This window comes from Nitrospira sp. T9, assembly GCF_052156535.1.
GTDB lineage: Bacteria > Nitrospirota > Nitrospiria > Nitrospirales > UBA8639 > Nitrospira_E.
Genome location: NZ_JBQKUP010000041.1, coordinates 57,672 through 288,357, shown reverse-complemented (window position 1 = coordinate 288,357; position 230,686 = coordinate 57,672). Strand labels below are relative to the sequence as shown.

Here is a 230,686-nt window from a genome sequence, read left to right as displayed (position 1 = left end):
GGCCAATAACGGCTACACAAAAGGGGTTCCGATGGGCGGTGATTTGCACGACGCCCCCCAAGGTAAATCGCCCACGTTTCTTGTCGCCGCGCTGAAAGATCCGATCGGCGCGAACCTTGACCGCATCCAAATTATCAAAGGATGGTTGAGCAAGAACGGGACTCTTCAGGAAAAGGTCTACGATGTTGTTTGGGGAGACGCCGATAAACGCCGGCCCGGGTCTGACGGCAAGCTGCCACCTGTAGGTAGCACCGTGGATCTCGAAAACGCCACCTGGACCAACACCATCGGCGATCCGGAATTAATCACGGTCTGGAGGGATCCGGATTTTGACCCATCGGTTCGTGCCTTTTATTATGCACGTGTCCTTGAAATTCCGACGCCTCGTTGGACCGCCTACGATGCGAAACGTTTTGGCGTGATACCCCCACCGGATACCAGAATGGTGCTCCAGGAACGCGCGTACACTTCACCCATCTGGTACAACCCGGGGACCTAAACCCCAAAACAGAAATCGCCTTCGCAATCAAAACGCTCATCATCGACCAGCAGGAAATGAATAATTGATCCATCGATTTCCTATACGCAAAATCTCATGTGCGGCAAGGTCCTGATCCTTTCCCGTCGGAAGGTCCGCCCGATGTCCGGTGTGAAACGTAAGATGATGCACGTGCCCTCTAACCAAAGGAGATCCGCCATGAAGGTCTTAATGCGTTCCGCAGTATGTATGTTGTCCCTCGTAGTTTCAGTCGGATGCGCCTCGACCGAGACATCGAACCGCGAGATACTCGTGACCGAAAAAGTCGCTCGACCCGCTCACATCTGGGTGTACGACTTCGCCGCCAGCTCCAACGAGGTTCCGGCCGACTCCGTGCTCGCCGGTCAGCATACCGATCATCCGACTCCCCAAACTCCCGAACAAATCGAGGCCGGCCGACAGGTGGGCATTCACATTGCAGAACAACTGGTCGAGGAGATTCGCTACATGGGTCTGGCGGCCAGACGGGCTTCAAGGGAAACCACCCCGCAGATCAACGATCTCGTGATCCGGGGATACCTCCTCGCAATCGACGAAGGTAGTGCGGTCAAGCGCGTCGCGGTGGGATTTGGCTCCGGTGGGTCGGAGTTGACGGTGGCGGCCGAAGGCTTCCAAATGACGGCCCAAGGGCTGCGAAAACTTGGTTCCGGCACCGTACATTCCGGAGGAAGTAAAACCCCTGGAGCCGCGGTAGGGACCGCCGCCCTCATTGCCACGGCCAACCCCGTGGGACTTATCGTCGGCGGCGGAATGAAGGCATACGGGGAATACAGCGGTAGCGCCAAAATTGAGGGACGGGAAAAGGCGATTGCCAAGGAAATCGCCGATAAGATCAAGCCCAGATTCCAACAACAAGGATGGATTCAGTAAACCGATCGTAACGTTTCCGCGGGACACCCCGGCGGACACGGCAAGGACGAACCCGAACATCGCCAACAAGCGTGCAGGCCGGAGACCGATGCAAGAAGACCATCGCGAACCTCACAATTGATGAAGAGGACGTTTCAATGAATCCATCTCCCATATTATACTGCCGGTGTTTTCGACAATAACGACATTCGATCCGTGTGCGTCAGAAATACTGGACCGAAACGCCTTCCCGATCCACGAGTCCACTTACCCGTCGATCACACTGGATGCATGGGAGGCGATCGTCCCGCTGCGATACGAAGTGAATGGGCCCGCGACTCAGGACCAACCATGCATCAGAACGGAAGCCACACGATACTCTTTCGGTTCTGATCCCTTGTCCGCTAAAAGATCGCTCGCAGTCAACGGGACACCCGGCCAAGACAACAAATTGCAGTAACCTCAGATTCGGCGATCTTGGAAAGGCCCAGATCGATAATGATGTCCTACCTAATGGCGACATTTAGGGAAACGTTATATTCTTTGTCATCCTCAATTCCGGCAGGATATTCTGAGAACCACCGTTCGGCAAGCACAGACATTCACTGTCCCGAACGAATTCCATGCGAGAAAAAGGAGACTGCTATGCAGAACCGTGTTCTGTTTCGCGTGCACCTCGGCTCTATCATCACGACCCTCTTGTTAGCCGGACTCTTGATCCAGACGGGTCAAGCGGCCTTCGCCCAACACGCACCGGAACGGGAGGCCTATTTCGGCGAAACGCATGTGCATACGAGCTGGTCGCTCGACTCCTACCTCGGATTCGGGAACACCATCGCCGGGCCGGAAGAATTCTACCAGTATTCGCTGGGGGAGCCCATCACGCATCCGGGCGGATTCACGGTGAAGATCACGAAACCGCTTGACTGGGGCGCGACGACCGAGCATGCGGAGTATCTCGGAGCCGTTCAGGCCGCGCTGGACCCCGATTCGCAGCTCAGCAAGACCCTACTCGGGAAGACCTTGAAGTTCGGCAGCCGGGTAGAGGCTGAGGCCACGTACAAGCTCCTCACGGTGACCATGCTCAAAAATCACCCCCTCACTGATTTGATGGCCCCTGACGTGTTAGGCACATACTGGAAGCGGCTGGTGGAGATCGCCGACAAATACTACCAGCCGGGCAAGTTCACGACCTTTGCGGCCTACGAATGGACCTCAACACCCAACAGCGCAAACCTGCATCGCAACATCTTTTTTCTGGATACCAAGAAGGTGCCGGACATGCCGTTCAGCGCGATCGACTCGGACGATCCCCGTGCCCTCTGGAAGTGGATGGACGCCCAACGCAAAGCGGGCAACGAGCTCCTCGCGATTACCCATAATCCCAACCTGAGCAATGGTCTGATGTTTCCGACGGAGGTGGATGATCAAGGACGTCCGATCGACAAGGCGTGGGCGGAGACCCGAATGCGCAACGAACCGCTGGGAGAACTCAAGCAGGTCAAGGGTCAGTCAGAGACGACGCCGGGACTTTCACCCAACGACGAGTTTGCCAATTACGAAGTCGTCGTCTGGCAGCTGCTGGGTTATAAAGGCGATCCGCGCAATTTTGGCAGCTACATCCGCCAGGCGTACAAGGACGGACTCGCCATGCAGGACAGGCTCGGCCTCAATCCTTACAAATTCGGTGTCGTCAGTGGATCCGATTCGCATAGCACTGCGGTGTCCTACCGGCAGAACAACTTCTTCGGCATCCACGGGGGCAACTTTGACGAAACACCGGAGAAGCGCCTGGAAGGCGGGCATTTTGGATTCAAAAACCTCTGGGCCAGCCCTGCAGGCTTGAGTGTGGTGTGGGCGGAAGAAAATACGCGCGAGGCCATCTTCGCCGCTATGCAACGCAAGGAGACCTACTCCACCAGTGGCGTGCGCCTCCGGGTACGGCTATTCGGCGGATGGGAATTCGGACCCGATGTGCTCAAACAGAAGGATTGGGTGAAGACGGCGTATACCAAAGGCGTATCGATGGGTGGCGATCTGCCGGCTGCAACGGCCAAGGCCCCGTCGTTCGTCGTCTGGGCGGTGAAAGACCCCGACAGCGGCAACCTTGATCGCGTCCAGATCGTCAAAGGCTGGTCCAACAATGGTCAGACCTTTGAGAAAATTTATGATGTCGCTTGGGCCGGCATGCGGAAACCGGATCCGGCCACCGGCAAGCTGCCCTCGATCGGCCACACGGTGAACCTCGTGACGGCAACGTATACGAACACCATCGGCGCAGTGGAGCTGAAGACTGTCTGGACGGACCCGGATTTCGATCCAAGTCTCGACGCATTTTACTACGCCCGTGTTTTGGAGATTCCGACCCCGCGCTGGAGCACCATCCAGGCCGTGAAGTTGGGCAGAGTGCCGCCGGACGGTGTGGCCGCGACGATCCAGGAGCGCGCATGGACATCGCCGATCTGGTACACACCAAACAAGGAGGCACGCAAAGCGGCCAAACCGGGCATCACCGTCGCCGAACTCACACAGAAGGGCGCGATCGCTCTCGGTGGCGACGAGTTGAAACAGTTGATCGTGGGCAAAACCATCCTGGTCCGCAATTCGGTCACCGGACAACGGTTCGAAATCCTCCATGGATCAGACGGCCGGCGCCTCATCACGGCTGTTAACGGGAACCTGCCTAGCCTGGACGTCATGGGCGAGTTGGCGCATGGCCGCCAAATGCAATATGAAATCCGCGACGGGCGCTACTTGGTCGATGTGGCGGGGACACCCTTCGAAGTGATCGTCTACAAGATAGGCAACAAGCACGTGGCGGCACGCAGCAATGAGTTCGGGTACGCCAATTATGAGATCGAATCTGCCGATGAATGACCGGTCTGAGCGGGCGTGAAGAGGTGAAGTTGGAAGAACGCGTTGGTCCGGATCAGGATGAGCCCGCTTCCGTCGGGCAAACGCCAGCGCGCATCATGCGATGGGGGCGCGAACCGCTGCTACACTTCCTGCTGATCGGCGTTGCATTATTTGTCGGGTACCACGCGCTCCAACCGGAAACGACCGGGCGGGATGTATCCGACCGGATTGTGCTGACCGGGGACGATCTGCGCCAGCTCAAGGCGACGTGGCTTGCGCAAGGACGCCCTTCGCCCACTCCCGAGGACATGCGTCGTCTCATCGAGAACAAGGTCCGGGAGGAGATCTTCTACCGGGAGGCACTTGCGCTTGGTCTGGACAAGGAAGACATCATCGTCAAACGCCGACTGGCACAGAAGATGGAGTTTCTCGTCGAAGACCTTGCCGCCCTTCGGGATCCTACAACTGAAGAACTCCGGGCCTGGTTCGAAAAGAACCCCGAACGCTTCACGCCGGCCCCACGTGCATCGTTCCATCATCTCTATTTTTCACCCGACCGGCGTGGCGCAGGGGTAAAGGAAGAGGCTGAATCAGCGCGTGAACAACTTAACGGGAGGCCATTGGGTACGCCCGTTCCGGGGACGCTGGCCGATACTTTCATGTTCCAGGACTCCTACAATGACCGGACGCCGGAGCAGGTGGCCGCAGTGTTCGGCACCACGTTTGCCGAAACATTGTTCCTGCTGACGCCGGGATCCTGGGAAGGCCCGATTGAGTCCGGATTGGGCTGGCACGTAGTCTGGGTGGAGTCGATCACACCAGGTCTCACCCCCGCCTTCGAGGAAATCGAGCCGGGCATCAAAGCTCAATGGAGCGAAGAGCAACGCATCGAATCTAGCCGCCGGACGTTTGACGCCATGAAAGCCCGCTACGAGGTGATTCTGCCTAACGCTCCAACCATGGTTGACAGGACCAAGGGGGGGGTGAGGGCGAAGGGATCGCAATAAGGCAAGCAAAGGTGCATGTATGATTTTCTCGCACAGCCGTGTTTACGACTGCTCAGAGATAGACGCTAATCACCTGATCCCAGAGCTAAATAACAGATATGAAGTATGTTGCGGACTGCCTGACTTTTGCGATGCTGTTACCGCCCAAAGGCTGAAGTCTAGGAGAAAAGTCACACGAGACATTTATCATAGGAGGTCTGTCATGCAATCATTCACACGTCTTGCCGTATCTGGTTTAGTCGTCATGCTGGCCGTTGGATGCGCGTCAACCAAAGTCACCGACCGTCATCGGCTTATGGAGACGGAGAAGATCGCGAAGCCAGATCGTATCTATGTGTATCCCTTTGCACCAACCCATGAGGATATCCCATCCTGGTCCACGGCAGCGGAGAAATATGCCAAACCCAGCAAGCCCCTCACTCCGGAAGAACTTGAGGTTGGTCGCAAGCTGGGCGCGCTGGTGGCCAAAGAACTGGTTACCGAGATTAATGAAATGGGAGTGTTGGCATTGGAGGGAAATGAGCAAAGTCTTCCGCAACTCAACGATCTAATGATTATTGGTTATTTTGAAGGGGTCGAAGAAGGCAGCACAGTCAAACGTCTGGGACTCGGGTTTGGCTCCGGGGCGGCTGAGTTACGGACAGCGGTGGAAGGTTACCAGATGACAAATACAGGCCCACGCCTGCTCGGAACCGGCAAACTCGACTCCGGTGGAGGAAAAATGCCAGGCCTGATTGCCCCAATAGCCGTTCTCGCCGCCACTGCCAACCCGATCGGCCTGATTGTGATGGGAACAGCAAAAGTGGAAGGTGAAATAACAGGCAGGACCAAAATCGAAGGGGCGGCCAAACGAACGGCTGAGGCCATCGGTAAAGAGCTACGGATCAGATTCAAGGAAAAAGGTTTGATCAAATAGGTCCTCATCTCTATTCAGGCCGAACCACAATATGGGGACGAAATCCCTGCCAACCGCCGATCGTGCGATCGGCGTGAAACGGGTAGAAAAGAACTACAAGTCCTGGTAGATTCGTGTGAGTCCCTATTCACAACAACAGGAATAAAATTCTTTTTTTCAAATAATGTGAAGCCATCATGAAAGCCGGTCGCCGCGTGAAAGATCAAGAGAACCGTTCGCTATACAATGGGATCAAACCGATTGGCGCTGTGGCAGTCGTCGTGCTCCTGGTCATCGCAACCTGGTGGTATAGCACGGCACCAAACCAGTACTCTGTGCCGGACCCACAGGTCGGCATGACCTGCGATATGGGTATTTCTGCTGCGAAGTCCGGCCGGGCTCTGTCAGTAACGAATGCGCAACCAACCATGCCTGTGAACCAGTCGGTCTCATCCGCCAATGCTTCAGCTAATGCCGTAGGCTCATCGCATCCGACCGATCCTGCGCCTGATGGCATGGTATGGATTCCCGGTGGTGAGTTTTTCATGGGGGCAGCCGATTTATCCGATAAGGAAATGAACGATGTCGGCATGCACGCGACGCGAGATTCCCGCCCGATTCATCGTGTGTACGTCGATGGATTCTGGATGGATAAAACAGAGGTCACCAATTCGCAGTTCAAACGGTTCGTCGACGCCACCGCCTATGTCACGGTCGCAGAGCGCACACCACGCGCGGAGGATTTTCCAGGTGCCCCCCCGGAAAACCTGGTTGCCGGGTCCGTTGTATTTTCTCCACCGGACCATGCCGTGCCGCTTGATACACATTTTCGATGGTGGAGCTACATCAAGGGTGCCAACTGGCGTCATCCGCTTGGTCCAGCCAGCGACCTCAATGGTCGCGAAGAATATCCTGTTGTGCACATCGCGTATGAAGACGCGGAGGCTTATGCGAAATGGGCCGGCAAGCGACTCCCGACCGAAGCAGAATGGGAATTTGCCGCGCGCGGAGGATTAAGCGGGAAGGTCTATCCCTGGGGCAATGAGTTTCGAAAAGACGGACAATGGATGGCCAATAGCCACCAAGGCCATTTCCCGAATCAAGATACCGGTGACGATCAGTACATGGGCATCGGGCCGGTGGCAAAATTTCCCCCGAACGGGTACGGACTGTATGACGTAGCCGGGAACGTATGGGAATGGACGAGTGACTGGTATCGGCCCGATTATTACGCACGACTCGCAATAGCAGGCGGAGTCGCCCACAATCCCCAAGGGCCCGACTCCCCGTTCGATCCCACCGAACCCGGCGAAAAAAAACGCGTGCACCGTGGCGGATCGTTTTTGTGCACCGATCAATACTGTTCCCGCTACATGGTCGGCACACGCGGCAAGGGTGAAATCAACACGGGAACCAATCACCTGGGATTTCGGTGTGTCATGTCCCCAAAATAGAAATCTTAAGAGCATGATGAGCGATCATATGCCGACACGACAGGCATCAGACGAAAACCCTAAGCAAGAAGATCATGAAAAATGAAGATACCAACCTATGACATGAATGAGAAAAGGAGAAAATAATGAAGGGTGTACTTCGTGTTTCCCTCGCCATTCTGGCGGTTTTATCCCTTCCGCTGGGTGCAGCGGCTGAATTTCAGCTTGATCGGACAATACTACCGATTCATGAGCCGGAATACCCTCCGATCACGGAGCTGGATGTCCGCAAGGCGACCGCCCCTCCGCGATTTCAAGTGAAAGCGCCCGAAGACGCTCCCAACGTGCTCATCGTGCTGATCGACGATTTGGGATTTGGCCAGTCCAGCGCTTTCGGGGGGCCCATTCCCATGCCGACCGCGGACCGGTTGGCTAATAATGGTCTCCGGTATAACCATTTCCATACCACAGCACTCTGCTCTCCGACCCGGGCCGCGCTTCTGACGGGCCGGAATCACCACATGACCAACACGGGATCGATTATGGAAACCGCGACGGCCTTCCCAGGAAATACCGGCCAACGGCCGGAGAGTGTGGCTCCATTGGCCATGATGCTCCGATACAACGGATACTCCACCGCACAATTCGGGAAAAATCACGAGACCGCCGCCTGGGAAGTCAGTCCATCCGGACCGACCGACCGCTGGCCAACCCGGAGCGGGTTCGATAAGTTCTACGGATTCATGGGCGGGGAGACAAACCAGTGGTCACCGGCTGTCTACGATGGGATGACTAAAGTCGAAGTATCGAAAGATCCCAACTACCATTTCATGACCGACATGACCGACCAGGCCATCAAGTGGATGCGATTTCAAAAGTCACTGACCCCTGACAAACCGTTTTTTATGTACTTTGCACCTGGAGCCACGCACGCCCCGCATCATGTGCCTCAGGAATGGATCGCAAAAAACAAGGGCAGGTTCGACCAGGGGTGGGATAAGGTGCGAGAGGAGACGCTGGCTCGTCAGATCAAGCTGGGCGTCGTACCTGAGGGCACGACGCTTGCGCCGAAACCGGAAGCCATTAAGGATTGGGACAATTTGACTGCGGATGAAAAGAAGCTCTTCACCCGCCAAATGGAGGTTTTTGCCGGTTTTGCCGAATACACGGATACCGAGGTCGGACGGCTCATTGACGCCATTAATGACATGGGACAGCTCGACAATACCCTCGTCTTCTACATCCTCGGCGACAACGGGGCGAGTGCAGAAGGCGGGATGAACGGCATGTTCAATGAGATGACTTATTTTAACGGGCTACAGGAGAAGGTCAAGGATATCCTGAAACATTATGATACGCTCGGGGGCCCAACGACCTATAACCATTATGCCGCCGGATGGGCCGTTGCGGGAGATACCCCGTTCACCTGGACCAAGCAGGTTGCCTCAAGCTACGGGGGAACGCGGAACGGGATGATCATCCATTGGCCAAAGTCGGTGAAGGCAAAGGGCGAGTTGCGCACGCAGTGGCATCATGTGATCGATATCGCTCCAACAGTCCTGGAAGCCGCCCGCTTGCCGGAACCGACAGCGGTAAACGGCATTCCTCAAACTCCCATCGAAGGCGTGAGCCTGCTCTACAGCTTTCATGACGATATGGCGCGAGACCGCCACCAGACCCAGTACTTCGAAATATTCGGCAATCGTGCGATCTATCATGACGGGTGGTTGGCGAGCACGCTGCATCGAGCGCCATGGGAATTGAAGCCCCGCAGGCCTCTTCAAGAGGATAAATGGGAACTCTACGACACGCGGACCGACTTCAGTTTGATCAATGACCTGGCCGACAAGCACCCCGCCAAACTCAAAGAGTTGCAGGACCTGTTCTTAAAGGAAGCGGTGAAGTATCACGTGCTTCCGATTGATGATCGAACGATCGAGCGCGTTAATCCAGCCCTTGCCGGCAGACCGGATCTCATGGCCGGACGGACGTCACTCGCCGTGTACGAGGGGATGACGGGCATGTCGGAAAATGTCTTCATCAACACCAAAAACCGATCACATACCATCACGGCTGACGTGGAGATTCCGGAGGGGAGCGTCAATGGAGTGGTTCTTGCTCAGGCAGGCCGGTTCGGTGGCTGGAGCCTGTATCTGAAGGAAGGCAAACCGACCTATACCTACAACTTCCTTGGCTTGATGCGCTTTACCATTGCGGCTGATGATTCGCTGCCTGCCGGGAAGGCGTCGATCCGCTTTGAGTTCGCGTATGACGGGGGAGGTTTGGGCAAGGGAGGAACGGGGACAATTTTCGTTAATGACAAGAAGGTTGCCCAAGGACGGATTGAACACACGCAAGGCATGATCTTTTCGGCTGACGAAGGAGCAGATGTGGGTGAGGATGGAGAAACGCCTGTTGTTGAGGACTACGGCATTCCGGCGCCCTATCGGTTTTCTGGATCGATTCACAAAGTGACCATCGATTTGAAGGAAATGAAACAGACCGACAAAGCCGCGGAGGAGAGGGGCCAGGCAATCGCCAGACACAAGATAGCCATCGCCGATTGAACCTATATTTTTAATAGAATGGGCTAGGTGAAGCTCCCCCCAGTAAGCTGGGGGGCATCTTTTATATGTGTTGTCTAATTACAATTAATTGCGCATTCCTCCCCTCTCAGCAAGCTGAGGGGTATCCTGCGCTGTTTTTATAAAATTTTAAAAAAGAAAAGGCCTTTTCTGAAATCGAACCAGTGCACTGCAACGAATGTTGGCCCTGACGAACGGAATCTATGACATGAGGGAAGGAGAACATCCTCTGGCTCAGTTTACTGCATGTGTTTTATCGATCCCTCATTTTGGTGTTTTACCCCTAATTACAAAAATTTTTTTTGCAGATGGAGTCGAGCCACCTTTTTGAGTTATATTTTTTCCGTACTCCTCATCAAGCAAATCGGGTTTTAGCAAATTTTCGCAAGCCCGCTCTAAATTTTTGAGACAGGAGGCGGCGGTTACCCGCAGGAGGACAAGAACGCGACAAGATAATGACGCCATTTATCTGCCCAAAACAGTCCACAAAAAATTACCCCCAAACTTCACAGAAAGGAGGACCGCAGCAATGAAACCATTACTGACCGTTTTCAGGCTGGCCGTCGTGCTAACATTGAGCGGACTGGCGACAGCACAAGCTGCTGAAACAAAACCCAACATCATCATCATCTGGGGCGACGATATTGGACAAAGCAATGTCAGCGCCTACTCACGAGGCATGATGGGCTACCAGACGCCCAACATTGATCGTGTCGCGAAAGAGGGTATGATGTTCACCGACTATTACGCCGAGCAAAGCTGCACCGCCGGGCGTTCGGCCTTTATCACCGGCCAGAACGTTTTTCGTACGGGCTTGAGCAAGGTCGGCATGCCGGGCGCCCCCATCGGCATGAGGAAGGAAGACCCGTCCATCGCCAGGTTGCTAAAGGCGCAGGGGTATGCCACCGGCCAATTCGGGAAGAATCACCTGGGAGACAAGGACGAGCATCTCCCCACCGCCCATGGCTTCGATGAGTTTTATGGGAACCTGTATCACCTGAATGCCGAAGAGGAGCCGGAACATCCCGATTATCCTAAAGAGTCCGACTTCCCCAACTTCCGCAAGAAATTCGGTCCGCGCGGGGTGATTCATAGCTTTGCCAATTCTGACGGCACCCAGAAAATCGAGGATACTGGTCCTCTTACCAAGAAGCGTATGGAAACAATCGACGACGACATTGCCGCCCGTGCAGCAGAGTTCATCGAGAAACAGGCCAAGGCCGGCAAGCCGATGTTTGTCTGGGTCAATTTTACTCACATGCATTTCCGCACCCATCCCAAGCCGGAGAGTGTGGGCCAGTCCGGACGATGGCAGAGTGAATACCACGACACGATGATTGATCACGACAAGAATGTCGGCACCGTACTCGACAAACTCGATGAATTGGGTCTTAGCGACAACACCCTTGTCATGTATAGCACCGACAACGGGCCACACATGAATTCCTGGCCTGATGCCGCAATGACGCCTTTCCGCAACGAGAAGAACTCCAACTGGGAAGGAGCCTATCGCGTTCCCGCCATGGTGCGCTGGCCCGGCCACATTCAGCCCGGCACCGTGTCCAACGACATCATATCCCACCTTGATTGGGCACCGACCCTCTTGGCCGCCGCCGGCGAACCCGACATCAAGGAAAAATTGAAGCAGGGCTACCAGATTGGGAAAATGACGTACAAAGTACATCTGGACGGCTTTAACCAGTTACCATACCTCACTGGCCAGCAGAAGAAGAGCGCACGCGACTCATTCCTCTACTTCTCTGACGATGGGGATTTGACAGGTTTGCGCTATGACAACTGGAAGGTAATCTTTGCTCAGCAGCGGGCGACTGGTACCCTAGCGGTCTGGAGCGAGCCTTTCGTGAAGACCCGGATTCCCTTGCTCATCAACCTACGAATGGACCCATACGAACGGGCACCGATTACGTCCAACACATACTGGGACTGGTATATCGATCATGCCTACCTCCTGCTACCAGCACAGGATTATGTCGGGAGGTTCATGGGGACCTTCAAAGACTTTCCGCCCCGTCAAAAGGCGGCCAGCTTCACAATCGACCAGGTATTGGAGACACTTCAAATGGGCGTAGGCAGCAAGTAGTGCCCGATACCATGACAAGCTGAATCAGCTTACCCGCCCGCATCCGCCAAACCGGCGGATGCGGGCTAAACCATTACACACATGGGAAGACTCACGGTGCAACTCTGATCTCTGTTCATCATGACAGCGGATGCTTGAGGCAGGGACTGGTTTATCGGTAATCCTCGCCCTGTCGGCAACGACTATGATTCTGGTTGGTACTTCCCTCGATACAGACGGCGGTCTCATTATCGCTCGCATTGGAGGAGCCCCGCTCCTTTCACTTGATGTTGCCTGTTGGTTTGCGCGGGATGACGGACAGAGCCGGGCGGCAAAAGGGTTGGTGACAGACATGTTGCTCTACAACGTTGGCGCCGTCGGAGTCTTCCTCTATGCCGGCAAGGGCCTCGGACTGACCGACAACGGTATATGGCCGTCAGCTCTCCTTCACACCGGATTGGCCATCTGGTGCCTCGGTGGCCTTCGGTTCCATATGTGCACCTGATCAAGGGAACGTCGTCGAAACACGACTTCAATCATAGAAAGGAACTCCGGATGAAAACGAACCGCACCCCTACTTTTGTTGCCGCCGTGTTTTTTTTCATTGCTCTTTTCCCCGCAACCCTGATCTATGCCGCAGATGAGCTCCCATCCTGGAACGACGGCGTGAACAAACAGGCCGTCGTGAACTTTGTCAATCGTGTCATCACACCAGGCCCCGACTTTGTCCCTGAGGCTGCTCGTATCGCAGTGTTTGACAACGATGGCACGCTTTGGGCGGAACAGCCCATGTACTTCCAATTGTTCTTTGCGCTTGACCGCGTCAAAGCACTCGCGCCACAACATCCCGAATGGAAAACCACAGAGCCGTTCGCCTCTCTGCTCAAAGGGGATGTAAGGGGCGCTCTGGCAGGCGGTGAACACGCAATCCTCAAAATCATCATGGCCACCCATGCGGGGATGACGACGGGTGAGTTCGAAACAACCGTGAAAGATTGGATTGCGACCGCGAAGCATCCCAAGACCGAACGTTTATTCACTGAAATGGTGTATCAGCCTATGTTGGAGTTGCTGGCGTATCTTCGGACGAATGGTTTCAAGACGTTCATTGTTTCCGGCGGCGGCATCGAGTTCATGCGGCCGTGGACGGAGCGCGTATATGGAATCCCACCCGAACAGGTCGTCGGCAGTAGCGGCAAGCTGAAATATGCGTTGCGCGATGGGCATCCGGTACTCGTCAAAATTCCTGAAATCAATTTCATTGACGACAAGGACGGCAAACCTGTCGGCATTCAGACACACATCGGCCGGAGGCCTATTCTCGCCTTCGGCAACTCAGACGGCGATCTTCAAATGCTCCAGTGGACGGCAAGCGGGAACGGAGCGCGCTTCATGGCTCTCATTCACCACTCGGACGCTGAGCGTGAATGGGCCTATGACCGCAAATCATCCATCGGCCATCTGGATAAGGCACTGGACGAAGCGAAAGACAAAGGGTGGACGGTGGTAGATATGAAAAAGGATTGGAAGACCGTTTATCCGTCTCACACGCATAGCCGCGATGTGTCGATGTCCGAATCCTCGGATAGATGAATTTCATATTGCCGATTTATCGGAGAGATGATCCAGGCAAACATCACATTGATGGAATACGCTTTCCCATAGAAACGCATTTGGTCCACCAAGGCCCGTCAGGCCATCTGCCGATCATCGGTGTATTGGTTTAAAATGGGAAACGCAATTCCGTCCCGGATAAGCCCGGGACATGGATCGAACAAAAACCTGGTGATCGAATTCCGATGAAGGAGGAAAACATACGGACCGGTCTTCGAAATGAAACCCCTTTTGACAAAGGGCACGAACCATTTCTCTCCTGATGACGGATCATTGACGAGACACCCTGTTCTCAAGAAGTGCCGTGGATCTTTCTAAAAGAGCACATTGAGGTCTCTGAACGGCACGTCCAGAGGTTTGTCCGCGCTTTCGGTCCAAACGCCCGACCAACTCTGAAGCGTCGTTTATAAAATCGCCTCTTCCTGCATTGGACTCTTCACGCTATTCCCACTTATTTGATTCTCATGCTGTTCCTCCATGTCTATTCCGACGTAATTCGGGAGTGACCGGCAAATGAGCAAACGGCCGGAGTGGCACTCCCGGTCTTCTATGAGGTAATATTTTCAACATTGCATTGGAAGGTTTCATGGGTTGTCATGCCGGGCAATCACTTCAACGTCGCACAATACGTCACTCACACTTCTTGATACTTGAGACAAAAGAGATGTGAGCATCCACTCATTTTCAAGGACAACACAGGCTCATGAGAAATTGGAGTCGAGGCATATTTTTAGGCCATCTCACCTCACTGGAACGGCTCAATGCCCTCACTGACGGCGTGTACGCAATCGTGATCACCCTTCTGGTGCTGGATCTGAAGGTGCCTGAAACTCCGGGACTGACCACAGGGCAGCTTCTTATCGACCTGCAGGAACAGATCCCGAATTTTGCTGCCTGGATACTCAGTTTTTATATGGCGGCGTTTCTGTGGATGAGGAATTTTTGGATTCTCAAGCACCTTGATAAATGCGATGAAAAGACATTCTGGTTGAACTTTGTTCATCTGATGTTTGTCTCGCTCATTCCTTACGCGGCCTCGTTGCTCGGACATTACGAAGAAGATGCCGTTGCGGTCATAATTTTCTCCTCAACGCTTGGTCTGGCCAGTTTTTCCTTACTGATCCTCCACCAGTATGTGGCGGCCAAACGCGATTGGCATCTGGAGGGTGCTCCCAAGCTCTGGACGAACCCGAACTTGTGGGCCATGTACCCCGCACCAATTTTCGCGATAGGTGCCATTCTCATCTCTTTCAACAACGTCAATGGCGCGATTGCCTTCTGGTTCCTCGCCCCGCTCTGGACACGTTTTTTCTCACAGAGATAATTAAACCCAGAGGCAAAAACGATCTGCTTTGAGAATGAATGATGAACCCCAACCGACGAGGACAGGTGTGCTTGGCCGACTCTGGTTGACGTTCACCGTATGCTGCGCGGTCGGGATTTTTGCCTGTGTTTCGCAAGACCTCCTATTGACGGGATCGTGGGGAAGCACTGAGATTACCCATCCTTCTCCTTTTTTTTCCGGGGCGCTGGCCTCCAACACAGGCAGGAATGTCAGGTTGGTCCTGGACCAGAATGGGACATTCAGTTGGCTCGAACCTGAAGGCGTTTGCCATTCAGGAACCTATCTCATTCAAGGCCACGCTCTCCTTTTGACCGCATCGCCAGGAGAGGAACGTATTCGCCTTGACTATACCTTCCGGGGGGATGCACTCCGGCTGAAAACCCCTGATGGTTTTATGTTCGAGTTTCGAAAAACCCCGCACCAGGGTGATGCGGAAACCAAGCCCTGCAATCGATAGAAAGGAGATGCAGTGGGAGCAGAAGAGGAGGAGTTGACAAAAAAAATTCGTCGGCTGGTCAAGGAGAAATTTGAGGGTAATTTTCGTAAAGGCTTTGACCACTACGATTCCATCGATGGCCAGGATTTAAGGATCGGTGCATTCGCGTTGGAGCAACTCCTCACAGATGCCAAGGTAGGAAATTTCCTGACCCGAACTTTATGGGTGGAAGGCGTCTTAAAGGCACTCGACAAGGATCAGGACGGCGCCATTTCCTGGGATGAGTTCGCATCGATACTTGAAGACAACCCACAACCCAAAGAAAAAACGGCCAAAGAACCGGGCGAGGATTCATCCCCTGACAAATAGGTTTGCCGATGAGGAATGGCTAGTCCTCGTTCCGAACCTCTATTCCATGAGGTGGGAATCTTTCCCTGACCAAACGGCGGATGACCTGAAATAGCTGTATCGGTGAAATTTCACAAAGAATTCGTGAGGGCAGGAATTTTCCTGGAGGGAGCCATAAAAGACTCCCGACGATTTTTTCAGGAGTTCAAAACAACTCGAAAGAGGCCTTTAATCAAACCAGCCCCGTACATAGAAAAATATTCCCAATCCCCCGCCAAGCACGGCCATGAGACTAAGAAGGATAAAATACCCGTAGGGCATCTGAAGTTCCGGCATATTTGGGAAGTTCATGCCGTAAATGCCGGCAATGAGGGTCAGTGGCATAAAGATGGCCGAAATCACCGTCAGGATTCGGAGCCGGTTGTTCGTACTGTTCTGGAGTGACAAATTGTAGTGTTGGGATAATCCGTTGAGCCGACCCTCCAAACGTTCCAGCCAACGCTGCATCTGGTTTAATTCGTTCATGGCTTCTTTAAAATACAATCGTACTTCATGCAAATCCAATAAAGAAGATTTCAACGTGAGTAAACTTCCCATAAGAATAAGACGATCTTCGGTCGTTGATTGGAGGCGGCTCACGTGATTGGTCAGATTCTGAATATCATTGAGGACTTCGGCGTTGAGACACTGGTCAAAGTCATTTGACAATTCGGCAATCATTTGTCGAGTTTGCTGATACAATTCGATATCACGGTTAATGCCCAATAACAGAATATGGAGAAGCAGGTCCGTGATGGTGCTGGTTCCGATCCCGCCGAACCGATCGATCCTCGCGAGAATTTGGTCCGGGGGCAAATAGAGTTCATGGTGAAGGACAATGAGGGTTTCTCTCACACAGATCGCGGTAATATAGGGATCCTTAAAATCATGTAAGGCCGGGCGTGGAAATCGAAGAAACAAGGCGTGCGAGAAGGTTTCCACACTGACACCCCCGGTTTGAGATTTGACTTTGTCCAGCAAAGCGTCATCCAGGTTCAAGGGGGCAAGAAGCTCAGGCAGCTCTTTGGTATAGTCGGGATTATCAATATCCAATAAACGGACGATCCCATCCCCAAGCCATGATGCCGAAGGTCTTTCCTCGGTCAGTTGAAGCAAACCCTTCTCTTGGAGTCGGAAACAATGTATCTGCACCGGGAGCACCTTCCCATGCTAATAGTTGTCATCAAAGTTCTTGAAAGCCCGAAATCAATGGGAAGTAGATACCGTTTAGAGCAGAATCGATACAAAGGGCTGACGTTATTTACCCAACCTACCTATGAGCTGAAGTCTCCTGCATGCCTAGGCCATTTCAAAAAGGTTTGGTAGGTTTTTCTCGAGGAAGATCATATACACATTCCTCCCCCTTTAATCGGCCGGAGAGTGCAATCCGATCCAATGGGGCCTACCCCAATAAGGCTAACAGAACGAGAGGCGCGAGAATCACTCCCAATGCCCACTTCAGGCATAGATTCTCCTCTTCGAGTTCGACAAGACGTTCCGATAATTGACCGGTCGCCGGAATCACCTCTATGTTTAATTGAGCTACTGATCCAGGACCATCCTGGGGGCTCTTGGATTTCCGTTGAGACCCGGCATCCCGTGAAACCGCACGAAGCCGTGTCCCCTCTTTTTTGTCATGAAGAACGCGACCTCGCACAGATTCCTGCCCGGCAGGCCTTTTTCCGTTTTCCGGCTTCCCAACGTCTTGAAGCGCTGATGGTTCTGAACCTTGATGTTGCTCAGGTATCGCATCCTCCAATGGATTGGGAATGATCTCATCCAGTGGATTGGTCCCGATGGTGCTTCGTTTGCTCATCAGCCCGATCTCCTTTGCAAAACAGCGAACATGCTCTCCCCCTTATACTCCTGATCGGCTTTCCTGTCTTTTCACTTCTTTTGCCAAATCCCGATAGTCTTTGGCGCCATTCCCCTGTGGATCATAAAGGGTCACGGGTTTTCCAAATGATGGACATTCCGCTAACCGAATACTTTCTCTCACCACGACCTGAAACACCTGCTTGCCAAAACGCTCCCGAAGTTGGGCAACCACTTCTAAGGCATGCCGCGTGCGAGCATCGACCCGACAGGCCAGAATCCCCGAAATCGCTAAATCCGAATTCAATCTGACACGAATCGTCTCGACCGTTTGAAGCAAATGAGCCAATCCGCGCAAGGCCATCACATGGGCCTCTACAGGAATGAGAATTTCTTTGGCTGCGACCAACGCATTAATGGTGACAATGCCAAGCGTGGGCGAACAATCAAGAAGAATATAATCCCATTGATCAGACAGGTCAGCGAGATGCCGGTTGAGAATCATCTCTGCCCCGACTTCCCCGGCCAACGCCTTATCCACTCCCACCAGCCAGGCGGAGGAAGGGATCATCTCAACCAAAGGCACACAGGTCTGATGGATGAGATCCTTGAGATTTCTCGATTCGGTAAAGGCCTCGAAGAGCCCTTTCCCCTCTTCAGCAATCCCAAACCAGTTGGAGGCTGAGGCCTGCGGATCAAGGTCCACCAGCAACACTCGACGCTTGAGCTCGCCCAATGTCGCGGCAAGATTCACGGCGGTTGTCGTTTTCCCACTCCCGCCTTTTTGATTGGTGATGGCAATTATGCGAGTCATCGCTTGAGAAAGGGAATACTCCGGGTTATAGGCTCAGGACACGGGCGATCGAGGCTAAAAAAACAGATGAAAGAGTTTTAGCAAAGCCCATGAAAAAGTCAAGAAGAATTGAATCGTGATCACACCATATTTTTCAGCTAATTGTTTGTCCGGCCGCACTTTCGAGGAGAAGGATATCACGTTGATAGTGGTAGAGAGCATCCAGGTAGGCCTCTTGAATATCGTTTCTCGTCTGACGGGCATCAAGGAAGGACAGAATCGCGGTGTCCCCGGATTCGTACGATTTCTTCACGGTATCAAACAGGGACTGAGCGGCACCCAATGCCTTGGCACGATAGGCTTCCACTAACCGACGACTTTGGACCAGATGACGATAGGCCAAATCGACTTGAGCATGCGCCTCATTGAGAGTCTGGCGCAGGTCGGCCTCGGCTATGTGAACGACGGTGGCGGCTTCCTGTATGCCGCCCTGATTTCGGTCGAACACGGGAAGGGGCATGCCCACGTTAAAGGTCCATTGCTGTTGGTTGTCAGGCCCTTTGGCTCCCTGGACCATGAAGCCGAGATCCACCGTCACATCCGGATACTGAATAGCGAACGCGAGTTTCAATTCGGCGCGACGCTTCGCATACAATAGACGCTTAGCCCGAACGTCCGGGCGCGAATGCTCAATTCCTGACTTCAATGCGTGTATATCAGGGGCAATGGGAAGAAACGTCAGGTCCGTCGTCAGGTCTAATTCAGTTTCCGGGGGGAGAGATAAAAGCAAAAGAAGGTCGGCGGTATCGGATTCGATTTGCTGCAAATCACGGATCAACCCATCTTGTGCATCCACCAGTTGAATTTTCAGGCGGATGAGATCTTTGCCGTAGCCGATCCGTTGTGACTCATCCATCATTTTTTTCACCACACCAGAGAGGTGCTCGCGAGTTTCTTTATCGAAAGCCAGATGACGACGCGCAACCTGAACGCGGAAATACGCATCCTTCACGGCGAAACTGAGTTGGCGAAGGGAGTCTTCAAACCCGGCTTCGGCTGATTGCATGCCGAACTCCGCACTTTCAATACGAAACCCGCGTTTGCCGGCCACAACAAAGAGTTGGCTCAGAACGGAGCTAATCGCTCCACAATCAGAGAGTTGACAATTTTGTGTGTAGGAACTCAGGGTATTGATTGAGAACTCGGGGTTCGGGAAGAGCCCGGCGGTAATTCTTTGGGCCTTAGCGGTATCGATCCCATATTTGGTCGTAAGGAGATCCAGATTTTGACGGAGAAACAAGGCAATGGCGTCATCCAGGCTCAGACGCTGGACCGCAGACTTCCCACTTGCAGGCCTGTTTTCCTGTTCTCCCGCCGTCGCGCTTCCGACGGTTCCCACTTCTACCAAGCTAAGAAAACCCATGATGATACATGCCTGCATAAATAATCGAATCGCCGGCATTGGCCTTGCGTGGTCGCGTAAGCCTGAAAAAAAGCAACGGAAATATTGGGAACAAATCATAGGCCGGGATCTTTAGCTGATTGGCTGCCCGACGGCACTTTCGAGAAGAAGGATATCGCGTTGATATTCGTAGAGGGCGTTGATGTAGGCTTTGTCTATATCTATTTTTGTCTGAAAGGCATCGAGCAGGTGTAGAATCGTGGTCTCTCCCGATTGGAAGTCATTCTCGACCCTATCCAACAGCGCCTGGGTGGCCTCGAAGGCACCCGCGCGGTAGGTTTCGACTAGCAGACGACTTTGGCCTAAATGCCGATAGACTGTGTTAATTTGGTGATGCACTTCATTGAGGGTCTTGCGCAGGTCGGCTTCTGCTATATGCACTTTGGTAGCCGCTTCCTTGATGCCTCCCTGATTTCTATCGAACACGGGAATAGGCATGCCCAAATTGATGGTCCATTGTTGCTGGTTGTCAGGCCCTTGAGGTCCCTGGACATTGTACCCGAGGTCCACCGTCACGTCCGGATACTGGTTCGCTATGGCGAGCTTCGATTCTGAACGGCGCTTGGCCAACAGCAGACGCTTGGCGCGAAGATCCGGTCTGGCATCTTCCACGCGCTTCTTCAAAGCCACAATATCGGGGTCGATCGGCTGAAATATCAGATCCGTCGTCAGCACTAATTCAGTTTCCGGAGGGAGGGTCAAGAGCAGGAGGAGATCGGACCTGTCCGAATCAATCTGTTGAATATCCCGGATGATATCCCCCTGTGTTTTCACCGCTCGAATTTGGAGGCGGATTACATCCTCCGGATCTTGTATTTTTGAGGGTGCACCAATGAGTTTTTCGATCGCACCATTGATCCGGCTCGACCTCTGTTCATCATCCGCCAGAAGGCGACGCCCCACCTGCACCCGATAGTAGGCATCCTTCACGGCAAAACCAAGTTGTCGAAGAGTGTCTTCAAAACTGGCTTCGGCCGATTGTGTCCCGAACTCCGCACTTTCAACACGGAACCCGCGTTTACCGGCCACCAGAAAAAGTTGACTGATAACCGGCATAATCCCTCCGCATTTACTCAGGTTACAATCCTGTGTGTAGGCGCTGAGGGTATTGATGGAGAGTTCGGGGTTTGGGAACAGGCCGGCGGTGATCTGTTGGGCCTTTGCGGCATCAATGCCATATTTGGTTTTAAGAAGATCCAGATTTTGACGCAGAAACATGGCAAGGGCATCATCAAGACTCAGACGCAGTATCGTGGGTTTCTGCTTCTCCAACCTCCCTTCCCCGGTTGCCGCCACCGCTGAACTCAGACTCAAGAGCCACGGGATCATCATCACGATCGCCAGGGACCATATCCCCAGCCACAATGTCCATCCGCAATGGTCTCTCACGGGATAGGAGTATTGTGTCGCCCATCTGGTCATGCGTTTCCTCCCTCCTGATAATTCACCAAGCCAAAAGATACCTTCTGGATGCCTGCTCCCCGCCTTCACCTTGCCCTCTGAAGCACGACAACGCGTCCATGCGAGGCCAAGCTTCACGGGCAGGATAAATGAGGCCCTGTCTTTGCGGTCTCATCAAATATATTCATGGATACCTTGTGCCAGCATAGCTCAAGTATTCAGTCCGTAGCCATATACCATCGCCTCAAGAGGTCTTTTTTTCTGCCAAATGTTTATTGCGACCACTGTCATTTTTAGCAGTTTTCCCCAGATTAAAAAGTCGAAATTTAGAGGCTTGTTAGCGGCATATAATTATGGCCTGAGCGGATGGATGCCCGATAAACACCTTTGGGCATGACCGCTCCCTTCGGTCATCCCCGCCAGTGGTTGAGCCTGCCCCTGCAGTCGTTGGCAGGGGCGGGGATCCATCCCTCTTTCGTCATACCTGCGTGTCTGTGGCAGGTATCCATCTGAAAAAAGAACAGCAGATGAATTCCCGATAACAACTGTCGGGAATAATGGAAGGGCCATACGTTCCCTGATTCCCTTATTGGAAAGTTTCTCCAAAATTGCTAGCCTGGCATTCTTCTAAAATGCAAAACGTACTTATTTTTCTTATCAATAAAGGAGGAATGAATTTATGAAGACGAATTTTCTGAGAACATCCATGATCTTGGCCATCTTTCTTTTTCTCTTACAAGGGTGCGCGGGCACTCAACAACGGAGAGATGTGGTCAAAACCGGTTTTCTGAGTGGCGGTGAACAGGCCATGCTCACAGAAGGTAAGGACAACGAGGCACTCCTTCGTTACATCAATCCGGATACAGACTGGCGTTCCTACGACAAAGTCATGATTGATTCCGTGACGGTCTGGAAAGACAAAGAAACACAAGATGTGGCTCCTGAAGATCTCCGAATGTTAACCGATTTCCTTTATGGCCAACTGCATGACGCACTGAGCCTGGATTATACGATGGTCTCCCAACCTGGTCCTGGAGTCATGCGTATAGCCGTCGCTATTACTGAAGCTGAAGCATCATCCCCGGTCATGGATACCGTGACTTCCATTATTCCTCAAACCAGGATCTTGACTGGCGTCAAAGGCCTCGTCGTAGGAGGCAAGCCGGGCTTTGTGGGGACGGCCGGTTTGGAAGCCAAGGTCACTGACTCACAATCCGGGAAGATTCTGGCTCTAGCCGTCGATCGGCGTGGGGGCACCAAAAACCTGAGTGGAATGACCAACGAATGGAATGATGTGGAGGAAGCCTACACCTATTGGGCGGGACTTGTTCGCTATCGACTATGTAATAGCCGTGGTGGGTTGAATTGTGTAAAACCTGAAGCATAGAAGATACCGACACACCGACCGAGTCAAAGTTTCGCGGTACCTTGCGACCAGAGCGAAAACCAATGCTTTTCGTCCTGGGCGCGGGGTGCCTTCAAGCTGTGCCAGATATCCAACCCTCTTTCGCCATCCTCGCCGGTCGTCAGCGGGGATCCATCTTTTTATTCGTCATACCTGCGTGTTTGTGGCAAGTATCCATCTGAAAAGAAACTAAGATGGATTCCCGATGAAAAATGTCGGGAATGACAAAGAAGAGAGCTCCCTATTCTGTTCGGAAAAAGCAACGAAAGGCATTCCATTCTCAGCACTCAACATGTTCACCCTTCATCTAGACGCTGCCTATAATTTTCTGCCACAGGGCTTTAGACGTAACAATATTGTAAAAACTTTCCCCTTTCCCTAGTAACTATTGCTATCCCCCACCAGTTTTGTTAATCGTCATTCCCTTTTTTTCTTGAAAAACTTGAATTATTCTTAGCCAGGGGCAAAACTTCACTCGTGCCATTTCCTAACATTCATACTCCTCATCTCATTAAGGCTTCGATTCATGACCATTATTTTGTATGTGGGTGGCTTCCTATGCGCGGTCTTGATCATCCTATGGGGCTGTTCAGTCTTTACCAACGCTGTTGAATAGTTGGGGACGGACCAGCACTTCAGAAGGTGCCGTGGGTAGTATTTTGCGGCGTTGGGTACAACTCTGCCGGAAACGGCCATTCCTGTCAGTGCATTCTTTTTAACCACTGGTGTCTCCAAAACAGATGTGGGAATTGGCGCGATTCTTGGTGCTCCCTTTACCCAGAGTACGCTAATCTTGCCAATCCTGGCGATCTTGCTATTGGTGTTCTCCCGATACGGCAGACGTCCACCAACCTTCAAACTGAATGTTTTCGCAGTACGAACCGACCTGCGTTGTTTCCTTCTGGCATTTAGTTTGGGAATTGCGTGCGCCTTTCTTCCCTATCGCTGGCTACACCTGGTGGGTGCATTATTTTTAATTGGTCTCTATATTTACTATGTTACAAAAAAACTTTCCGCTCAGGCCGGTGAGGAATTTGATCCCATTCCCCTAATCTTTGCTCGAAAGACCACACTCCCTTCCTACGGGATCATTCTTTCTCAAGGAGTGATTGGCGTCACAACCTTGATTCTTAGCTCTCAACTCTTCGTGTACGTGGCGGAGAATCTCGCATCGACCTTAGAGGTCTCACCACTTCTTCTCACCTTATTAATTGCTCCCCTGGCCACCGAGTTGCCGGAATTAGCCAATAGTGTGCTATGGCTCCAACACCGAAAAGATACCCTCGCTATAAGTATTATCACCGGGGCCATGGTGTTTCAGGGGACGATTCCTGTGGCCATAGGGCTCGTAGGGACTGACTGGAACCTTGACGACCAAGCCCTGACGCCAATGATACTGGCGCTCTTGGCTATGGCCATATGTTATGTCCATTTGAAATGGTTTGGACATTGGCGGCCTTGGCTCTTGAGCGGAAGCGCCATACTCTATTTTGGATTCCTTTTCTCTTTGTGAGTTCGGGGTGCACTGCGTCCCTCCTTCAAAGAGGCTTCAATCGGGGCGCGTAAAAATACTCTTATACAGACAGGTAATGAATAGTATTGTAGGAATTTAGTACACTGCCGAAATTCTGGGTTCTCTTAACCACTTCAGCAAAAGGGCACCGATGGGACTTAATTTACTCCTGGTCTTCATCCCCATTGCCATAGGACTTGACTGGTACGAAGCCAACCCCATTCTGGTCTTCATTGCCTCGGGTCTCGCCATTGTGCCATTAGCGGGTTTGATGGGGCGATCAACGGAAAGTCTGTCGGTCTATATCGGCGCTACCCTGGGAGGATTACTCGCCGCCACGATGGGAAACGCCCCGGAATTGATCATTTCGATATTCGCCTTAAAAGCCGGGCTTTACGATGTGGTCAAGGCCTCCATCACCGGATCCATCGTGGGAAACCTGCTGCTCGGGATGGGGCTTGCGATACTCCTCGGCGGCCTTCGCCATGAACGGCAAAAATTTAATGCGACGGCGGCCGGGATGAGTTCGGGACTGTTAACACTCGCGGGTGTCGGGCTTATGGTCCCCGCTCTGTTTCATTTCACTTCCAAACAGGAAGAGGAACTCAGTACCGAAATCGCCATTGTGCTCTTCATCGCTTATATCCTAAGCCTGGTGTTTACCCTGAAAACGCACCAGCATTTATTTCGCACGGAACCCGCAGAACCGGGTGAAGACACCCCCCCCCAAAAAGGGGAAGAGGAAGAGCCCACATGGAGTAAAAACAAAGCCATTGGCATGTTAGCAGCCGTGACGGTCGGCATTGCCTTCATGAGCGAAATATTAACAGGAGCGATTGAACCCGCAGCCGCAGGTATCGGCCTTACGCCTATCTTTGCCGGTGTGATTTTTCTCGCCGTATTCGGGAATGCCGCAGAGCTGATGAATTCCATACGGTTCGCCAGGAACAATCAAATGGATCTGGTCATGGGCATTGCCGTCGGGGCGAGTACCCAGGTGATCATGTTTGTGGCACCAATGCTGGTATTCGTCAGTTACCTTCTCGGTCCCAAACCTCTGGATCTGCTTTTCGTGCCATTTGAAATTGCGGCCATTGTCATTGCGATTCTTGTCAACGGGAACCTCACGAAGGATGGCGAATCCCACTGGATGGAGGGCGTGATGCTGCTGGGGGTCTATTTGATTTTAGGCATTGGATTTTTCTTTCTCCCGATGTAGCCAGGCAACCCCATGGCAAGCTTTGAAACAGTCCTCTCTGCACACTTTCCCAAGGCGATGCCACAAGGTGTTTTTGTCCAACGCTCATATGCACTCTTACGGGCTGAGGGCTTCTGCGCTGAGAACACGATTGCCTTCGTCAGCGTGTGCCGGGATGAACTGACGTTGCCTCTGGTCGAGGAAGTGAAAAAAACCTGGGGCGAAGCCTTTATCTTTTCCAGTCTGGGCGGCATGCTCTTTCTCGGAAAGACCGGATTTTTAGCGGCGCAGCACCATGCGCCGAATGAGGATGGACGTGAACGATATGTCTATTTTGCCCTACCGCACATCGGCGTGGATGCAAAAGGCGAGATTGGTCGCCATGATCGTCCGGGACGCTTTCAACCGTCCCATGCCTGCGGAGCGTTGCACGGATTTCAGATGGAACTGGCTAATCGGTGCGTCTCTTTGGGCATTGATCCTGATGACATTGAGCAAAGCCTGCTGAAACAACACCTGTTCCGCAAACTCACTTACGGTGATATCCCGGATCTGTTGAGTCTCACGAAAATTGCGTATACGGTCATTCTTGAGGAACTGGAACGAATGATCCACTTAACCGTTGACCCCCTTCATAATGACTATGCCGTCCTGACAGGCATCCAAATTCACGGTCCCCAAAACATGGAATACATCTGGCCTGGAGAGACCTACTGGGTCCGGGAGGGAAATCGACGGGGCTTTGCCTTGTATTAAGCAGAAATTGTTCGGGGAAACCCAGAAGTCCTAAGTTTTTGTAACTTTTTGAGGAATTTTTTGTGGTGTTTGATTTTTCAAAAAAAAAGCATCCATACTAATGAAAATTCACTTGAAAAAAAAATCATTTATATTTATAAGAAAGACCCTGTGGAAGAATTGTGAATAAGTACTAGGAAGGAGGACTTGAAATGGAAGCTGTAATTGGCGGTGCTGTGGTTGGAGCTGTGGCGGCAGTGGCAGCCCCTTCGCTTATTTCGGGAATTGGAGGGATGCTTCGTCCCTTGGCGAAAGAAGTCCTCAAGGGGGGAATTGTGGCCTATACCGCTGTTTCAGAAATGGTTGCCGAGACCGGGGAACAATTCAATGACATTGTCGCCGAGGCAAAAGCAGAAATTGCCCATCCCGCGAAAGCCAAATCCTCAAACTAAAGCCGATTAGGTCGAAATATGTCTCATCCTGATAAAGAAGATCCTGAATCAACGGGCCACTCCCAAGCCGGGAGGGGTCCCGGGGGAATTTCTGGAGCGTTCCGCCCTTTAGTCAAAGAGCTCGTGAAAGCCGGGCTCGTCGCATATGAAACGGTTTCAGAGAAGGCATCAGGCTTCGGGAAGCGATTGAATGATCTCGTAGAAGAGGCACGCTCGGAAACGATGAAAACGCCCTCCCCTGACAATGCCCCCGAAGAAACCGAAACAAAAGGCAGAGCGAGCAAATCTGGAAAGGCGAAGGATCCACACAGAAAAGCCTGAGGGAAGCCCGGAGAGGAATAAGGAAGACCAATGAAAAACGAAAAAGACATTCAGGTTGTGCATGCTTTGCCTGATCGAGTGCGTCTTAAGCTTCACAGGCTGAAAAACAATATGGCCTATGCCGAGGAAATTCAACGCCGGCTTCATAACGTTCAGGGGATTACATATCTGGAGACCAATCCCAAGACAGGAAGCCTTCTCATTCAATACGATCCTACTGTCTTAGAAGTGCTGGCCCTTCATCCGTCCATTTCATCCTCTCTGGGCATTTCCTCCCCTGAGGTCAAGCCATTAAACAAAGCTGCCCCTCCTGCCAAAAGTCGCGTGAAACCCATAAAAACTGTTCGCAAGGCCGGCACCAAAATCGAGAAAAAAACCAAATCTAATAAATTTTCCAAGAAAGCCAGAGGCAAATCTTAAATTTGACGCTAGCAGCCATGGCAAGAAAGGTGATTGAAACCACAGGATAAAACTCCACCGTATCCCTATAAATACGAGTTTTTAATTCACACAGATGTATTCCCCCAACCTTCACTTCATTAAAGTAAAGGAATTATTCCCATGGGCGTTCATTCGGCCTCCATTGTTCATGCTATTCCAGGGCGTCTTCGTGTAAAACTGTCTGATGACAAACAAAATTTTGACTCCGCGGAAGCGATCGATCTCAAGCTTTCCGAGTTGGAAGGGGTAGATGAGGTCACAAGGAATTTAACCACCGGTCACCTCATTCTTCACTATGACGAATGTCAGGGAACAAATCCAAGTTTCTTCCGTTCCGTAGCTGAGACCCTTGGAGTCTCTCCAAGCGATTTCGCCATCGCCAACCTCGAATCGTCGTTGGGGCAGACCGTGCATGATCAGAACAATGGGAATGGAGTGAAGTCATCTTCGAGAGAACAATCCCTCAACCCACCCGCCACCATTCCCAATATCATGGCCTCCTCGAAGGTTGTCCATTCACTTCCAGGACGAGTGCGTCTTCGTGTCCCTGCCTTGCAGATTCGTCCCCGGCTTGCCGAAGCCCTCCCTATCTTTTTACAAGACCAGGAGGGCATTCAGGAGGTCAGTGTCAATTCCAGCTGCTCGAGCGTCACGGTGATATTTGCCTCAACCCTCTGGGACGGAGAAAGACTCTGCCAATTCCTGCGAGACCTTCGGCATGAGGACATTGAGGCCTACCAGCCCAAACAGGTCATACAAGAACAGGCAGAGAATGCGGTCGATGAGGAATCGGGCCCTGAATTGTGGTACTCAAGCACCGGAATTGCCATCGCCCTGTTCGTGGAACCACTGGCGCCGATTGCGGTCCCCGCCTTCCTCCTGGCCGCTGCACTGCCTATGCTCAAACGAGCCTACCATTCCGTCGCGGTGGACGGGAAACTGAATGTGGATGTGCTGGATGCCTCCGCGACGGCTCTGATGTCGATACAAGGCGCCTTTCCCATGGCGACCGGTATGGTCTTTTTAATCAATGTGGCCGACTATATTCGTGACCTGACCGTATTGCAGTCCAAGAAGGCGATTGAAGAAGTCCTGGCCTACCAGAAGACTCGGGCGTGGGTCATTCGCGACGGGCAAACCACTCAGGTTCCTGTCAGTGAGATTCAACGAGGAGAAACCGTGGTTGTCTACCCGGGGGAACGGATTTCCATAGATGGGACCGTCCAATCGGGCAAAGCCCTGGTGGATCAGGCTACCCTAACCGGTGAATCCATGCCGGTCGAAAAAAATCCCGGCGATCCGGTCTATGCCGCCACAGTCCTGCGTGAAGGGGAACTCTACATTCAGGCTGAACAAATTGGAGATGAAACCGAGGCCGCACGAATTGTGCGTTTAGTTGAAGGCGCCCCGGCCAGAGAGACCAAAATTCAAAACTATGCCGTGAAATGGGCCAATGACCTGGTTCCCTATAGTTTTGGACTTGGAGCGGTGGGAGCCGTCATTGGCGGCGGAATTCCCGGCGCAGCGGCAGTGCTAATTGTGGACTACGGAACGGGAATCAGAATCGCAGCTCCCACGACCGTTCTTTGCTCCATGACCAAAGCGATCCGCCATGGCATTTTGATCAAAGGCGGGCGACACATGGAGACCCTGGCTGAAGTGGATGCTGTGGTCTTTGATAAAACAGGCACCTTAACCATGGGACACCCCGATGTAGTGGACATTTGCCCACTTGGCTCCTTCACCGCAGATGAAGTCTTGACCCTGGCTGCGGCTGCGGAGAATCGCTTGACACACCCTGTGGCCCAAGCGATCGTCCGTGCTGCGCAGGAACGTGGCCTGATGATCCCGGAGCGGACCACCTCCGACTACACGCTGGGGCTTGGCGTTGAATCCATAGTGGACGATAAGATCGTGCTGGTGGGCAATCACCGGTATATGGCGGAACACCGCATCACGCTTTCAAAAAAGATCAAAAAGCAAATCAGCGACATGGAAGATCGTGCCGTCTCTCCCCTCTGTGTGGCCGTGGATGGGAAACTCGCAGGCCTGTTGTCCTATACCGATCCTATCAGACCGGAGGCCATTGAGGTGATTCAGGCTCTCAAGAAACGTGGGGTTAAAGAAATCGCCATGCTCACCGGAGATCATGAAAAAGTCGCCAAACGCGTTGCCATGGATTTGGGGATTGACCGCTACATCGCCGAAGTCTTCCCCGGCCATAAAGCGGATGTGGTGAAAGACTTGCAACGACAAGGATATAAGGTGGCCGTGGTGGGAGATGGGATCAATGACTCCCCGGCCCTCGCCTTTGCCGATGTCGGAATTGCCGTGGAGGGTGGCACTCAGGTCGCTCAGGATACGGCCCATGTGACCTTACTCCATGGAGGCCTATGGAAAATCCCCGCGGCTATTGACATTAGTCGTGAAGCGATCAGCTTGATCCATCAAAATTGGAAAATTATATCTATCCCGAATACCATTGCGCTGGGGTTGGCCTGTATTGGAATCCTCGGTCCCATCGGCGCGACTCTACTCAGTAATGGATCAGCCATCATTGCCACCTTGAATGGCCTTCGACCCATTATGGGAAAGCCAGCCACACCACCACGGCTTATGCCGGTGATGGAACCACGCGTGGTGAAGCTTGATATTTCTGAAAACGGGGGGCAAGAACAACGCTTTGCCGTGTTAGAAGGGGAACTCCTCGACATCCCGGCGTAACCCCATAGGGTTGAGAAGTTTTATTGATCGCATACTTCGAGAGTATTCACGCAAACCTGTTCAAGAAGGGAGGTAGTCTTTATGTTGCCGATCATTGGTGGTGTGGTCGTCGGAGCGATTGCAGCATTAGCTGCTCCATCGCTTGTTTCGGGAGTGATTTCAGGAGCGCGGGCGCTCACCAAGGGAGTCATTAAGGGCGGAATGGCGGCCTACACCGCGACATCAGAACTCGTTTCTGAGTCAGGGGAACAAATTCAAGATCTTGTCGCTGAGGCGAAATCCGAAGTCAAACAAGCAAAAAAAACACACGTTGAAAGCTAAATCTCTCCCTAACGGGAATAAGAGAAGAGATTCATGGGAGATTGAAAGAAGAGGAGGATGTCATGGAGACAGGCGTTGCGGGTTTGGTGTGGGGCGCGATCGGATTCGCGGCTACGGCCGCGGTAGGGTATTTTTCGCCCTACCTCATTTCCGGTCTTCAGCAAAGTGTTCGCCCTGTTGTCAAAGGAGTCGTTAAAGGAGGCCTGATAATCGAAGCGACCTTTTCAGACCTGGTTAGTGAGGCTCAGGCGGAATTGACACATTCATCATCGTCATCATAATTCTCTTGCATCGCTAGAGGTCGGGATCAGCGATATCCAGACCTTGGACTCTTCGCAGAGTTTTACAACCCGCCATGATTTCGTTAGAATTCCGTGGTGGATTGGGGATATGAGTTTTTTCATTTTTAAGGATGTCTATATGCCAAAACGCGCAACCAGGACAATAGAGACAGAATCATTGACTGATTCAATCGCCGGGAGTGGCAAGGAGGCACTAGGGGGACTCGAGGGAGCCATTACCTCGCTCACCGGTGGGATTTGGGAAACATTTCACGAACATCCCAATGTCGGTGGCGTCTTGACTGGAGGTTTGGGGATGGCTGCAGCCATGACCGTTGGTGTCGCTGAGATTGTGGCAGGGGTCGCCGCAGGCTATCTCGGATACAGAATTTTTGCCTATGGGGAAACGTTTACCGAAGCCATTGAAAAGACCATCGAGTTCAGAGAAGGCAAGCTCTCAAAAGATGAGCTCTAACAATTCATTCTGCTTGAATACCAAGGACTGTTGGCTATGGCAGTCGGGCTTCATACCTTCACAGTAGTCTTTTCCGGGTTGTTCAAACCCAAGTATGCCCTACTCTCGATCATCAAACCAAATTTCGAGAAAACCTTCGTCCTTTTCACAAACTTTTTTGGTGAAGATATACGTTGTTGAGCCATAAACTTTTTCATTTTTCATCTTTTCCATGAGGTCATTGATTAAAATTGTCGATTGCCCATTCAAGAAGGCCTGTGATTTAGCTCATCATGGCAATTCACAATGGGTATTCAGAAACTATCAAAAAAAAGGACCAGATGGAAATTCAGGAATAAATGGGAAAGAGTGCTATCCACCCAAAAAAGGAGGAGTCACCATGAGTAAATCATTTTATAATTTTATGGGTTGGCTTTCGTTAGTCGTGGGTACTGTCTTGTTTATCATTCCGGGATTGCCGGGAGCGCCGATCCTTCTTCTTTCCAAATACTTCTTTTCCATCTAAGTGGAAGAAGTCATACTGTTGCCCTGAAAGCCAATAGACAGTTCAACTCTACCGTGTCAAAGGCCATGATGCCATGGCCTTTTTGTCTGAAATTCTCGCGTCATTCTTGGAAGTGCCGGCGGCTTTTTTAGTCTGAGGTGTCTTGGCCGTTTAGTACTTTGGGTACACACCCGGGAATCCAAAAAACTAGCGTCTCATGCCTTGGGCATGGGATGCTTTTTTTTAAGCTCAAGAATCTCTTGTGAGGAAAAACCGATCAAGACAAGGATAACTACTTTGGCTTGTCAAAAATTATCTCTCGAGTATTTGAAAACTTCTTATTCGGGATCTCCTTGCGCTCCAAGTCTTCATTGAACCCGGCGTCCCTCCCTTTTCAGCTATTCGAGTTCACGGTGCTGCGTGTTCACATCCTGCCGGAGCCAACGCAGATTTTTGTAGTCGGAGTGGGGTTCCGTAGACGAGTTAATCAACGTGTTTCATCGTGAATCCCGCCGGTTTTTTATGTACTCCCGATCCATATTTCATTTCAACAGAATTTTATTTACAATCAGGAGGGTCCGACATTGTAGTTGAACCGACCCTGGTGGTTATCGTTTTGCGGTTTGGTCATTTGCCTCTCCATGTTTTTAAATAATTGATCAAGTGGTGTTTTCTCGAAAAGATCAGGCTCAAAATCTGTAAGATTGTATAAAGCAAAGACTCGGTATTGATCCGCATTTTCACGGTGGCGATCAGGACATCCACCGTAATGGCGATCCAGTTTTGCGTCTTAACGGGATTTTCGCTACTGCCGAATAACCGCTTGACCAAAGATGCTGTTTGATTCACTTGAAGAACAATTCAGTTTGCCAGCGCCAAGGATCCAGCGGCCCGATGGACAGCGCAGGCAAGTCGAACTTGTTGGTGAGAAAGACCACATGCCCGTCATATTCAGCATCGTCGAACTTCATGCGGCGCAGGTGCTGCGATTAATCCATGCTGGCTTTCGCAGCGGTCAGCACAATGGTCCGATCGCAACACAGCCCCGTGGATGTGTCCACGGAGCGAGAACCGATGCGAAGAAAGCTAAACCGGGATTGGCGCCTCTGACAAAGAGCACCTATGCTTGAGATAGAACGTACCAGCAAGCTCCATGAGTGGTGCGAACACCAATTGGCCTGAATACATGATGGACAACTCCTGGAGAAAAATCCCAATTTACCCCAAAAATCCCATTCAAGTCGGTGGCACCCATCAACATCCTATTACCTATTACAGATCAAGTGCTTATATAACGGTCTTGGCACAATTTCCGGACGCGACTGATTTACCATGATCTCCTCACGTTGCCGGAAAGGGAAAAAGAGCGTGGCCGTAAACCGAGAGGTCACTTTTTCCAGGTCCTCCCTTTCTCTCCGGATAGTCTCCATTCATGACTTTTAGGCACTTTCAAACGAAAAATCTCGCAACATGGTCGGCCATCATGACTCTCACGTGGGTCCTAATGTTAGGAACCTCCTCGTTGGTTTGGGCAGTGGATATCATCCAATTGAAGAATGGAGACCAGGTTTCCGGCGACATTATTTCGATGGAAGACACGGTCCTGTCAGTAGACACGGATTATGCCGACATTATCAAAATCGACTGGGACGACGTCAAAAACTTGATTTCCGACCAGCCTATTTGGGTCTCTTTTCATGACGGGGCGGTCATCCCGGATGGAGTCGGCCACAGGGAAGGGGACCGCTTAATCGTGTTTCGGCTTGATCTGGATGGTCCGATTCAACTGGACAAAATTAAAACCATCAACCTCTTTGCGCTGGCATACAGAGGAACGCTCAGCCTCGGCGGCAGCGTCACCTCCGGGAATACCGACACTCAGTCCATAAATGTCTCGGGATCGCTTACCGTTAATAAAGGCTGGCATCGGATCATTCTGGACGGCCGGGCCAATCGGGGAGAGGCCGACGATAAACTCACAGCAAAAAATGGCGCCTTCAATGCCCGGTGGGATTATTTCCTATCTAAGCGGGTGTATGTGCCGGTTATTAATTTTTCGGAATACGACAAGTTTCAAAAACTCACCTACCGGAATACGACTATCGTTGGCGCAGGTTACGATATTCTAGATAGACGGGCAAATTTTTTAACGGCGGGCATGGGGCCTACGGCCATCTATGAAAACTATAGTACCAAGGCGGCGACGGTAATTACAGGCTTTTCGTGGCTGGCGCGATGGGAACTGGAATTTCTCAAAGGAGACCTGAAAGTCTGGCATCACCATATCGGAACCCGGGACCTTGGTCGGGACAATGCGGTCCGGATCAACGCGGTGCAGGGAATCAGCGTCGACGTCTACAAAGACCTCTCCGTCAGTCTCGAATATAATGTTCGATACAATTCCGAGCCCGTCGATAACCGTAAATCCACCGACAGCACCATCGTCTTCGGCCTCAGCTTGGATATTGAGGGGTAAGCAAAAGAAAGCTGATTAATCCACCCAATGCAGGGCGTCACGAATAACCGACCACCGGGGTGTTTTCTTTGTCGCTCCTCTGCCTAAAATCCAATGTTCAAAAACCGCCTCGAACGTTCCGTCCCGTTTTTTCAGTCTTAGCCAGGCATTCACAAAATCCCCTAAGTTCCGGTGACTTTTGGGCATGGGATAGACAAGAGGGATTTTGATGAGGTTGGGAAGAGGGACGGCCACCGTATAGGCAGGGTAAATCAAGGTCCAGGCCGAGCCAGCTTCGGCGACATACAGGATGGCATCCAGATCTTTGCCGCCATCCTTGAAGAACTCACGCGGCGAATTGAGGGGTACCAGGCTGGCCTGGGGTAATAAATTTCGCGCAAGGGCTTGATAGTACTGTGAATAGGAAGATATTCCAATCTTCAAATCACCAAGTCTGCGAATTTTTTCCCAGGAACTGAAGACTTCTTTGTCATGATCTTTTACCACGAAGGCTATCGTAGCATCCAAGGATACATCGGAAAAAATCACCTGGTTGGTCATTCCCGGTCTGAGGGCCGAACCGGACATCACAATGTCACACTTGTTGCCATTGAGATATTCCACCATTTTGCTACGGTCCGGGAGCCGGATAAATTCAACATTCACCTGGAGATCATTGGCGAGCAAGTGGGCCATTTCGATGTCGAATCCCACCAATTTTCCGGTCTTATTCTGGAAGGCAAACGGCAAACTATCCCTGAAAAACCCGACTCGAAGCACACCGCTTCGCCGTATGGTTTCCAGGTCCATGTGTTCGGTCGAGTCAACGATTTCCGTTTCAGGAGTGAACTCCCGAATCGTGTTCTTTGCAGGCTCATATCTCAAGTCCATTTCGACAAAGGCCTGATATTTGGTGTATTCGGGATCGATCGCACAGGTAAAAAACAGGCGAGTCCCTCCAATAAGTAGGACGCCGGTTAGGATACTCACAGTCAGATAGCCCGCAAGTTTTCCCCATTGGACACGCAATTTCCCCGCCATGGCACAACTTCCCAGAAGGCCAAGCACCCACATGTGCATAGCGGCCGTCATTGTCCCCAATCGACCGGTGAAGACATCGACGGTCACGAACAGTTGAAACATGTCCGCAGGAATCCGGAAAAGGTTCAGCAAAAATGGAATCCCGATCAGGGTGCCGCCAAAGAAACTTGCCATGCCCGACACCAAAAACCCCGGGTAATGCGCCGGAGAGAGAGCAGATCCGGCAAACCATCCCGCAAAAGGGACGAACGCCAGGCTGAGCAACAAACCTGAAGAAGGAAAGGTATAAGAAGTCGGCACAATGACCTCGATGGCGGAAGTGGTTTCATCATCTGCTAATTCCGCTTCTTCGAGGAGTTTCCGACCTCCTTCCGTCAGCAGGGGAAGTATGATCAGGGAATTACCAGTTGCAAAGGCCGTAACGAGCGCTCCCCGCACCGAACGTAGAATTTTCACGTAAGGCAACGGAGTGAGATTGGCCACCAGGGCCGGCAGGACCCAGAACGTGAGGAAGACTGCGGCCACCATCTGCGAAATGAGAAAGATCTGTAAACGTCCCAATTCTTCGAAATTCAAGGTTCCCGCCGCGCTGGCCGCGATGGCGAACACACCCACAGGGGCCAATTTCATCACAAAAGCCGTCACTCTGGTCATGGCTTTCATGATGACCTCCAGCACCTCAAGCATGGCCTGTTTTTTTTCGATGCCAATCAACGCGACTCCCACCACAATGCTGAACAGCACCACCGCGGGCACGATACTATTGGCTAGAGAAAAAAATGGGTTGGCGGGGATATACAGCTGAAGAAAATCGATCGGTTGGGTCTCTTCGACTAGGGAGGGGCTGAAAAACATCGCCGATGGCCAGTGAGGGAAGGTCAGAGGGAGGGCGGCCACAACAGTCAGCGTGATGACCCATAAGATTCCCAAAATTCCACCCGCTTTCCGGCCCAGAGAGATAGCATTTTCATAAGTCAGGCCCCCGAGCCCGTTCATTAGAGAGGCCATCAAGAAGGGCAGAACAGCCATTTGCAGTAATTGAACAAAGGCCTGGCCGACAATACCGATCGGTTCGGTGAGTTCCCCCAAAAAAATTCCGGCCATAATTCCCAATCCCATTCCCAGAAGAATTTTGGCGGACAGGCTCAAACGCGGAGTGGTTCTCACAGGCTTTTCCATGAGAAGAAGGGACGGTCCTATAAATTACTATCCTAAATGAAAACGTTCAGGCCCTTTTTATCCTACATGTTCAGCAAAAGTACAGGTTTCAGGCAAGCACCCAATGTGAAAACCGAGAAAATTGAGCCGGCTGGTTGAATGTGGGTGGGAAAGTAGGTCAGTCTCGATTGATGGGTCTTGCCTTTTAAGAATGCGAAATCCAAATCCTCTTACTAAAGCAGGTTGGGTCGGAATATGTCTCAGCCTGATAAAAAAGATCCTGAATCAACGGGCAACTCCCAATCCGGGAGCGGTCCTGGTGGCGTTTCGGGAGCGTTCCGCCCATTAGTGAAAGAGCTCGTAAAAGGCGGGCTCGTCGCATATGAAACGGTTTCAGAGAAGGCGTCAGGCTTTGGGAAGCAATTGAATGATCTCGTAGAATAGGCACGCTCGGAAACGATGAAAACGCCACCTCCTGACAGTGATCGCGAGGCAACCGAAACAAAAGGCAGAGCGAGAAAATCTGGAAAGGCGAAGGATCCACACAAAAAAGACTGAGGAAAAAATGGAGAGGGATAAGGAAGACAAATGAAAACCAAAACAGATATTCAGGTGGTGCATGCTTTGCCTGATCGAGTCCGTCTTAAACTTCACCGGCTGAAAAACAATATGGCCTATGCCGAGGAAATTCAACGCCAGCTTCATCAAGTCCAGGGAATTACACATCTGGAGACCAATCCCAAGACCGGAAGCCTTCTCATTCAATACGATCCTGCTGTCTTAAAAATGCTGGCCCTTCATCCGTCCATTGCTTCCAGTCTGGGCCTACCCCCTGATGTCAAGCACTTAAATAAAAACGCTCCTCCTGCCAAAGGTCGCGTCAAATCCCTAAAAATAGTTCGCAAGGCCGGCACCAAAATCGAGGGAAAAGCCAAATCTGATAAGACTTCCAAGAACGCCATAGGCAAATCTTGAATGTGACGAAAGCGGCTATGACAAGACTGGTGATTGAAACCACGGATAGAACTCGACTGAATCATTCTAAATAAAGAATTTCATGACGGGCTAAAAAAGAGTGATAAGTTCAAGCGCCAAAGTTTCCTGATGATTGGCCGATCCATTCCCGATTTGGAAGACATCCTGATTAGATTTATCGTAGCGAAATTCCAGGCGGGACATGAGGAAGGGGAAAGGCTGAAACTGAAGGGTGGCGGTGGTTTCCCAGAGGGTCTGTGTTACCGGTGGTGCCGAACTGTTTGATGTGGCTCCAAAACAGACATTCGATTTGGGAGGAGCTGCCACACCCAAACAGGTCACCGAACCGCCGGCATCCTCAAACAGTTCAGCCCGCAGGCGGATGCTCCATTTCGGAGTAAACTCATAGGTGGCATATCCGGCCACACCATTCCATCGAGCGTTCTTCCTCGGACTCAACGCGCTGCTATCCGCCTGATTGGCAAAGTAGGCTTCAAGAGCCAGCTCGACTTGAGGAACTGGCTCCAGGTGAATGAATCCCCCTCCCTGTATCCGGTCCCCACCAGGAGTTCCAGGGGGGCCGTCTATAAATCCATACAAGCCATACAAAGTGACATGAATGGATTCATGAGGTGTGAATGAGAGTGCCGTTTCGAGTTTGGGATGCCGAATTGAGATCGGGACGAGGTCTCCGGGTTTGACATGTCGAATGAACGCGTTACGCTGCGAGGTTACAGAATTAATCGCCGCCATAGAAAGGGTGAAATAGGGGTTGAACTGATAGGTCAGGCGGACTCCCACGGTGGTAAAAGGCTGGCCCAGGTTAAATAGAAAGGATCGAGAGTAATTTAAATTGTATGGACTTTCTAGGACTTCGAAGCCAATGAGCGAATTGATGCGCCCGATTTGAATATTGATCCCGTTGCCAATGGGAGCCAGGTATTGGAGATAATGTTCCTGGAAATCGGCGTCATTTCCCACATTGGATCCTCCCACCGTTCGAGAGTCCGACCCAATATTAAACTTTAATCGGACCCCAAACCGGTTCAGCCAATTTCCCTCATTCTTGGCCTTCCGTTCCAACACAAACTGTGCCAAATGTAGTCGAATGGCATTCGACCCCACGTCAAATCCTCTCAGATTATTAATGCCGGTAGAGGGACTATTAAAATTATAATCATAGGACGCATCGCCATATCCGTAAAACGCTAGGCCATACCATTCATGGGCATATTGCGAGAAAACGCCGCTATTTTCATGGGCATGGGCCCTTTCCTCCAAGGTCTTGTGTTTGCCTACTACTGGGGGGGAACTGGGCACCACAGGAGATTTATCATTTTCCGTGCCTTCGACAACAAAAGCATGGGAGGATAGAAACATGAAAACGAACGTCAGAAAAAAATATTTACACCGTCTGTCACCTGTCGTTTCGGGCTTCGTAACCAGAACAAATGAACGACGATTTTCCAACGGTCCGCCTTTTATTCCTGCCGCCTAACAATCGTTGCCACATCGGATTGCGTAAAAGCATTAGCAGGTTGAATTGAAACTTGTCGATGATTCGGCCGGATCAACTAACTGCTTGACAACCCAATCGGCTAGTTCTCCCGTCGGATTGTGCCACATATCATAACCGGCTCAGACTGGACTGAACGAAGACGTTTGAGAATTATGATTTTTTGTCTCACGAGTGTAAAAACGCTATTTTTCCAAACCGCATAGTGGGCAAGTCTTTAGATTCTTGGACAAAGATGGCCATTATTTCAGTTTCGATTCTTTCAGTGATGCCCCGAATCTGAGACCGAGTTCGACCAAGGCGACCCCGGCAATTAGGCTAATTCCCAGGTAGGTTATTCCAATCCAAATCTGCCTTTGTTCCAGCACCAAAAGGACCAATGTCCCCCAGATAAGGGTACTAAAGGTGGATAAGCCACCCATGATACCCGTATTGACGAACAGCTGCATGGATCTATCTATGGGCCTGTTTTTTTCGGTTAGGGCCGAGACGAGTCCGATAAGAAAAGCCGCGGTGAGGTTTACTCCGAGTATGGCCGTGGGGAAGTGGTTATGGAGATTCATCCCCGCGACCACCGTTACCTCCCTGGCTGCTGCCCCAATGGCTCCTCCGAAGAATACCAGAATCATTTGGTTGAGCATGGAAGTCTCGGTTCTCTTTAAAGAAACAAGGATGCAAGGGCCGCACCGAAAAACGCCGCCAGAAAAGCCAGGACCACTGTGCCGACCATATACATGAGAGCGAGGGACGTTTGTTGGGCGTGATGAAGTTTGCTCATATCGAGAACCATGGCGCTGAAAGTGGTGTACCCGGCGAGGAATCCCGTGAGGATGAAGGTGTTGAACGGGTGCCCGAAGCGTTCCGTCCAGCCAAAGTCCAGCAGGACCGCAAGGAACCCAATGAGAAACGCTCCTGAGATGTTGAGCAGAAAAGTAGCCACGGGAAATGTGCCGCGATACCTTCTTCCCACGGCCAATCCGACCAACCATCGGGCAAGCGAACCGATTCCTCCTCCAAGAGACGCCAACATGAGGTCCGATCCACGCATACGTCAAAGCATTCTCTCAGCCAGGAGAGTTCGCAGATACCACTTCAATGCCAAAGAAATTTTGGAGGAACGGCGAAGCCGGTGACCTGGGGCCGCACCAATGCCCAGAATTCTCGCACCTTCGCGCGCACGGTACTCGAGTCCCTGCCAATCACCTTGTAGATCAGTCCGGCATCGTTGGGCAACCGACTCACACCCGCAGCCCACCCCTCCACACAGTTCCAGGCTGCGGCCACCCGTCCATGGATTGCGTCCGCTTGTTCGCGAGGGGTCAGAAGTATCACGTTGCCAAAGACGGTGAAATCTCCCATGACGCCCAACCGAGTTGGTTCCGAGCGGCCAGGCTCGATGACGAATTTCTCCACGAACAGATTCGTCCCGTCCGGTCGCTCTGCGGCAACCGTGGAGGAGAACAAGTCAAATTGGAATAGTTCGCCGTCACCATAAAACTGGCGTCCTCCCATCAACATCTCAGAGTAGAGCAGAGTGGCTGTTGATGCAATCCGGATCCGGGTACGGGTGTGAAAGCGAGCATGTCGAAACGGGATAACCGTATCAGGGAGGTATTCCAGGTAAGCGCCCTCCTCCAATGTAATGTCCTGCGTCTGCCCCGCGTAATTCGCGTCCATTTCATGAATCTTGGTGGCCGCTTGGGTCGTAATGTGTCCGCAGGCATCCGGCCCAGCCGCAAACTCCATCGTGTAGCGATCCCCCTGGAGAATGCCACCGGAGTTGGTGATGATAAATACCACCGGCAGATCGGGCATGCCTTCATCACAGTAAAGGGCCTTCTGCACCAGCAGCGGAGCCCTTCGCTCCGAGAACGCCAGGATCGAGCGATCACGCCGCGCCTCGAAGCGCAGACGCAAGAGGGCATTCTTTCCCAATGCGCCACTCGGTAATTGCTTCGGCTCGTCCTGATACGGAGCGAGTTCCAGAGCCAGCCCCCTCATACCTTCGGTTCCACGAGATTCAGATCGAATAGGGCGTTTTCCTTGATTAGGTCGACCAGTCGGTCAATGCCTTCTCCCGTCTTGCAGTTGGTAAACACAAATGGCCCTTCCCCCCGCATCAGGCGTGAATCATGATCCATGACTTCAAGGCTTGCTCCAACATACGGAGCCAGGTCCGTTTTATTGATGACCAGGATGTCTGACTTCGTGATTCCTGGTCCATTCTTGCGCGGAATTTTGTCCCCGGCCGCTACGTCAATCACATAGATGAAATAATCGACCAGGGCAGGGCTGAAGGTCAGAGTCAGATTGTCACCGCCACTCTCGATCAGGACCACATCGGTTTCGGGGAACCGTGCTTCCATATCCTCGACGGCAGCAATGTTCATGCTCGGATCTTCGCGAACCGCCGTATGCGGGCACGATCCGGTTTCGACACCCAGGATACGATCCTCTACCAGGATACCTCTCAATGTGCGTTGGACGTGCTTGGCATCTTCAGTGGTCACGACGTCATTTGTGATAATCAGAATGCGCCCTCCCATGTCCATCAGTTTCGGCGTGATCGCCTCGATAATAGCCGTTTTGCCGGACCCGACAGGCCCACCGATTCCTATGCGTGTGATTTTTTTCATGCGGGTTCTCCTTACTCATCAATTCATAAACATGCGTACCTTCGCCTGCACATGCGCGGATGCCAGAATGTCCATCACAGGCGCGAAGGCCGCCATGTCCTCAAGCGATCTGGCGGCAACCCGCTCATAGGCAGCCTCTGCATCAGAATTAATCTCGAATAGGATCGCCTGGGCATCCAGGTAATGCAGCTTCATCAGGCGCAGGGATGCAGCAAGCATCAGGCTCGCGAGACCATAGTGGTGCACCGCGAATGCATCTTGCTCCGAAAGGCCAAGCGAAGCAAAGACCAGCGCCTGGGCAATCGGGTAACACCCTGGCGTCTCCCGAGCATTAATCCGGCACAGCCACGAACTGGCCGCACCAGGTCCCAGTATGCGATCAGCCATTTCCGCCAGCTTACGGCCCATACGCACGGTCATCGTACGTATTTCCTCATTCAGTTTGCGATTGAGGACTGCACGGTCGGCTTCGTCAATCAGGCAATCGTCGCCCGCTCTGGCTGCGCGAAAGGCAACCAGCACCGCGATGCCGTCCGAGGTCGCGGCCTGCTCAACGGCAACTCGCACGAACTGTCGTAGCGATGAGAGGTCATGAACCACCCCGTGCTCCACAGCCGACTCCAATCCGTTTGAGAACGTAAATGACCCGACCGGCAGCACCGAATCGCCGAACTGGAGGACACGCATCAGCTCAGAAATAGTTGGCATGGACGCCTTTCCGTCGAATTGTTGTGTGTGGCCGTCAGACTGCGCTTATTCGTGCGGATGCGAGTGCAGGTCATCATGATCCAAGGAATGTGAGTGCTCGTGTACATGAGAGTGGGGTGTTGAATTGGCCCCACCGAAAAGGCGCCGGGACTCGTGTGGAGCCAGATAGGGAATGACCGAGGCACCCGGCGAAAACTCGTAGGTGATCTCCTCAAAGGCGTGGGTCTTCATCACGGAGGCCATGACTTGGCGATCGACCGTCAAAGGCACGTAGACCCTCGTTCCCTTGACCACTGCCGGCCAGTGCTGATTACCCAGCGCGTGCCCGAGTTCGAGGCAAATGTGCGCAAGGAAATCCTGCGTCTTCGAGAGCAAACCGTCCAGCCGGATCACCATCACATCCTGAAGCTGAATGCGGGCTATGATGGCCTCACCCCTGCTGTCATCCCAGAAGAGAATGTCTCCATCGTGCAAGTGCGTATTCCGCTCCAGCGACACAGCCAACTCGACTCCCTCCTCCGACTTCAGGCGGAACCGGGTTTTCTGCGCCTGCCATTGGTCGAGGTTCATCACGTCAACATGCGCGCCATCGAGTTTGGCCTTCCAGTCCGCATCCTTGACGTTGCCTAGCACTGATTCAACCATAATCATTGTTTGTTCCCCAATAGCTCGCCCTTGCTCTCGCGTTCGTAAAATTTTTCAAAAAAACTGAAGCCCGAATACCAGTCGGACGAAACCGACTGGCACCGGACGCAGGATCCAAGACAAATCAACTGAAGAAGTACAACTGGTTGAGTGCGATATTTTTCGGCGGCGTGACGGTGGCGTGTACGCCGTCGACCTTTACGGCAAACGTCTGCGGATTGACCTCGATCTTTGGCAAATAATCGTTGCGGACCATGTGTTTCTTGGTCAACACCCTGGTCTGTCTGACCGGCTCGACCATGCGGCCCAACCCGAATTTCCCCTTGATGTTTCTGTCGTGAGCAACCTGGGACACAAACGTCATGCAGGTACTCTGTAAGGTCGAGCCCATGGCCCCGAACATGGGGCGGTACATCATCGGCTGCGGTGTGGGCAGGGAGGCATTCGGATCCCCCATGTTGGCCCACACCACAAAGCCACCCTTGAGCACCAACTTGGGCTTTGCCCCGAAGAAGGCGGGTTCCCAGAGAACCAGATCGGCAAGCTTGCCGGCCTCGATCGATCCTAACTGGTGGAAGATCCCCGCAGCGATGCAAGGAGCCGACGTCACCTTTGACAAATAGCGCAACACCCGGAAGTTGTCGTTGCCCTGGGCGTCCTCGGGGAGCTTGCCGCGCGCCTGCTTCATGGCGTCGGCCGTTTGGAATGCCCGCAGGAAATTCTCTCCAATTCGGCCCATTGCCTGGGAGTCGCTACCGATCATTGAAATGGCCCCCATGTCGTGCAGCACGCTCTCGGCCACGATCGTCTCGGCACGCACCCGGCTCTCGGCAAATGCCACATCCGAGGGAATCTTCGGATTCAAATTGTGGCAGACCATGATCATGTCAAACAGTTCTGCCACCGAATTCACACCGCACGGCAGGGTCGGATTGGTTGAACTTGGAAGCACGTTCGGCTGGCCGACGACCTTCAAGAGGTCGGGCGCATGACCGCCTCCGGCCCCTTCGGAGTGGTACGTGTGAATGGTTCGCCCGTCGAAGGCTGCGATTGAGTCCTCGACAAATCCCCCCTCATTCAACGTGTCCGTATGCACGGCCACGCTGACGTCGTATTCCTCGGCCACCGACAGAGCAGAACGGATGGCGGCAGGCGTCGTGCCGTAGTCTTCATGAATTTTGAAACCAGTGGCACCGGCTTCTAACTGTTCAACCAGCGGCGCCTTGCCGGTACAATTGCCCTTGCCATAGAAGCCCACGTTCACCGGCAATCCCTCAACAGCGCGAAGCATCATCTCCATATTCCACGGGCCATTGGTCGTTGTCACGCCATTCGTCCCGTCGGTGGGGCCAATACCGCCGCCCCAGAGAGTGGTGATGCCATTCGAGAGCCCGTGCCAAATCTGTTGCGGGCAAATGAAATGAATGTGCGTATCCATACCGGCGGCAGTCAGGATGAGATGCTCTCCAGTGATCGCGTCCGTCGAGGTCCCCGTGGTCAGTCCCGGAGTGACTCCGTCCATCGTCGAAGGATTGCCCGCCTTCCCGACGCCGACGATCCGCCCGTTGCGGACACCGACGTCCGCCTTAATCACTCCCAAAATCGGATCCAGAATGGTCACATTGGTGATGACGAGGTCGAGACAGCCGGAAGACTGGGTTATTTGATTGTCCGACCCCATTCCATCACGAAGCGTCTTTCCGCCTCCAGTGACCAACTCGTCACCGTACACACGCAGGTCTTTTTCGATCTCGACGTAGAGATCCGTATTGCCCAATCGAATTTTGTCGCCGGTCGTTGGCCCATACAGGTCGGCATATTGTTTGCGTGAAATCTTAGACATCGCAGAGACTCCTTTTTTGTCCGGTTTGTCAGGGTTTGGTCGACTTGAATCCACGGTCCTTTACTCGCCGCATGGCCTCGTCATAGTTGGGTCGGTAGTCAGGTGTTGGCCCGTCGCCCGTCCAACCATCCACCAGATTGTTGAAGCCGACGCAGAACTGCTTGCCGCCCATCGGGACGAGAGCCACCTCCTTCTCGTCGCCAGGCTCAAACCGTATCGCGGTTGTTGCGGGAATATCCAGCCGCAGACCGAATGCCTGCCCCCGATCAAACTGCAGGTACCGATTGGATTCGAAAAAGTGAAAATGGGAGCCGACCTGGATGGGCCGGTCCCCGGTGTTCCGCACCCTCAAAGTCGTCCTCGGCCGGCCGGCGTTGATTTCAATATCCCCTTTGGCCAGAATCAGGCCTCCAACTGGAGCAGTTTCCGTATGTTCGGATTGAGAGCCGGCATGTTTGTGCCGCAACCAGTTCCCCACTCCGGGTTTCGAGTTGTCCTTTTTTGACTTGGCCATATTCGTCCTCCTCTTTGTCTCAGAATACATTCAGAATAAATAAAGCCTACTTAATCGGATCATGAACCGTAATCAGCCGTGTCCCATCTGTAAATATGGCTTCCAGTTGAACGAAGGGGATCATCTCGGCTACTCCTTCCATGACGTCATCACGCGTCAGCACACCCGCAGCCTCCGTCATCACCTCCTCGACCGTCTTCCCCTCGCGGGCCCCTTCGAGAGCCGTCGAGCAGATGAGCGCCATCGACTCCGGATGATTCAGCTTTAAGCCTTTGGTCTTCCGCCGTTGGGCAATATCACCGAGTTGGTAAATCAACAGCTTTTCCGTCTCACGAGGTGTTAGATGCATGACATGCTCTCCTCTTCTATAGTGAACTTGTGTAAGATACCCGGCGCCCGAAGTCCGAGAAATGCCCCTTACGGACCCGTGTGCCTGTCGACGTTAACTCAATTTCTCCACCGGCTCCCGTAGGAACAACACATCGATCTGACCGACGGCAATAATAATCCAGGACGCTACCACAAAGGGAGCAGTCAACGCGGGGATTCCCAGCCAGGAGGGAAAGAACTCTGTCAGGGGAACTGAGATCATGGCGGCCAGTATTGCAATCAAGAGAGACTTTCCCCACAGGTACACAGCGATCGGCGCCAGAACGGCGTTGTACCCATAGATGCCCATGTGAACTATTGAACTCGGGTCATTGTGATACAGCGCCACGAGTGTTCCCACTATCGATCCCAACAACCCAAGCACCGCGTGCCGCCATGTGCAGAGCGCAATCCCGGCAAGAAACAGGATTCCGGTCACCACAGTCGCACCGAACATCACCTCGGCCGCACCTGCCAGAACTTCGGCGACAAAACCGGATGGCGTGTGCGCCGCCGGGGCAGGCATCACGTCGATCGCCGTTCCCGCCATCGCATGCGCAATGATCAGGAGCAGCCACGTTGTGAGGATAAAGGGCGCGGTATAGGTCGGGAACTTCAGATAACGGCGCATGGCAAAAGTCAGGAACGTGGCCACCACGCATCCCACAATCAGCAGGACCCAGGTCAGGGGTTCAGGTTTTAGGTAGAATACCGTGGCGATTCCCACCAGAACCGGGTTAAAGCCATGCAATCCATTCTCGATCTCCTTCCCATCGAATCGCGCCAGGGCCGCGACCACCGGACCAATGAACGCCCCGATTATTGCTCCTACCGCCATCAGCGGCGACGCGAACGCGATCCCGACCAGAAATAAAATACCTGTGCCTGCATGGCCTTGAAACATCACTTGACCTACCCCGCGCAGGACGATCCGGAGGAAATTGCCCGGATCCCCTAAGGTTGGCTGATCGTTGATGATGGACTCTGCTGCCATGCTGGCTCCCCCATCCTACAGTTGAAGTTGAAGACCCAACCCCACGGCACTAACCGCATCGCCCCTGACGCCTGGCGTATAGGCCCGGCCTTTGGTTAAAAAATCACCATATTGATAAAAGAGGGAAATTCTCGCATTATGCCCATCGATCACATAGTTTAATCCCCCTTCCACCAGGTATCGAGAGGAACTATTATTAGGATTGGTGTCTACATAGCGGACGAAAGGCTGAAATTGCCCGATCCCGACTTTTTGAGGAAAAAGATATAATCCGGTGGCCATCCAGGAAAGGCCGGAAAACAGACAGAAGCAGTTAGGGTCTGCAAGCGCCTGGGCGCTCAGATTGGGATTGAAATACTTGAGTTCACCCTCCAGGGTCAAAACACCTTTATTGGGCAACACCTTTTCAAACAACAGATCCCCATTCATTCCATAAAAGGTCGAGGGAGAGGCCTGGGTGCCGGCCCCATCGTTTTGATATTGGAGCACATAGGCAGCGGTTAAAATATCGCCGCCCTTTCCGTAATACGTGCTGCTGGTGTAATAACCGGGATTTTGTTCGATGTTGAGGAAGTTGTAACTGATACGACCCGCATAGAGAAGATTGTCCGCCTGATTCGACGCACCGCCATGCCCACCAAAAATACCCACGACGTATGTCAATCTTCTATCCGGAGTTAACGCTCCCCAAATGTTCACACCGTCGTCGCGGCCGAACCGTCCCCCCTGCCCAATGGATCCGGAGAAATCAGAGGTGTAAAACGGCGTTTCGACAAAATCAAAGGTACTTTGGAAAAACGGACCGGAGAGTTCTCCCCGGTGCTGTGGAACTAACTGGCGCCCTGCCCAGATATTGAGGTACGGGTTGAATTCAAACTTGCCGATGGCGTCCAGGACAATCATACTTCCGCCCTGGGTATTTTCGGACGAGACGCAATTATTACATTCCGTGTTGAACTCAACCTTAATATATTGATGGATCTGCCCATTCACATACAGACGAAGATTGTCCAATTGAAAGCTATTACTCCAATTTGATCCGTTCGCGGCCGCATCCTCCTGCGTGAGAAAACTCGTTTTTAAACCGAGACCGACACTAACCCACTTTGTGTCGTCGATTTCAATTTTTCCTGCTCCATGCACAAGCGGAGCACTCACCATGATCGCGATGAATATGGTGGCAATGGCGCTGCCCTTAATCATGGGAATCATTCCCGTAGGATTCACCCTTCGGTCGCAAGCGCTTCAAAAGGTTTTTTCTCTTGATTAGTTATGTCATTGTTCAAGCAGAGCATCGACATTAAAAGCATTAACAATATAAATGTCAATTGAAATACGATATTTTACAGGGCTTTAACCTGTATTCCCGGAAGTGTCAAAAATAGGAAGAACGTCATAGTGATCGTGTCGCCTGGGCTTGTTGACAGTGGTATACTTTCGCCTGCAGTCGATATCAAAACTAGAGATCTCAACCAAGGGAAGTCATGTGAAAGTCAGAGCTGTTGGCCTGTGTGGGCTAGCCTTGACAGGAGTTGCTGCCTGCACGGTTCTACTTGCTTGCACGGGATCCGGTGTACGCACTCCCCTTCATCAGGATGAGACCAGCCGCGTGTATCTGGAGTGGGTTCCCCAAGAATCTTTTCACGCTTCTCATCCAGCCACCCTCCCACCCACCGTGATCCGAGGCACGCTACAAGGGCTACGCGTGCAAAAACCGAAGACTGACATTGGCGAACTGTTAACCGGTCAGCAAGAACCCAGGAGAGTCTTTTCAGATGAAGACGCGCAGCTCCTGACCCCGCACATTCTTTCAGCTTTGTCGCAGGCCACCCCGGAGGAACACGTGGTTTTTCAACGGATCTATTCTTGGGAATACGGTTCCAGGATGACTGCCGGGACTCTCTCCCTCCACGAGGACCTGCTTTTTTTGACCATCACCCACTACACACAGAACCAGGGGGGATTAAATTTTGGATACGTGGATGACCGCCAGGCCCCTAACCCGACCGGCCTTGCAGATCAGACCCTGCTTTTCGTCCCAGAGGAAGCGCTTCGTCCCGACAAGTCCCCACAGGAACCGGGGCACCCCCACGAGGTCACCCTGACGATCAATTATCAGCTTCTCGAAACGATGCAGGAGGCGCGTGAGCAGGCAGCCCCCGCTCTGATCAGGCAAACAGAAATGCCTTCGATCACGGACACCGGCAATGGCGTCGTTTCACCAATGACTCGGAATGGGGTTCACGACCACGGCGAATCTTCATCGAAAGACCCTGCCCTCCGCGCGCTGGAGGAACAGGTCCACAAGCAGCAACAAGACCTGGAGCAATTGAGGAACCAACTCCAGGAGATTCAACGCAGTCGCGACTCGCAAAGACAACTCCATTAAGAAATTGCCTGTCCATACATGGGGCCACCGCCAGGATTCGGTGGTCAGAACCGCGGTTTCTCTCCATTCTGCATAATGTCGTTTGCAGAATGAGTATTTCAGAGATTGGCATTTTTCCCTTAAAGGGTCTGTTGAAAAAAGCCGCCAGCGGCGTTCTCGCCATTTTCCCGTGCTCACGTACGAAGCGTACGCTCCACGCGTTAAAACGGCTGCGGCCTTCCCTTCGGCAGGACTTGTATGGTGTTTTACTACTCATTCTTGAGAAGCTACAAGGAGCCGGGGTGGAGGGACATCGGCTAGCCTCTGCCGCTCTGCGGACAGACTCCCTGAGAACTCTCCCACCCACACCCCCCACGTCGATGAGGAATCTCGCGGCAGGGTCCCTGACCGCCGATTTACCCGCCAGCTTACGTCGGTGTGTGCCACCCCAGCGTCATTCATATACTTTTTGGAGGCTCCCATCATGCAAACTTTTTTGAACGTCGGCGTAGATGTGGCTAAAGACGTCGTCGTGGTCGCGTGCGCTGCGCACAGTTTTCCTGTCCACAGTGTTCCCAATCAACGGGCCCCGTTGCGGGCGTGGCTTAAGTCGCTCCCCGCCGGCAGCCGCATCGGCCTGGAATCCACCGGCGCCTATCACGAGTTGCTGGCTGCCCTTGCACCTGCACAAGGTCATACCGTCTTCCTGCTTAATCCCTTGGATACTCGGCACTATGCCAAGGCCATGGGCACCCGCGCCCAAACAGACCGGGTGGATGCGGAGTTGATCGCCCGACTCATCGCGCAAGAGCACTCGCGCTTGCGGGCCTACACGCCCCCCACGGCGAACCAACGCAAGCTGGATCGGCTCATTCGACGGCGCGCCACGATCGTCCGCCTCAAAGGCACGCTCAAACTGACGATGCGCCATCTGGGTGGCTTTGCCGCCGAACTCAAGGCTGTGATGGGCAAAGTAGATGCCTTGATTGCCAAGATTAATGCCACCATGACCGCGATGGCGGCCGGTGCGCCTAAACACCAGGAGGCGCACCAGCGGGTAGAAACCATTGTGGGCGTCGGGCCCTTGGTGGGCATCAGCTTGACCAATACGTTGGAGCGCGTGCCGTTCCGCAAGGCGGATGCGTTCGTCGCCTTCATTGGCTTGGATCCGCGGGCGAAAGATTCGGGGCGCAAAACCGGTCGCCGCCGCTTGTCCAAACGCGGCCCCGCCGAGTTGCGCCGTTTGCTGTTTAACGCCGCGATGGCGGCCATCAAAACCAATGTCTGGAAACCGATCTACGAGGCTTACCGGACTCAAGGCTGGAGCACGACCGCCTCGTTGGTGATCATCGCCAGAAAAATCGCCCGAGGGGCCTGGTCTATTCACCATTACCGTGCAACATTTAATCCAGAGCGGATCACACAAGGCTTGACATAAACCATAGAATCTCAGGGCAGGACTGGACGGACCCTTCGGGAAGACTCAGGGCATGCTTTTTTGAACCGCCCTGGAGCTTTTGATGTGTAATCTAATCCTGGGCACATTTGCCCTTGAAAATCTTTATTATCCAACACTCCCTTAAATAAAGACTTGTGCGTTATCGATGCCAACAAGTTACACCCTCTGAGATTTTTCCTGGAGCATTAGATTATGATGTGCAGACCAGAAGGGTTACATCTGATAGAAACCGTTTATGGGGATACTGATATGGAGGATGATTTGATAGATCAACGCCCGATTGCTGGATCCACAGCAGACAATTGAGAACTGAATAGAGTCATTCCTCACTTTCTCCGTATTACATGATAAGAACAGTCGAGAGTGCCCTGCCCGACAAAAGACACCATTCGAATCAGATTTTCACATGGATCATCTACTCATCACATCCCTATTGCTGGGCTTAACGTTGGGTATTACGCACGCCCTCGACCCGGACCATCTTATGGCCATGGGAACGTTGGCTGCAGAGTCACGTGATATCCGTCGTTCGGCTTTATTGGGAGCGATCTGGGGAGTCGGGCATACCTGTGCGTTAGCACTCGTCGGCTATCTGGTGTTGAGTCTCAAGTGGACCATTCCCCTACAAATGGCAGCCCATATGGAAGTAATGGTCGGAGCCATGATTGTGGCCTTGGGAGTTCACCTCCTGTGGAGGACTTTGCAGCCATGGACGGTTCACCATCATGAGCATCATCATGAGGAAATGACCCATTCACATGTTCATGTTCATGGTCAGGATCATGCGAGCCATTCCCATCATTTGCGCAGTTCTCGTGCCAAAGTCTTGTTGGTAGGTTTTGTCCATGGCGTGGCAGGCAGTGCCGCATTGACCCTAGCGGTACTGGCGACAATGCCATCCATGGAAATGGGCATGCTCTATATTCTCTTATTCGGTATGGGCTCGATTGGGGGCATGCTCCTGATGAGTGGACTGATCAGTCTTCCGTTTGTCCTTGTTTCTCAATCGTGGCATCACAATCTGAAAGTGAGTGCCGGTTTCCTGGCAATCGGATTCGGTGCCTATTTCATGTGGTCTCCTCTTTCCTGAGCCACCTCGGTTCATGCCTTGTAGACGCCCCACATGATTGTCTCAGGGAGCCGGATATCGGTCATTCATTTTTCCCTTCACGTGTTACCCACGCCATGTCTCGAAACCTCATAGAATAAGGACCCTCCAAAAGAATACCGCAAGTGGAAATTCTTCATTGCGAGAGCATAAGAGGTTATGTTGAAATAGCCCGTAACTCGAAACATTGCATTCGTGAAATGAAAAGGAGGATGCCCCCTTAACCCTCGGTTTGCAGAATCCTCTCTACCAACTCTCTTGTTTCATTAACAAACCAGATCCCAGATTTTCATTATTTTCCCAACCCACTTGGGTGACAAAGAAAGGCAGAAGCTATGAGCATGTCACGCATGACGAACATTTTCGCAGTGGTGCTGACCTTGACCATGGGAATCATAGGAACCGCATTGGCCGCAAATGAGGAAAAGCACCCCTTGCCATTCATCATCATGGATATCGAACGCCACATTGCCGAATTGACCATCAACATAGAGAAAATCTCGGATCGAATGAAGTTTTTACGCGAGGTTCCGGATTCCAAGGATCCTCTCATTCAGGAAGTCCGGAATCTTGACCTGAGAGGGTGGGAACTGCATCAGGAGCAATGGAAGCTGCAACTCGACGGATTGCGATTCACGGAGGGGCTCTTGCGAAAAATTCAGGATCATCCCGAAGAAAAACCAGAAGCCTTACAAACCTGGCTTGATCGACTTAAAGAATTTAAAGAGGCCATGAACGATTATCGACAACAGCGGGCCGGAATCGAAGTGTTGCGCATAGAAACAGAAGGCAAGTTGATCGAACAATATTTGCGATAAGGCAAGGAGACCCTCATGGATTGCGTAAAACGACCGACCGTATTTTTTGCCTTATGCTTGACGGGGATATGGATCATCATGACAGGGTGTACCTCCGTCGATACCATTCGATTTACCAACCAGACCTTTCCACCCAAAAAATCAGTGCTAGATGTGGAAGTGATGGCCCTGGAACCAAAATGTCCCCATATCGCCATTGCCCAATTGAGTGTCCAGGATTCAGCGGTGAGTTATGAAGACGAGGAAGGCGCCATTCTCCAAAAAGCCGCAGATTTGGGGGCCGACGCCGTGGTGCTCCATCGAGGGACAAAACGGACAGTCGCGACTCCCGCTTACGGAGGCTATGCATACAACTACGGCTACCCCGGATGGGGTTATGCTTCTTACGGCATGGTTGGTTACGGAGGGTACGGGACGACCGGATACACGATAGGTGGATTCGGGTATTCTCCTTACGGCATGGGAACGCCCATGATGTATGACACAACCCTGAGATCACTTACCGGAATTGCCATCCGCTACCAAGATGGACCCCGTTGCGTACCAGGTAAGCCGGAATCCAGACAGATCCACACATCCTTCCCCCTCCAATCATAAATCTTCAATGGAATCTCTAAAGGCCATCTTTAGCATCTTGCTCAACCTGACCGATGCATCCGGCCTTCCATGACATAAACATCCCGTGAAGTTGAGAAGGAAGGAAATCACAGAAAAAGAGAAATGTCACGTTTCACCTTTAAGCCAGGACCAACAGCGGCTTTAGAACATTTCTGAAGCCGCTGAGTAAATTGATCAAATAAGACTGGAACGAAAAAAATACTGGAAGGGCTCTCTTGGGTGGGCTTTCGGTAGGAGCTATTTCAAGGTGAACGATGAATGAGGGAAGAACGGATCGTCGTCGACCAGAAAATCTTGGCAGGAAAACCTTTCAAAAGGGACGCGCTTTCCTATGGAGATGTGATTGAGCCAATAGAAAAAAGTTTATCGCTCCCTTTTACCATTCGACAAAAATTTCGGGGAAATGTTTTCTTCTCCGAAATACCACTCAGCGGAGTCATACTCTTCCGCCAGCCTGCCCCTCCTCTATTCGTGACAACCGGCAGTTATAGCAAGCCGTGAAGATTCGGATGATATGTTCAGTCGCGGGAGAAGAACAGGTAGGATGAAACCCAGGTCAATTCTCAAGGCAAAGGGCTAATAAAGCTCCTCCTCATCCAGATGGGAGATTCACCGTAAGAATTGGTGATTGGATCTGCCAATTATAGAATCTGATCCCATCCTTTAAGTAAGTCGGCAAGAAGGGTATCAACTGGACAGTTACAGTATTCTCCTCCGTATTTTGCCTCCGAGACAACCTTTACATGTAAAGAAAAGAGTGCCCACCAGGCGTTCACTTCAAAAATGGCTCACGTCCTCTTTTAATCCTGACAACAGCTCCATCTGCTACCGAAATAAGCTTTCCATGAGCTTAGGAGCTATTGCCTGAGAAGCTTAGATTAGGTCTTCGGTCATGCCTGCTGCGCTTTACCCCGCGGCATTTTTTTATCGTGATGCTCGATTTCTGCTTTGGCTTCAGCAACTATATCATTGAAATGTTCTCCGGTTTCAGAAACCATTTCTGACACAGCGGCGTAGGCCACAAGACCTCCTTTAATAATTTCTTTGGCAAGGGGTCGAAGAACCGATCCTATTCCCGACGCTATCGAAGGTACAGCCACTGCGGCAACAGCTCCGACCACCACACCACCGATGACAGCTTCCATGGGCTCCTCCTTTGTAAATAAAACACTTCTTAGAAATTGCCAAAATAATAGCATAACCGGAAAGATTTAGTGAAGCATGGGGGGACTTCATGTAACCAAAAACGAACGCGTCCCCTTCATGCCGCGCTGTCTTTCATCCCATTGCAAAGAAAAGAACCTTCGGTTGTTTGAGGCAATACTCCTTAAGATGAAGGAGAGTCCAGAGAATTCCCTCGGGCCATCACACTCCGCACAAGCTGAATGCGACTCATCAGGAACGTTTGGGAGGGAATTGTGCCAAAACTTTCTGGACTGCCTCATTGATCAGCCCGGTTTGCCCTCCTGTCGTTCCCTTCCAATCCACCACGCCTTTAGCAACTCCACGCCAGATAATATGCTGAGGCGGCTTCGCATCAAGCAGATCGATGATAAGCGTCCCTTCCTCGTATTGGTAAACTTCTGTGTAGCCCATACCCATCCCCCAGTATGGTCTCATGAGCGGACCTCGCATATTTTCGACCCGAATTCGCTCTTCCCTACCAACATAATAGGTCACATAGAAATCTGAATTTCCAGCGATGATTTCGATGTATCCCTTGTTCGCAAGTTCGGCTGCGACCGCGTCCTGAATCCTTTGCCGGGCCATGTGATTGGCCCCACCCAGATCGATGTCTCCTTCTGGCGTTTTCAGCATCCAGGAAAATGTCTTCAGCCCACTAAAATCCGTCGACTCTCTATAATCAGAACTGACAGAAATAGTGGAGCACCCCCAAAAACCGGGTAACGCCAACAAAACAAAAAGCCTCAGGAAACATCGCATTGGTCATACCCTTTCTTTTACCATATAAGTTGCATTCTCGAATTTCGTATTCAGTCCTATCATCACAGAGGGCACTTCCCGAGCACATGCCTGCAGATTTCCATCTGCCTGCTTGGGAGAGCTGTGATCGTTCTCAACAGAAACCCTCTGAAGATTGCCGAAGTCAAAGAGTCCAGGTGCACTGCCGGGTCCCCCCACAATCACGCCTGCGAACACATGGTGGTCGTCCATCAGCTTTCTGCCTGCTCCGGTTTCTTGACACAAACTATAACAGACACTTCGCACCCCTTTCGACTCACACCTCTGAGGTCTGACATTCCTTCTCAGGGAAGCTCCGTAGATAAGCGGTTGGATGGTGATTGCTTCGGTATGAATAGATACGGTAAAAACCCTGGCGTCCTTCCCAGCATTCTCAGGCCGATGGGATATTTGTCCTGAACGGTAAAACCTTCGAGTTGGCGGCTCAGACAATGTCTGATGAAGGATGAGCAGGGGTATGGCTTGGAACGTGAAACGCGGCGTTCAATTTTTCCTGTCGAAAAGGATCCCTCAACCTTGTCATTCCTGAAATGTTCAATCGGGAAGCTTTCGACTCTGGGCATTCCCGACCTGTTCAATCGGCAATTTATCTGTGTGTGTGTTTGGATAAATACCTGCCCCAGACTCGCAGGAATGACGCAAAGAGGATGGATGTCCGCCGACAACTACGGACCCGACAACTGATGTTCTTGAGACATACCGGCACAGGAGATCCTGCTCACATGCCGTTTGTTGTAGCTCTTCTCATTGGAGTTCTCTTTCTTGCCTCCCCTTCGTTTGCCGAATGGAGGGTCACCGGCGAGAGTAATGTCTATTATACGGATGATGCCGCCCTATTCTCCTCGACACGGCGGCTGAGTCGAAACCAGGATCCCACCCAACCGGTTATTGATAGCCTTCTCGCCAACCAGGGAGACGATGTGGTGTTTGAACCCATGGCCCACCTCATGAAATCTTTCTCGTTGATGGGTCGACCTACCGAATTGGGTGTTCGTGGACAAGGGTTTGTATTTACCAACAATACCCAATTCAATCACGGATCGTTGAGCGTGGAGGCCTCCCATAATCTGACCTCCACCACAGCGCTCCTCATGCGCTATTTTTTCGGACCGGATTTATTTTTAGGAAAAAATGAGGTTCGGCCGCTTGAAGAGTCCGACGGAAATCCCCCACAAGTAAAAAATGAAGAGGTCACCACCAATTATTGGGCTGGAGGCCTTGCTCAACAAATCCCCGGCGTCGACGATCTGCGGCTTATTCTCTATGGCCGCTATGGATTGCGTGACTACGATAAACCTTTTCGACAACGGGATACCAGGTTTTGGACGATCGGGACGCACGTGGAATGGGCGCCCACGCAAAAGATCGGGTTGGCTCTGGGCTACCATTATGAACGAGGATTGGCTGATGGGCGAAAGCAGCCTGAGCTACAAGATGATACCTCTTACTTCAATCATTTCGTGACCGGAGAATTCGAATATGAGATCACAGAACGTCTTAGCTTAGAGATGGGACTGCATTATGAATTTAACGGTTGGACCACCGGTATCCAGGGGGATGAACGCAAGGGACAACATGAAAATGTGATCCAGGGCGACATTGCCTCTCGGTATCGGGTGAACGAGGTTCTTCAGTTAACTGCAGGGTTTCAGGGATCCCATCGAAAAGAGAGTTTTGAGAAGGGGTTAAAAAACCTGAACACGTGGCTAGGCGCCAAATTGGCATTTTAATTTCCTAACGCCGAAAAAAATGATCCTCTCAGCAACCCAGAGGATGGGCACATCAGAACCTTTGGTTCTTGCAAGTATTCCGTGAGTCCACCCTGTCTTTATGAGTTTTTTGCAATCTTGGGACGCCTCCACTTTGTCAGGGCTGTCATTCCAAAAATGCTGTCGGTCTGAAGAGGCTTAAAGGTAGGGGCGGGTCTCTGAGCCTTGATATTTCCACTTGCCGATTTCAAACGAAAAGACCACTCCCCTCCCGACAGGAAGAGGGAACTTAAGAGCGCAGATACCCAGGCTAATGTCGAACGAACCAAAACTTTAGAGCAGCCTAACGCAGGGCTTCATACCTCATATAGCTTCCATGCGGAATTGGTTCACCCAAATCAGGAATGCCGGAAAGGTCATGGCTCTTTCCTTGTGTTGGTTCCTGCTGACTGCATCCCTGTCCCTGGGAGATGAACCCCACAAAAAACCGACTTCTCCATCAGAAGACCCCTACTTGCTCTGGCGATTGGATGCAGTCAGGAAAAGAACCAGAGAAATTCCTCAAAATGTATGGGAGCGTATTCGAAACGGTCAGAAGTGGACCTGGAATGAATATCCTGATCAAGTGCTTATTCAGGAAGAAAACCTTATCAAATGGCCTCGGTATTTGTCCGCTGCCTTAAATACCCCCGAGTGGTTGGACCTGGGCTTTACCAATCGAGTTCGTAGAGAAGGATTTGATTACCCTTTTAAGGCCGACCAGAAAGACAATACCTGGGCTTGGGATCAGCGAACCCGCTTTCGGGCCACCACAAAATGGAAAGTTTTCCGGGCGCAGCTAGAGTTCCAAGGAGCGAATTCCGGTGAAAGGGCCGATACAGACATCGTTGGTTCTTCCGCGTTTAATGCGGCCAATATCCAACAATTGTTTGCGTCTATGACTCTCCCAAATTTCCTGGAGACCGGCCTCCGAACGGATCTTCACGTCGGTCGCATCAATATGGATGTCGGGTCAAGACGTCTCGTCGCTCGTTCCCGCTTTCCAAATACCGCCCAACCCTTTGATGGTATTCATTGGAGAGTAGCTGAGACCAATCAGTGGTTTTTCCGCGCCTTTTTTTCGGAAGTTGTTTCCGATAACAACAACAGCGATCGCTTTAGCTTGTTTAGGAATGGAGGTAATTATTTCTGGGGGCTTTCGTATGAAAACTTGCACTTTTCCTGGGCCAGGACCCAACTCTACTATTTTGGCAGAGATGAAGAGGAGAAGGACGGAGGAACCGAACGCAGGCATTCAACCTTAGGAATCCGGGTCTATCAACGACCGGAAATTGGAGGGTATGATTATGAAGCGGAATCTGCCTGGCAATTCGGCACATTGGACAACATGGATCATTTTGCCTATTTTCAACATATCTCACTTGGTTATACCTTTGCCTTTCCATGGTCACCCAGGATTTTGGCCATGTACGATTACGCCAGTGGCACAAAAAATCCTAATGGGAACAAAAGCCATACATTTGATAGCCTCTTTGGTGCGCGCAATTTTGAATATACCTCAACCAGTCTCTTCGGCCCTTTCTTTCGTTCCAACATCAGCTCGCCGGGCATCCGACTGATCACTCAACCACTCCCAACCTTGGATATCAATGTGAAATACCGGGCCTGGTATTTGGCCCAATCCCGAGATCAGTGGGTCAACTCCGGCATGGAAGATCCAACGGGAGCCGCAGGAAATTTTTTAGGACAGGATGTGCAAGTCAGAATTCAATGGCGTCCTTCCCCAAGCTTTACCATAGATGCCGGCTATGAACACTTCTTTAAGGGCTCCTATATTACAAATCAGACTGATGTGCCAGGAAATCCTCCAGCCAATGATACCAATTATTTCTATGTTCAAACCGAAGTCCGGTTCTGATGCATTAGCCACACAGACCTGCTAAAATCCAACCATTTTTTTGCGTGAGCTTTCTTTATCTAGCCTTAATCGATGTCTGCTGGCATGTTTCATGTCTCGGTGATGGTCTTTCGAGAACACGCGAAGGTGAAAAGAATGAGGATGAACTCAAATGTCCTGCTGTCTGTCTTGCTGACAGTAGCCTGTTGGAGTTCTCCTCTTAGTATTGGTCAGGCCCAGGAGCAAGAGACCCCCTATAATTATCCTGATGTGAGTCCGTATGCCGCGACGGTTGTTGGAACTCCGCCGGCGCTGAAAGCGGACCTTCCCAAGCAGATCCCGGTTGAAGATCGTGAATTGTCCGTCTTTCCGGATCGTGCACTCCCCGACATTCTCTGGTATGGGGAGAATATGCGTTATTCATTGGTGTCCCAAGAAAAAGCAGCGCCATTGATATTTGTCATCGCCGGAACCGGTGCAGGGTATAATTCTGAAAAAATGATGGTTCTGCAGCGAGCCTTTTTCCAAGCCGGCTTCCATGTTCTCTCCTTATCCTCGCCCACCCATCCCGACTTTATCGTCTCGGCCTCCCGTAGCGGAATCCCCGGTCACCTCCTGGAGGATTCACAAGACTTGTATCGAGTCATGCGATTGGCCTGGCTGGACATTCAACACGAAATTGAGGTTACAGAGTTTTATCTCACGGGATACAGTTTGGGCGCAGCCCAGGCCGCATTTGTGTCTCAGCTTGACGGAGAACAGGGCGATTTCCATTTCACAAAAGTTCTGCTGATCAACCCGCCGGTGAGCTTATACACCTCGACCTCCATCCTTGATGATATGTTGGCTAACAATATTCCCGGCGGCACGGATAAATTTCCGGACTTTTTCGACCGGGTGTTTCATGCCTTTTCGGAAGAATACCGGCATGGAGAATTCGTGAATTTTAGCGGTGACTTTTTATATTCAGCCTATAAAAACCGGCAACTTTCTGATGAGGTCCTGGCTGCCCTCATTGGCACCTCGTTTCGCCTCTCATCCTCTAATATGATTTTCACTGCTGACGTCTTGACCAATTCGGGTTATATCAAACCGAAAAATCTGGTCTTGTCCGCGACCGACTCGGTGACGGACTATTTTAAAGTGTCCAATCGTGTGACATTTTTGGATTATTTTCGTGAAATGTTTTACCCGTTTTTTCAAGCCAGATATCCCGGTATGACGGAACAGGGGCTCATCGCAAACCTCAGCTTGCACACTCTGGAGGAATACCTCAGGCACACCCCGAAAATCGGACTTTTGCATAATGCGGATGACATTATCCTCGCAGACGGCGAGTTGGATTATCTCAAGGAGGTATTTGGGCCGCGGGCCAAAATTTATCCCCGCGGGGGACATTGCGGCAATCTGGACCACCGGAACACCCTGAGTTATATCGTAGATTTCTTTCGGAACCCGCTTCCCGCCAACATGGTCCAGCCTCCTGTAAAGATGTTCCCGTCACCCACACCAATTCCTGTTAGCTACCGAACTCATCAGGCGACGGGCCCGGAAGAACTTCCTGCCACTCGTTTTCTACGGCCAATAACGTACCGACCCTCTCTCGACTTCCAATCTCAACTCGATCAACAAATCCAGGAATTGGAGCGCAAGCTTCAAGCATCTCAGGCGTATCTCCAGGCCGCACAAGCCCGGGCGATAGCCTCAGAAAACAATCCTGACTCTGCTCGGGTGATCAGTAGCCGCACCACTCCGGACGCCGAAGGTGGAATGATTGAACCGGCTAAACGGTCAGTAAAAGACATCGTGCATTCGGACGCCCGATATCTCGTGGATGTCTATGACCCCATCGAAGGGTTTAACCGTGGGATGTATAAATTTAACGCACAATTTGATGAATACGTGTTTTTGCCGGTAGTGGAAGGGTATGAAGCCGTCATGCCCGATTTTTTCGAGGAACGTCTCTCCGATTTTTTCTCGAACATCGCCGACATCCGTAATCTGTTCAACGCCATGCTTCAGCTCAAGGGAGAAGCCACGCTGAACACATTGGGACGCTTCCTCATCAATTGCACATTCGGGTTGGGAGGGTTTTTTGATCATGCCACTCCCTTAGGCATACCCCAACAGACAGAGGATTTCGGGCAAACGCTCGGGCATTACGGACTAAACCCCGGAGCCTATCTCGTGCTTCCCATTTTCGGACCTTCCTCAATGAGGGACACCGCCGGGCTACTGACAGACTCCGCGGCCAGATTCTTTTATCTGTACACTCCCTTACATCTCAACAATCATCTTGAACGCAGTTTTCCCTTTACCCTGACCTGGTCGGTGGATACGAGGCATCAATTGAGTTTTCGCTACTACCAAACCGGCTCTCCATTCGAATATGACCTGATTCGGTTTCTCTACACCAAAAAGCGGGAGTTGGAAATTGCGAAGTAGCCGGGCATACGTACCTTTGCAGATTCATCCTGTTCTTTGTAAGATGACGCCATGATGATTCAATTGCTGCAGAGAAACATCCTTACGAATTTTAGTCGAGCATGCCTGTTGCTGCTTCTACTGGGGTATGGAGGGGTCAATGAAAGAGCCTACGGAGATTCTGCGAACGACGGCCTCGTCGATCTCACGGGAGGAGTCATTCCATTGCTCTCCTATGATCCCGGAGGAAGTTTTTCTGGCGGAGGCGAATTGTTTTCAGGAGGAAGGCTCTCCTCTCGTGGCGATGTCCGGTATCTGGTCAGATTAAAAAATCAGACCGGCGATCCTATTGAAGCCGACTCCCTAATCCTCGTCGTGGACAAAATTCAAGAAATGGCACGGCTCCGTGATGTGACCACCAGCCTCGATATTCAAGGGACGGATGGGAATACTGCAGATGGGAAACCGTATTTTCGGGTTCCTGTTGATGGCCAGGCAGAACTCCCCCCATACGGTGAAAGTGAATCGTTCCCCATCGAAATCAAGAATCCTGACCTTCTTCGTTTATACCCTCCGGTTTTACGGGTCCGGGGAATCCGAAAGACCGCCTCTCATGCATATCAAGGTGCGCTGCAGAATCTGATTCAGGAAGGTGTCGTAACCCCCGAAGAAGCAAAAAAGTCCATGGACCAATTGCGATAGCAACAAGCAACGTCAGTGCCAGGGGAAAATTTGCAGGAATCAAAAAGAGATGAACATCGTGGTTAAACATATGCAAGCCATGAGAATAAGCCTGTTCGGTGTGACACTCTTCTTCATGGTCAGCATCGGAACTGTGCCGGCCTCAAACGGAGATAGCCTGAATGAACCCAACCCTGTAAGCGGACATTCCATTTCTCTGGACGAAATCACGCCTGCGGATGTCCTGGCCCGGGTTCAACTGCTTCGTGATACCCTGGAATTGATTCGGTTTGAAATGGGAAAACCCTTGACAACCCAATCCGAAGCCATCGTCACCAATGTTCACTCCCATGAAGCCTATTTCCAGGCCCTCACCCTCTTTCATAAAGCCGATCGGCTGGCGCTGGAACTCACCGGGAGCACAGGACTTTCCCCGGAGCCCATTTCCCTTTCCACTCTTGGACCCTTGCATATCTGGAAAATGGTGAACGCGAGCTACCTTCGTATCCTAGCCATTAAGGAAGAATTAGGCCTGAAGGAAATTGTTTCGGAGCGCCTCGAAGATTCCTCGACCAGTTTGACAGAAACCGGACGGGCCATTGTGCAAACCAACCGCCAAATCAACTTGCTGCAGGAAAGACACTTCTCACCCAGTGATGTGTCGCAACAAGTGCTTCTAGCCAGTCAGTACGCTAAAAAATTGCTGGCCAGATTTCCCCAATCAACCAGCGCTTCGGAGATTCCCCCCCTGGAGAGAGGCAAGAAGCCGGCGGAGGTGTTCCTCCGGTTGGTTGAGTGCTATGCCACTCTGGAAAAGATTGCGCACCAGTCCGGCATTCCAGTTCTCCATCTTGATCTGCCTGCCGCGCAAAAAATCGGAGCATCCCGGCAATTGGAACCAAGCGACGTCTATGATATGGCCACTCTCCTGGTTTCGGATCTGGCCTATCTTCATGCGCAAATGAAAAACCGCGACGTTCCAAAACCCATTCCCTATCCCGGACGCACGTTTCCTTCCCATGTCTTCCAACAAGCGACCGTGCTTCTTCATCAACTAGAGGCTCTGGAACAAATGGTGGGAACCGATCCAACGTGGATTTCCCGCTAAAGAATAAACCTCAATTGAAAATATTTCATCCATACTTCTTCAACAATATCCCATCTCTTGACCCAGAATGGTAATGGGGTATGCTCCGCCCCGTCCCTCGACAAGATCGAAAATATCCCAGAAGCACAGGATTTTTGAAGTGACGGGAAAGCTAAAGAGCCCGTCCCCCCTGTTGACCTTTTGCCCCTACCAAACGGATTCACCTTTCCAGTATGATCTGGTCCGGTTCCGCTTTAAGACGCAAAAAGAGAAATTGCAAAGTACTCACCCCGGAAATGACGATGTTTCAAACGAGGTCGAGGTGTTTTTCTTGCTGTGAACTCTCTTGGTCAAAGGAGGCATTCTTTTTTGAGAAACTCGCCGCAACAGGCCTATTCGTCCACATCGCGAAAGGGTTCGTGGTATTCGATTCTGATTGAAGAAAGACGGGCATTGACCAAATCCCTTTCCTCCTATTTGTTACCCTTTGGCTTACGTCGTCAGAAGTTGAGTCGAATTCCTCCCCTTTTGGCTTGCCTTATTGTGTTGTGGATCATGTTCGTAAGTCTGGGTCCTCCGTCGGCTCTGGCCCAAGGCATTCCTCTCCTGCAAGAAGAGCCACAGGCAAAGTTCGATGATGAAATGGTCCTTCCACCGATCCTGGTTCCCACCGCGCCCGTCATACTTGATGGGGAAACGCTCTTTCAGGTACGCGGCGTGTCGGCCTTACCCCCGGAGGAACGCGCCCGAAGGATTATTGAGCGCATTGATGAGTTTGGCTCCAATCTGAGTCTATCACCCCAATCCCTGCGCCTGGTTGAGGAAAAAGGGGTCACCATGATTTTCGCGGGCGATCAACCATTAGCCGGGGTGACCGATGCCGACGGTCGGCTAGAAGGCGGAGTGGAGCGTGGAATCCTGGCTCGGATCTACCTTAAACGGATCGAGGAAGCCGTGGTAGCCCACAGGGAGACACGCAAACCCATCAACATCCTCATTCACATTGCTTTCTCCTTGCTGGCCACAGCAATTCTTGCGTCTGCCTGGTGGGGAACCCGATGGGTTTTCGACAAGCTGGATGCGGTAATCGAGCGACGATACAAAGAACGGGTCAAGGATTTAACCGTTCAAAAAGTCATTATCCTTCAGTCCCATCAGATGTGGGCCGGGCTCCGTGGAAGCCTGAACGGAATCAGGACATTCCTGCTCTTTTTGCTGCTGTATGCCTATCTCAATTTTGTGTTCCGTCAGTTCCCTTGGACCGCCTATATTGGCAAGCAGTTGTTCGATATCATCCTCGACCCGATTCGGGTGATTGTGAGGGGATTTCTTTCCTCATTTCCCAGTTTGGTTTTTCTCGTTATTCTGGTCTTCTTGCTGCGCTACCTTCTGAAGTTTGGGAAATTAATTTTTGCCAATCTGGCCATCGGAAAGGTGACATGGCCGGGGTTCGATCGGGAATGGGCCTGGCCCACCTACCGGATTTTCCGGACACTGGTGATCGCCTTCGGGATTGTGGTGGGATATCCCTACATACCCGGATCCACCTCCGAGGCCTTTAAAGGGATCACGATTTTCCTGGGGGTGCTCTTGTCGCTCGGGTCCTCCTCGATTATCGGTAATATCCTGGCCGGGTATACCCTGGTTTACCGGCGGGCGTTCCAGGAAGGTGACCGTATCAAAGTCAATGAAATTCTCGGCGATGTGGTAGAAAGGAGAATTCTGACGACTCGACTTCGGTCGTTGAAAAACGAAGAAATCATCGTGCCCAACTCGGAAATTCTGAACAGCCACGTGACCAACTATAGCGCCGCCGCCAGAGAGAAAGGTCTCATTCTTCATATCACGGTGGGAATCGGATACGAGACCCCGTGGAGGCAGGTCGAGGCGATGCTGATTGAGGCCGCGGACCAGATACCCGGTTTGTTGAAGGATCCCCCGGCCTTCGTCCTGCAACTCGCCTTGGGCGATTTCTGCGTCACCTATGAACTCAACGTCTACTGCGACCGGCCGTATTACATGTTGGAACTGTATACCAGTCTCAGCCAGAATATTCTCGATGTGTTCAACGAACATGGTGTTCAAATCATGACTCCGGCCTATATTACGGATCCGGCACAACCCAAAATCGTACCGAAAGATCACTGGTACACTCCGCCCGCCAAACCACCCAAAAAGAAAGAAAAGCAGGAAGTTGAGTCGGCTCCCGACACTCCACCATCGGAAAAAAACATCTAGGAAGAACCGGAACTCCGCTCAAAATACGCTTGTTGAATGTGGCCGTCCTATTGTTCACACATATTCAATCGATGGGTAGAACGATCCTTCCCAGGTATTGTCTATACCCGTGATTGCCTAACCTCCAATAGTGTCGGTGAAGTTGTCCAAGACGGCGCTTGGTTTCGCCGGGTGCATTGACGTGACATCTTGCGAACATTCCCAGCCATGTGAAAACGCCTCCTCTCAGTCCTCCGTTTTCATTTCGCTGTGATCGATACCCGTTGGCTCCGCACAAAAACACCCATTATCTCTGTGGCTTCAGTTTTTCAGAGTCACCATGATAAATTTGGCTTGTCTCTTCACCGTGAAACCGGATTAACCTAAAAACAGCAGTTGGCCATCTCGGAACCCTTCGACTGCCGCGGACGCCGCGGCGCTCAGGCCTGCCCTGACCTTTGCCGAAGGGGCGAACGGACTCTCACCAAACGGGTGACCACTTCGCCACCCCGTTCGTGCTGGGGTTCTCGAAGCATGAACGGGCTCGCAGCCCTGTAACTGCCGTTTTTAGGATCAATCATCCCCAACGATCCGCCATCGGGCATGCCGCCACTACGTTGTTAAAAATTGCCCCGTACCCCTCAGGATCCAAGGTAGCGATATTTTCCTAAAACGGAGAAAGGTTGCAACGAGCATGAAATCTTGCGCAGACATCCACAACAAACGTTATCTGTTCGAATCAGGGAAGCCACAGAGGATTTACCAACGGTCGGATGTTCCACCTCAATTTGGTGAGTCATGCAGGAATACGTGATCCTGCCTCCGGGCGTTCACCCACACGAACAGTCTATTTGAGCCATTCGGGATGAGATTGAACCTGCGTGTGTAATACCTTCAATTGAGCCAGTAGTCCACCTACCTGTTGATACACATGGGAAGGCAAGATAGGACCACGAAGTCTGACCGGGGATGGGTGAGGAATATGGGGAAGGTGAGCATGGAGATACGCGAGTTCAGAGATGACCAGGGTTGCTAAATCGTAGACATCATTCGATTGAATATCGGGACGATCCAGGTTCTGAGGGGCCAACGTTAACATTTTAATATTGGATTCCCGGGCGATGCTTCCTAACACCATATAGCAATCAATGAGATGGTCGTAGCTATTCCATGACTTACGCCCCCGCTCAAGCGAAGGGAGAGGAGCCGGGGCAGGAGCGTTAGGAAATTCACGCAAAAGCTGTGTGGTGTATTCGATGCCCAGGCCGACCAACTCTGCGGCATCTTTTGGAGAAAACTGATGCATCAATAAAAGATTAAGTTGGGTGTTCGCCAATCCAATAATAAAAAAGACTTGATTGGGAGTCGTTTCAGCATTGGCCAATGCTTCACTGTTCGTCAGGGGAAGCCCGAGTTGCCGCTTAAGAGACAGGATTCGGTGCAGAGAGGCATCGATCTTTTTCCAGACATGATAGGGACGTATATCGACCGGATCCTCTTCTGTTCCACCGACCTCCGATTCCTCGGTGAGTTCCGCGACCAACCTGGCCACTTTTTGATTAAGGGTTTTGGCTTGAAAGAACACTTCGTGCGGAGTCGCATTTTCAACTAGGAGGCCAATTTCGCGACTTTTAGGTCTCCCCATTTCAAACCGAAGGTCATCCAGTTCTTTCCGTACCAATTGCACACGTGCGAACACATCAGCAGGGGTGATGGATTCGATTGAAAGTTCATGCCCACTCACGGGAGGAGGAGTTGTGATGGTCTTGGTCATTCCCAGACTTGTCATGGGAAAACTGATACAAACCGCAACGATCACTCCGACTTTGAGACTGTGTAATGACTGAATGGGGGAAAACATGAGTCGTCACCTTTTGTAAAAGCCCCGATCTTTCCCGTCGAGCCGGCTTAAGGGAGTCACTGGGCTGCAGTTGTCCATGTTGTTTTTCGTAAACAACCATTCTTCTTTGCACACGCTCATCTCAACATTTGCGGCACTCCCTCTCGGAACCAGTCCTGTTCGGATCACTATGCCCCAATCAATATAACAACTTCGAGAGTTCTCGCCTGGGAACAGACAAGAGGTGCGGGAGCAAACAACGTAAGAAGGCTCGGATTCAGCAAAAATGCTGATGTACACTGCCGGCAAGTATATGATTTCAACAACCCTTTTTGGAAAGCTCTCCGGGGGAACTGAATATGATGCGCCTCAAGGCTCCTTCTCCTAACCGCCGATCAAGACCTCTATAAAGGAAAAATCCCATAAAGGCCAGCCCGATGCATAGAACCTTAGCGAAAATGAGAGAAAGATCCTTATGTTCCCACACGAGCATAAAAGCCGCACCCAATCTACCACTTTCCCGAAACGCATGAAACATTTTTTCCGCAAACAAAACCAGGAAAGTGCATCCACTATACACCATGGTCCGATACAGAGCAGCCGCGCCAAGCGAATGATGAGCATCAAACCTGGTGCCGGCTCTGGTTTTACCCAACAGGACCACAATTTTTGCAACAATCAGTGCACTGATCAGTGCCTTAGAGAAAGCATTGAACTCAATGTTATAACCTTCCAACATCAATTTCGTCAGGGTAAGGATGATTCCGAAACAGAAGAAAAAATACAGGGTCACTAAACCGACTTCTTTCAGTTCATGCTTGACAGTCGAAAATTTCCCCATGAAGTGTTCTCCATGTAAGTGTGGGTCACGTTCAACAAGTTGAACCGGATTCCCCGCCATCATCTAGATTACCAACAGAAAACATCCGGATGAAAAGTCCCGTCGGAGTGTGTGTTCATGGCGGTCCATGACCACCACGGCCATGCATAAGTGTGTCTCTGCACACAGCGAAAAACTACCCTGCCTATGGCAACTTATGAAATGGAGCCAGGTAGGATTGTGGGGAGAAGCAACTTAATCGCCTCGGCAATCTCGCGACTGAGATCCTCAAGGTTCTGACTCATGGCTTCGACCACCGCTTCATAATCCTGGCTTGTCGGATGATGGGTCACATGCGTTTTCCTTGTGGTGAGGACTGTTAGTTCATCCCCACCCAAAAGGCTCCACCGTGCTGACAAGACGGCCTCCCCTCCCCTGGTACCATCGAACTGCAAGACATCCACAACAATTTGGTAATCCATGGGAGTTGTTCTCCTCCACGGATACTGTTCGATCCGATCCGTCGAAAGAATGACTGAGAGATTTTCTGCCAGGACGTGAGACACATTCTCACTCAACGGTTCGGCCCATTTATGAAATTCTGCCAGATCGACTTCATGGGCGCTCGTTTTGGTCACAATCTGCGGTCGGTCCAAATATTTGGGAAGGGTGACAGGCCCCAGTCCAAAGGTCAGGCTTGAGGTGTTCGTGTCTGATAGGCCTGAGACAGAGGATGGCGACAGGGCCCGCAACAAATAAAAATGCGAAGGTTGACTCGTCCCGCACCCGAAGACAGTTAGAAGGGTTACGCAGGCCACGATGATACGGAAACCATGTAGGATGCTGTTCATGTCCACCTCATTTACTGTTTCCCTTTGACTAATGCCTCGGGATGTTGTTCAAGATAATCAGCCAAAACCCGGATCGAGCGGGCGGCAGCAGACAGCTCCTTCAAGGCACTATTCATATTCACCGCTGCAGGTGAATTGGGATCAACGACCTGTAACGATTTCCGGACCGTTACCAGCGTCTCGTCTAAACTAGTTGCCAGAGTGTCAACTTGCCGATCAAGTCCCTCCGTGAGTCGTTCCACATTGCCCAATGCGGTATTGAGGTTGCGGACGGCATTTTGGGTCTCAGGGGAATTGACCAGACGGTTGCCGCCTTCGACGGTTTCCAGGATTTCCTTGGCAATTGTATCAAGAGGCAACCGTCGAACTTCTGCCATCACATCGGTAACCGTTCGTCGCAATTCATCCATCGCTGCGGGTATGGCCGGAATCTCCGGATATTTTCCGGACATAATCAGCTCTTTCTCCGGAAGATTCTGGTGGAAATCGAGCCCGACGAACAACTGTCCGGTCAGTAGGCTCCCGGTCACCAGTTGAGCTCTCAAACCGCGTTTCACCATATGCTTCATGATCGCGTAGTTATCCTCTACTACGTGTGCCTGCACGAGCTGTGGGGTGGTAATCCGTTCAGGCTGGATCTCGATGAGCACGGGAATTTTTATTTCAAGCGTCTTGGGGTCCAGCTTAACCGCGATATCTGAGACGATCCCGATTTTAATTCCCCGGAATTCCACAGGAGCCCCGACGCTCAAGCCTCTCACTGATCCATCGAAATTGATCACAAACGGACGCGTCATGACATACTTCTCGTCTTGAATACTGGAATAATTCTTGAAAAGTTTAAAGGCCGTGCCCGGTTGGCTGGGTTCACCCGACCCGCCTGCAGTGGCCGGAGTATCAAATGCGATTCCACCCGTGAGGAGGGAGGAGAGCGACTCCATTTTCACATCAAGACCTTCTGCCCCAAGTGATACCTCAAACCCGCTTAACTGCCAGAATCGGCTGGTATCCCGTACCCGCAGATGATGCGGGGCTTGAATGAAAATATCGATCAACACACCCTCGCCTTCCTTGTCCAAGACATAGTCAAGAACACGACCAACCTGAATATCGTGATAAAAGACCGGGGCACCAGGGGAACTCGATCCCAGATTTTCCGCCTGCAATTTGAATTGAGACCCTTTGTCTTCTCGTGTCACGCCAGGTGGTTTCTCCAGTCCCGTGAAAGTCCGAGCTGAAGGTCCCGGCCTGGGATCCATGGCGATGTAGGCTCCGGATACTAATGTCTCAAGCCCCGAAATACCCCCCAATCCCAGGCGGGGACGGACCACCCAGAACTGGGCATTTTCCGTGAGGTGGGGCTCAGCCTGCTTGCTGAGTTCTGCGGTCATAACCACATGAGAGAGATCAGGGCTGATTTGCACGGTTTTGACGGTTCCGACCTCAATGGACTTGTATTTAATTTTGGTTTTTCCGGCTTCCAACCCGGCCCCATCTTCAAAGGTGATAGTGACCGTGGGACCCTTTTCGGAGATCGTTTTGTAAGTCAGCCACCCTCCGATAAGAGCCGCAACCAGGGGAATAATCCACACAATGGAAATCCCACGTTTTTTTTGTACTGTAGCTTTGGGCAAATCCTCGAAATCGCCAGGATTGGATTCCATGTCCTTCATGATTTCTCCTCTATGTTGTCCCAGATCAATCGGGGATCAAAGCTCATGGCGGCAAACATGGTCAGAATCACGACTGCGGCGAATGAGATCGCCCCCGGCCCCGGTTCTATTGTCGCCACGGCATCAAGTTTTACCAGGGCAATCAAAATCGAAATCATAAAAATATCAATCATGGACCAGCGGCCGACCACCTCGGTCATCCGGTATAACATCGTCCGTTGTCGTGGACGCCATTGAGATTTATATTGAACAGACAGCAACAGATACGTCAGCGCCAGGAGCTTTAAAACCGGCACGGTGATGCTGGCGAAAAATACCAGCAAGGCAATCGGCATCATTCCGGCATGAATGAGTTCCTTGACCCCGCTCAAGATTGTATCCGCTTCGCCTTTCCCAAACGAAATCACCGTCATCACGGGAAGCAGGTTGGCCGGGATATACAGAATGTAGGCCGCAATCAAGAGTGCCCACGTGCGCGAAATACTATTGGGTTTCCTCAGATGCAGATGGGCCCCACATCGAGGGCAGATGGCCTCGCCCTCACTTAACAGCGGGGATATTCGACTGAGTTGATGGCAGGCATGACAACTCATAAGCCCCGACCGGGCTGCGGTGGGGTAAGAGCCGCTCATGAACTCTTCTCCATTTTTTCCCAAACCGCATGGGTGTCCAGTGCAGAGTCGGCGGCAGCCAAGGTCAGGATTAGCGCGACGAATGAGTAAATCGCCACACCGGGAACCAGATTCGCCAAATCGGACAACTTCACCACGGCAACAATCACTCCCAGCAAATACACGTCCATCATGGCCCAGGTCCGACAGTGCTCAACCATCCGAAAGACCAAAGCGGCGTGCCACGGTCGCTTGTTGAATTCCAGCGGCCCAAGAACGTACAACATGCCAAGAATTTTCAGGGCTGGGAAAATGATACTCGCACACAACACCAGAACCCCTAACGCCCACATTTCCCGTTCAAAGAACTCCCTCACCCCTGTGGATAGAAGACTCTCCTGAACACGGCCATTGAGCTCGAATGTCATAAACGGGAAAACATTCGCCAGGGTAAAGAAAATGAGGCTGGCCAGGGCCAGTACGATGGTATGTTCGAAACTATCCCGTTTTTTCGCATACAATGATGCTCCACATCGCGAGCACTTGGCCCGTTCACCATAATGTAGCGGGTGAATACGATGAAGGAGATCGCATTCATGGCAGGCGATTAAGGTATGGGGGGCGGTCATGTCATTCCCGTTCGATCTGACTGGAACCACATCATCTCCACGGTGTGTCCTTGATGGAATGTTTCACCGTGTCGCTGGTGCTTTTAACACATTCGAGTTTTTTTTTCACCAACAACGAGCCAATAAACATGCGACACCAGGCATGGATTGGACCCGTTGCGGATGAAGGAAGCCCCTGATTTGAGGGCATCGAGAGGCAAAAATTGACGATCCTCCATGAGCGAAGAAGGTTGTTAAAAAGGCCCGTCCTGTACGCAGCCGCTTAGACGCGCGGCGCATACAGAGAAGTACATGAGCACGGCCAGGGTGCGACCTGCCGGCGCGCTTTCGCGTCGAAGCGCTCCAGGGCATAGACGTGAAGCGGCTCCGGCAAACGCAGGAAACGCCGTTGACAGACTTTTTCAACACCCAGCTAAAGAGAAAAAACAGACAATTCCCATACCCCGCAGGGTGAACCAGGCCAAAAACCATAGCTCCCCCAGGAAGAGGTTTTGTTTCTTCCTTGTTTGGGTGGATACCCGTATGTACCCTATGGGATGGGAACGTCCATGATGTATGACACAACTATGAGATCGTTCCGATAAGTTGCCTTACGCGACAAGGATGGCCCATGAGGTTTAACAGGCAGGACAGCACCCCGCCAGATCAACACATCAATGTTCTAAAATTATAATGCTTGGAAAATACGGTTGGAGATACACTTGAACCGCCGTGTCATGAACAATAGGATTCATCTCCTAAGATAGCGCAAAGGGAAATGGAGACTTGTGGCATTCCCCGACCATCCGCTTGAAATTTTTCCGAGCCCTGTTTATGTTCAAGGTGGATTCAGCGTTCAGAAGCAAAGCTAGAAGTATACCACAGAAAAATTCCCCAGAAGCCCATTACCCTATCAAAACAGGCATAAATGGGTTCTTCCTGATTTTCCAATCCGGAGTTAAAGCGGGCCTCTGGTGACACTTTGGACCACAAAGGTTTTATCATCAAAGGTGATAGTCAGCGATTCCCCCTTGTCCCCTGAGGTGCTTTGAAGATCCATATACGAATAGGTCCAGATATGAATATGTCCCTCATGCGTCTTGGTTTTGAGGCGGGCGACGGGTTCTCCAAGTAGGGTTAACACCTCATCCTGAGTGGTGGTATGCGGGATGATTTCTTTTTCAATTCCTATGGGTATCGGCCTCTCACCCATCTCATAGAGATAGGCTGGGTTTTGCGCACATGCAGCGAGGAGAATAGTGAGAACAAATGACCATGTTTTTTGTAGCCCATACCCTGGCCTATTCTTCAAATCAGATTTTTCGCGTATCGTCATGAAATGCCTCCCACAAATAAAAAAATCTCATCAATCCATTCCGGCCAAGGTAAGGCGGCCCTCTCAAAGGATTCTGCCCCGAAGATCAACCTTTCTCAAAAAGTCCGACTTACCAACACAATTGTTTTTTCCTGTCATAGAGCACCAGGGAAAGATGTTTAATCAAACGCCGACTTCTCTGAGGGCGCTCTTGAATCCTCTCCCCATTTATTTTCAAGGGGTACATTATGGAGCATCCCTTGGAGTTTTGCATCCTAAATCGGGGGACCCTATCCTTATTTCGTATAATAGACTCGGAGGAATGCCTGTAAATAAAAGAAGGGATTTTGCGCAACTGCCTCATTCGTGTATCCGGCGAAGCATTTGGCAGGAAAGAGGCTATTTTACAGATGCCGATCTACAAATCTATGTGAATCGTTTGAAGAACTTTTGAGATCGCCACCACGTCGACATTCAGTCTATTGCCTTCGAACCAATCTACGTCTATCTTGTGGCCATTCCTGCCACAATGGAAAGACTCCTTTGTTGGGGAAACCTCTATGTCAAAAAATCAGAACTGAAGGGGCGCTATTCTTACCCTACCGACCATTGGAGCGACAGAAGAAAGAGGTATGGCAATAAAAATGAAGCCTCCCTCTTTCGCCATTTGGAGAAAACATCAATGCCTATCAAAAGAATGAACTTTGGGTATCTGTTAGGAGGTCTGTTGTTCCTCCTGCTTTCGGTTGCCATTGCACAAGAGGAAGGTATCACGGGTGAGACCAGGCGTTTGTTCCTGGAGCCCGCTCTTTGCCTCATGCTCCTGATGGGGATATGGAGCCATGTGAGTGAAAAAAAATGGTTGATGGTAGGAGGAATGATCCTTACTGTAAGTGGAGTCGCGACGGCGACCATCGACTATTTCTTAGACATTCCTGAGCTTCATTTTGTCAACATCTCCATACTATTTGTGTTCTCTCTGTTCAGCACCTGGATTGCTTCACGACATTTGCTCCTTTCAGGCGCAATTACTGTGAATAAAATCATTGGCGCCATCTGCATTTATCTCCTGATCGGACTCAACTGGTCGGTGTTTTATCTTTTCATCAACATCACCAACCCCGGCTCATTTCATGGACTGACATCCACCGCCATCGGAGTCCAGTTTTCAGAATTGCTGTATTACAGCTATGTCACCATTACCACATTAGGATACGGTGATATAACGCCAGCAAAGCCGATCGCCCGCACACTCGCCTATCTCGAAGCCATTGTGGGACAATTTTATGTCGCCGTGTTGGTAGCATGGCTTGTCGGCATGTATCTATCCGACAAAGGCGGCGGCCAACGCCAAAATCCCTAGATCCAATCGGACGAAACTATTGGCTCGCTCCACCCTTAGGGGAAAAAGCATCGTCAGATCGATGATTGAAAAAGAAATTCCTCTATTACTTGTTCCCAAAGGACGCCATTGACTTATAGACATCAGGAAAAAGGAGAATTCCCTTTGCGATCGTGGGAAAATCCTTCGCTACGGGACTATGGGAGTAACGTTTTTCCAGTGCGGCATCCACCTCCTTGTCAATCTCCACAGCCATACCAGCCCTTGCTGGTTGCAGACCTACAGCGACAATGATCATAACCATCCACAACATTCCTACCCACAACTACAACTCTTTCGCTTGAAGATCTCCCTTAGAACATTAAGAAAACAGGATAATCCAGTTTAAACTAATCCCGTTAAATTCATCCGTTCGTTTAAAGATTGGCTTTAATAATAAAAAATTGAGGACAAGGGGCGAATCATCTTATCTTCTCTCCTCTTTTCAGGAACCGTGCGGTACGTTTATTCCGCTTTCTTACGAATCCCTTCAAATATTTCTTCGAAATAGGGCCCCATTAACCCGCGAGCGACTGGATGCTTCGCCGAGGACCCGAAACCCGCCACTCCATCGGTGGAAATACGATAGAGAGAAACTAATAACGAGCCCTCTTTCGTAGGAAAGGCGCCCCCGATTGACTGCAAGCCGTTATACTCGTGGCTGGCATAAAAGTGTCGGTCAACGACCACGTAAGCCTCGCCCTCCTTGAATAACATGCGATGGCTTAAAATCAATGTCGGTCGGCTAAACACGTCAACATTGGCCCAATTAAACCGGACCTCGAGTGGCTTGGCCTGAATGGCTGGATATTTGAGTAAGGTTTGATGGAAAGAGGGAAAGTATTTCGCGACAAGCTTGGCCTCGTTGGTGGCTAGAAGAAGATCCTGACTCAACTGATACATCTTCTCTCCACCCCGCGCATAGGGGGGGATCCCTGACAGACCTTTGTCTCGATAGGCTTGATAGCGGGCAAGCAAAAGTTCACGGACAAGTGCCTCGACATCTGACTGGGATCCGCCTTTGGCCTTGAGGGCCTGAAAAGCGGAAATTTCCTTCGGGTCCAGATTCAACTTATCGCCCGGTTCAGCTTCAAGGTAGCGTTTGGATTCGTCTTCTCCATTGGGCTCGAATTTCAACCCCGCAAAGTCCCCAACGGTCGCCTTGTCGGAAATCTCCCCAAACGCAGTGACCGCCCCGACAAGCTTGAAGACGATAGCCTCTCGAAAGAGCGAAACCAAATTTTCAGGTACCTTGCTCACCAGCAAAACCGCTCCCAGCGCCAGCTCTCGATCAGAGCCTTCCTCTGTCGTAAATCGCACAATCTCTCCCTTCAGAACATCTTTCCGTTCGCCGTCGGAAAGAGGCAGGGCCTTGAGCAATTCCTCGGCCGTAGGAACGGCCATCGCAGGACGGGTGAAATCCATCAGAATCAGACAGATACTTACCATCACCCCAACCATGACCATAGACCCCAATTTCAATAAGCCTTTTTTAACCCTATGGAATAATGAAGAAAGCCTCAGGCCGGATGATACCACCATAGTTATTTCACCTCCCATGATAAAAATTTACTGTGGATAAAATTATAGCGGGTTTTGGAGCATGAGTATGTAGGGAAAGATAGCCGGGCGACAACCCGACACCCTTGGGTCAGCATCTCTTGCTTTAGGGTAATATTCAAAAGCTATCAAGAGGAAGATTCCTTCCCTCCACGATGAACATGGAGCCAAAAAGGCCAACCCCGAGACACGCTACGAAAAAAAATCCTCACAATGCCTCAGAGAAGGCTTGTCTTTTGAAAATTGATAAATAAGGCATAGGGTTGGCAGCATAAAACACCCGTAATGTACATTTCTTTTTCCCTTCTCAACGCATTATATTACAACTAAATTTAATATAAGAGTCCAGGTATACACTAAAATGGACAGCACCGAGACTGACTTTCATCAAGTACTCAACGCAGTATTTAACCCTGAGCACTTTGCAGGGATCTCATTTGGGTTTATGGAAAACCATGTAAAAAAGCGTAGCACGACCACCAAAATACGGAAATCACAGGAGGGCTAGACATTGGGACTCCAATCAAAAATTGCCGACCTGGGTCGGTTGCACGAAATCATCAGAGCATTCAGTATCGCGGGATTCGGCGATTTTTTCAAAAAAATGGGGCTTGAAGCCGCAGCTGAACAGACAGGCAAGATTATGAGGTGGAAATACGCAGAAGACATTGCCCACCTCGAACGTCCTGAGCGTATACGGAAACTCTTTGAATTACTCGGACCAACCTTTGTCAAACTCGGTCAAATCCTCGCCACTCGCCCCGACCTGTTCGGACCTGAGTGGATCAGTGAATTCGAAAAACTCCAATCACAGGCACCACAACTGGATTTTGAAGAGCTTCGCCCTCAGATCGAAGAAGATTTGGGAGGCCCTCTTGAAGATATTTTCCAAGACGTCGATACCAAGCCCCTGGCTGCCGCTTCTATGGCCCAGGTTCACCGGGCCACCCTAAAAGACGGGACCAAAGTTATACTCAAAATCCAACGCCCCGGAATTCGGGCGCAGATTGAATCCGATATGCGGCTGTTAACATATTTGGCGTCATTGGCTGAAAGAAACGTTCCTGAGTTAGCCTCCTATCATCCCCAAAAAGTGGTCCAGCAATTCGTGAAATCGTTACAGAATGAACTCAACTTCACGACGGAAGGGCAAAATGCCGAGCAAATTGCGGCCAACTTCGAAGGTCATGAACAAATCGTGATTCCCAAAATTTACTGGGAATGGACCAAGGAACGCATAAATATCCAGGAATTTGTAGCGGGAATTCCCGGCGTGAATATTCAAGCCATTGATGAAGCGGGCATGGATCGGAAGCGCATTGCCATGACTGGAGCCAATGCGGTACTCAAAATGATTATGGTTGACGGGATATTCCACGCAGATCCCCACCCCGGAAATTTTTTCATTTTACCGGGGGAACGTATTGCCTTCATCGATTTTGGCATGATTGGACGCGTCTCTGAGATTAGACGGCAGCAAATCATGAAACTGCTCCAGTCCCTGTTACAAAATGATGCCGAGGGCCTCTGCACCATCCTGTTGCAATGGTCTGACCGGGAAGGAGAAGACCCAGGGGAACTTATGGTGGCCGTTGATGAATTTCTGGGCAAGTATTCCGGAAGGTCGATGGAGCACATGGATCTTTCCGTTATGGTAGGAGACCTGTTGGCCCTTGTCCGGAACAACAATCTCACGATGCCACCGGATCAGGCCATGCTGCTCAAGGTTTTTGTGTCACTAGAAGGAGCTTTTAAGAAGCTTGACCCCGGCTTTGACATGATGGTCGCGATTCAGCCCACCCTTCAGGAGGCCGTGCTCAACCAGTTGTCTCCCAAAGCCCTCGGAAAACGCGGGCTCAAAGTTCTCATACAATATCTAGAGTTGTTCGCGGACCTGCCCAAGGAGATACGCCGTGCAATCTATACGGCTAAAACCGGCAACGTGAAATTTTGCATAGAGCTGACTCAACTTGATGAACTCAAACACGTGCTCATACGAGCTGTCAGCCGACTGGCCGTGGCTGCCATTACCGCAGCCCTGGTCATCGGAACCTCGATTGTGATGGCTCTTTCTAAAGGCCCGATTATCGCGGGAATCAATATCTACCAAATTTTTGGGGTTGGAGCCATCATCGGTGGGGTCTTTATCCTCCTTGCCATGATGCGGGACCAAACCTGGAAAAAAAGTCTAAAGGAGTGAAATTCCCCGCCCAAAGGGCGGGGCATTCCAAAACCCTTAAAACAACATCATCTGGCGAAACACCTGCACAAGATGTTGGCGGATATTCTCTCGAACAATCCGCCTTCGATATTTTGGAGCCTGGACCAGGTGGTGTGCGTGCCATAAACCGCATGGCTGGTTCGTTTAACCGGAATGCGCCCATACTATCACCACCTGGGTCGGCCTCCGGCCGACTGAACGTTTCCTCCCCGCTCAAAGAGCGGGGCTTCCACGTTCGTTTTAGTGAAGAGCAAAGAAACAAGAATGCAAACCGATTCGTTCAAGGCCGGTCGGTAGGCTGCTTCGGCCTTTGGAGAAAATCATAGCATAGGAACCATAAACGGTTGCCCCTGTTCACCGAGAAACTCCCTTCACTCCTTAGTATTCGAAGACGATTCGGATGCCCCGCCAAGATTACTAAAAGCCCTTTTAATCTTTCCCCATAAGCCGCCTTTAATCTCATCAAGAGCCTGAGCGGTTTGCTGTCGACCCTTTAGTGCCTCAACACAGGGATTTTGATTCATCGTACCCACCGTGGTTCCCGCTATCTGTGGAATCGCAATGACCCATCCCATTGGAGTGACCAGACCCAGCAACCCCCAACCTCCGCTTTCCGCAATCCGGAGTTTGTCGCTTGACACATCCGGATTCGAAAGCGGACCGGTGATGCGGACCGTGTGAGCCAAACTGAATAAACTGGGGTCTTTGGGCCTGGGAGTCAGGACTATGTCCACCGTTTCGTCGGCCAAATTCAATTTTCCTATGCCGGCGATAGTCAGCCGATGGGAATCGATGAGGATATCATCACTTTTCACCACTCCCTCTTCAATATCAAAATACCCGACCGTACAATTCAATTTGGTGACCGATTCACTTTTCCAGGCGGTGGTTAACGCCGTCGTGATCAAATCAGCCGCCCACAAATCGATATATTTTGTGGCCAATTCAAGTGGACCATCAACCAGTTCAAATCGTCCACTGGCTTGACCCAACACTTCATGTAACGTATCTCCTCGACCCGACAGGGCTAGTAGGATGGATTGGGATTTCCCATTCACCAGATCGGCGCCACCGAAATATCTGGCGACGCGCCCATAATTCAGGCCATGGATGTGCAATTCCACATCAAGAGTCGGAACGTATTTGGTACCGTCGAGGACAAATTTCCCTTCAAAGTCTCCTCCCCAAAGATTTCCGGTCAGGGGATGTAGTGTGAGCAAGCCTTCTTCAAGGGCGATATGAAATGAAGCATGCCCCAGATCTTCTTCCTCCTTTCGAACATGTTTGACCCCGACATCAAGCCTGAGATCAATGGCCCTGAGGTCCTCAACCGGAAAAATCCAATCCGGAATCGATTTGGGTGGTAGAGCCTCAGATTTTCTCCGCATGCCTATGGTATCGCGTACGATATTCACAGCCGATGATCCAATGCCCTTCACCGAGTCACCAATGGATTTCAGCGTCGATCGCTTTTGTTTTGCTGAGGAATCATCTAAAGGTTGTTTTACAGAACCCAGGACAAGATTCTCTGCGGTAAGTTTCCCATGCACTCGTGGGCGAATACCTTCCGTTAGGACCGTTACATCGCCACTCATATCACTTCCAGCTAGAGATCCTTCAAAATTAGTGACGTGGTATCCCACGGAAGATTTCGTCACGAGGCCGGCTATTTCCAGCGGACCTGCATCAGGCAAATCAGATGTCGCCATGAAGTCCAGATCTCTCAAATTGTCTCCTTTTACATGGATCTGGAACGAAAATTTCTCGCCTGGATGAGGAAGAGCCACATAGCCGCTCAGCTCAGCCATGGCACGTGGCACATCTGCCCGGATGTTTACCGGCCAAAATCCCTTGTTGTCCAAGAGGTCACTCACCCGGCCTCCCGAAAAACGAAGGCGAAAAGGAGTATTTTCAAGCCGCCCCTCGGCATACAAGCCCAAAGGGCCGCCTGTTACGCTTTCGACCAAGAGGTTGGAACGCAGGTCCAAAGGCTCTCCACGGTTCTTTCCTCCATCGAGACGTACCTGAAGATTGTGTCCTGTGAGGGTAACGGTAGGTTGAGCCAGGAGAGTGTCAACGGTTGCGCCAACACTTGAAAATTTAGCATGCAGATTTATGACATAATCTTTTGGATTTACAAACTGTACATCAGAAAAGACATACTCATATCTGATATCGCTCAAGGTCATTTGCCCGGAAACAGAAGGAATCGGTTTGGTGGTATCCAGATCGAGCCTACCCTGAAAGTTTCCGTAAGATGATTGCTGATTAAAAAGAGTGCCTTGCACATCCTTGACGGTGAGAAGGCCGGCATGAAGCTTGGCATCCACAATCAGATCTGACAACTGAAATTCTCCAATATTGGCTTGATAAATTATCAACTTCAAATTCCCATTGGCGGCGCTAAAGGCTTCCGTAGGGATAGAGGTATCACCTGGAGTGGACAGTTCTCTGAAATTGACATGTTCTGCGTTCAATGTCCCCGTGAATTGAGGGGGATGTTTTTCTGTCGCCACCTCCAGGGTTCCTGAAAGATCGCTGGTCCCGAATCGGCTTTGAAAATCATTCATGCGGTAACGAGGTCCTTCTTTGGTCACCAGGGCTTTGAAATGGTACGGACCAACTGCCGGCAGATCGGTATGAAGCTCACTCAGATTCTTGCCTTTGAGCGATACCCCTAACGTGCCGCTCATTTCCGGACGATCAGGATTCAAGGTCCCCGTTGCAGTCAGCACCGCGTCACCCCTCTGAGCGGTGAGGGAAATGGGCCAGGGTTTCCTCGGTCCGATCATTTCAATGAGAGAGCCGGTCATGAGTCGGACTCCATAGGTCTTATCCTGAAAAGTTCCTTTGCCCCGAATCTCTATGGGGCCGCCTTTTGAAATCCTCAGCGATAGCTGGGGAAAGGCAACGGGCAGTCGATTTTCTGGAATTGAATCGGAACGAGCGATTGTGGTGCGATCCGTCCGAATATCGACGTTCAACGACGGAAGAAATTCCTGAAGAGTGGTCCCGTGCCCAAAGGCCAACACGTCCAGATTGATCTGTCCGGCAATACCTTTTGTCACCCCGAACGCCTCCAGCGCCTGCCCAAAATTAAAAGAGTTGAACCGGGCTTTCAACCTGGTCCGTGGTGCCGAATTTTTCAGATCAACATCTAAATTGGCTTGCAACGTTCCTCCAAAACTTTTCATCTGAATTGGATCGAGGAAAATCTGATCTTCCTGCATGCCGGCCGTAAGAGATAACGAACCAATGTCCGTCTCACCCAGCAACAGGTTTGCGATGGTCACATCCAGATCAACATCCAAAGGCATCGAGGCAGAAGATTTGGACTCCGGTTGTTCCAGAGAAGCCGCCTTTTGAGATCCGTTGGTATGTGATAGAGACATCAAGTCATGAATCTGTAAGGAGTGAGAAGTCAATCGACCGGTCATCTTTTGACGTCCTCCTCCGGTCTGTATCCGCAATTGCCCGCCAAGATCCGAGGAACCCAACGTTCCCCGGATATTATTCAAGTTGATGACATCCGGAATCTTCACGACATTGGCTTCGATCATGAACGGGGCGGAATCGGGAAGGCCAACCTTTAGAAGAGCATTCAGCGCACTCAAACGATCCCCGTCAATCTGGACCTGGAGATCAAACATCTGATCGGAGTTCGCCCCCCCAACGCTTCCTTTGATAGATGCGGATGCGCCCGTTGTAACCAGCACGCCATCGACCGGCCAGGCTTCGGTCAGGGTGAAGAGATCCATAATACGCCCGCCAATCAACTCAATGTTGACAGGGCTATCCTGGTAGGTACCTTCAACTGAAAATTTTCTGTGCTGGTCATCTGGGGCATTGACCACTCCCCGATGAATGGACACATCTGTCGTTTTCCCAGCCGGATATGACCGGTACCTGACTCGGGAGCGTTCGATAAAGATCTCCCCTCTTTCGGAAACAGTCATGAAGACCGATGGCACGGACCGGGACACGATTCCAGGCTGGCTGTCCTTTCGGAAGGTCCAGTTGTCGAGACCTTCCGATCCTTCTTCTAAAAAAAGTTCAGCGCCCTCAAGAGCAATCTTTTCCGCCTCCAAGCGACGTTGGAGAAGCGGTCCCAAGGATAGTCCGATCTCAAGCCGGTCGGCCCGGAAAAAATGTGGTTGAGAAGCCCAGGGAGGATTAGACACAGAAACATGTTCCAGAATTAACCGCGGATGCAAGGAAAAAGTCAGAGAGAGAGGTCCTTCCAGGGAAACCTTTCTTCCCAGGGCCGCCGAAAACCCCCGTTCAAGAGTATCGCGATATAGTTCGGTTTTGATAAACGGGAATAACACATAGGCGAGAACGACACAGGCTCCAAAAATGAGAGCCAGGCTGATCCAAAATTTTCGTGAGGGTCGAAACATATATTTTTCATTCTATAACATGAGGCCCCCTGCAATCATTTCTATTCGTATAATCTCGATTTTGGGTTTGAGTCGGGATAAAAGCCAACCACAAAGATGCCGCCCTCCCCTCCTTAGGAAAAGATAAATTCGAAGGAAGCTGAAATCTGCCGGTGGGCATGAGGTCCGGCGTCAAAAATTTCCCGTCGACCCGCTAAAGGATGGAAAGCAGGGGTACCCATTAGCAGGATCTGCCAAGTTGACGCTGGATACGCAGGGGTGAGGGTGGTTGCTATGTTGCCGGTGGAATTTGAGCAGCTTGACTCCCCTCTCCTGGATACTCCTGGAACTCGTCGATGGCATCAGCCACCGTGACCCCATGACCGAAGTAGCCGACGCGTTCCTCCAATCCTTCGGCGCGCAGGATATCGCGCACCGTTGCGTGCGGCGAAACGAGCCGAAGAAGGATCCCCATTTCCTCGAGTGTCGCCTGCAGGGTTGCCAGCATACGCACACCGGCCAGGTCGACGATGGGTGAAGTGGAAAGATCGCATACCACCAGTTTCAGCGTGCCGGTGGTTGAACGAATGTTCTGCCAGACGGCATCACGCACGTGCTCAACATTGAAGTACAACAGCGACGCCTCCACACGAAACACCAGTACCCCGGGCACGGCTTCGTTCGTCGGGTTGCGGCTTATGTCGGAGTAATTCCGGGTGCCGGGGATGCGGCCGAGGAAGGCCACATGCGGTTGCGCGGCGCGTCGGATGAGCAATAACATCGAGATCACGACCGCCACCATCACGCCTTTCAGGATACCCAGCACTAACACACCGGCGAAAGCAACCATCGTGACGCTGAAATCGAACCGGCTAACTCGCCACACATGACGCAGTTCGCCGATGTCAACCAACCCCTTGACGGCAAAGAGCACGATGGCCGCAAGCACGACGATGGGCAAGTTGCTCAACAATCCCGTCAGGTAGATCAGGCACAGGCCGATGGTTGCTGATGCGAACACCAGCGCGAGCGGCGTTTTCGCCCCGGCCTTGTCGTTCACGGACGATTGTGACAGCCCGCCCGCCACCGGGTACGCCTGACAGAATGCCGCAGCCAGATTCGCGGCACCGAGTCCGAGTAATTCCTGGCGTGGGTTAATTTCGTAGCCGTTCGCTTGCGCCAGGGTTCGTGCTGCGGACACGCTTTCTACGTAGGCCAGCAACAGACAGGCAAACGCCAAAGGAAGCACGCCGTCCACATCCCGTACCCGCAGGGCCGGCGCATGGAAGTCCGGCAACCCCACCGGCAGCGCGCCGACGACATGGAAACCAAGATCACGAAGGGACGTAACCGATAAGACAATGATGGAAATCACCACGACGAACAGTGCGACCGGCTGACCCGGCAGTAGCCTTTCCCCCACTAATAGCATGGCAAGCGCAGCAAGACCGAAAATCAACACCGCGAGGTTAGCATCGGGAATCTGGCTACCTAGTACGACGAGCCGCTCGAAGAAATGTTCTCCGCCCCCTTTGACCCCGAACAACTTGGGCAACTGAGTCAAGGCGATCGTAAGCGCTGCGCCGGCTTTGAAACCGAGCAGGATGGTTTCGCTGATGAAGTTGACCAGAGAACTCAATCGCAGCAGCCATGCAAACACGCACATGACAGCCATGACCAGGGCTGTCAGCCCTGCGATGTCCGCCCATCGTCCGGGGTCGCCCTGTGCCATGCCGGCGACAGTGACCCCGACAAGCATTGAGATCGCCGAAGTGGGCCCGATCGCAAGCTGGCGCGACGAGCCGAACAACGCATAGAACAGGCCCCCGACCAGGTAGCAGTACACGCCGTATTGCGGCGGCAATCCGGCGAGGGACGCATAGGCGAGTGACACTGGAATACCGTAGGCAGCAAGGGTGACGCCGGCAATGGCGTCCTGGGTCACCCATTGCGACTGATATGTCGCCAGCCATTGCGCCGGCGGAAAGGCCGCACGCCATCCTTTGACCGGACCTCCGCCCACGAGATTGCCGGCGGATCGGGTTTCTTCAGTCATGACGTCGTGTCCCTTGACATATCTACTCCGAAATCCCGTCCGCCGACACGCCTGTCCAGGGAGATGAAGTGGTTGACAGGTAATGAGCGAAACATACCATACCCCGGTTTTGAGAAGTGATAAACTCGTCTCTTTCAGAACCCACGGAGAGGTTGCTTTCACCGACCTTTTGCTTCACACAAAGTTTGCGCCCTTCGAGACCCGCTAAGCAACAAGCGCGTTTTACGGACAAACCCTACGATGGATTTTCAATACCCATCGTAAAGCTGTAAGGCCGAACAATTCTCACCCGAATCTCAACCATGACATGTTGTTCCCATGTATGACAGACTGCCCAGTGTAAGACAGACTGTATGACTTATGGTACGTACCACTGGTGCAAGACCTGCCAATTCACTGAGATGACCGATGGATAAAAGCGGTGCGCAAGCCGCAGACCCGGGCACGGCTTCCTTGCGCAAGAGGAAAGTAGGATTACTTGATGCTGCATGTGACATTTTCCCCTTTCCGCCTCCCCCTTTTTCTGGCGCGTTCCTCCATACTCGTGTGTACATCCTATCCCCGTCGTCGAATTTTTCAACTCATTTCCGCACTCACTTGTCGATCTGATCCCTGAAAACCATCGGTCACTGAATGGGGCGGTGTCCACCACGCCGTATCAAACAGCAATAGCTCCATGAATAGCGCCTTGGATGATATTCCAACGTTACCTCTTTCGCTCCTTTTTCTGAATACCGGCATCCACCCCTTGAATTCGAAATGGATCGCCCTTTCACTCCACAGGATTTCTTAGGTTACAATTCCGGATCCCCGATCACGAAATGATGATCATATGCAATAGGTTTCGTGCACTCTGATTTGTTCCGTTACTATTCCATTCACATAATCCTAAAAACGGCAGTTGGTCGGTGCGCAACCCTTCGACACGCCCGCTCCGCAGGCTGGTCAGGGCGAACGGACACTTCCCCAATTGAGTGAGTGGGAGTGTTGAATAAAACCAATTTCCAAGGGCATATTGCCCCACAGGCACGTTGCATATTAGAGGTCTCGGGGCGGTTCAAAAAAGTTCGTCCAGCAAGGCCACAGCCATTTTTGCGCGCAGAGCGTACTTCCAGTACGTGAGCACGGAAAAATGGCGAGAACGCCGCTGGCGGCTTTTTTCAACAGCCCCTGAGTACTTCAAATACCGTTCGTGCCGAGCTTGTCGAAGCATGGGCGGTGTTTCATCAGAGCAACTGTCGTTTTTAGGATCATAAAATAAAAGGGAAAATTTTCTCTTTTGACTTTTGTCCTTTCCTGGAAAGAATCTGAACGGTATACTGCCGGAAACCTTCTAGATTGACCCCAATAGAGAATGATGACTGATTCCTATCGATTCGGAGATTATCAACGTGCACTCGGGCATGGAGATGCTGAATTCAGTTTCAATGTCCTGAATCCTAAATTGGAATGGGATTCGCGCGGGCATCTGATACCCTACCAACCGCCCCGAATTGACCTGACGCCTAGGGAAATCTTCAAACTCCTACGCCCCTATGTCTCAGTTCGATTCATGGAACAGGTCAAATCGGTCATCCCCCTGGGGTTATACCTGGCATTGTTCCAGATCTTAATTTTGCGCCAACTGGTCCAGGACTCCTGGATGATCATGAGTGGCCTGTTTGCCGTCATTGTTGGACTGATGTTTTTTATGGAAGGTCTGAAGCTGGGACTGATGCCCTTTGGCACTATCATCGGCAAGCGCTTACCCGAGAAATCACCATTACCATTGGTTTTAGTCATCACCCTTCTTCTTGGAATTGGGGTCACCTTTGCCGAGCCGGCTATCGGGGCATTGAAAGTTGCCGGCCAGAATGTCGTGGTTGAGAAGGCCGCCTATCTGTATGCCCTGCTGAATGACTGGTCTGAAACCCTTGTGCTGGTGATCGGGTTCAGTGTGGGCTTAGCAGCCGTCATCGGCACCTTAAGGTTCTTGTATGGCTGGAGTCTCAAACCGTTTATCTACGGTTCCCTGGCTCCTGTCCTTGTCTTGACGCTCTATGGAGCCTCTGATTCGGATCTGACTAATGTACTAGGGTTGGCCTGGGATGCCGGCGCCGTGACAACAGGACCGGTCACCGTGCCCTTGGTCCTGGCATTGGGTATCGGAATTGCGACGGCAGCAGGGAAGGGAGATTCAGGATTATCCGGTTTCGGAATTGTAACCATGGCCTCCCTTTTCCCTGTCATTGGCGTGCTTATCCTGGCTTTCTACATTGCATCCACGGTGACACCCGCTGAAATTATTGCGGCCGCCAACCACATGTCCGGAACTGTTCAAGCCGTGGCGCCCCCCTGGTATGAACGCAGTCCTGGCGAGGAGATAGTGTTGGGGGTCCGCGCAATCCTCCCACTGGTTCTGTTTCTCTTCGTGGTCCTCAGGCTCATACTCAATGATTCGCTCCCCAATAAGGGCGAGATTCTGTATGGGATTGGCCTGACGATTATCGGCATGTGCGTCTTTAACTTGGGACTGACCTACGGACTTTCACAATTAGGAGGAACCGTGGGTAGCTTGGTTCCTGCTGCATTCATGTCTCTCTCGGGCGTGCCAATATCACCTATTTATGTCTATTCGGTAGGGTTGATTCTTTCACTGGCCTTTGCCTGGGGACTTGGCTTTGGTGCGACAGTGGCCGAACCGGCCCTCAACGCGCTCGGCACAACGGCCGAAAATCTCACCAACGGGGTATTTAAGAAAAAAACGCTGATTATGGCCGTCTCACTTGGTGTTGGCGTCGGGATTGCCACGGGTTTAGCCAAACTGATTTTTGATTTACCGTTAGTCTGGTTGATCCTGGTCGGGTACCTCTTGGCTTTTGTGCTCACCATTTTTTCCAGTGAAGCCTTCGTCAATGTGGCCTGGGATAGTGCCGGTGTGACCACGGGTCCCATCACGGTCCCGCTCGTCTTAGCCATGGGGTTGGGATTTGGTAATGCCACTCATGCTGTGGAGGGGTTTGGCATTCTTTCCATGGCCTCCATCGGCCCTATTCTGACTGTATTGATGACCGGTCTTTGGGCAGACTACCAAGCCAAGGCACAAGCTCGTGCGGCCCTTGAAGCGAGAACCGTTTCACAGATACAGGAGGTTCAAGGCATTGTATGAGTACGAACATGACCTATCTTACGGACGTCGCCATGATTACATGCGTGGTGCAATCAGGGGATGCCGACCTGATTGTCAAAGCCGCGCGGGATGCCGGGGCAAGGGGAGTATTAGTCCACCAGAGCAGAGGAGTAGGTATTCGCGAACGTTTGGGAATACTGGGAATTGCCGTGGATGCCTCAAAGGATGTCATCAGTGTCCTGGTCTCTTCCGAGCAAACCGATATCGTGGCCAGCAACATTTTTAAGGCCGGCCAGCTTGATGCTCCTGCCAGAGGTTTCTTATACATCACGCCCCTGGAAAAGGTCGCAACCTATATTCCAGAGACGGTGAAGGAACAATTACGGAAAAAAGGTTCAGTGCAGGAAAGATCATGAGCCTCGGACAAGACTCCGACCACCTGATACCTCTTGAACCCAGTCAGATTATTACCTGCGTTCTGCCCGATGACGGCACGGACAGAGTCTTGCTCAAGACGTTGCGCGAGGAAAAGGGCATCATTCGCGCGGAGAGTGTTTCATGTCGAGGCATTGCTGCCCTTCGGGAAGCAATCACGAAAAAGGGAGGGTTACCCGAGTCAATTTTAGTGAGGATGGTAAATATCGTGGTTTCAGTGACAGAAGCCGAGACACTACTCTCCTACATATACGAAAAAGCTTGTATCGGCCGTCCTGGTGGAGGCCTATTACTCTTGAGTAAGCCTGTCGTCTCGACTCCTTACTCTATTCCCAAAGATCTCCCGCACTAAACAGTCAAAGAGCGTCTACGCTTACCACGGAAAAAGGAGACCTCCCTCGTTTTCATTCAAGGGAGTGTTGAATAATAATAATTTCCAAGGGTATATTGACCCAATGGCAGGTTGCAAATTAGAGGCCCCGGGTCGGTTCAAAAAAGCATGCCCTGAGCCTTTCGAAGGGTTCGTCCAGTCCTGTCCTGAGGCCCCTCGAAGGAAAGGCCGCAGTCATTTTTGCGCGCAGAGCGTACTTCCAGTACGTGAGCACGGGAAAATGGCGAGAACGCCGCTGGCGGCTTTTTTCAACAGCCCCATTCAAACAAAATGGAAAACATCGGGACTCAACGGGGTCCCTGATAATCCAGCCTCGTGGACGTGAAGAGTGCGGACAGCGAGGAGGAGGAATAAGTCAGGGAGAGAGATCCTTCCAACAAAACATTTCTTCCCAGTGTCGCCGGGAACCTCCTCTCAAGCGCTTCCCGATAGACGTCGGTTTTGGTAAACCGGAATAATTTTTAGGCGATAGCGCCACAGACTTCCCCTCAAAAAACAAGCCGATCCAAAATTTGTTTTGAGAGTGTGAGCTCCGCCCAATATGTTCCGCCGCCCCGCCAGCGCGACCCAACCTCTCCTCTGTTTTAATTCCGTTAAGTGAACGTCTACCATCTCATGAAAGTCGGGAGACCAGGCCATCACATGGTAATCTTGAGAAAAACTTTAAGGCGGGAGGCAGTGTAGCCAAATGCCTCATTCGGCGGAAATAAGTGGAGCATTCCATATCTTCAGGGCAGGAATTTCCCGGTAATAACTCAGAACATTCAATGTGCCGGTCTGAAGGAGAAAATGGCGCCCTCCGCTCGCAGGAAGGCCGAGCCATCGGGCGACCAGCACTCGGAAAATATGACCATGTGCAAAAAGTGCGACATTACCCTTTGCGGTTTTAGCCCTGGCAATGGCACGGTCGGCCCGAGCTCCGACCTCTTCAGGGGTTTCTCCACCAGGACAACCATCGGTAAAAATCATCCAACCGGGTCTCTTGTCGTGAATCTGCTTGGGAGTGAGGCCTTCATACTCTCCATAATTCCACTCCACCAGATTAGTGTCCACTTCGGCCTTCCCGCCGAATCCTGCCAATAGACACGTTTCACGGGCCCGCTGCAGAGGACTGGTCAGAACCAGATCAAATGTGTGTTTGGCAAACAAGGGTTTGAGAAGCCTGGCCAGATTTCGCCCGTTTTCGGTGAGAGGCAAATCTGTGGTTCCGGTGTGTTGGCCACTCAGACTCCATTCCGTCTCTCCGTGACGAATAACGTAAACTTCTTGCGGTTTGTTAGACATAGAGGTTCCAAAGAAATTTCTAAGAACAGACCAAACTGTACCTCTTTAGCGTCCCACACTGTCAACACGCAGTCCCTGACACAGCCCGGTTGGTTCAAGGCGGATGAGTTCCATCATTACAGGAAATGACACTGGCGCATCTTATTTGTTAATTATACGTTAAAATTTCCAACACCAGAGCCTATGCCTATTATTCCCCTTTATTGGCTAGGGAATTTTATGTTTTACTTATTTTTTAGCAAAAAAATTTTATGGATAATTTACTATAAATTTGTTGATACTTTATGTCATTATCATTTCTGATCTGATCCCAATTGAACTCGGCTTGGTAAAAAATTTGAGGGGAACACCATGAGACACGGCAGTCTCGAAGCGACAACGAAGGCCCTGGTAGCTGAAGGGAAAGGTATTCTGGCGGCCGATGAAACCGTCGGAACCATCACGAAACGATTTGAGTCCCTGAAGATCAGTTCAACGGAAGACAGCCGCCGAACCTACCGGGAAATGCTGATCACCGCCCCGGGAGTTTCGGAGTTTATCAGCGGCGTGATCTTGTACGACGAAACCATTCGACAAAAAGACTCCCAGGGAACCCCTCTGCCGGAGATTTGCACCAGACTGGGAATCATCCCGGGGATCAAGGTGGATACAGGGGCGAAGAATCTTGCAGGATCGCCCGGCGAAAAAGTAACGGAGGGATTAGACGGGCTTCGGGACAGGTTGAGTGACTATTACAAAATGGGTGCCCGGTTTGCCAAATGGAGAGCGGTCATTCGGATTTCCGAGGGATTACCAAGCCAAACCTGCCTGGTGGTCAATGCTCACGCGCTGGGACGCTACGCGGCTCTCTGTCAGGAGCAGGGGCTAGTCCCGATTGTCGAACCCGAGGTGCTGATGGACGGTCCCCATACCATCGAATGCTGCGGGGAGGTCACTGGGCAAGTACTCCATGCGGTCTTCAACGCCCTTTATGACCAGAGAATCTTACTGGAAGGTATGCTTCTGAAACCCAACATGGTCATTTCAGGGAAGGAGTGTTCAAAGCAGGCCTCGGTTCAGGAGGTGGCTCAAGCTACGCTACAATGTCTCGCCCGCCATGTACCGGCCGCTGTTCCCGGGATCGTGTTCTTATCAGGCGGTCAGCATGACCGCCTTGCCACCGCACATTTGAATGCCATTAATCAACTTCCCTCAACGAAGCCCTGGAAAATCAGCTTTTCCTATGGCCGGGCTCTACAGGATCCTGCGCTGGAGGCCTGGCATGGGAAGGCCGAAAACCTCAAGGCTGGTCAACAGGCTCTTTATCATAGAGCCAAATGTAACAGTGCGGCGAACTTCGGGAAATACGCAGAAGAGATGGAAGCGGATTCATCACGGAAAACTGCACCGGCACACCGTGCAGACTGGCATGATGACTAAACCGCATGTGGACGAATCTTTTTTACCGCAAGAGATTTGGAGGTAAGCATCGCATGTCCGTTTTGAAATACTGTGCTGGCGAGTATGAGGAAAATTTGGCACCTCAAACAACAAAGCTCAGCCGGGAAGAAGACCAACCATGAGTGGAGGGAAAGCGCCCAATCCCATAACCCGGGACAAATTTGATGCCGTGCTGTTTGATCTTGATGGAGTTCTGACTGCGACCGCCAAGGTGCACGCGATCTGTTGGAAAAAAATGTTCGACGAATACCTGCTGAATCGGGCATCCCGGTCCGGTGAACCATTTCAACCGTTCGAGATCGCCACGGATTATCGTCTCTATGTCGATGGAAAACCCCGCTTTGACGGTGTTCGGGATTTTCTCCGGTCAAGGGGCATAGAACTACCTGAAGGGACTCCGGCTGATTCACCACAAATCGAGACCGTATGCGGCCTTGGAAATCACAAGAACGAAATGATTAACGCGGTCATTGAGTCTAATGGTGTTGAGGTCTACGAAGGAAGTATCGCATTGGTTCGACGAATCCGCAAAGAAGGAATCGAAGTCGCCGTCGTGACCTCAAGTCAGAATTGCGATGTCGTACTCAAGGCTGCCGGAATTGGAAGCTTATTTAATGTGAAAGTCGATGGAAACGTCATCCACAACGAGAATCTCTCTGGAAAGCCGGCTCCGGATGCCTTCCTTGCCGCAGCCAAAAAATTGGGAGTGGACCCGAAACGCTCGGTGGTGGTGGAAGACGCCATTTCCGGGGTTCAAGCCGGCCGGGATGGAGGATTCGGGCTGGTGATCGGAGTGGCACGAAAAGGAGATTCCGAAGAACTCAGGCAACATGGCGCTGATATCGTGGTCAAAGATCTTGGAGAATTACTTGACTAAACTCCCGAAAATATTTCTTTCACGTTTTTGGACAGGCAGTCAGCTTGAGTCGCCATCTTTCCTGCTGGCATGCCGAGGTCTTTGGGTGTCGTCTGTTGAATGGAAGGTTGAAAACTCATGATACACCATGAGCGCGTGAAACCACCTCCTCATATTTATCCTCCCGATGAATGGAACCTGATTGAAAAACAATTCCATCCCCCTTTCCTGGAAATGACCGAATCAATTTTTGCGATAGGAAACGGATATTTTGGCATGCGAGGATGCGTGGAAGAGGGCGTGCCTGCCGTTCAGAACGGGACCTTTGTCAATGGTTTTTACGAATCATGGCCGATCGTATACGGCGAAGAGGCGTATGGCTTTGCCCGAACCGGTCAGACCATCGTCAATGTGACAAACAGCAACAAAATCAAACTTTATGTTGACGACGAGCCTTTGTATTTACCCAACGCCAATCTGCTGAACTATGACCGCCGCCTGAACATGAAATCCGCCACACTGGACCGGGAGATTTTGTGGGAGACCCCGTCCGGGAAACAGGTGCGCATCAAATCCAGACGCCTGGTGTCATTCTCCCACCGCCACCTGGCGGCCATCTCCTATGAAGTGACGGTGTTGAATGCTGAGGCGCCGATCGTGCTGTCCTCTGAAATGCTCTACCTCCATGACCATCAGAAGGGAAACAGTGACCCTCGACAGGCAAAGGGTTTTCTCGACCGGACTTTACATCCCAGGAAGCAAATTGCCAAAGATCATCGCATTATTCTGTGTCACAGCACCAAGAACAGCAACATGACACTGGCATGCGGCATGGATCACGATCTGGCGACCGACTGTGCGTACACCATGCAGGACAAGTGTTACGAGGACTTCGGGGCCATCGTTTTCTCGGTCGAGGCAAAACCGGGCATCCCCGTCCGCCTGTTCAAGTACATGACCTATCATACGACACACACCGCATCTCCCGAAGGACTGTGTGCCAGAGCCGAACGGACTTTGGATCGAGCCCTCGGCCAGGGACTCGCTCGCATCCTCGACGACCAGGAACAATTCATGGCTGATTTTTGGTCAAGGAGCGATATCCAGGTCAGCAATCTCGATCCAAAACGGACCAAGCGTTCCAATATAGAAATCCAGCAAGCCATACGATTCAATCTGTTTCATGTCCTTCAGGCGTCAGGCAGAGCAGATACCACCGGTGTACCCGCCAAGGGTTTGACGGGCCAGGCCTATGAAGGTCAATATTTTTGGGATACGGAAATCTATCTGCTGCCCTTCCTGACCTACACCTCCCCACGCATCGCCAAAAATCTTCTGCTGTTTCGTTATCGCATGCTGGACAAGGCCAGAAAATGGGCACGGGAGCTGAGTCAGAAAGGCGCCATGTTTCCGTGGAGAACCATCAACGGAGAAGAAGCCTCGGCCTATTATGCCGCAGGGACTGCTCAATACCACATCAATGCGGACATCATGTATGCCCTAAAAAAATACGTCCAGGCAACGGGTGACGAGGAATTTTTGAATGACTATGGGGCGGAAATGTTGATCGAAACGGCCCGCTTATGGAGCGACCTCGGATTTTTCTCCGAGGACCTGAAGGGAAAGTTTTGCATTCATGGGGTGACCGGCCCTGATGAATACAACACCGTCGTCAATAATAATACCTATACGAATCTCATGGCGAGGGAAAATCTCCTTTATGCCGCGTCCACGATCGAGTCCCTGAGAGAAAAGAACCCCGATACGTTCGCCGCCCTGACCAGTAAAACGGGGATAGAAATGGAGGAAGTCAAGGATTGGCGGAGGGCTGCGGAAAACATGTACATCCCCTACGATGAAGAGCGGGGAATTCACCCGCAGGATGATGCCTTTTTACAAAAAGAGCGGTGGGATCTGCAGAATACTCCACCGGAAAGTTTCCCTCTTCTTTTGTATTATCACCCCTTGGTCATCTATCGGTATCAGGTTATTAAACAGGCGGACATTATTTTAGCCATGTTTCTGTTCGGACAGTCGTTCTCCCTCGAGCAAAAGAAGCGCAACTTTGATTATTATGACCCCCTGACCACGGGAGACTCCTCTCTCTCATCCTGCATTCAAAGTATAGTGGCCTCAGAAATCGGATACCCGGATTTGGCAACCGAATATGCACGGGCAGCCTTGCTCATGGACCTGGCAGATATCGGAGGAAATGTGAAAGACGGATGTCACATCGCCTCCATGGGCGGCACCTGGATGGTGATGGTCTATGGCCTGGCGGGGATGCGGGACTTCGACGGTATCCTGACGTTCAGGCCTCGACGCCTCCCTGCCCAGCCGGCAAGGATCCGTTTTCCGCTGACTTACCGCGGCCAAATCCTTGATATCGATATGGGGCCCGAAGGCGCCCGATATGCTTTGCGGGAGGGCGACGGGTTGATGATCCGCCACGAAGACGAGGAGCTACACCTTTCGCCCGAAGTTCCAATTGTCACTCGCCCGATCGTGACCTGGCCATCAATTTGATTCGAAGGGGACCATGCGAATTCTCGTGCTGAACAGCGGAAGTTCGTCCGTCAAATTTCGTGTGCTCGATGTTGATCCTCAAGCGTCACCTCGCGAAATTCGACCGGATCGGGCACTGATAAAAGGAGCTGTGAAGGGCATCGGCAACACGGCGAGTTTTGAATGTGGGGTCGAAGAAAAACCCTTTACGAAAATCACCAGGGTGATTGCTAACCACCATCAAGCCATTCGCTGGCTGTTTGAGCAACTCGAACAACTCGACAGCGCGAATCATCATCCCGCCTCCCTCGCCGGGGTGGAAGCCGTCGGCCACCGGGTGGTCCATGGAGGAGAACGATTTTCTCAATCGGTCGTGATTTCGGACGAAGTGATGAGCGAGATTGATACACTTGGGGAATTAGCGCCCTTGCACAACCCGGCCTGCCTGGAAGGGATTCGGGGAGTCAGGGCCATTCTGGGCCCACAGGTCCCAATGGTGGCGGTGTTCGACACAGCCTTTCATGCCACCATGCCCTCTCATGCCAAAATGTACGCGCTGCCCCATGCGTTAGCCAATCGCCATCACATTCGTCGCTATGGTTTCCACGGCATCGCACATGCCTCTTTAGCTGGAAGTTATTTTGAAAAAACCAGAAGACCGTCTGAACCATCCCGACTCATCACCGTGCAACTCGGGAATGGATGTTCAATATCCGCAATTAAAAATGGGCAATCCGTGGAGACCTCCATGGGATTCACACCGCTGGAAGGGCTGGTCATGGGCACGCGATGCGGTGATCTGGATCCTTCCATTGTGAGCTATCTCTGTCAACAGGAAAAAGTGGAACCGACCGAAGTGGAACGCTGGCTGAATGAACAGTCCGGCCTTCTGGGACTTTCCGGAAGAACGAATGATATGAGGGAACTCCTGCAGGCGGCCGACCGCGAAGGGCATGAACCATCGCAAATGGCCATTGATGTGTTTTGCTATCGTGTAAAAAAATATATCGGTGCCTATCTTGCGGTTCTGGGCGGTGCGGACGCCCTCATTTTCGGGGGTGGAATCGGCGAGGCGGCTCCCGTTATTCGACGCAGAATTTGTGAAGGTATGGAGTGGTGCGGATTACGGTTGGATCCTAGCCTCAATAGCAAAGCCGTCAGGCTTCAGCCGGGAGATGTCACCAGGATCAGTAAAGATGAACAACCGTTAGAAGTGTATGTCGGGGCTGCGGATGAAGAAACCTGGATTGCCCGTGAGACGGTACGTTGTCTCGAAGGGACCCGGTAGGTCCCGATGAATCCGTTTGTACCTCGCCCAACTTCCCCTTATAAAGGCGAGGAATGTGTCGGCGTAGGGCCTCACATATTGTCCCAGAAATTTCCCCACACTAAACCCGGAAGAACCGCATTTACCTTGAGTCGGTGTTCAAGCTGAATGATGCCACATTAAAGGAGGACAGCATGTCGAATACGTTATCAAAAAAAGAACTGGACTTGATCGATGCCTATTGGCGGGCCGCCAATTATTTGTCGGTTGGACAAATCTATTTGTATGACAACCCGTTATTGAAAAAGACGTTGACCAAAGAGCACATCAAACCGAGGCTTCTCGGCCACTGGGGGACAACGCCGGGATTGAATTTCATCTATGCCCATCTGAATCGAGCGATCAAGGCACGAGACCTCAACATGATCTACATTATCGGTCCGGGCCATGGCGGTCCAGGCATCGTCGCCAATGCCTACATGGAAGGCACCTACTCGGAAGTCTATCCGAACATCCCACAGGACGAAGAAGGCATGAAGCGGCTGTTCAAGCAGTTCTCGTTCCCTGGAGGCATTCCCAGCCACGTGGCGCCCGAGACCCCCGGCTCAATTCACGAAGGCGGCGAATTGGGGTATGCCGTCTCTCATGCCTACGGGGCTGCCTATGACAATCCCGACCTGGTCGTCGCCTGCGTTGTCGGCGACGGCGAGGCTGAAACCGGAGCGCTGGCGACCTCCTGGCACTCCAACAAGTTCCTCAACCCGGCAAACGACGGAGCCGTGCTGCCGATCCTGCACCTGAACGGGTACAAAATCGCCAACCCTTGCGTGCTGGCACGTATCAGCCACGAAGAATTGGACCAGCTCTTCCGTGGTTACGGCTATACGCCCCATTTTGTCGAGGGCAGTGATCCGAACAAGATGCATCAGCTCATGGCGGCGACCATCGACAGCTGCATGGAAGAAATCCACAGCATCCAGACCCAGGCGCGGACGAAGGGCGTAAAGGAGCGACCGCGCTGGCCGATGATCATCCTTCGTTCGCCCAAGGGGTGGACCTGCCCAAAGGAAATCGACGGCAAACGGACCGAGGATTACTGGCGCAGCCACCAGGTGCCGATGGGGGAAATGCATGAAAAGCCCGGGCACGTGAAACTTCTTGAAAAGTGGATGAAAAGTTATAACCCGGGGGAGCTATTCGATAAACATGGACGGCTGAAGCCCGAACTCGCTGATCTGCCCCCGAAGGGCGCGCGCCGCATGAGCGCCAATCCGCACGCCAACGGCGGTCTCCTCCTCCGGGACCTGCGTTTGCCGGATTTCCGCGACTATGCCGTCAAGGTGACAACACCGGGGGCTATGACAGCCGAATCGACACGCCTCATGGGAAAGTTCCTGGCCGACACGATGAAGCTGAACATGGAAAGCCGCAATTTCCGTCTGTTCAGTCCGGACGAGAACAACTCAAACCGTTGGCAGGATGCCATGGAGGTGACCAATCGCACGTGGATGGCCGATCGCTATCCGTACGATGACCATTTGGCCCCTGACGGCCGCGTGATGGAAATGCTCAGTGAGCACCAGTGCCAGGGGTGGCTGGAAGGGTATCTCTTGAGCGGACGGCATGGGTTTTTTTCCTGCTACGAGGCATTCATCCATATTATCGATTCCATGTTCAACCAGCATGCCAAGTGGCTGAAAGTCTGCAACGAAATTCCTTGGCGGCGGCCGATCGCCTCCCTCAATTATCTGTTGTCCTCCCACGTCTGGCGGCAGGATCATAACGGATTCAGCCATCAGGACCCCGGCTTTATCGACCACGTGGTGAACAAGAAAGCAGATGTTGTGCGCGTGTATCTGCCGCCGGACGGCAACACCCTACTCTCGGTCACCGATCACTGTTTGCGTAGCCGGAATTATGTGAACGTCATCGTCGCAGGCAAGCAGCCTGCTCCCCAATGGTTGACGATGGACCAGGCGATCAAACACTGTACGGCGGGCATCGGAATCTGGGAGTGGGCCAGCAACGATAAAGGGGGAGACCCCGATGTCGTCATGGCCTGTTGCGGAGATGTGCCGACACTGGAGACGTTGGCCGCCGTAGACCTCCTTCGCACCCATGTGCCGGAATTAAAGGTTCGCGTCATCAACGTCGTCAATTTGATGAAACTGCAGCCACAGAGTGAACATTCGCACGGCCTGTCCGATCAGGACTTCGATGCGTTGTTCACCAAGGACAAGCCGATTATCTTTGCGTTTCACGGCTACCCATGGCTTATTCACCGGCTGACCTACAGGCGGACGAACCACAAAAATCTGCACGTGCGCGGCTACAAGGAAGAAGGCACAACGAGCACGCCGTTCGACATGGTAGTCATGAACGACCTCGACCGGTTTCACCTCGTCGGTGACGTGATCGATCGGCTGCCGCAACTCGGGTCCCGCGCCGCCTATGCCAAGCAGGCGATTCGCGACAAGCTGTTGGAGCACAAAACATACATCTCGAAGTACGGCGAAGATATGCTCGAGATCACTAATTGGCAATGGGGGCAGCGCGGAACAACGGCGCGAAGGAGGAGTTCCACCGAAGCCGATAATGTATGAGTGATGAAAAAAATACGTTTCTCAAGTACAGTGGCAGGAACTTGGGATCCCCTCAAGGTGAAGGGCACATCAACCCCGGAGAATAACCCATCACCGCCAACCCAACGCTCTGTGAGGAAAACGCATGAAGACCATCAAAAATGATTCCTGGCTAGGAAATTCTCTTCGGACGTCGTTTAGTGTGATCCTGATTCTCCTGATCGGAAGTTCGACCATGGTGTTGTTAGACGGGGGCACCATGCTGGTTCGCGAAGCCGGTGAGGCCAATGCGGCGAGACCCGACGGCACCCATGGCAAGGATTGGGGAAATCCCGACGGTGAGGAATGCGTGCAATGTCATCGGAAACATACACCGGGGTTGTACCAGGAATGGAATCAAAGTATGCACGGGCAACGAGGGGTGAATTGCCTTGATTGTCACAAAGCGGATGGGAAAGACAAGGACGGGTTCAGGCACAAGGGTCAATTGATCTCTCTCATTGTGACGCCCAAGGATTGCGCGCGCTGTCATAACACAGAATTCCAAGAGATGGATGGGTCGCATCATTCGAAAGCCGGCGATATTCTCGCATCGTTCGATAATCTTTTGGGCGAGGTCGTTGGCGGCCCGGAGGCTGTGAATGCCGGATGTAAACAATGTCACGGCTCAACCATTGAAATTGGTGAAGATGGAAAACCTCTCCCCACCACTTGGCCTAACACCGGAATTGGACGTATTAATCCCGATGGGTCTAGGGGTTCCTGTACCGCCTGCCATGGTCGGCACCGCTTCTCCAAAGCGCAGGCACGAACCCCGGATACCTGCGGAAAATGTCATGTCGGTCCGGATCATCCTCAGATCGAGGTCTATAACGAATCCAAGCATGGCATCATCTATCACGCCAAAACGACTGAAATGAATCTCGAATCGGACAAATGGGAAGCCGGCGTGGATTATTCGGCCGCCCCCACCTGCGCTTCATGCCATATGAGCGCCGGAGGGGGAGAAAAGCCCACCCATAATGTGGGCGAACGGATCTCCTGGACCTTGCGGCCTCCTATTTCCGTCAAAAACAATCTGGTGAAACTTCAAGATGGCAGTGAGTTTGATGTGCCGGAAGGTCAACCATTGCCCAAGGTCGGAGACAAGGCCAAGGAGTCAAAGGTGGTTGAGGTGCTGACGTGGAAAGAACGTCGTCTCAAAATGCAAAATGTGTGCACAGCCTGTCACACCGATTCGGTGATATTGGGACATTACAACCAGTTTGATAAGGTAGTGGACCTCTATAACGATAAATTTGCTAGGCCCATTGCGGCCATCATGGGTGACCTCCAGAAAGCCGGTACCATCAGTCAGGCTCCCTTCGACGAGAAGATCGAATGGATTTGGTGGGAAATCTGGCATCACGAAGGTCGTCGAGCGCGGCATGGCGCCTCCATGAGTGGTCCCGATTACACCTGGTGGCATGGGATGTATGAAGTGGCCAAGCACACCTATTTCGAATTCATTCCCGAACTTAAAAAGGTCGCAGGAGAAAAAGAAGCGAACCTGTTACTCGAAAAGCATTTCAAACCGATCCCTGGCCATGCCTGGTACTTTGAAGGGATGAACCCTGCCCAACTTGACGCCGTTCGAAAAGGATTTGAATCCCGTTACGGAAAAGGGTCATTGAAGTAAGCACGAGTCAGAATATAGGGTTGACATCATTCAATGCTCACAAGACTTTGGAAATGGTTTTGGAGCCCCACCAGCAAATATTCCTGGGGAGCGATTTTCGTCGTGGGCGGAATAGCCGGGATTATTTTCTGGGGGGGCTTCAACACCGCCATGGAGCAGTCCAATACGCTCCCCTTTTGTGCCAATGCCTGCCATGAAATGACGGATTTCGTCCTGCCGGAATATCAGCAATCCATTCACTACACCAACGCCCAAGGTGTCCGGGCCATTTGCGCCGACTGCCATGTGCCCAAAGCATGGGGTCCAAAGGTCGTTCGGAAGATTAAGGCCACATGGGAATTATGGGGTAAAATCACCGGCTCCATTAATACGCGAGAAAAATTTGAGGCCAAGCGTGAACAGATGGCCTTAAAAGTTTGGCTGGAAATGAAAGAAAACGATTCCCAAGAATGCCGTAATTGCCATTCCTATGAGGCCATGGACTGGCACGCCCAGTCACTTGTGGCCCAACGGGACATGCAGAGAGCCATGAAGGAGGGGAAGACCTGCATTGATTGCCACAAAGGCATAGGCCATACACTCCCCGATGGCTACGAATCAGATACCCCGGTATACGAAGAAGACTTAGCCAATTTAACAAAAAGCTGAGCACCAGCCCTTGAGAGCCACGTGGACCAGGAGATAATAATAGGGCCACTGTGCCTCAAGACCATTCGCAGGATTAAAATGGTGCGTGACTATCTCTGGCAGAGGGTCGAAGCGCATGGCTAAGGGCAAAAAATTTGGGGCCAAAAGTGAAGTAAATATGCAAGCTGGAACAAGCATTCCCGGAAAAAGTTTTCCCCTCGGGGCGACCGTTTCCCCTGAAGGTGTCAACTTCTGTGTGTTTTCGAAAAACAGTACTCTCGTGGAATTGCTGTTGTTCCATCACGCGGATGATACGAAGCCGGTTACCGTTATTTCCCTCAACTCCTGGAAAAACCGGACGTACCACTACTGGCACGTCTTCGTCCCTGGGATTCGACCTGGCCAGATTTACGGCTATCGTGCGTACGGGCCGTTTGAACCGCAACGAGGGATGCGATTTGACCCTGAAAAGATTCTGCTCGATCCCTATGGCAGGAGCGTGGCGGTTCCAACGCAATACAGCCGCCTCACCGCATCCAAGCCGGGAGACAATTGCGCGACAGCCATGAAGAGTGTGGTCGTTGATGTGAACGCGTACGATTGGGAGGGCGACGCCCCGCTCAAAACGCCGTCCACCCGAACCATCGTGTACGAAATGCACGTGCGCGGGTTTACCCGCCACCCCAGTTCGGGCGTCGGTGAGAAAACCCGAGGCACCTATGCCGGTCTGATCGAAAAAATTCCGTATCTTCAGGAACTCGGCATTACCGCGGTCGAACTCCTGCCCGTGTTTCATTTCGACAACCAGGATTGTCCTCCGGGCCGAGTCAACTATTGGGGTTATGCACCAATATCCTTCTTCGCCCCGCATCCGCAGTATAGTTCACGTCAGAATCCGCTCGAAGTGGTTGACGAATTCCGCGACATGGTCAAAGCCCTGCATCGAGCAGGCATTGAAGTCATTCTTGATGTGGTCTACAACCACACTGCCGAAGGCAATGAGGATGGACCCGCGCTCTGTTATCGCGGCCTCGAAAATAGTGTCTATTACATCCTGGAGGAGGACCGGAGCCGGTACAGTAATTATACCGGGACGGGCAACACATTAAATGCCAATCAACCGATTGTCCGTCGTCTCATTATGGACAGTCTCCGATATTGGGTGGATGAGATGCACGTGGACGGCTTTCGATTCGACCTCGCGTCGATTCTCTCCCGCGACGAAGCCGGTCGGCCGCTACAGAATCCTCCCATTCTCTGGGACATTGATTCCGACCCCTTCCTGGCCGGGACGAAACTCATTGCGGAAGCTTGGGATGCAGCCGGACTCTACCAGGTCGGTTCGTTTATCGGAGACAGCTGGAAAGAATGGAATGGACGGTTTCGTGACGATATCCGGGATTTCTTCCGTGGCGAGGAAGGGTCGTCGGCACGTTTCGCCGATCGCTTGATCGGCAGTCCGGAGATCTATGGTCATAAAGAACGGGAACCGGAGCAGAGCATCAATTTTGTGACCTGTCATGACGGCTTTACACTCAACGATCTCGTCTCCTACAACGACAAGCACAACGAAGCCAACGGCGAAAACAACCGCGACGGGGCCAATGACAACAAAAGCTGGAACTGCGGGGTTGAAGGGCCGACAGATGATCAGGCCGTGGAACGGCTACGGAACCGGCAGGTCAAGAATTTTTTGGCCGTGACGCTGCTTTCCGTGGGAGTGCCCATGATCCTGATGGGCGATGAGGTACGACGCACGCAGAATGGCAACAACAACACCTATTGTTCGGACAACGAAACGAATTGGTTCGATTGGACGCTGCTCGCGAAGCATGCGGATGTCCATCGGTTCGTGACACTACTCAATGCACGTCGGCTGTTGCGGGACGTTGAACGAGAGCAGCAACGGATGAGTCTGAACCAGTTGATCCAACAGGCCAATAAGGCGTGGCACGGCGTCAAACTCAACCAACCGGACTGGAGCCCACATTCACACATCCTTGCGTTTACCGTTGAACTTCCCAAAGCCAAACTCCTCGTCCACTTTATTCTGAACGCCTTTTGGGAGCCCCTTGAGTTCGAACTACCTCCGGTTCCCAACGGAGACGGGGGCATCTGGCACCGATGGATCGATACGGCATTTGATTCGCCGCAGGACATCGTCCCGTGGGAAATCTCACCCGCGATTCCCGATCAGACGTACCACGCTCAGGAACGCTCAGTAGTGGTGGCGTTCGCGCGCATTGACGCCGGGGAACACCGGCATCCCCAGCGTGAGAAAGTGGGATAGAACACCGCTGATCCAGACACAGAATCAAAGTCTTGAGGCCGGAAGACCCTTGAGCAATTCCGCTGCTCGGGTTGCCGACAATTTGAATTTGTTAAACCTTTTGGGGAGGCAGTATGAAAGACCGTCGCAAGGAGATTCTGGAACAATACGGGTGCGGACCGATCAAATTTTCCGGCACGAACGATGCACTCTATGAACGCCATCTCATCTTCGATCATGTCATTGATCCCAAGAAGGCCGAATTGCGAGACCAGTTTGAGGCAGTGACACGCTCGGTCCGCGACGTCATTTCCCAACGATGGCTCAAGACCGAAACAACTTACGAGAAAAAAAATCCTAAGCGGGTGTATTACCTGTCGATGGAGTTCCTGCTCGGCCGATCGCTGGCCAACAACCTCACCAACGGGCTGCTGGGGCCGTTGGCTCTTGAGGCCGCGAAAAAACGTGGCCTTGATCCCCTCGCCCTAGCCGAGATGGAGCCGGATGCCGGGTTGGGAAACGGAGGGCTCGGTCGATTGGCGGCTTGTTTCATCGATTCGATGGCGACCATGCAGATCCCCGGTATGGGCTATGGACTCCGTTACGAATACGGAATGTTTAAGCAAACGGTAATGGATGGGTGGCAATGCGAACAACCGGATAATTGGTTGCGGCGTCCGGACCCATGGGAAGTGACACGGCTCGAGGATGCGGTGGAAGTGAAATTGAACTGTTCGTTCGAGCAACGTGAGGGGGACGTACGCCTAGTCCCCGGACAGCCGTCCAGCCTTATTGGTATCCCATTCGACCGTCCGGTCATCGGATATGGTGGCAAGACCATCAATACACTCAGACTTTGGGCTGCCGCCGTCCCGGACTTTTTCGACTTTCAGCGGTTCAGCAGCGGAGATTTCACGTCCGCCTTGGCGGGCACCCTGGCGGCCGAGTCGATAACCCGTGTGTTGTATCCGGATGATTCCACCGTCCGGGGCCAGGGGTTGCGATTCCTGCAGGAATATTTCCTCGTTGCCTGTTCCCTGGCTGATCTCGTGCGGCGCTTCCGGCATGGCAATACCGACTGGAATGACCTTCCCGGCAAAGTCGCCATCCAGATGAACGACACGCATCCGACGATGGCTGTTCCCGAGCTGATGCGGATTCTACTGGACGACGCGCATCTCAGTTGGGACCAGGCTTGGGACCTGACGCAACGATCGCTCGCCTATACGAACCATACCCTGCTGCCCGAAGCATTGGAAAAATGGCCGCTCGCATGGTTCGAAACGATGTTGCCACGTCATCTGGAAATAATCCTTGAAATCAACCACCGGCACCTTGCCCAAGCGCGCATCCGTTTCGGCGGTGACGAACGCCGTCTCGCCAGCGTGAGTCTCATCGAGGAAAGCCCGACGCGTAAAGTCCGTATGGCCAACCTGGCCATTGTCGGGACCCATAGCACGAACGGCGTGGCGGCCATTCACTCCGAATTGCTCCGCACAAGGACAGTCAAAAATCTGGCCGAGCTGTATCCCGAACGGTTCAACAATAAGACCAACGGGGTGACTCCAAGACGCTGGTTGCTCCTGGCGAACCCTGCGCTCTCCAACGCCATTACCGAAGCCATCGGAGACGGGTGGATTACTGATCTCAGCCAATTGAGTAAGCTCAAAAAACTGGCCGCCGACAAGAGCTTTCGCGTGGCCGTCCGAAACGCCAAACGCGAGGCGAAGTTACAGTTTGCCCAATGGCTCAAGACGACATCCGGGCAGACGGTCGATCCGGACACGATCTTCGATTGCCAGGTCAAACGCATCCATGAATACAAGCGGCAACTGCTCAACGCACTGCGCATCGTCGTGCTCTACAATCGGTTGCGGGAGAATCCGAATCTGAAGATGCCCCCACGGACATTTTTCTTTGCCGGCAAGGCGGCGCCGGCATACCACTTGGCTAAAATCATCATCAAGTTCATCAATAATCTGGCCGGCACCATCGACGGGGATCCCCTCGTTCGGGGGAAACTCAAGGTCGTCTTCCTACCCGAATATTGCGTCTCCCTTGCGGAGCGGCTCATTCCAGCCTCAGATGTTTCCAATCAGATTTCGACCGCCGGCTACGAAGCCAGCGGCACGAGCAATATGAAGTTCATGATGAACGGTGCGTTAACGTTAGGCACACGCGATGGCGCCACCATCGAAATGGCAGAAGAGGCGGGTGAAGAGAATTTTTTCCTCTTCGGCCTCACGGCGGACCAGGTTGCCGGCAACAAGGGCTGGTATAGTCCGGGCTGGCATTATGACAACGAAGCGGAAACTCGCGCCGCGCTGGACCTGATCTTCACCGGCTACTTCAGCCGGTATGAACCGGGGGTTTTTGAACCGCTGCGGCACATCTTGCTGACCGGCGGGGACCACTACATGCACCTGGCAGACCTTGCATCCTATCTTGAGGCTGACCGGCAACTCTGCGACCTGTACGCTGACCCGGATGGATGGACACGCAAGGCCATTATGAACATCGCCGGCTCGGGAAAATTTTCCAGCGACCGTACCATCGCTGAATACGCGGCGGACATCTGGAATGTCAAAGCATGTCCGGTACGGTAATCGTGGGCTTCGCGATCGGCTCCCGGTTCCAAAGGCGGAACCACGTGGCTATCGTGCGGTCTCAGAGGGGCCGGATGGGCCTGTGAATCATGGAAAATTCATTTAAGAACGTTTTGGGTGTTCGCACAACTAAGGGAGGGTAACAAGCATGCCTAAGAAACAGACCGATCATTCCGAAGCGAAGCTCAAACGCAAGGAATACGAGAAGGAACTGCGTCGGCTTCAGGCCGAGCTCTGCGCACTCCAGGACTGGGTCAAAGACAAGGGCTTGAAAATCATGGTCGTGTTCGAGGGCCGCGACGGAGCCGGGAAGGGCGGCACGATTCGCGCCATAACTGAACGCGTAAGTCCCAGGGTGTTCCGCGTCCAAGCGCTCCCCGCCCCTTCCGACCGCGAAAAAACTCAGATGTACATCCAGCGTTACATGCAACATTTCCCGGCGGCCGGTGAGATCGTTATTTGGGACCGCAGTTGGTACAACCGGGCCGGGGTCGAGCACGTCATGGGCTTCTGCACCAGGGAACAATACGAAGGGTTCCTCGAACATGCCGCAGTAGTTGAAGGTTATATCACGAGAGCCGGAATCATCCTGATCAAATATTGGCTCGAAGTGAGCCACGAGGAGCAGAAACGGCGTTTCCAGGCTCGTGTCGAAGATCCATTGCGTCAATGGAAGCTCAGCCCGATGGACTTGCCGTCCCTTGAAAAATGGTATGAATACTCCCGCGCGCGCGACAGAATGCTGGACGCTACCGACTCAAAACATGCCCCCTGGCACATCGTGCGGTCGGACAATAAGAAGCGGGCACGCCTCAACTGCATCAGTCATCTGCTCAGTCTGATCCCCTACAAAAAATTGAAGCGCCCAAAAATAAAGTTACCCGCTCGTTCAGACAAATACAAGTACGATGATCAGACGACCATGGAGAAAAGATCGTTCATCCCGGAAAAATATTGAAAGACCTTGTGGAGCACCGTCATGATGCCGTGCAAACAACTCGATCAACTCTGCATCAACACCATCCGCACCTTGTCCATGGATGCAGTCCAAACGGCGAACTCAGGACATCCCGGCACACCGATGGCTCTGGCTCCGGTGGCATACTGTTTATGGAACCGCTTCCTGCGGTTTGATCCCGACGACCCGATTTGGGGAAACCGGGATCGCTTCGTCCTGTCCATCGGCCATGCTTCCATGTTGTTGTACTCTCTGCTGCATCTCTGTGAAGTCAAAGCCGTCAATGCGAAATATGAACGGCTGGGCCATCTCTCGGTGACGCTGGACGACATCAAGCGGTTTCGCCAATTGGAGAGTAAATGCCCCGGCCACCCGGAATACCGGTGGACCTCCGGCGTGGAAATGACGACAGGTCCATTAGGACAAGGGGTGGCCACCAGCGTGGGGATGGCCATGGCCGAACGTTGGCTGGCGGCTCACTTTAACCGTGACGGGTTTCCCCTCTTCGATTACCACGTCTATGCGCTCTGTGGGGACGGAGACATGATGGAGGGAATTTCACATGAAGCCGCCTCCCTTGCCGGACATCTTCGACTCTCCAATTTGTGTTGGATCTATGACAACAACAATATCACGATAGAGGGCCACACCGAATTAGCCACCAGCGACGATGTTGCCACGAGGTTCATCGGTTACGGATGGAACGTGACACGGGTCGGCGATGCGAACGATTTTGATAGGCTGACTCGTGCCTTCAACACCTTCCTTGCCACTCCGGACCGGCCGACGTTGATTATCGTCGACAGCCACATTGCGTATGGGGCTCCCAACAAACAGGATACCAGTGCCGCCCATGGTGAACCGCTTGGTGAAGAGGAAATCCGATTGACGAAACAACGGTATGACTGGCCTGACGAGGCCAAATTCCTGGTCCCCGACGGAGTGCTGGACCATTTCCGAAAGGGCATTGGGAAACGCGGGCGATCACTTCGCGAAAACTGGTTTTCCCTGTTTCAAGCCTATAAACAAGCCTACCCTGATCTGGCCGATCATCTGTACAGAATGCAGCATCGCCAACTTCCCGATGGGTGGGATGAGGGCTTGCCGTCCTTCCCGGCAGATGCCAAGGGATTAGCGACCCGGGATTCGTCCGGAAAAACGCTTAATCGCATTGCACAAAACGTTCCGTGGCTCATCGGGGGATCCGCCGATCTTGGCCCATCCGCCAAAACACGCTTGACGTTTGACCAAGCCGGAGATTTTCTGTCTGCAACCTATCAAGGACGAAATCTGCACTTCGGCATTCGCGAGCATGTAATGGGCGCCGTGGTGAATGGGTTGTCTCTCTCAAAGATTCGTGCATTCGGATCGACCTTCCTGGTCTTCTGCGATTACGCTCGCCCGCCCATGAGGTTGTCGGCCATCATGGAAATTCCCGTCATTTATATCTTTACGCACGATTCCATCGGTGTAGGTGAGGACGGCCCCACACACCAACCAATCGATCAGATCGCCTCCCTTCGAGCCATCCCCGGGTTAATCACCATTCGTCCCGCCGATGCCAATGAGGTCGTGGAGGCCTGGCGCATTATCATGCAATTCCGCCATGAGCCGATCGCGCTCGTACTGACGCGACAGGCGATTCCCACACTTGACAGAACAAAGTATGCACCAGCATCCGGTGTGGCCCAAGGTGCTTACGTTCTGGCTGACGGGAGTAGACAACCGGACGTCATCCTCATCGCCACAGGGAGTGAAGTAGCGCTATGCGTGGAGGCATATGAGCGGCTCAAGGCCGATGGCATTCAGGCCCGCGTGGTGAGTATGCCCTCATGGGAGATTTTTGAATATTACTGCCGGAAGCATTCGGACCATCGTGAAACGGTGCTCCCCTCCCGTGTGACCGCACGGGTGGCCGTGGAGCAAGCGTCCACACTCGGCTGGGAGCGATATGTGGGAACAAGCGGGCGTATCATCGGCATGGAGACCTTTGGAGCCTCGGCTCCCCTCAAGGAACTCACAAAAAAATTTGGGTTTACCGTGGAAAATATAGTGGATACGGCCAAGGAGCAGATACGGAACAAAGAGACGAGATAGGCGGTTATTGTCATTGAGAGGGAAAAGTCTGACTGTTATTTTTATGATTTCTAAACTGCACAGCCAAGTGTTTTCATTCATATGGTGCAATGTAAACCCTTCATGGTTTTCCTTTGAACTGCCTCAGAATATGGTTGAAAAATTTGGCCAGGGATCAATTGTTACGCAGGGGCTGAATCAGTGTGATGAAGGACGCTTCGGTTCCATTTCCATGGATCATTGATTAAGTCATGATTAAATCCAATTCCATAAAAAAAGGAGAAAGTGTCATGCAAATTGGAATGATTGGATTAGGACGAATGGGAGCCAACATGGTCCGGCGACTGATGAACAATGGTCACGACTGTGTGGTGTATGATGTCTCCCAAAAGGTTGTCCAGGAACTTTCCAAGGAAGGAGCAACAGGGGCATCCTCACTGGACGACTTTGTGGCCAAATTGGAAAAACCTCGCGTGGCTTGGATGATGGTTCCGGCAGCCTTCGTGGATCGCATGATCACAGACCTGATCTCCAAAATGGAGACGGAAGACATTCTTATTGATGGAGGCAATTCGTACTATCGTGACGATATCCGTCGAGCTAAGGAACTAGGGGCAAAAGGTATCCACTATGTCGATGTAGGGACGAGCGGTGGCGTCTGGGGTCTCGAGCGAGGATATTGCCAGATGATTGGAGGAGAAACCAATGTGGTCAAGCATCTGGACCCTATTTTTTCCGCGTTGGCGCCGCCCATCGACACTGCCCCGCGAACCCCTGGACGGGAAAACGCTCCCGGCACGGCGGAGCATGGGTACCTCCACTGTGGACCAGCCGGGGCTGGGCACTTTGTGAAGATGGTGCACAACGGAATTGAATATGGTCTCATGGCAGCCTATGCCGAAGGACTAAATATTTTGCAACAGGCCAACATCGGAAAACGCGACCACACCGCAGATGCTGAGACATCTCCATTACGCAACCCTGAAGCGTATCAATACGATTTGAACCTGGCGGACATTGCCGAATTGTGGCGGCGAGGGAGTGTTGTAGGATCCTGGCTTCTTGACCTGACTGCGATAGCGCTCATCAAAAGCCCGGATCTGGGCAAATTCTCTGGGAGCGTGGCTGACTCCGGCGAAGGGCGTTGGACCATTGAAGCGGCAGTGGATGAAGGCGTCCCGGCCCCTGTTCTTACGGCAGCACTCTTTCAGCGATTTAGTTCCCGGGGAGAAGCCGAATTTGCAGATAAGGTTTTATCGGCGATGCGGTTCGAGTTCGGCGGACACGTCGAACGTCCAACGGGAGGGTGAGAGAGTAAGTTCTGAGTTTAGCGTTTGGCATTTCAAAGTTGGATTTGAAAAGGGTAATGTTGAATAATAAGGATGTTCAAGGGCAAATTTGCCCAGGATTAGATTACTCATCAAAGACTTCGAGTCGGTTCAAAAAAGCATGCCCTGAGTCTTCCCGAAGGGTCCGTCCAGTCCTGCCCTGAGTCATGCCGAAGGGAAGGCCGCAGCCGTTTTTACGCACGGAGCGTACACTTAGTACGTGAGCACGGAAAAATGGCGAGAACGCCGCTGGCGGCTTTTTTTAACAGACCCAAAAGGATTCGTTTCACAGAAGAAACTCTCCCCTTTGCCATGGAAGGCTGAAGGGGGAGAATCTCTTCCTCCCCTAACCTAACCTTACAGCGGAGGAGAGCGTAGAAATAGAAGATCCGCCATGAAAGATCCCATGCTTAAGGCTCTATAATTTTTTGTCGTTCGAAACCCTCAACACGGAATACGATTTTTATTCCAAACCTTCAATTTGAATTCCTAAAAGGAAACCATGGCTGCATCAGAAAATGAAAAAACATCCCCCAAGACAGCCGGGACACCCGCTCCCCCCTGCGCTATCGTCATCTTTGGTGGGTCCGGGGACCTGACCAAACGTAAATTGGTTCCTGCTCTTCACTATCTGGCAAAGAGTAGTTTGATTTCCACATCTTCCGCAGTGATAGGGGTTGGGTTACCAAAGATGACCGACGAGGAGTTCCGTCAAAAAGTAGGGGACGATCTCAAGGAATTTGCCACATCTCCCATTGATCCAGCCCGTTGGGAAACTGCTCGTTCCCGCTTCTCTTATGTGTCCGGTGAATTTACCGACCCGAAAACCTATCAAGAGCTACAGAACAGATTAATCCAGATTGATAAAGAACATAGGACCAAAGGAAACTATCTTTTTTATTTAGCCACTTCCCCCACGTTCTTTGGCACGATTGTTCAACAATTGGGTGCGTGCGGGCTGAGTCAGGAAGAGAACGGACAGTGGCGCCGTGTGATTATTGAAAAACCATTTGGCCATGATTACGAGTCTGCCTGTGCCCTCAATCAGGAAATTAAAAAAGTTCTCCATGAACAGCAGATCTATCGAATTGACCATTACCTTGGCAAAGAAACTGTACAAAACATTATGGCATTCCGTTTCGGAAACGGGATCTTCGAACCGATCTGGAACCGGGAGTACATTGACTACGTGCAAATCACCGCTGCAGAGACAGTCGGTGTGGAACAACGGGGGGGATATTATGAGGGGACAGGTTCCCTTCGGGACATGATTCCCAATCACCTTTTTCAGTTACTGTCCCTCTCCACTATGGAGCCTCCTATTTCCTTTGAAGCGAATGCGGTTCGGGATGAACAGTCCAAGATTCTCCGGTCGATTCGTCCCTTCACAAACGAAGAGGTCCTGAGCTGTGCAGTGCGGGGGCAGTATGGCGCAGGCACGGCCGGGAATAAACCTGTTTCAGCATACCGCGACGAACCCAACGTCTCACCAACGTCTACGACCGACACCTTCGTAGCTCTCAAGCTTTGGATCGACAATTGGCGGTGGGCAGGTGTGCCTTTTTACATTCGTACAGGAAAATGCTTATCGAGCCGCTCCACGATGATTGTGATCCAGTTTAAACTTGCTCCCCATTTACTGTTTAGAAAAACCGCAGTGGAGAGTCTGACACCGAATCGACTCGTTATTCAGATTCAGCCGGAGGAAGCCATCTCTCTACGATTTGGAGCGAAAATTCCCGGTCCGGTTGTTCAGCTGGGAGCCGTAGATATGAATTTTCGGTATGAAGATTATTTCGGGAGTGCTCCCGCTACGGGATACGAGCGTTTGCTCTACGACTGCATGTGCGGGGACCCCACGTTGTTTCAACGGGCGGATATGGTGGAGACGGGATGGTCAGTGATTACGCCCATCCTGGATGTCTGGAAAGCTCTCCCACCACGAGCCTTTCCGAACTATGCAGCTGGGACGTGGGGCCCGAAAGAAGCCGACGAAATGTTAGGAAAGAACGGACACCGTTGGCTGAACTTTGAAGGATAAGAGAATGCTTCCTGGCACAGTTTAATATTATTATCAAATTTTTTGTGCGTTATTCACTCCTCTTCGCGCTCGAATCAGGGTAAACGTGAAAGAAAATAGAGCCGCAGGGGAATGTTTTCCCATCCAAGGAAGGTGAGAATATGGCCGACAAATACGAAAAGACTGAAGGATTGACCCGTCGTGATGCACTACGAGTACTCGGAGTATCTGCGGGAATAGCCATGATCGCCCCCCTGTCCGGTTGTGGCAGTGCCTGGCAACGACAGCCTGTTATCCCTGTGGATGCCTGGCACAAGGGGGTCTGCCGTTTCTGTGGAACCGGATGTGGAATGATGATTGGCGTCACCGACAAAAAAGTCGTGGATGTCAAGGGAGACGAGTATGCTCACAACCGGGGCCGTCTTTGTATTAAGGGACTCATGAATCGAGAAATTCTTTACGGGGAGGGTCGAGCCCTCTATCCGATGATCCGGAAAAACGGAAAATTGGAACGGGCAACCTGGGACGAAGCCATGGATCTAGTCGCCACTCGATTCCGTGAGGCGATCGAGGAACATGGTCCGGACAGTGTGGCGTTTTATGGAAGCGGACAACTCTATACCCAGGAAAGCTACACCGCCAACAAACTCTTCAAAGCGGGTATAGGCACGAACAATCTGGACGGCAACCCACGGCTCTGTATGGCCTCTGCCGTGACGGGATACACAAGCTCATTCGGGAAAGACGAGCCGGCCGGATGTTATGAGGACATGGATTATTCCGACTGTTTCTTTATCACGGGGTCGAACACTCTCGAATGTCACCCCATTCTTTGGGAACGCATGCTGGATCGCAAGCGAAGTCACCCTGAAACGACCCTTATCGTCGTTGACCCTCGGAGGACGTTTACGGGAATGCACGCGGATTTATATCTCCCCATCTATCCAGGGACAGATGTGGCCCTCTATAACTCAATGATGAATGAGTTTATCCACAACAATTTTATTGACGGGCATATGGTGGAGCACTACCTCTCCTTTCAGGAAGGGGAGCAAAAGCGGACGTTTGAGGATTTAAAAAAACATGTGGCCCAGTATCCAGCTGAACGAGCGGCAAAAATCTGTGGAATTACTCCGAGAGATATCCAGGAGGCCGCGTTTATGTTTGCTTCATCGAAAGCCACGTTATCTATTTGGACGATGGGATTGAACCAACAGGTGCAAGGCACGGCTTCCAACCGAGGAGTGATCGCCATGCATCTTTTGACCGGCCACTTCGGACGACCAGGAGCCACGCCGTTCTCGCTGACGGGTCAACCCAATGCTTGTGGTGGTGTGCGAGATACGGGATCGCTGTCTCATGCCCTTCCTGGCGGCCGGATGATCGTTAATGCAAAACACCGGGAGGAGATGGAAGATCTGTGGAAAGTCCCGAGGGGTCGAATCGGACCAAAGCCGGGTTATCATGCCGTCGCGCTTTTTGAGGCGATGGCCAAAGGCGATGTGAAGTGTTGCCTGGTCATGTGTACCAACCCCGGTCAGACCCTTCCAAACAGCGGCCCCTATCGAAAGGGCATGGACAAAGGATTCCTGGTGGTGGCCGATTCATTTCATCCAACCGAAACCACGGCATACGCTGACGTCGTTCTTCCGGCCGCCATGTGGGTGGAAAAGGAGGGAGTCACGGGCAATGCGGAGCGCCGGTACCATTTGTACCCGAAAGTTGTGGATCCTCCTGGGGAGGCTCGGAGCGACCTGGACATCCTGGTGGACTTTGCGGAACGAATAGGTCACGGCGACCTTATTTCTGCAAAAACCCCTAAGGATGTATGGGACGAATGGCGTCACGTGTCGGCACACTCCAAATACAACTTTGAAGGCATCACCTACGAACGGCTGCAAACAGAGCGCGGCATTCTTTGGCCGTGCCCGACTGAAGATCATCCCGGGACCAAACGGCGGTATATCCCAGGTGAGGATCCTATGGCACATGGCGCAGGTCGCTTCGATTTCTATGGAAAGCCAGACGGGCGGGCAACCGTTTGGCTCGATTCTCACGAAGAACCCGTCGATCCCTATACCGATGAATTTCCTTTGATATTCAATACGGGTCGAATTTTAGAACATTGGCATACGATGACCATGACGGGACCGGTGCCTGAGTTGCAAGGGATTCACCCGGATTATTTAGAAATTCACTCCCATGATGCCCATCAGTTACAGATTCAGGAAGGCGATCAAGTCATCGTGCGGAGCCGACGCGGGGAAGTGGAACTGCGGGCCAAGTTAAGCTTGGTGGTGAGACCCGGCATGGTCTTTGCCACCATGCACTCGGCCAAATATCTGGTGAATCAAGTCACCCACGATGTGTATGATCCCTTTTCCAAGCAACCGGCTTATAAGCGTTGTGCTGTCTCGGTTCGCAAGAAAACCGTGTAGGGAGGATTGGGCATGGCCATGAAGAACATTCGGCAAATTCGCCGGGCCTGGATGAAATTAGCATTGACCGGAACCTGGATGAGCATGTTCGGGTCAAACTTGGCATTTGCGGCTGAGGGACACGGCAACATCGTTCCTGGAATTGAGCTATTACGAGGAGTCGGAATTGCTTCGGCCTTGGGGGGAATCATTGTCCTGATTCTGGTTCACTTTGTCTACCGAAAAAGACTTTCGCGGGGCACCTATCACTGGCTTCTCTTACTTGGTTTGTTTGTCCTTCCTATCACCGCCACACTCAGTACCACCGCGACTGTGATGGAAGGGACCAAACGGGTGGAGGCTTGCGGCTCTTGTCACGTGATGGATCCCTTTGTGAATGATCTGAAGAATCCGGCGAGTCCTACCCTGGCTGCGCGACATTATAAAAATAAGTGGATCGCGAATGATCAGTGTTATGGGTGTCATATCACCTACGGGGCCACAGGAACCATCGAAGGTAAGCGGGATGGATTTCGTCATTGGTTGTATTACGTGACGGGGACCTATAGTGACCCGATTAAGTTCGTCGGCAGTTATTCCAATTCCAACTGTCTCTATTGCCATGAGGAAACGAAAATATGGGAACGGGTCAAAAGCCACCATGCTTTACGAACCGATTTGGAACAAGACCTCATCGCGTGCATTCGGTGTCATGGACCACCTCACCCCCTGCCTCAGGAACGAACGATGAGTGCTATGAATTGAATACCAAAGTTCAGAGTTTTGCGCTTCGTGTTTGGAATAGAAAAAAGGCCATGTGTGTTGAGAACTTCGAATCGTTCCTGCAACACTAAACTCGAACTTCTAAACTGGAGTCTGCTGTTTTCCTGAACTAGCCCTCACCATTAAGAGGAGAAAAGAATGCCGGAAAATTTACCCTCGGTTGGAGTCACACGACTGATCGGAACTGCGGTGAATTTCGCTCTCGTTGGCCTAGTCTGTGTGTTGTTATTTTTATGGCATGGAATGGGTGCCTGGAGCATGGGCCTAGGGATGTTTGTCGGTATGCCCCTCCTCGTGATTGCCCTATTGTTGTATGTTGTGGCTGTAGCACGAGATATGAAACGACGTGGTGCCCTGTAAAATTGGTCAGAATTTGGAGAGTAAGAGGGTATATTTATGGCAGAGATGGTGAGCCAGAAAGGATTTCCGATGAAGAAGCACGTTCCAAGGTCACCTCTCAATCGAACTGCTCAAGTTTGTCAAGCTGAGGGTGAACGACAATCGCAGAGAGGTCTCAGTTTGGGAAAGTTGCGAATCATCATGTGGGTTCTGATCTTGATGACAGGAATAGTTGGCTGTGCCCAAACTGAACAAGCCAGGGAAGTGGAAACCTCCGGGTTTCTCCGAGATTACTCGATTCTCCAACCTGGAAAAGAAGGGGAAGCTCTCCTCGTATACAAAAACCCTCAAGCCGATTTTTCAATCTATCAGTCCGTGTATGTGGAACCGGTCACCGTCTTGATGTCCAAGAAATCTAACGTTCCCCAGGAAGAACTGAACAGACTGGCCGATGATCTGCGCTCAAAAGTCATCTGGAAGCTGAAAGAGGATTTCCTGGTGGTCCCCAAGCTCGTTCCCGGTGCATTACGAATTGAATTGGCTCTGACAGAGGCCGAACCCTCGGACGTCGGCATGGATATTGTGTCGACCATTATTCCGCCCGCCGGCATGGTGTCCGGGGCGAAAAGCCTGGCGACAGGGACACAGGCCTTTGTGGGACGGGCCAGCATAGAGGCCAAATTAACCGATGGGAACACGGGAACTCTGTTGATGGCAGCTGCGGATCGTCGGGTTGGTGGCAGAACTCTGGATGGTTCCATGGATTCCTGGGACGATGTTCACCAGGCGTTTGAATATTGGGCGGATAAATTAGCCCAAGGGCTTCGTGATTGGCGGAAGACACCGAAACCCGCAATGTAAAAATGAACAAGTTGAGGAATGGCTCAAGGTCAAAATGTCACCTAAAGACGAATAATGCTCAAAGAGTGAAAATAAGTGCACTGCACCCGAATGTTTCCTCCTTGCAACAATGGAAGAGAAAACCCTCGGCCTCGGACATCATGAGCAGGCGAATAATTGTTAAACGGGTAAACGCCGCGAAGTATTAATCGGCTTTTGTGGCGTTCTTCACGACAGCCAGTAACGGGTCGGCTTTCGGATTAGTGACGCTCCGGCGTACGACAATGTCAACAGTTTTAGTAGGGGTCTTGTAATAGCTGGTATTCATGGCATCCCTGGCCGCCACGGCCGCGCCTTCCAGAGAAATGCCCGCAAACAGGCCCTTGGCTTTTGAAAAGGAGATGAGATCAACGCTCAAATTCGGCGCCGTCGATCCTTCCATGCCTCTTCCGATCGGTCCCACCGCAATGGAGGCATCGGCTCCTAGTTTCATGGTCGTGCTCATCATGGAATCGACCCCCTTTTGAGTAAGGACGAGCAAGACGACCTCCGAGGCCTGCCCCCCGAATTGTAATCCGATACTGGCCCCTCCCAGAGTGAAAAAGGCGGGATAGCTCCACTCATTGGTTTTTTCATCCCGTACGAGGAGAACCCCGCTTCCCCCGGATCCTCCGATGAAGAAGGCGCCCTTCAAAAACTGAGGGACAATCAACATGCCTCTCGCTTCTCTCAAATGTTCCCGGAACCATTCCATGTCGGGGTCCGAGAGAAAACTTTCCAGGGTCCCCCTGGCCTTGTCTACGAGGAGATCTTCTTCTGAATTCAGCTCTGCCCAAACCGGCCCTGGTGCGCTCAAAACCATTAAAGAAAATCCGGCTGCTACAAGACAAAAGCACAAGGCGTGTTGCAGAACGTTTTGATGTACTGGTTTAAGCATGATTGTTCCTTTTCATTATATTCGTAAAAAGGGATAAGAAATTTTGTGGACGGATCATGACGCTTGATAGTAGCCTCAAGGCTGAGGTCTTCGGGGACATGATACCCGACCCGGTCATTTTTCTCATCCGTGCCCATGCTCCCCTCTGGACTTCGTCGCGAAAATTCCGGTACAAAAAACAGTCTACTTCAGAATAAACGCCAGAGGGGACAGGGTTCCGAGATCGATATCGCCTGGCTTTTGATGGTAATTTTTGTATGGCAGGCTTGAGAATTGATTGAAAACGTGAAACAATGCGGCCCTTTCCCTATTCGCCCGGTTAAGATACCCCACCGGTGAAGTCATGGAGTGAGAGGTCGATGAGAATAAAGTACATAGTTCCTTCTTTCCAGTACTCACCACCCTTTATCAGGAGAATTCTTTTCCATCCGGTATTTCGTTTTGACAGTCTGCCTTCCGGTCTGCTGGTCTGCCTGTTATTGGCCATGGCCTTTGGGTGCGATCGGAATGAAGTGGAATCCACGCCCCCGCCGCCTGAGGTGCTGGTCGCTGAGGTAGTACAAAAGGACGTGCCGATATATGGGGAGTGGGTGGGAACCACCGTCGGATTCGTGGATGCTCAGATTCGTGCCAGAATTCAGGGCTATCTGTTGTCCCGCGATTACTCGGAAGGGTCCGTGGTGAAGGCCGGTGACCTTTTGTTTACCATCGATCCACGACCGTACAAGGCTGCCCTGGATCAAGCGAAGGCCGAACTTGCCAGGGCGGAAGCGGCTTTTAAAAAGAGTCTGTTAGACGTCAAACGGAACACTCCCCTTGCCGCAGAAGGCGCGATCAGCCAGAAAGAACTGGATGATGCCATGCAGGCAAGTGCTGCCAACCGGGCCTCAGTGGCTTCCGCACGGGCTAAGCTTGATAATGCCCAATTGAACTATGGTTGGACCCGTGTGACTTCTCCGATCAATGGAATAGCAGGAATCGCCACGGCGCAAATCGGTGACCTCATCCTTGAAAATACGGCGATGACGACTGTTTCTCAAGTTGACCCGATCAAAGTCAACTTTCCCATCAGCGAGCGGGAGTATCTAAAACTCGCCGAACGGATCGAAAAGGTCGGTGGTCAGAAAAAATTCAACCCCTCTCATGACCTCGAGCTGATTCTTGCCAATGGAAGCGTGTACCCCCATAAAGGAAGAGCCGTCCTCGCCGATCGACAGGTTGATGTCAAGACGGGGACGATCACGATCGTCAGTTATTTCCCGAATCCCGGGAACCTCCTGCGTCCAGGCCTTTTTGCCAAGGTACGAATTCCCATCGAAACTCGCCCCGGAGGACTGTTGGTCCAACAGCGAGCCATCCAGGAACTCCAAGGCACCTATCAAGTCGCGGTAGTTGGAGAAGAAAACAAAGTGGCATTTCGAAAAGTGACTCTGGGACCCAGGATCGATTCCTTCTGGCTGATCAATGAGGGGCTTCAGCCTGGCGAGATGGTCGTCGTCGAGGGACTTCTCAAGGTTCGGGAAGGAATGATGGTCACACCAAAAACGATTTCGGAAGAATCGCAACCCGACGCTGAGGGTGCTCCCGAACAACCCTCTGCTACCTAATACCCATGGCAAAATTCTTCATTGACCGGCCGATCGTCGCCATCGTCATTTCGATCATCATGACGATTCTCGGCCTGGTCGCCATGGTGCAACTCCCCATAGCCTTATTCCCCAACATCGCCCCTCCGGAAATCCAACTGCAGGGCACCTATGTCGGGGCGGACGCGGTCACGGTCGAACAGTCGGTTGCCACCCCCATCGAACAGCAGATGGCAGGGGTGGACAATTCGATCTACATGTACTCCACGAACGCCAGTAATGGGCAGATGACGTTGCGTGTGAACTTCGACGTCAACACCATCCCTAACGACGACCAGATCCTGACCCAGATGCGATACATGCAGGCCGAATCCCAGTTGCCCACCGACGTGAGAAACTACGGGGTAACCATCAAAAAATCCACCACTAGCCCTCTGATGCTCTTCAGCCTGTATTCCCCGAATGGCACCTATGACGAGATCTTTCTGGCCAACTATGCGTATGTGAATATCAACGATCCACTCTCGCGCGTACCCGGAGTTGGGCAGGTCACGATCTTTGGGGCGGGCCAGTATGCCATGCGCTTCTGGGTGGAACCCGATCATCTCGCCAAATTGGGCATTACCGTAACCGAGATCCTCGACGCAATCAAAAAGCAGAACACGGTCAACCCCGCCGGTCAAATCGGAGCTCAACCGGTTCCCCAAGGTCAGGAATTTACGTATACGGTCCGATCACAAGGGCGCCTGCTTAACGAGGAAGAGTTTGGACAAATCATTGTTCGGGCCGATCCCGACGGATCCATTATCCGGCTGAAGGATGTAGCCCGAGTGGAATTAGGCGCCCAAACCTACAGTATGATCGGCCGTCTCAACGGAAAGCCCAGTGCACTCATTGCCGTCTATCAGCTTCCGGGGTCCAATGCTATTGAAACGGTGGATCGGGCGAAAAAGCTGATGGAGGAAATGAAAGAGCGGTTTCCCGAGGACCTGGATTACGCCGTTTCCCTGGACACAACCCTGGCAGTCAGGGAGGGAATTAAGGAAATCGTGCATACCCTCTTTGAAGCCGTGATACTCGTGATCATTGTCGTGTTTATTTTTCTACAGGGATGGCGGGCCACACTCATTCCTTTGTTGGCCGTTCCCGTCTCGCTGGTGGGGACATTCGCCATCTTCCCGTTGTTGGATTTCTCGATCAACACGCTCTCGTTATTCGGACTCGTTTTGGCCATCGGGCTCGTGGTAGACGATGCCATCGTGGTGGTCGAGGCGGTGGAGCATCATATCGAGAATGGCCTATCCCCTAGGGATGCGACCAGGAAAGCGATGGAGGAAGTTTCCGGGCCGGTGATCGCGATCGCACTGATTCTCGCGGCGGTCTTCGTGCCCACCGCGTTCATTCCGGGAATTACGGGGCGACTCTACCAACAGTTCGCACTCACGATTGCCTTATCGGTGATCATCTCCGCCTTCAATGCCCTGACGCTCAGCCCCGCGCTTTCCGCGATGATTCTGAAACCAAGAACTCCCGCCAGAGGCCCGATGGGGGCATTTTTCACCTGGTTTAACCGTTGGTTCGGGCGTGCCACCGACGGGTATGTCGGGTACTGCCACCATTTGATCCGTAAGTCGGGCCGGGCGATGATCTTTTTGCTTGTGGCTGCGGTAGGCGCCGGCCTGCTTGGAGCCAAACTTCCAACCGGATTTCTTCCGATGGAGGATCAGGGGTATGTCTATTTAAACGTCCAACTGCCCTTGGCGGCCTCCCTGCAACGAACGGATGAAGTCTGCAAAAAAATCGAAGCCATTCTTGCAGACACTCCCGGCATTCAATTTGTGAGCACCATCGTAGGGTTTAGTCTGTTAAGCACGGTCCAAACGACGTATAACGGATTCTTTTTTGTCACCCTTGATCCATGGGAGGAACGGACCGAACCCGAGGAAAAACTTCAGGCTATTTTCAAAAATGTGAACGAGAAACTGGCCGAATTGCCCGAAGCAAACGCCTTTCTTTTCCCACCGCCGGCTATTCCCGGCGTAGGCACTTCGGGCGGCGTGTCTTTCATTCTCGAAGACCGTGCCGGACAGGATGTGGCCTTCCTGGCCGACAACCTCAAGACGTTCATGGAAGCCGGACGACAGCGTCCCGAAATCTCGTCCATGAACACCACCTTCATCCCCGCCGTCCCACAGGTCTTTGCCCGGGTCGATCGGGACAAAGTGCTTAAACAAGGTGTCAAACTTGAAGATGTCTATAAAACCCTGCAAACCTTTATGGGCGGGGTGATGGTGAACTATTTCAACAGGTTCGGCCGTGTCTGGCAGGTATATGTGCAGGCTGAAGGGGAATTCCGGACCAAGGCTGAAAACGTGGGGCAATTTTACGTCCGGAATGAATCCGACGAGATGGTCCCGCTTTCCACGCTTGTGACAATGGAAAAAAGTTCCGGTCCGGAATTCACGATGCGATTTAACGGCTACCGGTCGGCCCAGGTTTTTGTTTCGGCCTCCCCGGGGTACACTTCCGGTCAGGTTATGCAGGCCCTGGAAGAGGTCTTTGCCGAAACCATGCCCCGTGAGATGGGATATGACTTCATTGGAATGTCTTTTCAGGAGAAGGTTGCCTCTGAAGGAGTCCCGGCCAGCGTGATCTTCGGTTTCTCCCTCCTCTTTGTCTTTCTTATTCTTGCAGCCCAGTATGAGAGTTGGGGACTTCCGTTCAGTGTTCTCATCTGTACGCCGATTGCCGTCGTCGGTGCCTTCGGCGCCTTATGGGCACTTGGGATGGAAAACGACGTGTTCACCCAGATCGGTCTCGTCATGCTCATCGGGCTATCGGCGAAAAACGCGATCCTGATTGTGGAATTCGCCAAAATGGAGTATGAAAAGGGTCGTTCTCTCGTCGATGCAACTCTGACCGGAGCCCGCCTGAGGCTGCGGCCGATCCTCATGACATCCTTTGCTTTTATATTCGGAGTGGTTCCACTTGTTCTCTCTTCGGGATCGGGGGCGCATGGGAGAATCCTTCTGGGCGTCACCGTGATCGGTGGAATGATCGCCGCCAGCTTTATCGCCATTTTCCTGATCCCTGTCTCGTTTTATGTGGTGGAGCGGTTGATCCACCGACATGAGGATCCCCCTGACCAAGACCCCGAAGGCCAGGAGATTGAGGATTCCGAACTCCTGGAAGATGAAGAATCGTTGGTTTCCGCACAGACAAAACACGCCCGGACTCAATTCAAAATCCAGGGAGGTCATTAGTATGCAGAGAAGATCTGTCCCGATCCTATTGAGTCTTCTGATGACCTGGAGCTGCACCATGGGACCGGATTATAAACGGCCCGATGTTCCGACAACCGATTCCTGGCGGCTTGCGCCCGGGACCTCGGAATCCATCGCCAATATGCCCTGGTGGGAATTGTTCAAGGATGAAGAACTTCAGAAACTGATCCGTACGGCCTTACAGGAAAACCTTGACCTTCGAGTGGCCGCCGCAGCTGTCCAGGAGTTCAACAACCAACTTATCATTGCCAAATTCGATCTTGCCCCATCCCTCGGGTATCAAGGAGAGGGGATGTACTATCACAATACGAATAATGGGCTGTCCACCGGAAACGGGGCCGTTATACCGGGGCAAGCTGGCGGACAAAGTGGACGGGGTGACCTGGACTTTTCGAGACAATCCTTCGTGGGCGGCATCAAATGGGAAATCGATCTCTGGGGCCGGATTCGCCGGAATATCGAAGCCACACAGGCTGAATTACTGGCGCGGGTTGAAAACCAGCGTGGGGTGGTCATCGCCCTGGTCAGCGACGTAGCGCAATCCTACTTCACACTCCGGGCTCTGGATCTCCAGGTGCAGATTGCCCAACGCACGCTCAAAATCTGGAATGAGGCTGTGAGATTGAGCCGGTCACAATATGAACACGGGTATGCTTCCAAGCTGGATCTGGATCGCTTCGAAGCCGAACAAGCCGGCACAAGGGCACAATTATCCAATCTGGAGCAGCAGGTGGTACAGGCTGAAAACCGGATCAGCGTCCTGTTGGGACACCGTCCAAATGCAATCCCCCGGGGGTTGGTCCTCACGGAACAACCTTTGCCGCCTGAAGTGCCGATCGGGTTGCCTTCCAGTCTCCTGAGCCAACGCCCGGATATTCTGGAAGCCGAACAAAAGCTCGTTGCGGCAACCGCCAACATCGGCGTGGCCCAGGCTCAACGTTTTCCTCAATTCAGTATCAATGCCGGCGGAGGTGTGGCCGGCTTTCAGTTAAACTCGATGGGGACGGGGCCGTTTGCCACTGTTGGAGCATCAGGCACCCTAACCGGCCCGCTTCTCAACGCCACGGCACTTGGCTATGGTGTCGGGGTCCAGACGGCAAAAGAGCAACAAGCACTGGCCCAGTACGAGTTGGCCATTCTCAATGCCTTCAGGGAGGTTGAGGACTCCTTGATCACGATCGAAAAGACCCACGAGCAAACTGAAGCACAGGAGTCTCAGGTAGCCTCCCTCAAGTCCGCGTTAAATTTTGCGGATAAACGGTATCGCGGAGGGTTCGCGTCCTACCTGGACGTCTTAACAGCCCAACGGGATCTCTTTCAGGCCGAACTGAGCCTGGTCTCAACCCGGCAGCAACATCTGAGTTCCATTGTCCGGCTCTACAAAGCCCTGGGTGGAGGTTGGTCCTCCACCGAGGAAAAGGGAAAGCCGGTTTCCTCTCCCTTAGAACCGGTTCCATTAGACCATGAAATACAGTCCGAACTGAAAAGCTAAGATACCGTATGCCTGAAGAGCAAGGCGTGAAATTATCCTGCCGGCAGAATCGATGGAATGGGAAGGCCGGCACGCTTTCTTGAGAACCAGTGAGAAAACTTCCTCGCGGCATTTTCTGGGATCATCTTGCAACCTCCCGCCTTTCCCACACAATAGATTTTCGCACTCATGGCCAGGTGAGTGAAATCGGGAGTTGAACGTTCTGCCCTCTGGGATTTGCAGCGGTGGCTTCCCAATTTGTAACATAGGAGGCTTCCCGGGTGTTTATGGGGATAAAGGAAGCCCCTAATGGTGCCGTTCACCAGATTCTATTCAGTTTAGGAAAGGAGAGAGGATGGCAAACCTACAAGCCTTGCGCCGTAAAATCGGTTCAATTAAGAACACGCAAAAAATTACCAAGGCCATGAAGTTGGTGGCTGCATCCAAACTCCGCCGTGCACAGCAACGAATTCTGGCGTTTCGCCCTTATGGACAGGAATTACGCCGGGTACTTGCCAACCTGAGCGGCCGGGTCAATCAGTCTGTCCACCCCCTGTTTCAAAAGCGCCCTGTTAAGATTATTCAAGTGACCGTGGTGTCGAGCGACCGTGGGTTGTGCGGGGGGTTCAATATGAATGTCTTTCGCAAAGCAATCCAGGTGATCCATGAATGCGAAGGAAGAGGGGCACAGGTCATCGTCGGAGTCATCGGGCGAAAAGGGAGCGAATATTTTCGCCGCCGTCATTGGCCCATTCGCGATCAAAATGTGAATGTCTTTGAACGATTGACCTATGAGCATGCACTCGAAGTCGGGTTGGCTGCAGTAGAAGCGTTTGCCGATGGCGTCTTTGATGAGGGATATATCGTCTATAACGAGTTTAAAAACATCGTGCAACAGCAAGTGGTGGTGGAAAAAGTTCTTCCTATTGAACCGCTGGAAGAATTTGGAGCGGCGGAGACGCAAACCGGAGGTGGGTATCTGTATGAGCCCGATCAGGAGGAATTACTCTCGGTCCTTCTTCCCAAGTATGCACAGGGCCAGGTTTTCCGGATTTTATTGGAATCATCGGCCGCCGAACAAGCCGCCAGAATGGCTGCCATGGATGGCGCTACCCGCAATGCGGGTGAACTCATCAAGCAACTCAGCCTCAAATATAACAGAAGCCGTCAAGAGGCCATTACGAAGGAATTAATGGATATCGTCGGCGGGGCAGAAGCGCTGAAATAACCTGGCGTATTAAAAATGGCCGCGAAGCACAGCCGTCATTACGGCGAGAAAATCTTGTGAAAAACGTTCAATAAAAATTTGTCCCCTACCCTGCCTCTCTCAATTGGATTTGTCAAAAAGGATAATCTAAGATATCCGATTCACTTTTTTTATGGTATTTGCTCAAAACAAATAGCAACGGGTCTATAAAATATGAACGACGATTGGCCCTTCTCTATTACCCCTCAAGGTATCGCGCTAAAACAGCTAACCCCGACCGAAATACCTTGAAGACTCATGCGTCAGGATGAAATTACTAAAAGTGCCTTGGAAGCTGTCACCAAAATCGGCCTGGTGGCTCTTCTCATTGTCTGGTGCTTTGAGATCATCCACCCGTTTGTGGGTCCGATTGTGTGGGGGATCATTATTGCCGTGGGAACCTTCCCGATCTATTGCTGGGTGCAACACTGGGTGACAGAGCGGAACTGGCTGGCGGCTACTCTGATGACCGTGGCTTTAATGCTGATCCTGGTGTTTCCCGTGGTGTTCCTGGTCACGGTCCTGATCGATAATCTCCGCGTGGTCTCTGATCAATTACGTCAAGGCCTGCTGGTCATACCGCCGCCACCTCAAGGGATCAAAGATTGGCCAATGATCGGCGCTTCGATAGAAAAGGTCTGGGGTATGGCATCTGAAAATATTGAGGTAGCTCTTCAACATATTGCCCCGCAGCTGCGTGCATTTGTCTCTCCGCTCCTGGGGGCGGCTGCCACGGTTGGACTGAATATTGTGAAGGTCATCGTGGCGGTGGTTCTAGCCGGAGTTTTTTTGGCCTATTCAGCGGAGGGCTATCGACTATCCAGGGCCATTGGCAGGAGGTTGGCCGGCCAGCAGGGGGGAGAACTGGTAGACCTTGCCGAAGCCACGATGCGCAGTGTCGTACGGGGAGTCCTTGGCGTAGCCCTGATTCAATCAAGTGCTGTCGGTCTCGGTCTGGTCGTGGCCGGAGTGCCGCTTGCAGGCTTATGGACAGTGCTCGCCCTGATTCTGTGCATTGTTCAAATCGGACCCATGCTCATCATGGCTCCCGCTGTGGTCTATATATTTTCGACCAGTGACACGTTTCCGGCAGTTTTGTTTTTAATCTGGAGCATTTTTACCGGATTGCTTGATAACTTGTTGAAGCCATTGTTGCTGGGCCGTGGTCTCGACGTGCCGATGATCGTGATATTCATGGGTGCGATCGGTGGGCTATTAATGTCCGGCATCATCGGTTTGTTCGTCGGTGCCGTCGTGTTGGCACTGGGATTTAAAGTATTCAACGCTTGGCTCAAGGTCGAACCATCAACGACGTCGGAAGGCACCACATCGTGAGCCCTATACAGCAATAGGAAAAAACCGTGGGTCTGAGAAGAGACAGCCTCATACAAAACGAAATACCGAAATAGCTCGATCGGGCAACCAACAGAATGATGTAATAAATCCAATGCTATATATCAAGGCTGCCAGAGCCATCATCAGACGTTGAATCAAACAATACGATAAAAAAAACCGCTCACACAAACCACAGCTATTCTCTTTTCACCGGCCTTTAAAATGAACAATGTCGAACATGGGTGATTCTCTCCTTCTTGCGACAAAGATGATGCATCGGTTTGTGCCATTTCCTGCATAACATGGACAATGCTGAATGCCGCACAACAAGCCACCATTCTGGTGGTTGTTTGTGCAGTAATCCCTTTTACAAAAATGTTTGGATGGGTTGAGCTTCCGATGAATGCAGAGACGACCGCCCTCGATCGAGCCCTGCTATCGGAAATTAAGCGGATCACCCGGACCAGATTGATGGGCGGGCCCTTTCATTCCACGAACCGCATCATTATGTATTAACAATAGCGGGTGACCCATGGACACAAAAACACATTGGGAAGATGTGTACAGGGCCTCGGCCGCAGACGAATTCGGCTGGTATCAGGCTCACCCCACCCTATCATTGAATCTGATTCAGGCCACAGGGGTTCACAAGACCGGAAGCCTCATCGATGTGGGAGGAGGCGATTCGACATTGGTAGACCATCTCCTCGATCAAGATTTCAATCACCTCACCGTACTCGATATTTCCGAAGTTGCGTTGGAGCGGGCCAAAGCCAGATTAGGCGATCGCGCGGATCTCGTGACTTGGATCGAAGCCGATATCACTGATTTTCGTTCATCCAGGACATATGATGTGTGGCACGATCGAGCCGTGTTCCACTTCCTGACGGACGCGGAAGATCGCGAAAAATACTGCGAGAGCATGAACAGGGCTGTAAGTGCGCAGGGTCACGTAATCATTGCAACGTTTGGGTATGAGGCTCCACCAACATGCAGCGGATTACCGGTCGTTCGGTATTCCCCTGAATTTTTGACCTTAGCTATCGGAAGTAACTTTGTCTGTATTGAGTCGTTCGAAGAGCTTCACATGACCCCAGGTGGCCTCAAGCAACCGTTTATCTATTGCCGCTTTACCAGACGGAAGCCCTGATATCTCTGGGTGTAGAGGAGAATTTTGAAATGGCGATTTGAGGGGGGACAAAAGACCCCATCCTGGACCAGCCAACGATATCGAGGCCAAGCCTTGTCGGCTTCCTGCTAGTGCTCGTGTCGATGGTGCAGGTCCGACATATGTCCATGATCATGTTGCAACGGCAGATGACGATGCCAATGGGCGTGAGGCCCGAGGACGTCCTCCTGGTGATCATGTTGATGATGCGAATCGGTGTGGGTGTGGACATGGTCGTGTTCCATACCGGGATGATAGTGGAGATGGCGGTGATGTTCTCGCAGAAGAAATCCGACCCCTATGGCCATGGCGGCACCTGCCAGATACTCCGTAAGCTCCCAATGTTCTCCAAGTATAGGCACGGCAGCCAAGGCCCCGACAAACGGCGCCGTGGCGAAGAACGCGGCTTCCCGGGCTGCCCCGAGAATGCGGAGAGCATAGATGTCCAGCACGACACTGACTCCATAGCCCACAAATCCTACAACCATGATCATGCCGATTGCCGTCATATCGGGAAATTCATAGCCCACCATCCATGACAGTCCAAGGGAAAATCCACCCGCGCTCAACCCCTTGATTCTGGCCACAGCTAGAGGGTTTCGAAGTGAAAGACGTTGGGTGAGATTGTTATCCACAGCCCAGCACAGGCAGGCCCCACTCATGCTGATGACGCCTAACCAATCGCCGGAGACGGTTTCCGGGTCATAACTGAGCATACCGGCACCTGCAAAAATGCATATGGCTGCGCCGAGTTCTCGTGTCCCCAGATGTTCGCGAAAGAGGGTGACGGCCAGGAGGATGGTGAGGGGGGCCTCGAGGTTAAGCAGGAGCGATCCGACCACGGCAGAAATCCGCTGAAGTCCAAAGAGCATGAGTAGGGGGCCCACAATTCCGCCTGTCAGAATGATTCCCAGTAACAGGCCAATATCGGCTCCTTGAATGGGAGTTTCGGACCGTGAATTCGAGGGCCTCGTCGAGGTCAGAACGATTTCAAAGAGACCAAGCCCGAGCCCCGCTCCCACATACAACAGTCCGGCCACCGGGAGCAGGTCATACCCGGGCAGGATCAGTTTAATAAGCGGCGGCGTCAGTCCGAAGAGCAAGGCGGCGCTCAATCCGTAGAAGGCGCCCAGATGTTTTTTAGGAAACATGGTTTACTACTCTTGTTTTCATTGGACTACTACCAGCTAGATTTCTCCACCAATCGACCGCTCAAGTTGGGTGAGAGCAATGGAAAGGTCGTATTGAGCTTGCGCATACCCTAGTATGGTCTGCCAGAAAATACGTTGCGCGTCCAGAACTTCAAGAAGACTAGCCTGGCCATATTGAAAACTGACTTGGGCAATTCGTACGGCTTCTTTAGCTTGTTTGAGCAAACCATTTTTATAATTGTGGATTTGTGCAGCGGCAGCCTGCGATTGATAAAAACTCCCGGCGACGTCTTTCATCGTATCCTGCTTCCACTTCAAAAGATCAGCTTCGATTTCGTGTTGTGTACTTAACGCGTCGGCAATTTCGCCGTCGCGCTGGTACCAAAGCGGAAGTGGAACAGTTAACCCTCCCAGAAAAGCTTCCCGTCCGGCATCTCGCTGATAGGAGCCGCTAAGGGTGACATTTGGTACCACAGCTTCCTTTTCTTCAATAAGACTGTGCTGGGCCTGTTTGAGGAGTTTCTGAAATTTCTCTCGTGTGGGATGCTGGTTTAATGCTTGGGTGGTAAGGACTTGTAAATCCAAATTCTCAGGCCAGGCCTTAAAACGCCCATGAATACTAAATTGCAATCCCAATGTCCCTGCAGTAAGGGAATCAAGTGCCGCCTTTGCGGCATGGACAGCACCCTGCGCACCCGTAATTTCCTTTTGGACCTTTAACAGCTCCACGTTAATCTTCACTTCCTCGAACGGCGGGGCGTCTCCGGCCTTCACACGACTTCTCACCCCTTGCTGTAATTCCTTTACAACTTTTAAATTCTGAATGGCCAGCTCAGCCCGCTTCTCCGCCAGAAAGAGGTCATAAAACGCCAGCCTCGCAGCCGCTTTTAAATGAATCTGTGTTTCTTCAAATGCTTTTTTGGCACCTCCAAGCCCTTCCAACGCAGCCTGCTTCCGGGCCTCACGCTTGGGTCGCCATTCCAGTGGCTGACTGAGAGTCACATACCGTTCAATCGTGGTGATGGAATCTGCAGAATCACGAAATTCTGAATAACCGGATTGAACATTCAGTCTCGGGTTTGGATATGCCCCAGCGATGACCTGTTGGCTTTGCTTCTTTTCAATAAAGGCTTCCCCTTTTTTCACGAGGGGGTTGTGGCGTAAGGTAAGTTGAATGATTTCTTCAAGCGTATAGGCATGGAGAACCTGTTTTGTATCCTGGGCGTGAGATACACCGCTCAAACACGCCCCAAGCAATGCTACCGCGCACAATAACGTTAACAGTCGATGACCCATCATGAATGTCTCCTCCTTAGCGAGTCTCTAGAAAATCCATACTATGCCTTACAGTTTCTTTGATGCCGTAACGAACAAAAAGAACGGGAAGAAGATACAAGTTTAAAAATGTCGCAGAGAGAAGCCCTCCAAGAATGACAATAGCCAAGGGGCTTTGGATTTCACTGCCCGGCTGTCCTTGTCCAAGAGCTAAGGGAATAAGCGCAAACACCGTCACCAAGGCCGTCATTAAAATTGGCGTCAATCGATCAAGGGAGCCTTCCCTCACCACCTGATGGAGCGGCATGCCCTGAGCCAGCAGGGCCTGGTATCGAGCGATTAATAAAATGCCATTGCGAATGGCAATGCCAAAAAGGGTAATAAACCCCACGAGTGACGCCACGCTGAGGACGCCATCGGTCAAGGCTATAGCTACCACCCCTCCAACGAGGGCCAATGGAAGATTAACAAGAATCAAGAGGGCAAGTCGGAAGGAAGAAAAGGCTTGATACAGTAAAACGATCATCCCTACTAACACTACAAGGCTGATGAGAAGAATGCGCCGCGTAGCCTCTTGCTGGCTTTCAAACTGTCCGCCATAGGTGATGTAATAACCGGGCGGAAATTGGATTTGAGAAGTAATTCGATGCTGGATTTCCTCTACCACGCTTCCGAGGTCCCGTTCCGCCACGTTACACGCCACAACCATTTTGCGCTGAACATTTTCCCTGCTAATCTTGTTGGGGCCATAATCATCATAGATCGTGGCCAACAGACTGAGCGGGACGCGATTACCCCCTGGCGTATCAATCAGTGTTGAGGCCAGGACACTAGGGTTTTTTCGATATTCGTCGGCATATCGTACAATTAAATCGACCGCACGCTGTCCCTCCAGGACTTGAGTGACGGCCCGTCCCTTCAATGCCGTCTGAAGGGTCTCGTTGGCTTCCCCCACGCTTAAGCCGTGAGAGGCGAGGGCACTTCGATTAAAGGCGACGGTCAGCAACGGGATATCGGTTTGCTGATCTATGGCAAGATCCACCACTCCTGGAATGGGTTTCATCACCTGTTCAACTTGTTTCGCCAATTGGCGCAAGGTGTACAGGTCGGGGCCAAACAGTTTCACCGCAATGGCACTTCGGGTTCCAGACAACATGTGATCGATACGATGAGAGATCGGCTGTCCGATATTGACCGTGATACCTGGAATCATGCGAAACGACTCGCGCACCGCCTCGAGAAACGCCTCCTTACTCCTCCCTTGCATCCGCAGCATGACATCGAGTTCGCTGGAATTCACCCCTTCGGCATGCTCATCAAGTTCGGCCCGCCCGGTTCGCCTAGCGGTTGAGACGACTTCCGGATGTGACAATAAGGTTTCTTCCACCAAACGAGCGATGCGATCCGATTCAAATAACGAGGTCCCAGGCAGCGTGACAATATTGACGGTCAGCGTGCCTTCATTAAACGGAGGAAGAAACGTCCGTCCAAGCCACGGCACAATGGCCAAAGCCAGAAGGAGGAGAAGAGCGGCCAGCCCTAGCATAAGGTTGGGATGTCCCAATACCGCAGTCAGGCTTTTTTGATAATAGTGAAGGAGCTTGTTGACCACCCACCCTTCTTTCTGTTGCTGGTCCGGTTGTAAGAACAAGGTGCTCAAGACCGGTGTGACGGTTACGGCGACGAGAAGCGACGCAAATACCGCCAGAAGATAGGCATAACCCAGAGGCCAGAGTAATCGACCCTCCACCCCTCCGAGGAAGAAAAGGGGGAGCATCACTAACATGATGATGAAGGTAGCAAACATAATGGAAGGAGTGACCTCAGCGCAGGCTCCTTGAACCACCATCACCAGCGATTGCCGGTCTTCTGGAGCTTTGTCTTGTTCCTGCTTTAACCTTCGAACAATATTGTCAACAAAAACAATGGCATCGTCGGCTAACAACCCTACGGCAATCGTCAGTCCTCCCAGAGTCATGGTATTGATGGTCACCCCTGCAAGCTTGAGTCCCAGGAGAGCTACCGCTAACGAGAGAGGAATGGCCAGGACTGAAATAAAGGTGGCCCGGATATTCAACAAAAAGATGAAGAGAACAATGACGACCAACAGCGCGCCATCTCGAAGCGCACTCACCACGTTCTGAATAGCGCCTTGGATGAAATCCGATTGTCGAAACAGAGATCGGTCCAGGGTAAATCCCACAGGTAAACGCGGCTCGATCTCATCGAGGACCCGATCGATGTGGTGAGTCAGTGTCAGCGTATTGGCTTCAGGCTGTTTCAAAATGGCCATGACCACGGCCGGTTCACCATTCACCGAGCCTTCACCGCGCGTTAAGGCATTGCCAATCCTCACATCGGCCACGTGCCCGATGAGAATAGGCTGGTCCTGTTGAAAGTCCACAACGGTCTGTCTGATATCATCCAGCGAGTGAATGCGACCGATGCCGCGCACGAGATGTTCCTGGCCGGATGACAGAAGGAACCCACCCGTCGCATTCGAATTGGATTGTGTCAGCGCACGAGCGATCGTCGATAACGAGAGATAGGCGTCCTGAAGGCGTTGCGGGGAAACCAGTACCTGATATTGTTTAACATTCCCTCCAATCGGAATCACCTGTGCGACGCCGGGAATAACCAACAGCCGTCGTCGAATCTCCCAATCGGCGAGAGTTCGGGCTTGTCGGAAATCGGGACCCCGGACCCCCAGAAACAAAATCTCTCCCATAATGGAAGAAATTGGCGCGAGAACGGGTGTTCGAACTTCAGGAGGGAGACGGTCTCCCACAAGTTGCAGTTTCTCGCTGATAATTTGTCGGGCCCGATACACATCCGTACCCCAATCAAATTCGATCCAGACAATGGAAAAGCCAATCGAGGACACGGAGCGCACGCGGCGCACACCCGTCGCGCCGTTCATGACGGTTTCGATAGGCAGGGTCACCAGAGTTTCCACTTCCTCCGGCGCCAGGGAGGCGGCCTCAGTCAGTATCGTGACGGTGGGCGCAGTCAGATTGGGGAACACGTCTACAGGCATGCTCCGGGCGAGGATGACTCCCGTCACAAGCGTGACCACAGACAAAAACAATACCAACAGTCTGTTTTGTAATGACCAGTCAATAAGTGAACTCATGTCCTATGTCCATTGATGCTTTCGGGTACACACACCATGAATTGTTCCAAATCCCCTTAACAGGTCAATGTGCATGGGTAGGAATTTCCCCAGACGCTGCCGCCAGTCTGATCGCATACGCCCCCTTAGAGACCACACGTTCAGCAGCTTCTATGCCCTCTAGAATCTGTACCATTTCTTCTCCTTTACGACTGGTCGTAGAGCTCGTGGTGATGAATCGTTTTTCGAACGTTTCCCCACCGGTTTGGACAAACGCCACCTTTTTCCCGGTTTCTTGCAGCACCGCGGTTGACGGAATGATAACGCTGTTAGACTTTTCTCCTGTTTCAATAAACACGTCTGCATGCATGCCCACCTTCAGGCGGTGAGTGGGGTTTTCGACTTCAAAAATTACGGGGAGCGTTTTGGTTGCTGTGTCTATCACATTGCCAATGGCCACCAAGCGGCTATTGACCTGGTCAGATAGGATCAACTCTGTCATGCCTTGAGGCCGAAAGGAGGCTCTGGCGTGATGGGAAATTTTTGAAACATCGGAACCGTAGACCCGAGCCTCGACCCACACGTGATCCATATTGATAAGCGTGAACAATTCTTCTCCTGCCTCGACCCTGGATCCCAGCGTCAGGTCGGCCTTGAGGATAATCCCTTGAATCGGGGCTCGGAGAAGATAATCCTGAGTCTCATCGCGAGTGTCGGCGCGACCAACTTGTTGAGCAAGCGTTAAGGATGCCAGACGTTTTTGAACTTCCGCGTGCTTATTTTTGGCGAGAAGAAAGGTGGTATTCGCTTGCTCGACTTGTTTTTTGGCGAGCACCTTCTCCTTAAATAAGCGTTCTGCACGATGAAGCTCCCGTTGGGCTTGCGCTTGTTGTAACACGGCTTGTGAGACAGCAGATTCCAGTTCGGCCCGGCTCGCTGTTGACAATCCCGGAGTAATCGCCACTAATATCTCTCCTTTTTCTACCTCCTGACCTATGATGGGAATGCGGGCAGTTGCCGACAATACGACCAGGCCAGTGGCCGGTGCCGTGACCACAACCTTTTGCCCCATTTTTGGGGTAATGACTCCCCGAGCCCTGATTGTGGAAGTCAGGATCTGATTGCTTGCCGTCTGCGTGGCAAATTCAACTTTCCATTGCTGTTCTTTTAAAAAAGTGACCTCCTCTTGAAGGTCAAGCGATTCTGGCGCTGCGGTCTGACGTTCGACTTCGTTCACGCTGGGAAAGACCTCGACGTTGGCAATATGGAAGGTTTCGTTGAGGGCATCGCTCTTGAGTGACAGTTCCATCTCATAGGTTCCAGGCTCCGACAGGGTGACGGAAGGGGTGAAGATGCCTGGCCGGAGGGGGGCCGAGGCCAAGAAGCTTAAGGCTGGTTGCCCTTTTGTTGTCATTCGAACTTCCACGGTGCCGGCGATGACAGGTCGAAAATTTCGAAGGTCCGTCAGATGCGCAACGAAGATAGAGGGGTGCCCCGCCACAAATGGCGGATACTCTAGGAAAAGCTCGGCCTGGTCAGACCACAAGGTCATTGAAATAGGATCTGGTTCCGTTGGAGTTTCCTCTGGAGCTATTGAACCGGTGATGGTATCCAGATGAAATCCTCCTCCGAGAATGGCCGTCACACCCACGGCAAGGAAAATTAGGAAACCCAAAGCCCAAAAAAACATTCGTTTCATGGTCTGCCTTCCTTCAGATTCTACGCGCGGTCAACTTTTGATAAAGAAGACTCGAGGGTCCCAACAACATTCTCAGCTTCGATAAGCTGTATGGTTACAACCTTATGAGGCAGAAAAAGTGCTGCAGCTAATCCACACGTGCGCTAGCCATTAAAAAGCAAGCACTTACGTATTAAAGTTGTTGAGAATGGAAACGTATTACAAAGAGAAAAGAGGCGGAGCTCTACCTGAATGGATGGGAAGAAGAAGGTTTGCGGAAGAGGGACCAGAGGTGAATCTGCTCAGCGGACTCCCGCGAACAGGTGACATTGGCTCCCATAAACTTTGATGTAGACCCGGCGACAGTGGGTCATTGGGCGAGGCATCAAGTATGGGCAAGTTGGTGAAAAGGTTGGTGCTCGAACCTGAGGTCAGCGTGATGAGGGAAACATGCTCAAGAAATGGCCCTGGGTCCTGTCTCTGGTGCTCATCAGATTCTGTATTGGGAAAGTGAGTAGAATTCTCAGCCAGATGAACATGCCGAACCAGCCCTGACTGTTCAAAATCCTGGGATCCATAGCCAGCTTCTGCCAGTTGGACTCGATGGTCATGAAGAAAAGGGAGACTAAAAATCCCAAATAAAATAAGGGAAATCCATACTTTCATACGACCATCATCCTTGATCTTCCCAAAATGTACCTCTCCAGCTTTTGAACCCAAGCAACACCCTTCACGCTATCATGTGACCTATGCCGGGTCAATATTTATGAAAAGATGTCGGGCAGTTTAAGGAATGCCTCGGTAGAAAAGCATTCCATGCAGTGATTCTCCGGGTTTCGCCTAACTCCAATTGTCTGATGATAGGTGTTTCTTCCCTTTGTCATTTGAAACGAAGGCCAACCCCAACAATACCTTAGGAAGGCGTGGGGTCCTTTTGTCACGTAACACGAGCCGATAGACGCGAATTTCGGCTTTCAGTTTTTGTCCAAGGGTCTTTAAAGTCTTGACTATCATGGGAACGATTGCGACAGAGTGATCAAGAAGCTCAGGGAACGCGTATTTTCTTGCCTGTCTTTCACTGTGTGATTCGTTGCTGTTCTGCAAACAGCGATTCAATAATAGGACAGTCCGGAACCAAGCCTCCTTCGCATTGGGAGGAAATCGAGACACCTTCTTGCATCTGTAGTTGCTACAGGTTGTACCATGAGAATCAGGAAGGAGGAAGCTTGTCTTATCAAGTATGAAAATTTTCATGAATTCGACTAACTCTGTGGAATGAAGAATGGGATGGTACGAACCGTCATGCAGAAAAAATTGGAGATTTGCCAATGGGAGTAGGCACACAACGACAATCCGTCATACGCTGTCCGCAATGCGATTATCAAAAGACCGAAACCATGTCACTTGATTCCTGCCAAGTGAGGTATGCGTGCCGGAAGTGCGGGACGATTCTCAAACCCAAGGCAGGAGATTGTTGCGTCTTTTGTTCCTATGGAACGGTGTGTTGCCCGCCTCAGCAGACAAAGCATTTGGACACGTAAACCCACGCCTTAAAACGATCACTCAGGAGGTTGTGTATGACAAATATGAAATTTGGACTGGGACTGTGCATCGTCTTCTTGAACCTTTATTAAAGGAAGTTGACGAATGGACAGGATGAGATATTGGGAGGACGTCTACAGTCCCAGGATGAAGGTTTTCAGGATCAGCCCGATCAACGCGCAGGCGATGATGACCTCGATGACATTCCGCCGGTAGCGGAAGAGGGCCACTGCGGCGGCCAGCGCGATCAATGCCGAAACCCAGTCGAAGACGCCGGCGAAACCTTGCGGCCAGAGAGCGTGGTAGCCGAAGAACAGCGCCAGATTGAGGATGACTCCGACGACGGCGGCCGTGATGGCGGTGAGCGGTGCCGTGAACTTGATGTCGCCGTGGGTTGATTCGACCAGGGGTCCTCCCGCCAAAATGAACAGGAATGAGGGAAGAAAGGTGAACCACGTCACCAGTGTGGCAGCCACCGCCCCGGCGAGGAACATGGACTCGGGACCGAAGAGGGCTTTCATGTACCCGCCAACGAACCCGACAAAGGCTACGACCATGATGAGCGGCCCCGGAGTGGTTTCACCGAGCGCCAAACCGTCGATCATTTGTGTGGGCGTGAGCCAACCGTAATGTCCGACCGCGCCCTGGTAGACGTAGGGCAATACGGCGTAGGCCCCGCCGAAAGTTACCATGGCCGCTTTGGTGAAGAACCAGCCCATTTGTGTCAGCGTGTGCTGCCAGCCAAAAATGGCCATCAGCAACGCCATCGGGACAGCCCACAGGAAACTTCCGACGACGGCCACCTTGAGCAATTTCGTCCAACGAAAGGAAGCATGCTCGGGTGTCGGAGTGTGGTCATCGACAAGTGTCGGGCCAAGCGACATGTCGACTTTAGTGTGACTGCCACCTGCCCTGAACGTGTCAGGTGCGGTCCGACCGCCGAAGTATCCGATAAGGGCAGCAACGACAATGATCGCGGGAAACGGCACATTGAGTGCAAAGATTGCCACAAAGGAAGCGGCGGCAATGACCCACAGCACGTTGTTCTTGAGCGCCCGGGAACCGATCCTCTGAGCGGCTTGCCCCACAATGGCCGTCACGGCGGGCTTGATACCGTAAAACAGACCCGCGACCAGCGGCATGTCACCAAACGCGATATAGATCCACGACAAGGCGATCAGAATCAGAAGTGACGGCAGGACGAATAGCGCACCGGCCACGATTCCGCCCCATGTTCGATGCATCAGCCACCCGATATAGGTGGCCAGTTGCTGGGCTTCCGGGCCTGGTAAGACCATGCAATAGTTCAGCGCGTGGAGGAACCGCCGCTCGGAAATCCAGCGCCTGCGCTCGACCAGTTCCTGATGCATGATAGCAATCTGCCCGGCAGGCCCGCCAAAGCTGATGAACCCGAGTTTGAGCCAGAAGGCCACGGCCTGCCGGAAGCTCACCGGCAATGGTGGGGATGCGGTACGTGCGACGGGAGGTCCTTCAGGCTTATTCATCGGATGGGGAATACGTGTTCGGCGGCCACGGGCAGGCCGTCTACAATGGCGCAAGTCTTTGCCACAAAGGGAATGTGGTGCGTGCCAGGGGAAGGTTTACCATATTCGTATTTGCGGCACCCATTTGTCAGATTTCCATGATTCGAATTCTAGCAAAACCTCTATGGCCCTGCGAACAAATTGCGATAGGCGTCCGGAAGATTTCCTGAATCAACTGTCCATTTCCATGCGATCAACCCACTCATCACGGATTACAATAAGGAATATCAGTTCATTCCTCCTCCGTCGGGTTATGCCATCCACCAATATTTGCCACGGCCGCCTGAGCTTCATTAGGACCCCAGGTCCCCGGCGCATATTCAAAAATGGGAGTGGGCATCTTCACAATCGGGTCCACAATGCGCCAAGCCTCCTCGACGCCGTCTTCCCTCGCAAACAAGGACGTGTCCCCTTCCATGGCATCGCTCAGGAGGCGTTCATACGCCCCCTGTTCATCCCCTTTTTGGCGACACACATACAGCTCGATATCCTCACCGGTCATTTCTTCACCGGGTTGCTTCGCCTGGGCTCCCAACGCAATCGCCACTCGATCAGGACCCAGCCGGAAACGGACATGATTCGGTGATTCCGACCGTGAGCTGTCAAAGAGCTGCTGCGGCGGTTGTTTCAGCCTAACCAACACTTCCGTTGCGGTCACCGGCAGGCATTTCCCTGTGCGAATAAAAAAGGGCACCCCTTCCCAACGCCACGAATCGATGTGAATCTGCATCGAAGCAAAGGTTTCGGTCTTTGAGTCCGGCCTCACCCCGGCCTCCTCGCGATAGCCTCGAAACTGTCCGCGCACCAACGATGTTCCGGTGAGGGGCCGAATGCCCTTGAATGCCTTAACCCGTTCATCGCGGACAGCTTCTCCCCCCGCGCTGACCGGTGGCTCCATAGCCAGGTTGGCAACGACCTGCAGCAGGTGATTCTGGACGACATCACGGATCGCACCGGTTGCCTCATAAAACTTTCCCCGGCCCTCAACCCCGAACTTTTCGGCCATCGTGATCTGCACACTTTCCACGTAATTACGATTCCAGATGGGTTCAAGAAATGAATTGGCAAATCGAAAAAAGAGAAGATTGCGAATGGATTCCTTTCCGAGATAATGATCGATACGGAAAATAGCCGACTCCTCAAAGAGGCCACGCAAAGTATGATTGAGATCTTGAGCGGAAGCCAGATCATGTCCGAATGGTTTTTCCACGACGACTCGGCCGCCAGAGGCACAACCTGACTTTCCTAAACTTTCCACCACAGCGGGAAACAGAGTCGGAGGAATGGCCAAATAAAAGAGGGGGCGTTTCGCGGTGTCCAGGACCTGACGGAGGCGAGTGAGTGTGCTTTCCTCCTGATAATCCCCATCAACATTCCTGAGCAAATGAGAAAGCTTTGCAAAGGCCGACTCATCGACCCCACCGCCGAATTTCTCCAGACTGTCCCGGACTCGCTCCCGGAGATATTCCACATCCTTGCCACCTCGGGCGACACCGATAATCGGCACGTCGATCTTCCCATCTTGAATCATGGCTTGAAGCGCCGGGAAAATCTTTTTATACGCGAGATCGCCTGTGGCTCCGAACAGCACAAGCGCATCTGAACGAGCATTCTCCATCATGTTCTCCCGGAACGATTCATGAAAATGATTCAATGGGCATGCGTAGACAGCGGTTTATCTCACACATTCTGCTGCACACCTGTATTGGCGATGTATACACCTGGTGTTCACGATGTCAAGCACCCCTCTATCCCACCGTTAGGAGTTCAAGGATGTGCCCATTCGGGTCACAAAAGTACACGCCCCGTCCTCCACCCCGATGGTTGATGGTCATATCCTCCCGCGCAGTCGGCCCGCTCCCATAGGGAATGTCTTCAGCCTGAATACGACTAAAGATTCGGTCGAAATCATGTTCACCGATCTTGAATGCATAGTGATGGCTATCGAATTTGTCGTCATAATCATCATCGAAGTCAAACGTGAGCGTCTCATTGATCCGCAGCGGCGCGAAATAGCCGACTTCTCCTTCATTAAACACAAGACCGAAAAATTTTGCATAAAATTTTGCCGAGGCTACTTTGTCATGCGCCGGGACGATGGTGTGATTAAGTTCAATCGACATGGCACTCCTCCTTAACGTCGCGATGGTCGTGAATCGCCTGATTTAGCAGGAGCAAAACGGAAAGACAAGGAGCCGCGCTAAAGACGATGTCTGGTCTCTCACACTTTACACTCACTTGTCCGTGTCTCATAAATACGGTCATCATTAGGAAAATCTAGCGGTTTCGGCGAAGGCCGGGCAAGCGGAAATCGAATCCCCTTCGGGAACGGTTAAACGGGTGATGGTGACCAGGGTCCTACACCCCAAAGCTAGGGAATCTCCTAGTTCTCTTAAAGGAGAATTGAGTGTAAAAGCATGATACACTCGGGAGTATTTTGGTCGAAATACAGCAAGCAATCAATGATAAGGATGCTGATGCTCATCATACGGCTGTAATTCTTACTTCTGATCGAAGAGAACAAAGACCATAAGCGGTATGAACACGAAATGGGAAGTCGTCATTCTGGGGGGAGGATTTGCCGGCCTGGCCTGCGCCAAGCGGTTCGAGAAACTCTGGGGTCCGGAAACCGTCAAGCGGGTCCTTCTGATCAGCGCTGAAAATTATTTTGTGTATCAACCGTTTCTTTCCGAGGTGATCGGCGCGGGAATCGAGCCACGCCACGTCATGAACCCTATCCGTTTAGCCTTGCGCCATTGCATGGTCCAACGGGCTGAAGTGGCAAAACTTGACCTACAACGCCGGCGTGTCCATTTCAGCGCGGATGAGGGAGTGAGGCTTAAACCGGTCGAAGCCGATCATCTGATCCTCGCGTTGGGCAGCACGACCAATCTGCGGGCGGTGCCCGGCATGATGGAGCACGGCTTATTCTTAAAGACGCTGGCCGATGCCCTGGGCATACGGGAACATATCATCAAACGGCTCGAAGAGGCGGACCTCGAATCAGATCCTGATCTCAGACGAGCTCTCCTGCACTTCGTGGTGGTGGGCGGAGGATACAGCGGAGTCGAAACGGCCGGTGAAATTCTCGACCTGCTGCATGACGCCAGGCGATTTTACCCCTCGTTTGATCCATCCGAGTTGCGCGTCACCCTTGTCCATTCCGGACCGTATTTGCTCCCGGAACTGGGAGAGGATTTGGGGAGTTTCGCACAGCAGTCTCTCGAATCGCGAGGCATGACGATCATGTTGAACCGGCGGGCCTCCTCGGTGAGTGCTTCCTATATTCGTCTGAGCGATGGTACCCGGCTCGATTCTCTTAATCCAATTTGTACGATTGGCAATGCTCCGAATCCGGTACTCGCTGATCTCGCCGCGGAATATGATAAAGGATGGCTGGTCACTGACGAATATTTACGCCTCAAAGGCTACACCCATGTCTGGGGCATCGGAGATGGCGCGTCCAACCCCGACGGATACGGACATCAGGCCCCGCCGACCGCTCAATTCGCCATACAACTCGGCCGGCATGCGTCGGAAAACATCGCTTCCTCAATTTCAGGGCACAGCCTCCGTCCGTTCCGATATAAAATGATGGGGCAGATGGCGACCATCGGCCACCATAAGGGCGTCTGCTCGATTTTCGGGTTCCGGTTCAGCGGATTTTTGGCATGGTGGTTGACCCGGACCATTCATTTGCTGAAATTGCCGGGACTCGACCGCAAACTGCGGGTCATGATGGACTGGACCTTTGAACTTTTTTTCCCGCCCGACCTCAATTATCTAGATCTGAAAAAAACTCAAAAAATCGCGCGCATGCATGTGGAGCCCGGAGATGTGATATTTCGCCAGGGGGAACACGGCTCCGCCTTCTATGTTGTGGAAGAAGGATCACTGGAAGCCGTCAGGCGTAATGAGGAGAGTGATGTCTTATGGCGTGACGAGTTGATTCCGGGGGATCATTTCGGCGAGGGATCCTTTCTCTATGGTGTCGTCCGGCAGGTGACCATTACCGCCAAGACCCCCGCCACGCTCATGGTGTTTAATTCGAAGGAGTTTAAGTCGTTTGTAAGTAGTTTCCAAAGTCTCAGTCAGATACTCCGCTACACCGCTCAACGGGGACCTCAGGAGGAAGTGTTGGGAGAGTCACGATGGTCGGCAGATTTGCTCTCATCTCCGGTCGAATCCGTGATGAAAACACCCGCGCCGTGCCTTCCTTCCTCCGCCTCTATCAATGATGCCATCATCGCATTTGGAAAATGTGCGCATACCCTGCTCTGCATCATGGACGGTGAAAGAAAGCTTCTGAGCATCGTGACCAAAACGGATGTCTATCGGGCCATGACGCATGATCAGGATTTTCGCGAACCCATACACGCAATTGCGAAACGCGAGGTGGCCACGGTTCATAAGGGACAGGCCATCCGCGAAGCCTTAGGGGTGCTCTACATGAAAGATGTAAAACAGGCCCCGGTGCTGGATGATCAATCCAGGCCGGTCGGGATATTGAGTCACATGGACATTGCCGAGGCGAGAATCCACCTCGAGCATCCGGCATCAGATAGACGGCATGCTTCCTCTGTAGACACACCTGAATAGCGAGGATTCTTCAATTAACAATTGACAAAATGAAGCCGATTCCTCTTGGAGACTCATTATATGAAAATCCAAAATTTCTTGAAGCCCTGCGTCCTACTCGAAACGATCGGCTGCTCCCAGACAATAGGAAATTCGTGACTAACTCGCAAAAAAATTCTGCAAAGATCTCGGAGTGCCTTCCATAACATAATCCTTTTGCGCCCTACTCCAGGTTCGCCCGGCTAAGGTCCTACCTTCCGCGACAAATCAAACCAATGACTCTCAAGCAACGGATTGTAGGCGCGACCGCCACCTTACCTACTAATTAAATTAGTGCCTTAAGTCCTCCGCGCCAGAACCCCATTCAGGGTAAACTCCTTCAACTCGTTTCTCGAATTTTCGCTGGACTCTTTTCTTCTTTTATCCTACTGTAACCGAATACGATATTCCGCTGTATAGCGAGAGTAAAGACGGGGTTGAGGAATGCTAAGCCATTGAGGAGTTCAGTGATGCAATTTGTTAGGCGTCATCGTAGAGCTTTCAGTTAACCGTCCGCATACGTTCCAAAGCAGACATTCAGTAAGGTACTCTAAACAGGTCCCACAACAGATTTCGCCCACTCAACTGAAGACCTAAGCGATTAGAAACACTGGTCATTTTAGGTGGTGGCCCACTGATTCCGTATCAGCTTCTCTGCCCCCTATCCATCTCTACCCACTACCGTTTTCAATTTCCCATTCTATTGTTCCGATACTCTTAATGAATTGGACCTACTGGATAAATTGAAACGATCTACCCACATTTTGTTAGTGGTTATATTTTTTCTCCTAACATCTATCAGTTGCTCTAATAAGGGCCTTTCCGTCGATAACATCTCATGGAAGTGCCAAAGGGAGAATTCTCTCCGTATATGTAATGTGAAGTTCACTCTTGAGAATGCCAATCACTTTCCCATTGCGGCGACAGTAGTGATTCGTGCCCACCAATGGGAAAATCAGAGCTACAGCGGTCCTATCATTTCGCTCATTCCTGAAAAAAAATTGTCGATTGTGATTGAGCCTGATGAAATCAGGGAGTTTCAGGAAACGTTCGAAGATGCGAGACGAGTAAGGAAATTTATTGTCACAACATATGATGAAAAAAAAATTTAAACACCCACCTGGTCAAATTTTCAAGAAGCACCGCTGCCTAATACCCATTCTATAATCCAACCGTACGCCAATCACGTTCCAAAACAGGTTTTACTCAACCAAGCACCGATGCAAAGCTTTCACCGAGAAGGAGTTTTCTCCTGCCGGCCCACTGACGGTTGATCAGCTGCTCTTGGTAGAGGCTTCCATAACTTGAGCTATAGATGATAAGAAGAGTCCGAGGAATGATAGTCCCGAAAGTGTGAATGCCTGCTTTGGACCCAAAGCGGAAATATTAACCTGTGTGTCGTTACCCGACGGATGTCTCACAAAAAAGGACAAATTCTCAGAGGAAGCGAAAAAAGAAGCAGAAAATATTATCCGTGCTTGTGTGCTGGTCCTCTGCGATCATGACTACCATCCAGCAGAAATCAAAGATTTACTGACTGAGCTAGGAAGAAATTACGGTTGCTGGCTCGAAATCATTGAGCGCGTTCTTGATGAAGGACTTCAAAAACTATCAAATGAATATGATTTTAAATTCACCTGATCTAACAAAACTCCAGGAAAAGGGTTAGTCTAGATCTCTACAAAAAATCACCACGGGGTCAGGTTTCCAATAGTGGTTTTTTAAAAGTACCCCCTGGCATCTTTATTAGTAAAAAAATATAAAAATCTGGGGGCTTCCAATCTGTAGTAATTGACCCTCCCCCGATAGAACCACCCTGCCATCAGACCCTCCTCGTAGGATGAACTTCCGCATGTCGAACACAAAAGTCTGAAAATTGAATCCTCAACACGGTTTTTGGTACTTTGCCGCCTAATCAAAAAAGCCTTTTAAAATTCCTATTCCCCACTGGGTTAGCGCAAACCGACTATAGTTAGTATCAAACAAGAATATTGGAGGGACTCATTATGGAAGAAATTCTGGCTAGCAGCGGTCCGATTCTAGCCTTGATAGGATTGGTTATTTTGGCTGTCTTGGTAATCGAGTGGATCTTCTTGCCATTCGCGATCTTTGGCACTAAAGAAAAGTTGAACCAATTGATTGCATTGACGAAGCAGACAAACGATGAGTTACGAACGTTGCGCACCGAGATCAAACTTTTGAAGCGCAATTAGCGGTCAACAACCACATCGTCGCGGCCAGATAATCCGGAACCAGTCCAGCAGCCCACAACAACTCCCACACCTGATCTGCTAATTCCTTGTTGGCGAGTAGTGCTACGATTGGGAGTCGTTGCTTGATTTCATACTTACCCCCATATTCTAAAGCGAAGTGCACCACGGTATCTTTATTCCACAGGTAGTGTGTATGGACAAGATTTACAGACATTCAGACTTGAAAGAACGAACTTTAATCTCGCAATGGCACCACCCATCTTGTGATGACCCCGCTAGAATTCCTGCAACGCTTAGCCACCCTCGTTCCTATTACCAAAAATATATATAAATCTGTAGGGCTTCTAAGCTGGGGTGATTGATCTACCCTCTATAACCATTCTATAGAGGGAAAAAATGAGGAATGTCTATTAAGACATATCCGGACCTGAATGCAGTGGACTTCGTGAGATTCAAGATACCGAATGGGCTATCGGTTGCACAAAGCCTGTCCGGCAGAAAAAGTCAGGCCCGGATGAAGCTCAGTTGTAATTAAATTGGGATTGTCCGCTTCTGGCCGTTAGCGACCCTTTGCTGTCATTCTCATTAGTTGATTCAGTTTCAGAGAATTCTTGTCTCAGCTATTGATCAGTATTTCAGGGAATCAGCCGATGGGGAGCCATGTATTGGAAGGGGTACAGTTGGAGTGTGTTGTGCCCAATTGCCGTTGTGTGGGTGATCTGTCTTGATTATTCACCGACCACTACCTTCACGTGGCTGGCTGGACTCGATATTGTACTGTGGATCTTTGGGCTTTTCGGCCTATTTAGATTTGCCTATGGAATGCCGCTTTCTCCCTCGGCATTCTGGAAAGGCATCTTTTGGATATTTATGGTTCGGCAGGCGATTGTAATGTGGGTGTGTACCATCCCTGATGTTTGGAACACGTGGAATACAGGGGTATTCCTAGTAGCAGAAATTATGTTTATTTTGATATGGCTTCCTATGTACCTGGCACTGTACCGGATGGGCTACGCGAATGAGTCCAATCAAAGTGAAGCATTTCAGTGAGTCCGATGGTCAATAATCCGAAGAATAATAGTGTGGAATGTGTGGAGCCGCTCGGATTGAGGAAGCGCGGCATTAACATCCCATTGTTAGTCTTCAGTCTCCTTATGATTGGGTCTGGTATTTATGCCGTGAACATCGAAGAGTTGACGCTTTACTCCTGGACACCCTATGACGCCCAATGGTGGACGATTGCCAATCCTTATAAAGACATATTGGGATGGGTCTTGTCCTTAGTAGGTGGCTATTTTTGCTATCGTTCAGTCTATACAAATTAACTGAGAGTAGTGGGGCAATTTGTCCACCGATTCCACCGAAGGCATTCTGTGCGATGAGATTAAAAAATTACGTACGCAGCTCGAAAGTGCGAAGTGAATATCAACATGCTCACCATGAAAGTGAGTAGCCGTAAAGCGGAGTTAGCCGTCTGCTCAACATTTTCGGGACTTCCGCTTTTGGCCGAATCCGAACACAATGTTCTACACAAAATGTTCCCTGACCTCAAATGTTAAAGAAAAATGTGACGGGATATTCTATCAGCTCCGGTCCCTCTCTTCTTCTCCAGCCCCCTCCTGTTCCCATGTTCCTCAACCCTCCGGTTTGTGAACACTCCCCGCCATGAAGAGCCCCGTTGCATTCAGGCTCTGGGATAAGAAAGAAATTTTTATTGAAAGCCGACATTCGTCCAGTGGATATAAATATCCACAGGCTTCCATCATGCCTTCCTTGCCCCCTTCACTGCTCTTCACTTGACTCAGGTGCAAGAGGGGATAGAGTAATAACATCTGACAAGCACAACTAAACCTACTGCTCCTAACATTGAGAAAAACCCGCCTTTCTTTCCAAAACTTCACCCACCAAATTCTGTGGGGGGCCGCTGTCTTTTTTATTCTTCCTTCCATTAGTCATGCTGCTCTGCTTACATTTACCTATCACGGAGTTATTACAACCTCTTCCGCATATCATGGAGCTAACCAGGAAGTTTTCGATGCCTTTTTAGGAAAACCTGTCCAATTTAGCGTTACGTTTGAATCCGACCCTCTTTTAAATCCAGATACAGATCCGAGGAGCACCCGAGGGAGTTATTACCTGCAATCTTTTACTGCAACCCTAATGGGAAACAGTTGGACAGCTATGCGCGGAAGCATTTTTGTCCATAATAATCATCAGGAGTTTAACGAGAACCCATTGGATTATTTTGTCGGTGAGGCCCCTGATTGTTCCACCAGGAGCGAGGCATGTTCTAGACGATTTATCTCTGGGCCAGAAATTGATGGACTGCCACTCGCTATGGTAGGTTTTGGTTTTGGCGATAGCACCTTAACGGCCTTGTCCAGCGATGCCTTGCCCTTAACGCCTCCAGACCCGGCACATTTTACCGTCCCATCTGAGACTGGACCCAACAGCTTTTTTCACCTAGTTTTTTTCGATGAAACCAGTAGCACTACGGCTCCATTTCCAACAGGCCAAATTGTTGCAGAGTCTAATATCAAAATGGGCCCATCTCCTCCTGATTTCTTCGAATATGAGGTATGGATGCAGGCACAAACCAGCCTGAATCCCGGTTCTTTTGCAATTGAAGGAAAAATTGTAAACACCGGCACTCTCCCTTTAAGGCTTCCACCCCAAGGTGTCTCAGTCGGGAACTGGCCGGTCGATCCCGGATTTGTGGTGACCTGTGATATTGGCTGCCTTTTAGATCATTTAGAAAATGAGGCCATTCTTGAGCCAGGGGAATCCTTTACCTTCAATTGGCTTACGGGCACCATTACCAAAAATATGAGTGGGTTTGCAGGAATTTTTTTTGAAGGGTTTCTCTGCCTTTTACCAGTCGACTTTGGGTGGGACTGTCATGGCACCGGAGATGTTACCCATCTATTAAGTCAGAGCCAGTGGGTGGCAGACCCAGCTAATTTCAGGCTCCCATTCAGCAAAAAGGTCTATAACCTGGGCACCCTCGGCTCGAGTATAAATTTTCCATATAAGGCCACGACACCTGATTTGAATGATGATGGCAAAGCGGACCTCCTTTGGCGTAATACCTCGTCAGGAACCGTTGCAGGGTGGTTAATGAATGGGACCACTATCAGTGAACAAAAATTTCTAGGAGGCATTCCTACTGAATGGAGGATGGAAGCGCTTGGGGATGTAGATGGAGACGGACAAACCGATGTCATCTGGAAAAATGTCCGATCTCACATCGTGGCGGTGTGGATGATGAACGGCCTCTCCATTAGGGCCGTGAATTTTTTGGGTGGGGTGTTGCCGGAATGGGATATTGCCGGAATGGGTGATCTAAGTGGGGATAAGAAAGCCGATTTGGTGTGGCGCAATGTGCAAACGGGGCAAGTAGCGGTGTGGTTAATGAATGGAGAAAAAATTGCTTTTTCCGCCTTTCTGATTGACGTTTCGTTAGATTGGAAGATTGCAGCCATTGGAGATGTGGACGGAGATTCCAAGTCCGATTTGATATGGCATAACTCTACCAAAGAATCGGTGGCCATTTGGTTCATGAATGGGTTTACCGTGAAGTCGGTTGAGTTTCCTGGGCGGACCTCTCAGGCATCCGAACAGCAAATAAAAGGCGTGAAGGATATGAATGGAGATGGCAAGGCCGATATTATTTGGCAAGATGGGGTCAGCCAAAACGTGGCCATCTGGTTGATGAATGGTTCCTCAATTCTCTCCACTGTAAATCTTGGTGGGGTCCCCTCCGAATGGAAGATGGTCCAACTATCCGATTTGAATGGGGATGGGAACGCGGATATTGTCTGGCAACATACGCGAGGTACAGTGGCGGTTTGGCTGTTGAATGGAACCAGGATCGAATCGGTAGGATTCCCTGGTGATGTTACTCCGAATTGGAAGATTCAGCCTTAATCCCTGACAGTTTCTCTCCTCCCAAGGGATAGGCTCCGGTAACCGGAACTGATTGACTAGGAGATAACGGGACCCTCCCGTTGTTGACGTATTCCTTACCTGCGGAGAAGGCTGGGGACATCCCTGGCCTTTTTTCGTTTCTACAGATTTTCTCTCCACATTTTTTTATTTCCTTTATTCACAAAATCTAATATGGTTCACGTAAACGTCCACTCGGAGAGAGACGTGGGTAATCTTCTCGCAATTATTTTTAAAGGAATAGGAATCTTTGTGGGAATCGTCTTGCTCTTTCTAGGTGGATGGATTGGCGTGGAAAATTGGCAAGCACCAGGGACCATCAATCTCCCCATGATGGTATTTTCCGTAGCGGCCATATTGGTGGGTTCACTCTTTCTGTGGTTAGCTTTCAGGAAGCAGGAAAATACCTAATTCCATCCTCGGTTGTTTGGTCCTTATCTGGTTTGCCACTACGACATTCGCCGCTTATTTCCAAGCCAAAGTTATTCACATTGCCGATGGCGATACCATTACCGTATTAAAGGAAAATATACGGCAAGTCAGAATCCGCCTCAATGAGATTGATTATCCGGAGAAGAATTTAGCCTATGCGAAGAAGGCCAAAGAATTTCCGAAAGCTTTAGCCCAGGGAGAAAGAGTTTCGATCAACAACCACGGCCAAGACAAATATGGCCGCACGATCGGAGATGTGATCTAAGAGGATGGCCGGAACCTCAATCAGGAATTGGTGAAGCATGGCTGGTGTTGGTGGTACAGGAAATATGCGCCAGGGGATTTGGTGCTGATGAAAATGGAAGCCGATGCGAAGGAGGCGAAATTAGGATTATGGAAAGACCACGATCCCATTCCTCCGTAGGAATTTCGGCATGGTGGGGGTCAGGCGACGCGGGACCTTGAGCCCTCTCCTGCTCCTTTGGCTTCAGACTATGCTATCCGAGGGAATAAGCGTAGCAGGAAATATCATTGCCCCGATTGTCCAAACGATAAAGACATTGCTACGCAAAATCGGATGGCATTTGAGTCGGTGCAAGCCGCAGTGAATGCTGGGGTCGAGGCGGGGAATTGTCCACACTAAACTAAACGCACCGCATTTCCAGTTTACATTGTTGAGCAAATTTCATAGGGTGAGGGATTAAGCGGCACCATAGGCTTTGCGACACGTGAAGGTCTGCTTTCGACCCAAAGCGGACATTTTAGCGATTAATTACCCACTTGTGATTGAGAGATAAATGGACGGAATTGTACGCATAAAAAAAATTGATAATTTGGGGATTTTCTCAGATTTTTCATGGCCAACTGAACCGTCAGACCTGAAGTTTGACCGAATCAATTTGCTTTACGGCTATAACGGCAGCGGAAAAACTACACTTTCCAATGTAATAGGCCTGTTTTCTTATGAACTTGAAGAGCTGGAGCAAAAACGTATTGCGCAGGACATGGCCTCTGATCCAATGAAAGATGTAGAGATTGAAATTGAATGCGAAAGCAAGGTAGCGAAGTTCCCCAAAGACAGGCAAAAGCTTTATGTTTTTAATTCTGCCTTCGTGGCTGAGCATGTTTATGACGGCAGGCAAGCAAAAGTAAAATCTTTCAAAAGCGGTGTGCTCACAAAAGAGCAGTTTTCCAATCAGGCTTTAAAAACTATTGCCAGTGATATAGATGCGGAAAATAAACGGAAAAGCATTATTGAGGGTTATCAAGAAGCTTTGGTTGCCCTAGGGGTAGATATTAAAAATGCTCTCTCTAAAACATGGAACGAGAAAATTTATAGCAACCGAATGCCTCAAGGTCTGGACTTGTATAACTGTCCAGATCAAGTGCCAGATGAAAGTGAAGAAGATCTTCAAAAAGCATTGGAAGAGCAGTTTTCAAAATTCAAGATTTCCAAAGATCAAGAAACGCTTGAAAAAGATATTGTTTTTCTCAATCAAATTTCAGGGTTTGATTTAGAGTTTCCGGATACCCTGAAAGAGACAATTCAGAAATCCATATCAAAAGCGGCACGGGAAAAGGTTCAGCAGAAAATTGAAACCTATAAAGACCGCGCCCTCAAACATACTTCCACACAAAACTGGTTTGAGGATGGTTCAAGCCTTCTAAAGCATAACAAAGACAAGAGCACTTGTCCTTTATGCGATAGCGCTCTTCCCAATATTGGAGAACTTATTGAGTCCTATGACGCCTTTTTTAATGACGAACTGGCCGCGCTAAAGATGGAAATCGCAGTCATAATTCGATCCATTGATAATGCATTGGAGGAGACGAAAAGAAACCAACTTGATATCGCCAAATTGCAAACGATCCTTGTGCGATTTGGCTATCAGGATATTCCTTCCGATGCAGAAAAAGACGCATTTCAGCGCTTGCACTCTCAAACGGGGGGAAATTTTTTGCAGGCGGGAAAAGAATTATTTGAAACCAAAAGGGATGCTATTGATTTTACGCCCTCAGAAGAAGACCTGAATAAAATTGTCGAGATGCTAAGTGTTTTTAGGCAACTCAAACTGGATGCTGCTACTCTTCTATCGTTCAAAGAGTCTGTTCTGGAAAAGTTAACCAATTCCCGTTTTGATGCAAACACCGCCAGAGAAATCTGCGCCAAATTGTTTTGGAAGAGATTTGATTTGCAGGCTAAAGAAAAGGTTATTAGATGGCGGAAAGAGGGCGGGCTTCGAGAAGAATGTCAAGTGCTCGTCATAGGGGAGCATACCGGCGGGATAGCACATTATCATTTCCTTAAAAACCTTTTGCAAACAGTCATGCAAGTGATTGCTGAAAAGGAAGAGCAGAAAACTGCCGAGCTATCCAAACTCAAAAAGGAGTCAGAATATGTTAATGCGTTCCTAGCGCGTCTATGTGTTACAAACTTTACAATCAATAAAGATGACGAGGGAGAACTTACGATATATTACACAGGCGTGTCGCCTAGAAAGGGAATTCAGTATTCCTTGAGCGAAGGAGAAAAAACAACTCTCGCTTTTGCTTATTTCTTAAGCAAATATCAATATGAGGTTATCGACAACGAAAGCGAAAATCAAGAAGATTATATGATTGTCGTGGATGATCCCGTTTCAAGCCTTGATGAAAACAGGCTCCTTTCGACGGCTCTTGTTATCCAGGATTTCCTTTTGCCGAAAGCAAAATCGACCGGAGAAGATGGGAACAAAGTTATGAGCTGGAGTGGTACAAAACAGGCATTCGTTTTTAGCCATAATATTATATTCTTGAAATTTATGAGCAATATTATTAATTCCGATCAAAACAAAGGCAAAGCAGATTTTTATCTTGGAAAAGGCAAAATTTCATTCCTGCCAAATGTCCTAAAAAATTATCAAACATCTTATTTCTACAAGTTAGATAAAATAAAGGCGTTCGTGGATGGGGATATAGATTATGAGAGCGCAAAAGATTATCTGCCGAATTACATCCGTGTGACTTTAGAAGCATTTATATCTTTCAAATTTGCGCGTCTGCGAGGAAGAGACAAACATAAGCCAGCTATGCTGGATGATCTTATCAGGAAACTCGATGGCTATAGTTTTAAGTCTTTCGCCCCTGCCGGAGAAGTTGTTTGTAAGGACACTTTGAAGTTGGTACTTCATCAGATCAAAAACAAGGTTAATCCAGAAAACCACGGAACGGTACAAGATATAACGCACATAGAATATCTGCCAGAGTCGGAGCTTAAGATAATTGCTGAGCAAACCTTGAATGTCATTCAATTTTTGGATCAAATCCATTTTGAGGCGGCAGAAGAATTACAGAAACTGGCAACTTGATGTTCTAACCGTTATTAATAGCTGAATATCTGTTTATGGCCGGAATCGACCCATTGCGGTCATTCCAAGCCGTCAACGGAATGTCCGGTCTTGCAACCTGGAAAACCCAGTTATTGGGCCTATCATAGTGTACGAAACGCCTTTGACCTTCTGAGGAATAAGCGTGGCCGACGTATTCATAAGCTACTCAAAAGCCGACAGACCTCTTGCAATGAAGCTGTCAGCATTTCTGGAAGCACAAGGTTACAGCACATGGTGGGACGACAACCTCGAAGTGGCCGCGACCTTTCGCGATACGATCATGCAAGAATTGGGGGAAGCGCGAGCTGTCATTGTTATATGGACCGAAGTCTCGGTCGACTCAGACTGGGTACGTGCAGAAGCTGGTCGCGCTCGTCAACAAAAAAAGCTAATTCCCGTAAAAACCAAAGACCTTATACATAACAACATTCCCTTACCTTTTGGCGAGATGCACATTGGGGACGTCGCCGATGAAACGGCAATCTTGCAAGCGATAGAAACGGAGTTAACAAAACCACAAATAAGTCGATCGGCATTTAGTGTGGTCTACAAGATGGCGCGTCATGAGTGGTTGCTGTGGTTTGGCACAATTGGAGGCGCGCTAACCTTAGCTGCTAACCTTGGCAATCTGATCACGTTATCGAAAACGGTCCGTTTGATATTCTCGAATTGGGTTTGGTTGCTGCAGTATCTATGGGATGCTCTTTTGTTTTTCCAATTCAAAATATCTGCTTATGATGCTGTCTTGATGACTATTTTTGTAATGGTAACAGCGAATGTGTTCCGTTCATGTAGAAGTCAAGTGACGATGAAAACAGTTGGGAGTGCTTTTCGTAAGGTTAGTTTGTCTCTAGCTCTAGTGGTCATTGCGGTCATTCTGATTATGTCTGTGGTTGGAGTTTCCATTAAGGTAAATAAATCAAATCAACTGAATTCATACATAGAAAACCAATTCCCGAACGATCTCGACTGCTCACGAGCGGTAAACGAATTTGTTCGTTATTTATACCGCGAACAATACGATGTGGATTTAAGAAAGGCTAGGCCACCGGTGGAATTCGAGCAATCCCTCCCTGGGAAACTTGAGGGAGTCAGGTGCATCGAGAAGTTCAGTGTTGATAGAGAAGAGTTGATGCATGTAGCTTGGCAAATACTTGATCTTGAAAACGACGTCGAGGAGAAGAGAAGTTTAGTATTGCCTTTGATAGCGGCGAATCCCAGGAGTGGACCCTTGTTAGCATGGATGCGGTCGACGCTCATTCTCCTCCCCCTCGCATTACCTTTTTTTATCTACGGCATAGCCCGCCTTTTTTCATTATTGAGGTTGGAGACTGGTATTCTGTCTGTTCGCCTGTGGCGGATAATTGCTGGAACGGCTTTAATTATTGCATTCAACCATTTGACCTTATGGGTTGAGCAAAGGCCGTGGGTCGTCGATATTTTGGCTAGACTTCGAGAAATATAATCGAATGTTCGTGGGATCTCCGACGGCTTTTCTAAACCAAACAGGCTCTGATTGTGGCTGCAGCGAACGTCAAGTATTGGCCGACACCCGCCTTTAAACTCGAAAATTTCAAGATCCCAGTGCGTCGTATGAGGGATGGCAACTCACGACCCAAAGCGGACGTTTAGGGTATATCATTTGGAGTATAGCTTTTGGACATTACATTTAGATTTTCCAATAGTGATGACATCAGAGACATTCATACTTGGTTAGTTGATCAGAATCACCACCAGGTTCATGGTACCTTCCTATGTAACTGGAACTTAACTAAAAAAACATACGAACGGGGAGAGCTAATTGTTGCCGTCTATGACGATGCTCCGATCGCATATATCTGGAAGAATTTTGGGATTATAGAGGTTAAGGAAGAGTACAGAAGAAAAGGCGTTGGACGTCTTTTAGTAGAATATGCCCTTAATCTTCATCAAAAATCTAATTCTCTTTCTATTGGCATTGAATGTACTCCAGAGACTTCTCTTCCATTTTGGCAGCAAATGGGGTTTAAGTTGTACAGTGACAACTGTGCTTACTACCTATTAGAAAATAAGAATGAACTTCCTCAAGACGGCGTTCCCATAAATGTTGAGATTTGTTTTTATCCAAGTGAAAGAGCTTGGAAAACCGAAATACAGCCTATCGAAATATTCACCCCGAAGGCATTGAAATGTTCAGATGGACTAATTCACTTAGAAAAACGTGTATCAATATATAGTTGTATTCCAGTATGGAATGGAGACCCCTTGATTGGGATAAAAGTTGATGGGAAAGAAATTCACTTAGCCAAAGCTAAATATGAAAGTTCAAAAGAAATTGGCGTTTTAAGTGATGATGAAGCTTTTGCGATTGAAAAAATTACTACATAATCCCAGGAAACTTTTGGTGGTGGTTTTACTGAATGTCCGCATGTGGCCGTTAGCGACCCAGCGCGGACATTGAGGCCATGTATTGAAGAAGGTAAAGATCATCTATGGACCAAGACTGGATTCTCCAAGTAAACGAAACTCGCCGGGCCTTCTCTAGTGCGACCTGGGTCCCTTTGAGGGCATCTCGGCATAAGGAGCAGGGTGAAGTTACAGATATAGGTTATGTCAGCGAGTTCTTTGGATGTGGGTCTGTTGCATTCCCTCCGGAGCATCGGGAAGTCGCGGAGCGATTTGGCTGGAGTGATATTGGAATCGGTCGAAGTGCGCAACCGTATGCTTACAAGGACGGTTATTACTCATCTATCGAGCAGTATCAATATAACGACAAAGAACCCATCGGAGTTCACCTTGTCTTCGAGCATCCTCAGCCTGTAGTTGACGGAAGACTGTGGATTCTGAATCCTGATCTGGTTGTTGCTCTTCATCTGATAAAAGATGGAAAAAACTGGGTAAGGCCAGAAGAGAATTTCAATGTCGTGGCTCGTGAGGTTCTTAATGATAAAGGAGATCATAGCCTGATCGAGATCAAGCGAGAATTTCTCATCGACTATTTGGCGGCAAGGAACCTTTCTCTTCGCCTCTCTTACTTCCGCGAAAGAGTAGAAAATATCGCAGCACTTGAAGGCAGCGCATACGCGACTCTAGCGAATCGAAAAGAACAGCGAGACGGCGGGCGGTTTGAACTCCTGATTCGCACTTTGGAAGATGTCTATGGCGGAAGATGGGCTTCGTTCCGAGTCGGGCGAAACGATGTTGATGAGGATGAAGATGCCCCAGTGATGGGGCCAGATAGCGAAGACACCACTACCTTTGAAAGCTCGCAAGGGAATTGGAGTGGTTACCAAGGTGTGCAGGTAGAGGGCATGTTCTGGCAAGACGAATGGATCGAGCATCAAGGGCAAAGCGTGCGTGTTCGAGGAGATGCAGATCAGACTCTTCCTCAATTCATCGTGGAGACTGACGGAACGCGAATGGCATCTGCCGATTTAGACCATGCAGAGGTTGGTCGATGGCTGTGGTTCCGTTCTAGCATAGTTAACGAGCTTCTCAATCATCGCGGCTTTTCTCTGAAGTGGTATACGGCGGAAACAGGGGGTATTCGCTCCACGTCTGGGTATGTGGTTCACTTCGGAATAAACTCTTCGGATTTGATCACGGTCTACGCCTATGATGTTGCCCGCCTTGCTGCATGGGAGCAACACATTTGGGCTGCTCAAAACGTTGTCCCGGATGGCAAGGTTTCACATGAGTTGCTAGCAGCGCAGGTGAAAACTCAACCAGCACCTACACATGCTGTTGAACACCTGCTATTCAAGAGTATGCGGATGCTAGAGGCAGGTTTTCGTCAAGAATTTAACGTTCCTCTGTACACTCACGACATAGATGATGCCTCAGGCATGCAACATATTTCCCGCTTTGCGAGCAAGGATCAACACTCGTTGCTGAGGTTAGCGAAAGATCTTGTTCGTGTGTTCTCGGATCGGCTTGATGTATGTGAGCTCCGTAAGATTTCAACGTATTCAGATAAGGATAAACTCGGTTCGAACAAACTTCTTCAGGATATTTTGGCCCAGAGGGTTGGGATTGATAAAGCTCGATTAGTGTTCGGAGCAATTGTTGGTGTGTATGACATGCGAGTAGGTGATGCTCACCCGACCAGTTCAAAGATTGGAGAGGCCTTAAAGCTTGCTGGAATTGACGAGAGCAAGTCGTTTATAAGACAAGGCGAACAACTGATTTCGCATTTTGGACAATCTATTTGGGGGATAGGCAAACTGCTTGCTGAAAAACTGGAAGACCAAAAAGACTAAACAATTCATAACATAACAAGGTGTTGTTGTCGAACAAATTTACCGCAGGGCGCGGCGTTCATAATGTCCGCTATTGGCCGGAGGCAGACATGTCGGTTACTGACCCAAAGCGGACATTTGACTATCTATAAGTGGGTGCGGGGGTAAGGAGTCGAAAGGAAACCTTCGGAAAAAAGTGTTGACAGTTGGGATGAAAATTCATTTTCTTCCCTAAATCTTAGACCCCATGTTACAGAATGGGGTATTCGGTTGCATTTTTGTCGATTGAAAGGTTCTTTACTTGACCCGGCGTACAAACAGAATCTTAAAAGGAAATTCTTGTCCTTCGTCTATGTATCTGCAATCCATATTGCCAAGGGTAAACCTCCAAGCATTTTGGTAGACACATGTTTGCCCTTGGGCATTCTGATAAAGATTCTTTCGACCTAGGGCCTTCTGGGTATTGATAATAAACCTCATTGTTCTCGTATACGTAAACTCGATGCCTTTCGGTGTCGCCGACCAGACGTGGTCTCGGATATCGTCAAAAAAGACTTCTTTCATGACCTTTCTATATGTTGTTGTATCAAGGAGAAGGAAGTTCCTCAATTCGTTGGCTGTTGGGAGACGCCAATCGGTGTAGCCTGCGAAATGAACCGTACAGTACCCATGCCTATAGCCATGTACATAATCGGTATCTGCGAAGTTTTTCTCAGTTAGATGCGCCATATTTTTTTGGGTATCATGACTGCCCCTACAGCCCTTTCCGAACAGCTCCGTCGCTTCAGGCCACGTGAGTTTTATAGCATCACCAGTAAAGGAATTGCCCGTCCACTTCTTCCCCCAAGGGGCTTGAATCCACATTAGCCCAGAATGTTCGTCTGTTGCCGTTCCATCCCCGTGAATAATCCAATTCTCACATTGTTTAGGTGGGTTGGAGTTAGCAAGGTTTTCTTCATTCCCAAATCCCGTACGCCTTGATTCTCTCGCTTCTTTAATCGGATCGTCATGAAGGGCTACTGATGATGGAGAATTTTCTTTTTGGGAATTATGCATAGTTTGGAAAGGCGCTGAATCAGGGCGTCGTAACGTCTGGATAAATCTTTTAACAATGTCAGCGCGTGGAACATTTTCCCAAATAAATTTTTCACCATCTTGCATACTAAATATCAAATTTTTGCTTGTTATCTCGTCGGTTATGGGACCATCTGTCACCTTTATTCCCGTCACGTCAGAGACAAACCGATCATCGTTTTCCCCTTTGGATAAATAAAGTTTCTTAGGATTCAGTGTTCTGATATTTAAGATCGATCGATCAATTATTTCGTACCTTGTTTTTACGCTGACAAGGGGGCCGCCGAGCGGATTTGGTTTGATATAAAGTATTTCTTGCTCATCTTCGACGATGCGAGTAAAACCAGCCTTTTCAAAATCAGGATTCACCGTAATTCCCTCCTTAATCAAATGCTCTATGTTACAGAATAGCGTATTTTGTAACCTTTTTCAGGCTACACGGGATATGGCTGGTGGTTAAATTCTTGCTATTTCAAAACCTTAGAAAACCCCTAGGTTTATTGGGTAGGCCCAAAAATGTGACAGTTCCCCTAAGCGAACTGTCACATTTTCCGCTCTTTTCGTCATCTCAGATGTCCGCTTTTGGTCGAACTCTGCCGATCAGCGGTGGCGCGAAGCGCCGTCTGTTGGATCAGCTTGTTATGCGTGTGTACCATCACACTTCGATCCACTCTTGGAATTGCTCTTCATCCTTCGCATCAAGTTTGAAATGCCTGGTCTCTGAGTTTCTCAGCCATTCTCGGTCGATGCGGAGAACAGCGTGAACGTTATGAAAGACCTTCAGAACGGAGAGCCTCCGTCGTGGTTCTCGTACAAGACCGCGACTGCACTGAGAGTCGTGTTCTGGGATGGCGTAACTCTGCGACGGCCACCGAATTTTCGATCGGTCACCCAAGGCGACGCTGCGGCCTCGTGCGGAACGGCGAGAACAACCTCTTCCAGGCCATACATCGCAGTCTTGATGGCATAGGGGTGGACATGGTGGTTAGATATTGAAACGTTGTTAAAGAGGACGAGTAGTGTCGGGTATTTGTCCTTCGCAAGCAACCGGAGCTGTTTCATGCCGTCAGTAATCTTCTGGCTCGCTCGCTGACCAGGCTTTCCTCCGAAGGCTTCCGGCAACCCCTGCTCGTTTAGCTGCCTCTGAAGACGCTTCTCCTCGTTGGTGGGATCGAACTGTTTGACCTCTGAGATCACCATGTTGCCCTGGAGAATAATCTCGTAGTCAGGAGTCCGTTTGTGAGACTCGGTCGGAATCCGCAAAAAAGAGATCGCCTGCCTATTGCAGTACGATTCAAAGAGAGTCTCGGAAATTGTCTGCTTTGTCATCAACGTTGCTCCGCATAACAAGTAATTATATAGTTTCCGTATATCGCATGATGCTATTTTCCACAAGTAGCAACAAAGTTGGCACGTTTACCAGTTTAGCTCACTGTATTTTATCCTAAATGAAACGAAATGCAGATCTGAAGATCATGACAACACACGCCATCTCATATTATTTAACCAAATGACCGAAGGTTGTTTGAAAGAAATTGACTGGTTGGTTTTGGCCAAAAGGGGCCATGAAAACGCGACCCGATCTGAAACTGCCTGTAAGATCATCGGATAGCGACTATTTCAGATAATCCCTTTTAACCACCAATCCGAAACAGTAAAGTTGTTGGGAAAGGTTACACTTACACGGCCTTAAGAATATCGCCTTTCTTTACCAGACCCTCTGACGCCCTATCAGCTGTCCTGGCCCCTCTTCAACCAGAAGAGCGGACCACTATTTACCTGTGAGGCACTGGATACGACAGGCAGAAAATGAGGGTGCATGATTACAAGACCTGAACAAAAATCTCCAAAATTTTCACTGGCCTGTTTTGCCAGCAAGGAATCGAGAAACTCTGGAATTCACACGGATTTTACTTGCCTTTCAATAACGACTCATTTAATGCCATAGCCGCTTTGGAACGATAATAGCTACTATTGATGGTTGATAGCATAGCTTTAATGTCTTCTGATTTAATTGGGGTTTTTAAATAGCGAGCTCCTGAAATTATTGCTTGAGAACAATAGTAGTCATCACCTATCGAAGCTGTTGAAATAAGCCTGGATAACTGAGAACTATTAACTCCATTCTTTAACCTTGTTATTCCATGCTTAAAAGTAATTAGTGAATAATAATCATCTGAAATATTTTCTAAAGTAGCAACCAAGGCATCAAATATTTCCATGTCATCGTTTGCCTCATCAATTTGCTTTTCCCCTACAATGGGCAGTTTAGATATGCCCTCCCCATCAATGGAGGGAATTTTTTCAGAAACTAATTTCGACAGACTTCTCATTCCCCGGATAAATCCCCATAAACTTTCTACAGGATTGCCTATTCCGTATCGTGGGCCTCTTCGTTGAACTAATCCAACAACCTTTCCCTCATACACAATAGCTCCCCCAGAGGCTCCCTCATCAATTCCCACATCAAAAACCAAATCCCTTCCTCTTCGGGCTACCATATATCCATGGAGAATTGCCCAATCACCTACCTCAAGGGGTAAACCCAACACCTCTATCGCTTCACCACCAATTATTTCAGGATCTTCTATTGCTAAAGGGAGAACCCGAACTTGAGAAGTAATCGACAACCGGCTTTCTACCTTAAGTAAAGCTATACCCCGATCCTCATCATTCAACTCTGATCCAGATTCTACATGGGCCTCGGAAGGGGTCGATTGACTATAAAATACAACCTTTGGATTAGGCTCCGCTAAAACTACATGTGCTGCAGTCAGAATAAAAATATCATTGCTGTCGATTTTCACTATGAGACCACTTCCAATCCGATTTTTTCCCAAAATTTCGACAATGCCCGGCAGAAGGTCGTTCGTTTTTACATCCTGCGCAATACCTGGAATGGTTACTCCAATTAGCAAAAACCAAAGGATGTTTATTTTCAATAATTGCATCAACATACTTGGGCTGAAATTGTGCTTTTCAATCGACCAACCACAAAAACAGGTAACCTACTTTCGAGTTACTTGGAGAGATAACGTTTTCGGACGATGGCGTGGCAATAACCAGAATTTTTCTTTTTATTTTCCATTTTTTCAGATCAGTTCAAATGAACCTTTAGGGGGAGGTAAATAAATTTATCAAGGCCCCTAAGAAAGCTGTTATACATCCCACGATTGCTGCAATAAAAAGTATTGGTCCCTTTTTATGTAATAAAGATCTCTCAACCACTGCCTTTAGTATTGCATTAATTTGTTTACTCCATGGGGATAAAACTAGCGCCATTATAGCTGGCACTATTAATATTGCACTCGGCAAGACAGAACTAATTGCGACCGCAATAACCCAATGACTACTTGAAAACAGTGCAACGCCCAAATTTGTTAAAAATAGGCTATAGGTCCAAAATTGACCTAGGTTTAATAGTGAAAGAGTTAATGCAAGAACTGTGGTTAAAATAAAAATGATATTAGACACAAGATTACAAATTAAAAATACTGTAAATGAAATTAAAATAGAAGTCAGCAAACTTAGCAACAAAGATCCTAGAATCAATATTGGTGAATCGGTGCTCTGAATTGCTTTCAAAATATTCCAATTAAATTTGAGGGAAACTATATCTCCAATAAGATTTGAAAAAGTTATAATTGCTAAAAGGGAAATTAAATAAATCCATTTAAATTGAGGTTCCGCTGCGGATATTACAATTTTATTGATAGTATCGATTGCCTCCATTCTTTCGGTTGAACTTACCTCAAGGGCTTTTTTATTGACTGTCGAGAATGATTCTTGGAGTAGAATTAGTTCCTCATCGTATACTTTCCATGGCATGGCCTTTAACCCAAATGTTGTTTCTGTCAAAAACCCTACTAAGCCCAAACTACCTAATAGGATAAAAAGACTTAACGTTATAGATTTGGATATTGAAAGCTTAATTAAAGTTTTTTCTCCAAGAAATGTTTGAAGTAAGGAAAACACTAATACGAGTGGAATTTTAACCGCACCATCCGGGGTTGCAAGATGTTTCTGGCTTGCCCTCGAAATCCATTCCTTTAGGTTCTGCTTTTGGCTCTCTTTTAACCATAAATTTAGAAAAGTAATTAACGAACCCATCATTATTAGGACTGCGATTGAATTGGACAACATGGAATTAATTTTTCAATCCGCCTAAACTATTTGTTTCGAGGGCTTCAAACCAGTTTATGTATGGGAACGGTTAGTCCCAAAAATGCCCCACAATTTCCGAAAACTTGGAAAATAGTATCAGGAATGAAGAAAATTAGCACAGCCTTTAGTCAATTCAACACCGAAATTATTCGCTCGGCACGGAGTGACGTATCACTCTCAATTGCCAACATTTTCGACTGTCGTCTTCGGTCATATTGAAGGTGCGAATCCGAGTGCCGTGCTACCAGGCATCGCTCATAAAGTCCCCTGACCAGAGGGCGTTCGGCATAAAGAGTGGAAGCAAGAGCCGTTTAGGCATGGGGCGTTTTTTCCGGTAGGACCAATTCAGCCTAACTGTAGATAGACAAGATAAATGCATTTTCATTTCAAAAAGGTCCCAAAGTTCGTAACCCCGCGATACATTTCCAGCCCCCCTCAGCGAAACTCCCCATCCAATCGCTATTTACTGAGAAGGATTTTAAGAGTAGGATAACTCTGATGAGATCCTTCCCGAAAATGTTAGCCCTCTTCCTCATTGGTCTGTTTCTCGCATTCAGCTTTAACGCCTATGCCTGCGTGGTGCCGGTCTTTGACAAAATGCCTGAAACTCAAGTGAGTGATTGCACCATGCCGGGGGAAGAGCCTGTTACTCAGTTCTGTGACGGGTTTAAAACTCTCGCGGTCCAATCGAGTCTCGATACTCCTTCAAACAGCCAGGCTCAAGTCCCCTTCATTGGCGAAATAACCCTGCTTCTTCCTGACCTTGTCCCCTCCTCCAGAACATTTATCTTTCCGCCCGGTGCCGGCCATGTGGCCGTACCAGAAGACCTTCTCCTCCTCATCTCCATTTTCCGTATTTGATCCCCTCCCCGTTTCTCCGTTCATCATCAAATCCCTGAATTCACGACCTTACTGATCCCGGTCTGACGCCTTCAGGCCTGATCGACACGACTTTTTCTCCTTCCTGCTTCATTGGATATTAGGCAGAACCGGTGAAGAGTCCATGGTCGTTACATACAAGCGGAGTCAACCATGCACCAGATAATTTCCAGATACGTGGTGATAGTAGCATTCGGAATGGTATGGCTTGGTCCGGCAGGTCCACTCGCGGCTCAACCACCCGGCACGACTGAACCGGTCTTGGAGCTCGTGCCCCTGATCCAGGAAGCCATTCAAAAGAATCCTGAGATCGCCTCGACACAAGAACAGGTCCTGGCCATGAAGGAGCGCGCCCCTCAAGTGGGAGCTCTGGCCGACCCTGAATTAAAGGTTCAGTTGTGGAATACGCCTGATTCGCTGAATGTCACCAAAACGCAAACGGTTATCTACGGGGTTGCGCAACAATTCCCCTTCCCGGGATTGCTCTCGAAGAAAGCCGAGGTGGCGACACGGGAAGCCGACCAGGCCGAACAACGCGTGGCCGCCAAAGTCCGCGAAATTACCGCTGCGGTCAAGATGGCTTTTTTTGAGCTGTTGTATGCGCACAAAGCCATTGAGGTTCATCATGAACAGCAAAAATTGCTCCGGCAGTTCTTTGATATTGCCAATGCCAAATACGGAGTGGGAACCCGAACACAGGTAGATGTCCTGCGAGCTCAAGTAGAGCTGTCGAAAATTTCCCAACAATTACCCGTCCTCAATCAACGACGGGAAACCGCTCAAGCTCATCTCAATACCATTCTGGATCGTGATCCCCATGCTCCGCTTGGTATCCCGCGAGCACCACGTCCTCAACCGCTGACTCGCTCGCTTGAGGAACTCCAGGAGCATGCGCTTCGACTCCGCCCGGAACTTCAAGAAGCTGATCTGGCGGTGACGCGATTTCAGTCGGCCACACAACTGGCCAAATTGCAGTACTACCCTCACCTTCGGGTGGAACTCCAGCGCTGGCAAAATTACCACACCGACGACGGATTCGGGGGAAATCTGATGGTGAACATTCCCTTCGCGTTCTGGACCAAACCGAAGTATGACGCAGGTGTCAGGGAAGCGGCAGCGCAAGTCAGATCCGCACAAGCCAAGCAACAGACCCTTGTCACACTCACGCGCTTTCAGGTCAAGGATCTGGTGGTGCAAATTAAGGCCACGCAAGAGGTTCTGGAACTTTATCGCACCACCGTCCTTCCGCAGGCACAGCAGGTTCTCCAAGCCGCCCATGTGGGCTATCGAACGGATCGCACGGATTTTTTGGATCTGATCGATGCGGAACGCGCGCTCATCACCTTTCGGCTTGAATATATCCGGGCGCTCGTGAACCGGGAACAGCAAGTCGCCCAACTTGAACGCGTGCTCGGCGCGGACTTGTAAGAAGGAGACGCACGATGCTCACGCACCCATCACGACCACACTGGATCACCCTCGGAGTTGTGCTCTGTATCCTGGTAGCAGGCCTGTTCTTTTTCAAAGAATCCTGGTGGCCCCTCTTTCAATCAATGGGACAGACCACGAACGATGCCACGCATACCGAACAACCCATGCCGGACATGGATACCATGAGCGACCGTTCTTCCATGGAGATGGAAACCCGCCAGGCCTATGCCATGGTGACTCCGGCACAGCAACAACTGATGGGAGTCACCACAGAGTTGGTCAGCATGCGCCCGCTCCAGACAGAGATCCGTGCCGTGGGAAAAGTGGCCTATGACGAGCAACGTCTCACCCACATTAATCTTCGCATTTCGGGTTGGGTGGAGGATCTCTTTGTGGATACCACAGGCCAACATGTTCGAAAAGGTCAGCCCTTGTTCACCCTCTACAGCCAGGAACTCGTGTCGGCGCAGGAAGAATATCTGCTTGCCACGAAAGCCTATGAGCAAATTCAGAATAGCCCTCTTCTCGAAGCCCGGGATCAGACGGCTCAAATGGTCCAGTCTGCGCGCGACCGTCTTCGACATTGGACATTGACGGATGCACAGATCGATGAGTTGGCGCGTCGTGGAAAGCCGCAGACCTATGTCACGATTTATTCCCCTGTCGCCGGATACGTGATTGACAAGCAGGTCTTTAAAGGCACGTTGGTGAAACCCGAGATGACCCTCTATGCCATTGCTGACCTTTCTACCGTATGGGTGGAGGCGGAAGTCTTTGAGTATGAAATGCCCTTTGTCCAAGTGGGGCAAGAGGGAATCCTGACCCTGGCGGCCTATCCTGGAGAAACCTTTCGAGGAGAAATTACCTTTATCTATCCATACCTCAACCGGGAGGCCCGCACCAATACCGTTCGGCTGGTGTTCAAAAATCCGAAGCTGCGACTGAAACCGGACATGTATGGGACCGTTCAGATTCAGGTGAATCGCGGAAGCAAGCTTGCTGTTCCTGAGGAAGCGGTGCTCAATTCCGGGACCCAACAGGTCGTCTATGTGGTCCGGGGAGAGGGCATGTTTGAACCACGGCAAGTGACCCTTGGCCCGAAAGTAGGCGGCTACTATGAAATCGTCGAAGGTCTGGCCTTGGACGAGCGGATCGCCACGTCCGGCACGTTTCTCCTGGATTCGGAAAGCAAGCTCATGGCGAGTTCGAACATGATGGGCGCGCTGGGGATGGGAGGAATCAAAATGGAGCAGGCGCAGATGGGCAAGATGGATATGGGAATGGATAAGGCCATGCCAGAATCAGGAATGCCGCCGACGAACAAGATACCGACAGGAACGAGTAAGAAGAGAGCCGGTGACCTCACGCTGGGCTTTACAACCCATCCCTCGCCCGTACACATAGGGCAAAACCGGATACAGGTGACGGTCTCCAATCAACAAGGCACACCGGTCTCCCCTGCGCAGGTTCAACTCACCTTCACCATGCCGATGCCGGGCATGCTCCCGGCTACGGTTCCGATGACAGCAAAAGCGGAAGGCACCTATGAAGCCACGGTCAATCTTGGCATGGCGGGCCAATGGGATTTGACGATCCTGATTCAACGTGCAGGGCAGCCCGATGTTCGGAAAACGTTTTCGGTGGTTGCCGGAGGCGGAGGAATGTCCGGGATGCCGGGAATGTCCGGAATGTGAGTGATCCAACATGATTGAACGCATCATCGACTGGAGCGCCCGCAACGGGTTTTTAGTGGGCATCCTCACCCTGTTTCTGATGGGCTGGGGAATCTGGGCCGTCTATCACACGCCCCTGGATGCCCTGCCCGATCTATCCGATGTGCAAGTGATCGTCATGACGGAGTGGCCTGGCCGAAGTCCGGATTTGATTGAGGATCAAATCACCTATCCCATTGTCACCTCGATGCTGGGCGCACCACGCATCAAATATGTTCGAGGCCAATCGTTTCTGGGTTTGTCCTTTGTCTATATTGTGTTTCAGGACGGAACCGATATGTATTGGGCCCGAAGCCGGGTGGTGGAATACCTGCAGGGGCTTGTAGGAAAACTGCCGGAAGGGATCGCTCCAACCTTAGGACCGGATGCGACAGGGGTCGGGTGGGTCTATCAATATGCGCTGGTGGACGAAAGCGGAAACCATAGTTTGGCCGATCTTCGATCGTTTCAAGATTGGTACTTGCGTTATTGGTTGCAAAGTGTGCCCGGCGTGGCGGAAGTGGCGACCATCGGCGGGTTCGTGAAACAGTATCAAGTCCAGGTCGATCCCGTGAAATTACAGGGATATGGTATCGGCCTTCCCCAGGTCATTCAGGCTGTCCGACGCAGTAACAATGAAGTAGGAGGGCGGGTCATTGAGGCCAGTGAACGGGAATATATGGTACGGGGCCGCGGCTACATCCAATCGCTTGACGATCTTCGAACCATTCCAGTCGGAACGGACGGAAAGGGGACGCCCATTACCGTTCACGATATCGCGACCGTGACGTTCGGGCCGGATCTCAGACGTGGCATTGCTGAATTAAATGGACAAGGAGAAACCGTCGGTGGCATCGTGATCATGCGTTATGGCGAAAATGCGCTTGACGTCATTCAACGGGTCAAAGAACGCATAGCCACCATCACGCCCTCTATTCCCGAAGGCATCCGAATCGTTCCGGTGTATGATCGCTCAGAATTAATTCTTCGGGCCATCGCCACGCTCAAAGAAAAAGTATTGGAAATCACCATCGTCGTAAGCGTGATTAGCTTTCTTTTTTTATTTCACGTTCGCTCCGCGCTGGTTCCCGTCCTCTTACTACCCGTCGCGATTCTCCTGTCATTTATTGCGATGTATTTTCTTGGCATCTCCTCGAACATCATGGCACTCTCCGGCATCGCCATCGCCATCGGAACCATGGTCGATGCGGTCATTGTCATGGTAGAAAACGCGCACCGTCGTTTGGAGGAATGGGAACAAGGAGGACGTTCAGGCTCACGGGATGACGTCATTATTCAAGCCGCCCGGGAAGTCGGCAAGCCCCTCTTCTTTTCATTGCTCATCATCACCGTCTCGTTTCTGCCCATCTTTACATTAGAAGCGCAGGAAGGCCGTCTGTTCAAGCCGCTGGCCTACACCAAAACATTCGCCATGTTTTTTGCGGCGTTGTTGTCCATCGGGTTGGCCCCCCTCTTGATGAAATGGTTCATTCGCGGCCGGATGATGGCTGAACGACGAAACCCGCTGAACCGGTTTCTTGTATGGATCTATGCCCCTCTTCTGAAAGGTGTTCTGAAAGCCCGCTGGCTGGTCGTCGGCCTAGCCATACTCGGAATGATCGTCGTCGTTCCCGTCTACCAACAGTTAGGCTCTGAATTTATGCCTCCCCTGAACGAAGGCACGATTCTGTATATGCCCACCAGCATACCGGGCATGTCCATCAAACAAGCCTCCACCATCCTCCAAACACAAGACCGGCTATTAAAAGAATTCCCGGAAGTGGATCAAGTGATGGGCAAAATGGGGCGGGCGCGCACCGCAACCGATCCGGCACCCTTGCATATGGGCGAGACCATTGTGACCTTGAAGCCTCAAGAAGATTGGCGGCCCGGCATGACGTGGGACACGCTCATTACCGAAATGGACAAAAAAGTGAAATTGCCGGGCATGCCGAATATTTGGTGGATGCCGATTCAAACACGAACCGAAATGCTCGCCACCGGCATTCGCAGCAGTGTAGGCATAAGAATCCTGGGGCCCAAATTAGAAGGACTGGAACGAATCGGGCTACACATTGAAAGCCTGCTTCACACACTTCAGGGCACCCGGAATGCCTACGCCGAACGGGTCACGGGAGGGTACTATGTCGATATCGACGTGAACCGCAACGCCGCTGCCCGTTATGGCCTCACCGTTGGGGACGTGCAGGATGTCATTGAATCCGCAATTGGCGGGAAGAATATTGCATGGACCGTGGAAGGCCGTGAACGCTATCCGATTAATGTTCGATACCCACGGGATCTGCGACAGGATGTGGAAGCGCTCAAGCGCGTGCTTGTCAGTACGCCACACGGCGAACAGATCCCCCTCGCCCAACTTTCTCACATTTCCACCACCACGGGTCCGCCTTCTGTGCGAGATGAAAATGGATCATTAGCGAGTATGGTGTTTGTGGATATTGCAGGCGAGGATCTCGGCACCTATGTTCACAAGGCCAAAGACCTGGTTCAGAAGCACATCACCCTTCCATCCGGGTATACCTTACAATGGGCGGGTCAATATCAGTATCTGGAACGGGCACAAGAAAAACTCAAGATGGTGATTCCCCTCACGTTGTTTCTCATATTCCTCCTTCTGTATCTCAACTTTCATTCCATCCCCCGATGTCTGCTTGTATTGCTCTCGGTGCCGTTCTCCCTGGTCGGGGCTATCTGGTATGTGGATGTCCTGAACTATCCTCTCAGCATTGCCGTGTGGGTCGGACTGATCGCCTTGGCAGGAGTGGCCGCAGAAACGGGGGTAATCATGGTGATGTTTTTGGACGAGGCTTGCTCCCGCCGGCAACGGGAGAATCGACTGCACTCGTTGGCGGACCTTCGTGATGCCATCATCGAAGGTGCCGTCTTACGAGTCCGCCCGAAAATCATGACCGCCTCGGCCATCATCCTGGGTTTGCTCCCCATCATGTGGTCACAAGGAACGGGTGCCGATATGATGAAACGCATCGCGGCGCCCATGATCGGCGGAATGGTCACGGCAACCGTGCTCACACTGTTGGTCATCCCCGCCATCTATTTCATCTGGCGTAAGAGGCAATTACAATGAGACCATTGAAATTTTATGATACGGGACCATGTCAAAAATACACCAACTCGTCATAGTTCCATTCTATGGCCGGAATAAAATGAAAGTTCAACCATGAGCATAAACAGGGATGGTCAAGACACTCGTATGACGCGTCGCTGGTTATTGAAAGGGGTCGGTGCGCTGGGAATCATGGCGGCTTTGGGTCGCCTCCTTCCTTCCTATGTTCTGGCCGGCACAACTATGGCAGAAGCGGGATTTTCTTCAAAACTACACGGAAAGACCATTGATTTACGCATTGCCGAATCTCCGTTTCAAATCGGAGAATTGACCGGAATAGCCAAGACCATTAACGGCACGTTACCCGGTCCTTTAATTCGTTTGCAGGAAGGGGACAATGTGACACTCAATGTCACGAACCGGTTAATGGAAGATACCTCCATTCACTGGCATGGATTGCTTCTTCCGCCAAACATGGACGGTGTGCCTGGCGTCAGTTTCGGCGGCATTAAGCCTGCCTCAACCTTCAGCTACCGCTATCCCATCCGACAAAGCGGAACCTATTGGTACCACAGTCATTCCGGCTTCCAGGAACAATCGGGTGTGTACGGACCGCTCATCATCGATCCGATTGAGCCGGAGCCGTTTCACTACGATCGAGATTATGTGGTGGTGCTCTCGGATTGGACCTTCGAGTCGCCGGAATCGGTTTTTGCCAATCTCAAAAAACAAAGTGATTACTATAATTTCCAGAAGCGCGCCGCTCCCGAGTTCTTTTCCGATGTGTCACGAATGGGATTGGGGCCGGCATTGCAGAACTATCTGATGTGGGACCGGATGCGGATGGACCCCACGGACTTCGCGGACGTCACCGCGTATACCTATACCTATTTAATGAATGGATTGGCACCTGACCAAAATTGGACCGGATTGTTTAGGCCCGGCGAACGGGTGCGATTGCGCTTCATCGCCGCCACCGCTATGACATTTTATGACGTACGTCTGCCTGGACTTACCATGACCGTCGTTCAGGCGGACGGCCAAAACGTGCAGCCTGTGGCGGTGGATGAATTTCGTATCGGACCGGCAGAAACCTACGATGTAATCGTCCAACCCATGGAGGATCGGGCCTATACCATCTTTGCCGAAACGATGGATCGCAGCGGGTACGCGCGCGGCACACTGGCCCCGCGCATAGGAATGACCGCCCCACTCCCCGACCGTCGTCCGCGGCCGCTCCGGACCATGGCTGCCATGGGCATGCACATGGACGGCATGGACATGGACGGCATGGACATGGCCGACATGAACAAACATGATCAGCACGGCAACCTTCATTCCGAACACTCGGGAATGGACGAGCCCCGAAACCATGCCACGTTAAACAATCATGACAGCCACGAAATGTCAGGTCATGCGGGGAATGCATCGCGCCATTCGATGATTCCCGGCAGCACGCCCGTAAAACATGCTCCCGGTCATCATGGTACCGGCAATCAATCCGTCGCCGAATTTTCGCGTCAACAGCTGGATGAGCCTGGCATCGGGCTGGAGAATACCGGCACACGGGTGCTGGTTTACACCGACTTGAAAAGTCTTGCGCCCTACCCGGACCAGCGGGAGCCCGGGCGCGAAATTGAGCTCCACCTCACGGGCCACATGGAGCGTTACATGTGGTCATTCGACGGCAAAAAATATTCAGAAGCCAAGGAGCCCATTTTCTTTCGTCACGGCGAACGGCTGCGCTTCACCTTCGTCAACGATACGATGATGGAGCATCCCCTTCACTTGCACGGGATGTGGATGCACCTTGAGAACGGAGCAGGGGCATTCCTGCCCCGCAAACACACCGTCATCGTGAAACCGGCCGAGCGAGTTTCGGTTGCCATCACGGCGGACGCTCCCGGACGTTGGGCGTTTCATTGCCATCTGCTCTTCCATATGGAAGCGGGCATGTTCCGCGTCGTCGAGGTTTCCGCCGGGGACCCTACGGGGCGTGCATGAGGAAAATTTATCGATGCATCCTTTCACTCATGATCATCAGTCTCCTTATTTGGGATTTCAATTCGTCAGTTATCTTTGCCCAATCCATCCCCGACGAATCTACGTCCACTCATAAACACAAATCCCACCCCCAAGCGATACAGCCAGAAGGTCAGACTGACACCCGATCCGGGATATTCAGAGAAATGTCGGACACGGGATCACCTGTATTCCAACAACAGGACTGGCCCAGTCCTGTCATGGATGAAGAGAACCACGGTTTTTTCCTTGCCGACGTCCTTGAATACCGGCCGAACATTGGCGGGGACGAAAGTCATGACGACTACCGGTGGGACATCGAGGGCTGGTACGGGGGTGACTACAATCGAATCTGGTTCAAAAGCGAAGGCCAGCGGGACACGGCATTTAAGGCCGACTACGACATTGATTCACAACTCCTCTTCGGACGCTTCATTCAGCAGTATTACGATTTCCAAGTAGGGGGGCGCGTCGAAACACAATCCTATCGGGGACGGAACGTCACGCGAGGACTGGCGGTGATCGGGCTACAAGGACTCGTCCCGTATAATTATGAAATTCAGCCCGCCCTCTTCATTAGTCAACATGGGGACCTGTCCGCACGATTGACCGCAACCAAAGATCTCTCCCTCACGCAACGGCTGATCCTTCAGCCCCGCTTTGAGACGAATGCCGCGATTCAACGTGTACGAAAGTTCACAACGGGTTCAGGATTGAATAACCTTGAATTGGGGTTTCGGCTGCGCTATGAAATCCGACGTGAATTTGCCCCCTACGTGGGAATCTCCTTGGACAAAAGTTTTGGAGATACCGCCTCACTCGTGCGGGAGGAAGGTGGAAATCCAAGTCAAATTCGATTCGTGGTGGGCGTAAGGCTCTGGTTTTAATCAAATCTTTACCGCGAAATCCGCCTCCAACTGATTGTGTAGCTGGAGCTTCTCTTCTTCAAAAGTACACAACATCTATAGCCTCGCCATAACTTTATTCAAGGGTTATCGACAGTTTTCTTCGGGAATTCGCTCAGTTATCTTGGGTGGACAGGAATCGGTATTCTATTTTTCTAATGAGGGTGTGACCGGCAGCCTCAGGAAAGGAGGATTTTCATGGCCCATCAATACCAACAATGTGTGGACGCCTGCGTGCGATGTGCTGAGGAGTGTGAATGCTGCGCAAATCAATGTTTGGGTGACATGCCGGAGTGTGCCAGACTTTGTATCGATTGTGCAGACCTCTGCTGGTCCTGCACGGCCTTTATGAGCAGAGATTCAGAATTTAGCGCGGAACTCTGCGACATCTGTGCCACCATTTGTGATGCCTGCGCCGCAGAATGCGAAAAACATGACAACGAACATTGTCGACGATGTGCGGAAGCCTGTCGTCGATGCGCGGAAGAATGCCGCAAGATGAGTAAAAGCGCAGGCACCCGCCAGCAATCTGTTGGGGCGGCTCGCTAGTCGTGCCGTGAAAATGCCTCGGACAAAGGGATGCACGCCTTTGTCCGAGGCGTGAATACGAACAAGCAATCTCATTTTCCCCCAGCTCTCGAGGCGGGCAAAAGAAGCTTATTACGGATGTGATTTTCTTACTTGGCCTTTCTGAGAATCAAACGGATGATCTGCCTAGGGCAAAGCCTTTTATCTACAACCCTGCACCTCAGCTTTTCTGAATTTCAGCCAGGATGAGTCACATACAAATTATGCTTTGCATCACCTAGAAAAATTCCATTTAAGAGCCACTCCATCAATTCGGATTTTTTCAACCTCTGTTTGTCTTCCCCACTACAAAGGTAATCCTCTATACTGAGGTTAATGAGTATTTCTTCTTCCTCATTGAATTAAGGGGCACCCGCCTCTATACCTTCATTCGATCAGAAAGACAGTAACCATGGAACAAGAACCCTCAATTTCAAAAGATAAACCCCGGCGACGGGAACTGAGCATGGCCAAGGTTGAACAGGTCAAAGACCCGGTCTGTGGGATGATGGTGGATCCGCTCACCGCTGCAGGTAAATTTGAGCATGCGGGCACCATGTACTACTTCTGCAATCCCCGCTGTCTGGACCGGTTCAGCCAGGATCCGGAAGGCTATCTGACCGGCAAACATACACAGTCCATGGAGGCGGAGCCGGCAAAACCCGGGACGAAATACATCTGCCCGATGTGTCCGGGCGTGGAGTCTTCCAAACCGGCGGCTTGTCCCAAATGTGGCATGGCGCTGGAGCCGGATATCGCAGCCGCCCCGGCCACTAAAACAGAATATGTCTGTCCCATGCATCCTGAAGTGGTACAGGACCAGCCGGGCTCCTGTCCTAAATGCGGGATGGCTCTCGAACCAAGGGAAATCACACTTGAAGAAGAGGAGAATCCCGAACTCAAAGACATGACGCGGCGATTCTGGATTGGTCTCGTGTTGGCCTTCCCGGTTTTTTCCCTGGCCATGTCCGAAATGATTCCCGGCCAACCCATTCAGGGAATCCTGCCACCTTCGGTCATGTCATGGGTACAGTGGGCATTAGCCACGCCCGTGGTCTTATGGTGTGGATGGCCGTTCTTTCAGCGCGCGTGGGTTTCGCTCGTGAACCGCAGTCTCAACATGTTTACGCTGATTGCGTTGGGAACCGGCACAGCCTATGTCTATAGCACCGTGGCGACGCTTGCGCCTCAATTATTTCCTGCCTCCTTCAGAGGAGAGGGCGGTGAGGTCGCTGTCTATTTTGAAGCCGCGGCCGTGATCACCGTTCTCGTGCTATTGGGCCAGGTTTTGGAATTACGGGCTCGCAGCCAGACAGGCAGCGCCATTAAAGCCTTGCTTGGCCTGGCTCCAAAAACTGCCCGGCGAATTCGCGAGAATGGCGAGGAAGAAGACGTCCCCGTGGATTCCGTGCATCCAGGAGACAAGCTTCGTATCCGGCCGGGAGAAAAAATTCCAATCGACGGAGTCATCCTTGAGGGTCAAAGTGCCGTGGATGAATCGATGATTACCGGAGAATCGATCCCGGTGGAAAAAGAGGCAGATGCTCAGGTCACCGGGGGAACCGTCAATGGCACGGGAACGTTGGTGATGCGAGTTGAACGAGTGGGTCGGGATACCGTCCTGGCGCAAATAGTTCGCATGGTCAGCGAAGCCCAACGCAGCCGGGCCCCCATTCAACGGATGGCCGATCTGGTAGCCGGCTATTTTGTCCCGATTGTCGTCGGAGTAGCGTTACTGACCTTTTTGATCTGGGCGATGTTCGGGCCCGAGCCTCGTATGGCTCATGCCCTGGTCAATGCCGTCGCCGTTCTTATTATTGCCTGTCCCTGCGCTTTAGGTTTGGCCACTCCTATGTCGATTATGGTGGGAACCGGACGAGGAGCCACAGCCGGGGTCCTCATGAAGAATGCTGAAGCCCTGGAGCAATTGGAAAAAGTGGATACCCTCGTCGTCGATAAAACGGGAACTCTCACAGAAGGCAAACCCAAGCTGATGTCAGTCATTTCCCTTTCCGATATGGCGGAAGAGGACCTGCTGCGATTGGTCGCCAGCCTGGAACGCAACAGCGAACATCCTCTGGCCTCCGCCATTGTGAACGGGGCGAAAGACAAAGGGCTGGAGTTAGGGAAGGCTCAGGACTTTCAGTCGAAAACCGGCAAAGGCGTGACCGGAACCGTTCAGGGACACAGCATGGCACTCGGCACACGGAAGTTTTTGGAGGAAGAGCATCACGTGAAGCCCGAGGCCTTCGGGCCATTGACGGACAAGGCCGAGGACCTGCGCCGGGACGGCCAAACCGTCATGTTTGTGGCCATCGCAAATCAGATCGCCGGACTCATCGGAGTCGCCGACCCGATTAAACCATCAACGTCGGAAGCCATTCGCCTGTTGCATGAAGAAGGGATTCACGTGGTCATGGTGTCCGGTGACCATCAACAAACCGCACAGGCGGTTGCGAAGAAGCTCGGCATTGATGAGGTGAAAGCGGAAGTGTTGCCTGAGGAGAAAAGCCGGATCATTCAACAATTTCAGGCACAAGGAAAAATCGTGGCCATGGCCGGAGACGGCATCAATGACGCACCCGCCCTCGCTCAAGCCCAGGTCGGCATTGCCATGGGGACCGGCACAGATGTGGCCATGGAAAGCGCCGGAGTTACCCTGGTCAAAGGTGATCTTCGAGGCATTGCCCGTGCACGCCGACTTAGCCAGGCGACCATGCGCAACATTCGTCAAAATCTCTTCTTTGCCTTTTTCTACAATGCCATCGGGGTGCCCATTGCCGCCGGTATTCTCTATCCGGCATTCGGCATCCTCTTGAGTCCGATGATTGCGGCAACCGCCATGACGTTTAGCTCAGTTTCGGTCATTACCAATGCCCTCCGATTACGAACCATCAAGCTCTAACAGAATGGTGAAATTGTATGCCCTGACTCAGGCCGTAGGGGAAACCGTGCCGGCGACTGAATTCCCGGCCTTCGGAGCCGAATCGACTTCGGCAAATAGGCTTGGCAGGCAAGCCGACGGTTATTTGAACCAATGAAAAGGAGGAGAGATGGATCCCCGCTACCAACCTGTGGGGATGACGACTGGTATAGTTTCCCCCTTTACCCGACCCGTTCTATATCCTCAATGGCATGCCATGTCGTTCCGGTGGGATATCTCAGTTGGCTGACGGTTCTGTATGTCTGCTCCCCGTCGCTCATCATAAGAGAAAACCAAAATCCCTTTGCGTGAGGGTGCCCCGCCATGTTGGGTGGCCCCTTCAAGAACGGGTCCCGGTTTTCTGTTATCAACGGCGGCCGTTTGAGTCGGTCTGTTGCGGGTGGGAACACAGCCTTGGGCGTAAGGGCCGCGTGCAAGCACACCAAGGCGAGGATGTAGGTTGCTGCGGCATAACCTGATGCCGCTGATCTGACTTGGACATTCTGGTACAATGCTCTTATGTACCCCATTCGGAGCTTAAACATTCATGAGATCCATGAGCAGATACCTTCTCTCTATTGTGGCGGTTATTGGGCTGGGGGGCGCCCTCACAGCGGGTCAACTAATGGCCCAGCCTGGCGAAATTGACATTTTCAATCAACAGGACACCAGAGTATTCAAGGCGGCGGCCTGTACAAAAGATCGCCGGCCGGTTGAAGCGCTGTACTACATCGTGGCCAGCCGGTCCGATCTGGCTAATGGAAAATCGTCTCCATCATCGCACCTGATGAAAGAAGCAGTGGATGGTAACTGGCGACAGATTGCCTCCCGGTTGACGATGGAGCAAGTGACGGAAGAACGCTTTGCCGATACCTATAATGCTCTCTTGAGCGAAATGATCCCACTTTTACAGCAGGCAGTTGAGGAGAAGAGTGGCGTGTCCATCTCCGTCTCTGAAGTCAACAGCAGATCGATGGACCAGACCAAGGATCAGGACGTTCCAGCTTGCGGTTAGGGACACAGTGCCTTCCCTCTAACTCCACGGAAATTCGGTGCGGCCATAAATTGTTCTTCCGCAAAAACCCTCACCAGCTGCGTAACCAATCGTAGAACAATCAATGTTCTCAGCCAACGCCCTGGTCGGTTGGTTTAAGTGTGATTCCGTAGTTCGGGAGGACTCCCTGTTCTCCCTGTTGCGGAGGACCGGCGCCTGAGTGGGATGTCGGTGTAGGAGTGGGATCGAGAAGACCTGTCGCTTGATCTGAAGCGGATTTATATGGTGGCGGTGACCACCCCGATAAAGGGTACCCCTGGCCTAAGTATTACACACATCTCCACACCCAGGGTTTAGTTGACATCCGGCCATCTCTGTCTGCCTGGTTCAATATAACCATTTATCCCTTCTTGGGTAAGACACAGGAACCAGTCCCGGTGTCCAAAGGTGGGGTTCCTCCAACGGGCAGGAATTCCCAGTTGTACCGATCGGAATAGAGTTCGAGTTTCAGAACGCCAAGCGTGTCTGCTTGGAAGAATTCACTATTTTTTTGTCGTGTTTCAAGGGAGTGCAAGGGAGCGCCACCCGTGCCCACGACAAACGCGCGAAAGCCGCGGGCGTGATCAAGGTCCCCTTCGGCATTCTGGGGGGCAAACCGTTCGTAATCATGGTCATGACCCTTGAGCACCACGCTGACCCCACTGGCATAGAGGGTCTGCAAAATATTTTTCATCCTTTGGGATCCCCCATGTCGGCCGGAGCTGAACACGGGGTGATGCCAATAGGCGAGGATACAATTGGCGTCGGTGGCCGCTAAATCCTGTTGGAGCCACGCATGTTGGATTGAGATCGTGTCGCGATCCTGGCTCTTTTCCAATTTGCTGTTTAAGGCGATGATGTGCCATCCACCCAGATCAAAACTGTAATACCCTTTCCCCGTCTCCCCGGCCCGGGGACCCCAGTAAGCGAAATAGGGCAGAGCGTTCCTCGTTTTGTATTCATGGTTGCCTGGTACCGGATAGGTTCTGTGCTTGAGCCGCCCCCATGTCCGGTCATAACATTTATTGAATGACCGGGAGGACCCATGGGGATACCCAAGATCACCCAATGCGAGAATTCTGCCCTTTCGACCATAAAGCAGGTTGGCGGTTTTTTCTGCATTCGCGTGATAGTCGGTTTCCTCAATCCAACCTACGAGTTCGAGAAGCTTGTGGAGAGCAGGCTCCTTCTCTTCTTTCTCTTCCCCCACGCTTTCGGGTAACAGACCCACCACCTGCATTAACTCCTCCCACTTAGAGTGGTCACCGTTACATTTTGCAATGTCACCCGCAGCAAAAATGGTTTCCGGAATCTCGGGTACAGAAGAAGAGAGGGTTGTTCGTTGGGCATGTGCCGGATACGCCACTGAGAACAGCGCCACCGTGATTATCATGCCAAGTAGCCAGGGACGAATCTTCGTCATCGCCATGCAATCTTTAAATAGCATTCCTTGAACACCACCGCCTTGAAAAAGAGGAAATTCAGTTATTCCAGAGTTTTTTCTTGCTCCATTCATTGGGCTTGCTGAAAATGTATTTTGGGAGGGACACAAACTGCCCACAAAACAGCCTGACATAGGACTCAACAAGCCCATCATCACAAGGGCCCATGACAAATAGATCAAAAACAGGATGCATGTCTCACTAGATAATGTTGTGTTGCAAAGTGTATTCCTTGACTTCCTGATGTCATTGATAGTCTCAACCCATTTCTAAGGTTTTGAAATTTTTCGCGTTTTTCTTTTATTACATCCTCTTCACAGCAATCTGCCTGTTGGAGTTCGCTTGGGTTGAGCGTTTTCGCTCTGTGGCAATGGTGAAAGATTGCACGTTTGAAAAAAATTTGCCAATAGCCTGTCCCGTAAAAATATTTTTCTCCAAGCGCACTTTTTAATGCAATCACGGCAATCGTAATCTTCCCGATTCAAAACACCGGAAACGCATGCATGGCTACCACCAGCTATTTGAGCCCAAAGCGTTTCCCCTTTTTCTTAATCATACGTGGTCAATATGAAGATGCTATGAATTTGTCATGAAGATGTTTTCATACAGGAGAGAATACGCTCAATTCCCGGTATTCATAAACAACCGTGCCCTCCAATGCCACCTGTCGGGCGGTTGCCCCCTGAGGACGGGACGCCGGGGTGGTTCATGCTAGATCCGCCCACCGGTCTTCCGATACGGCCACTTTGGTTTCCACTTGGGGTGTGGTGGCGGGGCAACACGCGAATCAATTCAAGCGCAACCACATTAATTTATTGAGAAATGGCCTCGTGAAATACGGCGGGCAGCTGGTTTTGGTATTTGAGCCGATCCGCAATCAATTCCGCGGTCCAGCCACGATGTAATATATTGCGCACATACTCTCAGACCACGTTTGATTCGAATCGGTCTCGCTTCGCGCGCTGGTGGAATCGACTTTCAGCCATCAGCTGGGCCCCCCGCGGATAATCATGCTGCCCACACCAGAGGTTCCGTCGCAGTTCGCGACGGATGCTGGTATGCCTGCGCAGTAGGCGTCGTCCCATTTCGCTGAGGCTCAGGTGCTTTTTCCGCCACAAATAGATGAACGTGGGTTCTTTCTGGTCGAAATGCTTGTACCTCTGGTTCATACACCACCCCCCTGGGTGCCTAAGGATACCGTGGTGCACGACGTTTTAGGATTCGGGCGGTTTCGGTCATTACCAATGCCCTCCGATTACGAACCACAACATTGTAAATTTTCCAAAACCTGCCCAATAGGGAAGAAAAGACAAGCCGCAGAGATTGCCCTCCCAAATGGCGGGACATCGACTCTCTTACCCTGACTTAGTATTCTTGCGGTGAAGGGTTTCCATTTGGAGGTAGATGCAGGACGCCGTCCAGGTAATCAGAACCAACCCGGTCAGTGATTCTATTCCGGTGAGAAAGCGAAGCGGGCCGGTTGGAATAAGATCGCCAAAACCTAAAGTCGTATAGGTGACAAAAGAGTAATAGACACAATCTTCAAATCCAGGAGTCAACGCCCCCACGAACGTCCCATATTCTTTGGCGAAGATTAAACCATAGTACCCCGCCGCAAAAATCAAAATTTCTATGATATGCGCGATCAACGCCAATAAGATGCCCCAGATGACGCCTAACCTTGGTCGTCCGGATCCAGGGGGTATGAAGATGAAAATTCGGCAGACGACTTCATAATGAACCATGACAGACAAGGCGACGAGCACCGTAGTGACAAATAAGGTCAGAAACATGTATGCCCGTGGTCAACGACGGTTCATTCCAAAAGAAAATCAAAATCTTTTTGTGAGAGAGACGCTCCGCCGCCATGAGGAGTGGCCCCTTCCAGGACAGCGTGATAGAGATCCAATTTCTTCTGCTTCAATTCCATCATTTTCTCCTCGATGGTATGTCGCATGAGCAACCGCATGATAGACACGTTCTGCGTTTGCCCGATGCGATGCGCACGGTCAGACGCCTGATTTTCCACGGCCGGATTCCACCAGGGATCGAGGTGAAAGACATAAGACGCTTTGGTGAGATTCAGCCCTTGCCCGCCGGCTTTAAGACTCAATAAAAAGATAGACGGGTTTGCTCCTTCCTGGAATTTCTGAACCAGTTTTTTTCGGGTGGGCGTCGGTGTGGAGCCATCCAATCGGACATGAGGAATCTCATGCCCATCGAAAGCCTGTTCGACGATATCCAGAAACGACGTAAATTGGGAGAAGACCAGCGCACTATGCCCTTCATCAAGAAGCTCCTTGAGGCGATCAAGGAGACATTCAAGTTTCGGGGAAAGTTCGGTATGCGCGGGACTGAGCAATTGCGGTGACAAGCAGATCTGTCGGAGTTTGAGAATGGCCGTCAGCGCGATGATCCGGGCCTGCGCGGGTGTTTGACTTCGATAGGCGGCAGCAATGGTCGAACGAATTTTGGTGACCGTCTGTTGATATAAACTCTTTTGGCGATCTGTCAATTCCAGATACAGATCCGTCTCAATTTTCGGTGGCAGTTCTTTGAGGATTTGACTTTTGGTTCGACGCAATACAAAGGGTCTGCTCCGCTGCATGATGGTCTCTAACAACGCCGGTGATGGCGTTTTCATTTTCCCCTTGACCTCTTCATAGTCTCCCAGCAGACCCGGCACGCACAAATCCATCAGGGCATAATATTCTCCCACATGATTTTCCAAGGGTGTTCCGGTCATCACGCATTTAAAATACCCTTTGAGACGTCTTGCGGCACCGGTGGTTCTGGCTACAATGTTTTTGACCGCCTGGGCTTCATCGAACAGAATGACATTAAATGGGATCTTTTCGAGGATCGCAATGTCCCGTCGGATCAGACCGTAGGTCGTGAGGACCACATCGGCTCCCGCAAATGAAGACGTGCGTTCCTTCCCGGTATACGACTGTATAGTCAGTGAGGGATAAAATCTGGAAATTTCATGTTCCCAATTAAATAAAAGGCTGGGAGGAAGCACTACGAGGTGTGGACCTTGAATCGGTTCCGGTGCTGTGATGAGGCCTTCTTTAATCCCGGCGAATAGACAAATGGCTTGCAGCGTCTTCCCCAATCCCATGTCATCCGCCAGGCACGCACCCAGGCGATGTTGATAGAGAAACCCCAGCCATCGATACCCCTCTTGTTGATACGGGCGAACCGTCGCATCCACGACTTGAGGAAGGGGAATAGGCTCAATCTGCTCAAAATGCAGCAACCGGTTGATCAAGGCTTCATCCGCCGGAGGGAGAATGACGGTCACCCCCCGTTTTCTCAGGGCCACCCAATCCAGGATTTGCAGTTTCGGGACACGAACGACAGCTTTTTGTTCCCGGTGTTCCATACTGGGCTTATTGGAGAGGAAGGCAAACGCGCGCAAAATGGCCTGGGTGTTCTGATCCACAATCCGGATGATGCCGTCCGCCTCCATCATTCCACCCCGTTCAAGAATTTTTTCTATATCCTTGGCTTCGATCCGCACCCCGTCACACAACAGTTCCGGTCGAAGTTCAAACCAATCAATGCTTGACGCCCGTCGAGCATCGATCGAACAATCCCACTGCGACGTGGTAATGGGCTGGTCTTGATAGAAGAGCCCGATGCCGACTTCCTGCAATTTTGCATGAAGCTCGGGAAGCAGGGGATAGAGGTTGGTGAGCGACAGACTCATTTCATCATGCTCCACCATTCCCTCGAAAAGCGAGGGTCCCCACAGCGTATATGGAATGGCATAGAGTAAGGCTTCTTTCGCCCAATCGTTCATCACCACACTCCAGTGCCCATCGTGAACCACCAGCCGCACACTGGGCTCAAGTGCGGGCGAGGAAAATCGCTGAAGGATCTGTTCGGCCTCCGCCTTCAGTTTAAATGGACGGAATTCATCCTGAGCAATGCAGGCCTTTACCAGTTTCCTGACGTCCGTTGGCTTCTGATGACCGATCAATTGGAAAAAGGTGTCATAAAGGAGTGCACGGCGTTTCTTTGCCTTCAATCCGCTCGAGACGGTTTTGGCTCGTTCAAGAAATGGAAATATCCGGAAAATAGGCACACTGGGTCGCCCCTGACTTTCTCCGAGCCAACATTCCGCGCGGAGGACCCCTGTCCCCAAATCCAATACCGACGTATCCATCGGAATGGCCTCGGGAATGAACGTGAGGCGATACTGGTAGGTTGGCGCCTTTCCGGAATGGCGGTGATCAGTGAGTGGAACCTCCTGCCCGGCACACTTGAGCAACACCGACCGCAGGATTCGGTCTTGTTCATGAAGGGGAATATCCAGTTGTAAGGTGATAAATTGTTCGACCGGAATGGAAAACGTGGGTCTTGCCATTCCGGTGGGACGTTCCGATGAAAGCCGGCCTTCGCGATGGTGGGATGTCGCCGGCAGGGCCAACGGTCTGCTAAGCGGGTCCGCAGGTTCAATAACCTGTTCCCGCTGACTGTTCTCATACAACAGATCGTATATGGCCCATCCACCTTCATCCTCAAGTGGCCCAAGCTTTTTGGCATTCAAATCAGCCGCAAACCCCAGACAGGCGTAAGAGTTCGGTTGCACCTCCCCATAGCGTAAACAACAGGCGGCAATCGAAACGTGCGACCCGAGAATGTCCAGTTCTGTCTTGGTGGTATACAGCGCATCCGGTGCCCATTCCAAAGGAAATCGTCCGTCCGCATTCTCGTAAAACAAGGCATGATGCTGGCCGTGATGTTTCAGGAAATCCCGTAACCCTTCCTGGACGGACCATGCGGGATCCTGCGTGGCTCGAAGCAGCACGGCCAACTCGGTGGGCATCCCGGCAAAGGATTGGCAAATGTTCCCATGGTTGGTAATGCGAATGGATGACACCCCGTGGTGATTGCAGAGAGTAATCTCGAACCGTGGAGGAGCGGCAGGGGTGGGTGTTTTTGAGGCCAAAGGGGTCCCGGCGCGTTCCATGAGTTGTCGCAGGAGTAGCGCTCGTTGAGTGGAATTGGTTGAGGGCATCCGGAAGGTATCGGGAAGCAGGAGATTGACTGTGGTCAGGAGAGCACAAATGACATGTTTACAATGCGACTCAGGCGTCCACACCGGACAGGTACAGGAAAAGGTCAGCTGCCCGTTGTGGACACCAAACCGAACCAGATACTGGGTCGCCCCTCGCACCGTAGCCGACAAGATAGACTGCGTCCGGTCCCAACTATAAGACTCGAGCCGTCCTTGGGCATAATACTCATATCCGCGAAGGACAAAGGCCTTGGAAGCCAGGAAGTAGACATTATTCGGAGAGAGGACTTTCAGGTGTTCCAGGACACCAAAGGGTTCTACGGACATCGTTCCCCTATCATCGTACAGGAACCTGAGCGATCAACAAACAGGCACGACCTCTGGCACAAGGGCATTCCCGGTCGTGATGAACAACGCATCACTCGATGCACTTGGTAGCGGTTCTGATGTGACATATGGGTGTTCTGCAAAGCACGGGTACCTGTCGACCAGACATCCCGTGTTGAACAACTTTACGGGTTTTCCATTCCGAATGCCGATCGGCAAAGCTTCAATTATACACCACTCATCCTCTGATGTATGCCGTCTGAACTGAGCAAATGCCAAATATCGCCACACCTGCTCAAAACGGTTGATGAGAAGGCCATGACGCGCTCATCTTGAAGGTTCCACGCCTCTCTGTTAGCCGGGAATCTCAATACGTTAAGGGAAAGCCATCGCTCAGCGCAAAATGCTGAAAAATCAACGCTGCCCCCTAAAGCATTCTTACCAGCCTGTGCCAGGATTCATCTGTAACATCATCAGCCCGTAGAAAAAACTTTTTTCCACCGAACCGGATCAACGGCAGGCTTTTACTCGGGCAGGCAGAGAGGCAGGCGGGTTGATTAAGGGATCGGAAGAGCGTCTTTAACAATCACCGTGCCCTGCATGGATCCTAAATGAAGGTCGCAATGGTAGGGAAATATACCGGGATGCTTAAACACATGCTCGAACCGCTGTCCGGGTTTATGAAGGTTTAATCCACTGTTGAACTGCTTCCCACCACCAGAGCAATCGTTTACCCGACACCCACCACTTGTGACACTGTGGGGTTCTTGCGCGCCATCGGCATAAATCCACATGACTTTGTGGCCCGGCATAATCGTCACGTCGTGAGGCAAATAAAATGTCGTGGCCCGGAACAGCACCACCACTGCGCCAATCGGAGCGTTGGCCCAACCCTTTTCGGAAGGGACAGGAGCCCGGGGAGCTCTGGCTACCACCAAAAACTCATCGTGGGACGGGAGAATTTCACACCGATGGCCTTCCTGAGCGGTGACCACCACTTCATCTACCTGTTGAAAGACTGCATGGGAAACAACTCCGCTGAATAGGCCGTCATCCACGACGAGGGTAGTAGAAGGCGGGCCATCCCCCTCAGAAGTTTGTACATGCAAACGACAATGCTTCGGATTAAGTTTCCAGGTCAGTTCAACAAAAAAGGGTTCTCCCACCTCAACTTTATCTACCAAAACCGTACGGTCTCCGGATTCCAGATTCAGCCCGAAATCCAGCACCATATCTCCCGTTTCCCAGCCGACCGTGGGAAATGCAGACCGCGGAAGGCCCAACAGCCACAGGCCATTCACCAATACCACAAGCATGCCATACATCCCGAATTTGTTCATCATTGCACTTCCGCCTGGATTGAATATGCTATGGCTGAAATCTTCTTTTCGACCACTCCAACCCCTCTTTCCCATCACCAATCATTGGGGTTCATTGATGTCATCTTCCCTTCGCCCGTCAAGTTTTTGAAGAAATGTTCTGACCGACCTTCCCTCCTGACTCCCAAAGAATTTTCTATCACACCAAAGTATAGGAGTCTCACCTTCAGTGAGTAAATGAATAATTTTTACGCAATTGAACTGGGGATTTCGCGGAAACTTCTTCATTTCAACCAATTATTTGCCGAAAAAATGAAAGTCAATCTTTCGCAATGCACAGGCATGCCTTTTTATATCAGTAAAATTTCCCCGACAAACCGGGAAGCATCTTGTAAATGGGATATCTCACATGTCCGCATTTCTCCGCTCAGCAATCTGAGGGGTATCCCGCACTGTTTATATGAAACCATACCGTCCCCCCTGTACATCTTTTCTCACCAACGCCACCGGATTTTTCCCATGATGGATTAGCCAATCGTATGCCTGACAATGCTTCAAACATTGATGTTTTATGGCTGTTGATCTGTGGGGCCCTCGTCATGCTCATGCAAGGGGGATTTACCTGTTTGGAAACAGGTCGTGTTCGAGCCAAAAATAGCATCAACGTCGCGATCAAAAACCTGGTTGACTTTTGTACCTCTTCCCTCGCCTTTTGGGTGGCAGGATTTGCGTTCATGCACGGACCAACGGCAGCCGGCCTCATCGGCACGGAGTGGTTTCTTTTTGATGCACACGAGCAGAGATGGCTGTGGGCGTTTTTTTTCTTTCAGATGGTATTTTGTGGGACTGCCACAACCCTCGTCTCCGGTGCCGTTGCCGAACGGATGCGATTTACTGGGTATTTGGTTACCAGCCTCATTGTGTCTCTTCTCATCTATCCCATTGTTGGCCATTGGATGTGGGGAGGATTAGCCACAGGGCAGAACATCGGATGGTTGAATCAACTCGGATTTATTGACTTTGCCGGCTCAACCGTCGTCCATTCGACGGGAGGTTGGGTGGCGTTGGCGGCCGTTTTGGTCATCGGACCCCGGCATGGTCGCTTTTCGGACAATGCCGTGCCTATCCAGGGCCAGAATCTGCCATTAGCCACGCTTGGAGTCTTGTTGCTGTGGTTCGGATGGTACGGTTTTAACGGAGGAAGTAGTCTCGAGTTTACCCATAAAACCTCGCAGATTCTGGTGAATACAACCCTTGCCGGAGCCACAGGTGCGCTGGCGGCTCTTGCATTAAGCTGGTATCACCTGAAACGGCCGGATGTCAGTTATGCCCTTAACGGTGTTCTGGCCGGTCTGGTCAGTATTTCCGCTTCCGCCAATATCATGTCGCCTGGAGGCACGATTCTCATCGGCGTCGGAGCCGGAATTATCTGTGTCGGAGCGACCATCATTCTTGAACGTTTGCACATTGACGACGCTATAGGCGTCGTACCCGTTCATGCCTGCGTAGGGGTGTGGGGCACCGTTGTCTTTCCTTTCTTGAGTACTCCGGACTCCTGGGGCACAGGGCTCACCGTCTGGGAACAAGCGGGCATTCAAATTCTAGGTAGTGCAATCTGTTTCTTTTGGGCATTTGGTATGGGCTTCGCCATTCTCAGGCTGATCAATCAATGGGTACCCCTCCGTGTCACAGCCGAGGAGGAACGAATCGGGCTCAACATGACAGAACATGGCGCCGGCACGGCCATTCTGGATCTTCTTGTCCAAATGGAAGAGCAACGAACCGGTCATGACTTTACCCGTCATGTCCTTTCAGAGCCTCATACGGAGGTTGGCCAGATCGCGGAAGAATATAACCTGGTATTAGACACGATCAATACGGAGCAACGACGACGCCAAGAAATGGATGCCGCCCTAGCCTATGGGGCCAGACTTGATACACTCTTTCAGGAGATTGCAAAGGCCACAAACGAATCCTCGACTATTGAAGACGCGATGCAAATCAGTATGGATTTGATCTGTCAGAATACCGGGTGGCCTGTCGGACACTTGTATCTCCTCTCTGAAGATACCAGCCACACTCTCATTCCCACTGCCCTCTGGCATTTGGAACATCCCGAACGCTTTGAGACCTTTCGTTTCATTACCGAACACACCGATTTTCAAGCCGGCGAAAGTCTTCCAGGTCGGGTGTTGGCCAGTGGAAAGCCCAGTTGGATTCGGGATGTGACCCAGGATCCCCATTTTCTCAGACCCAAACAGGCAAAAGATATTGGCGTGAAGGCTGGATTTGGATTTCCAATTATCATCGGGGAACAGGTGGTAGGCGTGTTGGAGTTTTTTTCGACGGAAACGATGGAGCCGGATGCGAAATTATTAGAAGTCATGGGGTATGTCGGAGCACAGCTTGGACGGGTGGTGGAACGCAAACGAGGAGAAGCCATCTTGATTCATGCCAAAGCTGAAGCCGAAGCCGCGACGAAAACAAAAGCCGACTTCCTGGCCATGATGAGTCATGAAATCCGAACGCCGTTAAATGGCATCATCGGCATATCGGATATTTTGCTCGGCACACCTCTCAGCGAAGACCAGCAAGACTGTCTGCTCACGATCAAGGATTCGGGTGATGCGCTTCTCACAATCATCAATGACATTCTCGATTTCTCAAAAATTGAAGCGGGCAAGCTGACACTCGAGACGATAGACTTTGACTTTCGAGAGACGGTGGATGCCGTGGTCGATCTGTTAGGCCTTAAGGCTCAGGAAAAGGGGATAGAGTTGATGAGCTCGATCAATCCGGAAATTCCCACCACCGTCCAAGGTGATCCGGTACGACTTCGCCAGATTTTGATGAACCTCATTGGCAATGCAATTAAATTTACCACTCATGGTGAAATTGTGGTTCAGGTTGTACCCGAAGAGGAAACTTCCAGAACAGGCCTTTTTCGATTCATGATTACCGACACGGGTATTGGGATAACCCCTGAAGGCCAGGGTCGACTGTTTCAGGCCTTTAGCCAGGAAGACAGCTCCACAACCCGGAAATACGGAGGAACAGGATTAGGCCTCTCCATATCCAAGATGCTGGCTGAACTCATGGGAGGAACGATCGGAGTCCACAGCGAATTGGGTCAAGGGAGCTGCTTCTGGTTCACCATCCGATTAGGCAGCCAACAGTCTCACCGGATACTCGATAAGGTTTTGCCTCGCGAATTTGAGGGTGTGCGTATTGGTCTCATCGATGAAAGCGCCACAAATCGAATGCTACTTCAACAATATACAAACTATTGGGGCATGGAAAGTATCCAAGCGGAAAATGGAGAGAAGGCCCTGTCCTTATTCCGGGAACGTGCCTTGAACGGAGAACCCTGTCACCTTGCTCTCATCGATTTGAACATGCCTGGCATGGATGGTCTCGAACTGGCCAAAGCGATTAAAGCCGATCCGCAGTTGGCGTCCATACGCTTGATCTTGCTTAATCCTTTGATTAAACGTGTCGAAAATACTCACAGCCTCACTCAAAAGCACTTTGCTGCCTTTGTTTACAAACCGGTTCGCTACAAGCAATTATATCAATGTCTATTAAACGTCATGAGAAGGTCTGACGTGGCCCTTTCGTCCACCACGATTCAATTGCCCGCGAGGGACCTGAGCAAAGGCTCAGGGCAACGACTCCTCCTGGTCGATGATAATCTGGTTAACCAAAAAGTCGGCGTTCGCATGCTGAACACACTCGGCTATCAGGTGGATGTTGCAGCAAATGGACGTGAAGCGGTTGAAGCCATGACACGGACCGCCTATGCCGGTGTGCTCATGGACTGTCAAATGCCGGAGATGGACGGATTTGAGGCTACCAGGGAAATACGAAAACGAGAACGTACCATTCCACAACTGCCTATCATTGCCATGACGGCCGCCGCCATAGCTGGTGATCGGAAAAAATGTTTGGAAGCCGGCATGAATGATTTTTTATCCAAACCGGTGAAATTAGAAGATCTGAGACATGTCTTGGAAAAATGGCTCTTCCAGGCTTCTTCAACGAGAAACCATGAGGGTGAAACAGAATCTCATCAATTAGACAATCAGGAGGCATCACTCCTATCCGGAGCGTCCACACCGGACCTTTCGCCACCCCTGGATTCGGCGACTCTTGCAGACCTACGCCGATTGGGAGGAGATGAGGATCCTGCATTTTTTATTTCCGTCATCGAGCAATTTTGTCAGGATTCCGTGACACACATGGATGGAATCAACCTGGCGATACAGGAAAACAAGAGTGATTCCCTCAACAAGGTGGCGCATGCGTTCAAAGGTTGCTCACGAACCATTGGCGCCAAGCCACTTGCCGAATTAGCCTTCCAACTTGAGCAGATGGGACAAACTCAAAATCTTGAAAAAGCTCAAGCCATCTTCGTATCATTGCAATCTGAATTCGAGCGGGTGCAAGCCGCTCTGCAAGATGAATTAAAACAGTCCTCTGCGACCCTTCCATAATGGAAATATGGGAAAAGCAAACCCTCTGAGTCTTGCCGAAAAATGGGCTATCCATCCAGACGGGACTACAAGAACAAGTAGTGATCCCAGGCCTGGTCTACCAGGACCATACACTCATCTTCTTGTCTGGTTATTTTTCGAGAAGCGTTCCGTGCCTTACCCTTCACGAACCAACAGATTCCTATACGTCCTTGACGTGAGCCTTATACCTTCTCAATCCAAACGGACTTTTTCTATTCTTCAGATGAAATGGCCTTTGATTGGTTGGATTGAACCTGGAAAAAATCCCCACCTTTGTGCCATTCGTCATCCGTTCCCCAATGCAGTTCCTTCTCAACTTTTTTCATCAGAGGAACATGCTTGGAACAGTGAATATAGGCTTCCTCGACTTCTACCATCACCCAACATTCGGGATGTTGTCCCCCTTTCATCTGCGAAGCGTCAACCAGGGCCTGGGGAATTTCCGGCATGGCAACCACTTCTTCATTAGTCATCACACGTGCCTGTCCATTTACATGCAGACCGACCGTACTTTGTAAAAAATCGATGAACAGCAGGCCGATCCGGGGATTTTCAAGAATGTTGCCGACGCTCGCCATGACCCCGTTCCCGCGATATTCGGGATAGGCCAACATATTGGCATTGAGCACTCTGACGAACCCGGCAGTCCCTGCTCGATACGAGCAATCACATTCGCCTTCGGCATTGGCGGTCGAAAGAAAAACCATCTCCTGTCTGGCTATAAACGACTGCATTTTCTCGTTTAATTCGTTGATCATCTGATTCCGATAAAAAGCCGTAGCCCGTCTGGCTGTTCCAAACATGCCTTGTGCTCGCCCCTCACCATCGGAATTCACATACGGTGTCAATTCTTCCTGCTCGTTGTTCATCTTACGCCTTTGTTTTTTGGCAACTGCCCAAGCCAGGGCCTGCCTTGCCGCCGTAAATTATTGAAAAGCTCCGGAGGGAGATTCAATCGATATCTTAGACGCACTGGCGTGGCTAAGGAAAGAACCACATGCCCCATCACACCTCAGGATATGAAGGAAGCGGGACACCTTTAAATTGTGTATAAGAAAGCTAAAAATGGTGCGGAGAAGAGAGAGAGAAAACCTGAATAACTCGGAGTACTAGTATGAAGATTCATCCCCCAAACGCCTAGCCGAACGCGTTATGAGAAACAAAAGCTCTAACGGAAAGAGCGATTCGACATTAAAAGCCTATACCCACCCCTACCCCGCCACCAACCCGGCCTCCGGTGCTGCCGCCACCAAAGATGCTGTACCAGGGACCAGAGCGGCTTGCCTGAATCAAAGCCGGATCTTTCCACACATATAAGTGCCTGATCACCACGGCTGGAAACTGATAATCCATTTCATCAAGCTTGGCGGAAACCGTCCCCGTCACCTCTCCCACGAGGGTGACCTGAGTATTCGCCGGGAACAGGGCCGGATCAAGAAAGGCTTTCTCCATGGCAATAAACCGGCCTTGTGAGTCGGTGCGAGTTGCCACGGGTCGTTGGTATTCATCCAAGGGTAATTGCAACACCTCAAGCCGGGTACCTTCCGCAAGACGCTGGGCCGACAGAACCTCCCCTCCAAGCACAAGCATCTTTCCTTGATAGGCCCCAGGATGTTGAATCACATCCGAAAACGTGAGCGTGGGATCAATCTGATTCTGAAGAATTTCCGGTATTTCCACGGGCGAGGACGCGCATCCCCCCGTACTCCCTAGAGCCAGCACCAAACACCATATGAGATTTTTCAGCTTCATCATCCTATTCTATCATAAGCCGATTGTGCAATTTGGGTGTGGGATCTGACAGGCAACCCATCATTCCAGATGAACCTGATCGAGAGACCTCTTGAATCATGGCAGCCCGGCAGAAGAATCCTGCGCACCTGAAATTTTTTTGTTTCCACCCTCACGTGAGACGGAACACGGTTCGACATGATCCGGCTTAACTCCCATTTACGATTCCAAGAGACAAGAGCGGTTACATTGCCTATGGAATGCGATATCATATCCTGGCTGTCTTGTTCTCATTTACCCAGGAGCGCGCCCGATGGTTCAGATCAAACGCATTGTCCTTGATGTCCTCAAGCCCCATAACCCTAACGCCCTTGACTTTACCACGGCTATTGCAGAAAAAGTGCCTGGATGTCGAATCAAATTAACAGTCGCGGCGATGGATGAAAAAACAGAAACAGTCCTGCTGATGATTGAGGGAGAACAGGTGCCTTTCAGCGCCATCACTGAAACCATTAGTTCTTTGGGCGGATCGATCCATAGTATCGACGAAGTCGATGTGGAGAATGGACCGGTCGATACCGAACCCGCTTAACCATGGCGTCCCTGATTGCAGAGCTTACCTGGCTTCTCACACTCACACGTTCCCATCTCATCGCACGCCGGTACTTTGTCGTCAATGGATTCGACGGCGCACTCACGATGCTGGGTCTGTTGGTGGGATTCTATGTGAGCGACGAAGTCAAATTGCCTGTGGTCATCAGTGCCTGCCTCGGGGTGGCCATTGCCCTGGGGATGAGCGGCATCAGTAGCGCCTATATTAGCGAGGCTGCGGAAAAACGCAGAGAACTCAGGGAGCTCGAAAAAGCCATGATGACCGATTTGAGGCAATCAGCCCATGGACGAGCCGCTCGGCTCCTGCCGGTCGTCATTGCCTTCGTAAATGGGATCGCTCCCCTGACCATCTCACTGGTGATCCTGCTGCCCTTGTGGGCAGCTCCACTGTTGAAGCCACTAGCTCTTCCTCCGCTGGAATTGGCATTTGTCCTGGCCTTGATCATCATTTTCCTGCTTGGCGTATACCTGGGACGAATCAGTCACACTTTCTGGCTTTGGGCGGGTCTTCGAACCCTCTTGATTGCCGCGGCCACCACTGCATTCATTTTCGCCTTAACTCCGGAATAATCGTCCTTTAATACACCAACATTCCCCCGGGCTTTTACTTCATCTGAGTCCAACCGTTTGTTCTCTATGATCAACGAAGATGATCCTCCACCTCACCGGGCGCTTCCTAGAGCCCGGTGGAGCTGATACTTCGTTCCTCACTGAACAATTAGAGTCCTTTTCTCTCGAACCAACGAAATAAGAGAAGGCCTCCGGCCCAAAACATCGGAATGATGACCCAGGCCGACACGCCCAGCGCGTCCGGCAGGCCGATCTTTCCAAAATCTTTCCATGCCAGAACCGTTGATGTGAAGAAGGGATAGAGTTCCGCATAGAGGGCCGCTCCTAGCAGCATTCCCGCCACCGCGAAGACGGCGTGCCAGCGCCCTTCGCCCAACGCGCCGATCGATGTGCCCGGACAATACCCCATCACCGCCCACCCGACCCCGAAGAGAGCTCCTCCAAGCAGGATGGCACCGAGATTCATCGGCTTATGGTGGTGAGTGGCCAACCCGGCATCCGTCAGCAAGGTTATTCCGACCATGCCGACGAGAATCGCAGACAGCATAAACTTCAGAATCGTCATATCCTTTAGCAACATGGCCCCAATTTGTTTTTCGAATCGCAATACTCGACCTTTCTGCAAGAAAAATCCAAACAACATCCCCGTCACGAGCCCCAGCCACTGATCGACGCTCATGACACTCTCCTCCCATAGACGAAAGCGGCCACCACCACCCCGACTCCGAAGAACATTGCCATGGCGACCAATCCACTGACCGAGAGTTGCATCATGCCGCTCAACCCATGGCCGGAGGGACAACCGTCAGCCATTCGCACACCGATCATGGCGATGATCCCTCCCAGTAGAGCCCCCATGGCCCGTATTGTCAGGGATGACCCAAAGCGTTCTTCCCATGTCGGTGGGAGACGCTCCAGTTTAAAGCTTCGGTCCGTCGCTGAGGAGAGCAGCGCCCCAAGGAAAATGCCGAAAACCAACATGAATTGCCAATCAACACGCACCTTCTCTTTTGTAAAATACTCGTTGACGATGACATGCTCCGGAGCCACAGTTTGTTCAAACATACCGGCCGCACGCACGAACGTCGTCGATGCGCCCAAGTAGGTGGTCTTTCCCGTCAACTGGGTGATAGCATACACCGAAACAATGGCCAGAAGGCCGACTAAAGCACCTGCCAGGTAAGGACTCCATCCATCATCATCTGTTTTCCACTTCACATTCATAAGGAATTCCTCCGTGCATGTTCGATCATTTGTCTGGAGCGAAACGACCCTAATGCTGACAAGTGAAAATAACCAATATGAACAACAATGGGAAGAAAGGACCGGTCCTAACCGGACTACTGACGTTAGAAACGCGTTCTTGCGTTCAAGCATCAGAATCTGAAATGGCCCGACGAACGATAACGAGCAGATCTTGTAAATTGTAGGGTTTTTGGAGAACTGCATAGACCCCTAAGGCACGGACCTGTTGTTCTAATTCCGGAGTCAGCTGGCCAGAGTATAGGATCAAGGGATGGGTGGAGATATAAGATTGCTGGGCCAGTCGTTGGACGAATTCCAGCCCCGTCATCACGGGCATCTGATTGTCGGAAATCACAAGATCGAAAATCCTCCCTTGCTGGATCAGGGCCAACCCGACCGCCCCGTTTTCCGCTTCTTCAATGCTATACCCTTGCATCTCAAGGAAATGCTTTAAGGCTTCTCGGGCCATCTGATGGTCATCGACCAGGAGAATACGCTTCATCGCTTCCAGGGTCCCTGCTCGCTTTCGTTTCGAGAGGGTAAAAATTGTCTTTGTGTATCATCATGGATTCCTGCCAAATCCTGGGGATTAATGATCTTTGCGTGCTATGTTAATCATATCAGCTACGTCAAGAATTCGATGTTGAGGAGAATCCCGCCACATCATGTGACATAACTGAGACCATGCGGTCTGTTACCACTTGCCCGACACTCCCGCTCATCCGTCGCCACGGGTGCCGCCGGAGATGGCTATCATTATTCACTGGACCGGAATGTCATCGCCTGCAGGACTCGCTCCCGGGACAGATCCATAGCCGCCTTGCGGGGCTCAATTTTTTTCTTTAGGCTTCGCATGAGCACTTCTTCCGTATTGCGTCGGATTTTTTCTGAAATGGCCTGAAACGCTTGAGTCTCATTCCCGCCATGGTATTCCACGGAGGCACAGATCACACCTCCGGCATTGGCGATAAAATCAGGAATAGTCAGGATACCCCGTTGATGCAATCTGGTTTCGGCCTCTAGGGTGGCAGGAATATTGGCTCCCTGCAAAATCAATTTGGCTTGAATGGCATCGACATTGTTGAGGTGGATGACATCCGGACGGGCGGCGGGAATCAGAATATCGCAGGGCAAACCAAAAATTTCCTCTTGACCCAGCCTCCTGCCTCCCGCATACCCCAGAACGCTACCCGATTCCACTTTGGCTTGGACCAGGTCGGCAACAGAGATCCCTCTGGGATCATACATCGTTCCACGACTATCACTGGCAGCGACGAGTGTGGCGCCTTTGTCTTGCAGGAAGGTGGCGGCATGCTTCCCGACGTTGCCAAAACCTTCGATGGCCACAGTTGCGCCTTTAAGCGTGAGGCCACATGAGGCTGCCGCCACCTCGGCGCATTCGGCTAGCCCGAACCCCGTGGCCCCGATCTCATCAAGTGGAATGCCTCCAAGCACCCGCGGAAGACCCACGGCCCGTTTAATTTTGTCATGGATCCAGCCCATGCAGGTCTCGTCTGTTCCCATATCCGGCCCGGGAATATACTCCACAAGATCGCGAATGGCGTGGGCAAAGGCGCGAATCACGCGTGCCTTATCAGGAGTTCGAGAATCAGCCAGGATTCCGGCTTTGCCCCCGCCATGCGGCAGCCCGGCGGCGGCATTTTTAAACGTCATCGCTCTCGCCAGACGAAAGACTTCGCGCGTAGACACATCCGCAGCCATACGCACCCCACCGATCGCAGAACCACAGGCGATATTGTCAATCGCCACAATTCCCCGCATACCACTGGCTGGATCATAGAGATGCACGATTTTTGCCGGTCCCAGGTCGTCACAATATTCTTCAAAACTCCAATAGGCTTCTTTCATCCCGGCACTCCTTTTCTACGTATCAGCATCGGTTCCCTATAGGGAAACAGTCGAACATTCAGGTCCTGGAATCCATGCCTTCCGTCCTTTTGACCTGTTCCCAATAATGCGGGCCGTGGCCATTTGGAGCAACACCCATTCAAGATTATTGGTCGACCAGATGCCGACACGGTCTCCACGCCCGACGTTCAGCGCCATCAATCCTTTTGCCAGTTTCGTGGCCTCCTGATGAAAACCGGCATAGGTGAACCACCGGCCTTGTGGAATGGAAACGAGGGCTTCCGCTTGCGGACAGGTCTTGACGGTGTGTACGAAAAAACTCCAGATTGTCGACCCATGCAGAGGCGTTTCTCCTCCTCGATGAACATAGGAACATTGTCGATAGTTGGCAGTCATACCGTCATGGGTTATGGAATGACATTCAGTTCCCGTCCTACGTTCTCAAAGGCCAGAAGAGCCCGTTCTAACTGTTCCTGGGTATGGGCGGCTGACATTTGCACCCGAATGCGGGCCTGCCCCTTGGGCACTACCGGAAAACTGAATCCGATGACATAGATACCCTCTTCAAGCAACCGCCCGGCCATACGTGTGGCTAACTCCGCGTCTCCCAGCATGACAGGAATAATGGGATGGTGCCCCGGAACCAGACGAAAGCCCAAAGCCTCCAGATGGCTTCGGAACATCTTCGCATGCTTGTTTAGCGTGATCCGCAAGTCCTCCCCTTCCCTCACGATGTCCAATGCCTTCAGGGCCGCAGCCGTGATAACGGGGGGCAAGGCATTGGAGAACAGATAAGGCCGGGAACGTTGCCGCAGAAATGCGATGATCTCACGCCGACCGGAGGTGAAGCCGCCGGCGCCTCCACCCAAAGCCTTTCCAAGCGTGCTGGTAAGAATGTCCACGCGATCAGCCACCCCAAAATGCTCCGGAGTACCTTTCCCCTTTCTACCCAACACTCCTGTGGCATGGCTGTCATCAACCAGCACAACGGCATCATACCGCTCAGCAAGTTCAGTAATGCGATCAAGCCTCGCGAAATCGCCATCCATCGAGAAGACCCCGTCGGTGGCAATCAGACGAACACGTGAACCGGCAGCCTTCTGCAGGGCCGTTTCCAACTCCTGCATGTCGGAATGGGCATACCGGAACCGGTTGGCCTTACAGAGTCGAATGCCATCGATCAGGCTCGCATGATTTAATGCATCACTGATGATCGCATCCTCCTCATTCAAAATCGTTTCAAACAGGCCGGTATTAGCATCGAAGCAGGAGGTATACAGGATGGTGTCATCGGTACCCAAAAACCGACTGATGCCTTCCTCCAATTGTTTGTGCTGATCCTGTGTCCCGCAAATAAACCGCACGGAGGCCATGCCAAAACCATAATGGCGCAACCCTTCTCCCGCCGCCTGAACGACCAGAGGATGGTTGGCCAACCCGAGATAGTTGTTGGCACACAGGTTAATGACCTCACCCTGCGCCACACGGATATTGGCTCCCTGTGGTCCAAGGATTTCCCTTTCGCCTTTGAACAAACCGGCGGAGCGTATTTCTTCCAGTTGGGCTTGGAGGAGTTGTTGGAAGGAATGGTAGGCCATACGTATTCGTGACCTTTGAACATGTGGGGAAACTCATCATGTGATGAATTTCCTTTTTGGCGTTAAGGCACCATCACAACCTTGCCGCATTGGCCTGCATTGACGAGATCAAACCCTTTGGCAAAATCAGCCATCGGAATGGTATGGGTCACGACGGGTCGAATGTTCAGCCCTGCCTTAAACAATCCGGCCAACCGATACCACGTCCCGAACAACCGGCGGCCCGTCACACCATAGACCCGTATGCCTTTGAAAATAATTTCATTGGGCAAATCAAAGCACACTTGTCCCCTGGGGATGCCAAACAAGGTCACGCGCCCCCCATTTTTCACGGTCTGAAACGCCAGATGCAAGGCTACCGGATCACCCGACATTTCCAACGCGGCATCCACTCCCTCCCCTCCTAAGAGATCGGACAAGGAGACACCCAAGGCCTCGGGAGATCCCGTGTTGGCATTGAGCACATGGTCGGCACCAAGCTGCTTTGCTAATTGCAGCCGGTAGTCACTGATATCGGTCGCGATGATACGTGCGGCTCCCGCAAGACGGGAGACGGCAATCGCAAACAATCCGGTTGGGCCACAACCAGTCACAAGTACCGTGTGCCCGGTTAGATCTTCCGCCAAGGCGGCATCGACCGCATTGCCTAATGGTTCATGCAGACAACCCAACTCCGGTGGGATATCACGTGCTGTTTTCCATAAGACCCGTTCGGGAAGAGAGACGAATTCCGAATAGGAACCATCGAAATCAATGCCTAAAATGCGATAGTTTTGACAAACATGCGCCTGGCAGGTTCGGCATTGAAAGCACACACCACAAGTCAGATGAGACTCCGCAGCCACCCGATCCCCGACGTTGACCGAGGACACCTCACGGCCCACCTCCACCACTTCACCGAACATTTCATGCCCGATAATTCTGGGAAGATGAATACGGTGGCTCGCCCATTCATCCCAGTTATAAATATGTGCATCCGTTCCACACAAGGAAGTTGCCTGCACACGCACCAGACACTCAGAAGGACCTGGTCGGGGATCCGGCCAGTCCATGAGAGTGAACCCTTTTTCCGGTTTTGTTTTCAGAAGGGCTTTCATACCAATTTTAAGAATCTCACTCCTTAAGAAATGTCGCGGTTTGCTCCAAGGAAAATTTTTTCGTAGCTAACTATTGAAATACATTCTACGTAAAGGACAGAGAGCTCTTGATCCTCCACAGTCCCCGCTTTTCTTTTGACTTTTGCCACAGTCTCAAATTCGTTCGTTATAGCATGTCATTACTACCTGCACGGTCTGTTGGGGGTAGAGCAAGCGCCTCTTCCTCTTTTTTTTGATCTTTTTCAAAAGAGGGTCTCTATGATCTATCCCTCTCACCACCTGGGAATTTTCCACCCTTTCTTCCACTCACCGCTGATCTGACCCTCAGCTGCTCCCTTAATGATCATCAATCCCACTGATTCGAAATCAATACCCCCTTCATTGTCTCACAAGAGACACAGCAAGGGGCATGCCTCTTCAATGAGAGTCTGTGTTTTTATCAGAAGGAAGAAATATGTTGAAAATGATCCACTCCATTTGCCTTTAAAATTAAGGATAACCTCCATAATTTTTTTGCTTACTCTCTCTGCTCAGCATTTTCAGTTCTGCCAATTTGAGTCACTAAAAGGGTTATTACTCTCAAATATCTGAGGCATTTTGCCCCACCTCATTGGCCTGTAAATTCAACCGCTCCCCACTCTCCCTCATTCCCGGTTGTTCCTTCGTATCCCCAACTCCCTGAAAAATATAAAGAAGAACCCATCCCAATCAGAAAGGGATGAAGATGGCCTGCCTCATTCACAGGAAAAAAGGCTGCAACCATTTGGAGGAATTTCCCTTCTGCTGCGCGGGCCCGGTGGCGTAAGTGAAGGAATGGCCATATCCATCAAGATTTTTGTCCATTTCCTCAGTTTCTCCACTGAAGGGAGAACAAACGGCGGGGGTATTACGCCACCACAGTTCAGTATTATGGCGCTCCGGCTCCAATTTAAGGCATCGCCGAAATCACATTCCCGAGAATAGACGCAGGTACCGAATCAGCATGACTTTGGAGCTTTAAATGATAGCGCGAGACACTCGATGAGATCTTCCTTGCGGGTACCCTTTCGCCCGATCCTATTCACGGCTGTGCTTTTCTTTTGGTCGGTTGTGTCCGGCCAAGCAAAAACCCGAATCAGCATCCTCATGACTCAGCAGGCTGGAATTGGTGGGATGGGTCTTCCCCGATGTCCATGCTACTGTCATGGGGGATCCCGGACGATTTCGTCAGGTTTTACTCAACCTTCTGAGCAATGCCATCAAATTCACCGAACAAGGTGAGATTGGAGTACAGATCCTGCGCCTGGAAGACGGAGAGCATGACATCGATATTCGCGTTCAGGTTTCCAATACCGGTGTGGGAATCTCCCCTGAAGCTCAGAAGAAAATATTTGAATCCTTTAGCCAAGCCGACAGCTCGACGACCAGGAAATACGGGGGAACAGGACTGGGACTGGCTATTTGAAAACGCATTGTGGAGTTATCCGGCGGTACCATAGGAGTAGAGAGTCACTTAGGACAAGGAAGTGTCTTCTGGTTTACGCTCCGTCTCCAAAAATACTGGCAAGACCTCCCGTCTCACATTGATACTGATCAAACGATTCTGGAGGGGCTTCGGGTATGTTGCGTGGATGACAATGATACCAACCGGCATCTCTTAGCCCAGTATGCGGAGGATTGGGGAATGGGCGGGACTTCTGCTTCTTCCGGTATGGAAGCCTTAGCAGTCCTTCGAGCCGGTGTGGCCCGGGATAAACCCTTTGATCTGTCAATTCTCGATATGCATATGCCCAATCTGGACGGACTGGAATTAGTCAGAGCCATCAAGGCCGACCCCGGAATTCAGAATGTTCGCTGCCTCCTCTTAACCTCGCTCGGAAGGCGCGGTGATGGCAACGAGGCGCAACGTGCGGGATTTCAGGCTTACCTGACCAAACCGGTCCGGAAGACACAACTGCAACAAAGCTTAGTGGCTGTGATGGCCCCCGAACAACCCACAGAAATGGCGAACCAGGAAAATTTGTTTACTCTGCATTCTCTCAAAGACCTATCCCCGAATCAGCAGCCGAGTACCATCCTTGTGGCAGATGATCATACGGTGAATCAGGAACTGGCTTCACTCTTATTACACAAACTTGGGCATGAGGTGGAAATGGTATCAAATGGTAAGACAGCGATCGAAACTCTTCAGAAAAGGCCGTTTGCCCTCATCCTGATGGATTGTCAGATGCCGGATATGGATGGATATGCGACCACCAAAGCGATTCGAGCCTGGGAAGGAGAACACCACCATACCCCGATAATTGCGGTGACGGCCAATGCCATGTCCGGTGATCGGGAAAAAATGTCTTGCCGCGGGCATGGATGATTACTTTAACCAAACCCATTAAACCGGATAAACTCCGGGACATGCTCCATCGCTGGTTACCACGAGAGGAACGAACGGCCCTCCCACTCCATCATATTGACGACGGCGTACGCCTTCGAAAGCCCCTCACGAATTTGGATCCTCTCAAAACCGGATCTGGCGTACCTCAACCATTGGATGCTGAGCGGTTGGACGAATGGCGTACGTTGAGAGGGAACGAATTTGCGTGCAAAGTCCTGAAAAATTTTATTCGCGAAGTTTTGGAATGCGTCTCGAAAGTTCAAAAGGCTGTCACGACGGAAAATTGGGAAGATTTAACTCTGGCGGCCCATGGGCTCAAGGGAATCTGCCGAAACGTCGGAGTACAAAAATTGACCGAGTTGGCTTTTGCATTAGAGCAACTCGATCGTCATGAATCGTTTGAGACGGTCCGGCACAAATTATCTGCTCTCCAGCAAGAGTTGGCACGAGTACAATATGTCCTGGAGCATGAAGTGGTCCAACACTCTACATAAACTTCTGGTAGTTACATGCTGCCCTCAGATTGACGGAAACAGGAGGTATGGGCAATGGGGCCATCCAATAAGATAGCCTGTAAGGATTCCGGCTCTTCTTCGCGTTAATTGTAGCCACAATCCGGTTCAAATGGTCTTGTTTAGGAATGAGGCAACGACAATGTGGGTTTAAATAAGACTGGTGTCCTGATATGCCAGTTTTTATGTCATACAGAGAGAACCAGATGTGGCAGGAACGAAGAGGAATACAGCTATTTCAAGTAATAGTGCCAACCTTGACAGGACAGGCTAGGATTGGGAAAAGCACCACAAGAAGAAAACCGGTATTTGTACCAAACGATTAGTGAGAAATTGCAGGACTCACTAGTATTGCGGTGGTTGCGGGCCTGGCCGAATCCCAACTAAATCGGGATCTTCCCCATCAAGCACTCTAGGAGGTTCTTCGCTTTCCGACTTGCGTTGCTCACGTCTGGCTTCCTTATCCTGTTGCTTCATTCTTTTGACCATCTCACGATTTCGTTTGGCCTGGGTCACTTTTGTCGGTCGTCCCATTTATCTTCCTCCTTTCGAATAGGGTATCACGCCTCCGGCTCCATCATTGGATGAGCTGGAAAGCTTTTCTAGGCTTTGCCTCTTTGCCAGACTATCCTGTTTGAGGCACCGGTCCTCCCGGGTCTCAGGTGGCGACTCTCGTCCGGCCAAGCAGCATACCTGCGTTACGTGGACTCCCTGCGTGCCTTGGACGGCTTTCCTGAGGTCGAGGAACGGGAAACTTTTTGAGGCACCACATCAAGGCGAGTCGCGCTATCCTGATCGAATCCAGGACTCGACATCATCAGAACTTGTCGGCGAACCTCATCAATCGGCATGGGAATTTTTTCTTTAGAAGGATCAGCGAGGCCAAGGAGATCCCAACGAATTTTCGGCTCAGGTTTGAATGTTTTTCTATTTCTAACCTTGCCACCCCACTTCATTGTCAGCTTCATAAGAAGCCTCCTTCTGTCTAAAGAACCATGCGAATTATGACAAAGAACACACACCGTCCTTTTCGAACGGTACGGAAAGCGAGGAGGAATGAAGGCCATCCTCCCTCACGAAATGATCGTCGAGATCAATCCTCCTAGGAATGAAAAGGCAGGAAAGGCAGGAGAACTACCATCGCTTGTACCGTGAGTCAGGGTAGCACTCCACTGGGAGGGAGTCAAATACCGGAAGAGATTGTAGTCGCGGGATTAATGCTTAACCTTCCAATTACGTCACGTCTTCCAGAGTCCTTGCCTCTCAACGACCGGGATCACTCACGTCATACGGATAAGGGGAGAAAACCCTCATCTCAATGCTGGGACGTCGGACAGGTATCTAAAGGGCAACCTCTTCCCCTTTGGGTTTCCATTTCCGTGCAAGATCTGTTGCCTCGGTGATCTGAGCATCGGTCATCTCCTGCGAGAGTAGATCTAATGCTTGGATCGACGGATCTATGCCCTGCTGTGCAGCCAGATATGCCCACATATAGGCTTGCACCAGGTCCTGCCGGACCCCTTCTCCTTTATAGTACATGAGGCCAACATGATTTTGGGCACCACCATTCCCCTGTTCGGCAGCCCGTAGAAACCATCGAAAGGCTTCTTGAAAATCCTGCGGGACCCCCAAACCCTGGCGGTACATCGCCCCGAGATTGTTCTGAGCCCTGGCATTCCCGAGATCGGCTGCCCGACGATACCACAGTCGAGCCTGCTCAAAATCCTGTGGCACTCCCTGCCCATACCGGTACATATAGCCCAACATATTCTGCGCCTCGGTATTTCCCTCTTCCGCTAAGGGTCGCCATTCAGACAGAGCGGCGGGAAAGTTCTCCTGCAGATATGCCTCCTCTCCTTCCTCATATCCGGCCCACGTTACTCCCACCCAACAGAGCAGAAGAGTCATGCTTAGTCTCAGGATGTTAGGCGGATGGATCATCATGTCATGACTCCCTTTGCCTCACGGCAGGGTCAACTCACGATCGGGTAAAGACCAACCCTGACAGACGCTCATATATCCATATGTACTCTATGCCTGTTGCTTGGCTTCAAGTTCCGCCCATCGAGTATACAAGCGTTCCACTTCCTGTTCGGCGGCCTTGAGATTTTCATAGGCTTCTTGAAGCTTGTGATGATTCGCTGCAATTTTGGGATTTTCTGTTTCGGTACGGCATAATTCGAGTACCGCCTCGGCATCAAGGACCCGTTTTTCTATCGTGTCATACTCCTGCTGGTCACGAAACGACAGTTTTTTTGCTTTTGGCCGTTCAGCCGTGGCACGGACACTCTTTGATTGAGTGCCGGTCTGATCTTTGCCTGATCGTTGCCGGCGAAGCCAGGATTCCCATTGTCCATAATCCGCAAATTGCCCGTATCCTCCCTGCCCGTCCAATCCTACAAAATCCGTGCACACTTCCTCCATCATGTAACGATCATGGGTCACCAGGATCAAGGCTCCGGGAAATTCCTTTAAACTTTCTTCCAACACTTCTCTCGTCGGAAGATCCAAGTCGTTCGTAGGCTCATCCACAATCAACACGTCGGCGGACTGCAGCATTAACCTGGCAATGACTGCCCGGGCTTGTTCGCCACCGGAAAGCAACTCAATAGGGAGATCCAATTGTTCAGGCTGAAACTGAAACCGTTTGGCCCATCCAGCCAGATGCACGGTCTGGCCCCGGTACATGACGGTATGTCCCGAATCCGACAACGTCCGCCGCAGGGTCATCTTTGGATCGAGTTGATCACGATTTTGATCAAAATATACGACTTGCAATTTATCGGCATACGTCACGCTTCCCTGATCAGGCTCCAATTCTTTGGCAAGTAATTTCAACAGGGTGGATTTCCCCGAGCCATTATGACCTAAGACTCCTGTGGCGGTTCCCGGTGAGATAATCCAGTCCAATTTTTGGATAATGGTTCGCGGGCCGAACGTCTTTCGAAGCTGATGGACTACCATTAACTGTTTTGTGCGACGACCCGAGCCGACAAAATCGATGGAGGTTTCCTCTTGTCGCAAACGCACCTGGGTCTCAGCTAATTCAGCCTGCAACGCATGGGCGGAATCTATGCGAGATTTTGCTTTAGTGGATCGAGCCTTGGGACCTCGCCGAAGCCACTCTTCTTCCCTACGAACTTTTCCGGCCAACGCCTGAGCCTGTTGAGTTTGACTATTCAGAAATTCTTCCCGCTTAACCAGAAACTCCTCATAGCCGCCCGGAACAAGAAAAATCCCATCTGGATATCTCCGATTGATTTCTGCAATCTTATTTGTGGCATGCCCAAGAAACCATCGATCATGGCTTACCATGACCCACGGCCATGGAGCCTGGGACATCACCTGCTCCAACCAGCGCATCCCTTCCAGATCGAGATGGTTCGTCGGCTCATCCACCAGCATGACATCCGGCGCCTGAACAAACCCACAGGCAATGGCGAGCCGTTTTTTCCATCCGCCCGAAAGAGGGCCCACGAGCTGATCGCCTTGAGCAAACCCCATGCGCCCCAATGTCTCCTGCACCCGAGCCACACAATCATGGGCATGGAGACCGGATGCCAAGGCTGCTCGTTCAATTTCCTCGGCGACCGTCGACTCCGAATCAAAATCAGCCTGTTGGGGAATATAGGCAATGCGAAGATGCTGCCGTCGAGTGACTCTTCCCTCATCCGGCTGTTCAAGCCCGGCAAAAATCCGAAGGAGGGTACTTTTCCCCGATCCATTCGGCCCGATAATCCCGATCCGGTCCTTTTCTGAAACGCCTAGGGTCAGTTCCTGGAAGAGACGCTTGGTCCCATAGGCTTTGGTAAGCTTCTGTCCATAAATCAGCGCTGACATACGTATCACACTCCTTAAAAGTCCGACCTTCATAAACCGGACATAAATATTATCCCTTCCCACCTGGAGAACGCCCTCATTCCTGCCAGACCGGACTCACGCAAGAAATGTCCCTTTCAACATACCTGTCTCCAGAGGCAGAAACCAAGCTGCGGGATCTGTTTGTTAAAAGACGACCTCAGGCACGCGTCTATTTAAATTTCATGAATGCCGAAGGCCGTTGGTCGGTGCCAACCTCGAACATCATTATCCCAACCACAGACCATTATCACTCTCTGTCCTCTCCACCATTCTCACACTTCACCTCCCTGGCTATGAACACCCAAATGGACGTTTCAGTCGTTGCAGAATTTTGGCCCAAATCGTCTGATACGTTTCACGTCCCTGTAAGAGTTCACAATAGCGCCCAAGCACCCGTTGATAGGCGTCGGGAAAAGTCCGGCCCGCCCACCAATGGCAGGATCGAGGTAATCCATAAATGATGGCTCCTAATCGAGAAGCCACTCGAAATTCCAATCCGAATTCAGCTTCCGCGTTCCTTTCATATTCCTCCAACCGGTGCCTTGGATCCCTGATAGTGGAAGCCACACTGACTGCCGCCAGTTGTCCGGATCGGACAGCATAATAAATCCCTTCTCCCAGTAAGGGATCAACCAAATGACCGGCATCGCCAACCAACACGGCTCGAGACCGCACCAAGCTTCCGGTCCATCGATGTCCAGGGCGATACGCGGGATGATGGGCAATCGGGAGTGGGTGTCCTAGGGGGGGAGGAATCGAAAGCCCGGCCAAAGCAGATTCATGACTGATAAAATCCTCAAAACTGCGTTTAGGACGATTTCTGCCACGAATAAATTCGCCCACACCCAGCGAGAGGCCTTGTTCCTTCGGAAAGACCCAGCCGTATCCTTTTTTCGCTGCGGGTAAACTGATTAATACCGTTTGTGAACACTGAAACGCATGAGGTGTGTCTCCATGATATTCACTTTCCAAAGCAGGAATATTTATGACCTCTCGCTTAGGGAAACATTGTTGAGCCACCACACTCATCGCTCCATCGGCTCCGATGACGATCCGGCCGCGATACCGTCCTTTCCCAGTGGCCACTTCGACCCCATCCTCTAATTCCCGAATGGCGACGACGGACTCCTCTTCCCGGATCTCTACTCCAGCCTGCCGGGCTTTCTCGACCAACCATTGATCGAAGGTCTGGCGCATGACCATGTAGGCCACGGGACGCGGAGATTCAACAATAAAGGAATCCGTTCCCCCGTACATAAATTGCACACGATGCACCGTCCCCTCAACTATCGTTTTGAAATCGGATGGGAGAATTCGTTCAATTCTGGCCGAGAGCCCTCCGCCACAGACTTTGTACCGGGGATGAACCTGCTTATCAAACGCCACCACGGATATTCCCAATTGGCTTAACGCATAAGCGGTCGAAGCCCCCGCAGGCCCCATGCCCACGACAATCACATCGTACTGAAAGGAATGAAGAGGAGGAGTCACAGGTCAGAGATAAGCCGTAGTGAAAATGGACTTGCGAGATAGACCTGAACAGGTTAGAGAGGAGGAAGCTATCCGGTTACAAATACTGTGTTCTCTTTTGAAAATCTTTTCCTACTGTACTGGAATTCTCCCTCCGTTGACTACCCCTTCATCACACTCGGTGACAGACCCAAACGCCAACGGTGGAGCATGATAGCCTCGGCATAAAGAATGCTTGACCACATCCCCCTCAAGAGCTGGAAGTGGTCAGGTAAGAACAGGTGGTTGACCCGTCAGAGAATCCCGGAGGACTCCTCATCAAAAAAGACAACCGGGAAAGGAAGAAGAAGGGAGAGATAGGAAAGCTAGAGCTCAGAAAATGTCGAAAATTCGGAATCCGTTGAATACATGGGAATGATCCTCTCCATATGCATTTCAGATAAAAGGGTCTTCACCGGATCCTGAGGGTTCACGATAATCATCCGCCCTTTGAGTTTCATGAAGGTCTTGGCAAGGACCACCAAAGCCCCTAACCCCACACTATCCAAAAAGGTCACTCCTTGAAAATCCAGGATAAGCCCTTTCGAATTTGAGTCTGTATATTTTTCTGCGGTCTCCTTAAAGGCATTTTTTGAAAATATATCCAATTTTCCTGAAAGACTCACGACCGGCAAGCCATTCATGTTTCGTTCTTTAATAATCATGGCCGGGAATTGATCCTTCTGTTTCCATGACCCGCTCGCAAGTAGATTACCCCATGTTTTTTGCCTTTGGTGGGTGTATCGGATCATTTAGAGGAAATCTTGAGAATTATGGCCTGAATCATGCCCTTTCAACGGCGTTACGTACTATCTTGAGCCTCTTCCCAGGATGAGAAAGGAGGGCTCAAAAAATCAGTGGAAGGGGCAGAAGGAAAGAAAAAAATAGGGTTGAGGAATATCTGTCAGGGAAAACGAACCAGACTTCCTTGTGCCTGAAGGCCCGTCATAGAACCCATGGGAACCTCACAAAGACAGGCAAGCCCCTTGCGGGAACCAAATAAACGGAGCGGATTTTTGTTCAATCTGAATGCCCTCTTAGGATCGACCCAAGGTAACGGAAAGCAGCTCCTGAGCATCGCCACGCTGAACCCTAAGCTCGACAACTTGACCGGGTTCCGTTCGTTCAATCAGATAATTTTTTAGTTGTGCCGGTGTGGTAATCAGCACATCATTAATGGCCATCAACACATCGCCTTTTTGAAATCCCGCATGGCGTGAGGGACCGGTGGCTTTGGCCACGACCAACGCCCAACGACTTCCCATCCTCAATGTCTGGAGCTGAATCCCCAGAACCGAAAACCCCGGCACCCTGTCAGCCAAAACGGCGGTCACCACCCTTTGAACCAACGGGCCCGGGAGCACAAAAGCCAATCGGGCACACCGTCGATCGTCATGCTGCGTTTCCGTTTGAATGATGGCATGCATGAGCCCTACCAGTTGTCCATGTTGATTCAACAGCCCCCCGCCAGAATTGCCGCTACACACGGACATATCCACCTGCATTAATCGACTGTTCACCGTCGGCAAAAACGTATTGGGATTCCCAGTCGTGCCAAAGTTAATCGCCGGCCCCCAACCCAGCGGATACCCGACCGTAAAGACCTGATCGCCATATGTCACATCTTCTTCGGCAAACGTGACATGCGCTTTTGGCCAATCCGATTCGGCACCCTGGAGTTGATACACGGCCACATCCAGGTAAGTATTGGCTCCCTGGCGAGCGGCCGGCAATTCAAAAAGGTCGTCCGTCACCACATGAATGGTGTCCGGGATTATGACTTTCCCTCCCTCGGTTCGCTCTACCGCATGCCGTGCCGTCACAATCACTCCCCGACCAATATGGATCCCCGATCCGCGAATACTGACCGGTAGTCCGTAGCCATTGTCTGGAATCTCAAGTTGATCGGCCCGCAGGATACCGACTGTCGCCACCTTGGCCTGTTCAATGGCCTGGGAAATCGACATGGCCGAAGACTCTCCCAACCCCGCGAAGAAGCCAAACCCTGCAAAAAAAACAAGTCCAATGAGAATCGACCTGTCAGCACTCATCCGTACCCCCAGCGTTTCAGAATGGCCCGCATAGCCCGTCACAACACTCATCCTTCGAACCGACTCCCTCTCTCATAGATATTCAACAAGAACACAGATAGCTAAATCTATCTCCGAACACCTCATCCGCGAGATCAACGTGCTTTTCTTTGCCGGATGCGAACGACTGGTTTGTGCCGGCAACTGGCCCGCCATACCTGCGGCTCATGTTGGGTGGCCCCAATCCTTCAACCCACCGAACAAAGCTTTCATATGCTGATAAGAATAATGAGCATTTCTTCCACTCGGATTCGGCAACACACAGACGGCAGCATCCCCAAGGACAAGAGATTGCAGGCCAACCTGAATAGGGTGTTCAGACAACCGTTGGACAGCCTTGGGCGCCTCCTTGGACGAGAGAAGCATGCGAGCCATACTGACTCCTAACAAAGCCACGAGTCGAGGTTGATATAACGTGATTTTTGTCACTAATGCCTGATGCCCGTTCAGAAAATCCCGTTTTTGCAAATCCTGAACACCGGCGGTCGGCCGGGCAATCAGATTGGTCAGTCCATATCCGAATTCGGGCAATTGCCAATCATCCTGATAGGTCATGGGAAAGGGAATCAGCTTGGCGTCAAACAGTAATTTCCAAAACCGGTTGGAAGGCCCGGCAAAATGATGCCCGACCTCAGCAGAGCGCAGACCCGGGTTAATTCCAACAAAGAGAATAGATAACCCGGGGACCAGATAATCGGGAAGACCTGAATGCGGATGACTTGTGGCCATTCGTCCTCGATCGTTGGATACACCTACACGCGTCTTCATAACTTAAATATAGGAAGCCCGGAATTGTGCTGTGTGGCCTCTAGAACGGCTGCGACAATGGATCGGAGAATACGAGAAGATTGTGGAGAAAAAAACGGAAATGCTTAAAGAAGAATTTCATCCCAACCGGCCACCGGGGAAAAACCGAATCGTGATTTACTTGGAAGCCAGTTTCGTCTGAATTTCCGAAAATGTTTTCTCAGCCTCAGGGAGAAGATCATCCCGGTTCCCTGCCCTTGCAAGCTCGAGTGCCTTTTTCGCTAAATCAAAAGCCTCTTGATCCTCTCCCCGCTCGGCACACGAACGCGCAACAACCATACGAGCATTAATGGATTCAGGATCCTGCTGAATCACCTGCCGCAGTATCGCTTCGCCTTTTTCGGAATCTCCTCCAAATAACCCGGGGACTTCGATGAGGATCGTCCCTTTAGAAGAAAGAGCATCCATGTGATTAGGATTGAGCAACAGGGTCTTGTCCAGAGCTTCCATCATCCGTCCATATTCAAACACCGAGAAAAGAACTTCTCCGTTGGCGCGCATCCGCTCGCCGATATTACAGAACAGGGCAAAATGCGCATCGGCTGAACGCTCGTCCAACCCCACAGCCGTTTCAGCCAACTTCCGCCCCCGCTCAAAATGAGCAACCCGAGCCGTTTCCTCCTTCGCCCGTCTCCCTTCATGGCATTCATCCATCGCCTGTTTTGTCAGAACCTGAGAAGATTCTTCAGCCCAGACTCCGGGAATCACCCACCAGGAAAGCAGCAAAGTGGCCAATAAGATATAAAGCATTCGATGAGTAACGGTCATCTTGTACAAGTCCTTCGTGCGTTTCTCCGGTGACTTCCAGCCAATGAAAGGGCCGACAAAAACAATTAAATATTTTAAACCAAGTCAACCGCTTATGCCAACGCCCAGGAGTAGAATTTTCACCCTACGATTACACAGGGGAGAGCCATTTAGGGAGTGATGAATAATAAGGATGTTCAAGGGCAAATTTTCACAGGATTAGAATACTCATCAAAGGCTCCGGGTCGGTTCAAAAAAGTCCGTCCAGTCCTGTCCTGAGGCCTCTCGAAGGAAAGGCCGCAGCCGTTTTTACGCGCGGAGCGTACGCTGAGTACGTGAGCACGGGAAAATGGCGAGAACGCCGCTGACGGTTTTTTTCAACAGACCCATTTACTGTTGGGGCAACGAGAAAGAGTCTATGAGCAGAGCTCATGCAGTGAATGAGCCATTGTCAGAACGTGACCAAAGAGGAGTTCCGCGTCGATTGAAGCCACCTTGCGGCCCCAACACCCGCAGCATAGCCACTGGCAAAACAGGCGGTCAGAAGATAGCCACCGGTTGGGGCTTCCCAATCCAGCATCTCTCCCGCACAAAATACTCCCGGCACGGTACGAATCATCAGTCGCTGGTCCAAGGCTTCGAAGGCCACTCCGCCAGCCGTGCTAATCGCTTCCTCTAACGGACGGGGCGCGACAAGACGCACGGGCAGCGATTTGATGGCCGACCCAAGCAGCATGGGGTCAGCAAAATCTTGTTTTGACACACATTCCCTCAGAAGGCCGGCTTTTACCCCAGAAATACCAACCCGGCGCTGTAGGTGGCTAGCCATCGAGCGTGAGCCACGCGGCCGTGATAAATCTGAAATGAGCCGCGACACATCACGGTCGGGCGTCAGATCCAATCGAAGAAGCGCCGTGCCTGTTTTCACGATTTCGTCGCGTAAACATGCCGAAATCGCATAGATCACTCCCCCCTCAAGACCGGTCTCCGTCAGAACGAATTCGCCCTGTTGCCGGAACTCAACGCCCTCGTGAGTGGTTCCCGCAACGGCAACCGGCTTCACGGGATGGCCGGCGTAGCGACTGCGGAGGTGCGGACTCCAAGCAACATCAAACCCACAATTCGCAGGCTTTAATGGTTCGATGTGAACACCACGCCCGGAAAGCAACGGCACCCACGCCCCATCTGAGCCGAACCTGGACCAACTGCCACCACCCAACGCCAACACCACCGCATCGGCAGAAACGTAACGCTCGCCTTGCGGCGTGGCAAACCGGAGGGATCCGGTCTCGGTCCAACCACCCCAGCGATGCCGCACGTGAATCGCCATGCCGTGCTGGCGCAACCGGCGCAGCCACGCGCGCAGAAGAGGTGCAGACTTGAGGTCTGAGGGAAACACCCGGCCGGATGTTCCGATAAACGTTTCAACACCCAGTTCATGAACCCACTCGCGTAGCGCAGCCGGGCCAAATCCGGCGAGCAACGATTGGAACTGTCCCTGCCGGGCGCCATACCGTGCAAGAAATCTCTCTAATGGTTCAGAATGCGTCAGGTTGAGCCCACCCTTCCCCGCTAGCAGAAATTTTCGACCGACGGAGGCCATGGCGTCATACAGATCCACGCATGCGCCCTCGGCAATCGCCGCCTCAGCAGCCATCAGACCGGCCGGCCCACCGCCAATCACCGCAATTTTCATGGTTCCCTGCTTCAACGTCATGGCAGACCTGCACCTAGATGGAAGTCAAAAGGCTTTCTCGCGTGATTATTGTTGATTGGCGTCTCTGAACGTGCATTTCGGATTCCAGCCCAGGCCATAGTCCCATCAGAGGAAATTCCCCACACCAATTCTCTTCATCAAAAATGTGAATTGCCCGAAGAGAACGGTTTTATTTAAGATACCCTTATCGCATACATCAGAATCACTTCTCCCCCTAGTAGACTTCACAAGACAGGAGGCCGGAATTCATGGAGCAGGAAGAAATTCGACAATTGTGGGCCGACGGTGAGGATTGGATCATCAAGCGCCAACACAATCAATACTTCCATCGTCCAGATGGAAAATACGGAGACTGGAAGTCCGGACTCCCTCCCGGCGTGGTAAAGCCGGACGTCGACACCCTCTTCGATGATTAAACGATGGGCTCTCCAACATCATCAGAACCGGAATTCCCATATCTCAAAAAATTTCTTTTCATCTGACCAACCATTCCAGAGAGAATCCCCCACAACCCTATGCGAATTTCCGGACGTATCATTGGTTTACTCAAGGAATACATGCATGACTTAGTCGAACAAGCCAAACAGGAGGAAGCCGCACATGCCAGCTTCGGATTTGCTTCCCAACCCTATCGGGCTGACGAAGCGATCTCAGATCTCCTGGCCATTTTGGATGACCGTATTGAATCAGAAGGCGTCCAGGTTGGCCTTCCCATCGAGTTTCTTCATCAGATGTGGACTCTGTGCAATAAGGCAACCACGCACATTTCGGAAACCGTCTGGTTGAGAAAAAATCTGGATCAGGGCACCGGGTCGAAAGCGGAAGTCCGGCAACTCACCTACCAAGCCCTCATTGCATTCCTGGAGTCTCAGCCCGAAGATGACGAGTCGGGAAACGCGACTCCAAACTGAATGGCTAACCAACCATCCCACTCCCTGACATGGCGTTGACGCCAACCATACCCTTCAAACTGCCGGACAATCTCAGATTCATCTTCCTCCAGTAGCCCGGAAACCACCAATTGCGTGTGCGGACCCCGCATCCTGGCAAATTGATCGATCACATGAAGAATCGTTCTACGATCCAGGTTGGCAAGAATGACATCAAATGATTGGGCCGGAAGCGTGGCCAATTGGGCAGAGGAAAGTGTCAATGTTTCTTGAAGGTTGTTCACCACTGCGTATTCCCTGGCACAGTCGAGCGCCGTCGTATCCACATCAATTCCCAACGCACTGGTCGCTCCCAGGCGCAAGGCCGCCATCGCAAGAATCCCGCTCCCCGTCCCCACATCCAGCACCCGCATGCCTGGAAGCCACGTGACCCCTTCCAACCATTCAAGAATCATTTGGGTCGTGGCATGATGACCGGTCCCGAACGCCTGCTTGGGATCGATAATCAATTCCACTCCATCCTCGGGCATCTCCATGGTGGCCCAACTCGGGCGAATGCCAATTCGACGGCCAATGCGAATGGGCTGAACAGACGCGGCCCATGTGGCATTCCAATCCTGAGCCTTCAACGGATGAAACCGAAGAGCCCCTTCCGGAAGAGCCACACCCAATACACTGATCGCCGACCGGACCTGCTGAAGAATCTCTGCTCCATTCTTACTCCAATACAGCACGGTGGATCCTTCCGCGTCCCATGCCCCAAGAAATTCCTGGCAATCGAGAATCCCCGCTAACTCAGCGGCATCCACGGAAATGGGAATAGTGATTTCAAAGACAGCCGCATCCATAAGAGCTATTCCATCGGTAAAGGGTTTCTAAAAATAAGCGACTCCTGCCACCCAATCTTCAGCAGAAAACCGCAGAAGGTTCTCGTCAAATAGGCGCCGGCCATGGGGGAGCAAGGGGCTCGTTGAGGGCTTTGTCACATAAGAACTCGTCTGACTGTATGGTTTAACCGGCACTTCACGAAATTCTACGTTATTGACGGGATCACGCAGAGCGGCTAATGTCCGCAGGCCCTATGAAACATACCACCACTGATAGACGAGAACAGGCAATTCTTCGCCTCATTCACCGCACCGAGCGGATGCAGGCGAACGGCACCATCGCCAGCCGGGAATTCAGCCGATGGAGAATGGGAACATTCCTAGCGGGAGCCGCTATCACGATCGGAGTGTATCAACAAGCCTGGTTTCATACCGGCAATGGTCTCCTGCTTCTCTTCCTCATTGGATTTCTCACTATATCCTGGTTTCACCAGCGATTGAAATCCCGATTGCATCGATTACAGCTCTGGCTGGAAATCAAAAAAGACAGCCTGGCGCGACTGCAACTTGATTGGCCACACATATCCGCCTACGAACACCGGGCCCCTGAGCGACATCCATTCGCCATAGACCTCGACCTCACAGGTCCGCATTCCTTATTGAGCTTGATCGACACCACCTTTTCCTCCATAGGTCAACACCGCGTCGCCAACTGGCTTTTCCAGTCCAATCTTCCTGAACCGGACGGTCTCTCATGGACAACCAGGCAGACCTTGGTGAAAGAACTCACTCCACTCTCCCGTTTGAGGGATCGCTGTCTTTTAGCCAACCGGCTCATTAGCTCCGATCGGCTGAATGGAACCCGCATTCTTTCCTTGCTCGAAGCACCCGTCTCCATCAGGCATTTACCGCTGATTATCTTCGCAGCATGTGCGCTGACAAGTCTCACCATCGTCTTAGGACTCTGGACGCTCCTCGCGGGGGCCCCAAATTTTTGGCTGCTTCCCCTGACCCTTTATATCGGAACTTATTTTCTTCTCTCGGGATCCATCCACCCGCTTTTCGGCCGGGTGCTCACCCTTCATGAAGAACTGGAAAAACTTGTCAGCCTGATTACCGAACTTGTACAATCAACCTTCCTGCATCAACCAACAATGCGACAGGTCTGCCAGCCCATTTTGACTCAACAGAATCGTCCGACCCAGAGCCTAAAACAGCTCAGCCGGATCTGTCAGGGGCTCAGCGTCAAAGCCCACCCGCTCGTGCATTTAGGCCTCAATGCTCTGGTGCCATGGGACCTGTGGTTTGTCGGAAAACTCAATCGCCTCATCTCGCACCTTCGCACGACACTTCCCGACTGGCTGGATACCATTGGGACAGTGGATGCCGCCAGTGCCCTCGCGCGTTATGCCTACTTGAATCCCGATTACCTCTGGCCACAACTCGAACCCACAAATACCACCCCGGACACTCAAGGACTGACCGCACGCAGCCTTGGCCACCCGCTTATTGCCCGTGCGCATCGCGTTACCAATGATTTGGAGTTACGAGGGGAAGGCCATCTCCTTCTGGTGACCGGTTCAAACATGTCTGGGAAAAGCACCTTTCTCCGAACGGTCGGCATCAATTTGTGTCTGGCTCAGGCAGGTGGTCCGGTATGCGCCGGAATTTTTTCCTGGACCTGGTTGCGTCTCTATTGTTGCATACGAGTCACGGACGCCCTGGATGAAGGCTTGTCGTATTTTTACGCCGAGGTCAAACGCCTGAAAGTTATTTTGGAGGCGGTGGAAAGCTCCAATCCTCACCCGGTCCTCTTTCTCATTGATGAAATCTATCGGGGCACCAATAACCGCGAACGGCTGGCTGGAAGCGAAGCCTTTGTGCAGGCCTTGCAACAAAGCCGTGGACTGGGAATGATTTCAACCCATGATTTGGAACTCACAGGATTGGCCAGTGGAAACAGACATATCCGGAATGCCCACTTTCAGGAAACTGTTGAAGCAGGCACGTTGCACTTCGATTATCGGCTGCGACCGGGGCCCTGCCCGACCACCAATGCACTCCGGATCATGGCCCAGGAGGGGCTCCCTGTCCCCCCCCGGTCATTCCACAAATCCACATAAGGGGTGTTGAAAAAGGCCGCCAGCCGCGTTCTCACCCCTTGGCCGTGCTCACGTACTCATCCGTACGCTCCGCTCGTCCAAGCGGCTGCGGCCTTGCTGGACGAGCCTTTTTGAACACTCCACTATTTTTCTTTTGTGGACCTCGGTCACGCATCGGTTCATGAAAAGGCCACATATCTGAAATATTCAACAGCCTCACAAGCAGAATAATAGAAGGCGCCAACTCCCCGTCATGCCTGCCGCCAGCTGCCCAAAAATTCACCCATCTGGTCATTCCCGACATTGCTTACCGGGAATCCATCTGAGACTTTTTCTGATGGATCCCCGCTGACTAAATGCGGAAAAAACAGAAGCAGGGTCATCACATTTTTCATTGGGAATCAATCTTGGCGTAATTCTGTCGAATTTGGCTCTCCTCTTAATACTTGCGGGGCCACCTGATTGCACATTGTCATTCTGAGCCCAAGGCGAAGAATCTGTGCCCAGGTCGAAACGCCTCGAGGCCCAGCCAGATCCAAAGGACGGAGCCGTAGCACAAAAAACCTTCGTCAAAAACGATGCAACCGGAATTTAAGGAGTGATGAGGCGAACTTCGCTTTGAGCCTGATCGGTTTTAGAGCCGGTGGAAGTCCCGCAATGGGCACAGAGATATTCATAGAGACTTCCGGTAGGGAGCACCAAAAGAAGACGTTCACGGGCTGGCGTCGCGGTCTGACATTTTGGACAAAACAGCAACGACGCTCGAAGCGATTCGAATTGCTTGGGTGTGCCTGGAGGAGCCGGTGGACGGGCCCCACCCATCCGTGGCGTTGGTCGGGGACCCGTAGGAAATGGTGGTCTAGGCATACGCAGATCTTAGCGAAGGGCCCTAGTTCGGTCAAGATTGCTTCGTAGCATTAAAGAAAACCCTTTTTTATGACTCAACATTTCAAGCCACATCACTCATGTTTCACACCTACCCGCAGAATCTCCCGCTGAATCCGATCACTGTGGATCCACTCCTCGCCGCTTGGCGATTTCTTGCGCGATAATGGCCTGCCAGCCTTGATTAAATAAGTCTCGCGTGGCCTGTATCGTAGGGATCGGAAGGGGCCCCGCTTCATGGGCTAACCGGAGTTGCTCAAAATTATCCATCATGAGAGTCAACTGCTTGACCGTAAACTCATTCTTGGGATCACTTTGTGCGCGCAGTCGTAGTGAGCGAAGCTCGACCAGATAGTCCTGATAAAAGACCTGATCCCACGAATAGTGAGCCTGCGATTCCCCAGCATGGGTTTCCAGTCGAGTTAAAAAAGCATCCATCCTTTTTTGGAGCGAGGTTGCCGTCCGATCCATTTCCTGGTCATAAGAAGAAATTAACGTGACCTGGCAACCAACCAACCCCAGTTGCACACAAGCCAAAACCCAGAGAACCCATCGAACAGTAAAAGCGGAGGGAAATGTCATAATGTCAGATACCATTGAGAATTTACCTTTTTTGTTGAGATTCCAGGTGGGAATCGCCCGCCGGACAGAACTGTTTTTGCACCCCATTCCGTTCCTGTCAGATTAACGACCTTGTCAGGCCATGAAACAGTTGGACCTGAATCTATTGTACTCACATGTATCCATTTGTCTAGCAGGCTCCGATGACAAAACCAACCTTCACTTAACTCTAGTCAACGACCACCCAGGATGGTAATGGTCGAGGCCACCGCAAATGCGACACATGATCCTGCCAATGATTGAGTGCTCTCCATAGCGCCGAATAGCTCCGTCCCCATTCGCACTGGCGACTCTATTCGAGTCGAATATCATCAACGTACAGGGAAAATTCTTCCGGTGGGCGTATGGCAAAGAGCATCACATTGCTGATTGCGCTGAGATCCAATTCCCGTCCAAGCGGGGCGTGGCGAATGTCATCCAAGAGAATATGAATATGGTTGAGGCCTGGCGTAATCGTGATAACCCGATTAAACCGATCCGCATATCCGTGATTACGATGAGCGTCCTCAATTCGAATGGTCAGCGATTGGGCGACGGGCAATTCGGAATACACCTCAACGCGGAAATGCGAAAACCCTCGCCAATCCGGATAGGGTTCGTCAATTCGAATGCCAGGATATTTCTCCGGGTAAAACATGACATGGCCCACTGTATCGTTCCGGGATTTGTCCCAGCCTACCGGCGGAGGAACAATCCGGAGTTCACTATCCGTCGCCTGAACGAACATCATTTCCCACACGGAAGAAAATTGACAGAGCGATGGGAATCGCGCGGTTCGGTCCCAATACGCATAAGACCACGTGAGAACCGGAATCAAGACGATCACGATAAGCAACCCGACTCCGGCGTAGACCAGGTGTTTTCGTGGAGCCTGCTGCCACACGACCCATTTTCCAACAAGATGGCGATCGAGCGTGAGAAAAATACCCAGCGCACACACGGCCCCCACCACATCACGAAGAAAATCCGCCAATTCTGAATGCCGACTCGGCATCCATACTTGGATGCCTTCGCTCACCACACCCAGCAGCACCACTCCTATAACAGCTATGGTATACTGGGCGACCAGGGACCACCCCCGTGGTTCACCAAATTGCCGTGCAAGGAACAATAAGATGATAGCCACACCGCCATACAGTGGAACATGGCCAAAGTCATTGAGGGCTTTCCAAAGACGAGTATCGGAGGGTACGGGAATCCAAGGGAGAGCCAGCAGTCCCAAGAGGACCAACACCAGACCCGGGACCAGGAACCGGGATACCATGGATCCCTGATTGAATTTCTGGTCTGTCACAACGGGCTCGATCAAGCCAGACTGACTACGGAGGCTATATCGGCAGACGGCACACCGTTGCGGAAAACAATCGGTTTGGATGTGTGGGCGGAGATTCGTTCGCCCGGCAAAATGATGCCGACCAGATTTAACGGATCGGCGGCCGATAAACGAATCTCTTGCGCCCCGGCGTGAATATCACGGCGTACCGCCCGCAACAATTCCACCGCCTCCGGCAATGCGAACTGTTCTCCCGTAAAACCATTCACAAACCGGCCACCCCGCATCTCACCCCGCCATTCCAGCTTTCGGTATTGGACCAACAGTTCCCGCCAGGTCACCGGCAATGATTCCCGTTTGAGCAGATCACGAAAGACCACGCCATAACGATGCGCCAATTGTCTGGCCCACTGCTCATGTGGATGAGGACGAACCTGCGGGTCCTCATCATGTGCCCCAGGATCGCCCTGGAACAGATCCCAACGCCCGACGCTGTGCCCCGGCCGTCGCGCGCGATCCTTACCCTCGGCCCGACGGCGTCGAGGATCGAGAAGCGCCCGCATGGGATCAAACCCGTCAGCGGTTACCAACCCTGTTGCCACCAGTTCCCACAAGGCCTGCTCCACTTCCGCGGCCAGGTGGCCCGTTCGACCGGTCAGATCCGCAAAAAAACATGCGCCACGACGATCCAGACAATCCCAAACGGCTTGTGCCACACCACTCAGATGCAACCCCCCTCCAAGCGCCTCTGCTGATGTTCCAGGTTTGGCCACACCCAATATCCAACTCACATCCTGCCGTCGCAAAAAACTTATGGGAGCCAGCCTGGTCGGTGTCAGCGGCCGGAATACTGGAACGGCGGCACCAGCATTAAAGGCAAAGGCGCCTGTTCCCTGTCCTGTCTCTACAACAGGTAAGAGGGTGCCCTTGCTTTCCGGTGGAGTCAGGCGTCCCCAGGCCACTTCCCCGCGCAGACACAAATGATCCAGCCATTCAGGTTTGTAGTGAACCAGGCGGGTTGTGAAGAGCGAAGGTTCCCAGGCCGAAGCCGGGGCTTCAAATCCTGCCAACTGGTGAATGACTTCACGTAGCCCGGCTTCTCCGTGCAATTGTGTTCCAGGCGCCCGATGCTGCCATCGAAAGAGAAACCGCATTAAATCCGATGCGGCAACCGGCTCGATTTCCCGGCGCAAAGACGTGACCGTACGCCGATGAATACGAGCCAGAAGGCTGCGGTCACACCATTCTTCTTCGACTGCCTGATTACCAATCCTCTGATCTTCTCTCGTCGAGGAGCCGGTCAAAGAATCAATCCGGGAGGAAGGACGAAAATGACCTCGAAGGATTTGACCTTCTCCTTCCAATTGCAGCAGAGCCTGCTGCACGAGTAATGCAGGCACATGTAATCTCCTGGACAAATCATCAGCAGTCACTGGGCCGACGTGCGGCATCCAGCCTTGCACGATATCACGTGCAGCAGATGCCGACGTGGCCGATTCCTCTCTGACAGATAAGGCACGTGAATCCTGTAGACCCGCCACCACCGTTGCCTCCGGAAACAGGGCCTGAAGACGCGTCAGATGTTCTTTGGTAGTCCAACCCTCAACGGCTTTCGTTTTCGGAAGTCCCTCAACCGGCACCCGCAACACCAGGAGACGGCCACACGACAGTAACGCATCACCCATCTCATGCCACGACTCACCCATGGCGAATGGCAACCATCCCAGAACCTGAAGCACGTCGAACAGTTCATCGGCATCACGAACCAACGGCCAGGCTTCTTCAACCACCGCATCAATCGCTGCCGCATCCAATGTCCCGACATTCCCGTCAAAGGCAGAGGGCGAGGTCCGCCGAAGATTCACGGCACGCGCACGTCGTTCTTCCAAGGGCGCATCATCCAGGAATGCATAGGGATTGGCATTCAAAATCTCATGGGCAAACAACGAAGGTACAGGTGATTCCACCACCCGCACCCGAATCTCCTGATTCTCGATTCGCTCGAGCACCTGGCGCAGGCCCGCCAGATCCATGGCCTCCGTCAAACAATCATGCAGCGTTTCCTGGACCAACTGATGATCCGGCACCGGAATATCCCCAACATGGTTATCGCCACAGGCGGCCGCCATCGGAAACGCGGCCGCCAATAAATCTTCCGCCCGCATACGCTGAAGATGCACCGGCACACGTTTGCCGTGTTGAAATCGCAACAGAGCCAACGCACGGGTCACATTCCATCGCCAGCGTGTGAGAAAAAGCGGAGTGGCCAGCGTGGCTTGGATGAGCACTTCCCGCACCGTGTTGGGATGCACAAATCCAAAAATGGCCTCCAGAGGAAAACTATGCTGCTCACCAAGCGACAGCACCAAGCCGTCATCGGTAGCCGCCGCCTGCAATTCAAAATCAAAATTCACACAAAATCGTTTGCGTAATGCCAGCCCCCATGCGCGATTGAGTCTGCCACCAAACGGCGCATGCAGCACCAGTTGCATCCCTCCGGCTTCATCAAAGAACCGTTCCGCAATCACACAGGTCTGCGTCGGGACTCCTCCGAGAATCTGTGTCCCTCCGGCTATATAGGCCAGCAATTGATCGGCACCCGCCGCATCAACTCCGCATGCTTCATACAACCAAAGCCGCGCGGACTCATCTCCGGGAGCGGCACCCTGTTCAAGCAAATGAAAGATCTGCTCTCGCACGTCGGCCACGGCCTGAGATAACTCCAGCGATCGGGACGGGGCTTCCCCTCGCCAGAAAGGAATGTTGGGCGGAGCACCATGGGCATCTTCCACACGGACTTTTCCCGTTTCAATTCCACGAATACGCCAGGAGGTCGTACCCAGCAGCATAATATCTCCCGCCAGACTCTCAATCGCGAAGTCTTCGTCTACCGTCCCAACCACGGTTCCATCCGGTTCCGCCACGACCTGATAGGTCGCCGTTTCAGGAATCGCTCCCCCGGAGGTCAACGCCGCCAACCGGCCTCCACGTTTCGGCCGGAGCCGGCCTTCATGACGATCATAGCTCATTAACGCATACAGCCGTCTGCGCCCCGGCACAAATCCTTCGGCCACCAACTGCAACAAGGACTCAAAGCTTTCCCACGTTAACTCCCGATAGGGATAGGCCGACCGGCACAATGCAAAGAGGTCACGTGCATCCCATTCCTGCGATGCGACTTCCGCGATAATCTGTTGAATCAAAATATCCAGGGGGGCGAATGGAATCTCAATGGTTTCCAATTGCCCCTGCCGGATCGCCCGGACCACCGCCGCACATTCGACTAATTCATCACGGGTCGTACAAAACAGTCGGCCCTGGGGAACCGCCCCCACCTGATGCCCTGCCCGCCCCACCCGCTGAAGACAGGTGGCAATCGCGCGAGGCGATCCGATCTGACACACCACATCAATACAACCGATATCGATCCCCAACTCTAAGGACGCCGTCGCCACCATCACCTTAATCCGACCCGTCTTTAATCGCTCTTCCGCATCCAATCGGAGCTTGCGTGACAAACTGCCATGATGGGACGCCACCTGGTTCTCGCCTAAACGTTCTTCCAGATGATGCGCCACCCGTTCTGCCATCCGGCGCGTATTCACAAACACCAGGGTCGAACGATGCGGCCCGGCAATGTCGGCAATCCGATCATAGATCTCCGACCAAATGGCATTCGTAGCAATCGCACCCAATTCATCCTTCGGGACTGCCACTTGCAGATCCAACGTCCGACGATGGCCGATATCCACAATGTGGCAATGGGAGGAGTCAAAGAGAGAAGGTTGCTGAGCCTTCGCGCGATGCGCGGATTCACCCAATAGAAATTGTGCCACGGTCTCCAATGGTCGCTGAGTAGCAGACAGACCGATGCGCACCAACCGCCGGGAGGTCACGGCATCCAACCGCTCAAGAGACAACGTCAGATGCGCGCCACGTTTATTGGGGGCGAGGGCATGGATTTCATCAACAATCACCGTATGCACGCCGGTCAAGAGTTCGCGGCTCCGTTTGGCCGTCACCAGAAGAAACAACGACTCCGGCGTGGTCACCAAAATGTGAGGCGGGTGCTTAAGCTGTTGCTGGCGTTGCGCGGGAGGCGTATCTCCGGTTCGAACTTCTACCCGAATCCTCGGGGTCAAAAAACCGGCCGACAGAGCCAACTCGCTAATCTCAGCCAATGGCAGTTCTAAATTTTTTTGAATGTCATGACTCAGTGCCCGCAGGGGGGACACATAGACGACCTGGATGCCATCCTCTAATTCTCCGCCAATCGCCTGCCGCAGTAAATGGTCGATGCATGTGAGAAAGGCCGCCAGCGTTTTCCCGGAGCCGGTGGGTGCGGAAATCAACGCATGCTGTCCGGAATGAATGGCGGGCCAACTGGCCCGTTGCACATCGGTCGGTTCACCCAACCGGGTCCTGAACCATTCCTGCACGACCGGATGAAACGATTGCAGGGGCATAAGATCCGTTACGCTCTCCTAATGTTGACACTAACATCATATTTGGAAGCCAATCCTCATTGTACTTACTCGTTTCCATTAAGGACAAACATACACCGGGACGACGGTGTTCCTCTTAGGTACAGTGCAAAGGTCCATCTCCAGATTGGAATGCCCAAAGCAGAGCTGACAAGTTTGCAGCAAATGGAGATCCTCGGGCTTCTGAGCCGGGTGAGCCATTTTTTATCAGGGAGGCGAAACCATCAGCCGTCAGGCTTGGAAACTGGTTCGAAGACCGACTCCTTCGCGATTAAACGGAACCATCTCGAAGTCGACAATCTAATTACATTTTCAAACGTGCTTTATCTCGCCAAAAAAAGCCTGGAAAGCATTCAATCACCCAGGTTCCGACTTGCTCTTCAGGTTTAGTCATGCCCAGGCGTTATACTCGCCGAGGATATGGGAGGTGGACTTTTTCTCATGGTCTTTTGAGAAATACCCTTTATAATAATGTAGTTGGAAGTCCGGATACATCAATGATCCAATGATCAAACAAAAGTCTGTATTGCTATACATCCTTTTAGCGTGTTTGGTGTATGGCAGCATTGAAGGCATTTCGTACCTCGGCTTGTTGCTCCTCCAAGGCAAGGGAGTGAGCTATCAACCCCTAGCTTCCCGGCTTTCCCAGGAACAAAAGCAACTTATTCAACGCCGCATTGAAGACAGCATCCCTCTAAACGGCCACCACCCCGTTTTGGGCTGGGCACCCAAACCGCATTCTCACTCGAAGGATGTCAGAATTAACTCTCAAGGCATCAGAGCAGATCACGATTTCGCCCATAATATTCATCCGGAAGTCGTAAGAGTCTCGGCATTCGGCGACTCATTCACCTTCGGAGAGGAAGTCGCGAACGAGGATACATGGGAGCATCAATTAGAAGAGCAGGATCCTCCCATTGAGGTCCTGAATTTCGGCGTCGGCGCGTATGGGTTGGATCAGGCGTATATGCGGTATATGCAGGACGGAATCCCGTTTAATTCTGATATCGTCCTCATTGGATTTATGTCTGAAAACATCTATCGCAATTTAAATGTGTTTCGTCCGTTCTACCATTCGTCCTATGCAACGAATTTCTATACCAAACCACGATTTCTTCTTCAGAACGATAGCCTTGTACGCCTCAATAATCCCTTAACAACCACCAGCGATTATTGGCGTCTCGTCAGAAACGATGAGGCCGTGCTCCGAGAAATCGGGACCCATGATTATTTTTATCAGATAAAATATCTGGCGGGACCAATGGATCTGCTGCCTTCCATGCGTCTCCTGAAGATTGCCACCCGGAGTGTGAAGGAAAGGCTCAATCCGGTGGTGACACCTGAAGGGTCTTATGCCGTCCATTCAGAAGGCTTTCGCCTCACCACAAGACTGCTTGAGAAGTTCTATTGTGCCGCACTCCGGCGTGAATCCGTGAATCCTTACCTGTCATTGTCATCTTTCCTGACCTGGGCGATTTCAGAAGGCACCGCAGCCACCAGGCGAAACGGTATGAACCACTGTTGGAGCAATTACACATTAAAGGATTTCGTGTTCTAGACATATTAGATGCATTGGTTGCCTTTGACTCTGCGCTGCCCACGGATCGACTCACGGTTGGAAAGTGGGGACACTTCTCCCGCCTCGGCAATTCGATTGTCGCCACGTCCATTAGAAATTATATGAACAATGAAGAAATGGTGAAAAGAAACCACGTCAAGGCTCTCGTTCGCGCAGCCTGCACCACAACCCATTGCTGTCCGAACTCCGCTCCATAAAGATTCACCCCATCCGATTGACTGGATTCTGAAATATCCAACAGGGTCATCATCACATGTCTGCCAAAAGCGGAATGATGCTTCGCCGATATGCCTTTACCGGCCGGAAGAGAAGGAAAACTCCAACAGGCTTGCAGGGTGAAGGATGCAATACCTTTTACGAAAACGTCATTTCGATCCTTGCGCCGCGCGGGCGATACCTCTTATCATTCCGCGAAAGACCAGTTCATGCACCGGCCAAATCCCATACCAATACAACAACCCGCTCAATCCAATGGGATCGAAGCTGGCTGTTTGGGTAATTTTTGAGCCGGCGCCATGAGGTTCCACGAGAAATTCGAGCCAGGCACGTCCCGGCAACTTCATTTCGGCGCAGAGCCGGAGACGCACGCCCGGCTCATTGGCTTCCACCCGCCACCAATCCACCACATCGCCTACGCGCAACTCTTCCGGGTTACGCCGCCCACGACGAAGGCCTACCCCTCCTACCAATAGATCCAACCAGCCACGGAGTGTCCACAGCCAATCGGCAAAGTACCAGCCGGTCCGCCCGCCGATCCGTTGAATCGGGCGAAACGCGTCAGGGGTGGAGACAGGCACCTGCACCGTGCGCACATCATGCAGCGATTGCCGAATCGCACCCCCCCATAGTGCCGCACGTCCCCGGACGCAGAAAGCGAATCCGACCAACGCGATTCCGCCAGTTCCCGTTCTTCATTGCGTAACGCGTGCGCGATAGCTTCACGCACACTGATGGGTTCGATCGCAAACAAACCTCTCGCAGAATGGTCGCGAACCACGGTAGGATATTTGATGCTTTGGATGAGCTTACGCCCGACACGCGCATACAACGGCGTCACAAGGCCAAGCCATAGGCTCGACAATCGCGGTGTGAGAACAGGCACCGGAATCATGATGCGCCGCAATCCACGCTGGCGAGCATACTCCCGCATCAAATCCCCATACGACACAATATCGTCCCCACCGATTTCTACAATCAGGCTTTCCAGTAGCGGTACATCAAGAGAGGCGATCAGATAGGCCAGCACATCATCGATCGCGATGGGTTGGGCGGGAACATGAACCCAGCGAGGCGTCAACATCACCGGCAACCGCTCAACCAGGGCGCGAATCATTTCAAATGACAAACTGCCCGAGCCGATTACGATCGACGCACGCAATTCGACCACAGGCACACCGGATTGACGAAGGATTTCCCCTACTTCATGCCGGCTCCGCAGATGAGGAGACAACGATTCACTGTCGTCCCCAAGCCCCCCAAGATAAATCAGGCGCTTCAGGCCGGCGGACCAAGCGGCTTCGCCGAAATTCCGCGCGGCGATTCGGTCAGTTTCCTCGAAACCTCCGGACGCTCCCATGGAATGCACGAGGTAATAGGCCGCTTCCACTTCACTCATAGCGGTCGCCAAGCTGGCCGGGTCAAGCACATCACCGGCAATGACTTCCGTGCCGGGACCGACCCCCTCTTTCAAAAACTCGGGACGTCGCGCAAGGCACCGTACGTGCTGTCCATATTGCTCCAGCCGACGTAGAAGTCTCCCACCCACATACCCTGTCGCTCCTGTTAGAAGAATTTTCATTGTTCCCCTGTTGAGCATTCACTCTCGTATTGGAAAATATGACATCCAATGATAAGAGGTATAAGGCACCAGCACAATCTTGCCATTAAACATTAAACTGAGGTGAGGGGCGATCAAGGACAGGATGCTTTTCATGGAACGGTGAAAACCTTCGCTTCTCACATGGTCACAAAGCCGATGATAAATCCTTGCCTAAAATGGGATACGTCAGACCTTCTTCGACCGAAAAAGAATTCCGCCGTGCATAGGAGAAGGAAGGGAGCTATAATAGGTATACTCCACTGAGACCAATGGCACTTGGCCATTCAACGATAAAGAGGTTTGGAGCATGGCAACCAAACTTTATTCGACGCAGGGCACGATCTTTTCCCCCGATTCCGCCCCCCCGGTTGTACCCACCAGACCAGATCAGTTAGCGATCGAAGAACCGCTTGAAATTCGACTGGAGTATTGGGTCAACGGGCAGCCTCATCGGAAAAGTGTTTCGATCACCATGCGGACTCCCGGACAGGATATGGAACTGGCCGCAGGATTTCTGTTTACCGAAGGGATTATTGCCGGATGGGACGACATTAAAGAAATTCGCCCATGTGGACCAATCGTCGAAGGGCAGAATTTTCACAATATTGTGCGAGTGAAGCTGCACTCTCACGTGTCGGTGAAGACCGCCACGATGGACCGGAATTTTTATACCACTTCCAGTTGCGGGATCTGCGGCAAAACGTCCATCGAGGCCCTTAAAATCAACAACCAATTTGGCCAAACGATTAAACATCTTGCCTCCCCTTCCGTCACCCAAGACATGTTATTCTGTCTGCCGGAACGCATGGCCGCCGAGCAACAACTCTTTCAGAAAACCGGAGGCTGTCATGCCTCAGGCTTGTTTGATGACAGGGACGCTCTGCTCTGTGTGCGGGAAGATGTCGGACGGCACAATGCGTTGGATAAAGTCCTGGGATGGGCCCTGATCAATAACCACCTTCCTCTGCATCACCATGTGGTGCTCGTCAGCGGTCGGGCCAGCTTCGAACTCATGCAGAAAGCCTCTATGGGCGGTATCCCGTTTGTGGCCGCCGTGGGCGCACCCTCCACACTCGCGGTGCAGATGGCACAAGAATTCAACATCACCCTGGTGGGGTTTTTAGACCATCAACGCATGACGGTCTATCACGACTCCGGACGAATTCAAGCTCACCAGGTTCAACAACTAGAGGACACAGGTGGACGAACAACGCGACAGACCGGAAGCCCCGTCAACACCGACGTGGGAAATCCCGATCGAAGATTCTCACGACCTTCAACTTGACGCGCCCTCCAGGAGCGCCGGTGGCATTCCCGCCATTCTCACTTCTCTCAAACACACCACGCACGAACCCGGCATTCTGCGAGGTGGCCAGGCCCTTCTCAGGGTCAATCAAAAGCAGGGGTTTGATTGCCCGGGGTGTGGCTGGCCTGATCCCGATGGCGCGCGGGCTATCACCGAGTTTTGTGAAAACGGGGTCAAAGCCGTCGCCCATGAAGCCACCACCAACATCATCACCAAAGAATTCTTTCAACGCTATTCCCTGGAGCAACTGGGCAGACAATCAGATTTCTGGCTAGGACAGCAGGGACGCCTTATCCGGCCGATGATCAAGCGGAGCGAGGATACGCATTATCATCCCGTTTCATGGGTCAAAGCTTTTGAAACCATCGCCGGTCACCTGAATGACCTCAACGATCCCAACGAAGCCATTTTCTATACATCCGGGCGCACCAGCAACGAAGCCGCCTTCCTCTATCAACTCTTCGCGCGACTCTACGGCACCAACAATCTGCCCGATTCGTCCAACATGTGCCACGAGTCAAGCAGCGTGGCGTTAAAAGAAGTCATTGGCATCGGCAAAGCCACCGTTACGCTCGACGATTTCGATAAGGCCGACGCCATCTTCATTCTGGGACAAAATCCGGGCACCAACCATCCGCGTATGCTCGCCACCCTTCAGCAGGCCGCACGACGAGGCTGTCAAATTGTCAGTATCAATCCACTTCCCGAAGCCGGGACCACCCGGTTCATTCATCCCCGGGAAGTCACTCGCTGGTTGGGCAAGGGAACTCCAATCGCCACGCTGTTTCTCCCAATCAAAATCAACGGCGACGTGGCCCTGCTCAAAGGCATCATGAAGGAACTGCTCATGCGGGAAGCCAGCCAGCCGGGCTCCATCCTCGACCTGCCGTTCATTCAACAATACACCGAAGGCTTCGACCACTTCGCCACCGTCCTCCTGAATATGTCATGGGAGAAAATTGAGGAAGGCAGCGGCATTGCCCGCGAAGACATTCAAAAAGCCGCGGATATTGCTGAACAAGCCAAATGTATCATCTGTACCTGGGCCATGGGCATGACCCAACATAAAAACGCCGTGGCCAACATGCAGGAAATCATCAACTTTCTCCTGCTGCGGGGCAACATCGGAAAACCAGGCGCAGGCCCCTGCCCCGTCCGTGGGCATAGTAATGTGCAGGGGGATCGCACCATGGGCATCACCGAAAACCCCTCTCCTGAATTCCTGGATCGCCTCGAGAAGGCCTGTCACTTTCAGCCACCCACAAAAAGAGGTCATGACGCGGTGCGAGCCATCAAGGCCATGCATGCAGGAAAGGCCAAGGTCTTCATCGCGCTCGGCGGCAATTTTCTCTCGGCCACGCCGGATACAGCCTATACCGCTCAGGCACTTTCCCGCTGCCGCCTCACCGTCCACATCTCCACCAAACTCAACCGGGCCCACCTTGTCACCGGAACCGAGGCCTTGATCCTGCCCGCGCTTGGACGCACCGACAAGGATCTTCAAGATGATATCCCGCAATATATCACCACGGAAAACACCATGGGGGTCGTCCAGACCTCACAGGGACGACTCGAGCCGGTATCCGAATTGCTCAAAAGTGAAGTCGATATTATCGCCAGCCTCGCGAAGGCCACCTTCGAGAATAAAGATGGGCCGGGGAATCACATCAACTGGGACCTACTTATTCACGATTACGACGAGATTCGTCATCTCATCAGCCAGGTCGTCCCCGGGCACGAAAACTATACAACACGGGTCAACAAACCGGGCGGCTTCTATCTCGCCAATCCGATCCGCGATGCCCGGCAATTTCCTACTCCGTCGGGTAAAGCGCAGTTCACCGTCCACCCGATGCCGGACATACACCTAGGACCGGATCAATTGCTCATGATGACCATTCGCAGTCACGATCAATACAATACGACCATCTATGGATTGAATGACCGCTACCGGGGCATTCAAGCCGGACGGCGGGTGGTGTTCATGAATGAGCGTGATATGGAGGAGCGTCACTTAGCGAAAGGCGACCTGGTGAATATCGTCAGTCACCACAAAGGTCAGACCCGAACAGCACCACAATTTGTCGTGGTCCCCTACCCCATTCCCCGAACCTGCACGGCGACCTATTTCCCCGAAGCCAATGTCCTCATCCCCATCGACAGCGTGGCAGACAAAAGCAACACGCCGACCTCCAAATCCATCGTCGTCACCATCCATCCCACCACGCTCACTCCTCCTCCCCACACGTAAACGGCTAAATAAACAGAATCACTTCAAAAAATTACCATCCTGACCCATTCGGCAAAACTCAGGGCAGGGGTTTCCGAAGGATCTGGCTCAGCCCTAAACGGTTCGTATTGTGCATAGGCTTTTATAAGCCGGAAGTGGATCCGTTACGTGCGGCCGAACGGAAGTGTATGATTTTGATGACCTCATCGAACACGAAATCAACCTCGTCTACAAAACCCAAGAAAAAACTTCTGACTCGTACCGAAGGTCATCCTCCTCCTTGGTCACTTCCATGCGAGGGTCTTCATTGAAGACCTGTTTCAGCACCGGTTTGGTTTCACTCAAAGTTGTGTAATTCCGATAGAGTACTATCGCATGGATCCCCCCCCAGCCTCCGTGGAGACGCAGTTAGGACAGCTTGAGCATGGGAGGAGAACCCTATCCCCTACACTCAATGCCTCCCCTTTCACCTCCTGGATAATGGCTGCCGGAACAAGGAGAAACAGGACCAGTATTCCCAGCGGAAGTGTGTCCTCGCCCGGCATGGTTGGACGGCGCGCAAGGGACTGATAAAAAATGTCCTTTGAGCCATGCGGTTAATCGCACCTATGTGGGGCGCTTCTTATTTCTTTTTCCTCGCCTTCGAATTTGTGGGTGAGCCGTTGTTGGAAGACAATCCCGCCTTCTCCATGAGTTGATCTTTCCGTTTCATGACCTGCTCGTACAATCGGTCCCAATTGATATCCCGCTTTTCTGCTTTGGGCAGCATTTCTTCCTCTTCTTCTTGAATATGATGTTTGCACAATTCACCGAGTACGGTTACTTTGGCGTCATAACGTTCGGCGGCGGGTTTCATCTTTTTAAGTTCTCCGATCACACTATGCACGACATGATGCTCTTCGATGGCCTCATCCATAAGATCTTCGTCATTAATTTTCGGGCGAATGGCCGGATAGATGATTTTCTCTTCCAACTCCGCGTGGATTTCCAGCTCCGTCAATATCGTGTCGAGGATCTCTTGTTTCTCTTGAGCATTATCCGTTTTTTCAAATTTTTTAAAAAGCCCTTTGACTTTTTTGTGGTCCTTTCGAAGCATGTCGGTGATTTGTGCTGCCTGAGCTTTCAGAGTCTTTGTGGCCATGGACGACTTCTCCTTTTATGAATATTGTGAATTCATTGCTCCCGCTATCTTCCGTATTGATCTATAGCAGGAGAACATCATCCGCCCAATGTATAAAACGCGCGAGGTTGCCTATCTTTTGTTCAAAGACCTTGAGGATCTACCATTCCCGAAGGCGAATGCTTTGCGAGCGGTGGGTCTCTTTCGTCTGCGTGAGGCGGTACATTGGGAAGAATAGCGCCTCTCCCCACCCTTCCATTTCTCTTCGAAATAAAACATCCTATATAAGGAATAGGATGCAAGACTGAGGAATGCATTCACAATCACCATACCGTTTGTCTATACTGTGCGGATGGCACTTCCTTCCGATTTATCCTTTTCCGATTCCCTGAAGAGTGATCGGCGACAGGCTTTCTACGAACACCATAAACGTATCGCTCTGGCCATGATTCTTATCGTGTTTTTGCTCCCCTTGATCG

General features: G+C 51.5%; 181 protein-coding genes and 2 pseudogenes (2 of these 183 only partly in view). 100 read left to right on the top strand and 83 right to left on the bottom strand.

All coding sequences use genetic code 11. The annotated features are described in order from the left end of the window. The 13 genes from ACTRXD_RS18085 to ACTRXD_RS18025 form a co-directional block, all read left to right on the top strand. Positions 1–499, top strand: partial view of a DUF3604 domain-containing protein gene (locus ACTRXD_RS18085; protein ID WP_442433180.1) — the end only. 1,463 nt of this gene lie to the left of the window's left edge; the window shows 499 of its 1,962 coding nt (coding positions 1,464–1,962); its start codon lies beyond the left edge, outside the window; it ends in the stop codon at positions 497–499. A 198-nt stretch (positions 500–697) separates the two neighbouring features. After that, entirely contained in the window at positions 698–1,408 is a 711-nt protein-coding gene (locus ACTRXD_RS18080; RefSeq protein ID WP_442433179.1) for a DUF4410 domain-containing protein, read from the top strand. Between the two features lie 624 nt (positions 1,409–2,032). Continuing rightward, entirely contained in the window at positions 2,033–4,264 is a 2,232-nt protein-coding gene (locus tag ACTRXD_RS18075) for a DUF3604 domain-containing protein (RefSeq protein WP_442433178.1), read from the top strand. Then, on the top strand, positions 4,261–5,250 hold the full coding sequence (locus ACTRXD_RS18070; protein WP_442433177.1) for a peptidyl-prolyl cis-trans isomerase: 990 nt from the start codon (positions 4,261–4,263) through the stop codon (positions 5,248–5,250). Before ACTRXD_RS18075 ends, ACTRXD_RS18070 begins: the two co-directional genes overlap by 4 nt. A gap of 202 nt (positions 5,251–5,452) precedes the next feature. Continuing rightward, entirely contained in the window at positions 5,453–6,166 is a 714-nt protein-coding gene (locus ACTRXD_RS18065) for a DUF4410 domain-containing protein (RefSeq protein WP_442433176.1), read from the top strand. 176 nt (positions 6,167–6,342) lie between these two features. Further along, the gene (locus ACTRXD_RS18060; RefSeq protein WP_442433175.1) at positions 6,343–7,599 is read left to right on the top strand and encodes a formylglycine-generating enzyme family protein; all 1,257 of its coding nucleotides are present in this window, start codon (positions 6,343–6,345) and stop codon (positions 7,597–7,599) included. 125 nt (positions 7,600–7,724) lie between these two features. Continuing rightward, positions 7,725–10,145 carry an arylsulfatase gene (locus tag ACTRXD_RS18055; RefSeq protein WP_442433174.1) on the top strand — a complete coding sequence of 807 codons (2,421 nt, stop codon included), beginning with the start codon at positions 7,725–7,727 and terminating at the stop codon, positions 10,143–10,145. Positions 10,146–10,692: 547 nt separating this feature from the next. Beyond that, positions 10,693–12,264: an arylsulfatase gene (locus ACTRXD_RS18050; protein ID WP_442433173.1), complete on the top strand. Its 1,572-nt coding sequence runs from the start codon at positions 10,693–10,695 to the stop codon at positions 12,262–12,264. Between the two features lie 130 nt (positions 12,265–12,394). Next, positions 12,395–12,748 carry a hypothetical protein gene (locus ACTRXD_RS18045; RefSeq protein WP_442433172.1) on the top strand — a complete coding sequence of 118 codons (354 nt, stop codon included), beginning with the start codon at positions 12,395–12,397 and terminating at the stop codon, positions 12,746–12,748. A gap of 50 nt (positions 12,749–12,798) precedes the next feature. After that, positions 12,799–13,836, top strand: coding sequence for an HAD family hydrolase (locus ACTRXD_RS18040; RefSeq protein ID WP_442433171.1), 1,038 nt, complete (start codon positions 12,799–12,801; stop codon positions 13,834–13,836). 724 nt (positions 13,837–14,560) lie between these two features. Beyond that, a complete protein-coding gene (locus tag ACTRXD_RS18035) occupies positions 14,561–15,181 on the top strand; it encodes a TMEM175 family protein (protein WP_442433170.1) in 621 nt (206 codons plus the stop codon). A gap of 34 nt (positions 15,182–15,215) precedes the next feature. After that, the gene (locus ACTRXD_RS18030) at positions 15,216–15,659 is read left to right on the top strand and encodes a hypothetical protein (RefSeq protein ID WP_442433169.1); all 444 of its coding nucleotides are present in this window, start codon (positions 15,216–15,218) and stop codon (positions 15,657–15,659) included. Between the two features lie 12 nt (positions 15,660–15,671). Next, positions 15,672–16,007, top strand: coding sequence for an EF-hand domain-containing protein (locus tag ACTRXD_RS18025; RefSeq protein WP_442433168.1), 336 nt, complete (start codon positions 15,672–15,674; stop codon positions 16,005–16,007). A gap of 207 nt (positions 16,008–16,214) precedes the next feature. Here ACTRXD_RS18025 and ACTRXD_RS18020 read toward each other — a convergent pair whose 3' ends face one another. From ACTRXD_RS18020 to ACTRXD_RS18000, 5 genes are all read right to left on the bottom strand, one after another. Next, positions 16,215–17,177: a magnesium transporter CorA family protein gene (locus ACTRXD_RS18020; RefSeq protein ID WP_442433167.1), complete on the bottom strand. Its 963-nt coding sequence runs from the start codon at positions 17,175–17,177 to the stop codon at positions 16,215–16,217. 250 nt (positions 17,178–17,427) lie between these two features. Then, positions 17,428–17,841 (bottom strand): hypothetical protein, encoded by a 414-nt coding sequence (locus tag ACTRXD_RS18015; protein WP_442433166.1) that lies wholly within the window; start codon positions 17,839–17,841, stop codon positions 17,428–17,430. Between the two features lie 42 nt (positions 17,842–17,883). Further along, positions 17,884–18,654 carry a ParA family protein gene (locus ACTRXD_RS18010; protein ID WP_442433165.1) on the bottom strand — a complete coding sequence of 257 codons (771 nt, stop codon included), beginning with the start codon at positions 18,652–18,654 and terminating at the stop codon, positions 17,884–17,886. A gap of 133 nt (positions 18,655–18,787) precedes the next feature. After that, positions 18,788–20,056 (bottom strand): TolC family protein, encoded by a 1,269-nt coding sequence (locus tag ACTRXD_RS18005; RefSeq protein WP_442433164.1) that lies wholly within the window; start codon positions 20,054–20,056, stop codon positions 18,788–18,790. A 111-nt stretch (positions 20,057–20,167) separates the two neighbouring features. Further along, positions 20,168–21,517, bottom strand: coding sequence for a TolC family protein (locus ACTRXD_RS18000; protein ID WP_442433163.1), 1,350 nt, complete (start codon positions 21,515–21,517; stop codon positions 20,168–20,170). A gap of 658 nt (positions 21,518–22,175) precedes the next feature. Here ACTRXD_RS18000 and ACTRXD_RS17995 point away from each other — a divergent pair. From ACTRXD_RS17995 to ACTRXD_RS17940, 12 genes are all read left to right on the top strand, one after another. Further along, on the top strand, positions 22,176–22,883 hold the full coding sequence (locus tag ACTRXD_RS17995; RefSeq protein WP_442433162.1) for a DUF3313 domain-containing protein: 708 nt from the start codon (positions 22,176–22,178) through the stop codon (positions 22,881–22,883). A gap of 685 nt (positions 22,884–23,568) precedes the next feature. After that, a complete protein-coding gene (locus ACTRXD_RS17990; RefSeq protein WP_442433161.1) occupies positions 23,569–24,414 on the top strand; it encodes a sodium:calcium antiporter in 846 nt (281 codons plus the stop codon). 151 nt (positions 24,415–24,565) lie between these two features. Then, the gene (gene cax / locus ACTRXD_RS17985) at positions 24,566–25,633 is read left to right on the top strand and encodes a calcium/proton exchanger (protein ID WP_442433160.1); all 1,068 of its coding nucleotides are present in this window, start codon (positions 24,566–24,568) and stop codon (positions 25,631–25,633) included. Positions 25,634–25,645: 12 nt separating this feature from the next. Beyond that, positions 25,646–26,368 carry a hypothetical protein gene (locus tag ACTRXD_RS17980; protein ID WP_442433159.1) on the top strand — a complete coding sequence of 241 codons (723 nt, stop codon included), beginning with the start codon at positions 25,646–25,648 and terminating at the stop codon, positions 26,366–26,368. Between the two features lie 191 nt (positions 26,369–26,559). After that, positions 26,560–26,799: a DUF5132 domain-containing protein gene (locus tag ACTRXD_RS17975; protein WP_442433158.1), complete on the top strand. Its 240-nt coding sequence runs from the start codon at positions 26,560–26,562 to the stop codon at positions 26,797–26,799. Positions 26,800–26,817: 18 nt separating this feature from the next. Next, positions 26,818–27,120, top strand: coding sequence for a hypothetical protein (locus ACTRXD_RS17970; protein WP_442433157.1), 303 nt, complete (start codon positions 26,818–26,820; stop codon positions 27,118–27,120). A 30-nt stretch (positions 27,121–27,150) separates the two neighbouring features. Further along, complete coding sequence (locus ACTRXD_RS17965; RefSeq protein ID WP_442433156.1) at positions 27,151–27,540, top strand: HMA2 domain-containing protein; 390 nt, start codon at positions 27,151–27,153, stop codon at positions 27,538–27,540. A gap of 141 nt (positions 27,541–27,681) precedes the next feature. Further along, positions 27,682–30,285 (top strand): heavy metal translocating P-type ATPase, encoded by a 2,604-nt coding sequence (locus ACTRXD_RS17960; protein WP_442433155.1) that lies wholly within the window; start codon positions 27,682–27,684, stop codon positions 30,283–30,285. An 81-nt stretch (positions 30,286–30,366) separates the two neighbouring features. Then, positions 30,367–30,606: a DUF5132 domain-containing protein gene (locus tag ACTRXD_RS17955; RefSeq protein WP_442433154.1), complete on the top strand. Its 240-nt coding sequence runs from the start codon at positions 30,367–30,369 to the stop codon at positions 30,604–30,606. 62 nt (positions 30,607–30,668) lie between these two features. After that, entirely contained in the window at positions 30,669–30,887 is a 219-nt protein-coding gene (locus ACTRXD_RS17950; RefSeq protein ID WP_442433153.1) for a hypothetical protein, read from the top strand. A gap of 139 nt (positions 30,888–31,026) precedes the next feature. Beyond that, entirely contained in the window at positions 31,027–31,362 is a 336-nt protein-coding gene (locus ACTRXD_RS17945; RefSeq protein ID WP_442433152.1) for a hypothetical protein, read from the top strand. A gap of 379 nt (positions 31,363–31,741) precedes the next feature. Next, the gene (locus tag ACTRXD_RS17940) at positions 31,742–31,867 is read left to right on the top strand and encodes a hypothetical protein (protein WP_442433151.1); all 126 of its coding nucleotides are present in this window, start codon (positions 31,742–31,744) and stop codon (positions 31,865–31,867) included. Between the two features lie 606 nt (positions 31,868–32,473). On the opposite strand, the gene ACTRXD_RS17935 is transcribed toward ACTRXD_RS17940, so the two are convergent. Both ACTRXD_RS17935 and ACTRXD_RS17930 read right to left on the bottom strand, forming a co-directional pair. Beyond that, positions 32,474–32,695: a hypothetical protein gene (locus ACTRXD_RS17935; protein WP_442433150.1), complete on the bottom strand. Its 222-nt coding sequence runs from the start codon at positions 32,693–32,695 to the stop codon at positions 32,474–32,476. Then, a complete protein-coding gene (locus ACTRXD_RS17930; protein ID WP_442433149.1) occupies positions 32,692–32,817 on the bottom strand; it encodes a hypothetical protein in 126 nt (41 codons plus the stop codon). Before ACTRXD_RS17930 ends, ACTRXD_RS17935 begins: the two co-directional genes overlap by 4 nt. 512 nt (positions 32,818–33,329) lie before the next feature. On the opposite strand from ACTRXD_RS17930, the gene ACTRXD_RS17925 reads away from it, so the two are divergent. Beyond that, positions 33,330–34,322, top strand: a complete 993-nt coding sequence (locus ACTRXD_RS17925) for a DUF481 domain-containing protein (RefSeq protein WP_442433148.1) — start codon at positions 33,330–33,332, stop codon at positions 34,320–34,322. 15 nt (positions 34,323–34,337) lie between these two features. Here the strand turns inward: ACTRXD_RS17925 and ACTRXD_RS17920 are convergent, their stop codons facing one another. Then, entirely contained in the window at positions 34,338–36,509 is a 2,172-nt protein-coding gene (locus tag ACTRXD_RS17920; RefSeq protein WP_442433147.1) for a cation:dicarboxylate symporter family transporter, read from the bottom strand. Between the two features lie 579 nt (positions 36,510–37,088). Here ACTRXD_RS17920 and ACTRXD_RS17915 point away from each other — a divergent pair. Then, positions 37,089–37,475: an HMA2 domain-containing protein gene (locus tag ACTRXD_RS17915; RefSeq protein WP_442433146.1), complete on the top strand. Its 387-nt coding sequence runs from the start codon at positions 37,089–37,091 to the stop codon at positions 37,473–37,475. A gap of 90 nt (positions 37,476–37,565) precedes the next feature. Here ACTRXD_RS17915 and ACTRXD_RS17910 read toward each other — a convergent pair whose 3' ends face one another. The 12 genes from ACTRXD_RS17910 to ACTRXD_RS17855 form a co-directional block, all read right to left on the bottom strand. After that, positions 37,566–38,855 (bottom strand): outer membrane beta-barrel protein, encoded by a 1,290-nt coding sequence (locus ACTRXD_RS17910; RefSeq protein ID WP_442433145.1) that lies wholly within the window; start codon positions 38,853–38,855, stop codon positions 37,566–37,568. Positions 38,856–39,233: 378 nt separating this feature from the next. Next, entirely contained in the window at positions 39,234–39,632 is a 399-nt protein-coding gene (locus tag ACTRXD_RS17905; protein WP_442433144.1) for a fluoride efflux transporter FluC, read from the bottom strand. Between the two features lie 17 nt (positions 39,633–39,649). Continuing rightward, positions 39,650–40,021 (bottom strand): fluoride efflux transporter FluC, encoded by a 372-nt coding sequence (locus ACTRXD_RS17900; RefSeq protein WP_442433143.1) that lies wholly within the window; start codon positions 40,019–40,021, stop codon positions 39,650–39,652. A 62-nt stretch (positions 40,022–40,083) separates the two neighbouring features. Then, positions 40,084–40,992, bottom strand: a complete 909-nt coding sequence (locus ACTRXD_RS17895) for an urease accessory protein UreD (RefSeq protein WP_442433142.1) — start codon at positions 40,990–40,992, stop codon at positions 40,084–40,086. Continuing rightward, positions 40,989–41,627, bottom strand: a complete 639-nt coding sequence (gene ureG / locus ACTRXD_RS17890) for an urease accessory protein UreG (RefSeq protein WP_442433141.1) — start codon at positions 41,625–41,627, stop codon at positions 40,989–40,991. The genes ACTRXD_RS17895 and ureG overlap by 4 nt, the downstream gene beginning before the upstream one ends. 18 nt (positions 41,628–41,645) lie before the next feature. Further along, positions 41,646–42,335: an urease accessory protein UreF gene (locus ACTRXD_RS17885; protein ID WP_442433140.1), complete on the bottom strand. Its 690-nt coding sequence runs from the start codon at positions 42,333–42,335 to the stop codon at positions 41,646–41,648. A gap of 45 nt (positions 42,336–42,380) precedes the next feature. Then, entirely contained in the window at positions 42,381–42,986 is a 606-nt protein-coding gene (gene ureE / locus ACTRXD_RS17880; RefSeq protein ID WP_442433139.1) for an urease accessory protein UreE, read from the bottom strand. Positions 42,987–43,104: 118 nt separating this feature from the next. Continuing rightward, positions 43,105–44,823: an urease subunit alpha gene (locus ACTRXD_RS17875; protein WP_442433138.1), complete on the bottom strand. Its 1,719-nt coding sequence runs from the start codon at positions 44,821–44,823 to the stop codon at positions 43,105–43,107. A 28-nt stretch (positions 44,824–44,851) separates the two neighbouring features. Continuing rightward, entirely contained in the window at positions 44,852–45,337 is a 486-nt protein-coding gene (ureB, locus tag ACTRXD_RS17870) for an urease subunit beta (protein WP_442433137.1), read from the bottom strand. A gap of 46 nt (positions 45,338–45,383) precedes the next feature. Beyond that, positions 45,384–45,686 (bottom strand): urease subunit gamma, encoded by a 303-nt coding sequence (locus ACTRXD_RS17865; protein WP_442433136.1) that lies wholly within the window; start codon positions 45,684–45,686, stop codon positions 45,384–45,386. Positions 45,687–45,779: 93 nt separating this feature from the next. Beyond that, positions 45,780–46,700, bottom strand: a complete 921-nt coding sequence (locus tag ACTRXD_RS17860; RefSeq protein WP_442433135.1) for an urea transporter — start codon at positions 46,698–46,700, stop codon at positions 45,780–45,782. Between the two features lie 15 nt (positions 46,701–46,715). Then, on the bottom strand, positions 46,716–47,903 hold the full coding sequence (locus tag ACTRXD_RS17855; protein ID WP_442433134.1) for a hypothetical protein: 1,188 nt from the start codon (positions 47,901–47,903) through the stop codon (positions 46,716–46,718). 283 nt (positions 47,904–48,186) lie between these two features. On the opposite strand from ACTRXD_RS17855, the gene ACTRXD_RS17850 reads away from it, so the two are divergent. The 5 genes from ACTRXD_RS17850 (at position 48,187) to ACTRXD_RS17830 (ending at position 53,050) form a co-directional block, all read left to right on the top strand. Continuing rightward, positions 48,187–49,089, top strand: a complete 903-nt coding sequence (locus ACTRXD_RS17850) for a hypothetical protein (RefSeq protein ID WP_442433133.1) — start codon at positions 48,187–48,189, stop codon at positions 49,087–49,089. A 463-nt stretch (positions 49,090–49,552) separates the two neighbouring features. After that, entirely contained in the window at positions 49,553–50,506 is a 954-nt protein-coding gene (locus ACTRXD_RS17845; RefSeq protein WP_442433132.1) for an IS110 family transposase, read from the top strand. Between the two features lie 427 nt (positions 50,507–50,933). Then, entirely contained in the window at positions 50,934–51,617 is a 684-nt protein-coding gene (locus ACTRXD_RS17840; protein ID WP_442433131.1) for an urease accessory protein UreH domain-containing protein, read from the top strand. A 359-nt stretch (positions 51,618–51,976) separates the two neighbouring features. Continuing rightward, positions 51,977–52,453 (top strand): hypothetical protein, encoded by a 477-nt coding sequence (locus tag ACTRXD_RS17835; protein WP_442433130.1) that lies wholly within the window; start codon positions 51,977–51,979, stop codon positions 52,451–52,453. Positions 52,454–52,468: 15 nt separating this feature from the next. Continuing rightward, entirely contained in the window at positions 52,469–53,050 is a 582-nt protein-coding gene (locus ACTRXD_RS17830) for a hypothetical protein (RefSeq protein WP_442433129.1), read from the top strand. A 911-nt stretch (positions 53,051–53,961) separates the two neighbouring features. Here ACTRXD_RS17830 and ACTRXD_RS17825 read toward each other — a convergent pair. Both ACTRXD_RS17825 and ACTRXD_RS17820 read right to left on the bottom strand, forming a co-directional pair. Next, entirely contained in the window at positions 53,962–54,216 is a 255-nt protein-coding gene (locus ACTRXD_RS17825; RefSeq protein ID WP_442433128.1) for a DUF5132 domain-containing protein, read from the bottom strand. Positions 54,217–54,466: 250 nt separating this feature from the next. Beyond that, positions 54,467–55,015 carry a DUF4136 domain-containing protein gene (locus ACTRXD_RS17820; protein ID WP_442433127.1) on the bottom strand — a complete coding sequence of 183 codons (549 nt, stop codon included), beginning with the start codon at positions 55,013–55,015 and terminating at the stop codon, positions 54,467–54,469. A 761-nt stretch (positions 55,016–55,776) separates the two neighbouring features. Here ACTRXD_RS17820 and ACTRXD_RS17815 point away from each other — a divergent pair. The 6 genes from ACTRXD_RS17815 to ACTRXD_RS17790 all read left to right on the top strand — a co-directional run bounded on the left by ACTRXD_RS17815 (position 55,777) and on the right by ACTRXD_RS17790 (position 65,090). After that, a complete protein-coding gene (locus tag ACTRXD_RS17815) occupies positions 55,777–56,784 on the top strand; it encodes a hypothetical protein (protein ID WP_442433126.1) in 1,008 nt (335 codons plus the stop codon). Between the two features lie 397 nt (positions 56,785–57,181). Next, positions 57,182–58,681, top strand: coding sequence for an alginate export family protein (locus ACTRXD_RS17810; protein ID WP_442433125.1), 1,500 nt, complete (start codon positions 57,182–57,184; stop codon positions 58,679–58,681). Positions 58,682–58,822: 141 nt separating this feature from the next. Beyond that, positions 58,823–61,105, top strand: a complete 2,283-nt coding sequence (locus tag ACTRXD_RS17805) for an MlaA family lipoprotein (RefSeq protein ID WP_442433124.1) — start codon at positions 58,823–58,825, stop codon at positions 61,103–61,105. 51 nt (positions 61,106–61,156) lie between these two features. After that, entirely contained in the window at positions 61,157–61,786 is a 630-nt protein-coding gene (locus tag ACTRXD_RS17800) for a hypothetical protein (RefSeq protein WP_442433123.1), read from the top strand. Between the two features lie 49 nt (positions 61,787–61,835). Continuing rightward, complete coding sequence (locus tag ACTRXD_RS17795; protein ID WP_442433122.1) at positions 61,836–62,873, top strand: hypothetical protein; 1,038 nt, start codon at positions 61,836–61,838, stop codon at positions 62,871–62,873. Positions 62,874–63,221: 348 nt separating this feature from the next. Beyond that, positions 63,222–65,090, top strand: a complete 1,869-nt coding sequence (locus ACTRXD_RS17790; RefSeq protein ID WP_442433121.1) for a mechanosensitive ion channel family protein — start codon at positions 63,222–63,224, stop codon at positions 65,088–65,090. A gap of 826 nt (positions 65,091–65,916) precedes the next feature. Here the strand turns inward: ACTRXD_RS17790 and ACTRXD_RS17785 are convergent. The 7 genes from ACTRXD_RS17785 to ACTRXD_RS17755 form a co-directional block, all read right to left on the bottom strand. Next, the gene (locus ACTRXD_RS17785; RefSeq protein ID WP_442433120.1) at positions 65,917–66,930 is read right to left on the bottom strand and encodes a hypothetical protein; all 1,014 of its coding nucleotides are present in this window, start codon (positions 66,928–66,930) and stop codon (positions 65,917–65,919) included. Positions 66,931–67,228: 298 nt separating this feature from the next. Next, entirely contained in the window at positions 67,229–67,750 is a 522-nt protein-coding gene (locus ACTRXD_RS17780; RefSeq protein ID WP_442433119.1) for a hypothetical protein, read from the bottom strand. Between the two features lie 194 nt (positions 67,751–67,944). Further along, a complete protein-coding gene (locus tag ACTRXD_RS17775; protein ID WP_442433118.1) occupies positions 67,945–68,580 on the bottom strand; it encodes a PqiC family protein in 636 nt (211 codons plus the stop codon). Positions 68,581–68,591: 11 nt separating this feature from the next. Beyond that, entirely contained in the window at positions 68,592–70,253 is a 1,662-nt protein-coding gene (locus tag ACTRXD_RS17770; RefSeq protein ID WP_442433117.1) for a PqiB family protein, read from the bottom strand. Further along, positions 70,250–70,885 (bottom strand): paraquat-inducible protein A, encoded by a 636-nt coding sequence (locus ACTRXD_RS17765; RefSeq protein ID WP_442433116.1) that lies wholly within the window; start codon positions 70,883–70,885, stop codon positions 70,250–70,252. The genes ACTRXD_RS17770 and ACTRXD_RS17765 overlap by 4 nt, the downstream gene beginning before the upstream one ends. Next, on the bottom strand, positions 70,882–71,493 hold the full coding sequence (locus tag ACTRXD_RS17760) for a paraquat-inducible protein A (protein ID WP_442433115.1): 612 nt from the start codon (positions 71,491–71,493) through the stop codon (positions 70,882–70,884). The genes ACTRXD_RS17765 and ACTRXD_RS17760 overlap by 4 nt, the downstream gene beginning before the upstream one ends. Before the next feature lie 937 nt (positions 71,494–72,430). After that, on the bottom strand, positions 72,431–72,808 hold the full coding sequence (locus tag ACTRXD_RS17755) for a hypothetical protein (RefSeq protein ID WP_442433114.1): 378 nt from the start codon (positions 72,806–72,808) through the stop codon (positions 72,431–72,433). 661 nt (positions 72,809–73,469) lie between these two features. Between ACTRXD_RS17755 and ACTRXD_RS17750 the strand changes: the two genes are divergently transcribed. Further along, positions 73,470–74,150 carry an ion channel gene (locus ACTRXD_RS17750; protein ID WP_442433113.1) on the top strand — a complete coding sequence of 227 codons (681 nt, stop codon included), beginning with the start codon at positions 73,470–73,472 and terminating at the stop codon, positions 74,148–74,150. Between the two features lie 85 nt (positions 74,151–74,235). Here the strand turns inward: ACTRXD_RS17750 and ACTRXD_RS17745 are convergent, their stop codons facing one another. Together ACTRXD_RS17745 and ACTRXD_RS17740 are read right to left on the bottom strand one after the other, a co-directional pair. Then, complete coding sequence (locus ACTRXD_RS17745; RefSeq protein ID WP_442433112.1) at positions 74,236–74,433, bottom strand: hypothetical protein; 198 nt, start codon at positions 74,431–74,433, stop codon at positions 74,236–74,238. Between the two features lie 200 nt (positions 74,434–74,633). Then, positions 74,634–75,710: a hypothetical protein gene (locus ACTRXD_RS17740; protein WP_442433111.1), complete on the bottom strand. Its 1,077-nt coding sequence runs from the start codon at positions 75,708–75,710 to the stop codon at positions 74,634–74,636. 529 nt (positions 75,711–76,239) lie between these two features. Here ACTRXD_RS17740 and ACTRXD_RS17735 point away from each other — a divergent pair. Beyond that, positions 76,240–77,928 carry an ABC1 kinase family protein gene (locus ACTRXD_RS17735; protein ID WP_442433110.1) on the top strand — a complete coding sequence of 563 codons (1,689 nt, stop codon included), beginning with the start codon at positions 76,240–76,242 and terminating at the stop codon, positions 77,926–77,928. A gap of 392 nt (positions 77,929–78,320) precedes the next feature. On the opposite strand, the gene ACTRXD_RS17730 is transcribed toward ACTRXD_RS17735, so the two are convergent. Together ACTRXD_RS17730 and ACTRXD_RS17725 are read right to left on the bottom strand one after the other, a co-directional pair. After that, positions 78,321–82,349, bottom strand: coding sequence for an AsmA family protein (locus tag ACTRXD_RS17730; protein WP_442433109.1), 4,029 nt, complete (start codon positions 82,347–82,349; stop codon positions 78,321–78,323). Between the two features lie 271 nt (positions 82,350–82,620). Beyond that, positions 82,621–84,384 carry a SulP family inorganic anion transporter gene (locus ACTRXD_RS17725; protein WP_442433108.1) on the bottom strand — a complete coding sequence of 588 codons (1,764 nt, stop codon included), beginning with the start codon at positions 84,382–84,384 and terminating at the stop codon, positions 82,621–82,623. A gap of 1,357 nt (positions 84,385–85,741) precedes the next feature. Here ACTRXD_RS17725 and ACTRXD_RS17720 point away from each other — a divergent pair. The 3 genes from ACTRXD_RS17720 to ACTRXD_RS17710 are packed head-to-tail and all read left to right on the top strand — an operon-like array spanning position 85,742 to position 88,280. Beyond that, a complete protein-coding gene (locus tag ACTRXD_RS17720) occupies positions 85,742–87,532 on the top strand; it encodes a DUF1538 domain-containing protein (protein WP_442433439.1) in 1,791 nt (596 codons plus the stop codon). Then, positions 87,529–87,909 carry a P-II family nitrogen regulator gene (locus ACTRXD_RS17715; RefSeq protein ID WP_442433107.1) on the top strand — a complete coding sequence of 127 codons (381 nt, stop codon included), beginning with the start codon at positions 87,529–87,531 and terminating at the stop codon, positions 87,907–87,909. The genes ACTRXD_RS17720 and ACTRXD_RS17715 overlap by 4 nt, the downstream gene beginning before the upstream one ends. Continuing rightward, positions 87,906–88,280, top strand: coding sequence for a hypothetical protein (locus ACTRXD_RS17710; protein WP_442433106.1), 375 nt, complete (start codon positions 87,906–87,908; stop codon positions 88,278–88,280). Before ACTRXD_RS17715 ends, ACTRXD_RS17710 begins: the two co-directional genes overlap by 4 nt. 732 nt (positions 88,281–89,012) lie before the next feature. On the opposite strand, the gene ACTRXD_RS17705 is transcribed toward ACTRXD_RS17710, so the two are convergent. Continuing rightward, on the bottom strand, positions 89,013–89,603 hold the full coding sequence (locus ACTRXD_RS17705) for a histidine phosphatase family protein (protein ID WP_442433105.1): 591 nt from the start codon (positions 89,601–89,603) through the stop codon (positions 89,013–89,015). A gap of 351 nt (positions 89,604–89,954) precedes the next feature. Here ACTRXD_RS17705 and ACTRXD_RS17700 point away from each other — a divergent pair, with 351 nt between their 5' ends. Both ACTRXD_RS17700 and ACTRXD_RS17695 read left to right on the top strand, forming a co-directional pair. Continuing rightward, positions 89,955–91,022, top strand: a complete 1,068-nt coding sequence (locus ACTRXD_RS17700; RefSeq protein ID WP_442433104.1) for a class I fructose-bisphosphate aldolase — start codon at positions 89,955–89,957, stop codon at positions 91,020–91,022. Positions 91,023–91,161: 139 nt separating this feature from the next. Then, complete coding sequence (locus ACTRXD_RS17695) at positions 91,162–91,920, top strand: HAD family hydrolase (RefSeq protein WP_442433103.1); 759 nt, start codon at positions 91,162–91,164, stop codon at positions 91,918–91,920. Here the strand turns inward: ACTRXD_RS17695 and ACTRXD_RS17690 are convergent. Then, a complete protein-coding gene (locus tag ACTRXD_RS17690) occupies positions 91,917–92,039 on the bottom strand; it encodes a hypothetical protein (protein WP_442433102.1) in 123 nt (40 codons plus the stop codon). The genes ACTRXD_RS17695 and ACTRXD_RS17690 overlap by 4 nt on opposite strands. On the opposite strand from ACTRXD_RS17690, the gene ACTRXD_RS17685 reads away from it, so the two are divergent. The 15 genes from ACTRXD_RS17685 (at position 92,038) to ACTRXD_RS17615 (ending at position 116,215) form a co-directional block, all read left to right on the top strand. Continuing rightward, the gene (locus ACTRXD_RS17685) at positions 92,038–94,425 is read left to right on the top strand and encodes a glycoside hydrolase family 65 protein (RefSeq protein WP_442433101.1); all 2,388 of its coding nucleotides are present in this window, start codon (positions 92,038–92,040) and stop codon (positions 94,423–94,425) included. The two genes, ACTRXD_RS17690 and ACTRXD_RS17685, sit on opposite strands and share 2 nt — an antisense overlap. Before the next feature lie 13 nt (positions 94,426–94,438). Continuing rightward, a complete protein-coding gene (locus ACTRXD_RS17680; protein ID WP_442433100.1) occupies positions 94,439–95,692 on the top strand; it encodes an acetate/propionate family kinase in 1,254 nt (417 codons plus the stop codon). A 173-nt stretch (positions 95,693–95,865) separates the two neighbouring features. Further along, positions 95,866–98,274 carry a phosphoketolase family protein gene (locus ACTRXD_RS17675; protein ID WP_442433099.1) on the top strand — a complete coding sequence of 803 codons (2,409 nt, stop codon included), beginning with the start codon at positions 95,866–95,868 and terminating at the stop codon, positions 98,272–98,274. 238 nt (positions 98,275–98,512) lie between these two features. After that, a complete protein-coding gene (locus ACTRXD_RS17670; RefSeq protein ID WP_442433438.1) occupies positions 98,513–99,931 on the top strand; it encodes a multiheme c-type cytochrome in 1,419 nt (472 codons plus the stop codon). 33 nt (positions 99,932–99,964) lie between these two features. After that, the gene (locus ACTRXD_RS17665) at positions 99,965–100,579 is read left to right on the top strand and encodes a NapC/NirT family cytochrome c (protein ID WP_442433098.1); all 615 of its coding nucleotides are present in this window, start codon (positions 99,965–99,967) and stop codon (positions 100,577–100,579) included. Positions 100,580–100,736: 157 nt separating this feature from the next. Beyond that, positions 100,737–102,848 (top strand): glycogen debranching protein GlgX, encoded by a 2,112-nt coding sequence (gene glgX / locus ACTRXD_RS17660; protein WP_442433437.1) that lies wholly within the window; start codon positions 100,737–100,739, stop codon positions 102,846–102,848. Between the two features lie 113 nt (positions 102,849–102,961). Further along, positions 102,962–105,433 (top strand): glycogen/starch/alpha-glucan phosphorylase, encoded by a 2,472-nt coding sequence (locus ACTRXD_RS17655; RefSeq protein WP_442433097.1) that lies wholly within the window; start codon positions 102,962–102,964, stop codon positions 105,431–105,433. A 148-nt stretch (positions 105,434–105,581) separates the two neighbouring features. Further along, positions 105,582–106,391, top strand: coding sequence for a polyphosphate kinase 2 (gene ppk2 / locus ACTRXD_RS17650; RefSeq protein ID WP_442433096.1), 810 nt, complete (start codon positions 105,582–105,584; stop codon positions 106,389–106,391). Positions 106,392–106,415: 24 nt separating this feature from the next. Further along, entirely contained in the window at positions 106,416–108,488 is a 2,073-nt protein-coding gene (gene tkt / locus ACTRXD_RS17645) for a transketolase (RefSeq protein WP_442433436.1), read from the top strand. Positions 108,489–108,757: 269 nt separating this feature from the next. After that, positions 108,758–109,777, top strand: coding sequence for a phosphogluconate dehydrogenase (NAD(+)-dependent, decarboxylating) (gnd, locus tag ACTRXD_RS17640; protein WP_442433095.1), 1,020 nt, complete (start codon positions 108,758–108,760; stop codon positions 109,775–109,777). A gap of 520 nt (positions 109,778–110,297) precedes the next feature. After that, positions 110,298–111,836: a glucose-6-phosphate dehydrogenase gene (gene zwf / locus ACTRXD_RS17635; RefSeq protein ID WP_442433094.1), complete on the top strand. Its 1,539-nt coding sequence runs from the start codon at positions 110,298–110,300 to the stop codon at positions 111,834–111,836. A 140-nt stretch (positions 111,837–111,976) separates the two neighbouring features. Beyond that, positions 111,977–114,253 carry a molybdopterin oxidoreductase family protein gene (locus tag ACTRXD_RS17630; protein ID WP_442433093.1) on the top strand — a complete coding sequence of 759 codons (2,277 nt, stop codon included), beginning with the start codon at positions 111,977–111,979 and terminating at the stop codon, positions 114,251–114,253. Positions 114,254–114,265: 12 nt separating this feature from the next. After that, positions 114,266–114,997, top strand: a complete 732-nt coding sequence (locus ACTRXD_RS17625) for a NapC/NirT family cytochrome c (RefSeq protein WP_442433092.1) — start codon at positions 114,266–114,268, stop codon at positions 114,995–114,997. A gap of 156 nt (positions 114,998–115,153) precedes the next feature. Further along, entirely contained in the window at positions 115,154–115,375 is a 222-nt protein-coding gene (locus ACTRXD_RS17620) for a hypothetical protein (protein WP_442433091.1), read from the top strand. 69 nt (positions 115,376–115,444) lie between these two features. Further along, complete coding sequence (locus ACTRXD_RS17615) at positions 115,445–116,215, top strand: DUF3313 domain-containing protein (protein ID WP_442433090.1); 771 nt, start codon at positions 115,445–115,447, stop codon at positions 116,213–116,215. A gap of 184 nt (positions 116,216–116,399) precedes the next feature. On the opposite strand, the gene ACTRXD_RS17610 is transcribed toward ACTRXD_RS17615, so the two are convergent. Continuing rightward, positions 116,400–117,131: a lipid-binding SYLF domain-containing protein gene (locus ACTRXD_RS17610; protein ID WP_442433089.1), complete on the bottom strand. Its 732-nt coding sequence runs from the start codon at positions 117,129–117,131 to the stop codon at positions 116,400–116,402. 359 nt (positions 117,132–117,490) lie between these two features. Between ACTRXD_RS17610 and ACTRXD_RS17605 the strand changes: the two genes are divergently transcribed. From ACTRXD_RS17605 to ACTRXD_RS17575, 7 genes are all read left to right on the top strand, one after another. Then, complete coding sequence (locus tag ACTRXD_RS17605) at positions 117,491–118,738, top strand: efflux RND transporter periplasmic adaptor subunit (protein ID WP_442433088.1); 1,248 nt, start codon at positions 117,491–117,493, stop codon at positions 118,736–118,738. 5 nt (positions 118,739–118,743) lie between these two features. Continuing rightward, positions 118,744–121,980, top strand: coding sequence for an efflux RND transporter permease subunit (locus ACTRXD_RS17600; RefSeq protein ID WP_442433087.1), 3,237 nt, complete (start codon positions 118,744–118,746; stop codon positions 121,978–121,980). Between the two features lies 1 nt (position 121,981). Next, positions 121,982–123,493 carry an efflux transporter outer membrane subunit gene (locus tag ACTRXD_RS17595; RefSeq protein ID WP_442433086.1) on the top strand — a complete coding sequence of 504 codons (1,512 nt, stop codon included), beginning with the start codon at positions 121,982–121,984 and terminating at the stop codon, positions 123,491–123,493. Positions 123,494–123,827: 334 nt separating this feature from the next. Then, positions 123,828–124,700 (top strand): ATP synthase F1 subunit gamma, encoded by an 873-nt coding sequence (atpG, locus tag ACTRXD_RS17590; protein ID WP_442433085.1) that lies wholly within the window; start codon positions 123,828–123,830, stop codon positions 124,698–124,700. 276 nt (positions 124,701–124,976) lie between these two features. Then, positions 124,977–126,053 carry an AI-2E family transporter gene (locus tag ACTRXD_RS17585; protein WP_442433084.1) on the top strand — a complete coding sequence of 359 codons (1,077 nt, stop codon included), beginning with the start codon at positions 124,977–124,979 and terminating at the stop codon, positions 126,051–126,053. A 309-nt stretch (positions 126,054–126,362) separates the two neighbouring features. After that, positions 126,363–126,569 (top strand): hypothetical protein, encoded by a 207-nt coding sequence (locus tag ACTRXD_RS17580; protein WP_442433083.1) that lies wholly within the window; start codon positions 126,363–126,365, stop codon positions 126,567–126,569. Between the two features lie 16 nt (positions 126,570–126,585). Beyond that, complete coding sequence (locus ACTRXD_RS17575) at positions 126,586–127,203, top strand: class I SAM-dependent methyltransferase (RefSeq protein WP_442433082.1); 618 nt, start codon at positions 126,586–126,588, stop codon at positions 127,201–127,203. 107 nt (positions 127,204–127,310) lie between these two features. Here ACTRXD_RS17575 and ACTRXD_RS17570 read toward each other — a convergent pair whose 3' ends face one another. From ACTRXD_RS17570 to ACTRXD_RS17555, 4 genes are all read right to left on the bottom strand, one after another. Beyond that, positions 127,311–128,372, bottom strand: a complete 1,062-nt coding sequence (locus tag ACTRXD_RS17570; RefSeq protein ID WP_442433081.1) for an EamA family transporter — start codon at positions 128,370–128,372, stop codon at positions 127,311–127,313. 36 nt (positions 128,373–128,408) lie between these two features. Then, on the bottom strand, positions 128,409–129,671 hold the full coding sequence (locus tag ACTRXD_RS17565) for a TolC family protein (protein ID WP_442433080.1): 1,263 nt from the start codon (positions 129,669–129,671) through the stop codon (positions 128,409–128,411). Positions 129,672–129,684: 13 nt separating this feature from the next. Further along, entirely contained in the window at positions 129,685–132,780 is a 3,096-nt protein-coding gene (locus ACTRXD_RS17560) for an efflux RND transporter permease subunit (RefSeq protein ID WP_442433079.1), read from the bottom strand. Between the two features lie 64 nt (positions 132,781–132,844). After that, complete coding sequence (locus tag ACTRXD_RS17555; protein ID WP_442433078.1) at positions 132,845–134,458, bottom strand: efflux RND transporter periplasmic adaptor subunit; 1,614 nt, start codon at positions 134,456–134,458, stop codon at positions 132,845–132,847. A 1,307-nt stretch (positions 134,459–135,765) separates the two neighbouring features. On the opposite strand from ACTRXD_RS17555, the gene ACTRXD_RS17550 reads away from it, so the two are divergent. Beyond that, positions 135,766–135,978, top strand: coding sequence for a GDCCVxC domain-containing (seleno)protein (locus ACTRXD_RS17550; protein ID WP_442433077.1), 213 nt, complete (start codon positions 135,766–135,768; stop codon positions 135,976–135,978). Between the two features lie 135 nt (positions 135,979–136,113). Here the strand turns inward: ACTRXD_RS17550 and chrA are convergent, their stop codons facing one another. The 3 genes from chrA to ACTRXD_RS17535 form a co-directional block, all read right to left on the bottom strand. Then, the gene (gene chrA / locus ACTRXD_RS17545; protein WP_442433076.1) at positions 136,114–137,484 is read right to left on the bottom strand and encodes a chromate efflux transporter; all 1,371 of its coding nucleotides are present in this window, start codon (positions 137,482–137,484) and stop codon (positions 136,114–136,116) included. Positions 137,485–137,755: 271 nt separating this feature from the next. After that, positions 137,756–139,144 (bottom strand): glucose-6-phosphate dehydrogenase, encoded by a 1,389-nt coding sequence (gene zwf / locus ACTRXD_RS17540; protein ID WP_442433075.1) that lies wholly within the window; start codon positions 139,142–139,144, stop codon positions 137,756–137,758. A gap of 127 nt (positions 139,145–139,271) precedes the next feature. Continuing rightward, positions 139,272–139,646: a VOC family protein gene (locus tag ACTRXD_RS17535; protein ID WP_442433074.1), complete on the bottom strand. Its 375-nt coding sequence runs from the start codon at positions 139,644–139,646 to the stop codon at positions 139,272–139,274. Between the two features lie 415 nt (positions 139,647–140,061). Between ACTRXD_RS17535 and ACTRXD_RS17530 the strand changes: the two genes are divergently transcribed. Continuing rightward, positions 140,062–142,122 (top strand): FAD-dependent oxidoreductase, encoded by a 2,061-nt coding sequence (locus ACTRXD_RS17530; RefSeq protein ID WP_442433073.1) that lies wholly within the window; start codon positions 140,062–140,064, stop codon positions 142,120–142,122. A gap of 1,371 nt (positions 142,123–143,493) precedes the next feature. Continuing rightward, complete coding sequence (locus ACTRXD_RS17525) at positions 143,494–143,781, top strand: hypothetical protein (protein ID WP_442433072.1); 288 nt, start codon at positions 143,494–143,496, stop codon at positions 143,779–143,781. A 549-nt stretch (positions 143,782–144,330) separates the two neighbouring features. Here the strand turns inward: ACTRXD_RS17525 and ACTRXD_RS17520 are convergent. Beyond that, a complete protein-coding gene (locus ACTRXD_RS17520; protein ID WP_442433071.1) occupies positions 144,331–144,519 on the bottom strand; it encodes a hypothetical protein in 189 nt (62 codons plus the stop codon). Between the two features lie 880 nt (positions 144,520–145,399). Here ACTRXD_RS17520 and ACTRXD_RS17515 point away from each other — a divergent pair. The 8 genes and pseudogenes from ACTRXD_RS17515 to ACTRXD_RS17480 all read left to right on the top strand — a co-directional run bounded on the left by ACTRXD_RS17515 (position 145,400) and on the right by ACTRXD_RS17480 (position 156,336). After that, positions 145,400–145,678: a hypothetical protein gene (locus ACTRXD_RS17515; protein ID WP_442433070.1), complete on the top strand. Its 279-nt coding sequence runs from the start codon at positions 145,400–145,402 to the stop codon at positions 145,676–145,678. A gap of 856 nt (positions 145,679–146,534) precedes the next feature. Then, entirely contained in the window at positions 146,535–148,280 is a 1,746-nt protein-coding gene (locus ACTRXD_RS17510; protein WP_442433069.1) for an FG-GAP repeat domain-containing protein, read from the top strand. 225 nt (positions 148,281–148,505) lie between these two features. Further along, entirely contained in the window at positions 148,506–148,709 is a 204-nt protein-coding gene (locus ACTRXD_RS17505; protein WP_442433068.1) for a hypothetical protein, read from the top strand. Between the two features lie 16 nt (positions 148,710–148,725). Continuing rightward, positions 148,726–149,154, top strand: a pseudogene (locus tag ACTRXD_RS17500) (thermonuclease family protein). A 373-nt stretch (positions 149,155–149,527) separates the two neighbouring features. Continuing rightward, positions 149,528–152,077: an AAA family ATPase gene (locus ACTRXD_RS17495; protein ID WP_442433067.1), complete on the top strand. Its 2,550-nt coding sequence runs from the start codon at positions 149,528–149,530 to the stop codon at positions 152,075–152,077. 163 nt (positions 152,078–152,240) lie between these two features. Further along, the gene (locus ACTRXD_RS17490) at positions 152,241–153,563 is read left to right on the top strand and encodes a toll/interleukin-1 receptor domain-containing protein (protein ID WP_442433066.1); all 1,323 of its coding nucleotides are present in this window, start codon (positions 152,241–152,243) and stop codon (positions 153,561–153,563) included. Between the two features lie 191 nt (positions 153,564–153,754). Next, complete coding sequence (locus tag ACTRXD_RS17485) at positions 153,755–154,465, top strand: GNAT family N-acetyltransferase (RefSeq protein ID WP_442433065.1); 711 nt, start codon at positions 153,755–153,757, stop codon at positions 154,463–154,465. Positions 154,466–154,569: 104 nt separating this feature from the next. Further along, a complete protein-coding gene (locus ACTRXD_RS17480) occupies positions 154,570–156,336 on the top strand; it encodes a hypothetical protein (protein WP_442433064.1) in 1,767 nt (588 codons plus the stop codon). A 276-nt stretch (positions 156,337–156,612) separates the two neighbouring features. Here the strand turns inward: ACTRXD_RS17480 and ACTRXD_RS17475 are convergent, their stop codons facing one another. From ACTRXD_RS17475 to ACTRXD_RS17460, 4 genes are all read right to left on the bottom strand, one after another. Beyond that, the gene (locus ACTRXD_RS17475) at positions 156,613–157,758 is read right to left on the bottom strand and encodes an Lcl domain-containing protein (RefSeq protein ID WP_442433063.1); all 1,146 of its coding nucleotides are present in this window, start codon (positions 157,756–157,758) and stop codon (positions 156,613–156,615) included. A 411-nt stretch (positions 157,759–158,169) separates the two neighbouring features. Continuing rightward, positions 158,170–158,718 carry a hypothetical protein gene (locus ACTRXD_RS17470; RefSeq protein ID WP_442433062.1) on the bottom strand — a complete coding sequence of 183 codons (549 nt, stop codon included), beginning with the start codon at positions 158,716–158,718 and terminating at the stop codon, positions 158,170–158,172. A gap of 581 nt (positions 158,719–159,299) precedes the next feature. Continuing rightward, positions 159,300–160,340 (bottom strand): S1 family peptidase, encoded by a 1,041-nt coding sequence (locus ACTRXD_RS17465; protein WP_442433061.1) that lies wholly within the window; start codon positions 160,338–160,340, stop codon positions 159,300–159,302. 163 nt (positions 160,341–160,503) lie between these two features. Then, a complete protein-coding gene (locus ACTRXD_RS17460) occupies positions 160,504–161,502 on the bottom strand; it encodes a hypothetical protein (RefSeq protein WP_442433060.1) in 999 nt (332 codons plus the stop codon). Between the two features lie 549 nt (positions 161,503–162,051). Between ACTRXD_RS17460 and ACTRXD_RS17455 the strand changes: the two genes are divergently transcribed. The 8 genes from ACTRXD_RS17455 to ACTRXD_RS17420 all read left to right on the top strand — a co-directional run bounded on the left by ACTRXD_RS17455 (position 162,052) and on the right by ACTRXD_RS17420 (position 175,059). Beyond that, on the top strand, positions 162,052–162,414 hold the full coding sequence (locus ACTRXD_RS17455) for a hypothetical protein (RefSeq protein WP_442433059.1): 363 nt from the start codon (positions 162,052–162,054) through the stop codon (positions 162,412–162,414). Between the two features lie 171 nt (positions 162,415–162,585). After that, a complete protein-coding gene (locus tag ACTRXD_RS17450) occupies positions 162,586–163,860 on the top strand; it encodes a TolC family protein (protein ID WP_442433058.1) in 1,275 nt (424 codons plus the stop codon). A gap of 14 nt (positions 163,861–163,874) precedes the next feature. Beyond that, on the top strand, positions 163,875–165,557 hold the full coding sequence (locus tag ACTRXD_RS17445) for a FixH family protein (RefSeq protein ID WP_442433057.1): 1,683 nt from the start codon (positions 163,875–163,877) through the stop codon (positions 165,555–165,557). A 10-nt stretch (positions 165,558–165,567) separates the two neighbouring features. Beyond that, positions 165,568–168,681: an efflux RND transporter permease subunit gene (locus tag ACTRXD_RS17440; protein ID WP_442433056.1), complete on the top strand. Its 3,114-nt coding sequence runs from the start codon at positions 165,568–165,570 to the stop codon at positions 168,679–168,681. Between the two features lie 93 nt (positions 168,682–168,774). Then, positions 168,775–170,664 carry a copper resistance system multicopper oxidase gene (locus ACTRXD_RS17435; protein WP_442433055.1) on the top strand — a complete coding sequence of 630 codons (1,890 nt, stop codon included), beginning with the start codon at positions 168,775–168,777 and terminating at the stop codon, positions 170,662–170,664. Next, entirely contained in the window at positions 170,661–171,569 is a 909-nt protein-coding gene (locus ACTRXD_RS17430) for a copper resistance protein B (RefSeq protein WP_442433054.1), read from the top strand. The genes ACTRXD_RS17435 and ACTRXD_RS17430 overlap by 4 nt, the downstream gene beginning before the upstream one ends. A 216-nt stretch (positions 171,570–171,785) precedes the next feature. Further along, positions 171,786–172,136, top strand: coding sequence for a four-helix bundle copper-binding protein (locus ACTRXD_RS17425; RefSeq protein WP_442433053.1), 351 nt, complete (start codon positions 171,786–171,788; stop codon positions 172,134–172,136). Between the two features lie 484 nt (positions 172,137–172,620). Beyond that, positions 172,621–175,059 carry a heavy metal translocating P-type ATPase gene (locus ACTRXD_RS17420; protein ID WP_442433435.1) on the top strand — a complete coding sequence of 813 codons (2,439 nt, stop codon included), beginning with the start codon at positions 172,621–172,623 and terminating at the stop codon, positions 175,057–175,059. 200 nt (positions 175,060–175,259) lie between these two features. Here ACTRXD_RS17420 and ACTRXD_RS17415 read toward each other — a convergent pair whose 3' ends face one another. Continuing rightward, entirely contained in the window at positions 175,260–175,622 is a 363-nt protein-coding gene (locus ACTRXD_RS17415; protein ID WP_442433052.1) for a hypothetical protein, read from the bottom strand. An 11-nt stretch (positions 175,623–175,633) separates the two neighbouring features. On the opposite strand from ACTRXD_RS17415, the gene ACTRXD_RS17410 reads away from it, so the two are divergent. Further along, positions 175,634–176,092: a hypothetical protein gene (locus ACTRXD_RS17410; protein ID WP_442433051.1), complete on the top strand. Its 459-nt coding sequence runs from the start codon at positions 175,634–175,636 to the stop codon at positions 176,090–176,092. 379 nt (positions 176,093–176,471) lie between these two features. On the opposite strand, the gene ACTRXD_RS17405 is transcribed toward ACTRXD_RS17410, so the two are convergent. The 6 genes from ACTRXD_RS17405 to ACTRXD_RS17380 form a co-directional block, all read right to left on the bottom strand. Then, positions 176,472–177,533 carry a metallophosphoesterase family protein gene (locus ACTRXD_RS17405; RefSeq protein ID WP_442433050.1) on the bottom strand — a complete coding sequence of 354 codons (1,062 nt, stop codon included), beginning with the start codon at positions 177,531–177,533 and terminating at the stop codon, positions 176,472–176,474. Positions 177,534–177,730: 197 nt separating this feature from the next. Beyond that, the gene (locus tag ACTRXD_RS17400) at positions 177,731–178,012 is read right to left on the bottom strand and encodes a hypothetical protein (RefSeq protein WP_442433049.1); all 282 of its coding nucleotides are present in this window, start codon (positions 178,010–178,012) and stop codon (positions 177,731–177,733) included. Positions 178,013–178,475: 463 nt separating this feature from the next. Beyond that, positions 178,476–178,721 (bottom strand): helix-turn-helix domain-containing protein, encoded by a 246-nt coding sequence (locus tag ACTRXD_RS17395; RefSeq protein ID WP_442433048.1) that lies wholly within the window; start codon positions 178,719–178,721, stop codon positions 178,476–178,478. 186 nt (positions 178,722–178,907) lie between these two features. Beyond that, on the bottom strand, positions 178,908–179,345 hold the full coding sequence (locus tag ACTRXD_RS17390; RefSeq protein ID WP_442433047.1) for an ion channel: 438 nt from the start codon (positions 179,343–179,345) through the stop codon (positions 178,908–178,910). Positions 179,346–179,368: 23 nt separating this feature from the next. Further along, complete coding sequence (locus ACTRXD_RS17385; RefSeq protein ID WP_442433046.1) at positions 179,369–182,905, bottom strand: DEAD/DEAH box helicase; 3,537 nt, start codon at positions 182,903–182,905, stop codon at positions 179,369–179,371. Positions 182,906–183,462: 557 nt separating this feature from the next. Beyond that, the gene (locus tag ACTRXD_RS17380) at positions 183,463–184,248 is read right to left on the bottom strand and encodes a cupredoxin domain-containing protein (RefSeq protein ID WP_442433045.1); all 786 of its coding nucleotides are present in this window, start codon (positions 184,246–184,248) and stop codon (positions 183,463–183,465) included. Positions 184,249–184,763: 515 nt separating this feature from the next. Between ACTRXD_RS17380 and amt the strand changes: the two genes are divergently transcribed. Continuing rightward, on the top strand, positions 184,764–188,717 hold the full coding sequence (gene amt, locus ACTRXD_RS17375; RefSeq protein ID WP_442433044.1) for an ammonium transporter: 3,954 nt from the start codon (positions 184,764–184,766) through the stop codon (positions 188,715–188,717). Between the two features lie 233 nt (positions 188,718–188,950). Here amt and ACTRXD_RS17370 read toward each other — a convergent pair whose 3' ends face one another. Then, a complete protein-coding gene (locus ACTRXD_RS17370; RefSeq protein WP_442433043.1) occupies positions 188,951–189,607 on the bottom strand; it encodes a pyridoxamine 5'-phosphate oxidase family protein in 657 nt (218 codons plus the stop codon). A gap of 322 nt (positions 189,608–189,929) precedes the next feature. Further along, positions 189,930–190,493, bottom strand: coding sequence for a Slp family lipoprotein (locus ACTRXD_RS17365; protein ID WP_442433042.1), 564 nt, complete (start codon positions 190,491–190,493; stop codon positions 189,930–189,932). A gap of 289 nt (positions 190,494–190,782) precedes the next feature. On the opposite strand from ACTRXD_RS17365, the gene ACTRXD_RS17360 reads away from it, so the two are divergent. Both ACTRXD_RS17360 and ACTRXD_RS17355 read left to right on the top strand, forming a co-directional pair. Continuing rightward, the gene (locus ACTRXD_RS17360; protein WP_442433041.1) at positions 190,783–191,061 is read left to right on the top strand and encodes a DUF211 domain-containing protein; all 279 of its coding nucleotides are present in this window, start codon (positions 190,783–190,785) and stop codon (positions 191,059–191,061) included. A gap of 2 nt (positions 191,062–191,063) precedes the next feature. Then, positions 191,064–191,651, top strand: coding sequence for a hypothetical protein (locus ACTRXD_RS17355; protein ID WP_442433040.1), 588 nt, complete (start codon positions 191,064–191,066; stop codon positions 191,649–191,651). Positions 191,652–191,799: 148 nt separating this feature from the next. Here the strand turns inward: ACTRXD_RS17355 and ACTRXD_RS17350 are convergent, their stop codons facing one another. From ACTRXD_RS17350 to tdh, 7 genes are all read right to left on the bottom strand, one after another. Next, on the bottom strand, positions 191,800–192,330 hold the full coding sequence (locus ACTRXD_RS17350) for a DUF6691 family protein (RefSeq protein ID WP_442433039.1): 531 nt from the start codon (positions 192,328–192,330) through the stop codon (positions 191,800–191,802). After that, positions 192,327–193,028 (bottom strand): YeeE/YedE thiosulfate transporter family protein, encoded by a 702-nt coding sequence (locus ACTRXD_RS17345; RefSeq protein ID WP_442433038.1) that lies wholly within the window; start codon positions 193,026–193,028, stop codon positions 192,327–192,329. The genes ACTRXD_RS17350 and ACTRXD_RS17345 overlap by 4 nt, the downstream gene beginning before the upstream one ends. Further along, positions 193,021–193,398 (bottom strand): response regulator, encoded by a 378-nt coding sequence (locus ACTRXD_RS17340; protein ID WP_442433037.1) that lies wholly within the window; start codon positions 193,396–193,398, stop codon positions 193,021–193,023. The genes ACTRXD_RS17345 and ACTRXD_RS17340 overlap by 8 nt, the downstream gene beginning before the upstream one ends. 254 nt (positions 193,399–193,652) lie before the next feature. Continuing rightward, on the bottom strand, positions 193,653–194,765 hold the full coding sequence (locus tag ACTRXD_RS17335) for a Glu/Leu/Phe/Val family dehydrogenase (protein WP_442433036.1): 1,113 nt from the start codon (positions 194,763–194,765) through the stop codon (positions 193,653–193,655). 36 nt (positions 194,766–194,801) lie between these two features. Then, positions 194,802–195,161 carry an AMP-binding protein gene (locus ACTRXD_RS17330; RefSeq protein ID WP_442433035.1) on the bottom strand — a complete coding sequence of 120 codons (360 nt, stop codon included), beginning with the start codon at positions 195,159–195,161 and terminating at the stop codon, positions 194,802–194,804. 11 nt (positions 195,162–195,172) lie between these two features. Continuing rightward, positions 195,173–196,363 (bottom strand): glycine C-acetyltransferase, encoded by a 1,191-nt coding sequence (kbl, locus tag ACTRXD_RS17325; protein WP_442433034.1) that lies wholly within the window; start codon positions 196,361–196,363, stop codon positions 195,173–195,175. Positions 196,364–196,425: 62 nt separating this feature from the next. Next, on the bottom strand, positions 196,426–197,460 hold the full coding sequence (gene tdh / locus ACTRXD_RS17320; protein ID WP_442433033.1) for an L-threonine 3-dehydrogenase: 1,035 nt from the start codon (positions 197,458–197,460) through the stop codon (positions 196,426–196,428). A gap of 1,147 nt (positions 197,461–198,607) precedes the next feature. On the opposite strand from tdh, the gene ACTRXD_RS17315 reads away from it, so the two are divergent. From ACTRXD_RS17315 to ACTRXD_RS17305, 3 genes are read left to right on the top strand one after another with little or no spacing between them, the layout of a single operon-like run. Beyond that, on the top strand, positions 198,608–198,904 hold the full coding sequence (locus ACTRXD_RS17315; protein WP_442433032.1) for an ATP-binding protein: 297 nt from the start codon (positions 198,608–198,610) through the stop codon (positions 198,902–198,904). 9 nt (positions 198,905–198,913) lie between these two features. Beyond that, positions 198,914–199,807, top strand: coding sequence for a response regulator (locus ACTRXD_RS17310; RefSeq protein ID WP_442433031.1), 894 nt, complete (start codon positions 198,914–198,916; stop codon positions 199,805–199,807). Beyond that, complete coding sequence (locus ACTRXD_RS17305; RefSeq protein ID WP_442433030.1) at positions 199,804–200,322, top strand: Hpt domain-containing protein; 519 nt, start codon at positions 199,804–199,806, stop codon at positions 200,320–200,322. The genes ACTRXD_RS17310 and ACTRXD_RS17305 overlap by 4 nt, the downstream gene beginning before the upstream one ends. Positions 200,323–200,685: 363 nt before the next feature. Here ACTRXD_RS17305 and ACTRXD_RS17300 read toward each other — a convergent pair whose 3' ends face one another. The 10 genes from ACTRXD_RS17300 to ACTRXD_RS17255 form a co-directional block, all read right to left on the bottom strand. Then, complete coding sequence (locus ACTRXD_RS17300; protein WP_312642316.1) at positions 200,686–200,874, bottom strand: hypothetical protein; 189 nt, start codon at positions 200,872–200,874, stop codon at positions 200,686–200,688. A 164-nt stretch (positions 200,875–201,038) separates the two neighbouring features. Beyond that, positions 201,039–201,308: a hypothetical protein gene (locus ACTRXD_RS17295; RefSeq protein ID WP_442433029.1), complete on the bottom strand. Its 270-nt coding sequence runs from the start codon at positions 201,306–201,308 to the stop codon at positions 201,039–201,041. Between the two features lie 373 nt (positions 201,309–201,681). Further along, the gene (locus ACTRXD_RS17290) at positions 201,682–202,284 is read right to left on the bottom strand and encodes a tetratricopeptide repeat protein (RefSeq protein ID WP_442433028.1); all 603 of its coding nucleotides are present in this window, start codon (positions 202,282–202,284) and stop codon (positions 201,682–201,684) included. A gap of 87 nt (positions 202,285–202,371) precedes the next feature. Beyond that, positions 202,372–204,180 carry an ABC-F family ATP-binding cassette domain-containing protein gene (locus tag ACTRXD_RS17285; RefSeq protein WP_442433027.1) on the bottom strand — a complete coding sequence of 603 codons (1,809 nt, stop codon included), beginning with the start codon at positions 204,178–204,180 and terminating at the stop codon, positions 202,372–202,374. Between the two features lie 312 nt (positions 204,181–204,492). Next, the gene (locus ACTRXD_RS17280) at positions 204,493–205,692 is read right to left on the bottom strand and encodes a geranylgeranyl reductase family protein (protein ID WP_442433026.1); all 1,200 of its coding nucleotides are present in this window, start codon (positions 205,690–205,692) and stop codon (positions 204,493–204,495) included. A 344-nt stretch (positions 205,693–206,036) separates the two neighbouring features. Beyond that, positions 206,037–206,375 carry an STAS domain-containing protein gene (locus tag ACTRXD_RS17275; RefSeq protein WP_442433025.1) on the bottom strand — a complete coding sequence of 113 codons (339 nt, stop codon included), beginning with the start codon at positions 206,373–206,375 and terminating at the stop codon, positions 206,037–206,039. 372 nt (positions 206,376–206,747) lie between these two features. Continuing rightward, positions 206,748–207,812: a S1C family serine protease gene (locus ACTRXD_RS17270; RefSeq protein ID WP_442433024.1), complete on the bottom strand. Its 1,065-nt coding sequence runs from the start codon at positions 207,810–207,812 to the stop codon at positions 206,748–206,750. A gap of 153 nt (positions 207,813–207,965) precedes the next feature. Then, entirely contained in the window at positions 207,966–208,529 is a 564-nt protein-coding gene (locus ACTRXD_RS17265) for a mismatch-specific DNA-glycosylase (RefSeq protein ID WP_442433023.1), read from the bottom strand. Positions 208,530–208,724: 195 nt separating this feature from the next. Beyond that, complete coding sequence (locus ACTRXD_RS17260; RefSeq protein ID WP_442433022.1) at positions 208,725–209,375, bottom strand: tetratricopeptide repeat protein; 651 nt, start codon at positions 209,373–209,375, stop codon at positions 208,725–208,727. A gap of 430 nt (positions 209,376–209,805) precedes the next feature. Then, positions 209,806–211,071 (bottom strand): TIGR03862 family flavoprotein, encoded by a 1,266-nt coding sequence (locus ACTRXD_RS17255; protein ID WP_442433021.1) that lies wholly within the window; start codon positions 211,069–211,071, stop codon positions 209,806–209,808. Between the two features lie 248 nt (positions 211,072–211,319). On the opposite strand from ACTRXD_RS17255, the gene ACTRXD_RS17250 reads away from it, so the two are divergent. Beyond that, positions 211,320–211,487: a hypothetical protein gene (locus ACTRXD_RS17250; protein ID WP_442433020.1), complete on the top strand. Its 168-nt coding sequence runs from the start codon at positions 211,320–211,322 to the stop codon at positions 211,485–211,487. A gap of 141 nt (positions 211,488–211,628) precedes the next feature. Next, entirely contained in the window at positions 211,629–211,982 is a 354-nt protein-coding gene (locus ACTRXD_RS17245; RefSeq protein ID WP_442433019.1) for a hypothetical protein, read from the top strand. Here the strand turns inward: ACTRXD_RS17245 and ACTRXD_RS17240 are convergent. Beyond that, positions 211,940–212,809 carry a 50S ribosomal protein L11 methyltransferase gene (locus tag ACTRXD_RS17240; RefSeq protein ID WP_442433018.1) on the bottom strand — a complete coding sequence of 290 codons (870 nt, stop codon included), beginning with the start codon at positions 212,807–212,809 and terminating at the stop codon, positions 211,940–211,942. The genes ACTRXD_RS17245 and ACTRXD_RS17240 overlap by 43 nt on opposite strands. A 233-nt stretch (positions 212,810–213,042) precedes the next feature. Between ACTRXD_RS17240 and ACTRXD_RS17235 the strand changes: the two genes are divergently transcribed. Continuing rightward, positions 213,043–214,911, top strand: coding sequence for a MutS family DNA mismatch repair protein (locus ACTRXD_RS17235; RefSeq protein ID WP_442433017.1), 1,869 nt, complete (start codon positions 213,043–213,045; stop codon positions 214,909–214,911). A gap of 570 nt (positions 214,912–215,481) precedes the next feature. On the opposite strand, the gene ACTRXD_RS17230 is transcribed toward ACTRXD_RS17235, so the two are convergent. The 4 genes from ACTRXD_RS17230 to ACTRXD_RS17215 form a co-directional block, all read right to left on the bottom strand. Then, positions 215,482–215,757 (bottom strand): cytoplasmic protein, encoded by a 276-nt coding sequence (locus ACTRXD_RS17230; protein WP_442433016.1) that lies wholly within the window; start codon positions 215,755–215,757, stop codon positions 215,482–215,484. 138 nt (positions 215,758–215,895) lie between these two features. After that, entirely contained in the window at positions 215,896–216,372 is a 477-nt protein-coding gene (locus ACTRXD_RS17225; RefSeq protein ID WP_442433015.1) for a hypothetical protein, read from the bottom strand. Between the two features lie 316 nt (positions 216,373–216,688). Continuing rightward, positions 216,689–217,690 carry a VanZ family protein gene (locus tag ACTRXD_RS17220; RefSeq protein WP_442433014.1) on the bottom strand — a complete coding sequence of 334 codons (1,002 nt, stop codon included), beginning with the start codon at positions 217,688–217,690 and terminating at the stop codon, positions 216,689–216,691. An 11-nt stretch (positions 217,691–217,701) separates the two neighbouring features. Then, positions 217,702–222,135, bottom strand: a complete 4,434-nt coding sequence (locus ACTRXD_RS17215) for a DEAD/DEAH box helicase (protein WP_442433013.1) — start codon at positions 222,133–222,135, stop codon at positions 217,702–217,704. Between the two features lie 523 nt (positions 222,136–222,658). Between ACTRXD_RS17215 and ACTRXD_RS17210 the strand changes: the two genes are divergently transcribed. Then, entirely contained in the window at positions 222,659–223,711 is a 1,053-nt protein-coding gene (locus ACTRXD_RS17210; RefSeq protein WP_442433012.1) for a hypothetical protein, read from the top strand. Between the two features lie 386 nt (positions 223,712–224,097). On the opposite strand, the gene ACTRXD_RS17205 is transcribed toward ACTRXD_RS17210, so the two are convergent. After that, the gene (locus ACTRXD_RS17205; protein ID WP_442433011.1) at positions 224,098–224,529 is read right to left on the bottom strand and encodes a DUF2867 domain-containing protein; all 432 of its coding nucleotides are present in this window, start codon (positions 224,527–224,529) and stop codon (positions 224,098–224,100) included. Beyond that, positions 224,415–225,530, bottom strand: coding sequence for an NAD(P)H-binding protein (locus ACTRXD_RS17200; RefSeq protein ID WP_442433010.1), 1,116 nt, complete (start codon positions 225,528–225,530; stop codon positions 224,415–224,417). Before ACTRXD_RS17200 ends, ACTRXD_RS17205 begins: the two co-directional genes overlap by 115 nt. A 328-nt stretch (positions 225,531–225,858) precedes the next feature. Here ACTRXD_RS17200 and fdhD point away from each other — a divergent pair, with 328 nt between their 5' ends. Together fdhD and ACTRXD_RS17190 are read left to right on the top strand one after the other, a co-directional pair. After that, on the top strand, positions 225,859–226,836 hold the full coding sequence (fdhD, locus tag ACTRXD_RS17195) for a formate dehydrogenase accessory sulfurtransferase FdhD (RefSeq protein ID WP_442433009.1): 978 nt from the start codon (positions 225,859–225,861) through the stop codon (positions 226,834–226,836). After that, positions 226,751–229,108 (top strand): FdhF/YdeP family oxidoreductase, encoded by a 2,358-nt coding sequence (locus tag ACTRXD_RS17190; protein ID WP_442433008.1) that lies wholly within the window; start codon positions 226,751–226,753, stop codon positions 229,106–229,108. Before fdhD ends, ACTRXD_RS17190 begins: the two co-directional genes overlap by 86 nt. Positions 229,109–229,229: 121 nt before the next feature. Here ACTRXD_RS17190 and ACTRXD_RS17185 read toward each other — a convergent pair. Both ACTRXD_RS17185 and ACTRXD_RS17180 read right to left on the bottom strand, forming a co-directional pair. Further along, positions 229,230–229,337: pseudogene (locus tag ACTRXD_RS17185) on the bottom strand (DUF1499 domain-containing protein); the annotation flags it as partial. Between the two features lie 372 nt (positions 229,338–229,709). Beyond that, positions 229,710–230,228 (bottom strand): hemerythrin domain-containing protein, encoded by a 519-nt coding sequence (locus ACTRXD_RS17180; RefSeq protein ID WP_442433007.1) that lies wholly within the window; start codon positions 230,226–230,228, stop codon positions 229,710–229,712. 331 nt (positions 230,229–230,559) lie between these two features. On the opposite strand from ACTRXD_RS17180, the gene ACTRXD_RS17175 reads away from it, so the two are divergent. Continuing rightward, a protein-coding gene (locus ACTRXD_RS17175; protein ID WP_442433006.1) for a hypothetical protein crosses the window boundary here: on the top strand, positions 230,560–230,686 show its 5' portion. 116 nt of this gene lie beyond the right edge of the window; only the first 127 of its 243 coding nucleotides appear in the window; its start codon is at positions 230,560–230,562; the stop codon falls past the right edge of the window.

Bases quoted from the DNA above. Each gene is read 5' to 3' on its own strand.
- ACTRXD_RS18080 (WP_442433179.1), top strand. From the start codon at position 698: ATGAAGGTCTTAATGCGTTCCGCAGTATGTATGTTGTCCCTCGTAGTT.
- ACTRXD_RS18075 (WP_442433178.1), top strand. From the start codon at position 2,033: ATGCAGAACCGTGTTCTGTTTCGCGTGCACCTCGGCTCTATCATCACG.
- ACTRXD_RS18070 (WP_442433177.1), top strand. From the start codon at position 4,261: ATGACCGGTCTGAGCGGGCGTGAAGAGGTGAAGTTGGAAGAACGCGTT.
- ACTRXD_RS18065 (WP_442433176.1), top strand. From the start codon at position 5,453: ATGCAATCATTCACACGTCTTGCCGTATCTGGTTTAGTCGTCATGCTG.
- ACTRXD_RS18060 (WP_442433175.1), top strand. From the start codon at position 6,343: ATGAAAGCCGGTCGCCGCGTGAAAGATCAAGAGAACCGTTCGCTATAC.
- ACTRXD_RS18055 (WP_442433174.1), top strand. From the start codon at position 7,725: ATGAAGGGTGTACTTCGTGTTTCCCTCGCCATTCTGGCGGTTTTATCC.
- ACTRXD_RS18050 (WP_442433173.1), top strand. From the start codon at position 10,693: ATGAAACCATTACTGACCGTTTTCAGGCTGGCCGTCGTGCTAACATTG.
- ACTRXD_RS18045 (WP_442433172.1), top strand. From the start codon at position 12,395: ATGCTTGAGGCAGGGACTGGTTTATCGGTAATCCTCGCCCTGTCGGCA.
- ACTRXD_RS18040 (WP_442433171.1), top strand. From the start codon at position 12,799: ATGAAAACGAACCGCACCCCTACTTTTGTTGCCGCCGTGTTTTTTTTC.
- ACTRXD_RS18035 (WP_442433170.1), top strand. From the start codon at position 14,561: ATGAGAAATTGGAGTCGAGGCATATTTTTAGGCCATCTCACCTCACTG.
- ACTRXD_RS18030 (WP_442433169.1), top strand. From the start codon at position 15,216: ATGAATGATGAACCCCAACCGACGAGGACAGGTGTGCTTGGCCGACTC.
- ACTRXD_RS18015 (WP_442433166.1), bottom strand. From the start codon at position 17,841: ATGAGCAAACGAAGCACCATCGGGACCAATCCACTGGATGAGATCATT.
- ACTRXD_RS18010 (WP_442433165.1), bottom strand. From the start codon at position 18,654: ATGACTCGCATAATTGCCATCACCAATCAAAAAGGCGGGAGTGGGAAA.
- ACTRXD_RS18005 (WP_442433164.1), bottom strand. From the start codon at position 20,056: ATGGGTTTTCTTAGCTTGGTAGAAGTGGGAACCGTCGGAAGCGCGACG.
- ACTRXD_RS18000 (WP_442433163.1), bottom strand. From the start codon at position 21,517: ATGACCAGATGGGCGACACAATACTCCTATCCCGTGAGAGACCATTGC.
- ACTRXD_RS17995 (WP_442433162.1), top strand. From the start codon at position 22,176: ATGAAGACGAATTTTCTGAGAACATCCATGATCTTGGCCATCTTTCTT.
- cax (WP_442433160.1), top strand. From the start codon at position 24,566: ATGGGACTTAATTTACTCCTGGTCTTCATCCCCATTGCCATAGGACTT.
- ACTRXD_RS17980 (WP_442433159.1), top strand. From the start codon at position 25,646: ATGGCAAGCTTTGAAACAGTCCTCTCTGCACACTTTCCCAAGGCGATG.
- ACTRXD_RS17975 (WP_442433158.1), top strand. From the start codon at position 26,560: ATGGAAGCTGTAATTGGCGGTGCTGTGGTTGGAGCTGTGGCGGCAGTG.
- ACTRXD_RS17970 (WP_442433157.1), top strand. From the start codon at position 26,818: ATGTCTCATCCTGATAAAGAAGATCCTGAATCAACGGGCCACTCCCAA.
- ACTRXD_RS17965 (WP_442433156.1), top strand. From the start codon at position 27,151: ATGAAAAACGAAAAAGACATTCAGGTTGTGCATGCTTTGCCTGATCGA.
- ACTRXD_RS17960 (WP_442433155.1), top strand. From the start codon at position 27,682: ATGGGCGTTCATTCGGCCTCCATTGTTCATGCTATTCCAGGGCGTCTT.
- ACTRXD_RS17955 (WP_442433154.1), top strand. From the start codon at position 30,367: ATGTTGCCGATCATTGGTGGTGTGGTCGTCGGAGCGATTGCAGCATTA.
- ACTRXD_RS17950 (WP_442433153.1), top strand. From the start codon at position 30,669: ATGGAGACAGGCGTTGCGGGTTTGGTGTGGGGCGCGATCGGATTCGCG.
- ACTRXD_RS17945 (WP_442433152.1), top strand. From the start codon at position 31,027: ATGCCAAAACGCGCAACCAGGACAATAGAGACAGAATCATTGACTGAT.
- ACTRXD_RS17940 (WP_442433151.1), top strand. From the start codon at position 31,742: ATGAGTAAATCATTTTATAATTTTATGGGTTGGCTTTCGTTAGTCGTG.
- ACTRXD_RS17930 (WP_442433149.1), bottom strand. From the start codon at position 32,817: ATGAAGTTCGACGATGCTGAATATGACGGGCATGTGGTCTTTCTCACC.
- ACTRXD_RS17925 (WP_442433148.1), top strand. From the start codon at position 33,330: ATGACTCTCACGTGGGTCCTAATGTTAGGAACCTCCTCGTTGGTTTGG.
- ACTRXD_RS17915 (WP_442433146.1), top strand. From the start codon at position 37,089: ATGAAAACCAAAACAGATATTCAGGTGGTGCATGCTTTGCCTGATCGA.
- ACTRXD_RS17910 (WP_442433145.1), bottom strand. From the start codon at position 38,855: ATGTTTCTATCCTCCCATGCTTTTGTTGTCGAAGGCACGGAAAATGAT.
- ACTRXD_RS17905 (WP_442433144.1), bottom strand. From the start codon at position 39,632: ATGCTCAACCAAATGATTCTGGTATTCTTCGGAGGAGCCATTGGGGCA.
- ACTRXD_RS17900 (WP_442433143.1), bottom strand. From the start codon at position 40,021: ATGTTGGCGTCTCTTGGAGGAGGAATCGGTTCGCTTGCCCGATGGTTG.
- ACTRXD_RS17895 (WP_442433142.1), bottom strand. From the start codon at position 40,992: ATGAGGGGGCTGGCTCTGGAACTCGCTCCGTATCAGGACGAGCCGAAG.
- ureG (WP_442433141.1), bottom strand. From the start codon at position 41,627: ATGAAAAAAATCACACGCATAGGAATCGGTGGGCCTGTCGGGTCCGGC.
- ACTRXD_RS17885 (WP_442433140.1), bottom strand. From the start codon at position 42,335: ATGCCAACTATTTCTGAGCTGATGCGTGTCCTCCAGTTCGGCGATTCG.
- ureE (WP_442433139.1), bottom strand. From the start codon at position 42,986: ATGATTATGGTTGAATCAGTGCTAGGCAACGTCAAGGATGCGGACTGG.
- ACTRXD_RS17875 (WP_442433138.1), bottom strand. From the start codon at position 44,823: ATGTCTAAGATTTCACGCAAACAATATGCCGACCTGTATGGGCCAACG.
- ureB (WP_442433137.1), bottom strand. From the start codon at position 45,337: ATGGCCAAGTCAAAAAAGGACAACTCGAAACCCGGAGTGGGGAACTGG.
- ACTRXD_RS17865 (WP_442433136.1), bottom strand. From the start codon at position 45,686: ATGCATCTAACACCTCGTGAGACGGAAAAGCTGTTGATTTACCAACTC.
- ACTRXD_RS17860 (WP_442433135.1), bottom strand. From the start codon at position 46,700: ATGGCAGCAGAGTCCATCATCAACGATCAGCCAACCTTAGGGGATCCG.
- ACTRXD_RS17855 (WP_442433134.1), bottom strand. From the start codon at position 47,903: ATGATTAAGGGCAGCGCCATTGCCACCATATTCATCGCGATCATGGTG.
- ACTRXD_RS17845 (WP_442433132.1), top strand. From the start codon at position 49,553: ATGCAAACTTTTTTGAACGTCGGCGTAGATGTGGCTAAAGACGTCGTC.
- ACTRXD_RS17840 (WP_442433131.1), top strand. From the start codon at position 50,934: ATGGATCATCTACTCATCACATCCCTATTGCTGGGCTTAACGTTGGGT.
- ACTRXD_RS17835 (WP_442433130.1), top strand. From the start codon at position 51,977: ATGTCACGCATGACGAACATTTTCGCAGTGGTGCTGACCTTGACCATG.
- ACTRXD_RS17830 (WP_442433129.1), top strand. From the start codon at position 52,469: ATGGATTGCGTAAAACGACCGACCGTATTTTTTGCCTTATGCTTGACG.
- ACTRXD_RS17825 (WP_442433128.1), bottom strand. From the start codon at position 54,216: ATGGAAGCTGTCATCGGTGGTGTGGTGGTCGGAGCTGTTGCCGCAGTG.
- ACTRXD_RS17820 (WP_442433127.1), bottom strand. From the start codon at position 55,015: ATGCGATGTTTCCTGAGGCTTTTTGTTTTGTTGGCGTTACCCGGTTTT.
- ACTRXD_RS17815 (WP_442433126.1), top strand. From the start codon at position 55,777: ATGCCGTTTGTTGTAGCTCTTCTCATTGGAGTTCTCTTTCTTGCCTCC.
- ACTRXD_RS17810 (WP_442433125.1), top strand. From the start codon at position 57,182: ATGGCTCTTTCCTTGTGTTGGTTCCTGCTGACTGCATCCCTGTCCCTG.
- ACTRXD_RS17805 (WP_442433124.1), top strand. From the start codon at position 58,823: ATGAACTCAAATGTCCTGCTGTCTGTCTTGCTGACAGTAGCCTGTTGG.
- ACTRXD_RS17800 (WP_442433123.1), top strand. From the start codon at position 61,157: ATGATGATTCAATTGCTGCAGAGAAACATCCTTACGAATTTTAGTCGA.
- ACTRXD_RS17795 (WP_442433122.1), top strand. From the start codon at position 61,836: ATGAACATCGTGGTTAAACATATGCAAGCCATGAGAATAAGCCTGTTC.
- ACTRXD_RS17785 (WP_442433120.1), bottom strand. From the start codon at position 66,930: ATGTTTTCCCCCATTCAGTCATTACACAGTCTCAAAGTCGGAGTGATC.
- ACTRXD_RS17780 (WP_442433119.1), bottom strand. From the start codon at position 67,750: ATGGGGAAATTTTCGACTGTCAAGCATGAACTGAAAGAAGTCGGTTTA.
- ACTRXD_RS17775 (WP_442433118.1), bottom strand. From the start codon at position 68,580: ATGAACAGCATCCTACATGGTTTCCGTATCATCGTGGCCTGCGTAACC.
- ACTRXD_RS17770 (WP_442433117.1), bottom strand. From the start codon at position 70,253: ATGAAGGACATGGAATCCAATCCTGGCGATTTCGAGGATTTGCCCAAA.
- ACTRXD_RS17765 (WP_442433116.1), bottom strand. From the start codon at position 70,885: ATGAGCGGCTCTTACCCCACCGCAGCCCGGTCGGGGCTTATGAGTTGT.
- ACTRXD_RS17760 (WP_442433115.1), bottom strand. From the start codon at position 71,493: ATGACCGCCCCCCATACCTTAATCGCCTGCCATGAATGCGATCTCCTT.
- ACTRXD_RS17755 (WP_442433114.1), bottom strand. From the start codon at position 72,808: ATGACGATACGCGAAAAATCTGATTTGAAGAATAGGCCAGGGTATGGG.
- ACTRXD_RS17750 (WP_442433113.1), top strand. From the start codon at position 73,470: ATGCCTATCAAAAGAATGAACTTTGGGTATCTGTTAGGAGGTCTGTTG.
- ACTRXD_RS17745 (WP_442433112.1), bottom strand. From the start codon at position 74,433: ATGGTTATGATCATTGTCGCTGTAGGTCTGCAACCAGCAAGGGCTGGT.
- ACTRXD_RS17740 (WP_442433111.1), bottom strand. From the start codon at position 75,710: ATGGTGGTATCATCCGGCCTGAGGCTTTCTTCATTATTCCATAGGGTT.
- ACTRXD_RS17730 (WP_442433109.1), bottom strand. From the start codon at position 82,349: ATGTTTCGACCCTCACGAAAATTTTGGATCAGCCTGGCTCTCATTTTT.
- ACTRXD_RS17725 (WP_442433108.1), bottom strand. From the start codon at position 84,384: ATGACTGAAGAAACCCGATCCGCCGGCAATCTCGTGGGCGGAGGTCCG.
- ACTRXD_RS17720 (WP_442433439.1), top strand. From the start codon at position 85,742: ATGACTGATTCCTATCGATTCGGAGATTATCAACGTGCACTCGGGCAT.
- ACTRXD_RS17715 (WP_442433107.1), top strand. From the start codon at position 87,529: ATGAGTACGAACATGACCTATCTTACGGACGTCGCCATGATTACATGC.
- ACTRXD_RS17710 (WP_442433106.1), top strand. From the start codon at position 87,906: ATGAGCCTCGGACAAGACTCCGACCACCTGATACCTCTTGAACCCAGT.
- ACTRXD_RS17705 (WP_442433105.1), bottom strand. From the start codon at position 89,603: ATGTCTAACAAACCGCAAGAAGTTTACGTTATTCGTCACGGAGAGACG.
- ACTRXD_RS17700 (WP_442433104.1), top strand. From the start codon at position 89,955: ATGAGACACGGCAGTCTCGAAGCGACAACGAAGGCCCTGGTAGCTGAA.
- ACTRXD_RS17695 (WP_442433103.1), top strand. From the start codon at position 91,162: ATGAGTGGAGGGAAAGCGCCCAATCCCATAACCCGGGACAAATTTGAT.
- ACTRXD_RS17685 (WP_442433101.1), top strand. From the start codon at position 92,038: ATGATACACCATGAGCGCGTGAAACCACCTCCTCATATTTATCCTCCC.
- ACTRXD_RS17690 (WP_442433102.1), bottom strand. From the start codon at position 92,039: ATGAGTTTTCAACCTTCCATTCAACAGACGACACCCAAAGACCTCGGC.
- ACTRXD_RS17680 (WP_442433100.1), top strand. From the start codon at position 94,439: ATGCGAATTCTCGTGCTGAACAGCGGAAGTTCGTCCGTCAAATTTCGT.
- ACTRXD_RS17675 (WP_442433099.1), top strand. From the start codon at position 95,866: ATGTCGAATACGTTATCAAAAAAAGAACTGGACTTGATCGATGCCTAT.
- ACTRXD_RS17670 (WP_442433438.1), top strand. From the start codon at position 98,513: ATGCTGGTTCGCGAAGCCGGTGAGGCCAATGCGGCGAGACCCGACGGC.
- ACTRXD_RS17665 (WP_442433098.1), top strand. From the start codon at position 99,965: ATGCTCACAAGACTTTGGAAATGGTTTTGGAGCCCCACCAGCAAATAT.
- glgX (WP_442433437.1), top strand. From the start codon at position 100,737: ATGCAAGCTGGAACAAGCATTCCCGGAAAAAGTTTTCCCCTCGGGGCG.
- ACTRXD_RS17655 (WP_442433097.1), top strand. From the start codon at position 102,962: ATGAAAGACCGTCGCAAGGAGATTCTGGAACAATACGGGTGCGGACCG.
- ppk2 (WP_442433096.1), top strand. From the start codon at position 105,582: ATGCCTAAGAAACAGACCGATCATTCCGAAGCGAAGCTCAAACGCAAG.
- tkt (WP_442433436.1), top strand. From the start codon at position 106,416: ATGCCGTGCAAACAACTCGATCAACTCTGCATCAACACCATCCGCACC.
- gnd (WP_442433095.1), top strand. From the start codon at position 108,758: ATGCAAATTGGAATGATTGGATTAGGACGAATGGGAGCCAACATGGTC.
- zwf (WP_442433094.1), top strand. From the start codon at position 110,298: ATGGCTGCATCAGAAAATGAAAAAACATCCCCCAAGACAGCCGGGACA.
- ACTRXD_RS17630 (WP_442433093.1), top strand. From the start codon at position 111,977: ATGGCCGACAAATACGAAAAGACTGAAGGATTGACCCGTCGTGATGCA.
- ACTRXD_RS17625 (WP_442433092.1), top strand. From the start codon at position 114,266: ATGGCCATGAAGAACATTCGGCAAATTCGCCGGGCCTGGATGAAATTA.
- ACTRXD_RS17620 (WP_442433091.1), top strand. From the start codon at position 115,154: ATGCCGGAAAATTTACCCTCGGTTGGAGTCACACGACTGATCGGAACT.
- ACTRXD_RS17615 (WP_442433090.1), top strand. From the start codon at position 115,445: ATGAAGAAGCACGTTCCAAGGTCACCTCTCAATCGAACTGCTCAAGTT.
- ACTRXD_RS17610 (WP_442433089.1), bottom strand. From the start codon at position 117,131: ATGCTTAAACCAGTACATCAAAACGTTCTGCAACACGCCTTGTGCTTT.
- ACTRXD_RS17605 (WP_442433088.1), top strand. From the start codon at position 117,491: ATGAGAATAAAGTACATAGTTCCTTCTTTCCAGTACTCACCACCCTTT.
- ACTRXD_RS17600 (WP_442433087.1), top strand. From the start codon at position 118,744: ATGGCAAAATTCTTCATTGACCGGCCGATCGTCGCCATCGTCATTTCG.
- ACTRXD_RS17595 (WP_442433086.1), top strand. From the start codon at position 121,982: ATGCAGAGAAGATCTGTCCCGATCCTATTGAGTCTTCTGATGACCTGG.
- atpG (WP_442433085.1), top strand. From the start codon at position 123,828: ATGGCAAACCTACAAGCCTTGCGCCGTAAAATCGGTTCAATTAAGAAC.
- ACTRXD_RS17585 (WP_442433084.1), top strand. From the start codon at position 124,977: ATGCGTCAGGATGAAATTACTAAAAGTGCCTTGGAAGCTGTCACCAAA.
- ACTRXD_RS17580 (WP_442433083.1), top strand. From the start codon at position 126,363: ATGCTGAATGCCGCACAACAAGCCACCATTCTGGTGGTTGTTTGTGCA.
- ACTRXD_RS17575 (WP_442433082.1), top strand. From the start codon at position 126,586: ATGGACACAAAAACACATTGGGAAGATGTGTACAGGGCCTCGGCCGCA.
- ACTRXD_RS17570 (WP_442433081.1), bottom strand. From the start codon at position 128,372: ATGTTTCCTAAAAAACATCTGGGCGCCTTCTACGGATTGAGCGCCGCC.
- ACTRXD_RS17565 (WP_442433080.1), bottom strand. From the start codon at position 129,671: ATGATGGGTCATCGACTGTTAACGTTATTGTGCGCGGTAGCATTGCTT.
- ACTRXD_RS17560 (WP_442433079.1), bottom strand. From the start codon at position 132,780: ATGAGTTCACTTATTGACTGGTCATTACAAAACAGACTGTTGGTATTG.
- ACTRXD_RS17555 (WP_442433078.1), bottom strand. From the start codon at position 134,458: ATGAAACGAATGTTTTTTTGGGCTTTGGGTTTCCTAATTTTCCTTGCC.
- ACTRXD_RS17550 (WP_442433077.1), top strand. From the start codon at position 135,766: ATGGGAGTAGGCACACAACGACAATCCGTCATACGCTGTCCGCAATGC.
- chrA (WP_442433076.1), bottom strand. From the start codon at position 137,484: ATGAATAAGCCTGAAGGACCTCCCGTCGCACGTACCGCATCCCCACCA.
- zwf (WP_442433075.1), bottom strand. From the start codon at position 139,144: ATGATGGAGAATGCTCGTTCAGATGCGCTTGTGCTGTTCGGAGCCACA.
- ACTRXD_RS17535 (WP_442433074.1), bottom strand. From the start codon at position 139,646: ATGTCGATTGAACTTAATCACACCATCGTCCCGGCGCATGACAAAGTA.
- ACTRXD_RS17530 (WP_442433073.1), top strand. From the start codon at position 140,062: ATGAACACGAAATGGGAAGTCGTCATTCTGGGGGGAGGATTTGCCGGC.
- ACTRXD_RS17510 (WP_442433069.1), top strand. From the start codon at position 146,535: ATGCGCGGAAGCATTTTTGTCCATAATAATCATCAGGAGTTTAACGAG.
- ACTRXD_RS17495 (WP_442433067.1), top strand. From the start codon at position 149,528: ATGGACGGAATTGTACGCATAAAAAAAATTGATAATTTGGGGATTTTC.
- ACTRXD_RS17480 (WP_442433064.1), top strand. From the start codon at position 154,570: ATGGACCAAGACTGGATTCTCCAAGTAAACGAAACTCGCCGGGCCTTC.
- ACTRXD_RS17470 (WP_442433062.1), bottom strand. From the start codon at position 158,718: ATGACAAAGCAGACAATTTCCGAGACTCTCTTTGAATCGTACTGCAAT.
- ACTRXD_RS17465 (WP_442433061.1), bottom strand. From the start codon at position 160,340: ATGCAATTATTGAAAATAAACATCCTTTGGTTTTTGCTAATTGGAGTA.
- ACTRXD_RS17460 (WP_442433060.1), bottom strand. From the start codon at position 161,502: ATGATGGGTTCGTTAATTACTTTTCTAAATTTATGGTTAAAAGAGAGC.
- ACTRXD_RS17455 (WP_442433059.1), top strand. From the start codon at position 162,052: ATGAGATCCTTCCCGAAAATGTTAGCCCTCTTCCTCATTGGTCTGTTT.
- ACTRXD_RS17450 (WP_442433058.1), top strand. From the start codon at position 162,586: ATGCACCAGATAATTTCCAGATACGTGGTGATAGTAGCATTCGGAATG.
- ACTRXD_RS17445 (WP_442433057.1), top strand. From the start codon at position 163,875: ATGCTCACGCACCCATCACGACCACACTGGATCACCCTCGGAGTTGTG.
- ACTRXD_RS17440 (WP_442433056.1), top strand. From the start codon at position 165,568: ATGATTGAACGCATCATCGACTGGAGCGCCCGCAACGGGTTTTTAGTG.
- ACTRXD_RS17435 (WP_442433055.1), top strand. From the start codon at position 168,775: ATGAGCATAAACAGGGATGGTCAAGACACTCGTATGACGCGTCGCTGG.
- ACTRXD_RS17430 (WP_442433054.1), top strand. From the start codon at position 170,661: ATGAGGAAAATTTATCGATGCATCCTTTCACTCATGATCATCAGTCTC.
- ACTRXD_RS17425 (WP_442433053.1), top strand. From the start codon at position 171,786: ATGGCCCATCAATACCAACAATGTGTGGACGCCTGCGTGCGATGTGCT.
- ACTRXD_RS17420 (WP_442433435.1), top strand. From the start codon at position 172,621: ATGGCCAAGGTTGAACAGGTCAAAGACCCGGTCTGTGGGATGATGGTG.
- ACTRXD_RS17415 (WP_442433052.1), bottom strand. From the start codon at position 175,622: ATGTTTAAGCTCCGAATGGGGTACATAAGAGCATTGTACCAGAATGTC.
- ACTRXD_RS17410 (WP_442433051.1), top strand. From the start codon at position 175,634: ATGAGCAGATACCTTCTCTCTATTGTGGCGGTTATTGGGCTGGGGGGC.
- ACTRXD_RS17405 (WP_442433050.1), bottom strand. From the start codon at position 177,533: ATGACGAAGATTCGTCCCTGGCTACTTGGCATGATAATCACGGTGGCG.
- ACTRXD_RS17395 (WP_442433048.1), bottom strand. From the start codon at position 178,721: ATGAACCAGAGGTACAAGCATTTCGACCAGAAAGAACCCACGTTCATC.
- ACTRXD_RS17390 (WP_442433047.1), bottom strand. From the start codon at position 179,345: ATGTTTCTGACCTTATTTGTCACTACGGTGCTCGTCGCCTTGTCTGTC.
- ACTRXD_RS17385 (WP_442433046.1), bottom strand. From the start codon at position 182,905: ATGTCCGTAGAACCCTTTGGTGTCCTGGAACACCTGAAAGTCCTCTCT.
- ACTRXD_RS17380 (WP_442433045.1), bottom strand. From the start codon at position 184,248: ATGATGAACAAATTCGGGATGTATGGCATGCTTGTGGTATTGGTGAAT.
- amt (WP_442433044.1), top strand. From the start codon at position 184,764: ATGCCTGACAATGCTTCAAACATTGATGTTTTATGGCTGTTGATCTGT.
- ACTRXD_RS17370 (WP_442433043.1), bottom strand. From the start codon at position 189,607: ATGAACAACGAGCAGGAAGAATTGACACCGTATGTGAATTCCGATGGT.
- ACTRXD_RS17365 (WP_442433042.1), bottom strand. From the start codon at position 190,493: ATGATGAAGCTGAAAAATCTCATATGGTGTTTGGTGCTGGCTCTAGGG.
- ACTRXD_RS17360 (WP_442433041.1), top strand. From the start codon at position 190,783: ATGGTTCAGATCAAACGCATTGTCCTTGATGTCCTCAAGCCCCATAAC.
- ACTRXD_RS17355 (WP_442433040.1), top strand. From the start codon at position 191,064: ATGGCGTCCCTGATTGCAGAGCTTACCTGGCTTCTCACACTCACACGT.
- ACTRXD_RS17350 (WP_442433039.1), bottom strand. From the start codon at position 192,330: ATGAGCGTCGATCAGTGGCTGGGGCTCGTGACGGGGATGTTGTTTGGA.
- ACTRXD_RS17345 (WP_442433038.1), bottom strand. From the start codon at position 193,028: ATGCTTGAACGCAAGAACGCGTTTCTAACGTCAGTAGTCCGGTTAGGA.
- ACTRXD_RS17340 (WP_442433037.1), bottom strand. From the start codon at position 193,398: ATGAAGCGTATTCTCCTGGTCGATGACCATCAGATGGCCCGAGAAGCC.
- ACTRXD_RS17335 (WP_442433036.1), bottom strand. From the start codon at position 194,765: ATGAAAGAAGCCTATTGGAGTTTTGAAGAATATTGTGACGACCTGGGA.
- ACTRXD_RS17330 (WP_442433035.1), bottom strand. From the start codon at position 195,161: ATGACTGCCAACTATCGACAATGTTCCTATGTTCATCGAGGAGGAGAA.
- kbl (WP_442433034.1), bottom strand. From the start codon at position 196,363: ATGGCCTACCATTCCTTCCAACAACTCCTCCAAGCCCAACTGGAAGAA.
- tdh (WP_442433033.1), bottom strand. From the start codon at position 197,460: ATGAAAGCCCTTCTGAAAACAAAACCGGAAAAAGGGTTCACTCTCATG.
- ACTRXD_RS17305 (WP_442433030.1), top strand. From the start codon at position 199,804: ATGATTACTTTAACCAAACCCATTAAACCGGATAAACTCCGGGACATG.
- ACTRXD_RS17300 (WP_312642316.1), bottom strand. From the start codon at position 200,874: ATGGGACGACCGACAAAAGTGACCCAGGCCAAACGAAATCGTGAGATG.
- ACTRXD_RS17295 (WP_442433029.1), bottom strand. From the start codon at position 201,308: ATGAAGCTGACAATGAAGTGGGGTGGCAAGGTTAGAAATAGAAAAACA.
- ACTRXD_RS17290 (WP_442433028.1), bottom strand. From the start codon at position 202,284: ATGATGATCCATCCGCCTAACATCCTGAGACTAAGCATGACTCTTCTG.
- ACTRXD_RS17285 (WP_442433027.1), bottom strand. From the start codon at position 204,180: ATGTCAGCGCTGATTTATGGACAGAAGCTTACCAAAGCCTATGGGACC.
- ACTRXD_RS17275 (WP_442433025.1), bottom strand. From the start codon at position 206,375: ATGATTATTAAAGAACGAAACATGAATGGCTTGCCGGTCGTGAGTCTT.
- ACTRXD_RS17270 (WP_442433024.1), bottom strand. From the start codon at position 207,812: ATGAGTGTTGTGACGGGCTATGCGGGCCATTCTGAAACGCTGGGGGTA.
- ACTRXD_RS17265 (WP_442433023.1), bottom strand. From the start codon at position 208,529: ATGGCCACAAGTCATCCGCATTCAGGTCTTCCCGATTATCTGGTCCCC.
- ACTRXD_RS17260 (WP_442433022.1), bottom strand. From the start codon at position 209,375: ATGACCGTTACTCATCGAATGCTTTATATCTTATTGGCCACTTTGCTG.
- ACTRXD_RS17255 (WP_442433021.1), bottom strand. From the start codon at position 211,071: ATGACGTTGAAGCAGGGAACCATGAAAATTGCGGTGATTGGCGGTGGG.
- ACTRXD_RS17250 (WP_442433020.1), top strand. From the start codon at position 211,320: ATGGAGCAGGAAGAAATTCGACAATTGTGGGCCGACGGTGAGGATTGG.
- ACTRXD_RS17245 (WP_442433019.1), top strand. From the start codon at position 211,629: ATGCATGACTTAGTCGAACAAGCCAAACAGGAGGAAGCCGCACATGCC.
- ACTRXD_RS17240 (WP_442433018.1), bottom strand. From the start codon at position 212,809: ATGGATGCGGCTGTCTTTGAAATCACTATTCCCATTTCCGTGGATGCC.
- ACTRXD_RS17235 (WP_442433017.1), top strand. From the start codon at position 213,043: ATGAAACATACCACCACTGATAGACGAGAACAGGCAATTCTTCGCCTC.
- ACTRXD_RS17230 (WP_442433016.1), bottom strand. From the start codon at position 215,757: ATGCCTAGACCACCATTTCCTACGGGTCCCCGACCAACGCCACGGATG.
- ACTRXD_RS17225 (WP_442433015.1), bottom strand. From the start codon at position 216,372: ATGGTATCTGACATTATGACATTTCCCTCCGCTTTTACTGTTCGATGG.
- ACTRXD_RS17215 (WP_442433013.1), bottom strand. From the start codon at position 222,135: ATGCCCCTGCAATCGTTTCATCCGGTCGTGCAGGAATGGTTCAGGACC.
- ACTRXD_RS17210 (WP_442433012.1), top strand. From the start codon at position 222,659: ATGATCAAACAAAAGTCTGTATTGCTATACATCCTTTTAGCGTGTTTG.
- ACTRXD_RS17200 (WP_442433010.1), bottom strand. From the start codon at position 225,530: ATGAAAATTCTTCTAACAGGAGCGACAGGGTATGTGGGTGGGAGACTT.
- fdhD (WP_442433009.1), top strand. From the start codon at position 225,859: ATGGCAACCAAACTTTATTCGACGCAGGGCACGATCTTTTCCCCCGAT.
- ACTRXD_RS17180 (WP_442433007.1), bottom strand. From the start codon at position 230,228: ATGGCCACAAAGACTCTGAAAGCTCAGGCAGCACAAATCACCGACATG.